The sequence below is a fragment of the Mesorhizobium sp. M0040 genome, from assembly GCF_040323505.1.
GTDB lineage: Bacteria > Pseudomonadota > Alphaproteobacteria > Rhizobiales > Rhizobiaceae > Mesorhizobium.
Map to the genome: position 1 here is coordinate 1 of NZ_JAMYVA010000003.1, position 226,097 is coordinate 226,097.

The following is a 226,097-nucleotide window of genomic DNA, read 5'->3' on the forward strand; positions in this document are numbered from 1 at the left end:
GCGGCGCGCGCGGCCGCACCGACGTGCCGAAGATCGTCGACTGGTACATGGCCGGCAAGATCGAGATCGATCCGATGATCACCCACACGCTGAAGCTCGAGGACATCAACAAGGGCTTTGACCTGATGCATGAAGGCAAGTCGATCAGGAGCGTGGTAGTCTATTGAAGGAGGTACTGATCCGGGTTCGGATCCGATATCCGAATTTCAGCGAGTCGCTCAGTATGCAGAGCTGGCAATTCGGCGAACAGCTTTGGGTAGCGCTTAGGAATAACAACCGCGTTCGCATCGACCTCGACGAGATCGACCGCGGCAGAGAAGAAATATCGTTTCTCGTGCGCGATACATATCTGAGCAAGGCGCTCAAGGTGGTAGAGCGCGTCAAGCAAGAACACCGTATGGAAATGAAGCGGTAATCGAAACGGAACCAGCATAGAACCAAGGGAGGAGACAAAAATGCCGGAAAAATTGCATCCTAAAATCGACAATGGACCGCCACGGGAAAAGCCCGATTTTGCCGGCGGCACGCTGGTCTGCGCCTGCACCAGCAACCCGGTCAAGGTCAAGGTCAAGGGCCAGATCGCCCACAACCATGCCTGCGGCTGCACCAAATGCTGGAAGCCGGAAGGCGCGCTGTTCTCGGTCGTGGCGGTTGCCGGTACAAACGACGTGACGGTGACCGAAAACGGCGACAAGCTGAAGATCGTCGATCCGGGCGCGCTGATCCTGCGCCATGCCTGCACCGGCTGCGGCGTCCACATGCACGGCCCGGTCGAGCGCGACCACGCTTTCAAGGGGCTGTCCTTCATTCATCCCGAACGCTTCCAGGAAGACGGCTGGTCACCGCCGGGCTTCACCGCCTTTGTCTCGTCGATCATCGAGTCCGGTGTCGATCCGAGCCGCATGGACGGCATAAGGTCACAGCTGAAGTCGATCGGGCTCGAACCTTATGATTGCCTCAATCCAGGACTGATGGACTATATCGCCACCTGGACGGCCAAGAGATCCGGCGCGTTGCCGGCCTAGTAGCCGCTCGACTATCATCGATCGAGCCGGGCGACGCCGCCCGGCTCTTTCACATTTGGAACAACGATGCCCGCACCTGCTATTCTCGTCGATGCCGACGCTTGCCCGGTGAAGGCCGAGGTCGAAAAAGTCGCCGAGCGGCACGGCATCGTCGTCACCTTCGTCTCCAATGGCGGCTTGCGTCCGTCGCGCGATCCGATGATCCGCAATGTCGTCGTCTCCAAGGGCGCCGATGCCGCCGACGACTGGATCGTCGAAAATGCCCGGTCCAACGATATCGTGGTGACCGCCGATATCCCGCTTGCCGCGCGCGCGGTGGCGCTTGGCGCCCACGTACTTGGTCCGACCGGACGCCCGTTTACGCCCGAAACGATCGGCATGGCGGTGGCAATGCGCGATCTCAAGCAGCATCTGCGCGAGACCGGCGAAAGCAAGGGCTACAATTCGAGCTTCGCGCCGCAGGATCGCTCGCGGTTCCTAGGCGAGCTTGACCGCATCCTACGGCGAGCGCTGAAATCCGCGTCAGCGGACTGAAGGCCATGGCGACTGGTACCCCGACCAAAATGCCCATGCGACCCCACACGCCGTTCGCGGTGTCGGCCTGCATCGGCGTGGCAGCCTTTGGCGCCGCGCTGGTCTGGCGTGCGCCGCTTGCCTATTCGATCGGCGCCAATGTGTTCTTTGCCGCCTATCTCGTTCTTGTCATCGCCCATATGCCGCGGCTTACCGGCAGCTATCTGCGCAAGAATGCAGGCGACACGGACCTGCCGGTACTGGCCATCTTCGCGGTCACGCTGATTGTCGTCGCTATTGCCATCATTTCGTTGTTTCAATTGATCAACAGGGAGAAGAGCGCGGACACCGTCGAGCTTACGGTGGCGCTGCTGTCTATCCCGCTTGGCTGGTTGACCATCCATGCGATGGCCGCACTTCACTACGCGCATATCTACTGGTTGGATGGCGATGCGATGGATGGCGACACAAAAAAGAAAATTCCGGTCGGCGGCCTCGACTTCCCGGGCGGCAAGCGGCCGGAAGGCTCGGATTTCCTCTATTTCGCCACGGTGATCGGCATGACGGCGCAAACCGCCGACACCAACATCACGACCTCGCAAATGCGCCGTGTCGTGCTTGTGCACTCGATCCTGTCGTTCTTCTTCAACACGGTCATCGTGGCAGCCGCGGTCAACCTCGCCGTCAGCCTCGGCAGTCCGTAATAAATCCGTGATCGGGTGAAACATCGCTTAGGCTGGCGACGTATTGGGAGGAGAAGAGATCTGACGAGGCCGCGACGAACGCGCGGCCGGAGGGAACAACAAATGGAATCGCTTGCCAGAAACCAAGCCGCCGGAGCAGATACCGCCGCGCCGAGTGATGCGACGCTGATCTATCGGCAGTCGCGCTGGACGCGGCTGACGCATTGGCTGTGGGCGATCGCGCTGTTCTTCATGCTGCTTTCCGGTCTGCAAATATTTAACGCCCGCCCACAGCTCTACATCGGCAAGGAGTCGGGTTTTGGCTACAACAACACCGTCTTCGCCATTGGCGCCGAGAATACGGCGACTGGCCCGCGCGGCTATACCGAAATCTTCGGCAAGCGCTTCGATACCACTGGCGTGCTCGGCTGGTCGGGTCCGGCCGGCCAGGAGACCTCCCGTGCCTTCCCGTCCTGGGCGACGATCCCTTCCTATTACGATCTCGGCACCGCGCGCGTCGTTCATTTCTTCTTTGCCTGGGTGCTGACCACCACGCTGCTGGTCTGGCTGGTCGCCAGCCTGATCAACGGCCATTTGCGCCGCGATCTTGCCCCGCGCCTCGATGATTTCAGGCGCCTGCCGCGAGACATTGTCGAGCACGCCAAGCTCAGGTTCCATCACACGCGCGACTACAACACGCTGCAGAAGATGGCCTATGGCGGCGTGCTGTTCGTGCTGCTGCCGCTGATGATCATCACCGGCCTTGCCATGTCGCCGAGCATGGATTCGGTGCTGCCGTTCCTGAATGATCTGCTCGGCGGCCGGCAGACGGCGCGCACCATTCATTTCACGGTGATGCTGCTGCTCGTCGCCTTCTTCATTATCCACATCCTGATGATCCTGGCCGCCGGCCCGATTAACGAGCTGCGCTCCATCATCACCGGGTGGTACCGAACCGACCCGCCGGCGCATGGCGACAATGCGCCAGAGAGGAGTGCCTGACATGGCGAAATTCGAGATCAGCCCCAAGCTACAGATAAGCCGAAGAAAGTTCCTGACCTCGGCCAGCCTCGGCCTTTCCGGCATCATGCTGTCGGGCTGCGACGCCTTCGACAGCCAGCTTGGCGTCGGCGACAGCCTGCGCAGCTTCCTCGAAAGCGCCAATGGCCTGACCTGGCGGGCGCAGCGACTGCTTGCCGGCGCTGATGCGCTGGCGCCGGAGTTCACCGAGGCCGACATTCGCCAGCCGCAGCGGCCGAACGGTGTCACCGCACCGGACGACGATTTCTACAAGGGCCTGCTCGCCAGCGATTTCGCCGACTGGCGGCTGGAGGTTTCAGGCCTCGTCGAAAAACCGCTGTCGCTGAGCCGCGAGCAGCTGATGAACATGCCGAGCCGCACCCAGATCACCCGCCACGACTGCGTCGAAGGCTGGAGCTGCATTGCCAAATGGACCGGCACGCCGCTGTCGCTGGTGCTCGACCAGGCAGTGGTCAAGCCGCAGGCGCGCTACGTCATGTTCCACTGCCTCGATACGATCGACCGCAGCCTGGCCGGCGACATCAAATATTACGGCTCGATCGACCTGGTCGATGCCCGTCATCCGCAGACGATCCTTGCCTATGGCCTCAACGGCAAGCCGTTGCCGGTCGAGAACGGCGCGCCGCTGCGCGTCCGCGTCGAGCGCCAGCTCGGCTACAAGATGCCGAAATACCTCTACAAGATCGAGCTGGTCGACGGCTTCGCCAATATCGGCGGCGGCAGAGGCGGCTATTGGGAGGACAATGGCTACGACTGGTACGGCGGCATCTGACCGAAACCTGACCTAAGCTTCATCTAACTGTCGTCGTCGCTGTCGTCGCCGTCGCTGCGCAGGGCCGGATTCAGGTCAGGATTGTCGTCAGGGGTGACAAGCTTGCCCAGCCCATGCGGTCCCTGGTAGTTGCCGTGGGTATCGAAGTTGGGGTTGCCCTGATTGTCGAATTGCGGCGTCGGATCGATCAATTGGTCGTAACGGCGCGGGCGCGGCTTCGGATAGTAATTATCGGAATGATGGCGATGCGAATTGCCGTTGTCGAGAATGGCGCCTACCACGCCGCCGACGATAATGGCTGCGGCGACGTCGCCAGCAGAGGGATTGCGGTTGGGGCCGGCGACTGCGAATTCGGCCGAGCAACCATTGTCGACCCAGATGCCGCCGCCGTCATAGCCCCAGCTTCTACCGTATACGCAACGCGCCTTCGACAGCCTAGAGGTCAACTGCACGCCGCGGCGCGTATCGACCCCGCAATAGGAATAGCGGTAATCGGCGCTGGAGCAGACCACGCGTTTTGCCCCCGCAGCCTGCGCTGCCGCCGGCAACAGCGAAAGCTTCGCCGGATTGCCCAGGATGCAAGCCAGGAACACCATCGAACCGGTAACCGCCATCCGTGCCGACATCGCAACTCTCCATCAGGGTCCGCTATCGACAGAATGGCACCTCTGTGTAAATCTGACAACCGGACGGGCTCAGCGAGGTTATATTAATGCGCGCTAAGATGATCGCCACAACTATACTTGCCCTTTCTGCTTGGTTGGCTTTGTCGCTGCTGCCGGCCCGGGCGGACGACAGCCTCAAGCGCATCATCGACCAGAAGACACTGACGGTCGGCGTGGCGCTCAACCCGCCATGGATCCTCAAGAAGGCCGACGGCAAGTTCGCCGGCTATGATGTCGACCTGACCAGTGCGCTGGCGTCTGATCTCGGCGTCGACCTGAAGCTGGTCGAGGTGCCCTGGAACGACCTCAAGACAAGACTGCTCAAGGGTGATTTCGACATGATCGCGGCGGGCTACGCCAGCACGCCGGAACGCGCACGCGAGGTGGTGTTCTCCAACCAGACCGGCACTGCCGATATCCGCATGGTTGCGACGATCGCCAGTCTTGGGAAAAGGCCGGGCAAGGCAGTGGCGGCGCCGGGATACAAGATCGCCGTGCTGTCCAATTCCACCGATGAAGCCGCCGCGAAGGAAGCTTTTCCCAAGGCGACTATCCTGTCTTTCGACAATACCTCTGATGTTTTCGCCGCGATCATCGGCGGCGACGCACAGGCAATGGTCGCGACATCGCCAACGCCCCAAATGGCCGCCAGGCTCTATGACGCGAAGTTGACAATGGTGGGCGGCCCGCTGTTGCGGACGCCGGAGGCGTTTGCGATGCGGCCGGACGATGTGCGCCTCATCCAATACGTCAACAACTGGATCGGCGCGCGTACCGCCGACGGCACCATAGGCGGCGTGCGCCGCTACTGGTTCGGCAGCTTCAAATGGATGTCGCGGTTCGACACCAGCGCCAAGCCGGAGCCCGCCAAACAATAGCGTCGCGCGACTGCTTATGCGACCTTGTCGATCAGCGGCTTCAGCGCCGGGTGGATTTCCGGCGAGGCGTGCTTGATCAGCGTCAGCAGCGCACGCTCGTTCTCCTGCAGCGGCCGGTCGCCGATGTGTTCAGCAAGCCACTTCGCTTCGCCGGCATCGACCGTCTCGGCGCGGCGGGCCAGTGCCTCGGCTGCCTTGTTCTTGGACTCCCACTCGGCTTCGATGTCGCCCGGTGAGCGATAGGCTTCAATGATGCCGGACAGGCCGCCCGATACCATGCGGCTGAAGAACCCGCCGATCTCCGGATCGGCCTGCTCGAAGAACGAATCCCGGCGCAGCGCCACGTCGCGCACCGGCGGTTCGTAGCCGGCCGAACACATGACGAAATTGGCGATCGCCTTGACGAACAGATCGTTCCAGGACGGATCGTTGTCGCCCGCCGCTGTCCGCTCGTTGATCTCGAACAGCACCTCGGCTTCGGCGCGGCTGATGGCGATGTTGCCATCGCCGCCGTAGGCGTAAAGGATGCGGCGCAACAGCTCGACCTCAGCCTTGGCAATCGACCCAGGGATAAGCCTGCCGCCGGTCATCAGCGGCCCCTTGCCGTCCACGACCGCATGAGCGACCTGCTCCAGCGCATAGCTGGAAAGCGTGCTCGGCGATGATTTGGCAACTTCCAGCACATGAACCAGCAGCTCGAGTTCGGTCTGGCTGTCGACCATGCCGTCGCGCGAAATCGTCCGGATCAGCCAGTCGGCATTGTCCTGCGAAACATAGGCCGCCGGCTTTTCCTGGTGGACGATGAAATCGGTGACGGCCTCGACGAAAAACTCAAGCCATTCTGCGCATTTGTCCCTCGCCGTTGCATCCAGCGCAAACAGCGCCTCGGCCTCGCCGCGCGTTACCACGCCGTCGCCGAACACTTCGCCGCGCAGCATGACCACGTCTTCCGCCGTGATCCGATTTTTCGAGGTCAGCCCGGCCACCGGCGCGCTCATGATCAATTCGCCCATTTTCTTCCCCGCCCGCCGCCGGTAATTGCCGGCCCTTATGCGGTATATCGGCAAGGTCTTGAGAAACCGGCAAGCGGCGTGGTTAGCGAAGGCTTGCCTGTAAAGAAGGCCCGCAGAAGACTTGGCAGTAAAAATGTCGCCGGCAGGTGACAAGGTGTCGTCCACGGGCTATGGATGACGAGTCGAGGGCTCCTGACCGAGTCCTACCTGTTTGCGGGAGAGAGCAGCGAGAGCTGCCGCCGAAGGGGAAATCGCCCGAAATCTCTCAGGCAAAAGAACCGTAGACGGGAAAGACACTCTGGAAAGTCGGGGCTTGCCCCCGCGCCGAAGGTGTAAGCGCTGCCGACAGAGTTACGGGGCGCGAGTCTCTCAGGCTTCAGACAGAGGGGCACGGACTGGTCGCCATTCGCGGCCGCTTGCGTGCGACTCTGGAGATGACATGACGGGCGACGACACCAAACACCTTCCCTTCGAAGATCTGCACATGGCAGCCGGTGCGCGTTTCGGCGCCTTCGCCGGCTGGTCGATGCCGCTGACTTATCCGGCCGGCGTGATGAAGGAGCACCTGCACAGCCGCGAGCATGCCGGCCTGTTCGACATCTCGCACATGAAGCTGTTCGAAATCAGCGGCCCGGGCGCAGCACCGCTTCTGAACCGCGCCTGCCCGTTCGATGCCGGCGCGCTTGAGATTTCCCAGTCCAAATACACGTTCTTCCTCAATGAGGCGGCCGGCATTCTGGACGATCTGATCGTCACCAGGCTCGGCGCCGAGCGCTTCATGATGGTCGCCAATGCCGGCAACGCCGCCGCCGACGAAAAGCATCTGCGCGCACTGGCCAAAAATTTCGATGCAGAGGGCGATTTCGATGTAAAAGTGGATGCACTCGACCGCGTCTTCTTGGCCATCCAGGGCCCCGAGGCGTGGGCTGCCCTTTCCCGCGCCGGCATCGAGACCGGTTCGCTGGTGTTCATGCACGGCATCGAACCGCGCAAAAAATGGTTCATGAGCCGGTCCGGCTATACCGGCGAAGACGGCTTCGAGATCGGCCTGCCGGAAGCGGATGCAAGAAACCTCGTCGCCAGGCTGCTCGAGGACGAGCGGGTGATGTGGGTCGGCCTTGCCGCCCGCGACAGCCTGCGGCTCGAAGCCGGACTGTGCCTGCACGGGCTGGACATCACGCCGGAGATCGATCCGGCCAGCGCCGGGCTGATGTGGGCCATCCCCAAGGAGGTTCGCGCCTCTGGCGCCTTCATCGGCGCCGATGCGCTGCGCGCCATCCTGGAGCGTGGTCCGGCGCAAAAACGCGTCGGCCTGAAGCCGGAAGGCCGCCAGCCGGTGCGCGCCGGTGCTGCCCTTTTCGATGCTGACGGCAACCCTGCCGGCCATGTCACCTCAGGCGGCTTCGGCCCCTCGGCCGGTCATCCGGTCGCCATGGGCTACGTCCAGACGCCGCTTGCCAAATCCGGCGCAAAACTGTTCGCCGATGTCCGCGGGACGAAAATCCCGGTCGACATCCACCCCTTGCCCTTCACGCCCCATCGCTACCGCAAAGGATGATTTCAATGGCAAAGACCTATTTCACCGAAGATCACGAATGGCTGCGCGTCGAGGGCGGCATCGCCACGGTCGGCATCACCGACTACGCACAGCAGCAGCTCGGCGACCTCGTCTTCGTCGAGCTGCCGGAATTGGGCAGAAAACTGGCCAAGGGCGACACCGCCGTGGTGGTCGAATCGGTCAAGGCCGCATCGGATGTCTACGCGCCGGTCGACGGCGAGATCACCGAGGCCAACACCTCGCTGTCATCGGATCCTTCACTCGTCAATTCGGCGGCAACCGGCGACGGCTGGCTGTGGAAGATGAAGCTGGCCAATGAAAGCCAGCTCGACGGGCTCCTCGATGAAGCCGCTTACAAAGCCCATATTGGTTGATAGCAGGACCAGGAAGATGACCGCAGCACCCTACCCCTTCTCGGCTCGCCATATCGGCCCGGGCCTCCATGACGTCAGAGCCATGCTGGCGACGATCGGCGTTCCTTCGGTCGAAACCCTGATCAGCCAGGCAGTGCCGAAGTCGATCCGGCTCGACCGGCCGCTGGCCCTGCCCGCCCCCGCAAGCGAAGCGGAAGCGCTGACCGAGCTCGCGGCGACGATGGCAAAGAACACGGTGCTGAAGAGCTTCATCGGTGCCGGGTATCATGGCGTCCACGTGCCGCCGGTGATCCAGCGCAACCTGTTCGAGAACCCGGCCTGGTATACGGCTTACACGCCTTACCAAGCCGAGATCAGCCAGGGCCGGCTGGAAATGCTGTTCAACTTCCAGACGCTGGTGACAGAACTGACCGGCCTGCCGGTGGCGTCGGCCTCGCTGCTCGACGAGGCGACGGCGGTGGCCGAAGCTGTCGGCATTGCGCTGCGCCATCATCGCGACAAGCGCACCAAGGTGGCACTGGCCGGCACGCCGCACCCGCAGACGCTGGACGTCGTGCGCACCCGCGCCGAGCCGCTCGGCATCGAGGTCGACGGCGAGGTGATCGACGACAACACCGCCGCCCTGCTGGTCTCCTGGCCCGATACATTCGGCGTCTACGGCGACCACAAGGCAGCGATCGACAGGGCCCGTGCTGCCGGCGCGCTGGTCGTCTTCATCGCCGACCCGCTTGGCCTGACGCTGACCGATGCGCCGGCCAGGCTTGGCGCCGACATCGCCGTCGGCCCGATGCAACGTTTTGGCGTGCCGATGGGCTTTGGCGGGCCGCACGCCGCCTATTGCGCCGTCTCCGACAGGCTGACGCGGCTGATGCCCGGCCGGCTCGTTGGCCAGTCGACGGATAGCAAGGGCCGTCCCGGTTATCGCCTCGCGTTGCAGACACGCGAGCAGCATATCCGCCGCGACAAGGCGACGTCCAACATCTGCACCGCACAGGCGCTGCTCGCCAATATGGCGACGGCCTATGCGATCTGGCATGGCCCTGCCGGGCTGCAGGCGATTGCCGGCCGCATCCACACGCTGGCCAACCGCCTGGCTGCCGGCCTCAAGGCAGCGGGCGTTTCGGTGCTCGGCGACAGCCGCTTCGACGCTGTGACCGTGGAAATGAAGGGCAGAGCCGGCGCGATTGCCGCCGCCGCAGAAAAGACCGGCCGGCTGCTGCGCGTCATCGACGCCGACCATGTCGGCATCAGCTTCGACGAGACCTCCACCGAAGCCGATCTGGAGGCAATCGCAGCGCTTTTCGGCGCCAAGGCCGGCGTTGCCGCCGGCAGTTCCATGCCCGGAAAAACGCGCGGCAAGGAGTTCCTCACCCAGCCCGTCTTCCGCGAAAACCACTCGGAAACCGACATGATGCGCTTCCTGCGCCGGCTGGCCGACAAGGACCTGGCGCTCGACCGCGCCATGATCCCGCTCGGCTCCTGCACCATGAAGCTCAACGCCGCCGCCGAAATGATGCCGGTGAGCTGGCCTGATGTCGCCAACCTGCATCCCTTCGCCCCGGCAAACCATTCGACAGGCTATCGCGCCATGATCGAGGAGCTGGAAGGCTGGCTGGCGGAGATCACCGGCTTCGACGCGGTGACCCTGCAGCCCAATGCCGGCAGCCAGGGCGAATATGCCGGGCTGCTCGCCATTCGCGGCTATCATCTGTCGCGCGGCGAGGGCCATCGCACCGTCTGCCTGATCCCGTCCTCGGCGCATGGCACCAATCCGGCAAGTGCGGCCATGGCCGGCATGAGCATCGTCGTCGTGCGCTGCACCGAGGACGGCAATATCGATACGGCCGACCTGCAGGCCAAGGCGGCCGAGCATGCGCACAACCTTGCGGCGCTGATGTTCACCTATCCTTCGACGCATGGCGTCTTCGAGGAAGGCGCGCGCGACCTTTGTGCCCTCGTCCACAGCCATGGCGGCCAGGTCTATTTCGACGGCGCCAACCTCAACGCGCTGGTCGGCCTCGCCCGTCCCGGCGATATCGGCGCCGATGTCTGCCACATGAACCTGCACAAGACCTTCTGCATCCCGCATGGCGGCGGCGGCCCCGGTGTCGGCCCGATCGGCGTCAAGGCGCATCTGAAGCCATATCTGCCCGGCCACGTCACCGAAGGCTCGGCCCATGCCGTGGCGGCGGCACCGTTCGGCAGTGCCTCCATCCTGCCGATCACCTGGATGTATATCCGCATGATGGGCGCTTCCGGCCTGAAGCAGGCGACCGAGACGGCGATCATCTCCGCCAACTATGTGGCGACGCGTCTCGGCGAGCATTTCCCCCTGCTTTACAAAGGGCGCAACGGACGCGTTGCGCATGAATGCATCCTCGACACCCGCGTGCTCAAAGACAGCGCCGGCATCAGCGTCGACGATATCGCCAAGCGGCTGATCGACTATGGCTTCCATGCACCGACCATGTCGTTCCCGGTGGCCGGCACACTGATGGTGGAGCCGACCGAGTCCGAGCCCAAGCGCGAGCTGGATCGCTTCTGCGAGGCCATGATCGCCATAGCCGGCGAGGCAGCCAAGGTGGCGAAGGGCGAATGGCCGTTGGGCGACAATCCTCTGGTCAACGCGCCACACACCGCCGCCGAGGCATTGGCCGGCCAGTGGACCCATCCCTATACGCGTCTGGAGGCGGCCTACCCCGCCGGCGATGCCGACACGGCGGCAAAATACTGGCCGCCGGTGTCGCGCATCGACAATGTCGCCGGCGACCGCAACCTTGTCTGCTCCTGCCCGCCGCTGTCGGAATATCTGGGTGCGGCGGAATAGATCATGATCCCGAAAGTGGAATCCGGTTTTCGGACAAGATCATGGGGTCTAACAAGAAGATAGAAACCTCAATCAGGCAGAACGCAAGGCCGGCCCGTCGGCCTTGCTCGCCCGGTCCCGGACGACGACGCGATTTCGCCCGGCGCGCTTTGCCGCATAGAGTGCTGCGTCGGCTTCGGCCAGCACATCGTCGAGACCGGTGCCGTTTGTTCCGCCAAAGCCGATGCCGCCGCTGACTGTGCTTCGCAACGGACCGAGTTGGGTGGCCACGACTTCCGTGCCGAAGGCGACGCTGATCTTGCTCGCAATGTCATAGGCCTTCTCTTCCGTCATCCGCGACATGACGAGCACGAATTCCTCGCCGCCCAACCGGAAGGCGTCGACGCCGGTCCGGGCGTATTTCCTGACGACGGCGGCAAAGCGGCACAGAACCTGGTCGCCGACCGGGTGACCAAATACGTCGTTCGTCCTCTTGAAATGGTCGAGGTCGAACATGGCAACGGACATGAACGGACCGAAGACCCGCTCGCCGTAGAGTGCCGTCAACGCCCGCCGATTCATCAGCCCGGTCAATGGATCGGTCATCGTCTCGGCCTTCAATTCGATCTGCGCCTGCAAATGGTGCAGGGAGAGCGTCAATGCGCCGAGCCCGGTCATGCAGGCGACGGCCACGACGGAATTCACCCGCTCGGCCCAATTGTCGGGCGCAACACCCAGCACCCATTGGCCCTTGACCAGCAGGACCGCGCCGCAAAGTCCGAACGACAGGGCACAGACGCCGCTCAGGAACGAGACGACCAGCAATATCCGGCGATCGTGACCACCCTCAATCCAGAACATCGCCCCGATGAGCGAGAGCAGCGCCGTTACCGTTGCGTAGGTGACAATAAAGCCGACACCATCAAATCCGAGATACGTCGCGCCTGTGCAAACAGCCATCGCAACCAAGGTCGGCAAGATGGCGCGCCTGTAGTCGCCTATGCCGAGATATTGCATGGCCGACAGGCAGATAATCAGGAAACCGAGGCTGAGAAGCGCAAGCACGATCTGGCAAAGCCAGGCGCTTGGATCCCTGGTGTAATGCCAGAACAACACGACATGTGCGACCAGCACGAGAATGCCGCACGCCACCGTCAGCACAAAGCGTGCCTGTGGCGCGGTGAACCAGATCGCAAACATGGTGATGCTAAGGCCCGTGCCCGACAGCGCCGCCGCGAGCAGGAGCGAACTGTAATCCAACATGCTTAAGCGACAGCCTCTTGAGGGTTCCGCTGCATTCTAGGTCAGCGACAGTCCGCAAATACCGTTTTTTCAGCCAATCTTGCGGCGTAACCTTCGGACAGGGTTTACAAAGCGTCGATGCTCCAGGCTTCGACCCCATTTCCGCCGCTTGGTTGTCGAATGGTTTTGCAGTAAGAGGCCCTATCCTCGAACGTAACAGGAACCTCCGTCGCCTGCCCGCGAAAAGCGTGGCAGTATCGGGTGGTGATTCGCAGCATCGGAATCCAGGACCGGCATGGACGACAATAACGATCTTTTCGCCAAATTGGACAAGCAGCCGCAACCGGCTCGCGCCGCCGCGCGCCCGGCCGACCCGCTGGTGCAGGCGGCGAAGCGGCCGGCGCCCCGCGACGCCAGCGAGAGCTACAGTGCCGCCGATATCGAAGTGCTGGAGGGGCTGGAGCCGGTGCGCCGCCGCCCGGGCATGTACATTGGCGGCACCGACGACAAGGCGATGCACCATCTGTTCGCCGAGGTCATCGACAATTCGATGGACGAGGCGGTCGCCGGCCATGCGACCTTCATCGATGTCGAGCTTTCCGCCGACGGATACCTGTCCGTAACCGACAACGGCCGCGGCATTCCGGTCGATCCGCACCCGAAATTCAAGAAGCCGGCGCTCGAACTCATCATGACGACGCTGCATTCAGGCGGCAAGTTCGACAGCAAGGTTTACGAGACGTCCGGCGGCCTGCACGGTGTGGGCGTTTCCGTGGTCAACGCGCTGTCCGACCATCTCGAGGTCGAGGTCGCGATTGGGCGCAAGCTCTATCGCCAGCGCTTCTCGCGAGGCGTTCCGGTGACCGGCCTGGAGCAGCTCGGCGAGGTGCACAACCGCCGCGGCACGAAGATCCGCTTCCATCCAGACGAGCAGATTTTCGGCAAGGGTGCTGCTTTCGAGCCGGCGCGGCTCTACCGCATGGCGCGGTCAAAGGCCTATCTGTTCGGCGGTGTCGAAATCCGCTGGACCTGCGATCCGTCGCTGATCAAGGAAAAGGACACGACGCCGGCCAAGGCAGAATTCCATTTTCCGGGCGGCCTCAAGGACTATCTGAAAGCCTCGCTCGGCGACGAATTCCAGGTGACCCGTGAAATGTTTGCCGGCAAGAGCGAGAAGCAGGGCGGCCACGGTTCGCTCGAATGGGCGGTGACCTGGTTCGGCGGCGACGGTTTTATCAATTCCTATTGCAACACCATTCCGACCGCCGAAGGCGGCACGCATGAGGCCGGCTTCCGCAACGTCCTGACGCGCGGCTTGCGCGCTTATGCCGACCTGGTCGGCAACAAGCGCGCTTCGATCGTCACTTCCGAGGATGTGATGATCTCGGCGGCGGGCATGCTGTCGGTGTTCATCCGCGAACCGGAATTCGTCGGCCAGACCAAGGACAGGCTGGCGACGATCGAGGCGATCCGCATCGTCGAAAGCGCTATCCGCGACCCGTTCGACCACTGGCTGGCCGACAATCCGCAGGAAGCTTCGAAACTGCTCGAATGGGTGATCGCCCGCGCCGACGAGCGGGTGCGCCGCCGCCAGGAAAAGGAAGTGTCGCGCAAGAGTGCGGTGCGCAAGCTGCGCCTGCCCGGCAAGCTCGCCGACTGCACGCAGAATGCCGCCGCCGGTGCCGAGCTGTTCATCGTCGAGGGCGATTCGGCCGGCGGTTCGGCAAAGCAGGCGCGCGACCGCGCCAGCCAGGCGGTGCTGCCCCTGCGCGGCAAGATCCTCAACGTCGCCAGCGCCGGCAACGACAAGCTTGCCGCCAACCAGCAGATATCCGACCTCATCCAGGCGCTTGGCTGCGGCACGCGCTCGAGATATCGCGACGAGGACCTGCGTTACGACCGGGTCATCATCATGACCGATGCCGACGTCGACGGCGCCCATATCGCCTCGCTGCTGATCACCTTTTTCTACCAGGAGATGCCAAGCCTGGTCCGCGGCGGCCATCTCTATCTGGCGGTGCCGCCGCTTTATTCGATCCGGCAAGGCGGCAAGGTCGCCTATGCCCGCAACGACGCGCACAAGGACGAACTCCTGCGCACCGAATTCACCGGGCGCGGCAAGGTCGAAATCGGCCGCTTCAAGGGGCTGGGCGAAATGATGGCCGCCCAGCTCAAGGAAACCACCATGGACCCGAAAAAGCGCACACTGCTGCGGGTCGACGTTATCGATGCCGAGGCGGCGACCAAGGACGCGGTCGACGCATTGATGGGGACCAAGCCCGAGGCCCGTTTCCGGTTCATCCAGGAACGCGCGGAATTCGCCGAGACGGAAGTGCTGGATATCTGAGCTCCCGCCGCTAGCTTGGCCTTCTGGGCTGGAGACGAGCACTTGACCTGGGCGCGGCTGAAGGACGATATCGGCACGCGGATCGCTGGCCTGACGCGGCCGACGCGCTCGGACTGGATCTTTGCCCTGCGCACCGTTTCGGCCGGCCTCATCGCGATTTTGGCCGCCTATGCGCTGAAGCTCGACCACCCGCAATGGGCGATGATGACGGTGTTCATCGTCGCACAGCCGGTCGCCGGCATGGTGCTGGCGAAGGGGTTTTATCGTCTCCTCGGCACGCTTGCCGGCGCGCTGGCGGCGATCGGCATTACCACTGTTTTCGATGCCAACCCGTGGTTGCTGGTTGCAGTTCTTGCCGTCTGGATCGGCATCTGCTCGCTGGTCTCGTCGCTGCTACGCAATCCGGAAGCCTATGGCGCGGCGCTTGCCGGCTACACCGCGATGATCATCGGCCTGCCGGCTTTCGGCCAGCCGCACCTCGTCATCGATCTCGCCGTGGCGCGCTGCGCGGAAATCGTGCTTGGTATCGTCTGCGCTGCGCTGACCAGCCGGCTGATCCTGCCGAAACTGGCCGCCGACGCCATCATCTCAAGACTGAAACGCAGCATTCTCGACCTGGCGGCCTATGCGGACGGCGCTTTTTCCGGCGGTGATGCGGAAAAGCTTGCCGGGCTGCACCGCAAGCTGATCGGCGACGTCCAGACGCTCGGCGAGATGCGCACCTACGCAAGGCTGGAGGGGCCGAGCCTCGCCACCCGCGCCTATCCGGTCCGGCGTACCATCGGCCAGCTTCTGTCGGCCCTGTCAGCGGCGCGTGCGCTGCATGCCCACGCCGCCGCGCCGAAGAATGCAGCCCTCATCCCCGTTCGCGCCGAGTTGCAGGCCGTTGTCGGCGAACTGGTAGCCAAGCCGGGCGCGCTGGACGATACGGCGCCCTGGGTGGCGCGGCTCGACGCAATCGCCGGCAAGGCGCGGCAGATGCCTGACATCGCGGCCGGGCAAGACATTAACTGGGCTGGCACTGTCACACGCCTGACCATTGCCGCCGACTTCGCCGAGGCAATGCAGCAAGTGCTGCGCGGCCTGGATGCACTGCGCTCTCCCCCGTCTCGTGCCAGTCGCGAACGGCGGCAGCCAGCGCTGGTGGTGCACCGCGATTACCGTGCGGCATCGCGCAATGCCGTGCGCGCAGCAATCGCCACGCTCCTGGTCGCCGGCTTCTGGCTGGCGACGAAATGGTCGGACGCGACCGGCACGGTCATTCTGGTCGCCGTCGTCTCCAGCTTGTTCGCCGCGCGCGCCGATCCGATCCGGTCGGCATGGAACTTCTTCGAGGGCACGTTGCTCGCCCTGCCGTTCGCGTTTGTGGTCGGGCAGATAGCACTTCCAGCGCTGCCGGGCTTTGGCTGGTTCGCGGTTTTCGTCGTCCCGATCCTGGTGCCAGCGGCACTGGGCATGGCCAATCCGCGCTACGTCGGCGTGGCAACGGCCTTTGCCATCAATTTCCTCGCCTTCCTCAGCCCACATCAGGTCATGACCTACGATCCGGAGCCGTTCCTCGCCAATTCGGCAGCGGTCCTTGTCGGCATTCTTCTGGCGATCGGCGTCTTCGCCGTCGTGCTGCCCGCCGACCCCTGGGTTACAGTCAACCGCATCCTGCAAACCATGCGCGAAGATCTTGCACGCCTTTGCCTGCACGACCGCCTGCCGCGGCGATCGGCCTTCGAAAGCCTTGCCTACGACCGGATCAACCAGTTGATGCCACTGCTGCAGAACGCCGGCAAGAAAGGCGACGCGGTTCTCGGCGGCGGCATAGCTGCGGTTACCGTCGGCCTCGAAATCCTACGGCTGCGCAACGCGCAGCAAAGTTCCGCGATCCCGCCTGAAACAGCACTTTCCATCGCCAATTTCCTGCGCGGTCTGGCACGCGAGCTGCTGTTCAGGCGGCCCGGCGAGCCGCAGACGGCGACCGTCGCAGTCGCCAGGCAGTATGCAGCAGGCATCGCGGAGCGCAGCGTCGCGGCCGAAATGCTGCAGACCGCCGCCTCGCTGCGCATCATCGCCGCCGCGATTGAGGATTTTCCGGATTTTTTCGCGAAGGACCGGGTTTAGGCAGCAGCGATCGCCAGCGCGTGCCCGCGTGCGTTCTCGCGCAGCGCGTCGAGATGGATCGATTTGACCAGCCCGGCGAGATCGCCTTCTGCGGACTGTCCGCCCAATTCCTTCAGCATCAGCCAACTGACTTCCTGGACGCCGGCGAGGCGTTTGCCATTGGCGACCTCGCGCCAGACCTTCAGCGCGCGCAGAATGATGGCGTGGGTGGCGGCGGTAAGCCCGGCACTGCGGAACAGTGCCTGCAGAGCCACGTCATGCCCGCCGGCCAGCAGTGCTCTCACCCGTTGTTCGGACTGTTGGCTGAGCGCGACCAGCGCCGAACCAAAGAAGTCGACCTTGCCGTGCGCAATGGTGCGGACGACGAAGCTTGCGGTCAGGTCGCCGCGCAGGCGCAGATGTTCGACAAGTGCGGTATGTTCCTCTGTCCGCGTGCCTTCGATCAGCGTCACCGAAGCCTTGATGCAAGCATCGCGCGTGACGCGCTCGGCCCTGGCGGCGCCCATCAGCGCCAGCACCAGCGGCGACCCCTTGAGCATCTCCCCGAGCTTGACCAGCAGCATATGCCGGCAGTCGGCGGGCAGGCGCGCGTCGGCAATCAGCGCCTCGCGCACTAGAGGCAGATGGCCGTGCCGCTCGGCCATGCGGCGAAAGCTGACGGATGCGATGTCGGCGCCGCTGTTGGCGAGCAGCGTGGTGCAAGCCTCCGGCTCACCGATCTCGGCGATCGCCGCCGCGACCGACATCGAGACACGCGGCCGGTCGGCGATCACCTTCTGCGTCGCTTTCTGGGCGCCGGCAACCCGATCGATCAGGTCGGCATCGGTGAGCAGCGGCGAGCGCGCCAGCACCAAGGCTGCGACTTCCGGTTGGTCCGAGGCCAGCGCGCTGACGATCTGCGGCGGCGCATGATGGCTCATGGAAAGCGCGTCGGCGATCGCCAGCCGCACCTTCGACGATACGTCATCGAGCAGCAACGTCAGCGCCGCCTCGGCAGCGCAGCGGTCCTCGAAAGGCAGCTCCGAGTCGACATAGGCGCGAGCCAGCGCGCTTGCCGCCGCAGCACGCTCCGACACCTTCGCCGTATGGATCCATTTCAGGAAATGCGAAACGACCATGTCGCCTGCTTACGCCCCTTGCCAGAACGCTTCTGACCCTGGCGGAGACCGTAGGCACAAATGGTTTACGAACGGTTCACCATGTTCGTTAACTGGCTTGCGAGCCCGATATGCAACGCCTATCAACCCTGAAGCAGCGGAGGAGATCGACCATGGCCGGGCTTTATCTTGAGGAGTTCGCTGTCGGCCAAGTGTTCACGCACACGCTGCGCAAAACCGTGACCGAAAGCGACAACATGTTGTTTTCGGTGATGACGTTGAACCCGCAGCCGCTGCACATCGACTTCGACTTCGCGGCGAAGAGCGAATGGGGCAAGCCGCTGGTCAATTCGCTGTTCACGCTTGGCCTGATGATCGGCATCTCGGTCAATGACATCACCGTCGGCACCACCATCGCCAATCTCGGCATGAAGGAGACGGTGTTTCCGCACCCCGTCTTCCATGGCGACACCATTCGCGTCGAGACCACGGTGGTTTCGGTGCGTGAATCCAGATCGAAGCCGGACCGCGGTATCGTCGAGTTCGAGCACCGCGCCTATAACCAGAACGATGTGCTGGTTGCCAAATGCACGAGGCAAGCCATGATGATGAAAAAGGCATAGCCGATGCGTTCTCTGCTCTTCGTTCCCGGCGATTCGGAAAAGAAGCTGGAGAAGGGCTTTGGCGTGGGCGCCGACGTGGTCATCATCGATCTCGAGGACTCGATTGCTGCGCAGAACAAGGGGTTGGCGCGCGACACAGCGGCGCGTTTTATCGGCGCGCACAGGCACCGGACCAGCTCCGCGATCTATGTGCGCGTCAATGACCTTTCGACCGGACTGACCGACGACGATCTGGCGGCGCTCGTGCCAGCAAAACCAGACGGCATCATGCTGCCTAAGTCGAACAGCGGACTGGATGTCCAGCATCTCTCGGCCAAGCTCAGGGTGCACGAAGCCGAAAGCGGCCTGCCGGATGGAGCGATAAGGATCCTGCCGATCATCACAGAAACGGCCGCAGGCGTCTTGGCCGCAGCGACCTACGCCCGTGCAAGCGCGCGGCTTGTCGGCGTCACCTGGGGGGCGGAAGATTCGTCGGCGGCGATTGGCGCGCGCGCGACGCGCGACGCGAATGGCCGCTACACGGATGTGTTCCGCCTCGCCCGCACCATGACCATGCTTGCCGCAAGTGCCGCGGAAGTCGCGGCAATCGACACCGTCTTTCCGGATTTTCGCGACATGGCCGGCTTCGAGGCCGAATGCGCCGAGGCCGAGCGCGACGGTTTCACCGGCAAGATGGCCATCCATCCGGCGCAGGTGCCGGTCATCAACGCCGCCTTCACGCCTTCGGCGCAAGCGGTGAAAAGCGCCCTGGCGATCGTCGAGGCGTTCGAGGCGGCAGGAAATCCCGGCGTCGTCGGCATCGACGGCAAGATGTACGATCGGCCGCATCTCAAGCTCGCCGAACGGCTCCTGGCGCGAGCCAAGGCAGCGGGGCTTGACGCTTAGGGTCTGTTCCGCGCCGAAATTATCCCACCCACGGCCCTGAATAGTCGGCATAGAGCTTTGCTGGATCGGGCCGCGGTCGTTCCGGCGCTGGCCCCTGGTAGGAGCCGATATGGACGAAGCCGACGACCCGCTCATGCGGCGCCAGGCCGAGGATCGCCCTGCCCTCGGGCACGTCGGAATACCAGTTGCTGATCATGTTGGTGCCGTAGCCCAGCGCATTGGCGGCAAGCATCAGGTTCATCGCCGCCATGCCGCCGGACAGGAACATCTCCCATTGCGGGATCTTTGGGTTTTCCCTGGGGATAGAAATCACGCCGATGACCAGCGGCGCGCGCGAAAAGCGCGCCAGTTCCTGGTTGCGGCGGCCTTCCGGCAGCGGCCCTTCGCGCTGATCGGCAAGTTCTGCCAGCTTCTTGCCGATCTCGATGCGAGCCTCGCCGCGATAAAGGATGAAACGCCAAGGCTCCAGCCGGCCATGGTCCGGCACCCGCGAGGCGGCGGCGATCATCGTCGCGATCTCCGCATCGCCCGGTGCCGGTTCTTTCAAATCCGGGATCGGCGCGGAATTTCGGGTCAGCAGAAGATCGATGATCGGCGACGCCATGGGCGCAAGTCTCCTGGAATTTGAGCTGAAGCGCACCATCGGGACATCGGGCGGCTTGGGCATTGGCGCGGCGCGCCGGACAAAGAGCCCTGTAGCAGAAGCCGACCGGACTCTTAAGCCTTGAAATTGCCACCGCCTTGGGCTTCAACGCAAGGCATGTTTGAGGGGACATTGCGTATTTTCCTGATAGGGCTCGCTGCCGCACTGTTGATGGTGCCGGTTTCGCTTGCCGTCGCCCAGGATGTGGACGGCCTCGGCGAGCTGAAGCTTCCCGGAATTTCGGGCTATGCGCCTCCGAAAAGCGAGACATCGCTGGCATTGGGCAGCAGCGGGGCGATCACGCTGTCGGCGCAATTGACCGACAAGGGCACCGACATCACGCGCGGCATAGTCTGGCGCGTCTTCAAACCCGAATCGGCCAGCGACGGCAAGCTGCCGATGGTCGCCTCCGCTCATGGCGGCACCGCCATATTCCAGCTCGAGCCGGGTTCGTATCTGGTCCACGCCTCCTACGGGCGGGCCGGCGCCACCAAGCGCATCACCGTCGGCAAGGAAGCCAAGCGCGAGAGCCTCGTGCTCGATGCCGGTGGCCTCAAGCTCGATGCCGTGCTGTCGGGCGGGGTACGCATACCGCCGAAGAAGCTGCGCTTCTCGATCTATGAGAGCCATACCGAGCCCGATGGCGATCGCGCGCTGATCATACCCGATGTCGAGCCGAACAGCGTCGTGCGGCTCAATGCCGGCACCTACCACGTTGTTTCGACCTATGGGGCGGTGAACGCGGTCATCCGCTCCGACATCCGCGTCGAGGCCGGCAAGCTGACCGAAGCGACGGTCGAGCACCGTGCCGCCGAGATGACCATGAAGCTGGTGCGCGAGCCGGGCGGCGAGGCGATCGCCGACACCTCCTGGTCCCTGCTCAACGAGTCCGGCGATCCGATCAAGGAAACCGTCGGCGCCTTTGCCTCGATGGTGCTGGCCGAGGGCGACTACACCATCATCGCCAAGAACCGCGACCGCATCTACCAGAAGGACTTTACCGTGGTGGCCGGGCACAATCAGGACATCGAAGTTCTGGCCACCGAGGCTTCGGCCATCGATTCCGAGGAAGGCGCCGACTAAAGCCGCGCCCCTCTAGGCTGCTTTGCGCATGCGTCGCGCCAGCAACTGCGCGCGGCCACGCGGTACGGCCGAAGGCAGGTCGAAGACGCAGCGGTGAAGGCGGTCGAGCAAGATCTTGCGGTCGCGCAGCGGCTTCCAGTTCGTCCCACTCCAGCACGTCGCCGATGCGCACGTCGATCGATCTTGCCGGATAGGCTCGCGGCGTGACAGGCATATGAAAATGGCGGTGGATCGCTCCACCGCCATTCGTTGCTGGTCGACTGGTTCAGGCCGCGCGGCGCTTGCGGTCGGGTGTCACCGCCTCGTCGCCAAGCAGCTTCACGGCGGCTGCGAGGCCGAGTGATTCCTGGTCGCGCGACCCGAGACGACGGATATTGACCGTTTCTTCCTCGGCCTCGCGCTTGCCGCAGACGAGGATGACCGGCACCTTGGCCAGCGAATGCTCGCGGACCTTGTAGTTGATCTTCTCGTTGCGCAGATCGGCTTCGGCGATCAGCCCCGCCGCCTTCAGCTGCGCAACGACCTTTTGGGCGTAATCGTCGGCATCGGAAGTGATCGTCGCCACCACCACCTGCAGCGGCGCGAACCAGAGCGGGAAATGGCCGGAATAATTCTCGATCAGGATGCCGAGAAAACGCTCCATCGAGCCGCAGATGGCGCGATGCACCATCACCGGCTGCTTCTTTTCCGAATCCGAGCCGATGTAGAAGGCGCCGAACCGTTCCGGCAGGTTGAAATCAACCTGCGTGGTGCCGCATTGCCAGTCGCGGCCGATGGCGTCCTTCAGCACATATTCGAACTTCGGCCCGTAGAACGTGCCCTCACCCGGATTGACGCCCGTCTTGATCCGGTTGCCCGACCGCGCCGCGATCTTGTCGAGCACGTCCTGCAGCACGCCCTCAGCATGATCCCACATCGCGTCGGTGCCGACCCGTTTTTCGGGGCGGGTCGCCAGCTTGACGGTGATTTCGTCGAAGCCGAAATCGGCATAGGTCGAGAGGATCAGATCGTTGATCTTGATGCACTCGTCGGCGAGCTGTTCCTCGGTGCAGAAGATGTGCGCATCGTCCTGGGTAAAGCCGCGCACGCGCATCAGCCCGTGCAGCGCGCCGGACGGCTCATAGCGATGCACATTGCCGAATTCCGCAAGTTTTACCGGCAGATCGCGGTAGGATTTCAGCCCGTGCTTGAAGATTTGGACGTGACCGGGGCAGTTCATCGGCTTCAGCGCAAACACCCGGTCGTCGTCGGTGTCGTCGCCAGCAACCGTCACCTTGAACATGTTGTCCCGGTACCAGCCCCAGTGGCCTGACGTCTCCCACAGGCTCTTGTCGAGCACCTGCGGCGCGTTGACCTCCTGATAGCCCTGTTCGTCGAGGCGGCGACGCATATAATTGACCAGGTTCTGGAACATCCTCCAGCCCTTGGCGTGCCAGAACACGACCCCGGGGCCCTCCTCCTGGAAGTGGAACAGGTCCATCTCACGGCCGAGCTTCCTGTGGTCGCGCTTCTCGGCCTCCTCCAGCATCGTCTGGTAGGCTTCGAGCTGCGCCTGGTCGGCCCAGGCGGTGCCGTAGATGCGCGTCAGCATCGGGTTGTTCGAATCGCCGCGCCAGTAGGCACCGGCGACTTTCATCAGCTTGAAGGCGCTGCCGATCTGGCCGGTCGCGGCCATATGCGGACCGCGACAGAGGTCGAACCATTCGCCCTGCGCATAGATCTTGAGATCCTGATCCTCTGGGATGGCGTCGATCAGCTCGAGCTTGTAGCGCTCGCCCTTGTCGGCAAAGATCCTTTTCGCCTTGTCGCGCGACCAGACCTCTTTGGTGAACGGCTTGTTGCGCGCAATGATCTCGCGCATCTTCTTCTCGATCACCGGGAAATCGTCGGGCGTGAACGGCTCGTTGCGGGCAAAATCGTAGTAGAATCCGTTTTCGATCACCGGCCCGATGGTCACCTGCGTTCCCGGCCAAAGTTCCTGCACGGCTTCGGCCAGCACATGGGCTGCATCGTGGCGGATGAGCTCCAGCGCACGCGGGTCCTCGCGGGTGATGATCTCGACTTTGGCCGATCTGCCGATCGGGTCGGAAAGATCGCGCACTGTGCCGTCGATCGAATAGGCGACGGCCTTCTTGGCCAGCGACTTCGAGATCGATTCCGCCAGGCCGGCGCCGGTCATCGCCGCGTCGTAATCGCGAACGGAACCATCGGGAAATGTCAGGGAAACGGAATTCAGCATAAGATGCTCCTATCCAGTCCCGCAAACGAGCGCGGGTGGTGAAATGCATGTCGCCCAAGACTGCTTAGCGGTTTTGGGGCTACGACATGCATCAGTAAGAGCCGGATGCGTCCGGCGGCGAGCGGTCTTTTATGGGCAGTTTTCGGCGCCGTAAAGCCGGATGTAGATCACCTGAGGAGATTCGGCAGATCTTTCAGGAACATCGCCCGCGTCTTGAGCCCCTTTGGCGTGTCGGAACGTTTCGTATCGACTACCAGGCGGGCAAAGACGATCTTGCGAGCATCGGTCTGCGCCCAGCCGACAAACCAGCCAAGCGAGCGCTTGTCGGCGCTGTCGCCGAGCCTGGTCGTTCCAGTCTTGCCCTGCACCGTCCAGCCGCCTGCCCGGAAGGTCGGGACAATCGCGCTGGTCATCGCATGGGCCTTGTCCGAGACCGGCAGTTTCCGCGCCAGCAGCTTGCGCAGGAAATCGACCTGCTCGACCGGAGATATCTTGAGCGAAGAATTCACCCAGGAATGGGTGAGGCCGTCATTCTTGCCGGCAGTGCCGGAGACTTCGGTGTTACCATAGTCCAATCTGGACACATAGCCGGCAAACTGTTTGCTGCCGAGCCGGCGCGTAATCTCGCGTGAGAACCAAAGGACCGAATCCCTTTCCCAGATCGTCGGGTCGACGGTCTTGCGGTCCCGTTTCGGGGCATTGAACTCTGCCTTGTACTCCCAGCTTGGCGTATGCTCGTCGCTCAGGATTCCAGCATCATAGCCGATCAGCGCCAGCGGAACCTTGAATGTCGAGGCGGGGCTGAAGCGTTGATCGCAGGTCCCTTGGCGATACAGCGTCTCGCCGCTTGCGGCGTCGACGATCAGCGTGCATTCGACGTCCCCGAGCGGCGCCGATTGCGCACGGATCGGAAAACCCATCAGCCACGCCAGGACATAGAGAACCACGGCGAAAACGAAGGGAAGACGATCTATCCGGCGCATTTGGTAATCTCTCCTGAAGGGTGTCAGGAGCGGCTTAGCGAGATGTCTTGTCTCGATTTTGTCTCAAATGCGCTATGTCAGCGCAAGCTGCGGTTAACCCTACCAGATCGTAAAAAGCGATCCCTTTGTGCACCGCACAGCTGCGGTCAACTGTCCAGGTCGCCGCGTTTTTTCCCGATCCGCCAGTACCGCCATGGCGTGAACCAGAGGTAGCGATCAGCCAGTGCCTCAGGCACCCGGTCGATGCCGTGCGTGCCGAACGGTCCGCAGCGCAGCACCCGGAAAAACCCCATCCAGCCGCCGGCCCACAGCCCGTGGCGGGCGATCGCTTCGTGCGCGTATTCGGAACAGGTCGGCAGATGCCGGCAGGAATTGCCGACGAAGCCGGACAGCGTCAGCTGGTAGAGTCGGACAAGCGACGTGCCGAAGACGCGGCCCGGCGTCTTGCGCCACGGGCCGGGCCAATTGCGTCCTTGTCGAATCGGTCTGGCGCCGTGCGCTTGCCGATGTTGGCCGACCACCGCAGTCTCCACATCGCGTTTCCCTACGCGATAGATGTGCGAATCGGGCCAGGAAGGCAATGCCGTTCCGGCAATCCGGTCATGGCCTGGTACGGCGAACCGGGTAGCGGTCGGGCGTCGGCCTTCGACATACGGGGACGCTGGTCGGCGGCCTCTCCTCGCACCAATCCCTATGCGGTTTCTCGTCGTACCACTGAAACGTCGCGATCCGCAGGACATCGCCCAGAACGTTGAGAAACTGGATCATGGCGGCACTCCTTGAGCACCGATTAGAGCGCCGCTGGCCTTGCTCTTCAAACGAGTATAACGTCCACGTCAGATAACTCTGAGTTATGCGAATGAAGCGCGGACACCTCCCCCTGACGGCTCTCAGAAGCTTCGAAGCAGCCGGTCGTCACCTGAGCTTCAGCCGTGCGGCCGAGGAGCTTTATGTTTCGCAGGCGGCGATCAGCCGACAGATCCGCGAGCTCGAAACCTTCCTGCGCCAACCTTTGTTCTTCCGCCATCATCGCCGCGTCGAGTTGACCGACACCGGCCGGCGGCTGCACGACCAGTTGGTCAGAAGTTTCGAGGGCATCGACAGGCTGCTTTCGGAATTGACGGCGGCCCCGACGCAGTCCGTGGTACGTGTCAGCGTCGAGCCATCGCTCGCATCCGTATGGCTGGTGCCGCGGCTCAACCGGTTTCGCGAGTTGCGACCCGACATCGACGTTTCCCTTGAGGTCGACCCGAGGTTGATAGAGTTTCGCAGCGATCAGCCCGAACTTGCCCTACGTTTCAGTGCGCACGCCACCTCATGGCCACGCAGCGAAGCCGAACAGCTTGCCGCGGTCGTCGATTCCCCAGTTCTGTCGCCGGCACTTCTTGCATCCGGCCCAGCTCTGGAAAAGCCGATCGACCTTGGTCGCTATACATTGCTGCACGAAGAAAACCGTCAGGCTTGGGCGCGCTGGTTCGAAGCGGCGGGCGTGACGGCTGATGCCGTGCCTGCGCGCGGCCCGATGCTGGCCGATGCTTCGCTTTCGAAGCAGGCAGCCTTGCTTGGACATGGTGTCGCGCTGGGCGATCTTTTGCAGATCGGCGAAGAACTTGCGTCCGGCGCGCTGATCAAGCCTTTCGACATCGACGTCGCGTCGGGCGCCTATTGGCTAGTGGCCAGAAGGCTGAATGACCTTTCCGAGCCGGCCAGGGCTTTTGCCGACTGGGTCCGGGCGGAATTCGCCGAAAGCCGGCGTTTTCTCGCCAAGGTTTAAGCCGCCTCTTCCGCCCGCTTCTTTTCGATCTGGCCGATCGCGTCGACCACTGCGTCGAAGGTCAGCATGGTCGAGGCGTGGCGCGCCTTATAGTCGCGCACCGGCTCCAGGTATTTCAGGTCGGCGAAGCGGCCTTCGGGCGGCGGGCCATTTTCCTTCAGCATCTTCAGCATCGTCTCGCGCACGCTGCGCAATTCTTCTGCACTGGCGCCGACGACGTGCTGCGCCATGATCGAAGACGACGCCTGGCCAAGCGCACAGGCTTTCACGTCATGCGCGAAATCGCTGATGACGCCGTCATCCATCTTCAGATCGACGGTCACCGTCGAGCCACACAGTTTGGAATGTGCTCGTGCGGTTGCGTCGGGCCGGTCGAGCCGGCCGATCCGTGCGATATTTCCGGCAAAACCCAGAATTTTCGCATTGTAGACATCGTCGATCATATTTTTCCAATCCGTCGCCGCCCAGCGAACAGCGATTGCCGCTCTGGCGTCTTCCTTTCGCTCGGCACGAACATATATAATGGCGGTAGTCGGGTATCGACAAGGCGACCACAAACCTCGTCGTGCCCAAATCTGTTCACGCCACTTACGGGCTGGAAACCGGGCGAGTTTCTAACACCCGAAAGGTCGTGGTCCGTTCAACTCGTTCCTCCTAAGAGAGGAACTACGGGAGACGCCTTTATGGACGCCGTTATCAAGAAACTCATGCCGCAGTCGGCCTATATGGAAAAGCCGGTCACCGACCGGCCAAGCGAGGCCGAAGTCGAAGCCGCGGTGCGCACCTTGCTGCGCTGGACCGGCGACAACCCTGACCGCGAGGGTCTGATCGACACGCCGAAGCGCGTCACTAAGGCGTTCCGCGAAATGTTCAACGGCTACGACATGTGTCCGGCCGAGGAACTCGGCCGCACCTTCGAGGAAGTCGCCGGCTACGATGACCTCGTGATCGTCAAGGACATCACGTTCCACTCGCATTGCGAGCACCACATGGTGCCGATCATCGGCAAGGCGCATGTCGGCTATCTGCCGGACGGCAAGGTCGTCGGCCTGTCCAAGATCGCCCGCGTCGTCGACATCTTCGCCCATCGCTTGCAGACCCAGGAAGCGATGACGGCGCAGATTGCCGGGGTCATCCAGGACGTGCTCAATCCGCGTGGCGTCGCCGTCATGCTCGAGGCCGAGCATATGTGCATGGCCATGCGCGGTATCCGCAAACAGGGCTCCACCACGCTGACCTCGACCTTCACCGGCGTCTTCAAGGATACACCCGAAGAGCAGGTCCGCTTCGTCACCATGGTGCGCGGCGGCGGAACTGATCAGACCCGCCCCACCTTAGTTAAATAAGGACCGGCGAATGTCGGCATTGGAGTTCCCGAAAGCTCCCTCAGACAAGAAGGCGCTTGAGGAAGGCACGGTCCTTTCGCCGCGCTTCGATGCCGGCGGCCTCGTCACCGCCGTCGTCACCGATGCCGAAGACGGCATGCTGCTGATGGTCGCGCACATGAATGCCGAGGCACTGGCGCTGACGCTCGAGACCGGCCTCGCGCACTACTGGTCGCGTTCGCGCAACGCGCTGTGGAAGAAGGGCGAAACCTCGGGCAATGTCCAGGAGGTTGTCGAGATGCTCACGGATTGTGACCAGGACGCGATATGGTTGCGCGTCAAAGTGCTGGGTCACCAAGCAACTTGTCACACCGGCCGACGTTCATGCTTTTATCGGACGGTGGGGCTGAGCGATGGCAAAGGGACACTTGCCAGCGACGGCAGCAAGCCGCTGTTCGATGCGGAAAAAACGTATCAAAAGCGCAATACACCATCAATATGAACCATTCGCAGCACTTCAGCCACGTATATTCATGATTTCGATACGGCCCGCCTATAGGATGGCCGTGGGACAAGGGAGATTGTGATGCTCGACTGGGCGTCATTGCGCAACAGACCTGACGTTCGGGAGGCCAATGGCCTCTCCTCGGCCGCGGGCGCATCCGAAACCAAATCTCCGGGCAAAACAGGGATTTCGCTGGCATTGGGCGGCGGCTGTGCGCGCGGCTGGGCGCATATCGGCGTGCTGCGCGCGCTTGACGAAGCCGGCATCGAAGTGTCGATGATCGCCGGCACCTCGATCGGCGCGCTGGTCGGCGGCTGCTATGTTGCCGGCAAGCTTGACGAGCTGGAAGAATTCGCGCGCAGCCTGACCAGGCGGCGCATTTTTGGCCTTCTCGACCTCAATCTACGCGGCAGCGGACTGTTCGGTGGCATGAAGCTCGACGCACGGCTGCGCGAGCACATAGCCGGCATCCGCTTCGAGGACCTGCCAAAACCGTTCGTCTGCGTCGCTTCCGAAATCCGTACCGGCCATGAAATCTGGCTGTCGAGCGGCTCGTTGAGTACCGCAATGCGCGCCTCCTACGCGCTGCCCGGCGTGTTCGAGCCGGTCGCCTGCAATGGGCGCGTGCTGGTTGATGGCGCACTGGTCAATCCGGTGCCGGTCTCGGTCTGCCGCGCCTACGAGCAGCCGCTCGTGGTTGCGGTGAACCTTCACTACGATCTGTTCGGCCGCGCCGCTGTGATCAAGCACAATGCCGGCGAGTTGGTCGTCGAGAAAGACGCGCCGAGGGCCGGCCACGCCGATCCCGAACGTCAGTCGCGCGAGACACGGCTCGGCATCACCGGCGTCATGGTCGAAGCCTTCAACATCATCCAGGACCGCATCTCGCGCGCCAGACTGGCCGGCGATCCGCCGGACATATCGCTGCAGCCGAAGCTCAGCCATATCGGCCTGACCGAATTCCACCGCGCAGACGAAGCGATCCGTATCGGCTACCAGGCAACGATGGCGCAAATCGGCGAATTGACCCGGCTGCAGACCGTCCTCGCCTAGGCCGAGCGGTCAGAGCTCTCAGGCAAGCGCCGCGTCGACGATGCGGAACTGCACCGTGCGGTTGCCGTTCCAGTGATTGCCCGACAATGAGCCGGCGACGTGCACCGGTTTGCCCCTGTTCTTGAACAGGAATTCGCCGAGCGCAGTATCGAGGGCGCGAAAGGCGATCGCCTGGATGCGGCCGCCACTTTCCGACTGCAGGTCGGCGCGGATGTGGTTGGTGCCGACCGCCCGCGCATCAACAAGCCGGTGACGCGGCAGCGCGAACACCGGCGAGACATGCCCAGCGCCGAACGGCCCTGCCCTCTCTAGTGCATCGAGCAGCCCAAGCGTGGCACCCTCGGCGGCTAGCGCACCGTCGATCGCCAGGCTCTCCTCGCCTTGCAGCCGGAATACATCCACCGCCGCGCGTTCTTCGAAGAAAGCCCTGAGTTCGCCGAGCTTCGCCCGCTCGACAGTGATGCCGGCCGCCATTCCGTGGCCGCCGCCCTTGACGATCAGCCCGGCATCGGCGGCCTCGCGCACCAGCCGGCCGAGGTCGAAGCCAGACACTGAACGGCCTGAACCGGTACCGACACCATTGGCGTTGAAGGCGATGGCAAACGCGGGCCGGCGCGCATGGTCCTTGAGCCGCGAGGCAAGCAGGCCGACAATGCCCGGGTGCCAGTTGCTGCTGGCTGTGACCACGATGGCCGGACCATTGCCGCCGGCAAGCTCGGCGTCGGCCTCTGAGCGCGCCGCGGCCAGCATCTCCTGCTCCATCGACTGCCGTTCCTGGTTGAGCCGATCCAGCGTCTCGGCGATGGTGCGGGCTTCGACCGGGTCGTCGGTGGCAAGCAGGCGGCTGCCAAGTGCTGCGTCGCCGATGCGCCCGCCGGCGTTGATGCGCGGACCGATCAGAAAGGCCAGATGGAACGTGCTGATCGGCTCGCCTATACGCGAGACCCGCGCCAACGCCGCCAGCCCTTCGTTTCTCTGCTGCCGCGCCACCTGCAGCCCCTTGACCACGAAGGCGCGGTTGACGCCGGTGAGCGGCACCACGTCGCAGACTGTGCCCAGCGCCACCAGATCGAGCAGGGCAAGCAGGTCCGGCGGTGCGGCATCGGGCAAGCGGCCGCGCAGGATCTTCGCGGTCTGCACCAGGCAAAGGAAGACGACGCCGGCGGCACAAAGATGGCCTTGGCCGGAAAGGTCGTCCTCGCGATTTGGGTTGACGACCGCAGCCGCCGCCGGCAACGGCCCGCCGACCTGATGGTGATCGAGCACCACGACGTCGGCGCCGACGGCCTTCGCCGCGTCGATGGAAGCAGCACTATTGGTGCCGCAATCGACGGTGACGATCAGCGTCGCGCCGCGCGAAACGAGTTCGCGCATCGCTTCCGGATTGGGGCCGTAGCCCTCGAAGATGCGGTCCGGTATGTAGATCTCCGACGCCACCGAGAAATGCGCGAGAAAGCGCTTGAGCAGCGCCGACGAGGCGGCGCCGTCGACATCGTAGTCGCCAAAGATCGCCACCTTTTCTCTGGCCATCACCGCCTGGGCGATGCGAGCGGCGGCCCTGTCCATGTCGGTCAGCGATGCCGGGTCGGGCAGCAGGTTGCGGATGGTCGGATCCAGAAACTGCTCGGTCTGCTCGGCGGTGACGCCACGCCCGGCCAGCACGCGTGCCACGATATCGGGCACGCCATACCCTTGCGCGATGGCGAGCGCGGCCATGTCCTGACGCTCGGTCAGCCGGTGTTCCCAGGAAACGCCGGTGGCCGACTGCCTGACATCGAGGAAAAAGCGTCTTTCCCCCGTCACGTGACGCGCCGTCTGCAATTTGTCATTGCGCACAGTATGCAACGGCTAACTGAGTCGAAATCAAAACTTTTCCAGATCCTGGTGCCTGGCCTTGATTTCGCGCACGGTCCGCGATGACGATCGCAGGACGATCGTGTGCGTGGTGATGAAATTGCGGCCGAACTTGACGCCGGCCAGCATATTGCCGCCGGTGACGCCGGTCGCGGCAAACAGCACGTCGCCGCGTGCCATGTCTTGCGTGTGGTAGATCCGTTTAGGGTCGGAGATGCCCATCTTGGCGGCGCGCGCCAGCTTTTCCGGCGTATCGAGGATCAACTTGCCCTGCATCTGGCCACCGGTGCAGCGCAAGGCGGCAGCTGCGAGCACGCCTTCCGGCGCGCCGCCGGTGCCGAGATAGATGTCGATGCCGGTCTCGTCCGGGTCGGTGGTATGGATGACCCCGGCGACATCACCATCGCCGATCAGACGAATTGCGGCTCCGGTCGCCCGCACGGCTTCGATCAAGGCGCCATGGCGCGGCCGGTCGAGAATACAGGCGGTGATCTCCGCCACCGGCACGCCCTTGGCCCTGGCCAGGCTGGCGATGTTTTCGGCCGGCGAGGCATCGATGTCGATGATGCCGTCGGCATAGCCCGGGCCGATCGCGATCTTGTCCATATAGACGTCCGGCGCGAACAAAAGGCTGCCTTTTTCGGCAATGGCGATAACGGCCAATGCGTTGGGCAGGTTCTTGGCGCAGATCGTCGTGCCTTCGAGCGGATCGAGCGCTATGTCGACAGCCGGGCCTTTGCCGGTACCGACCTCCTCGCCAATATAGAGCATCGGCGCCTCGTCGCGCTCGCCCTCTCCGATCACCACCGTGCCGTTGATGGCAAGACGGTTAAGCTCCTGCCGCATGGCATCGACCGCGACCTGGTCGGCGGCTTTCTCGTCGCCACGTCCGCGCAATCTGGCGGCCGCGACCGCGGCGCGTTCGGTGACGCGCACCAATTCCATGGTCAGTATCCGGTCGAGGCCGGCGACAATGTTCTGGGCCACATTCATCGATGGACAATCCTCGTTGGCACTTTGTTTTTATTATGCATGTCGTTGTCCCAAAACCGCTGCCCACTTTTGGGCGACATGCATTAGCCTCCCGCCAGAGACGCGCTTCTTGTGTCAAAGCCCCGTGACAACAGCAAGACCTGCGCTGGACCTTTTTGAAAGCACAGCAATATCAATCGATTAAACGCAAAATGTGAGACTGCTATCCGGCCCGCTCGATGCGGATGACTTGCGGCTTGTCGGTCAGAAGGCTGTCCCTGGTGATGCCGTCGACCGCCTTGCGCACCGCCGCCTCGGTCGTCTCGTGGGTCACCAGGATGACGGTCTTCTGTGCCTCGGTTTCCGGCCCGGCGGCATGCTGGACGATCGATTCCAGCGAAATGTCGTTGTCGGCCATGCGCTTGGCTATTGCCGCGAAGACGCCGAGGCGGTCGTGTACGGTCAGCCGGATGAAATAACCGCCGGCATGGCTGCGCATCTGCGCTTTCTTGTAAGGCTTCAATTCCTTCGCCGGCCGGCCGAAGACCGGACCATGCTGGAAGCCAGGCCGGCTCTTGGCGATGTCGGCAATGTCGCCGATCACCGCCGACGCGGTGGCGTTGCCGCCGGCGCCAGGGCCGGAAAGCAGCAATTCGCCGAGGATGTCGGTTTCGATCGCCACCGCATTGGTGACGCCGTGCACCTGCGCGATGACCGAGGCCGTCGGCACCATGGTCGGGTGCACGCGCTGCTCGATGCCGCTTTCGGTGCGTTGGGCGACGCCAAGCAGCTTGATCCGGTAGCCGAGATCGCCGGCCGCGCGGATGTCGGCCTGGCTGATGTTGGAGATGCCTTCCATGTAGATATCGTTGGCGGCGATCTTCGTGCCGAAGGCAAGGCTGGTCAGGATCGACAGCTTGTGCGCGGTGTCGTGACCCTCGATGTCGAAGGTCGGGTCGGCTTCGGCATAGCCCAGCCGTTGCGCATCCTTCAGGCAGGCATCGAAAGACAGGCCCTCGGCTTCCATGCGCGTCAGAATGTAGTTGCAGGTACCGTTGAGGATGCCGAAAACGCGGGTCACCGAATTGCCGGCCATCGCCTCCCGCATTGTCTTGATAACCGGAATGCCGCCGGCCACCGCCGCCTCGTAATTGAGCAGCACGCCTTTCCTCTCGGCGATCTCGGCCAATGCCACCCCGTGTTTGGCAAGCAACGCCTTGTTTGCGGTGACGACATGTCGGCCGGCCTCGAGCGCCGCTTTGACGGACGAGCGTGATGGGCCTTCGTCGCCGCCGATCAGCTCGACGAAGACGTCGATCTCGGCGGTCTGCGCCATCTTGACGGCGTCGTCGAACCACTGTGCTGTGCCAAGATCAACGCCGCGGTCGCGTTTGGGATCGCGGGCCGAAACCGCCGACACGACGATGTCGCGCCCGCACTGCCGCGTCAGTTCGGCCGCCTTGTCGCGCAGCACGCGGGCCACCGACGCACCGACGGTGCCGAGCCCGGCAATTCCAACACGCAACGCTTCAGCCATATCCGGCGACGCCCCATTCAGTCGGTTGATGTGTAGAAAATCAGCGATGCGCGGCGAGCGGCACGACGTTATTCGGCTGCTTGGCGCTGGATGCGAGGAAGCGCTTGATGTTGCGCGCCGCTTGCCGGATCCGGTGCTCGTTTTCGACCAGCGCGATGCGCACGTGATCGTCGCCATGCTCGCCGAAGCCGACGCCCGGCGCCACCGCGACGTCGGCGTGCTCGATCAGGAGCTTGGAGAACTCAAGCGAGCCCAGGTGCTTGAACGGCTCCGGGATCGGCGCCCAGGCGAACATCGAAGCCGCCGGTGCGGGAATGGTCCAGCCGGCGCGGCTGAAAGCGTCGACCATGACATCGCGGCGTTTGCGGTAGACGTCGCGCACTTCGGCGATGTCGGCGCCGTCGCCGTTGAGTGCATGCGCCGCCGCCACCTGGATTGGCGTGAAGGCGCCGTAGTCGAGATAGGATTTCACTCGCGTCAGCGCCGAGATCAGCCGTTCATTGCCGACCGCAAAACCCATGCGCCAGCCCGGCATCGAAAAGGTCTTCGACATCGAGGTGAACTCGACGGCGACGTCTATGGCGCCCGGCACCTGCAGCACCGAAGGCGGCGGATTGCCGTCGAAATAGATCTCCGAATAGGCAAGATCCGACAGGATGATGATGTCGTTCTTCCTCGCGAAGGCCACCACCTCCTTGTAGAAATCGAGCGAAGCGACCAGTGCCGTCGGATTGGACGGATAATTGAGGATCAGTGCCAGCGGCTTCGGGATCGAATGGCGGATGCCGCGCTCCAGGGCCGGGATGAAGCCGTCGTCCGGCTCGACCTGCAGCGAGCGGATGACGCCGCCCGACATGATGAAGCCGAAGGCGTGGATCGGATAGGTCGGATTAGGGCAAAGGATCACATCGCCGGGGGCGGTGATCGCCTGCGCCATATTGGCAAAGCCCTCCTTCGAGCCGAGCGTCGCCACCACCTGGCTGTCCGGGTCGAGCTTCACGCCGAAGCGGCGGGCATAGTAGTTGGCCTGGGCACGGCGCAGGCCCGGAATGCCGCGCGACGACGAATAGCGGTGCGTGCGCGGATCGCGCACCACCTCGCAGAGTTTGTCGACGATGGCCTTGGGCGTCGGCAGGTCCGGATTGCCCATGCCAAGGTCGATGATGTCGGCGCCGCGCGAACGGGCGCTGGCCTTCAGCCGGTTGACCTGTTCGAAGACATAGGGCGGAAGCCGGCGGACCTTGTGAAATTCTTCCATGGCAGTTCCAGACAGTGAGGTTGCGGTCGCGCGTATAAGCTTATTTGCAACTAGGGTCGAGAGCGGGGTCGCATTTGCCTTCGATCTGCTTCAGCGCCTCGGCGCCGTGTTTTTTTGCCAGCTGGTCCAGCGCTGCCTGGTCCGCAACCTTGACGCCGCCGCCCTTGGCGGCCTGGCTCTGCTCCTCGGCCTTCAGTTGGGCGAGCTTGGCGTTCTTTTCCTCGTCGGTGAATTGCTCGGCCGCCACCTGCGGCCGGATGTTCAGGTTCGGATAGGAACCGGTGTCCTTCGCGCCGACAAGGCCGGTGGCGGGCGCTGCACCTTCTATGTTGCTGCTCGTGCAACCGGCCATCGCCAACAGGACGAGCGCCATGCGGCAAAAACGACCAGTGCCGGAAAAAACGTTCTTGCCAATATTAATCGTCATATTGTTTTCCTGGCGGCCGGGTTAGAGCACATTGGACCCTGTTCGATATCCCATGGTAATATGTCAACAAAACGCTTCGGGAGGAACCCCGCGAACCATGTCCAAAACACCCGATTCGGGCAAAGCGGAAGATGACCAACCTTCGACCGTCGAGCAATATCTGGTGAAGGACCCGGAACGCTTCGCCCTGAACATGGCCCGCATGATCGAGCAGGCCGGCAAGGCCGCCTCGGCATGGGCCGAGCCGCGGGAAAAGGGCGAGGTGCGCGATCACGTCGCCGAGCCGGTCGTCGACATGGTGAAGACGTTCTCCAAGCTCACCGAGTACTGGCTCTCCGACCCGCAGCGCGCGCTGGAGGCGCAAACGCGGCTGTTTTCCGGCTACATGACCGTCTGGGCCAACGCCGTCCAGCGCATCGGCGCCGGCGCCGAGGACGCCGAGGACGCGGTCAAGCCCGAGCGCGGCGACAAGCGTTTCCAGGACCCGGAATGGGGCCGCAACGCCTTCTTCGATTTCCTCAAACAGGCGTATCTGGTCACCTCGCGCTGGGCGGCCGAACTGGTCGAGCACGCCGACGGCCTGGACGAGCACACCCGCCATAAGGCCAGCTTTTATGTCAGGCAGGTGTCCAACGCCATCTCGCCGTCGAATTTCATCCTGACCAATCCGGAATTGTTTCGCGAGACTGTCGCCTCGAACGGCGAAAACCTGGTGCGCGGCATGAAGATGCTTGCCGAGGACATCGCCGCCGGCAAGGGCGACCTGAGGCTGCGGCAGGCCGATTATTCGCCTTTCGAGATCGGCAAGAATCTCGCTACCACGCCCGGCAAGGTGGTCGGCCGCAGCGACGTCGCCGAGATCCTGCAATATGAGCCGGCGACTGACACCGTGCTCAAGCGGCCGCTGCTGATCTGCCCGCCATGGATCAACAAATACTACATCCTCGACCTCAACCCGCAAAAATCCTTCATTCGCTGGGCAGTCGAGCAAGGCCACACCGTCTTCGTCATCTCCTGGATCAACCCGGACGAGCGGCATGGCGCCAAGAGCTGGGAGGCCTATATCAGGGAGGGCCTGCAATACGGCCTCGACACGATTGAAAAGGCCACCGGCGAAAGGCAAGTCAACGCCATCGGCTATTGCGTCGGCGGCACGCTTCTGGCGGCGGCCCTGGCGCTGATGGCGCAGGAAGGCGACCACCGCATCAAATCCGCCACCTTCTTCACCACCCAGGTCGATTTCACCTATGCCGGCGATCTAAAAGTGTTCGTCGACGAGGAACAGGTCGCGGCCGTCGAAAAGGCGATGAACGAAAAAGGCTATCTCGACGGCACCAAGATGGCGACCGCCTTCAACATGCTGCGCTCGGGCGACCTGATCTGGCCCTATGTCGTCAACAACTACATGCGCGGCAAGGATCCCCTGCCCTTCGACCTGCTGTACTGGAATGCCGACTCGACCCGCATGGGCGCTGCCAACCATTCTTTCTATTTGCGCAATTGCTATCTCGAGAACAGGCTTTCGCAAGGCATGATGGAACTGGCGGGCCGCACGGTTTCGCTGAAGGACGTTACCATGCCGGTCTACAACCTCGCCTCTAAGGAGGACCATATCGCGCCGGCGCTGTCGGTATTCCTCGGCTCGAAATATTTCGGCGGCGAGGTCGATTACGTCATGGCCGGCTCCGGCCACATCGCCGGGGTCGTCAATCCGCCGGCAGCGCAGAAATATCACTACTGGACCGGCGGCAAGCCGGCCGGCGACTTCGACCAGTGGCTCGCCGGGGCCACCGACCATCCCGGTTCCTGGTGGCCGCACTGGCAACGCTGGATCGAAGCCAAGGACAATACCCGCGTACCGGCCCGCAAACCGGGCGAGCATATGCAAGTTCTAGGCGAAGCCCCCGGCACCTATGTCAAGGTGCGCGTGTAACCATCTGTAATGTGTGGTGAGTTGACGCGCCGCCAAAAGCGGGCGAAATGGTGCCGTCAACCCTGAGCAGCCTTGATTCATCCTCTAGCCGCCAAAGTACTTTGAGGCTTGCAGATTTGACACAGGTCTCGTTTCCGGTTCGGGGAACAAGGGTCATTTCGACGAGACGTTTCGACGCCGCGCCAATGACGAACCGGTCGGATATCGAGGGGGAATATTGTTTTGAGATCAGCAGGATCGCGCCTCGCGAAGGGAGAAAGCCGCGCCATTGTGGCGGCGCTTTTCTCGGTGCTCCTGGCGTCCTGCACCTCGGCCGGCGACCCGACCATGTCGGTCGGCATGCCAGGCTACAATACCTCGGCTACCGAAATCAGCACGGTCGCCGGTGCGCCCCAGGCCAGCACGGCCGCATCATCGTCGCAGATGACAACCGCACAAATGACGATGAATGCCGACGGTGACGCCAACCTTCCCGAGCAGGTGGCCTATGTGCCAGTGGCCAAGCCAGGGGCCAAGCCCGATGCCGGCTTCCCGATCGCCGTTCCCACGGCAGCCGGGACGATCGCGGGACACACGCCGCAGCCGCTGCAACCAAACGCCCAGACGGCCGATCAGGCCGTGGCACAGAACAGTGCTGATGCATCGAAGCCCGACGCCAAGGCCGCAGCGCCGGCGATGAAAAACCCGGTCTATGTGACCGCCGGCGAGATGCCGCAGCCACAGGCCTACGCACCGAAGAAAAATTTCCTGGCCTCGCTGTTCAGCGCCACCCCCGCTTCGGCAGCATCGCCGGCCAACAGCAGATCGGGCGGGCAGCCAACGGTCGTGCAGGCCAAGGCGACGCCTGCGGCAAAACCCACCGTTACCCTGGCCTCGGCCAATCCGGCTGAAAAGCCGGTGCAGCTGGTGTCGACGGGCGATACCAGCCACTTCACGGCCGATGCGCTGCCCGGCGTGCGCCAGACGGCGCTGTTCGAGATCAAGCGCAAATCCGGCCTCGACGATGAGAGTGACGTCGATCTCAACGAAGACGAAGGTTCGGGTGGCGCCTACCAGGTCGCCTCCGCCGCTGGCCTCGCACGGCTGGCACCCAACGGCCTTCTGAAACAGAACGAAAGCGTCGATGTCGCCTGCTTGAAGCCGTCGCTGGTTCGCGTGCTGAAGACGATCGAAGGCCATTACGGCCGCAAGATGACGGTCACCTCCGGCTATCGCGACCCAGCCCGCAACCGCCGCGCCAACGGCGCCAAGAATTCGCTGCACATGTACTGCGCCGCCGCCGACATCCAGGTTCCTGGCGTCTCGAAATGGGAACTGGCGAGCTACATCCGCACCATGCCGGGCCGCGGTGGCGTCGGCACCTACTGCCACACCGAATCCGTTCATGTCGATGTCGGCCCCGAGCGCGACTGGAACTGGCGTTGCCGCAGGCGCGGCTAGGGCGAGCTTCTTCCAGCACTGCGAAGCTCCCCTTCGGCGGCGTTGCATCATGCCGCAAAACCAGCTTGGCTGTTGGAAAGACGCGCTTTGGAGCCAAAGGAAAAAAGTTGTCGCAGCCGGCGGCAGACGGGTTGCCGGTTTGTCGCGACGCAACTATAAGCGCTCACATCTGAGCGCGCCCATCGTCTAGCGGTCAGGACACCGCCCTTTCACGGCGGTAACAGGGGTTCGATTCCCCTTGGGCGTACCAGCATTTCAACTTGGCATATGTCTATCGCCAGCGTGATGCTGCGCAAGCTTTGCTGGACCCGCCACTCTGATAGGGATGTCGGCAAGAAGAGGCGAAGACGACTGAGGACTACGTCGAAGGCTCCCTACGCCCTCAGCCCCCTCGCCTCGCCGCCGCGCTTGCGCGGCACCATCATGTCCCTGGCCAGGAGGCCGCTCACCCGGCAAAAGGCCATGAAGGCCCGCCATGCGTCTTCGGTCTCGACGATGTCCACAGTGGCGCCAAAACAGGCATTGAACGCGGCCTGGTAGGTTGGTCCGTTCCGGCGAACCGGCCACGTTTGCAGGAAATCGAGCGCCTGCTCGACGCTGTAGATTTCCTCGACCGGCTGGCCGGGCACAGGCGCGATCCGCACCGGCACCTCGAATTGCAGTCTGTCCATTCGATCTCTCCCGAACCGACCCCCGCAGCAACGCCGTTCGTCGCAAAAAATTGCCGTGGCGGCTTAATGCTTGGGCCGCTTCTCGCCTAGAAATGTGTCGTCACTACGGTGGTCAATGAACCCGGCGAAGCATGGGCCGCTAGAGGCAAGGAGAATGCCCCCAGGCGTGAATATCGCCAGTCTTCGGCCGTCGCCGGCAGTTCGTCCTTGAACCTTGCGCTTTCCAGTGCCAAATCTGGGAAGGTTTCTCTCGCGGAGGCTCATCCAGCCCCGCATCCCTGCAAGACGGATAAAAATGGTCACCTATCTCGACGCCGCCACGGCACCGCTCAGAAACACCGGCCAGATCCGTCTTTACGACGAGGAAGGTTTTGTCGGCATGCGCAAGGCTTGCGATCTCACCGCGCGCTGCCTCGACGAACTGGTACCGATTGTGGCGCCCGGCGTCACCACCGAAGCGATTGATCGCTTCGTCTTCGAGTTCGGGATGGACCATGGCGCGCTTCCGGCGACGCTCAACTACCGTGGCTACACGAAATCATCCTGCACCTCGATCAACCACGTCGTCTGTCACGGCATACCCGACAGCAAGCCGTTGAAGGATGGCGACATCGTCAATATCGACGTCACCTATATCCTCGACGGCTGGCATGGCGACTCCTCGCGCATGTATCCGGTGGGCACGATCAAGCGTGCCGCGGAGCGGCTGCTCGAAGTCACGTATGAGTGCCTGATGCGCGGCATCGCAGCAATCAAGCCGGGCGCCCGAACCGGCGCCATCGGCGCCGCCATCCAGACCTATGCCGAAGCCGAGCGTTGCTCGGTGGTGCGCGATTTCTGCGGCCACGGGGTTGGCCGGCTGTTTCACGACGCGCCGAATATCCTGCATTACGGCAGCGCCAGCGAAGGCGTCGAGATGCGGCCGGGCATGATCTTCACCGTCGAGCCGATGATCAATCTCGGCCGGCCGCATGTGAAAGTGCTGTCGGACGGCTGGACCGCGGTGACGCGCGACCGTTCGCTGTCGGCGCAGTACGAGCACACGATCGGCGTCACCGAGACCGGCTGCGAGATCTTCACGCTGTCGCCAAAAAACCTCGACCGCCCCGGCCTGCGGGCCTAGTGTCTGGCAGATCGGGCGTTACCTTGCCCGGCAAATGCTGGGTGGGGCAGCCATGAACGGTGACGACGACGAGCGGGCCTTCTTTCCCGAAAGGCCAGTGCGATCGCCCGCGAAGGCGGTGGCCGCCGACAAGCCGCATTATCTCGGCCATCGCGACCGCCTGCGCGAGCGCTTCGCCGCCGGTACCAACACCCTCCCCGACTACGAACTGCTCGAGCTTTTATTGTTTCGGCTGATCCCGCGCGCCGACACCAAGCCGGTCGCCAAGGCATTGCTGGCACGCTTCGGTACATTGGCCGAGGTCCTGGGTGCGCCCGTCGAGCGCCTGCAGGAGGTCAAGGGCATCGGCCCGGCGGTGGCGCTCGACCTCAAGGTGGTTGCGGCAACGGCGCAGCGCATGGCGCGCGGCGAGATCGCCGGCCGCGAGTTGTTGTCGACCTGGACGCAGGTTCTCGAATACTGCCGGTCGGTGATGGCCTTCGAGGAGCGCGAGCAGTTCCGCATCCTGTTCCTCGACAAGAAAAACGCGCTGATCGCCGACGAAGTCCAGCAGGTCGGCACAGTCGACCACACACCGGTCTATCCGCGCGAGGTGGTCAGGCGCGCCTTGGAGCTCTCCGCCACGGCGATCATTCTGGCGCATAACCATCCGTCGGGAGACCCGACGCCGTCGCGCGCCGACATCGAGATGACCAAGCTGATCATAGAGACGGCCAAACCGCTTGGCATTGCCGTTCACGACCACATCATCATCGGCAGGAAAGGCCACTCCAGCATGAAGGGCCTGCTGCTGATCTGAGGTTTGGCGTTGTTTTCAGCTTTGTCCGCTGTGCGCCTCTGTACCGCAACGTCAAGGCGGTCGGCTCGATAAATTCTGGCGCCGAGGCTCAGCTGGCCGTGCGCAGGCGTCGCGATCGGACAAAGGTCTTAAGTCCCTCGGAATCGAATGCGTGGCCGAAGGCATAACCCTGCAATATGTCGCAGCCCAGGCCCTCGAGTAGCCGTGCATGCTGCATCGTCTCGACGCCTTCCGCCACGACCTCGATACCCAGCGACTTGCCGATTTCAATGATCGACGAGACAACCTGCCTTCTCTGCGGAGATTTGACGATTGGGGTGACCAGCTGCCGATCTATCTTCAGCCGGCGCGGCTGCAACTTCAGCAAACTGACCATCGAAGCGTAGCCGGTACCAAAATCGTCTATTTCGACGTCAATCCCCAGCTCTTTTATCTGCTCGATATTCCAGGTGACAAGGTCGTCGTTCTCGTCCAGGAAAATCGACTCAACAAGCTCGAACGAAACTGTTCCTTTCTTGATATTTTGTTCTCGCAGGCTCTTGATGAGCTCCTCGTCTTGAAGGCGCCTGGCCGAGACATTGACCGACACCCGCGGAATGTGAAGTTTGGCCGCGGACCACTCTTCGAAATCCGAAAGCGATTGCTTCAATATGGCTTGGTCGATGATCGAGACGACGTTCAGTTCTTCTGCAATCCTCAGGAAGATGTCGGGCGCCAAAATACCCTTTATTGGATGTTTCCACCTCGCCAGCGCCTCAACCCCAACGATTTCGAGCGTCTTTGCGTCAAATTGGGGCTGGTAGAAGGGGATGAACTCGTTGCGCTCGAGGCCGCCGAGAATTTCGTCGGCAATCCGCTTAGTATCGACGATTTCGCTTTGCATCGCGTCGGTGAAGAATTCGTATCGATTGCGGCCCCGCCCCTTTGCTCGGTAAAGCGCGATATCGGCGTTCACCAGCAGGTGTTTGGCTTCGACATCTTTTGCGTTATCGACAGCGATTCCCACGCTGACACCAAAACGGCATCGATGACCCTGATAGTAGACGGGTTCGCGCATCTGGCTGATGATGCGGTCGGCGAGCAGCGCCAGTTGCTTGGTATCGTCGCGCACCACGCACAGAACGATGAATTCGTCTCCCCCGATACGGGCGACGAATCCCTCGTCGCCGACCTTCGACCTGAGCACGGTTGACGCGTGAACCAACATCGCGTCACCGGCGGCGTGGCCCAGCGTATCGTTGATGTGCTTGAACCGATCCAGATCTATGTGAAGCAGTGCCGCGTGCCCGCCTGAGCGCCTGGCGTTTGCCGCGTAATGTTCCAGTACCTGGTCGAGGTAACGCCGGTTGGGCAAGCCGGTCAGCGAATCATGAAGCGCGATGTGCTCTATGCGCGCTTTGGCCGACTCGAGTTCTGCATTTTTCGACTCGGACAGCTGTTTTGCACGAACCAGATCCTTGTTCAGCAGGACGTCGGCAGTCACATCCCATTCCGCGCCGATCATTTTTGGGGTGTCGTTTGCGACCCGGTAAAGGATCGCCTTGGACCGGACATGACGGATCTCGCCATCCTGACGCACAATCCGGTACTCCGACAAATATGGTCGTCCGCTGGCCACCGCCCTGTCGAAGTCCGCGTTAGCGCCAGCCAAATCATCTGGGTGGATTGCTCCCGCCCAGTCTGGGTAGCCCCGGTGCTCGCCGGTTGGTTTGCCATATATTTCGTTGACGCGATCATCCCACGTAAGCTCGTTGGTCGCGAGATCGTGTTCCCAAACCCCAATAGCCGAAGCTTCCAGAGCGAGTTCCAAGCGTCGTGACAATCGACGCAATTCCGCATAATTGCGCTGTCTTTCGCCAATCAGGCGGCCTGTGACCAGGAAAGGGAACACAACCAAGGCTCCGGCCGTCGCCATGATCGCGCGCAACAACCATGCGTTGCTTGGCGTCGAAGGCCAGCCATTTTTGGGAATGGCCGCGAGCTGCCACGAGCCGGAAGGAAGCAAAACGTCAGCCGTCACCGGATCGCTTTTGCTGATCTCCTCATTGCCGTAGAATTGACCACCTCGGTGACCGAGGGCGTCCCTGCCGATCAGCGCTACGTCGATCCCGAGATCGTCGTCAAGCAAGCCGCTCGCTCTGTAAAGGCGCTGCACGTCGACAACGGCGGAAATGATACCCCAGAACCTTTCCGTATTGCCAGCGCTCGGCACGAAGACCGGAAAGCGGCCGATGAAGCCTTGTCCTCCCTGTTTCAGGTCGACGGGACCGGCAAGCACCAGCTTGCGTTCGTCTCGCGCCCTTAGCGCAGCCGCACGCTGCCGCTCGTTCTTGCGGTAGTCCAGACCCATCGCCTGCTCGTTACCCTCCATCGGATACATAAGGGAAACGACCAGATCGGGCGCGCCGGCAATATCGTTCAATTGCGAGTCGGCGCCAAATAGATTGCTCGCGAGCGAGGCGAAGCGTTGCTGTCCCATATAGGGCTCGGTCACGACCGCGGCGACCAGTCCACGCACGAGCTGGAGGTTTCCATTGATATTGCCTTCGAGCTTGGCGCGGATGAGATTGACCTTGGTCAGCACGTCCGCACGGACGGCCTGGTCCGAGACGATTTTGTTCTGGTGCTCCGCGAATGCTGCGCTGACAAGGATGACGACAAACGCGATCGCCGCCGGAATATTTGCCGACGAAAAGACGGCCTCCTTGATGCCGTTGAACCTAGCGCGGAAAAAAGCCAATAGGCGATTCCTCAAGTGCCGTTTTCAGGTTCTCGGTGTCGACCCGATGAGGAACATTAGCTTTCAATGTTTAATTTGACCTTCATACTCCTGAGAAATTTCATTTTCCGACGGCTGACGCCGGCTGCGATACCGACAGCGATGCTGAAGGCGGGCTGCACGATGCGGACCAACATGAAACGCCAGCTAGATCAGCCTTGTTCGGAAGATCGAGGCGCACGAGCGCCATTGCACATTTCGACGCTCCGACCCGAGTACGTCAGAGCATTGACCTTGGACTAGTGGCCCTCGATCGCCTTGGGAGACACAAGGTATGGTATCTTGCCGACGCTGCGCTTCGTCGCGCCAATGGAATAGGCCATCGGTATCTTGGGAGAGTTCTCGGGTAGGCCGTACATATCCTTGCCGGCCCGCACGGCAAATGAAAAGTGCTGCCACGAAACCGTGTCATGCTCATTGAGAAAATCGAGCGTCAGACCAGCTGAAATCAGCGCATTCACCACGTCACTGATCGGGTGGATCCATTCATAATAGCGAGGATGCTTCAAGATGCGATCATCGCCGGTGTAGGTCAGTTCCTCGTTCCAGGCGAGCGGCCGAGCTATCGGCGTTCGCCAGTCGTGCTTCAATTCCAGGACCGCGGCCTTTCGATCGCACTGAAACATCAATGGATGGCCCTCGGCCATGTAGAGGCGGCCGCCGGGTCGCAGAAGATCGGTAACCACCCGCGCCCAACGGAACACGTCGTCCAGCCAGTTTACCGAACCCCAAGTAACGTAAGCGATATCAAAGGTCCGGCCGAGCGCTTCCACCGCCTCGAACAGTGGCGCTTCCACGAAGCGCACGTCGGTGCCTGCCTTCGCAGCAAAATCCCGCGCCGCCACGATCGCCGTCGGTGAAAAGTCGAGCCCGGTCACGCTGCCTGCGCCGAGATTCTTCAGGCTGATCGTGTCAAGACCGATGTGACACTGCAGGTGGACGATATCCTTGCCGGCGATATCGCCGAGCTCGCGTGTTTCCAGCTCATAGAGATTGGATCCGCCGGCCAGCACATTCTCGATGTGGTAGCTGCCCGTTGTGTCGGTCGAGTGCAGTTCGGCCCGATCATCCCAATTAAGGCGGTTCGCGCCCAGAAACCGTTCCAAATTCCCCCCACCCCTGACTGACGCATGGTAAACAAGTCGTTAAAGCACCTTTGCAGCGAAAGTAGCGCGCGTCAATCCGGACCGGGCGGCAGTGCGCCGCCGCTCGCGAAAGCATCAGCCCCGGGAAGGCTTGCTGCTGATCGAAGGCTTCTGGCGCGATCGCCGCGCCCGGCGACAAGACCCCGCAGGCGCTCCCGGACTCCGCCGTCGTGGTCTGTATGTGGATTAGTCGGTTCCTCAGCCCGGCACAGCCACCATCGCGATATTTCTGGAGAGCTCGTTTGTGGGGGCAACTGCGTCTGCCGTGCCGCTCGTGAGTGCTCGGTAGAGTGCCACATAATCGCTGCACATGCGCTCGACCGTGAACCGCTTCTCGAACGTCTGCCGCACTCGTGCGCGATCGAGGCTGTCTATGCGCCGGAGCGCGCCCACGGCTTCCTCCACCGTATCCACGATCCATCCGGACACACCGTCATCGATGATCTCCGGGACGGCGCCACGCCGGAACGCAACCACCGGCGTACCGCAGGCCATTGCTTCGATCGTTACGAGCCCGAAGGGTTCCGGCCAGTCGATCGGAAACAAAAGCGCTATCGCATTGCCCAGAAAATCCGCCTTTTGCCGCTCATCGATCTCGCCAATGAACTCCACGTTCGAATGCCGCAGCACTTGCGGCTCGACCCTTTCCTTCCAGAACGACTGGTCCACCTTGTCGATTTTGGCGGCGATCTTCAGGGGAAACCCGGCCCGCGCTGCTATTTCTATAGCCGTTTCCGGCCCCTTTTCCGGCGAGATGCGACCGAGAAACGCAAGATAGCCAGAGGTGTTCGGGTGGAATGGTAGAAGATCGCGGGGCAGGCCGTGATGCACGGTTCCAACCCAATTGACGGGCGGCATGGGCCGACGCTGGTCGAAGGAGATCGAGACCAGGGGAACGTCGTCGAACATCGCATAAAGCTGCGCCAGATCGGGCAGGTCGAGCCTGCCGTGAAGCGTGGTAACCGTTCGTCTGGCAAAATCCCGAATTATGGGGAAGTGCAGAACATCGACGTGGAAATGCAAAACGTCGAATTCATCGGCTCGCCGGCGCACCCGTTCAAGCATCATAACATGGTGCGGACCACCGTCCTGGACCCTGGGGTTCAGGCGCAGCGCGACGTCGCAACATCGCACCAGCTCGGCTGAGGTACGAGAATCGGCGCTGGCGAACAGCGTCACCTCATGGCCCTGTCGGACAAGTTCTTCGGTCAGATACGAAACAATTCGCTCGGTTCCACCGTAGGTTCGGGGCGGCACGGATTCGGTTAGCGGTGCGATCTGGGCTATTTTCATTTAGAAATCTTTTCGGCGGCGACCGCCGTCTTTCAAACAAGCTTCGGCGGCAACCAAGACAAGCGAGAGCTTCCAGTTGCGAAGTATTCTATGCAGAGCGTATTTATAGTTGTGCCGTCCGCGCTCCTCCCGTGCAATCAGGTTGCCCTTATTCAACTCCTCTGGATCCAAGAACTGCGATCCATGAGAAATGTTTCACCGGCTCGATAAAAAGACAGAATGAGCTACGCGCCGCCGCCCCGCCGCCCCCTGACAGGCAGGTTTGGATTTGTTCGATCACCATCAATTGATCCAGGCCTGCCGGTGCCCAATGGAACATAAAGCCCGGAATTCAGTTAGATAGCCGGATTTGACTGGAGTTCGCCACATGCGCAACTCCGGCCGGGCAAGGGCACTGCCGTGACACGGAGTGAGCGGCTTCGGGCGTATCGCGCCGAACTCAGGCACCACCTTGCCGAACTCGGGAGCCATAAACGCTCCTTATGGAGGATGCCATGAACCAGTGGACAAACGCCAGGCTCTGTGACGTAGCCAACCTGATCCTTGGGGCAATTCTGTTCTTCTCTCCCTGGATCTTCACATTTGCGGCAGGCCCGCAGACGCAGAACGCCCTCGGCAGCGGAATCTTGATCGTCGTGCTTTCGGTTGCCGCCCTCGCAGCATTTGCCGTGTGGGAAGAGTGGGTGAACCTGGTCGTCGGACTGTGGGTTCTCGCATCGCCCTGGGTGCTTGGATTCCAGGCGACCACGGCGATGACCGTGCATGTCGTGATCGGCATTCTGGTCGCCGTGCTGGCGGCGATCGAGCTCTGGATGATGTATCAGAACCCGCCGACCCAGTCCGCCGCCTAACAGGCGCAGCCAGCCAGCGCCCCTTTTTTGGGCCTGACGGATCTATCGGTCGTCTGCCGGTCTCTCGGCAACAGCCGCCGGAGGCCGGGCAGGCGGTTGTTTGGACGAGAATAGGAAGGGTGGCGCATTATGGTCGGTGACAATCCGCGTTCGACGGCCAGGATTGCGGGACATCCTATTCATCCGATGCTCGTGCCATTTCCGATCGCCTGCTTCGCCGGCACCCTGCTGACGGATCTAGCCTATTGGCGAACAGCGGAGATGATGTGGGCTGACTTCTCCGCTTGGCTGGTTACCATCGGCGTGATCATGGGCTGCCTAGCAGCGATCGCGGGGCTGATCGATTTCCTGGCCAATCCGCTGATAAGGGCACAGCCCCCCGCCTGGCCGCACGTGCTCGGCAATCTTCTGGCGCTGGCGTTATCCATCATCAACATGCTCGTGCACACCCGCGATGCATGGACCTCCATCGTTCCTACCGGCTTGATCCTCTCGGCGGTTGTCGTGCTCATCCTCATCTTCACTGGTTGGCTGGGCTGGTCCATGGTGTACCGGCATCACGTCGGAGTGGCGGATTGATGCGCATAGCAAGCTCCATCGGTCAGACCAGGCGCATCGCGGTGTCCGTCCTCGTTCGCACTGCGGCGATCACTCTTGCAGCGTGCAGCGGCAACGACCCGGATCCCAGCAGTCAGATAGGGCCGAATCCAAACCTGCCGGAGCCGATCCAATATTTCTTCCCGCCCATGCATCTCGCTTCCGTGGTCGGATGGAAGAACGACGAAAAGCCGACCGTCGCGCAGGGGCTGCAGATCCAGGCTTATGCCCACGGCTTGCAGCATCCGCGGTCGCTTTACGTGCTGCCCAATGGCGACGTCCTGGTGGTCGAGTCCAAGGCGCCGGGTGGCGAACCGATCAAACGGCCCAAGGATTTGGTGATGGGCTGGATCGAATCCTGGGTCACCTCGGGCGGCGACAGCGGCCCAAGCAACCGCATTACGCTGCTGCGCGACACCGATGGCGATGGCAAGCCGGAGCTGACCAGCGTATTCCTCGACCACCTGAGCTCCCCCTTTGGCGTGGCGTTGGTGGGAAGCGATCTCTACGTCGCCAATACCGACTCCATCGTCGGCTATCCCTACAACACCGGTGACACAAAGATCACCGCGCCCGGGACGCCGCTAACCGCCCTGCCCGGCGGCCCGATCGACCACCATTGGACGAAGAGCCTGGTGGCAAGCCCCGACGGCTCGCTGCTCTATGTCGGCATCGGCTCGAACAGCAACGTCGCCGAAAACGGCATCGAGGCGGAGAAGAACCGCGCCGCCATCTGGCAGGTAGACAGGGCCACCGGCCGGTCGCGCATTTTCGCCAGCGGTTTGCGCAATCCAAACGGCCTGAGCTGGGAGCCGCAGACCGGGGCGCTCTGGGCAGTGATCAATGAGCGCGACGAGCTCGGCCCCAATCTCGTGCCGGATTATCTGACCTCGGTAAAGGATGGCGGCTTCTACGGATGGCCATACAGCTATTACGGCCAGCATCTCGATCCCCGCGTCATGCCCCAACGTCCGGACCTGGTCGCAAAAGCGGTCGTTCCGGATTATGCACTGAGTTCCCACGTCGCCCCTCTGGGACTGGCCTTCTATACGGCAACCAGCTTTCCCGAGGCATATCGCGGCGGCGCCTTCGTTGGCGAGCATGGCAGCTGGAACCGCACGCGCTTCAATGGCTACAAGGTAGTGTTCGTACCATTCAGCGGCGGCCGTCCGAGCGGCGTCGCTACCGACGTGGTGACTGACTTCCTGGACAAGGACAACAAGGCGCGCGGCCGGCCTGTCGGCCTGGCTGTCGACAAAACCGGGGCCCTGCTCATCGCCGACGACGTCGGCAACACAGTTTGGCGGGTGACATCTGCCGGCCAATAAAGTGGCTCCACTCCCTTCGTCGAGCGTCGAGCAGGTGAACGGACACTGGTCGAAGCAATCGTGCTGACGTTCTTCGTCATGCTGCTGTTCCTGCAGAACCTGCGCGCGACGATCCCCGACGATCGCCGTTCCGGTGACTCTGCCGGGCACATTCGGCGTGCCCGCCCTTGCCGGTTACTCGACGCTGACGATGTTTGCCACCCGCTGCCGCTGATCACCGCCGAACCGAAGGACCGCCAGCGCCGAAATGGTATTTTTGCCCTTCCCACAGCCGGCTCTAGAATTTTCATCGCAAATCAAGTTATGATGCACTTGGTATTTCCCGGGACGGCTTGCGCCGCTTGGAATACCGGGAGGAACCGGGACATGGCGGTTGCGCTTGTACTCGTTCTGATAGTCGTGGGCTCGGTGTTGTTCCACTTCCTGAGCCCATGGTGGTGGACGCCGATTGCCTCGAACTGGGACTATATCGACAACACCATCATCATAACTTTCTGGATCACCGGTGTCGTCTTCGCCGCCGTGGTTCTTTTCATGGCCTATTGCGTCTTCCGCTTCCGTCATCGGGAAGGCAATCAGGCGGCATATGAACCTGAGAACAGGCGGCTCGAATCCTGGCTGACGGTCGTCACCGCGGTTGGCGTCACCGCTTTGCTCGTTCCAGGCCTGTTCGTCTGGAGCCGGTTCGTTAACGTTCCAAGCGACGCAACCGAGGTCGAAGTCGTCGGCCAGCAGTGGCAATGGAGTTTCCGCCTCCCCGGCAAGGACGGCAAGCTCGGCACATCCGACACTCGCGACGTCAACGCTGAAAATCCACTCGGCGTCATCGCCACCGATGCCAACGGCCAGGACGATGTCGTAGTGGAAGCGGCCGACCTGCACCTCCCGATAGGCAAACCGGTCAAGATGCTGCTCCGCTCGGTCGATGTGCTGCACGATTTCTACGTGCCGGAATTCCGCGCCAAGATGGACATGATCCCGGGCTCGGTCACCTATTTCTGGTTCACTCCGACCAAGACCGGAACCTTCCAGGTCCTGTGTGCCGAACTCTGCGGCCAGGGACATCCGATGATGCATGGCGTGGTCATGGTCGATACTCAGGAAGACTATCTGGCGTGGCTTGGCCAGCAGCAGACTTTTGCGCAGCTGTCCGCCCCCCAGCAGATGGGCTCGGCAGAGTAGGAAACCGGAACGACGGCGCGCCGTCGGGATTGAAATTAGTGTGGCAAGCCCGAACTGTCGGGCTGGCCGAAAAGGGCACGGAGGTGTTCCTATGGTCGATATCACACCTGCAGATGCGGTACCGCCGGCCGAAGTCGCGGAAATGGAACTCTACCATCCGCACAGCTGGTGGACGAAATACGTTTTCTCGCAGGACGCCAAGGTCATCGCCATCCAGTATTCGGCGACGGCGACAGCGATCGGCATGGTCGCGCTGGTGCTATCCTGGCTGATGCGGCTGCAACTCGGCTTCCCCGGCACATTCGACTTCATCACCCCGGAAGCCTACTACCAGTTCATCACCATGCACGGCATGATCATGGTGATCTACCTGCTCACGGCACTCTTCCTGGGCGGCTTCGGCAACTATCTGATCCCGTTGATGGTTGGTGCTCGCGACATGGTCTTTCCCTATGTCAACATGCTGAGCTACTGGATCTATCTGCTCGCGGTGCTGGTCCTGGTGTCGAGCTTCTTTGCGCCCGGCGGACCGACGGGTGCCGGCTGGACGCTCTATCCGCCGCAGGCAATCATGACCGGTACGCCAGGCGGCCAGGACTGGGGCATCATCCTGATGCTTGTCTCGCTGATCCTGTTCATCGTCGGCTTTACCATGGGCGGCTTGAACTATGTCGTGACGGTGCTGCAGGGGCGCACGCGCGGCATGACGCTGATGCGCCTTCCGCTTACTGTCTGGGGTATTTTCACCGCCACCATCATGGCGCTGCTCGCCTTCCCGGCGCTGTTCGTCGCCTGCGTGATGATGCTGCTCGACCGGGCGCTCGGCACCAGCTTCTTCATGCCGGCGATCGTCGAGATGGGCGAACAGTTGCAGCACGGCGGCGGCAGCCCGATCCTGTTCCAGCATCTGTTCTGGTTCTTCGGCCATCCGGAGGTCTACATCGTGGCGCTTCCGGCCTTCGGCATCGTATCCGACCTGATCAGCACCCATGCGCGCAAGAACATCTTCGGCTACCGCATGATGGTCTGGGCCATCGTCGGCATCGGCGCGCTGAGCTTCGTGGTCTGGGCGCACCACATGTATGTCAGTGGCATGCATCCCTATTTCGGCTTTTTCTTCGCCACAACGACATTGATCATCGCCGTCCCAACAGCCATCAAGGTCTACAATTGGGTGCTGACGCTGTGGCGCGGCGACATCCACCTCACGATTCCGATGCTTTTTGCCCTGGCCTTCATCGTCACCTTCGTCAATGGCGGGTTGACCGGCTTGTTCCTCGGCAATGTCGTCGTCGACGTTCCGCTGTCGGACACGATGTTCGTCGTCGCCCATTTCCATATGGTCATGGGGGTTGCCCCGATCATCGTAATCTTCGGCGCGATCTATCACTGGTATCCGAAGGTCACCGGCCGGATGCTGAACGAGACACTGGGCCGGTTCCATTTCTGGGTCACCTTCCTCGGCGCCTATCTGATCTTCTTTCCCATGCACTATCTCGGCTTGATGGGCGTGCCGCGGCGGTACAACGAATTGACCGACATGACGATCATGACGGAATCGGCCCACCACCTGAACTCGTTTATCAGCATCATGGCTTTTATAGTCGGTTTTGCTCAGATTGTGTTTCTGTTCAATCTCATCTGGAGCATCCGCCATGGCCGTGGGGCTGGCGGCAATCCGTGGCGGGCAACGACGCTCGAGTGGCAGACGCCCGAAACACCGCCCGCCCACGGCAATTTCGGCAAGGATCTGCCGATCGTCTATCGCTGGGCCTATGACTACAGCGTACCGGGAGCCAAGGAGGACTTCATACCGCAAAACGTTCCGGGCTCCTTCGCGCCCTCCAGGGAGCCGGCATGAGCGTAATCCTGGTCTTCCTGCTCGTGATCGCCGGTATTGCCGGGTGGTGGCTTTCCCATCAGCGGCTAATGACGAAGCCGTGGCTCGAGCAAGGTATGATCGGGGATTTTGTCGCTCTGGACCGATCGGCGCTGCCGACCGCAAAGATCGGTCTCGGCGTCTTCCTTGCCGTCGTCGGCTGCCTGTTCGCGCTGTTCACCAGTGCTTACTTCATGCGCATGGCGCTGTCGGATTGGCGGCCGCTGCCCATCCCGCCCCTGCTCTGGCTTAACACCGGCGTACTGGTCTTGAGCAGCATTGCAATACAGTGCGCTTCGCTCGCGGCGCGCAAGGGCCAAGTGGACATGGTCAGGCTTGGCCTCGCCACCGCTGGACTCACGGCGCTCGTCTTCCTGATTGGACAGCTTGTGGCATGGCGGGAACTGAGTGCGGACGGCTATTTTCTGGCATCCAATCCGGCCAACAGCTTCTTCTACCTGCTAACGGGAATGCATGGCCTGCATATACTGGGAGGACTGGTCGGGCTGGGCAGAACGAGCGTCGGCGCCTGGAACGGAGCGCAGCCGCAGCGGCTTCGCCTCAGTGTCGAGCTGTGCGCCATGTACTGGCATTTCCTGCTTTTCGTCTGGCTCGCCATCTTTGCGCTTCTGGCCGGCTGGGCTTCGACTCTAATCGACATTTGCCGAGGGTTGCTGACCTAGGAGGAACGGGCGGATGGCAGAGACGACACTGGCCCACATCGGCCGAACAGAGCCGCGGCCCGCAGGCTGGCAAGGCATCGCCGCCGACTGGTCCTCGGATCAGCGGGCGTTCAAAAACGTGTCCTGGGGCAAGGCCATGATGTGGATCTTCCTACTCAGCGACACGTTCATCTTCGGCTGCTTCCTGCTCTCCTACATGACCGCGCGTATCTCAACACGCGTGCCGTGGCCCAATCCGAGCGAGGTCTTCGCCCTGCGCATCGGCGGCTCCGACATTCCACTGATCCTTATCGCCATCATGACCTTCGTGCTGATCTCGAGCAGCGGAACGATGGCCATGGCGGTCAATTTCGGCTACCGCCGCGACCGCCGCAAGACGGCAGTGCTGATGCTCTTGACCGCAGCACTCGGCGCAACCTTCGTCGGCATGCAGGCCTTCGAATGGACCAAGCTGATCACCGAGGGCGTGCGGCCTTGGGGCAATCCCTGGGGCGCTGCCCAGTTCGGCGCATCCTTTTTCATGATCACCGGCTTCCACGGCACGCACGTGACGATCGGGGTGATCTTCCTGATCATCGTGGCGCGAAAGGTCTGGCGCGGAGACTACGACGTCGGACGGCCCGGTTTCTTCACCAGCCGAAGGGGCCGCTACGAGAACGTCGAAATCATGGGGCTTTACTGGCATTTCGTCGACCTGGTCTGGGTGTTCATTTTCGCATTTTTCTATCTTTGGTGAGAGGCAGGACATGGCTGAAGCAACCGCAAACGGCCTGGGACAACACGCACTGGACGGCGCCCGTACCCATGATGCGACGACGACCGGCGTTACCCCGGCGGAGGTTCATCAGGAGCACCCGATCAAGCTCTATCTGGTGGTCTGGGCATGGTTGTTCATCCTCAGCACCTGCTCCTATCTGGTCGACTATTTCGGTCTCCACGGCTATCTCAGATGGTCGCTGATCCTGATCTTCATGATCCTCAAGGCAGGACTGATCGTCGCCATCTTCATGCACATGGCCTGGGAACGGCTGGCACTGGCATATGCAATTATCCTGCCGCCGGTGCTGGTTCTGGTGTTCGTGACGATGATGGTCTTCGAAGCGGACTACACGCTTCTCACCCGAATGGCGTTTTTCGGGGCCGGGCCCTGACATGCAATCCGGATCCAGGCCGTCCGGTCCTGGAGCCTTCGCCTTGAAACAATCCACGACTGGTCCATTTCTGTTGGTATCGGAAACGACAGGCGATGCCGGCGTTTCCACATGCGTCGCGAACACCAGCAAGGGGCGCCCAAGATGACCATCGCAAACAGACTGAAGGACTTCATCGATAGGAAAGGAATTTCCTACGACACCGTCGAGCATCACCGCACGGCGACAAGCAGACAATCTGCCATTGCGGCACATGTGCCTGGCAGCATAATGGCCAAATCGGTGGTCGTTCACCACGACCGTGGCTACGCGCTCGCCGTGGTTCCAAGCACGCACAGGATAGAACTCGCGACATTGCAGGATGTCATGGACAAGCCTCTTGGACTTGCCTCCGAAGACGAGGTGGTCTCGTTGTTCGGCGATTGCGATGTCGGCGCTGTGCCGCCGATCGGCGCTGCCTATGATGTGCCAGTGGTCCTGGATGAAAGCCTCGGCGACGCTCCCGAAATCTATTTCGAGGGCGGTGACCATAGGACGCTGGTGCATGTGAGCGGCAAGGATTTCCGCGACCTGACAAAGGACGCGCGCCAGGCCCGTTTCAGCCACCCGGCCTATTGAAAGCTCTGCCCCACCCTGCCCGCACCGGCACTTTCACCGGTGCGCGCAGGGCAGGTTTTTTTCAGCTCACGGTCTGGTGGCCGGCGGCGATTCCACAACTTTCCGATAGACATGCCAGGTCGCATGACCAAGGATCGGCAGCACGACTGCCAACCCGGCGAACACTGGCAGCGAGCCGACGATCAGGGCGACGGCGACGATAAGGCCCCACACGGCCATCACGATCGGGTTGGCCAGGACAACGCGCACCGAGGTGTGGATGGCTTCGTAGGCGCCGACATCGCGGTCGAGCAACAACGGGAATGCGACGACCGTGGTGCACAACACAACCGCGGCGAACACGAAGCCGATGGCGTGACCCAGGATGATGAGCGTCCAGCCGCGTCCCGTGGCGAATATTTCACTGATGAAGCTGGACAGCGATTGCGGCGGCGCCGGGCCGAACAGGGTCTGGTAGAATATCTGGGCCGTCAAAAGCCAGGCGATAAAGATCGCAAGCAGCATGACGCCGACCGCTGCAATAGCCGGCAGTGCCGGAGAACTCCTGACTTCAAAGGCGTGCCTCCACGAGGCGTCGAGCCCGGCTTCCCGTCGCCGGCTGATCTCATAGAGGCCGATCGCCGCGAACGGACCAATCAGTGCAAAGCCGGATACAAGCGGAAACAGCAATGGCAGCGTGTTGTTACCTGATGTCCAGACAGCAAGCACGACTCCCGCAATCGGATAGATCAGGCAGAGAAAAACGATGTGCGACGGTTTGACCATGAAATCATCGACGCCACGCCTGAGCGCATCAAAAAGATCGGAGACACCGATTTTTCGAATTCTGGTGTGTTCCAGCGTCTCGCCGGCGCCTGCTATCACGTGAAAGCTTGCCATGACCATTCCTCCAGACCAGGTCCGGTAAGGTCGCGTTTTACGGTGCTGCCGTTCTGCATGATTGGCCCACGCAAACCGCGACCTGCACCATGATCAATATACTCTCATGCGGGGGACTTGTCGCGCTTTGTAGGAAGGCCCGGGAGTAGGAGCTCCCGGGTAGCCTGACTAGCTACGGACGCCGTTCTTCGATATGCTCTTCTAGTCGAAGGTGAAGGTCATGGACGGAAGGACAGTTCTCATACTCGGCCTTGGCGTCATTATTCTGCTGTTGCTGGGATTTTGTGCTCTGCCAACGTGATGTTTTGAGCCGGGGTCAATAGTCGGCTGAAGCGATCACTCGCATTACAATGGTGTCGGCAAGCAACGCCGCAAATATTGCGAAAAGATAGACAATCGAATACGCAAACAGTGCCTTTGCCGGCTTCATCTCCTTGTCGGCGACGAGAACCTTCCAGGCCTGCCAAATGAAACCTGTACCCAACGCGGCTGAAGCAGTGCCGTAGTATCCGCTCGCGAAGCCGAAGCCCCAAGGGAGCACGCCGATTGGCGCCAAGAGCAGCGAATAGGCGAAGATTTGTTTTCTGGTCGAGTGCTGGCCGGCCACATTCGGCATCATCGGGACCCCCGCCGCGGCATAGTCACCGACCTTGAAAAGGGCCAGCGCCCAGAAATGAGGCGGCGTCCAGAGGAAAATGATCAGAAACAGGATGAGACTTTCAATGCCGATTGCGCCGGTTGCAGCAGCCCACCCGATCACCGGAGGAAGGGCGCCTGCCGCGCCGCCTATGACGATATTCTGTGGCGTCGAGCGCTTCAGCCACATCGTGTAGATAACGACATAGAAAAAGATGGTGAACGCCAACAACGATGCGGCGAGCCACCCCACCAGCACGCCGAGCGTCATGACCGACAGTGCGGAAAGCACCAGACCGAAGCTGAGAGCTTCGCCAGGTGTGACGCGACCGGACGGAATTGGTCGCTTGGACGTGCGAGACATCAAGGCGTCTATGTCTGCGTCGTACCACATATTGAGCGCGCCGGCGGCTCCCGCTCCAACCGCGATTGCGCCGATGGCAATTACGGCGATAACTGGATTCATCACGCTGGGCGCCATCATCAGGCCGACGAAGGCAGTAAACACGGCAAGCGCCATGACGCGTGGTTTCAAAAGCGCAAAGAAATCACCCGCCGTCGCCTCCGAGAGGCGGATGCCGGTATCCTTGAGACGGCTTTCTTCAGTCGACATTCAGACGACCACCGATGGGAATGGCAGCCTAGCCGGCCAATGTCTTTTTTGCAACGAGCCGCCCTCCCCACCGACACTGCCGGCAGATTGCGGCCGAGGCTATGCCTCGACCTGTTTGCTATACCAAGATCCGGCGGAAGAGCCGGGCTATTTGGAGAATTGCTTCAGATAAGCAATGACATTGGCGACGTCCTCGTCCTTCTTGAGGCCGGGGAATGCCATCTTCGTTCCTTTGACCATCGCCTTGGGATCGTGAAGGTAGGTCGTCAGCGTGGCTTCGTCCCATTTAACGCCGGATTTTCCGGCCTCGGTCATAGCCTTGGAATAGCTGAACCCTGGATGCGTGCCGGCCGTTCGGCCGATGACGCCGTTCAAGGACGGACCGATCTTGTTCTGATCCTTGTCCGCGATATGGCAGACCTTGCATTTGGCGAAGACCTTCTCACCCGCCGCGGCATCCTGTGCCCGCGAGGGGCCGGCAATGACGGTGGCGACGGACATGATGATAAAAAACACAATGGCACGCATGGAATTTCCTCCCTGATCGCCAATTTGCCCTGGCTGACCTGCACAGGCCGACATTTAGTCCGCTGGCATGCGCTCTTGAATGGCAGAACGGATATCCACTGCCTGGGGTTGCGGCACCTACATACCACAGAACCCGGCCGGCAGGTAGAGTTCGGCCATGCGAAGGTTTAATGCGGACAATCTGCTCAAGGCAATTTGGTGTTGCAGCTGGCGGCGATCCGGCCGATCGCCTCTTCAACTCCGGTGAGGTCAAACTCGGCTTTGCCGCGCCCCGACAGCAGCCCGAACCGCCAGGACAGCAGCAGCCGGTCCGCGGAAATCAGTCGCCTGATGCCGTCGGCACCGTCGCGGACCAGCATTCTGCTGCGCGGGCCGACCGACCAGCTTTCGTTGAGCTTGCCGGATTGGCCGACAGTCACCGACATGGCGATGGTTCGGCTGGCGGAAACGGTGTCGCTCAGCTGCAGCCATTCGCTCCAACGCGGTTCGCCGGCTGTCCGGCAGGCGATCGTCAAAACCGGGCTGTAGCTCAATGCGCCGCCGCCGGTGATGAGCTTGTTGGTCGCGTAAAGCGAGGCGGTGACAAGGCCATCGCTGCTCTTGTCGAACCGCCAGTTGTCGAGAACCGTATCAGCCTGGGCAATGCCGCAGACCGACGCAAGCAGGAACGCCGCCGCCACGCTTCCGATACCGAAGAACTGTCTCAACGATGCCTCCAACAACCGCTGCGGTCAGCAACCCAGCGCAGATAATCATCAAAGCTTCATATCGCCACCTCGACCGCCAGATGCGTGAAATCCGTTGCGTCTGCGCCACAACGAAAAAGGCCGCCTCGAGAAGGCGGCCTTTCGGAATTCAGCAGGGACGTTATTCAGCTTCCTTGGCGGCCTTCTTCTTCGGCGCGGCCTTTTTCTTCGGCTCTTCAGCGTCGTCGTCGGCCTTCTTGGTGTCCGCTTTTTTCGCAGCCGCCTTCTTCGCCGGCTTGACCTTGGTTGTCTCCGTATCCTCGTCGTCGGCCAGCAGCTCTTCCTTGCCGACCTTGACATCGGTGACCGAAATCTGGCCGAGCAGATGGTCGACCACCTTCTCTTCGAACATCGGCGCGCGCAACGTGTTCAGCGCTTCGGGATTGTTGCGATAGAATTCGAAGGCTTCCTGCTGCTGGTTGGCCGGATAGCGACGCACCTGCTCGAACAGGCCGCGCTGCAATTCCTCGTCCGTCACGGTGACGCCGGCCTTCTCGCCGATTTCGGCGAGAACCAGGCCGAGACGTACGCGGCGCTCGGCAAGCCGCATGTATTCTGCACGCGCTTCTTCTTCCGTCGTCTCTTCGTCGGCAAAGGTGCGCCCGGCAGCTTCGAGGTCGCGGTTGACCTGGTTCCAGATGTTGTTGAACTCGGCCTCGACGAGCTTGGACGGCGCCTCGAACGAGTAGGCGGCGTCGAGCTGGTCGAGCAACTGCCGCTTGACTTTCTGGCGCGTTATCGAGCCGAATTGGTTCTCGATCTGACCGCGCATCACCTCGCGCAGGCGCTCCAGCGATTCAAGGCCGAGATTTTTGGCCATCTCGTCGTTGATCTCAAGCGCGCCGGGCTTCGACACTTCCTTGATCGTCACGTCAAAAGTGGCTTCCTTGCCGGCCAGATGCGCCGCCTGGTAGTTTTCCGGGAAGGTAACCGTGACCTGCTTCTCGTCGCCGGCCTTGCTGCCGACCAGCTGGTCCTCGAAGCCGGGGATGAATTCCTTCGAGCCGAGCACCAGCGGCTGATCGGTGCCGGCGCCGCCGCCGAAGGCTTCGCCGTCGATCTTGCCGACATAATCGATGGTCACGCGATCGCCCTCGGCGGCCTTGCCGGTCTTCGGCTCGTAAGTGCGGGCGGATTCAGCGACACGCTTGACCTGCTCGTCGATCTCTTCATCCGGCACGTCGAACACCTGGCGCGTCACCTTGATGTCGGAGAAATCCTTGATCTCGATCGGCGGAATGACCTCATAGTTCAGGCGGAACTCGAAGTCGGCACCGCCTGCCAGGATCTTCTCGGCTTCCTTCTCGTCCTCGGTCATGATCACTTCGGGCTGCATGGCAGCCTTTTCGCCGCGCCCGGTGATGATCGAACGGGTCGAATCGTTGAGGATCTCGTTGACCACTTCGGCCATGAACGACTTGCCGTAGACCTTGCGCAGATGCTGCACCGGCACCTTGCCGGGACGGAAGCCGTTGATGCGGACCTTGTTCCTGGCGTCGGAGAGCCGCGCCATCAGCTTGGCTTCCATGTCACCGGCCGGCACGGTGATCTTGATCTCGCGCTTGAGACCGGAGTTGAGCGTTTCGGTGACCTGCATCATAAAACCTTTGTTTCCACTAATGAGGCCGTCAAACGGCCCCTGCCGTTTACAGCCTGCCGGTATGATCTTGCCGGGAATGGCTTTTGGTGCGGGACTTGGCGATCTGTCCGCTCAACGCGGCACAAACCCTCCAGAAATACGCTCCAAAATGTGAATAAGTCTTTGTTTTTCCTACTTCTTATCACATTCTGCAGAAGCGGATCGTCGCGTCCCGTCACATTCGACACGCCTTTTGTCACAGGCGCGGCTGATTTTCAACCATCTTCGCGTTCCGGCCAATGATGCCGATGTGGGCTCCGACATTGACAGAATGATGGCTACATGAGATTGGCCGGGCGACGCGGATGTGGCGGAATTGGTAGACGCCCTGGATTTAGGTTCCAGTGCCGAAAGGCGTGGGGGTTCGAGTCCCTTCATCCGCACCAGCAACTCTTTTCTGTCCTATTTCCTCCCCTGAAATTCACAGAAAACGTGAATATTTTCAACGCTTAAGTGGATCACAGGTGAACGAACAGGGAACCATGCGTCCCCATGCGTCCCGGTTGATTACAGCGTCAAGTGCTGTAAATCTGCGGTCGACGCTGTATTTTGGGGACTCGATATGAAACTGACAGACAATCAGTGCCGACAGGCGAAGCCTCGCGAAAGGCCATGGAATCTGACCGATGGGCAAGGTTTATTTCTGCTCGTTAAGCCCAACGGTTCAAAATTATGGCGCCAAGACTACGCCTTTAACGGCAAGAGACAGACGGCCAATTTCGGCCCCTACCCCGATATCAGCCTCGCCCGTGCGCGCGACTTGCGGGACGAATTGAAGCGGAAAATTGAAAGCAGGATTGACCCCGCCGCGAAGCCGGGAGATAGCCGCCCCACCTTTGAAGCGGTCGCACGGGAATGGTTCAAAGCGAAGCTGCCAGGCTGGAAAACTAGTTACTCACGGCGCATTTGGAAACGCATTGAAGATGACATACTGCCGGCGCTAGGTGACACGGCCATTGCCGACATCAAGCCCAAAGCCGTCCTTGAACCTCTAAAGGCAATCGAAGCTCGGGACGCCACCTACACGGCGCGGCGCATTCACCAAATGGTGCGGTCCATCTTTGAGTTTGCGATTGCCTCAGAACATATCGAGTTAAACCCCGCTGCCAGCCTTGGCGTCGTCTTGAAGCCAGTTCCCAAGGGCAACAATCGCTCAGCGCTTAAGGAAGCAGAACTGCCAGAATTTTTTGTCAGACTGACCAAGACGCCCATGGAAGAGTCGACGCGGCTCGGCCTCAAAGCCGTCGCTCACATCTTTGTTCGAACAGACGAGATACGTTTCGGCAAATGGTCGGAATTCGACTTCAAGAAAGACGTTTGGACTATCCCTGCCGACCGCATGAAAATGAAGCGGGAATTTAAGGTGCCGCTCAGCCAGCAGGCCAAGGCAATCTTCCTGCGGTTGCGCGAACTGGCTAACGGCAGCGAATGGGTGCTACCCGGCCCCTACCCTAAGAAACCAGTAAGCGAAAATTGCCTGCTCTTTGCTCTTTACCGCTGCGGATACCACGGACGCGCAACCGTTCACGGCTTCCGTGCTACGGCTTCAACGATCCTGAATGAAAGCGAAAGCCCGGTTTGGGATGGGCAAGCGATTGAGCACCAACTGGCCCATGCGCCCGACGACGCCATACGATCAGCCTATGACCGAGGCGAACGATGGACGACTCGCGTCAGCATGATGCAATGGTATAGCGATTTGCTGGGCAAGCATGAGAAGGCCGGACTCGCCAATGACTTGTCCGACCTTCTGGCTTGAAATCAGAAAGAAGCGTTGAACCGAACGCGCGCGGTAGCGGACGGGTGTGGCAGCGGCTGCCACACCCGAAAAAGAATGCGGCGGCGGGGCTGGCTACTCGGCAGGTGCTAAAGCGAGATTAGCTTCTATGCGTGCCTCAAGATACGCGAGCCGCTCTTTCAGCGCCGACACTCCGAGCACCCGGCCCTCACGGGGTTCGGGACCAAGGCAAACGCCTGTCTTCCCATCGATCCGGAGTCCGTGAAGCGGGCAAGTAATGACGCCAAATGCATCAGGCTGAATTTCCCCGAGACTCAATTTCTTGTGCGGACAAATCCAACCAGATTTCCCAGCCCTCGCGGTTTGACCGGCATAATGTTGATTGAGTTCAATCACACTGGAGCAGACGCCCAGTGTGTGATAAATCCAACTCGCATGACACATGCGTTTCCGCCAAACAACGGGAACTTTATTATTAGCAAGGATTACCTTTTCAAATGCCTCTGCGTGGGTGTGAAATTTTGGATCAGTAAACCTAACGTCAATGTGGTAATGGTCTTCGGATAGATGAAAATATTCATCATCGGAATGCTTCGGCCCGATAATGGGCCAATTGTCCAGCATACCCAGCCAGTTCCCGTAGATGGTTCGAACTAGATAATATTCACCAACCTTGGGCGGTACCTTCCTTACCTTCTTCAACTTTTCCATTGGATCAAAACGCCCCGTTGAGCCTCACACGTGCCGTAGCGGACGGATTGGCAGCCGCCGCGACGACAACGCCAAGCAGCGTGTTACCGGCTGCCGTCTTGTTGACCAGTTTGGTTGCCGCGTCGAAGTACACCTTGTCGCCGACAGCGATTGCGAGCGCTGAGACCTTGGGCAGTTCATAGACTCCACCCAAGGCAAGGTCGAGGTCGTCGCCGATGGCGGCGGCGCCGGCAGCAATGCCGACGATCGAGCCGGCGACAACAACGTCACCGGAAACAGTGACGGCAGCGGCCGGAATGGTCAGCACGTGACCAGGCTGAATGTAGTTTTTCATGTCAGATTCCTTTCGACATAGTTGGATAGACGATCGATGCGGGGCGCTTACCCGATGCCAGTTCGCATTCGCGTTCGAGAGCCGCCAGCGCGGCTTTCATTTCACCGTCGCTGCGGTAGGTGATTTCCTCGCCGTTGGAGTCGCGAACGCTCCGGATGCCCGAGTAACGGGCTTCCTTCAGCCGGTCGCGCCACTCCCCTAGATTCGCCAGAACCGACATGATCAGACGCCCGGATTCTTCTGCGCTGCCCGGTAGTCAACCCAGCCGCCGCCGAAGTCTTCGAAGACGCGGAACGATACGCCCAGCGTGTCCCACATTTCCTGTCGCTGAATCTGCGGCCCCTGAGCGCCGCTGAGATAGGCGTACTGCAGGCCGGCAAGGCGCGCGGGATCGGCGAAGACATACCATTGGTCGTCTGCAATGCGCGGCTCCACAAGCAAGGTGAGCTTGCCGGCGAACGGGTTCACGTCGTCGGTCTTGGTTGCCTGAATTGCCGAAAGCAGCTTTTCAGCGGCCGTTTCGATTTCCGGCCCGACAACCAGGTATTTCGGAGTGGCCGAAATCAGCGTCTTGCCATCCAGGTCTTTGCGCTGGCGAAGGGCGAGGCGAGCAACCGAGAGTGAAGCTTCAGCGAGCGCGGCGCCGGTCGACAGGTTCCCATGGTTTGCATGGAAGACTGCCACGCCGTCAGCCATCGCCGGATTGTCGAGAAGCAGGCTGACAAGCAAATCGGCTTCGGTCTGCGCCGCTGCCTGCGCAAGAGCCGCAACGATGTCGCCGAAAGCGCCGGTATCATCATCGATCATGAGCTTGCGAGTCAGATCGAAGCGACGGGCATAGGTGGCAAGGCTGATCTTTTCGCCCGTCTCACCACGCGACGTTGCCTTGATTTCCCCGTGCTCGCTCAGTTCCTCCAGGCGGCCCATGCCGCCCAGGCGGATCGAGGTCGACTCCTTGAAGTTCGGAAGCGTGCGCTGCCGTGCAACCGTCTTCAGAGGGCTTTCGGCCGCCTGATAGGCGCCCATGAGGGTCTTGTTGGCAGCGTTCGAAACCACGAGTGGGAAATCAGATGTGCCGTGCGAGGCGCGCTGCAAAACTTCGTCGGTCGAGAGACCGCGAACGGATACGCCGGCACGAGTGAGCGAGTCGCGTGCCATATCGAGCATCGACATATTGGCAAATTCGCGGGACGCTGCCGGCAGTTCGGCAACGCCGCCCATGCGGAAAGCCAAGGCGTCCGACGCGCGAGTCGTGATCGCTGCCGGGTCGTCATGGGAAGCGACGACGCGAATGCGCGGCGCCTGGCGCGTCTGCATATGTTCGAACGCCTCGGCGCGGGCCGCAACGGGATCAAGATCACGATCAATCATGTCGTCGATCTCTTCCGCTTTCATACCGGCAGCGCGGCCGATGACGCGGATTTCGGTCCGACGCTGAGCCGGAGTCAGTTCAATGATGTCGTCTTCCATTTCTTCAGTGCTCCTTTGGATTCTGGAATTTGGGTCTGCCGGGATTGGCGTTAGAGAGACTTCGATCAGTGACCAGTCGACGGCGGTTTTGGTTCGGACGCCTTTGGCGTCCACGGACTCGGCCCACCGATGAACGATGTAACCGGCCGAAAGGTGCGGCAGCGTCCCGTCTGCCACGCGCTGGCGAATGGGCTTCAAGTCGTCGGCAGCCGAAAAGCGGGCTTGCGCCAGCGCCTTGTCGCCTTCGATCTTCACGCTGTGAACACGCCCGACCGTCGAACGGGATGACGTATCGTGATCCAACTGAAGGGGATAATCTTCGCCGTCCTGAATGCGCAGCCCACGCATTGAAAGAACTTCGCGGTACGGCCCTTTTGCGTCGCGGCGCATGACGGGAGTCGAGGTCGCGAAGACAACCGGAACGGTCAAAGTATCTTCGTTCAGAGTCGAGCCGTCGAAGGTGATTGAACGGCTGAATTTCTCGCCACCGTCGCGAATGTTGCGAGGCGGCAGGATGATGCGCGCCGCTTTGCGCGGGTCGCCTGTAAGCTGCACGGTCACTGTTGAGTTTCCTTTGGGGCTTGGGGCTTGGTGATCGCGGGATGAGCGGCGATTTCCGCGTCCAGCTTTTCGATGCTGTAGCCTTGGGCTGCGACAGCCTGTTTCCGGCTCATCAAGCCGTTGTCGATCGCGAGAACTTGCGCCTTCAGATCCTTTTCCGGGTCGACCCAAGGCTGAGCGGGCGGAATCCATTCCACCGCGAAAAGGTCGTCGTCTATCTTTGCGTCGATCTCGCCCGACAAGACGGCTGCTGTTGCGACACGACGCCAGACGGGATCAAGCCAGCACGGTTGAAGCACGTTGAATTGATAGGCGTCGATCGTCTGCCGGAAGGTCACCAGCGCGGCGCGCAGGCTCGAATAATTGGCTTGGGTCAGATTGCCGTCGACCAGATGAACCGGAATGCCCAAGCCGGCCGCAATGGTGCGGATCATGTGCTGCACCAGCTCAGCGCTTTGCTGTGCCTGTTGTGGAGCCGTGCTGTTGACCTTCCAACCGCCTGGAATTTTCAGGATTGCACCGGGGGCAAGCCCTGCGCCTTCCTGCAGCGGATCGTCGGCGCTGGTGTCGTTCTCATTCGTCAAGATGACGGACAAGAGCGCAGCCATTCTAACATTCATCGCCTGAGCGTCTTCGAGCGAGTCGAGCGCATCGAGGCGAAGCAAGACGGGCCCGAATTTCGAGATTGCCCGATAAGAGCCGGTTTCAAACTGGCCCAGGTGCAACACGTCTTCAGCATCGACGCGAACAGGTGGCGCATAGGTTGCGAAAACATCAGTCGGGCGAGCCGGATGGATATGGTAGGCGAGGACTCGCCCATCGCCGTCAATTTCGACGCCATTGACGATCTGCCGGCCGACCGAAAGCATCGTGGTCAGATCGGACGCCACTTGCTCGGCAGGGATTACCTGAAGCTGGTCGCCAACCCATCGGGCGAACGCTTCGCCGTCCACAAACTCGTCGCCGACAGCGTTAGCCGTAAGCGTGCCGAAATTGCTGCGGCCGGTCAGGGCTGCCCGTTTGGCCCATCGCGCGAAATAGGCGTCCAGTGCGGCCCGTATTGCAGGGTCGGGGTGCTGGCTTGTGGGGATCAGTCCCGGCCCGACAACGGCAGTCTTCCTAGCCTCTTTCGCGGCGCTGGCTAGCGCGTTGTTTGCCACCACATGACGCGCGCGGCCCTGCACCGTGCCACGTGCCGCGCTGACTTCGGTTGCGTAGGTGCTGAAGGTCGCGCGGCCAGCATCGAAGCGGCTCTTCGCGCCGGTTGCACCGTCATACCGACGAACTGCCGTTGACGCAGCCGTGCGCGACAGGAACGCCTTTGCGGATTGATACAAGCCCATATCAGTTTGCCCCTTTAGGCGGATTGAGCCGACGCACGACGGGGCTAAGCATTTCGTCCAGGACGATGACGATCGCACCGCGCGGGGTCATGGCAATCGGCATGCGCCGCGTGGCAGGCTGATCGTGACGCACCAGGTTCACATTCACGAAGCGCCCAAGCGTGCCTCGGTAGATGTCGGTCACAAGAGACCAGCTCTCCCCCCGCGCCAGGCCCGATAGACAGCGTTCCAAGCCAGGATAAGCCGTGATTGCCACGTCGCGTTGCAGGTCGAGGTCGGCAACACCGCAATCTTGAAGTGCTGAGAGGATTACAGCCACAGCGGCATCAATCGGCTTGTAGATTGTCGGTGATGTGTTCGGCTTTTCGCGCCTGCCGCAGATAAGGCCATCCTTGGCGTAACTGCTTATACGATGCCGGGCAGTCTCGACATGCACGCCGGCCAAAGCGATATCGCTTGCAAGGTCTTTAATGGTCAAGTTCATAATCGAGTCATATAGCTCGAACTACGGATTTGCACAATAGTATTGGAATTACTACTTTAATGTGAATGGTTTCACTTCTAATGTGAAAAGTATAACTGTTGACAAGTCCGGCAGTTATATTTAAGTTCACTGTCGAGCCGCTGAGAGTGGAGTCCCATCGGTTCGATGCCAGGGCGGGCGAAGGGCGTTGAACCTTCGCCCGCCTATCGAATTCAGTAGTGCGCCGGGTTGGATTCATCTCCCCCGCTTGGCGCAGTTGGCGACGATCCTGAGAAGTCGGACGCTGACAGGCCCGGCGCGGCGGGTGCCCATTCGCCGCGCCGGTTTTCCCCACAATCGGAAGGTCTGGAAAGATGAACGCTGCACAGTTGAAACGGGTTCAGCGCGCGGTCGATAACTGCGCACGCATGGGCATGCCGTTCGATCTAGCGGCGTGGATGGTCGCGAGGTGGTTCAAAGACAACGGTATCAAGGTAACTGAAAAACACCTTGAACTGGCTTTCGACCATCTCCGCTGACGTATGTATCCCTCCAGGCTCTATCATTTTACCGATGCAAGTAACATCGACTCAATATTGCGCATCGGTCTCATGCCAAGAAATAGAATTCCGCGAGAAATCCCGGTGCCTTTCAGGACCACGATAAACGTGAAAAGAACGTTTGAGACGTGTATTGACGCAAACTTTCACTTGTGACATTCGTAACTCCGTTGAAACATTTACGGGGGTTATTTTTATGTACAGAACACAAAACATTAGGGGCAGGCAGCTTGCTATTGCGCACGTCCAGCTTGCTGTGGAAAATGACGATTTGCTGATGCTCACCCGCAAGATTCGGGAGATTACCGAAGACCGTACCGGCCTAGGCGTCGGCTATCTTTTCCAGATCGGCGAAATGCTTATGTGTTCCTGCACTCAAGCCATTTTGGATGAATAATCAATATGATATCGTTATGATCCGTTCATATTCAACGGAACTTGTCGGCCGAAGGGGGGTCGAAGCCCATGTGTGATGTAGCCGGGATAGACGGGCAGTGGATTTCTGTCGCGGGTCTCATTGTCAATATCGTTGGCGTAAGCATTGTAGCTCTTGAATGGCGGGCCGCTATATATGACGGACTCAGTCGATTGGAAATGGAACAGGACTTACTTCTGATTGCTGCCGGTCAACAAATATCGCGTAAACTTGAAATATCTCCATCGGCAAAGCGAGTTCTTGACGCCTCTAACCTAGAGACGATGGCGGGCGACTCACTTAAGTCGATGCGTTTATGAAGAATATTTTGATACTCGACTCCGTCGATCGATTGAACCGTCGCCGAACCATTTTTGCGATAGGTTTTGTTGCGATTCTTCTTGGATCATTCGCCCAGCTGGTAGGCGCGTGGCCCTGCTAAGTCGAACCCGCTTCTAACCACTTCGACCGAATCACAACCGATGCCCGTTTCGGCGCGGCGAGAGATTTCAATTCCTCGCCGCGCCGCTCGGCATTCTGATTTATCAGCAATCGCGCTGCCCATGCGTAGACGGTCGCATCCAAGGACTCGGCTCGGGCGCCTTTGTTGCGCTCAAAGCGTGCCACGGGCTGGCCCTTCGCGTATCGCACAACGCGCCTTTCCGAAGTCAATTGCTCGAAATAAATCGCCTGCAGGTCTTCACTAAAGCGAACGCCCGTGGCGCGCGATAGCCGGGCAAACAGATTCGATTTGATGGCGTCTGAGCCGACAAGCCATAGGTGCTGACTGCCCGACTTTTGCAGGAATGGGCGGGAGAAGCCCGAAACACCTTTGATCGACACGACGCGCCGACCAAAACGCGGCCGTGTGAAGGCGTTCACAAGCTCGGTATGGCCACCGTCACCAGAGTCAACGCAAGCCGCGCTGATTCCGATCGTTGCACCGCGCGGATGCTTCCAAGTCTCGCGCAACATCGAGTCCAGTTCCTGCCAAACCGCTTCGCCGTCGATGTTGCCCCAAAAGACGCGATGATCGAGTATGTGCAGATCGGTCTGCCCATGGCCGCAAATTACGGCTTCCAAGCGGTCGTCTTGGCAGTCGATGCCGGCAGTGATCCACAGAACGTCATCTTGCAGGTTTTCGAGGCTGAAAGCTTCGCGCCGGCCGAACAGTTCATGCTGGTCAAAGTCTTCACCTTCCGTGCGCCAGGGCTCACCCAACACCAGGTTGGTGAACGTCTGCAGCGTTTCGGGTGTCCGCTTGGCTTGCAGGAATTCCGCTGCCAGCGTCGACCAGCGAGCGTTAAAATGCGGGCTCACAAGCGAGTTGATGCGAAAGCCGGCCCGTCCTGTCACTTCCGGCGCCGTTGCGCGCCAGCGGCCTTCCTGTACCGCCTGCATCTTGTGTTTTTCTTCGATGATGCAGCCATTTTCCGGGCAGATAACATGAGCCGTTTCCGGCTTGCCCTCATCCCACCGCACATGCTGCCATTTCAGTTCGAAGTGCTCTCGGCAGGACGGGCAACGAATTTCGAAAATGCGCTTGTCGGACGCGTCATAAAGTCGTGTGACCGGCCCATGATCGAAAATCGGGGTGCCACCGAAAACCATCTTCCGGTCGCGGTAGGTTTGGCTGCGCATCCGTAAAAGGTCCAACACTGAACCTTCCTCCGTTGGCGCATAGGCGTCGATTTCGTCGGCAATGATGATCTTGCCCAGCTTGCGTCGAAAAGCGCGCGGGCTGGAGGCTGACAGGAATTCCAGACTCCCGCCTGGATACAGCCGCCGCATCATGGTCGAGCGGCCCGACTCGTCCGCGCCGTCGGAAATTAGCCCCCGGATTGCGGGCGAAGCTTCAAACAGTGCTTCAATGTCGACGCTGAAAGCGCGGGAGTCGTCGGTCGTCGGTTGCGTTGCGAGAATTGGCGCGGGTGCGGTCGAGACGACGTGCCCGACGTAGCCAGCTAGCAGCGCCGTAAAGCCGATACGGGCTGATTTCTGAAACACGATCTCCCACGTTTCGGGATCGTCCAGCGCCTCGCAAATCCCGCGCTGATAGGCGTACAAGCGCATTCTACCAGGCGTGGCTGAAGCGGTCGACGGCAGGAAGATGTTACCTTCGATCCAGTCGGCCAACGGCATATGGACGGGCGGCCGCAGGACTTCCAGCGCATCGCGCCGGATGCGATCAAGCGTTTCCATTGGCGAGACCTTCCAGCGCGCCCCGAATCTCGCAATCAAGCGCGGCAACATCGTTTGCCGTCAGGTGCGGCATGGTTGCCCCGTAGCGGCTCGGGACGGCTAGGACAGCGGCCCGGATGTCGCGGAGGATCGATTGCCATTCGCGGTTGACGGCTGCGGCGCTGACCATCTCGCCAGCGGCTAGGCGGTTCTTTGCCTCTTGGGCTTCCGCCTGCGCTTTGGTCAGCCGCAGGCGCTCGGCCTTCAGCACGTCGCCCCCTTCGCTTGGGCGGCCGGCCCTGCCAGCGTGCAAGCGCAGATGGGCGCAATAGGCTTTGATTGAAGCCGGAAGATCGTATTCCGCACGTCCGGTCTTAATGACAATCTCTGAGCGGGCAAGGTCAGCCACGCGCTGCCGGGAAATCCCTAGCAGGCCGGCAAGCTGGCTTTCGTGAACCGTCTGCGGGAGGCCAGCGGCAGGCGGGTCATCGCTCGAAAGCAGGTCAGTTAGATCGTATTCCATTACGGCAATCCATTTGTGAAAAATTCTGCAAAGAGGTTTCTTTTGCGGTCTGAGACCCCCGCACCAGGCCGCCCATGGGAGGGACCCGCCGAGGGAAATGGGACAAGGTCAATCATTTGTCTCGGTCTCCTTTGTGTGCCTGCTAACCTTGCTAACCCTGTTTCCCAAGACTCTACGATTGAGGTACACAAATGGGCTGTGTCTTAAGTGCTCTTCCGGAAATGGGCTGTGTCTCAATTGCTCATCACTTTCAGAGAGTCCGTAGATAGAGGGTTAGCAGCTTAGCAGTTGTTGTAAGCCATTGAAATTGTTTATATAAAACCTGCTAACCTTCGAAGTCGGCAGGGTTAGCAGGGTTAGCAGTTTAAGGGCAATTGCTAACCCTCGGCAGGCAAGGTTAGCAGGCAGGGTAAGCAGGCTATGCCTCCCTATCGTAAGCAATGACACGGCCGTATTTTTCCTTCAGATCGTCACGAGAAACCGGGCCACTAGACCGCCTCCAGGCCGTCAACATGGTAAGAGCCCTGCCGATGCGCATGGCGTCCACAGTGCCAGGCGAAGCGTCACGGTGCAGCATCTCGCGCCATATCTGAGCGGTGCATGTGGTCGTGCGGTATCGCCTCGGTTCGTCGTCGTCATCGAAATCGCCCAAAGGCTGGCCAAGCCATGCCTCTATCTGGCCTGCCAGGATTTCCACGTCGCTTTCCGCCCGGCGACTGGCCTGCAGCGCCAATGCTTCTTTCTCGGCTTCCCGTGACAGTGAGAGGTTCAAGGCGCTGCCATCCGGCCAGCCGTCCCGCATGGACTCATAGAGATACAGCGCCTCAGCCCAAATCATGGGTATCGCCTCTTTCAGCGCGTCGATGTCGATTGGATGGGCACTTGTCGCCGTCGATTTGATCGGCCAATAGCGGCGGTTGCCGGTAGGGTCTTTCAAGTACTGGTCATCGTTCGTCGTGCCCATGAACACGCACTGCCGGCGCCGGGTGACAGGCTGGTATGCATAGGCGAGGCGCGCGCGATCCTCGGTTTTGACAAGCGACTCCTTCACCTCATTCGCCTCGGCTTTGTTCAAGCTGGCAAGCTCGCCGACTTCGATGATCCAATAGCCTTCGGTCTGTTCGATCATTTTCTGGCTATTCGACCAGTCGATGGTGGGCGCGCCGCCCCACTCCATTCCCAGCGTTGCCACAAACGTTGATTTGCGGCTGCCCTGCGGTCCTTCGATGATGGGCATGAAGTCGAATTTGTGCCCCGGCTCGAACACGCGTGCCACGGCAGCTATCAGCCAAAGCATGGCCGCTTCACGATGGTAAGGCGTGTCGGGGCAGCGCAGATAATCGATGAACATTGTTTCGGCTCGGTCTGTGCCGTCCCATTGGGCAAGCGATGTCAGCCAATCGCGGATAGGGTGCAGTAGGTTTTCACGCGCCGCTCGACCGATGGCGAGATGGGTTATATCTTTGGAAAAGTCCGCGCCCATGCCACCATTGAGCGGTGACGCGCTGAGCCACGTTCTAACATCGTCGGCATGGGCGTCGGATAGGGTGCCGCCTTCCCAATGCTTGCCGGTGAAGTGGTTGCCGTCTGGTCGCCGTTGCACTTTCACGCGTTCATAGAATTCGTCCAATGCGAAGACGCCTTGCATGGCTGCATGGTGGGTGATGATGTTGGAGGCGTTGTCGGGCGTCTTCTTCACATTTTGGTTGTTGTCCAGGTCGAGACGCACTTTACCGCTATGAGATTTCGACGCGGCAGTCATGACCGCCTTCCACGTTTCCTTTGTGGTGGAGTTCAGGTCTGCGGTGCCGATGCGAGCGCCGGATACGGCGCAGTCAGCGTCTGCGGTCACTATCGACACTCTACCCCGTGTCCATTTGTGGATGGGCTTGCCGCGCTTGTCTTTGCCGAGATGCTGGGTGCCGCGAAAGAATATGTTGACGCTCCCGCCGTTCGCCTCGGCATAGGAATTACAGCGTTCGATTAGCTCTTTCGCCCATGATTCGATGACGCCATCGGCAACGCAATTGTGAAGCGTTATGACGCCAAGGCCGTTGCCGACTATGAATCGGACCTGTCTGCCAGTGGCGTTTGCAGTGGTGAAGGTCGTGCCCGCGCCGGGCTTTAGGCTGAGCGGTTTCCCATCGGGACGGGGGAGCCATCTAGGGTCATCGTGAAAGGCCGCTAAACTGGTTGCGATCGACGGCGCGTCCGCTAGAAGCTCACTGAGATCGAAACGGGAATTAGCTTGCGCCGGGTCGTCTGTTTCGTGTATAGTCATGGCTATCTTTCATACTTCTGATTTAGGCCGTCCGGGTGCGAACCGGGCGGCCTTTTCCGTTTGAAAGGCCGCGCCTCATCATAGCCGAAAAGATTCCTAATAACCAGAGCGAAGAGCCCGTAAGCCTTTGATATTGCTTTCACTTTTGGGGTGAAAACGTCAGACTATGAAATATAGCAACGGTTATATCAGCGGGTCGATTTACAGTGCCGTTTTACAGCGTTCGCGCTCAGGTGATTGATTTTATTGGTCCAGTTGGTCCCTTCATCGCACCAGCCTTCGCTCTTCGAGCTTCGGCTGGCAGGCCACCCAAAGATAGTTGGACGAGAAGTATCCTCCGAAGCCTTGGCGAAGGAGGACTAATAAAGCGGTTCCTCGAACAACGTCTTGTCGCCGTCCATCAGCGCCTTGATCTGTGCCGTGCCGTCCTCGGCGATCGCGACGCGGATGCCGAACGGCCGCACCCGCATGTCGTTCTGGATCGCCATGCCCTCGCCTTCCGGCAGATAGAAGCGCTCGATGCCGTAATCCGGCGCGATCGTCGCCTCCGGCGTGCGCAGGTCCCAGCCTTCGGCGACGTGGCCTGATATATCGGCCTCGTCGGCTGCGGCCGGCGCCGGCGCCTGCCCGAACCAGGCTGCGGTCGGTTGCCAGTAGCCGTCGGCGCCCGGCTTCAGCCTGACCACGATCGACGTTTCCTCGCTGGAAAGCTTGCCGGCCGGAATGTTGCCGATCAGTTTCACCGGTATGCGCGAAATGTCGTAGCCGAGCAGAATGTAGTCACCGCGCAAGAGATCGCGCGGATCGATCGGCTCAACCCTGAGCAGGACCTGCTTGCCATCGCGCAGGATCGCCGCGCGTCCGGCGATGATCCAGCTCAGAAAGCCGATCTGGACGAGCGCCAGGACCAGCGCCGAGATGATCAGTCTTTTGCCGGTCATCATGCCGCCACTCCTGTCATGTTCGAGGCGTTCATGCGCTTTTCTATGCGGATGATAATGAAAGCAAGAACGGCGAGAAGCACCGCCGCCGCAAGGAAGAAGCCTGCCGTGTCGAGCATTGATTGCAGCATCACCACATAGATGATGGCGAGTTCGAAGGCGAAGCCCGCATAGGCAACCCAGCGCAGTCCCCGGCTCTCGCGGCCGCCCAGCACGATCGCCGCGACGATGCCGGCCAGCGCAACAGCCGAGGCAATGGCGAAGCCGCTATTGTAGCTGCTTTCATCCGCCAGTTCGAATTGGATCATCGCCAGGCCTGTGAGAAAGCCGACCAGCGCGTGCAAGGGCAACCTGCCGCCGAGTTGCAAAACCCTCTCGACCGGCCCGGCAGCAAAGATCGCAGCGGTAAAAAGCAGCACCGACGCGGCAACGAGCGGGATGGCGACTTGCAGCGTGTCGTATTCCATGGCCAACAGCACGAGGTAGAAAAGGACCGACAGGATGATCAGGTGGCGCGCCGCCTGGCTGCGCGTCCAGAACGAAACGGCGAACAGAATTAGCGCCATGACCACGAAGAGATGCGGAAATTCCGTGCGCCGGAAGTAGTCGAACCCTCTCAGGAACAGCCAGGCATCGGCGATGCCGACGGCAGCGACGGTCAGCGGGTTTGAGCGCAGCGCCACCGCCGCCAGCGCGGTGCCGGCGCCCCAGGTGATCAAGGCCGAGGCCTCGTCGCCCGACAAATGATACATCTGGCCGATCAGCGCGATCGAACCGCCGAATGCCGCCGCCGCGACGATCCACAGTGCTTCGCCGATCGCCGCATGGTCGCGCATCTTCAGCACCGCCCCGCCGACATAGCCGGCAAGGATAACGGCAAAAAGTGCCGCGACCCGCACCAGCCGCGGGATGACTTCCCAGTTGGCGGCGATAAAGATCAGGATAGCCGCGCCGAACAGCAGCGCCGCCATCATCGCCAGGATCGAGCCGAAACTCAGCGATTTGCGTTCGTTTGCCTCGACGTCGCGCGTTAGAGCCTCGGCTGTCGGCGCGTCGATCAGGCCAGCCTGCTGCCATCGCGCGATATCCGACCTGACCCGTGACGAATAGCTCGCCATGCCCCTCCCCCTTTGCTTGGTCCTTTTAGCTCGTCCGGCCAAACGTTTGACCTAACGGCATTTTCCGATCTGGGCGGAAAACCGGACGCGCGTTGATGCTGCATTGCACAATTTGCATTGCTGCCATGCACCAATAGCGCTTTTAAATCGATATGACCCCACCTATTTTCACGGTGCACACAAAGACGGAATGATCCGAAAGAAAGACGAAACGAGACTACCATGAACCTGATCCGCAACTATCGCAACTGGCGCCGCTATAGGGACACCGTGTCCGAGCTGAACCGCCTGAGCACCCGTGAACTGACCGACCTCGGCATCAGCCGCAGCGACATTCACTACGTCGCCCGCAAGGCGGTCTAATCCTTCGGGCCGCAAATGGTCCGAACCAGTTTTGAAAAGAGAACGACAATGAACCTGATCCGCAACTATCGTAACTGGCGCGTCTACCGCGAGACGGTTACCGAGCTGGGTCGCCTGTCGAATCGCCAGCTCAACGATCTCGGCATCGTCCGCGACGAGATCAAGATGGTCGCTCGCAGGGCGATCTAACCACAAGAATTTCGCCAGGGTCGACCTCCTCCCCGACCCTGACGGATACGGTCAGCCTTCACCTCCTCCCGAGGGTTGACCACAAAAACGGCGCCCGCCGGACCTCCTCCCCCGGCGGGCGCTGTTTCTAGGTTGTTTCTAAAAAGGGTTTCGCGCCCTTTCAAATGGCGAAAGGAATTTCGTCTAAGCCGACCTCCTCCCCGGCGATGGCGAATACGGTCGATCTTCACCTCCTCCCGAGGATCGGCCAACAAAACGACACCCGCCGGATCTCCTCCCTCGGCGGGTGTTGTTGTTTTGGGCGGTCTTTCCTAGGCAGCCCACTTGCGGTGCGATCCCTGGCAATTGCAATCCTTGCGCCAAGCGACTATTTCGGCGCTCATGGACAAGAACCCCATTCACGTTATCGGCGGCGGTCTCGCCGGCTCCGAAGCCGCCTGGCAGGCGGCCGAAGCCGGCATTCCCGTTGTCCTTCATGAAATGCGTCCCGTCCGCGGCACCGATGCGCACAAGACCGACGGGCTGGCCGAGCTCGTCTGTTCCAATTCCTTCCGCTCCGACGATGCGCAAACCAATGCCGTCGGCCTGCTGCACGCCGAAATGCGGCTGGCCGGTTCGCTGATCATGAGCGCCGGCGACGCGCATCAGGTGCCGGCCGGCGGTGCGCTCGCCGTCGACCGCGACGGATTTTCCGAAGCGGTAACCAGAAAGCTCGAAGCCCACCCGCTCATCACCATCCAGCGTGAGGAAGTGCCCGGCCTGCCGCCGGCGGACTGGGACCAGGCGATTATCGCCACCGGCCCGCTGACCGCGCCTTCGCTCGCCCAATCGATCGCCGAAGCAACCGGCGCCGACGCGCTCGCCTTCTTCGACGCCATCGCGCCGATCGTCCATTTCGACACGATCGACATGGACATCTGCTGGTTCCAGTCGCGCTACGACAAGATCGGCCCCGGCGGCACCGGCAAGGACTACATCAACTGCCCGATGGACAAGGAGCAGTACCATGCCTTCGTGCAGGCGCTGGTCGACGGCCAGAAAACCGAATTCAAGCAGTGGGAAGGCACGCCCTATTTCGACGGCTGCCTGCCGATCGAGGTGATGGCCGAGCGTGGCATCGAGACATTGCGCTACGGGCCGATGAAGCCGATGGGGCTGACCAATGCACACAATCCGTCTGTAAAGGCCTATGCCGTCGTCCAGCTTCGCCAGGACAACGCACTGGGCACGCTCTACAACATGGTCGGCTTCCAGACCAAGCTGAAGCATGCCGAGCAGGTGCGCATATTCCGCACCATCCCCGGGCTGGAAAACGCCGAATTCGCCCGCCTCGGTGGCCTGCACCGCAACACCTACATCAATTCGCCGACGCTGCTCGACGCTTCGCTGCAATTGAAGTCGCGGCCCGGCCTGCGTTTTGCCGGCCAGATCACCGGCTGCGAAGGCTATGTCGAGAGCGCCGCCATCGGCCTGCTCGCCGGGCGCTTTGCCGCCGCCGAAAGGCTTGGCCATGCGCCGTCGCTGCCGCCCTTGACCACCGCTTTCGGCGCCTTGCTCAACCATATCACCGGTGGCCATATTGTCTCCGACGACGAGCCGGGAAAGCGCTCCTTCCAGCCGATGAACGTCAATTTCGGTCTGTTCCCGCCCGTGGACGCGCCAAAGATCGAGGGCAAGCGGCTGCGCGGCAAGGACAAGACGGTCGCCAAGCGGCATGCGGTGACATCGCGCGCGCTCGCCGACTGCCGCGAATGGCTGGGGCTGCCTTTTCGGGCGGAAGCGGCGGAGTAGCTCCCTGCTTGCGGATTGCGCGGCGCAGAAGTAGGATAACATCCTACTTTGTATCGCGAGGCCAAATTCCATGGAATCCGCTGAGAAACTGTCAATCACCGTAACGCCCGCCATGGCGCGTATGATCCGCGAAAAGGTTGAAGACGGCTCCTTCGGTTCGGCCAGCGAAGTCATCCGCGCAGCGCTTCGCGCCTTCCAGCGCGAGGAGGAAGAACATGCCGAGCGCATGGCCTCGATCAGGGCGCGTGTAAAGGCGTCGATCGAGGATACGAGGCCTGGCTATACCGGAGAAGAGGTGCGCGATCATCTCCGAGGACTGTTTGCTCGGTATTCAGGCCGCGCTGATGATTCAGCGGCTTGAGGTCGACTACCGTGAAACCGCCAGAAACGATTTGGCTGACATTTTCAAGCACATCATCGAGGCCGGCGGAAATCCGGACATAGCGCTGAAATTCGTGCTTCGAATCGAAGATCGCTGCCGAAGCATCGGCAATGCACCGCGTGGCGGCCGGCCGCGCGATGACATTGCACCAGGGTTGCGAACGGTGCCGTTCGAGCACTCGGCTATTATCGCCTATGTTGTCAGCGACGATCTTGTTCGCATCGTCAACATCTTCTACGGCGGTCGCGATTATGAGACGCTGATGCGCGATGGCGGATCGAGTAATCCATCGTGATGAAAAACTACTCGGCCGGGGCGATGCTCGCCGCCTGCAGTCCAGGCTTGGCGGCCTCCCCGGACTTCCTCATTGGTCATCAGCCTTCATGCGGCCGGCCAGCCTCGCGTCGCTCGCCGGAACAAAAGCCAATGCCGGCGCAGGACGGAGAGCCGAGCCATATCCTTGAGAGGCGAGCGGCGGGCAGTCTCCATCTTGTCGAGATAGGCGCCCGTCAGCGCCAGCGGCAGAAACGCCGGACGCAGTGAAACCGGCAGGGTGGACGCCCCCTGCTCGAAGGCGGAAAGATGTTCCCGTGCCAGCGCGATCATCGCGGCGACAGCGCGTTGCGCTCCAGACCCACCATCGCCCGCAACGAACTCTTCCGGCGACGATCCCGCCGCGGCCAAAATGTCGGCCGGCACAAAGCACTGTCCCCGCTTACGATGCAGCGGCAGCAGAAGCAGCAGACCGGTCATCGCCTGCGCACAACCTGCCCTGCCGGCAAGTTCGGCAAAGCGCGGTGCTTCGACCGGATCGAGCACCATCGCCGCAAGCTGGATGAGCGCGGCGGCAGTCTCGCCGCAATAGCCTTCGAGATCGGTACGCGACGGCATCGGGTCGTCATAGAGATCGAAGATGCGCGCTTCGAGCATATTGTCGAAAGCCGCCTTGGGCAGACGGTGAGTGGAAATCGTCGCCTTCAGCGCGTCCGCCACGGGATGGCCAATGTCTGCCTCATCCTCTTCGGCGGCGATGACATCGCGCCACCATTGCAGCCGGACCTCGCCCGGCAGCGCTTCGCGGATGCGATCGCGAATGCCGGCAATTTCGGCGTTGAAGGCATAGAGCGAAAACAGCGCGTCCCGCTTGTCTTCGGGCGCGTAGAGCGCGGTCAGGTAGCGGTCATGATCGGCGGCGCGCACCGTCTCCATGACGACTTTGGTGTTTTCGGCCACGTCAGTCGACGGCGATGAGTGCTGCGGCCACGGCGCGGTCTTCAGCCAGCAGCACATTGTAGGTCCGCACAGCCGCCCCGGTCGACATCGGATCGGCGGAAATGCCCGCTTCTTTCAGCGCGGCCCGCAGCGCTGCAGGCAATGGCCTCAGATCCTTGCCGCTGCCGACCAGCAGGATCTCGACCTTGGCGGCCTCGTTGAACAGCTTGGTGAAATCCGCTGCCGTCAGCGCCAGCGGATCGGCCGGCTCCCAGCCATAGATGCCCGAAGGCAGGCACAGCAGCGAGCCGCGATGCGACATGTCGGCAAAGCGGAAACCGCCATTGCCGTAAGCCTCGATCGGTGCGCGGCCGGGGAAATGCGCCTCGCGGATGACGATGCCCTTGGCCACTTTTGAGGCAAGCCGTCAGGTGGCTATGGCTTTGCCGCCGCCCACCGGCTTTTCCTCATCGGACGCTGTGGCCTGCGGCCGCAGCTTGAACAGGATAAGCAGTGGCGCGGCGATAAAGATCGACGAATAGGTGCCGAACACGACGCCGAACAGCATAGCCATGGTGAACGAGCGGATCACCTCGCCGCCGAACAGCACCAGCGCCAGCAGCGCCAGGATCGTCGTCACCGAGGTCAGCGTCGTCCTCGACAGCGTCTCGTTGATGGCGTTGTTCAGCAATTGCGGCAGCGGCATTCGCTTGTATTTTCGCAGATCCTCCCGGACGCGGTCATAGACAACGATCGTATCGTTGAGCGAATAACCGATTATGGTGAGGATCGCCGCCAGCGACGACTGGTTGAATTCGAGGCCGGTAATGACGAAGAAGCCGATCGTCATGACCACGTCGTGCACGGTCGCAACGATGGCGCCGACCGCGAACTGCCATTCGAAGCGGAACCAGACGTAGATCAGGATGCCGAGCAGCGCGACCAGCATGGCGATGGTGCCTTGCTTGGCAAGCTCGCCCGAGACCGTCGGCCCCACCACTTCGACGCGGCGGAAATCATACTGGTCCTGCAACTCGCCGCGCACCTTGTCGATGACGGTCTGCTCGGCGTTCTCGCCGCCCTCCTGCGTACCGACGCGGATCAGCACGTCGTTCGGCTCGCCGAACTGCTGAACCTGCACCTCGCCGATATTGAGTTCCGTCAGCCTGCCGCGGATGTCGGCCAGATCGGCATTGCCGGCCTTGGACTGCACCTCGATCAGTGAGCCGCCCTTGAAATCGATGCCGTAATTGATGTCGATGGTCATGAAGCCGATGACCGACAGCACCGAAAGCACGCTGGACAGTGTGAACGTCCAGCGGCGGATGCCCATGAACGGAATTTTCGTGCCGGGTGGAATGAACGTCACCGGCGCCCGCGGCAACTCCTTCGGACGGGCGCGGCGAAGCCAGATCGACACCAGCAAACGGGTGAAGGTGAAGGCGGTGAAGACCGTGGTCAGGATGCCGATGGCATAGGTGACGGCAAAGCCCTTCACCGGCCCGGTTCCGAGCCAGAACAGCACCACGGTTGCGATCAGCGAGGTCACGTTGGAATCGACGATGGTCGCCAGCGCCTTGCTGAAACCGGTATCGATCGCCTGAATGACCGAGCGGCCGGCACGTCGCTCCTCGCGGATGCGTTCATAGATGAGGACGTTCGAATCGACCGCCATGCCGATGGTCAGCACGATACCGGCGATACCAGGTAGGGTCAGCGTCGCTCCAAGCAGCGACAGCAGCCCGACGATCATCGCAACATGCACCGCCAGCGCGATGTTGGCGAGGAAGCCGAGGAAACCGTAGGCGACGAACATGAACGCCACCACCAGGATTGACCCGATGATACCCGCGACCTTGCCGGCATGGATGGAATCCTGGCCGAGACCAGGCCCCACGGTGCGCTCCTCGATCACAGTCAGCGTCGCCGGCAAAGCGCCGGCACGCAGCAGCACGGCGAGGTCGTTGGCGCTCTCGGCAGTAAAATTGCCCGAGATTTGGCCGCTGCCGCCAAGGATCGGTTCGCGGATCTGCGGCGCCGAAATCACCTGATTGTCGAGGATGATGGCGAACAGCTTGCCGACATTCTGCGATGTCGCCTGGCCGAACCGCGTCGCTCCCCTGGAATTGAAGGTGAACGAAACCACCGGCTCGTTGGTCTGGGAGTTATAGGTCGCACTCGCTTTGTCGAGGTCTTCACCCGAGACGATGACGCGGTTCTCGATCAGATAGGGAACGGGCGGATCGTCCTGCGAATAGAGCACCGAGGACCCCGCCGGCGGGCGGCCCTTGAGCGCATCCTGCACCGGCATCGACTGGTCGACCATCTGGAAGGTCAGCTTGGCGGTCTGGCCGAGGATCTCCTTCAGCCGCTGCGGATCCTGCAGGCCCGGCACCTGGACCAGAACGCGATCGTCGCCCTGCCTTTGCACGATCGGCTCGGTGGTGCCGAGCTCATTGACGCGGCGACCGACGACCTCGATCGACTGCGTCAGCGCCGCCGAGGTGCGGTATTTGATGCCGGCATCGGTGACGGTGAACTTGAGCAGGCCGGGCTGGGATTCATCCAGTGTCATCTCCCGGATGGAGCCGCCGCTGAACAGGCCAGCTTGCACCGGATCGGTTAATGTCTTCAACGCATTCTTGGCGACATCGACCTGATTGGCATCGGTGATGCGGACCTGAACGCTGCGGCCCGATCCGGAAAGGCCGGTATAGCCGACCTTGGCATTGCGCAGCAGCGTTCGAATTTCGTCGCGCGTCGTCTCCAGCTGGTCCTTGATCAGATCGTTCGGATCCATCCTGAGCAGGATGTGCGAGCCGCCCTGCAGGTCGAGGCCGAGCGTCATCTGCCGCTTCGGCACCCAGTCGGGCAACTTGGCCAGCGTGCTGGCGGAAAAAAGGTTGGGCGCAGCGAGGACCACTGTGGCGGCCACGGCCAGCCAGATCAGGATCATCTTGAAGCGCGAAAAATAAAGCATATGGCGTCGTCCGTCCGGGCGTACTGGCGGATCGTTCCGCCGACAATTCGGTTATTTCTTGGCGTTCTGGTTCGCCACCGGCTCGCCCTTGACGCGCACGTCGGCGATCGTCGAGCGCAGCGCCGTCACCTTGGTACCGCCGCCAAGGTCGATCTCGAGCTCGTTATCGTCGATCACCTTGGTTACCTTGCCGACCAAGCCGCCACCGGTGACAACGGTGTCGCCGCGGCGAACCGCCGCCAGCATCTCGCCGCGCTTCTTCAGCTGCGTACGCTGCGGCCGGATGATCAGAAAATACATGATCACGAAAATCAGAGCAAACGGCACGATCTGGATAAACATTGCGGACGAGTCCCCGCCGATGCCTTGGGCGTATGCCGGTGTCACGAACATCGAGGTACTCCTGAATTTTAAAAACAGCCGCCAAACCGTTCTGGGAATTTGACGGCCCCGCCAAATTTGGCCGGAATATAGTCGGTAACGTTGCCAATGCAACTGCGCGGCCGGGCAAATCGGCTGCTTTTCCGGCCTGGTGAGCCGTGTTACAGGGTGATCCCGAAAAGCGACGCTCGGTTTTCGCAAAAGATCATGGCCGAACAAATGCTTGGGGCGAGTTTCGAAACCGCTGAAATCAGGTAGGTTGCGCTGCCGCACCGTCCTGAACGCGAAGCAAAAAGACAAGAGATGACCGACAGTACCATCGATATCCTGAGCCAGAAGCTCGACCGCCTGATCGAGGCGGTCGCCCGCCTCGCCCCGCCGCCGGTGCCTCAAACCGACCTGGGCGAGGCCGATTGCTTCGTCTGGCAGGCCGATCCCGGCTATCTGGAACCGGTGCGCAAGGTCAACCGCGTCGACATCGGCCTGATCCGCGGCGTCGACCGCGTCCGCGACATATTGGTCGACAACACCGAGCGCTTCGCCTCCGGCTACGCCGCCAACAACGTGCTGCTATGGGGCGCGCGCGGCATGGGCAAATCGTCGCTGGTCAAGGCGGTGCACGCCGCGGTCAAGCCCGACCTGCCGCTCAAGCTGATCGAGATCCATCGCGAAGACATCGACACGCTGCCGAAGCTGATGGGCCTGCTGAAGGCAGCGCCCTTCCGCTTCATCCTGTTTTGCGACGATCTGTCATTCGACCACGACGACACCTCCTACAAGTCGCTGAAGGCAGCGCTTGAAGGCGGCGTCGAGGGCCGCCCGGCCAACGTCATCTTCTACGCCACCTCGAACCGGCGGCATCTGTTGCCGCGCGACATGATCGACAATGAGCGCTCGACGGCGATCAATCCGTCCGAAGCGGTCGAGGAAAAGGTTTCGCTGTCGGACCGTTTCGGCCTGTGGCTTGGCTTCCACAAATGTTCGCAGGACGAATATCTCGACATGATCGACGGCTATGTCCGCCATCACAATCTCGCCATCGATCCCGAGACGCTGCGCGCCGAGGCGCTGGAATGGGCGACGACGCGCGGCAGCCGTTCGGGCCGCGTCGCCTGGCAGTTCACCCAGGATCTGGCAGGCCGGCTCGGCAAATCACTGAAGGATTAGCCGCTCAAGGACTAACAGCAGAAGAAGCCCGCACCTTGCGGAGCGGACTTCCTCGGCGGGCTGAAGGTCAAGTGGCCCGCAAATCGCTTTCGTCTTCTATTCGAGATAGGTCGAAGGATCGACCGGCGCCGAGTTCTTGCGCACTTCGAAATGCAGTTTCGGCGAGTCGGTGGTGCCGCTCATGCCGGACAGGGCGATTTCCTGGCCGCGCTTGACCTTTTGGCCGCGCTGCACCTCGATCGAGCTGGCGTGGCCGTAGACGGTGACCAGACCGTTTTCGTGCCGCACCAGCACCGTGTTGCCGAATTCCTTGAGGCCGTCACCGGCATAGATGACGACGCCGTTTTCAGCCGCCTTGACCGGCGTCCCCTCGGGCACGGCAATGTCGACGCCGTCCTTGCCGCCACCGAAGCTTGAGATCACGCGGCCGCGCACCGGCCAGCGCATCTTGCCGATGCCGGTTGCGTCCGGCGCCACCGCATCGTCGTCCTCGGCCTGCTGGATGACTTTCGCGTCCTTCTTCGGCGGCGTGTAGGAGGCGAGCGTCTGCGTCGGCGTGGCCTTGGCCGGCGGCTGGGTGGTGGCCGTCGTCACCGGATCGACCTTTGCCGGCTTCACGCCGGCGACGACAGCGGTTCCGCCTGCCGGCACTTTCAGGGTCTGGCCGATCTTGAGCAGTCCGTCCTGCATGCCGTTCGCCTGCTTCAACGCGACGACGCCGACGCCGGTCTTTCTGGCGATGGCCGACAGCGTATCGCCTTGCTGAACCGTGTAGGTGCCGCCGGCACCGGCCGGCTTGGCCGTCGTCGAAGCCACTTTGGGCGCGGTCTTTCCATCCTTCGGCTGGCTCGCCGCAGCCGAGGCGTCCACCTGCGCGGCAGACTTGCCTTCCCTGAGCTTCGGTTGCTGCGGCAGCACGGCCACCTTCTCCGGCGCGTCGGCCGGCTGGTCGTGCCTGGTGCCGTTCGCGGGCTTGGCGTCGGCGACTTTCGGCGTGGCGCCGTTGCTCGAATACGCATAGGCCGGGATGACGAGCTTCTGGCCGGTCTTCAGCCCCTTGGTCGCGCTCAGCCCGTTGACTTTCATGATGGCATCGGCCGGCACGCCGTAGCGCCGCGACAGGCCGGAAATGGTCTCGCCGTCCTTGACGACGATCTCGGTTGCATGCGGTGCGCCTGCGGCCGTCGCCATGCGCGGCGCGTCGGGCTCGGCGTTCTTGAACGGCCTTGCCGCCGGAGCGACGGTGCCGGTTGCCGTCCTGTCGACACGAGGAGCGGCAGGCGCCAGGGCCGGCGCGGCAGCGGTACGCACCGGACGGGCGGCGGGTGCCAGGGCGGGAGCCGGCGGCGGCAATTGCTGTGCCGTAACCGGTTCGAGGCTTGAGCGGCTGACCGACTGGGTGTGGCTGCCGTCGATCGGCGCGGCCGCAACATCGCCCGGATAGGGCTGGGCAGCATCCTGCTTGTCGATGATGGCGCGCTGGTTGTTGGTCGAGGCGGTGAACACGTCATCGACGCTGTTGAACCGCGCCACCTGGGAACTACACCCCGTCGCAGCGCCTGCGATCATGAGGACGGCGCAGCCACGCGCCAGATTGCGTCCGTTTGCCTTCAAAACACTGAATTGCATCGCACTAACCCGCACAGACCCGGTACAACTGAGTGTGATTAAAGCGCGTTAATGTTACCGGTCGGTTAAACCTGTAGAATCAGACGCAAATTTTCTTAAAATGTTTCGAGGATCGAGCGCCGGGGTGTGTTTCTGGCCAGGCCGTGCGAGTCGAAGAATTGGCCGAAGGCTCTCAGCTTCGTCATCCTAGGGCGGAGCAGGAGCGAAGCTCCGTCGCGGAGACCCTGGGATCCATTCCGTGACCTTGGCCGAATAATGCGGCGGAGCAGAATTCTGTTGCGCCCTAGGATGACGAAGCACCAGGCTTCAGCTGCCCCCAAGCGGCCGACGGTTAGGATATCAAATCACCGCGGCGACGCCGTGCAGGATCGGCTGCAGGCGCACCAGGCCGATATCCTCGCGTTCGAAGCGGCTGCCGACCTTGGTCAGCTTGGCCAGCACCTGCTCGCCTTCGTCGGGTCCGATCGGCGCGATGACGATGCCGCCGCTCGACAATTGGTCGAGGAGAAAGCGCGGCAGGCTGTCGAAGGCCGCCCAGGCGACGATGCGGTCGAACGGCGCTTCGTTGGCCAGCCCGTTGGAACCGTCCGCCTGGCGCACGATGACATTGCCGATGGCGAGCGCCTCGAGCCGCTGCCGGGCCTGTTCGGCCAGCGTCTTGTAACGGTCGATGGTGACGATCCGCGCGGCAAGCCGCGACATCACCGCCGCCGTGTAGCCGGATCCGGTGCCGATCTCGAGCACCCGGTTGCCCGGCTCGATGGCAAGTGCCGCGATCACCGCCGCCTGCAGGTCGGCGCCTTCGATGGCCTCGCCGCATTCGATCGGCAGCATACGGTCCGACCAGGCCATCGGGTGGAAATGCGGCGACAGAAAGCCGCGCCGCGGCGTCGCCTCGAAGGCGGCGATCAGCGCCTTCGGCACCGTGCCCCTGCCGCGCAGGCGAAGCAGGAAGGCAGCGAAACCTTCGCGCTCGTCGACGGTTGCAGCGTGGTTCAAGTTCATGCGAGCGCCTTGGCCAGTTGATCGCGGATTTCATACGCGGTGAGATCGAGTTGCAGCGGCGTCACCGACACCAGCCGATTGCGCAAGGCATGGAGGTCGGTGCCTTGCTTGCCCTCGACTGGCTCGCGGCCGAAGCGCAGCCAGTAGTAAGGCAGGCCGCGCCCGTCGCGCCGCTCGTCGACCCACAGGCTGTGGACCAGCTTGCCCTGCGAAGTGACTACAGTTCCGGCGATCTCTTCCGGCGCACAGTTCGGAAAATTGACATTGAGCAGCACGCCGTCCGGCAACGGCATGGCGACGAGCTTTTCGAGCAGGGCCGGCGCCAGCGCTTCGGTGGTCTCGTAGGGAACGACGCGGTCCTCGCCGACATAGGAATAGGCCTGGCTGATGGCGATCGATCGCACGCCGAGCAGCGCGCCTTCCATGGCGCCGGCGACCGTGCCCGAATAGGTGACGTCGTCGGCGATGTTGGCGCCGGAATTGACGCCGGACAGGATCAGGTCAGGCGCTTCGGGCAGGATCTTCTTCACGCCCATGATGACACAGTCGGTCGGCGTTCCGCGCACGGCAAAGTGCTTTTCGCCGATTTTCCTGAGCCGCAGCGGCTCCGAGATCGACAGCGAATGCGCATAGCCGGACTGATCCTGTTCCGGTGCCACCACCCAGACGTCGTCCGACAGCGTGCGCGCGATGCGTTCGAGTGATGCAAGGCCCTCGGCATGGATGCCGTCGTCGTTGGTCAGGAGGATGCGCATGAGACCGCCTTTGCAGAATTGGATTGACGGCAGCGCTCTTCGATACCCCCCTCTGTCCTGCCCTCTTTTCCACCACTTGACATCTCCCCCTCAAGGGGGGAGATCGGCAATACCGTAGCCGCCGCCTTCCTTGCTACGCCAACAGTTGGCGAAAGCTGTGATGACGGCGCAATCTCCCCCCTTGAGGGGGAGATGTCCGGCAGGACAGAGGGGGGCGCGAAGGAACGCGGGGCCGACAAGCTTGTCACCTCGATGATTCGATCTTTGCGAGACCGCCCATGTAAGGACGAAGCGCTTCAGGAATGGTTACGCTGCCGTCCTCGTTCTGGTAATTTTCGATGACGGCAATGAGAGCGCGGCCGACGGCGGTGCCCGAACCGTTCAGCGTGTGGACGAAGCGGTTGCCCTTGCCGTCCTTGTCCTTGTAGCGGGCGTCCATGCGCCGCGCCTGGAAATCGCCGCACACCGAGCAAGACGAGATTTCGCGATAGGCATTCTGGCCGGGCAGCCAGACCTCGATGTCGTAGGTCTTGCGCGCGCCAAAGCCCATGTCGCCGGTGCACAGCGTCATGGTGCGGAACGGCAGGCCGAGCCGCTTCAGCACCTCCTCGGCGCATTCGGTCATGCGCTCATGCTCGGCAACCGAAGTCTCCTGGTCGGTGATCGACACCAGCTCGACCTTGTAGAACTGGTGCTGGCGCAGCATGCCGCGCGTGTCGCGCCCGGCCGAACCGGCCTCCGAGCGGAAGCAAGGCGTCAGCGCGGTATAGCGCAGCGGCAGCTTTTCATGCGCCGTGATCTCTTCGCGTACCAGATTGGTGAGCGGCACTTCGGCGGTTGGGATGAGGCCAAGCCTGCCGTCCCCGTGCCGAACGAAGAATAAATCCTCCTCGAATTTCGGCAGTTGCCCGGTCCCGAAAAGCACCTCGTCGCGCACCATCAACGGCGGCTGGATCTCTACATAGCCGTGCTCGGTGGTGTGCAGATCCAGCATGAACTGGCCGAGCGCGCGTTCCATCCGCGCCAGGCCGCTTTTGAGCACGGTGAAGCGCGAGCCGGAAAGCCGTGCTGCCCGCTCGAAATCCATCATGCCGAGCGCTTCGCCGATCTCGAAATGCTCCTTCACCCAGTTCGGCCGCGTCGGCACCTCGCCGACGACGCGCTTGACGACGTTGTCGTGCTCGTCCTTGCCGACCGGCACGTCGTCGAACGGCACGTTTGGCAGCACCGCCAATGCATCGGTCAGCGCCTTGTCGAGCTCGCGCTCGCGCGCCTCGCCATTCTGGATGAAGGCCTTGATCTCGCCGACCTCGGCCTTCAGCCTTTCGGCAAGAGCTGCATCGCCCGAGCGCATGGCATTGCCGATCTCCTTCGATGCGGCGTTGCGGCGTTCCTGCCTGGTCTGCAGCTCGGTCAGATGCTCGCGCCGCGCCTCATCCGCGGCGATCAGGTCGTTGACGGTGGACCGCGCATCCTCAGCCGACCACGAGCGCTTCTGGAGCGCTTCGACAAGGGCCTTCGGGTTGTCGCGAATCCATTTGATGTCAAGCATGGTCAGTTCGTCCTCAGAGGGCATGTCGCCCAAAAGTGCGCAGCGGTTTTGGGACAATGACATGCCCAAAACAAAGACCAGAGGGCGTAAACCGCATCGATACAAGACGTCAAGGCAGAGTTCCTTCGCGCCGACCTCAGGTAGGCAGCACGCGCAACGTTCGATCGAAAGGACCCTGGAAACAAAAAACCCGCCTCGGGAGGCGGGTTTTTGGAGCCAATTGGCACCATACTTAAATTAGTAGCATAGCTGCCGGCACAAAGCAAGAACAAAGTTGCTATGGCCGGCAAAAAAATGCTGCCCGCTTCAACCGAACCTACGTCGAAGACGCGTCCGCCGGCTTTTCGGCCACCTCTTCGGTGGCGTCCTGCTTTTCGCGGGCCACACGGTCGCGCTCCTTGCTGCGTTCGATCAGCCGGGCCGACCAGATCGAGACCTCGTAGAGCAGGATCGTCGGAATGGCGAGGCCGATCTGGCTCATCGGGTCGGGCGGCGTCAGCACCGCCGCCACCACAAAGGCGATGACGATCGCCCATTTGCGCTTCTCGGCCAGGGCCGTGGACGACAGCATGCCGACCCGCGTCATCAGGCTTGTCACCACCGGCAGCTGGAACACCAGGCCGAAGGAGAAGATCAGCGTCATGATCAGGCTGAGATATTCGGACACTTTCGGCAGCAGCGAAATCTGCACCTGGTCGTTGGTGCCGGTCTGCTGCATGGCGAGGAAGAACCACATCACCATCGGCGTGAAGAAGAAATAGACCAGCGATGCGCCCATCAGGAACAGGATCGGCGAGGCGATCAGGAACGGCAGGAAGGCGTTGCGCTCGTTTTTGTAGAGGCCGGGCGCGATGAATTTGTAGATCTGCGTGGCGATCAGCGGAAAGGCGATGACCATGCCGCCGAACATGGCGAGCTTGACCTGGGTAAAGAAGAACTCCTGTGGCGCCGTATAGATCAGCTCGACCTTGTGCGGGTCGAGCCCGGCCCATTGGGTCGCCCATCTGAACGGAATGACCAGAAGGTTGAACAGCCGCTTGGCGAAAAAGAAGCAGACCAGGAAGGCAACAAAAAAACCGCCAATCGACCAGATCAGCCGCCGGCGCAACTCGATCAGGTGCTCCATCAGCGGAGCCGACGATTTTTCTATCTCGTCCTTTTCCTTGTCCGAAACGCTCACTTGGCGGCTCCCGCCGTTTTCCTGGCGGCCGGCTTCTTCGCTGCTGACAACTGCGCTTTTTGCTCAGCTTTTGCGGCAGCCTTTGGCGCAGCAGTCTTTGCCGGCTTGGCCGGGACGGCGGCCGGGGCTTTCGCGGGCGCTGGCTTCTTCTTTGCCGCAGGTGCTTTTTTCGGCACGGCCGCTGCAGCCGTTTGCGCCTGCACTGCCGGCGCTACGACGGACTCGTCCGTCATCGGCGGAAAGATCGGCGTGGCCGGCGCCGGCTCCGGCGGGCTGACGCCCGGCATCGTCGTTGCGCCGTTCTTAAGCGGCTCGGCCGCCTGCTCCGTCGCAGCGGCGGCATCGACGGCCGGCTTGGGTTTCATCACTGCGTCGACGCCGGAACGGACGTCGGCGGCGGCCTGCTCGAATGGATTGAGCTGTTTCCTGATCTCGGCTGCCGGATTGAGGCTTCTCAGCGAATCGACCGACTTCTTGACGTCGTCGAGCTCGGCTTCCTTCAACGCGTCGTTGAACTGCCGCTGGAAATCGGACGCCATGGCGCGCAGCTTCGCCGTCGTGCGGCCGAAGGTGCGCAGCATGTTGGGCAAATCCTTGGGCCCGACGACCACGATCATGACGATCGCGATCACCAGCATCTCGGTCCAGCCGACTTCGAACATGGCTATACGTTCCGACTAAAGTTTGGGCTCAGCTTTTGCTGGCCTTTTCCTTCGGTACCGAAACGGTTTCGTCGGCACGGTGTTCGACGGTACGCTTGTCGTCGGCAGCGTCGTCGTCCGCCATGCCCTTCTTGAAGCTCTTGATACCCTTGGCCATGTCGCCCATCAGCTCGGGGATCTTGCCGCGGCCGAAGACCAGCAGCACGATCACCAGAACGATCATCCAGTGCCAAATCGAAAATGAACCCATAGCAAATCTCTCTCGAACGGTTTCCCAGACGCTGATCTATGCGCTTTCGGGTTCGGATTCAAACAGAACTGCGACAGAGTTCATGAATGAGTCGCCGAAGTCACGCACTTTCGGCACGGCGGCCCGCTACCAATCGGCGCAGTTCCATCCTGCCTGTGGCTTTAAGATGGCGCTCGGCTCAATCTTCCGTGACGCGCGGCGTCAAAAGGCCGAGTTCTTCGAGGTCGATGTCGGTCAGCGGATCCTCGTCGTCGGTGAGCGCATCGGGGTCGGCCGGCGGCAGCGGCACCGAGAAATTCGACGGCATGCGGCCGGACAGCAGCCCCGCACCCTTCAATTCCTCCATGCCGGGGAGATCGCGTATCTCCTCCAGTGCGAAATGGTCGAGGAAAATGTCGGTCGTGCCGTAGGTGACGGGACGGCCGGGCGTGCGGCGCCGGCCGCGCATCCTCACCCATTCGGTCTCCATCAGCGTGTCGAGCGTCCCCTTTGACGTCTCGACGCCGCGGATGTCCTCGATCTCGGCGCGCGTTACCGGTTGGTGGTAGGCGATGATCGCCAGCACTTCGAGGGCAGCGCGGGACAGTTTGCGCTGCTGCACCGTGTCACGGCTCATCAGGAAGGCGAGGTCGCCGGCGGTGCGAAACGCCCAGGCATCGCCGACGCGCACCAGATTGACGCCGCGCCGCGCATAGATCTGCTGCAGTTCGGCCATTGCCGCGGCAATGTTGATGCCGTCGGGCAGTCGCGAAGCGAGCTGTTTTTCGCTGACCGGCTCGGCGCTGGCGAATACGATCGCCTCGGCCATCCGTACGGCCTCCGCCATATGCAGCCGCTCGCCAGGATTCCGCGACAAATTCTGCCCCTGATTTTGTGCCGGGTTTTCGGCGACCGCGCCTTGCTCGGCATCGTCGTCGACCTTGAACGGAATGACCGAAGCGTTGGCGCGTTCGCTCATGGTGTTACCTCGACTATCTTGATGGCCTGGGCGCGGCCGCGCAGATACAGCGGCGCGAACACCTGGTCCTGCCGCATTTCCATCTTGCCTTCGCGCACCAGTTCCAGCGTCGCCGCAAACGAGCTGGCAACCGCGGTGCGCCGCTCTTCCGGGCCGGCCAGATATTCGACCAGGAAACTGTCGAGCGCCGTCCAGTCGCGCAGCGACCCGATCAGCCTGGTCAGCACGTCGCGCGCATCCTTGAGCGACCACACGCCGCGCCTGGCGATCGTCACATTGGTTATTGCCTGCTTCTGGCGCTGCTGGGCATAGGCGGTCAACAGGTCGTAGAGCGAGGCCGAATAGGCATTGCGCTTCTCGACGATGACCATTTCCGGCATGCCGCGTGCAAACACGTCGCGTCCGAGCCGGTTGCGGTTGACCAGCCGTGCCGCCGCGTCGCGCATCGCCTCCAGCCGCTTCAGCCGGAACTGTAGCACCGCCGCCAGTTCCTCGCCGCTTTCGCCTTCATCGCCGGGCTGCTTGGGGATCAGAAGCTTCGATTTGAGGAAAGCCAGCCACGCCGCCATCACCAGGTAGTCGGCGGCAAGCTCCAGCCTCAGCGCCCTCACCTTCTCGACAAAGGCCAGATACTGTTCGGCCAGCGCCAGGATCGAGATGCGCGACAGGTCGACCTTCTGATTGCGGGCAAGATGCAGCAGAAGATCGAGCGGACCTTCGAAGCCGGCCACATCGACGACCAACGCCGGATCGCCGGTCAGCCGGGAATCGTCGTTCTCGGCCCACAAGCGGTCCATCGGTGCGGCCTTGCCGGCCTTCAGGTCCAATGTTTCCGCCACTTCGCTTCCTTTGATGCTAGGCCGCCGCGTCGAAATAACTGGCAAATTCGGCCCGAATCTCGGTCTCGTCCGCCACGTCACGGTTCCTGATATAGGTCAGCGCCCGCTCCGCGCGCTCAAACGACTTGCCTTCAAGCCCGGTCGTGCGCGATGCAATGCCGGCCATCTCCTCGAACACGCCGTTGCAGTGAAGGACCAGATCGCAGCCCGCCGCAAGGATCGCCGCCGCCTTTGACGGGAAATCCCCAGAAAGTGCCTTCATCGAGGTGTCGTCGCTCATCAACAGCCCGTCGAAGCCGATTTCGCCGCGGATGATCTTTTCGATGACCTTGCCGGATGTGGTGGCCGGGTTCTTCGGGTCGATCGCGCTATAGACGACATGCGCCGTCATCGCCATCGGCAAATGGTTGAGCTCCCTGAACGGGGCAAAATCATGCCGCTGCAGGTCGCCGATCGAGGCGTCGACGGTCGGCAGTTCGAAATGCGTGTCGGCGAAGGCCCTTCCATGACCGGGAATATGCTTCATCACCGGCAGCACGCCTCCCGCCATCAGGCCTTCCGCCGCGGCGCGACCCAATTCGATGACGGCGCGCGGCTCCTTGCCATAAGCGCGCGCGCCGATGACGTCGCTGGCGCCCTCGATGGGCACGTCGAGCACCGGCAGGCAATCCGCCGTGATGCCGTAGCGCAGCAGGTCGAAGGCATGCAGCCGCGCCATCAGCCATGCGGCACGGGTGCCGGCGTCATGGTCGTCGCGCCACAAGGCGCCGAGTGCACCGGCAGCCGGATAGTTCGGCGCCAGCGGCGGCCGCAGGCGCTGCACCCGGCCGCCCTCCTGGTCGATGAACACCGGCGCATCCGCACGCCCGACGCAGTCGCGCATCGCGGCGACCAGATCGCGGATCTGCTCGGTCTCGCCGATATTGCGCGCAAACAGGATGAAGCCCCACGGGCATTCGTTGCGATAGAAACGGATCTCGTCGCGGGTCAGTGATTTCCCGGCGCAGCCGAGGATCATGGATTTTGATTCGGTCATGCGGAACAGTTTAGAGCTTCGCGCCGACAAAGGGAATCGCCCGCACTTGCCTTCAGAGGTTTCCGTTCACGCAAAAAAGCCGGCGCGGACGCCGGCTTTTCGAGAGGTTTTGGTGCCTAGTGGGACACGAAGCAATTGCCGCCGGCAGCCTTGTAGCTGGTGCACAGTTTGATCGCCTCGTTGCGAGACTGCGCCGGAACGCGGACGCGGTAGAAGGTGCCCTTGCCGGCGATCTCGGCCTTGACGATGTTGGGTGTGCGGCCGGAAAGCACGCTGCCATAGCGGCGCTGCAGATCCTGGTAAGTCGCCTGGGCGCTTTCGACTGTCGGCTGCGAAGCGATCTGTATCGACCACGAACCAGCCCTGGCCGCGGCCGGATCGATGGAAGCGACCTGATCGGGCTTGACCTCGCCAACCACATCGACCGGTTGGTCGGACGGACGCTGCGGCGCCACCGGAACCGTGGCCGGGGTGCTGGCGGACTGCTTGCTGGCTGACGCCTGGGCCTTGGCTTCAGCCTTTGTGTCGGGCTTGGGCGCCGGCTGCAGCTTGGAGGTTTCGGCCTGATCGCCGCTCGCCTGGTCGCCACTCGGCTGGTTGCCAATCTTCGGATCACTTGTCATTTGGTCGATCAGGGGCACGGTGCCGGTCTGCGCCGCGGCGTCGGCCTGGGCCGACGGAGCCACGTGCTGCGGCGCCGGATCGGCCGGCTCGGCAGCAGCCATCTGCGGGGCGGCAGGCGCCGGATCCTCGCGCGCCACCAGCGAGCCGTCAGGTTTCACGACCATGGTCCGTACCTTGCGCGGCGCAACGGCGACTATCTCGGGGGTTGCACCCTTCTCGGCCTCCTGCAGAACCTGCGCGATGCGATCCTCGGATTTGGGCGCCGGTGCGGCGGCGGTTTCGGTAGTGCCAGCCGCACTGGCGCCAAGCGCGCTGGAGTCAGGCGCGCTGGTGCCGGGCGCATTGGTGCCAGACCCGTCGGTGTCGGACGCCACGGCGCCGGGCGCGTCGATATCGTCCGCGGCATCGGGGTCATTGGGCGAAAGATCGACGACGCGGCTCTCCGGTTCGTTGGCCTTCAGGTCCACAGGCTCTTCGGTGTTGGTGACCAGCTTCTGCTGAACCGGCTCGGCGGGCTTGGTGCCCTTGACCACAGCGTCATAAACCTTGTTGTCCTGGTTCGGCACGACGGTGCCGCCTGGATTTTCCGGCTTGATCTTGATCGGCCTGTTGTCGGCCTTGACGATAACCGGCGCATCGCCGCCGCTCTTGCCGCCGAGGGTCAACGCAAAGGCGCCAAGGCCTCCGGCGATCGCCACGGCGCCGACCACCGCACCTATCAGCAGCCCGCGCCTGCGCGGCTGCCTTTCGGCCCCGCGTTCGGCAAGGCCCGGAACCGACATCTCCTCGTCCAGTTCGGGATCGTAGTCGAGCTCATCGAAGGTGAAATCGTCGGCCTGCGAAACCGGCTGGCCGCCGGGCAATGGGCCCAGATCGAAACCGTCCGCTGCATCGGCATAGGAAGCGGCCGTCGCGCTGACGGGGGCTTCCGCAGGCTTGGCGCCATAGGCGCGCGTCTCGCTACGATCTTGCTTGTAGCCAGACACGAAGCCGGCATCGTATTCATCGTCATAGCCAGCACTGCGCACCGGGGCAGGCGCTATATCCGTTGCATTCATTTCGGTGAGAAGGCCGGCAAAATCGGCATCGAGATCGTCGTAGGCGGGCGCCACCGGCTCGTCATCGTCGAAGTTGAGCTCCGGAATGTCGAGATCGTCCGCCAGCGCCACGACGCGCTCGGGCACGTCGACCGTCTCGACATCGGGCATCTCGTCATAGGCGGAAGGCTGTTGATGCGAGGTTGGTGCAGCTTCCATGTAGGCGGGCCGATCTTCATAGGATGACCTATCTTCACGGGATGCCTGGCCTTCATAGGACGGCCTCTCTTCGACCGGTGCGGCCCGATAGGACGGCGTTGCAGCCGGCTGCGGCGGTGGTGCCGGACGCGCCGAAGCCACCGGCTGGCTTGCAAAAGCGGGTTGAGGCTGTGCGACCGGTGTCACGCGGCTCCACGAGCGGGCCGGCTCGGGCGGTGTGGCGCGTGTCGTCAGCCAGTTCAGCGCATCGAGCGGGTCTTCTTCGGCAGCAGCTGCCGCACTCTTGTCGGCCGAGTCATGATCCAGGCCGATATTCCTGGCGAAGTCGGCGTCGAGCGCATCGTTGTCTAAATCACCCACAGGTCCGGCAGCGGCTTCAACACCGAAATCCTCGCCTTCAAGCTCATCGAGGAGGACACTGCCAAGATCGGCGTCATCGGCGGCACTGGACTGCTGCGGCTCAGCGGGCTCGTGCTCGTCGAGTTCCCAATCCAGCTCGTCGACAGCATGCACCGGTTCGTTGGCGACGTCTTTGACCGCCGCCATTGGCTGTTCAGCGGCCACTGCTGGCTCCTGAATTACCGGCGCGATAGGCTGCTGAACAGCCATCACGGGCTTCTGGGCAGTCTGCGGGCTTGTCTGAGGTTCGTTGACCGCTTGTGCCGGCCGTGTGCTCATCGCACCGAGCAGCGCGTTCAGTTCGTCTTCCAGGCTGCGTTCCTCAGCCACTGGGGCCGTCGGGACGACAGCGGCCGGCGCCGCTGGTTCGGCCGCAACCTGCGCCACGGGCTCTTCGGCTTCCTCGGCAGGCGGACCGTCGAAGCTCAGATCGAAATCGTCGTCGAACGCCGCTTCAGCGGCCGTGCCGGAAAGCCGGGCGGCCTCTGGCTCTTCGATCGACTGCTCTTCGATAAACTCTGGTTCTTCGATTTCGGCAGGCTCGTTCGGGCGAACGTCGAAGTCCATGTCGACATCGGCCATGGCATCATCGAAATGGCCGGCAAGATCCTCATCGGCCGAAACCGCCTCAACCGGCGATGCCGGGGCGGCGACGTTTTCCGCCGGCTCATGCTCGTCGAACATCAGCTCGTCTTCGAGCGAGCTTGCAACGGCATCGTCGAACTCGTCATCGAACGCAGGCGCGGCCGCTTGCGCGGCGGTTTCAACGGCGACGGTCTGCTCCATCGGCTCATGCTCTTCGAGCATCAGCTCGTCTTCGAGCGAACTTGCGACGGCGTTGTCGAACTCATCGTCGAAGGCGGGCTCGTCGACCGGCTCGATCGCCTCGGCTGCGGCCCTGGCTTCATCCTCGCCGGTCACCGCGATCTTGGCCGTCACATCGTCGTCGTGCCGAAAATCCTGGTCGAGCGAGGCGGCAAGTTCGTCGTCACTCGAAAGGTCGTCCTCGAACGGCGACACGTCTTCGAGCGAGCCGGCGACGGCGTTATCGAAATCGTCGTCGAACTCCGGCTCGACGGCGGGAGCAAACGCCCTTTCGGGGGCGGAGGCAATTTCGTCGGCGGCAACAGGAGCGGCCGCAACAGGAGCAGCATCATCCGCCGCATTGTCGTCGAACGCGAAATCCTGTTCGAACGAGGCAGCAAGCGCGTCCTCCATTTCGTCGGCGGCGGCCGGTTCGGGTGTCGGCTCGCGAAGCTTGGCAGGGGAAGCATTGTCATTGGCGTCGGCGCCGAATTCGCCCATCAACTCCTTCTCGAGATCGATCTCGAAATCGCCCTCGTCCAGCGACGGTTCGGCAGCAGCGGTTTTCGGCTGTGCCGGTGTTTGCGGTTTGACCGGCTGGCGCGGGTCGAACCCCATGATCCTGGTCAGTTCCGCGAACGGATCATCGTTGGCGATGTCGTTGTGGTCGGCTGCTCTCAGCTGGGTTCTGTCTGCCATTATTGTTCCCGAACTCGCACTCATTCGGACGCCATGGACGTCGCGTAGGGTTGGCCCTTACCAGCGCAATGTGGGCAAAAGGTGACAGGTTTTTTACTCAAACCTAACGCATTTCGGTGGGCGCATTGGCTCCGATCAGCGTCAGGCCGGACGTCAAAACGTCCGAAACAGCCTGCACCAGCCCTAGTCTGGCATGCGTCAATTGTCGGTCGTTAACCTTAACAAAACGTAAGTCGGGATTATCGGTGCCCCGGTTCCAGTGTCCGTGGAAGCTGGAAGCGAGTTCGTAGAGGTAAAATGCCAGCCGGTGGGGCTCGAGCGCGAGGGCCGCGGCTTCGATCAGCCGAGGATATTCGGCGAGCTTCCTGATCAGGCCGATCTCCCCCTCATCGGTCAGCAAAGCCACTTCGGCGGCCAGCTGGTTGCGGTCGAACATGGCCTCGCCCAATTGCTCGCTCGCCTGCCGGAATACCGAATGGCAGCGCGCCGAGGCATACTGCACGTAGAACACCGGATTGTCCTTCGACTGCTCGGTCACCTTGGCGAAGTCGAAGTCGAGCGGCGCGTCGTTCTTGCGGTAGAGCATCATGAAGCGGATCGGGTCGCGGCCGACCTCCTCCACCACTTCGCGCAAGGTCACGAACTCGCCCGACCGCTTCGACATACGTACCGGCTCGCCGGCGCGAAACAGCCTCACCAACTGGCAAAGCAGCACGGTAAGCTTGACCTCGTCGCCGGCAATCGCCCGGGCAAGCGCTTCCAGCCGCTTCACGTAGCCGCCATGATCGGCGCCAAGCACATAGATCAGATCGACGAAGCCGCGATCGACCTTGTCCTTGAGGTAAGCGACATCGGCGGCGAAATAGGTGAAGGTGCCGTCCGACTTGACCAGCGCCCGGTCCATGTCGTCGCCAACCGCGGTCGAGCGGAACAGCGTCTGCTCGCGGTCCTCCCAGTCGTCCGGCTTCTCGCCCTTGGGCGGCGGCAGCTTGCCCTTGTAGATGTGGCCCTTCAGCGTCAGGTCGTTGATCGCCGAGCGAATCTTCTTGGCATTGTTGGCATGCAATGTGCGCTCTGAGAAAAAGACGTCGTGATGCACGTTGAGCAGCGCCAGATCCTCGCGGATCATCGCCATCATCGCATCGATCGTCCTGTCCTTGACGATGGCAAGCGCCTCTTCGTCCGGCATCTGCAGCAGGGAGCGGCCGAATTCGCTGGCCAGCGCCTGACCAACGGGGATCAGATAGTCGCCTGGATAAAGCCCGGCCGGAATGTCGCCGATCTCATCGCCGAGCGCTTCGCGGTAGCGCAGCATGACTGAGCGTCCGAGCACGTCGATCTGCGAACCGGCATCGTTGATGACGTATTCCTTGGTCACGTCGTAACCGGCGAAGGCCATCAGATTGGCCAGCGCGTCGCCGACCACGGCACCCCGGCAATGGCCGACATGCATCGGGCCGGTCGGGTTGGCCGAGACATATTCGACATTGGTTTTCTTGCCACCGCCGATAGTCGAGCGGCCGTAATTGCGGCCTTCGCCGAGCAGCGCCGTCAGATGCGCCTGCCAGAAGCCGTCCTTGAGCCTGAGATTGACGAAGCCCGGGCCTGCGATCTCGGCGGCCGCGATATCCTCGTCGGCGCGCAGCGCCTCGGCCAGCCTTTCGGCCAGCGCGCGCGGGTTCTGGCCGGTCGGCTTGGCCAACACCATGGCTGCGTTGGTCGCGAGATCGCCATGGCTGGCATCGCGCGGCGGCTCGACGGCGATGCGCGACAGGTCCGGCGACACGCCATCCTTGTCTTTCAAATCAAGCGCTTCGACGGCCTTTATGATTCGCGCGTTGAAATCGGCGAAGATGTTCATTGCTGTGGCTCTGACGGTTTTGCAGGGATCCGGCTCGTTGGCCGGCAAAATCGCGCCCGCCCTAGCTCAAATCCGGCGTATGGTCAAACAAACGCCTGTGTTCCTTGAGTGCATAAGTGTCCGTCATGCCGGCCAGGAAATCGGCAACACTGCGCGCCTTGACGCGGTCCTCTGCCCGGTCGAGCCCTTCGCGCCAGCCATCCGGCATAGCGCGCGGATCGGCGAAATAGACGTCGAACAGGTCCCTCACGATCTGGTCGGCATCGGCGCGCACCCGCATGACCTCCGCATGCCGGTAGAGGTGCTTGTAGAGAAAGGCCTTCAGCTCCTTTTCCAATACGGCCGTCTCGGCGGAGAAGCTCACCATCGGCTCGCCGGCCGCCCTTACCGCTTCGGCGCTGCCGGGCTTGATGCGCGCCAGATTGGCTGTCGTCGAGACGATCACGTCCTCGACCATGATAGTGATCTGCCGGCGCATTAGCTCGTGGCCGGTGCGTACGTCATCGAGCGCCGGATAGCGCTGACGCACGCCCTTGAGGATCGACCCCGGCAGCGAGACGCCCTCCAGCATATCCAGCGTCAACAGCCCTGCCCTCAAGCCGTCATCGATGTCGTGGGTGTTGTAGGCGATGTCGTCGGCAATCGCCGCACACTGCGCCTCGATACCAGCGAAGCGGTCGAGCTCGAGGTCGTGCAGTTCGGAATAGTCGCGGATAGCCTGCGGCACCGGCCCCTTCAGCCCTTTCCCCTTGGCATCGGTCAGCGGGCCATTGTGCTTGACCAGCCCCTCCAGCGTTTCCCAGGTGAGGTTCAGCCCATCGAACTCGGCATAGCGCCGCTCCAGCCGCGTCACCACACGCAGCGACTGCGCATTGTGGTCGAAGCCGCCCCAGGCGGCCATCTTCTCGTTCAGCGCGTCCTCGCCGGTGTGGCCGAAGGGCGTGTGGCCGAAGTCGTGCACCAGGGCCACCGCCTCGGCCAGGTCCTCGTCGCCGCGCAGCGCCCGCGCCAGAGCGCGTGCGATTTGCGCGACCTCGATCGAATGCGTCAGCCTCGTGCGGTAATGGTCGCCTTCATGTGCGACGAACACTTGCGTCTTGTGCTTCAGCCGGCGGAACGCCGTCGAATGGATGATGCGGTCGCGGTCGCGCTGGAACGGCGTGCGCGTCGGGCTTTCCACCTCGTCGAACAGCCGCCCGCGCGACTTCGCCGGGTCGCTGGCATAGGCCGCGCGCGGCCGATAGCCGAATCCGATGTCGCCCAACTCGTTGGTCATAGCGTATGCCGCAGTTGACTTGCCCCGTCGCGCTCCATACCTATCATACGAAACCGAATGCAAGGTGACGCCCATGGGCGCTGATGCCAAGACCGCCATGAAAGTCGAGATGACCGACGCCGCCGCCAGGCGGATCGCCAAGATTGTAGCGAGCGAAGCCGGTAAGACGGCCGTGCGCGTTTCAGTCGAGGGCGGCGGCTGTTCCGGCTTCTCCTACAAGTTCGACCTGGTCGACAGGCGCAATGACGACGACGTCGCCATCGAAAAGGACGGCGCCACCGTGCTGATCGACGACCTGTCGCTGGTCTATATGGGCGGCTCGGTGATCGATTTCGTTGACGATCTGATGGGCCAGTCGTTCCAGATCAGAAACCCCAATGCGGTCGCCTCCTGCGGCTGCGGCACCAGCTTCAGTATTTGAAAATATGAAGCCGCTCCTCGAGGGCCTTGAGGATCCGATGACGGTCCTTGTCGCCCGCGAGATAGAAGCAATTTCCGATATCGATATCGTTGGTTGGGCCAACCGTCACAAGGCAGCTCGGGTCTACGCAGACGACGCTGACTATGTGCAGCTCGTGCGGTGCAATCCGCGGAATGCCGTTAATCTTGCGAAAGCTCATGGCCATTTAAGATCGCTGATCGCGCGGTGTTTTCCCGATTTCAACGACAAGTCCGATGAAGCCAAGGAAATAGCACGTAAGCTGTTCCTTCGACGCATTCGGGCTTACCTTGACGGCGACCTGCAACCCTTTCAGGTCTGCCGTATGGTGTCACCGATTGAGGACAAATACGATTTCCCACACTGGCTTGGAGACCTTTACAACGGCTGTGATTGGATGGACGAGAATGCAACGCGCGAGCAGGCATCGCACCTGCGATGGATGATAGAGCAAATACTCGCGGAAAATGCCGAACCCCAACCTTTCGGGAGTGAATGAGCATGCGCCGTGTCGGCGCGGTCCGTCAGGTCGCGCTTTCCGCGGGGCGCGACCTCGATGCGACGCTGGCGTTCTGGCGTGAGGTGCTCGGCATGAACCTGCATGCGCGTTTCGATCCGCCGGGCATCGCCTTTATCATGGCCGGTGACGTGCGCCTGCTTTTCACCGACGGCCTGCCTGCCGGCACCGTCTATCTCGACATATCGGGCCTCGACGAGTTCCACGCTTCGGCAAGGGCCGCCGGTGTTCCCTTCACCGCGCCGCCGGCGCTCGTCCATCGCGACACCGAAGGCCTGTTCGGCCAGGCGGGGGAAAGCGAATGGATGGCCTTCCTAAAGGACCCGGCAGGCAATACGATCGGCCTTGTCGAACGTCATCCACCGGATCGCTAGTCTCCGGACCACCAGCCTATCGAGGCCGTCATGAAAATCGTCACCTGGAACATCAACGGCGTTCGCGCCCGCATCGGCAATTTGACCCATTGGCTGACGGAAAGCGCGCCCGACATCGCCTGCCTGCAGGAGATCAAGACGGTCGACGAGCAGTTTCCCCGCGCCGAGATCGAGGCGCTCGGCTACAATGTCGAGACTTACGGCCAAAAAGGCTTCAACGGCGTCGCCATCCTGTCGAAGCTGCGTTTCGACGAGGTCAATCGCGGCTTGCCGGGCGACGATGCCGACGAGCAGGCGCGTTTCATCGAGGGCGTGTTCTCGACCGACAAGGGCGCCTTGCGCGTGGCCTCGATCTATCTGCCGAACGGCAACCCGATCGACGACGAGAAGAAGTTCTCCTACAAGCTTTCCTGGATGGCGCGACTTGAGCGCTGGGCCGAGGAGCGGCTTGCTCTGGAAGAGCCGCTGGTCCTGGCCGGCGACTACAATGTCATTCCCGAGCCGATCGACGCGAAATATCCGGAAAACTGGCTAAGCGACGCGCTGTTCCAGCCCGCGACGCGGCAGGCGTTCCGGCGGCTGAAGAATCTCGGCTTCACCGAAGCCGTGCGTGCCGTCACCGACGCCCCGGACGTCTTTACCTTCTGGGACTATCAGGCCGGCGCCTGGCAGAAGAACAACGGCATCCGCATCGACCACCTGCTTCTGTCGCCCGAAGCCGCCAACTGGTTTTCCTCGGCTTCGATCGAAAAGCAGGTGCGCGCCTGGGAAAAACCCTCCGACCACGTGCCGGTGGCGATCGATCTGGCGCTGCAGCCGGCCTGACCGGAGCTGCTGTCCGGCGGCACATTGATAAGTTGACCTCTTATCGCCACAAATCGCGTGCTTGATGAGAAATCATCATGGTGGCTGGGGTTCCCATGACTACTCGATTTGCACTCTGCCCGATCGGCTGCGCGCTTGCGATGGCGGTGGCGACGCCGGCCTTTGCCGATGCAGAGTGCCTGGCTAACGGCAAATCATTCCAGATCGGCCGGGTCGCCTGCCTGACGCTTGCCGGCCAAAGCTACCTCGCCCGTTGCGAGATGGTGCTCAACAACACGTCCTGGACAAAGCAGCGGGATGGCTGCCCGGAGAACACGCTGGCCCCACATCTGCAGGGCACGCCGATCTCAACACCGGCGCCCAGCGGCATGCCGGCGGAACCGACCGAGAATTGATTTCAAAACGGAATTTCTGCCGGCCTACTGGTCGCCGCCACCCTTGGTGAGGATGTCGTCGGCCAGCGAGATCGCGGTGCGGCGGTCGGCTTCGCCGGCGGCTGCAAACGCTTCTTCCTGCATGCCGCGGATCCATGGCTGGTCGGCAGGTGAGGCCCGTTCGAGCGCCGCGGTCATCATCGCCAGCCCCCGCACGATCTTGCCGCTTTGGAAAAGCAGGTTGCCGAGCGTCGCCTGCGCGCCCGCATGGCCCTTTTCGGCCGCCAGCTGGAACCAGCGTCCGGCCTGCTTGACGCTGGCCTTGACGCCGCCCTCACCCTTGAGGAACATCTGGCCCATCTCGAACTGGGCGTTCGGATTGCGGTAGTTGGCGGCGGCACGCATGTAATATTCCTGGGCCGCCACCTCGTTTTCCTCGACGGGGCTGCCGGGAATGCCTTTCCTCAGATAGTCGCCAAGCGCCACCAGCGCGTCCGAAACATAGCTTTCCTCGGGCGAACCGGGCTCGACATCCTGGTCGACGATCTCGCTGAAGAACTTGAATGCCGCGTAGTCGTCTCGCGCCACGCCATCGCCTTCGGCATACATGCGCGCAAGTTTCCAGGTGGCGCCGATCTGGCCGTTCTCCGCGGCATATTTATACGCTTCCGCGGCCTGCTCCTTATGGCCGTTCTTGTAGGCGGAAAAGCCGAACTGGAACACCGCCCAAGGGCTCGACTGCGGCTTCACGCCGGTCTTGTCGTCGAACACCTTGTCGTCGAAGGCCATGGCCTGGCCGACGGCGCCCAAGGTCGCGCCAAACGTGGCGAGCGCAACCAGTGCCGAAAGGACAGACGACCTCAACAACTCAGATGTCCGCATAGCAGTGTGTTTCTTTGGCACCGCCGGGATGGGTGACCGCGCCGTCGCGGGCAGATCCGACCGTCTGTGCGTATTTCCAGATCGCGCCCGACTGATAGTCGGTCGTGCGCGCCTTCCATGCTTTTGCCCTCGCCGCCAGTTCGGCTTTGGACAATGCAACCTCGATCGTGCCGTTCACCGCATCGATCGAGATCAAGTCGCCATCCCTAAGCAGCCCGATCGGGCCGCCGACAGCCGCTTCCGGCCCGACATGGCCGATGCAGAAACCGCGCGTCGCGCCCGAAAAACGCCCGTCGGTGATGAGCGCCACCTTGCCGCCCATGCCCTGGCCGTAGAGAGCCGCCGTCGTCGACAGCATTTCGCGCATGCCCGGGCCGCCGCGCGGACCCTCGTAACGGATGACGAGAACCTCGCCTTCGCTATAGTTACGGTGCGTAACAGCCTCGAAACATTCCTCTTCCGAATCGAAGCAGCGTGCCGGACCCGAGAATTTGAGTTCCGCCATACCAGCGACCTTCACGATCGCGCCTTCGGGGGCAAGGTTACCCTTCAAGCCCACGACCCCGCCGGTCTGGGTAATCGGCCTATTGGCGGGACGGACCACATCCTGGCTGTCATTCCAGGAAACATGTTCCATATTTTCGGCCAAAGTGCGGCCGGTCACCGTCAGGCAATCGCCATGAAGATAGCCATGGTCGAGCAGCGTCTTCATCAAGAGCGGAATGCCGCCGGCCTCGAACATGTCCTTGGCGACGTATTTGCCGCCCGGCTTGAGGTCGGCGATATAGGGTGTTTTCTCGAATATCTTGGCCACGTCGAAAAGATCGAACTTTATCCCGGCCTCGTGCGCGATCGCCGGCAGATGCAGCGCCGCGTTGGTCGAGCCGCCGGTGGCCGAGACCACGGTCGCGGCATTTTCCAACGCTTTTATGGTAACGATGTCGCGCGGGCGGATGTTCCTTGCGATCAGCTCCATGATCTTTTCGCCGGAAGCGAAATTGAAGCGGTCGCGCATCTCGTAGGGTGCCGGCGCGCCGCAGGAATAGGGCAGCGCCAGGCCGATCGCCTCAGCGACGGTGGCCATGGTATTGGCGGTGAACTGGGCGCCGCAGGAGCCGGCCGACGGACAGGCGGCTTGCTCGATCTCGAGCAGCTCGGCGTCGCCGATCGTGCCGACCGAATGCTGGCCGACCGCCTCGAACACGTCCTGCACGGTGATCTGCCGGCCACGGTAGCTGCCGGGCAGGATCGAGCCGCCATAGATGAAGATCGACGGTACGTTGAGGCGCACCATGGCCATCATCATGCCGGGCAGCGACTTGTCGCAACCGGCCAATCCAACCAGCGCATCGTAGCAATGGCCGCGCATGGTGAGCTCGACCGAGTCGGCGATGACCTCGCGCGACACCAGCGACGACTTCATGCCCTGATGACCCATGGCGATGCCGTCGGTGACGGTGATGGTGCAGAATTCGCGTGGCGTGCCGCTGGCGGCCGCCACGCCCTTCTTGACCACTTGCGCCTGGCGCATCAGCGAGATGTTGCAGGGCGCGGCCTCGTTCCAGCAGCTGGCGACACCGACCAGAGGCTGCGCGATCTCGGCCGCCGACAGCCCCATAGCATAAAGGTAGGAGCGATGCGGCGCCCGCTCGGGACCAACGGTCACGTGGCGGCTCGGCAGCTTGGCCTTGGAGATCGCTCTGGCGTCCATACTCGTCCTTGCCGCGGGCGGTGCGGCCTGCCTCTTCGCCTAGCCTTTTGGCGCATGTCCCGAGACAAGTTCGAGGTGCGCCGGGTTTATGGCGGGAAATGGGCAATGTTCCCGGGCGGCCGGGTGGCGCGAGGGTTGTTCAGAAACTGTTGCCAAAACGTCACAATTATCGGAGCGAACATCATGGGGGCAATTTGTTGCATTGGCCGAATGCCGGATGACGCACCGAACAAAACGGCCGGGCAGTGCCCGGCCGTTTTGTCGTTTAAAATTTAATAGTTAGAACTTGATCTTGACGGAGGCCGAACCGGCGAGAAGCAGGTCGTTGCCGTAGGTATAGGTAACGGCATTTGCCACGTCGCCGACACCGCTGAAAGTCGATGACCCGCTCGTCAGCACACCGATCGAGCCGCCGAGCCTGACCTCGACCTGGTCGTTCGGCGAATAGGAGACGCCGCTGGCAACGGCCCAGGTATCCGACTGATAGCCGGAGGTCGTCGAGGTGCCGCGATCCCAGGTCAGCGAAACCACGCCCGACAATTGATCGGTGAACTTGTGCCCGATACCGCCCGTGACCGTCCAGCCGTCGCGATAAAGCAGGTCGAATGAAACGGGCGAGGGCAAACCGGTTACCGGACTGCGCACGCCATTGATGGCAATGACGCCAAGCTTGCTCCACTCCTGCCAGCGGACGGAACCAAAGGCCAGCCAGCCAGGAGCTATACCGCTCTGCAGCTTGAATTCCAGAGCCTGAGGTATCTCAGCCGACGCCGAGACTGGGTACACGCCGGTAGAGCCGGGAATCAGATCCGCCGGAAAGGCGCCTCTGAAGCCGGTCGTGTCGACGGTTCCCGACAGCCCGTCATATTTGTAGCTCGAAGAGTACATCAGGCTGGCGCGCAGGGCGATCTCGGGGATCTCATAGGCTGCGCCCGCACGCCAACCCCATGCCTCGTCGGATAGCTTGAATACGCCGAGGCCGGTATTGCCGAAGGCGAGCAGTGTCTGGCGGGACAGAAACGCGTCTACCTGCTGGTAGGAGACACCGCCGATGAATCGTATGGCGCCCTTGCCGACGTTCACCTTATAGGCGCAGGTGAGACCGAAATCGTCTGTGTCGACGGCGTATTTGACCGCTGTCGGCGAATAGGCGTTGTTCATGCCGAAATTCGCGTCCGCACCATACGGTCTCGTATAGGTGGCAAGACAGTCTACGGGCTCAAAGATGTTGGCTTTGATGCCGACATGCGGCACCGCATAATCGCCACCAACGTCAACCGCCGATGTCGACAAACCCGAGCCATCGAGACGCTGCACATTCTTGAGTTTGCGCTGTGGCGAAACATAGGTGACGCCTGCGTCGAACGAATATGGCGCCGCGTCGAACAGCTGGTCGATATTGACGCCGCCCCGGTCAAAGCCCCCGGCTTGCACCGTCCCAGCCAAAGCCAGCGAAAAAGCCCCCGCGCCCAGCAGCACTTTCAGACGCGAACAACACATGAATCTCCTCCCCGAAATGTCCTTGCATCAAGCTAGAACCAATTCAGGTTAACGGCGCAACAACGAATTCGCCGTGCGTACATGTACAGCTTGGCTGAACGCATTTCCGACAAGGTGTCGGCCTTCTTACCGAGGCGGGAAAATGGCCGCCACAATACAGATCGACGAGAAAACTCGGGAAAAACCCCTAAATCACTACAAAACAGGGCATTTTGCGTGCCCAGTCAGCCATTGTTACATTACGGCAACAATGGGGCAAAAACATTCAGTTTGCCTCAAGATTTACGCTGCGGAATGCCCGTTTTCGTGGCAGGCGGCTTGTCTGGAAGGCAGATTCGTGACCGGCGAATCTATTGCGGCCAGCAGGCCCAATTTGTTTGATCAGCCGGCCCAATCTGTTCGATCAACCGGCCCAATCTGTTCGATCAACCGGCATCGCGCACCCGCGCCAATGCCACCGAAAGCTTCTCTTGCGCCTCGCGATATTCGGCGAGTTTTTCACGCTCGGCCTCCACCACCTCTTCCGGCGCGTTGGCGACGAATTTCTCGTTGGACAGCTTCTTGTAGAGCCGCGCTATTTCCTCGGTCACCTTCGCAAGCTCCTTGTGCAGGCGCGCTGCCTCGGCGGCAAGGTCGATCAGGCTGCCGAGCGGCAGGCAGATCGTCGCCTCGTTGACCACGATCTGGGCGGATCCCCTCGGTGGCGCCTCGGCGAGCGAGATGTCGCCGACCCGCGCCAGACGCTTGATAGCCGAGCCCTGACGCTCGAGCCTTTCGTGTGTCGCGTCGTTGGCGCCGATCACCACGAGCGGTGCTATAGCCGCCGGCGGCACGTTCATCTCCGAACGCACCGAGCGGATGCCGGAGACAAGGTCGACCAGCCAGTTGATATCGGCGGCGGCCGCCTCGTCCTCGAAGTCGGGCGACGGCCATGCCGCATGACAAAGCAGCGATTGCCGTTGCCTGCCCTCGCCGGCGGTTTCGGCCCACAGTTCCTCGGTCATGAACGGCATCATCGGATGCAGCAGCTTGTAGATCTCGTCGAGTACGAAGGCGACGCATGCCCTGCTCTCGGCCTTGGCGGCCTCGTCGGTGCCCATGAACACCGGCTTCAGCAGTTCCAGGTACCAGTCGCAGAACTGGTTCCAGACGAAGCGGTAGGCGGCACCCGCCGCCTCATTGAAGCGGTAGGAGGTGATACCGTCGGTTATGTCGCGCGCGGCTCGCGTCAGCTCCGTCAGGATCCAGCGGTTGACCGCCAGCTTGGCGTCATGCAGCCAGAAATCGTCGTCGCGCGCCACTTCGTTCATCTCGGCGAAGCGCGTCGCGTTCCACAGCTTGGTGCCGAAATTGCGATAACCGGCAATGCGGGCCGGATCGAGCTTAACGTCGCGCCCTTGCGCTGCCATCACCGTCAAGGTGAAGCGCAGCGCATCGGCGCCGTATTCGTCGATGAGCTCGAGCGGATCGATGACGTTGCCTTTCGACTTCGACATCTTCTGCCCGTTCTTGTCGCGAACCAGCGCATGGACATAGACGGTATGAAACGGCTCCTGGTCCATGAAATGCAGGCCCATCATCATCATGCGGGCGACCCAGAAGAAGATGATGTCGAAACCGGTCACCAGCACGTCGGTCGGGTAATAGGTCTTCAGCTCCGGCGTCTGGTCCGGCCAGCCAAGCGTCGAGAACGGCCACAGCGCCGACGAGAACCATGTATCGAGCACGTCCTCGTCGCGGGTCAGGATCTCGCCAGGCTTGAAATTCTCGAGCTTGTCCTCGACCCAGGCCTTCCATGGCCCTTCCAGCGCCAAATAGTATTCGACGGCGGCACCGAGCGCCTCTTCCTCGGTCTTTTCGACAAAGACATGCCCGTCCGGCCCGTACCAGGCAGGGATCTGGTGGCCCCACCAGAGCTGGCGCGAAATGCACCAGGGCTGGATGTTTTCCATCCAGTCGAAATAGGTCTTTTCCCAGTTTTTGGGCACGAAATTGGTGCGGCCCTCGCGCACCGAGGCGATCGCCGGCTTGGCCAGTTCCGCCGCATTGACATACCATTGGTCGGTCAGAAACGGCTCGATCGGCACGCCGCCGCGGTCGCCGTGCGGCACCGTGTGGCGATGCGGTTCGACCTTCTCGAGAAAGCCGCCCGCCTGCATCAGCTCGACGATCTTCTTGCGCGCATCGAAACGGTCGAGGCCGTCGAGGCTGTCCCAGACGGCCTGGCGCTCCGGCGTCACTTCCAGTCCGGCGAGAAAGTCCTCATTGTCCTTGAGGCTCACCGCCGCATTGACGGTAAGGATGTTGACCGCCGGCAGCCGGTGGCGCTTGCCGACCTCGAAGTCGTTGAAGTCATGCGCCGGCGTGATCTTGACCGCACCACTGCCTTTTTCGGGATCGGAATACTCGTCCGCCACCACCGGGATCCTGCGGCCGACGATCGGCAGGATGAGGTTCTTGCCGACGAGATGCCGGAAACGTTCGTCGTCGGGGTGGACTGCGACAGCCGTATCGCCCAGCATCGTCTCCGGGCGGGTCGTCGCAACGGTAATGAAGGTCTTCGGATTTTCCGGATCGAAGGTCATGCCCTCGACTGGATAGCGGAAGTGCCAGAGGTTGCCGTTGACTTCCTGCTGCTCGACCTCGAGATCCGAGATGGCGGTCAACAGCTTCGGGTCCCAGTTCACAAGGCGCTTGTCCTTGTAGATCAGCCCTTCCTTGTAGAGCGTCACGAACACTTCGAGCACGGCCTTGGATAGGCCCTCGTCCATGGTGAAGCGCTCCCGGCTCCAGTCGGCCGAGGCCCCGAGCCGCTTCAGCTGGTTGAGGATGGCGCCGCCGGATTCTGCCTTCCATTCCCACACCTTGTCGATGAACTCATCGCGCGTCAGGTCGCGGCGGTGGATCTGATTTTGCATCAGCTGGCGCTCGACCACCATCTGCGTGGCGATGCCGGCATGGTCCATCCCCGGCTGCCACAGCACGTTCTTGCCGCGCATGCGCTCGAAGCGCACCAGAATGTCCTGCAGCGTGTTGTTGAGCGCATGACCCATATGCAGCGAGCCGGTGACATTCGGCGGCGGGATGACGATGGTGAAGGCTTCAGCCCCCTCCTCGGCCCCGGCACCGGCCCGAAACGCGTCGGCCTCTTCCCAGATCCTGGCAATCTTCGGCTCGACGGCTTTCGCGTCGTAGGTCTTTTCGAGCATGGGAAAACGGTCCGCGCTGTCCGGAATTTGTGGTCCGGTGTAAATCGGAAGGTTGTTGCCAAGTCAACCGCAAGGGCGGCGGGTTTGTTCCACCTAGCTGCCCTGATGAGTTCTTTACTTGGCGGCAAGCCCATGCCCGCATTCGGCACAGAATTTCGCCCTTGGCGTGCGGTATGGTTTTCCGCAGGCCGGGCAATCGGGGCCATAGTCGGAACGGCGGACGTGCAGAAGCCAGTACGTGTGGCCAAGCGTGACCCCGGTGCGTTCGCGATAGCGATCGGCAGCCGGATGTTTCATTTCCTTCCAGAAGCCATTCTTGGAAATGAATCTCTTGGTTTGAAAGTAAAGTGCCGCAGGGTCTCCGACGATCTCTCGATACTCCTCGTCGGTAAGCATGGGCACCCAAGATCGCAATCGATAGCTGTAGGTCTGTTTGCGGTTCATCGATCGACGATAGCAGGCGGGCTGCTCCGGCGAAATGCGTGGCGCGCAACTCGCCCTCGCGCGGACGCTTAATGCAATTCGGCCGTTTCAGGACATCGGCTGTGCGCAACTAGGCCCGCAAGCCGGAAAGCTGCTACTGCGCGCCGCGCGCGACGCGCTCGATTTCCTCGCGCACCAGCCGCTCGACCAGCGTCGGAAGGTTGTTGTCCAGCCAGTCCTGCAGCATGGGCCGCAGCATCTCCTCGGCCATCTCGTCGAAAGTCTTCTTGCTGCGGCTGGCAAACGCGTCGGAAAGCTCGCCGAAGGCGGCGGCAACCTGCCGGCCCGTATGCTCCGAAAGGATTGCCGGACGTGCGGGCGGCGCCTCGCTGGCCGCCGGACGCGCCAATCCGATTTTCGAAGGTTCCGGGCCGCTTTCCGAAGGCTCCGGCCCAATTTCCGAAGGCTCCGGCACAGGTCCAGCAGTCGCCTCGTTCTCGAAAACCTCGGCTTTCGGCTCGGCGTCCGGCGTCCGGAGTGGCTCGGCGCGCTCCGGCTTGGCCATCGCGTCGCCAACCGCGGCAATCTCGCGCCGCCAATCGGCGATGATGGTGTCGGTCGTTTCGGCAATCTTGGCCGTCGCAGGCCGATCCGGCTTTGCGGGCGGTTCGGGAGCGGTGTTCACCTCAGCCGGCGTCACCGCTGCTTTTACCGGGCCGGGACGCAGCGGCGTTTCCAGGCGCTCAATGACCGGCGCGGCCGCTGGCTGCACCTCGGCGCGCGTGGCCGGCTTGGCGATCTCCAGTCCGCCGCGCAGTTCGGAGCGGAACGCATCCCCCTCCGCTGCCCGTCCGGCTGCCGGCGCCGGTTGCAGATCCTGGCGCAGCTCGTCCGCGTCGCCCGGCTGCTTGCGGCCGGTATCGCTGTCCTCGATGATCCTTCTGATGGAAGCCAGTATTTCTTCCATGGAAGGTTCGCGCTGTACGCTGCTTGCCGTCGCCATCGTCACATCCGCCGCCCTTGTGACTCGTTCTCAGATTTCCTGTCCGGCAATGCCGGATTCGAATCATGGCAACAGCGTAACCGACGGAACGGCTTGCGAGAATCCCCAATCTGGCGACATCTCGGATTTCAACAGATTAGGGTCGGGAGTTGAAAGCCCGCGCGTCGTTCGAGCGCGGGCTGAAAACATGGCTTGGCGATCAGCGGCCGTCCGGCGTGCGCAGGCCGATCCACTTGTCCTTGACGGCGTTGTAATGCTCTTCGGGCCTGTACTTCGTCACATTGAGCGCAAGGCGGTCTGCCGACAAATGGCCAACCGCCGAGAGGATGGCATAGCTCGCCACCACCACGTCGCGTTCGGCGCTGACAAGATTGATCTTGGCAGTGATGAGGGTCGCCTGCGCATTGAGCACGTCGAGCGTGGTGCGCTGGCCGACATTGCGCTCTTCGATGACGCCGTTCAGGGCAAGCTGCGCGGCGGCGACCACCTGCCGGTTGGCCGTGACGCTTTGCTGCGCGGCGGTGTATTGCGACCATGCCGAGGTAACGGCCTGGCGCACCTGGTCGCGACTCACGTCGACTTCGATCCGCGCCTGGCTGAGCGATTCCTTGTTCTGGCGCACGGTCGCCGAGGTCCGTCCGCCGGAATAGATCGGCACGGTCAGTGTCGCGCCGATGTTCGCCGACGTCCTTGTGCCATCCTGCGATGCCCCAAGGACGCCCGGAACCGTGTTGCGATAGTCGCCGGAAACGCCGGCGCTAGCCGAAAGCTGCGGCAGCAGCGCGCCTTCGGCCGATTTAACCGAAAACGCCGCCGCGTCGACCAGGTGCTCGGTGGCGAGGATGGCCGGATGTTCGGCCGATGCGATCGCGATCGCTGCATCGAGGCTCGACGGCAACAGCTTCGACAGCGGCGAAGCCGGCCTGAGCCTGCCCGGCTCGTCGCCGACGATCTGGCGATAGGTCGCAGCGCTTGCCAGCGCCGTCGCGCGGGCGGCGCTCAACTGCGCCACCGCGGAGGCACGCTGCGCGTCGGCTTGCGCGACGTCGGTGCGGGTACCTTCGCCGACCTCGAAGCGCGAACGCGCCGCACGCGCCTGCTCGGTCAGGAACTGCAGGTTCTGTTCGGTCAGCACCGCGATCTGGCGGTCGCGGATGACGTCCATATAGGCGCTTGCCGCGTTGAAAAGGGTGTTTTCTTCGGTGTTGCGCAGGCTCTCGACCGAGGCGCTGACCCGCGCTTCGGCGGCCGCGACGTTGTTCCTGGTCTGAAAGCCGTCGAACAGGGTTTGATTGATCTGGACGCCAAAGTTGCCGGTAGTTATGCGCGCGGTTCGACTAGTACCATTGATATGGGTGCTGGTGTAGTCGATGTCCGCGGAACCGGTGATGGTCGGGCGCCAGCCGGACTTTGCGATTGCAACGCCCTCGTCGGTGACGCGAACGCCGGCGCGTGTCGAATTGAGCGAGGAATTGTTCTGATAGGCTTTTGAAAGGGCCCCGAGAATGGTTTCGGCCGAGGCGGCCATTGGAGACAGCGCTGTCGCCGAAACGAGGACAGCGGTAAAAAGCAACTTGCGTACAGACGGCACGTTATATTCCCTCATTCGTTTTGCACGGGAACTGCGCCACGCTGGCTTCTCCTTCTGATCAGCCGGCGCCGCGTTTTTTATCGTTCCCCCGCTGAAAGCCCCCAGAAACGCCCGGTTATGCAGATCAGCAACGATTGTTCAAACGCAAGCGATCATGACAGCGCCTTCGCTGCAAGGCAAAATCACTCAGAATTCGAAGGCGGGAATGCGTTCGAATCCCGGTAGTGGCTTAATTGCCGCATTAAATGCGCGTCTTCCCGTTACAACCCCTCCAGTCTTAAAAAAAAGCCGGGCTACGCCCGAATTGCCCTGCCCCTCCACGGCGACGAGTCGGCCGCCTTCGGCAAGCTGGTCGAACAGCGCCGCCGGCACCTCCCCGACGCTGCCGCCGATCAGGATGACGTCGTAAGGCGCCTTATCTGCGTGGCCTTGCGGCAGCGGCCCGTGGACCACGGTGACATTGCCGCAGCCCAGCGCCGTGAGCGTCGAAGTGGCGGTCTCGGCCAGCGCCTCATCGCTTTCCAGCGCCACCACGGAGCTTGCCAGCCGCGACAGGATCGCCGCCGAGTAGCCGGTGCCGCAGCCGACATCGAGCACCGAATCGCTTGGGCCGATATCGGCCAGTTGCATCAGCTTGGCCAATGGCGACGGCTCCATGAGATAGCGCGGGCCATCGGCCGTGTCGGCGATGCGGATGTCCTCATCGATATAGGCAAGATCGCGCTGGCCGGCGCTGACAAAGGCCTCGCGCGGCACGACAAGCATCGCTTCGAGCAACGGTGCGCTGGTCACGTCGGTGGTGCGGATCTGGCCGTCGACCATCTTCACCCGGCGTTCGGCAAAATCAGCGCTCATGTTCCAACCATCCGCTTGCCGCGCAAAGGCCGCGGCTGTTTCGACCGGAACTGAAGCCCCCTGGCGCTGACGCGCGGGAGCTCGGGCATTGGAGGCCTCGCCCGGAATCGAACCGGGGTGCAAGGATTTGCAGTCCTCTGCGTAACCACTCCGCCACGAGGCCTCATTGCTCCCGGCGTTCCACCCGGCTCCAATAGGTTGCGGCGAAAATGCCGTCAAGCGGCCACCATGCATTCCCAACGGTTCCTCGACATTCCATGCCCTGCCTTATCAACGCAATGCCCATGTTAGCAATAACATATTAGCTTATCGTTAAGCATGATTCTGGGCGGCGGGAACCCGAAACCGGCGGCCACGTTGGGCAAAGAGGAGGCTCCGCCATGCGTCGAGCAGCTACGAAGGACGGCACGTCGCGCGGATTGTCGCAGTCTGCAGAGCTTGTGCGCTATGCCATCGACCGCCTCAGCATAGAAGGCGCAAACAGCCTGCCGCCGCGCGACCGGGCGCGGCTGGCATCGGCTACCGCCGTTCTCAAGGAGCTTTGCGAACGTCTGGAGAGCTGCTTCGACCAACCTCGGTAAACGTATGGGCGGACGACGCCGCTCGCCGACATATGGCAGGCTGGCGGCCGTCAGCGGGGCAATCTCAGTCAGGCCGGCGCCGTCGCTCCCACCAGACGACGAAGCGGCGCCGATGACGACGCACCAGGGCAAATTCGTAGGAGAGCACCAGCAGTCCGATCGGTACCATCCAGAAACCCAGGATCGGCAGGAAGCCGAGAATGCCGCCGATGATCAGCACAACGCCGATCGCAATCCTGAGGCCGCGCGAGCGCGGCATGGTGAACTGGCGGCCGAAGACCGAGATTTTCCGGGCCGGTGGCTGTTCGTCGCTCATTGCCGTCATGTGAAATGTCGATCCGTTTGCATCAGTAGCACCATCAGCCGGAGAAAGCCGCAACGGCCTTTTCTGTTCCGTGACAGGCGAGAGATAGCTCATATGAGGGCGCTCGCCGGCCATTGCCAGCAAGCCCTGCGCCAAAAAGCACCGAAAAAATGCGAAATGCTTCTTTGCAAAGCCGAAACGGGTTTGCTATAGGCTGCCCCACTCACGCAAGAGCCTCTGTTCCCCGGTAGCTCAGTGGTAGAGCAACCGGCTGTTAACCGGTTGGTCGCTGGTTCGAATCCGGCCCGGGGAGCCAATCTTTTCAAAGGCTTAGTCTGTTCTTAAGATCTCCGAAAAGCGGCTGATCTACAGCATATCTACAGAATCTTGTTTCGCTATGGGCCTGATGATGGCTGCGATCGGCGTGACGGAAGGCTTTGCACGAACTTCAGGATCGCCCAACTACCTTTCACGGCGGGTAACGGCGTTCGATTCCTCTTTGGCGTACCAGGCTTCAAGCACTTAGCGGCTCTCTCCCCTCTTCCGTCGAATGTCAGCCGAATAAACGCCTGCGAATTTCCGTGAACGGCAGACTGATTGATTTCGTCCGCGTTCCTGCGACTATCGGCGATCACGGGGGATACACAATTGCGGTGGAGACGAGGATTTTTCCGGCTATGGCTGCTGGTTGCCATTGTTTGGGTCGGCATAGGCGTCTACGCAAATTTCTCAGGCAGACCTTATTTTCCTGAGCTCCGAATTGCGGTCAGGCATAACGGTGAAATTGCCGCGCTGAAGCCTTGGTCAGACGAAGCTAAGGTTCTCGAAGCAGGCGCCGAAGGTGGCATCTCGGAAAGACAACTTATGTTGGTCTATCCCGGAGGTGCAACCTACTACGCCGACGTCGGTGATGATGTACCGACGCAATCCAGCAAGCTGCAAAAGGTGACCTCCTATCTTGAATCTGAACGAACAAGGATCGACTCGGAGTATCGAAAATCTTGTGTTGAGACCTTCCTATATCTCGGCGTTTTCCCCCCATTGATACTGCTGGTGCTCGGCGCCGCCTTGAGATGGGTATTACTTGGCTTCCGCTCGGCCAGCCAGACATGATGTTTGAAGTAGAAAGCCCGCCCACCGTGAGGCAGCGGGCCAATGGGTCTGCGTGGGACGACCCATCTAACACCGCGCGCAGAATTAACCGATGGTAATCTACTTCGGTTATCATCGGCTAGAATCGTGCTATTGAGGACATGGATAAGCTTTCCGGGGGGAGAGCAAATTGACCATCGCAGCATGCTATGTTTCACCAGAAGGTGTCGTGTTGGGCGCAGACAGCACTTCAACATACGGCAATGCCAGCGGGCCTCACTACTTCAACCATGTCCAAAAATTGTTTGAGGTTGGCGAGCACAGCACGCTTGGGATGGTGACCTGGGGGCTGGGAGGCTTGGGCTTCACAAGCTACCGTAGGCTGATAGCTCTTGTTGCTGATGAGCTTGCGGCGAACCCTCCAGCAAGTGTCTCTGCTGTAGCCGATCTTTGGATAGATCGATTTTGGGACGCCTACACGAATTCTCCCTCACATGGCCCATTGATCACTTCTGCTAAGGCGCTTGCCGTGCGGCCGGCCTTTAATCCCGCCGGACCGCAGGCACATAATGCTAGGACCAAGGACGAGGAAGAGGAATTTGCTGTCCTGAAACAAGGGCTGTTCGTGGGCTTTTGCCTTGGAGGGTATCTTGCGCCCGACAGAATTCCGACCGCGTTCACGATGGCGTTTGATCCCCCTGCCGGCAAGCCGGCGGCGATACAGATATCAGGTGGATATCAATTTTGGGGTGCGCCGAATATGATTCAGCGCCTCATCTTTGGCTGCGACGACGGCTTGAGGCAGGCGATCTTATCGTCGGGCAAATGGAACGGGTCGGAAGCCGAGCTCGCAGCCATACTCGCGCAGCAGGAATTGGCACACCCGATTGTGCCGATCCGTGATGCTTTGGACTTCATCCACGCATGCATCGCCAGCACAATCAAAGCACTCAAATTCTCAACTTTCTCACAAATCTGTGGCGGTCCGATCGAAATTGCAGTTATTACGGCGGACCGCCCGTTCCGATGGGTTCGCCATAAAGACTGGGATTCAGCCATCACGGAGGGAGCATCCTAATGAGCAAAGTGCCTGGGCAGACCGTTGCCATCGATCAAGACAGGTCCGGCGCGGAATGGATCCGGGAAATGCAGATGCATTTTCACAAGACAGGCTCCTATCGAGCCCGAGACATCGAACGGGTTTTGGGTGACCCCCTAAAGACGGTAGAGGTTAAGACCAGCACCGAGTTCGCGTTTTCGAACAGGAAACCCTGAGCCAGAACGCGCATAGCCCGCCACCTTGCGGCAAAGCCTTGGCGTCCGGTGCCAATTGCGGTGCCATTTCTTTCCTGCGACTATCGGCTGGTCCGTGCGACATGGACGCGACATGTGGAAGGGCAATACCGATGGGAAAAGAACCTAAGCAGCACCGGACACCCTGGACCCCGGACGAAGTCAAAATATTGAAGCAGCTTGCGAAGGAGAATACTCCGACGAGAGTGATCGCCCTCAAAATGGAGCGGACACCAGCCGCTATTCAGGGCAAGGCATCGGATCAAGGCATATCGCTTAAGCCTGTTAACCAACGTCCTTACAACAGGCAGAAGAAGCAGCCGTAAAAGGCTCGCCACCGTGAGGCATGCGGTGCCAATTGCGGTGTCAACTCTTTCCTGCGACTATCGGCTTCCACGCGATATGCGCCGACTGAGGAACTTGGTATGGTCAACGATCAGATCGCTAAGCGTGCCAAAGAACTCGAGCAGCAGGACTCTAGGCAGATGATTGGGTGTATATTCTGCCCGCCAATAGCCTTTCTTATTGCCGTTCTCGTTTTTGGTGCACTGGCCCTCTTGTCGAACTATGTCCCTGTATCTCGAATCTTTTTTGTGGTGTCGTCGCCCCTGATCGCCTGGTTGGCGTGGCTTGCGTGTGGAAAAATTACCGGCGACAAAGGCCCTTTTCCTAGTTCGAGGCCGCAAGGTTCGTTCAGGCCCGAACTTTGAGCGGGTAGGCCCGCCATCGTGTGGAAGCGACAGGACCTGTCGCGACCGATCAAGGAAAGCCAGAATGCCCAAAAGTACAATTGCCGGATGCTTGTTGGCCCTCACATCTCTGCCGGCATTGGCCAACGATTTCGGTGGGCTGAAGTTAACTTCGACCTGCGACCAATATAGCGAGGCATCAGTTTCGGACCGCGCCGGCTTCGTCCACGACTTGATCGTCGGAACAAGTGCCGCAACGAGCAAAGACTACCAATCCCACCGCGTTGACATTCAAGCGTGTGTTGCGGCGACGTTCGCCCACCCTGCGTGACGGGAACAACGACCATCCGCGAAGTGTTGGCCGCTTGCATGCTGATGGTAGGCAACTAAATCGAGGCCCGCCGCCGTGAGGCAACGGGCCCGAGTGCCTTGCTTTGCCGCTAATGCCCTTCCCCGCCCGGCGTCGGAGCCTTGATCAACTGGACCTGATCAAAGTCATCCCATTCGATGAACGTCCTGCACGATGCCATAAACTGGCCCTTGCGCATGGCTTCGGCCATGTTCGTCGGCCGATGATCGAACAGGGCTTGGCGCGTCTTGGTGACGAGCGCGTTGGCCCGCGCCACGCCCGGCGACTTCGGGTTGTCGCCGGGCGTGGCATCATATGCCGCCAGAGCCCCCACGTGCGCGGCGATCAAGGCGCCGAGTTGACCAGCGATGGGCAAGCCGCCTTCGCCGCGTTCGTTGTCCCAAGCCTCGTAATAGGCTTTCTTCAGTTTGTGCCTCTGCCTGACAGGCGATGAAAAAAAGCCGGGCAGCTTCCGATCTGGTGACGATGACGTTGTCGTCGGTTGGCTTGCAGAAATGCGTCTCGCACATGTCCATGAGGGCATCCATCATGTTGAACGGCCCGCGCGCCCGTGAATGCGCCCCGCACGGGGCTACCTTGCGGGCGGGTCAGGCATCGGCGAAGCTGACTGACATGGCGAGGTCGCGGAAAAATATAGACCCCGACTTCTGGCTTCATGTCGCGATCGACAACTGGAAGTGGGACTAGTACCTGGGAGCTGCGTTTAGGCAGGAAGATCCGGATCCCCTCAGCGAGCTTCGATCACTTGAAATCATCGGAGCGCTCGTCCAAGGCGGGTCGAGATCCGCCAAAGCGGGCTTGAAGACAAAGATCCGCATATATGCCAGTCCCTACCTCCGCGAAGACAAGCGGATGGGCAACAGGAACATAGAAAACGTCGGCTCTCTGGATTGTGTCAAAGGTGGCTACGAAGGTGTGATCTTCATACCCGACGATGCGCTGCCCCTTGTTCTGTTGATGCTGGCGCACAATCGATATGAGCCGCCTTTCTATCGCAGAAGAGCTTGAGAGCGCCGCCGACCGCATCGCGGACATCTCGCGTGCTGATCTGCAGATCATCCTTCGCCGCGCTGCCTTGATGCTCAGGAACGTCGCTGGTGTGCCGCTGGAGCCGGCGACCGAAGATGCGCTGAACTCCATCGCGGCCGAGATGAAGATCGGTCTGTCAGATCTCATTGAGATCGTGCTGCAGGAGTGGCTGGAAACGAATGCCTATCTGCCGGTCCGCGAGTTCGGTGACGACAGCGAGACCGACGGAAGAGCCTGAGCCCATGATTTTCAGTGGTCCCCCATCGAGGGTTGTGGCGATCAATATTAATCAACAATGGCTCGCTTCCATTTATTTCCACGCCGGCAGTTGTGTTGGTGCGGCGATAGTGCTCTTTTGTCCAAATTACTTAGGGGGACAAAATGAAAATAGCAATTTTTGCTGCTTTCGCAGCATTTACAGTGGCCTTTGCGACCAACGCCTTTGCACACAGCGGCGGCACTGATGCCAATGGGTGCCATACGAACCACAAGACCGGCGAGTATCATTGCCACTAGCTAGCTCATGAGCATCTTTTGCCGGGCGTCGGTCAGCGACTCCAACGAGACCTTGTGGAGGCGCTGGCGCCTGCTTGTTCCTTTTTGGAGTTGCAGATGAGAATTCGAACGATTGCCTCCTTGGCGACCCTGGCGACTACGCTGGCGCTAGCAACTCCGTGCCTTGCGCAGCAGACCTTCGGGGGAAATGATTGCACTGAGGATTGTTCTGGCCATAAAGCGGGCTTCGACTGGGCCGAGCAAAACCAGATTTCCAACGAACGTGACTGCAGCTCAAACAGCCAATCCTTCAATGAGGGCTGCCAGACGTTCGTCGAAGATCCGTCTCGCGGTTCGGAAGAAGACGATGAAGGCGAAGACATCGTGGACTGAGACGCGCGCGACCCGTCGCCAAAGCCTCGCCAGACCGCTTAACGCCTCTTCGCCTTCGGCGTGGTCTCTTCGATCTTCGCTTTAACACCATCCTGGACCATCGCCTGTTCAAGCGCGTCCGCTTCGGCTTTGTCCTTGGTGGTCAGGATCGTGCGCCAGTGCGGCTTATCGAAAACGCTGACGATGTAGGTTGTGACGGGCTTGTCGGCCATCGCGTGCGTTCTCAGGTGAGTGAAAGCCCGCGCCTCTGGCGGAGAGCGCGGGCCGATCGGATATCCGATCTTCGTCAGGCGATGGAGGGCACCACCTGCCGCCAGCATCAACTTTTAGCTGTCGCTAACGTTCCGTCAAGCTGGCTTGTCCCGGTCGAAGGTCGGTTTCCAGTCGCGGTTTCGCTCCCGCTGCTGGCCTTCGTAGTCAGGAACGCATGTGAAGAACACCGACCGGCGGCGCCCGTCAATCTGGTCCACGATCGCCAGCCGCTTATCCTTGATCCGGCCTACTACGATCACTGGCTCGACCCGAAGACGCCAACTGGTGACCTGAAGGATATTCTCAGCCACGACGTTGACGGCAACCTGCAGTTCTATCGCGTAGGCAGGGAAGTCAATGCGGCGGCCGTCAACAAGCAGCCCAATGATTATGCCGGGCTTATCGAGCCGATTGCACTCCTATGAGCGACGAGCCTGCCAGGCTTGCCGAAGGCATGACTGCAGTTCCGCGTGACCGACCGCGAATTGAGAACCACGTCTGCGAGCATGCTGGTCGCGGCAAAGGTGCCCCGTTCGGCTTTGCCCGACCGAGACAACCGTCGCATTGGTTCTGCCTTGCTCACCGCGCCGACGGCGATCGGCATCTGTAAGGAGCTGCCATGTACGACCACCTGCTACCCGGTCAGAAGAAGCCGAAGCTTGATCGTGGTCGTTGCGTTCGACCGCGGCGACGATGGTGAGTTATTCACCGCCTACGGCCCGACAGATCAGCAGAGCGAGGACCGAGCTACCCGCACGGCCAAGGCACTGGCGGGGCAGCACGTCGGCGTCATAGCATGGAGCCGCGATGCTGATCCCGCGATGGGCGATTATGGACCGCCCACGACGCTCTTTGTCAGTGGCGAAGTTCCGGATATGGAATGATCGCGGCCGCTCAGGAAACTAATTCTGTGCAAAACCCGTGATAGCTGCACCGGCGCGCCAAGCACCCGCCGCTCCATTCACGGCGGCGGCGAGTCGCCCCTAGGGACTTGTCGCCGATCTCTTTTGCCATCGCCAGCGCCTTGACCTTGGTGCTCGTCGACGAACAATCAAAACACGCGTCCTAACGAAGCGCTTGCCGAGACATGGCGCCACCCGAAATAAATCAGTCTAGCAGACGCAACAACTTTGTTGCCGGATCGCCGGTTATTCACCCTGTTCCAAGTTACGCTGTATCTAGCCGTAAATTTTGCTGCAAACACCAGCGTCGCATGTCAAGATGGGTTTGGGCAAGGGTGGGGATTTGTATATGTACACGGCAATGAGCCAGAAACTGGCGAGCTATGGCCAGTGGACTTATCGCGGTGCGTGGGCACTTGAAATCGTTGCGGCGATCATCGGTCTAGCAACCGGCGTCGCGCTGAGTTACCGCGGCTTTGTTGCCAATGAGGCGGCGGACTCAATGGACCTTGTCCTTGCGAGTGCCCCCTTCTTCATGATCGCGATTGCTGAGCTGACGAAAATCCCAATCGCCACGCTTCTGTTCGGCGCCTCGTGGATTTGGAAACCTGTTATCCTGGCGTTTTTACTCGTATTGGCCGGCATCACTTTTGAGACAGTTCTACTCGGATTGGAGCGTGCCAGCACAATGCGCGAGGTGCAGTACGCCAACTTCGCCAACCAAACTAAAGCACTCCAGCAAGAGCTCGGGAATCTCAAGGCGGCAGCCGAAAGTTTGCGAAACAAAGACGACGAGGCAAAAGCCCGGAGCGATCTGGAGCAGCTCAGTGGATTGGCTGACACCGAGCGCGACAAATTGCGTGCACGGATAGTCGATCCGATCCGGCTTTCGGTCTGGTACAATGCGGACAAGCCCGACGGAACTAACGGAGAACTTTGGGAAGCGCGCGCTGCAATGCTTGACGTGCTGTTCTACCGGCCTTGAACTCACCGCGCCGCAAAATGGTCTGGCCAGCTGTTTCTACTGCGTTCATGGTTGAGCCCCGTGTCGCCACAAGCGGTCGCCCAGGCTTAGAATGCGAATGTCTCGTTTGAAGCACATGCGAGAGGTTTGACACACTACCCGAGACCTCGTTGGGCGGCATAGGAGCAAGGGGCCAAAGTATGGCGAGCTACCAGTTCAAAGTTGGAAAGGCGCCGTTCGATGATATCGGCCGAGGTCGAGTCCGGGTTCACTACAGCCGGCGCGACGGGGCGAAACGCTTCACTGTCTTCAAGATCTCCAGCGGCGATCAGTCGTTTCTGGCGAGCGTCCTCGGGCACGAGGACGAGGTTGACAAGATACTGCTGGATATCGACCAGCGCGCCGACCTTGGCGTTGTTGAGGGCGGTTCCATTGATCTGGCGCTGACACGAGTGGGATTCTGCGGCAGGGTTCGTTGGTATCTGTCGGTGCCTGATCCAGCCGTGCATGTTCCGGCATGGCTCGCCGTGTGGTCTGTCGCGCTTGGCGCGCTTGGATTGATCTTGGGCGCTATGTCCCTCGCCCGTTGAGGCGCTGGCAAACACACACCGTCCAAAGCCACCCCGCCCCCGCCCACAGATTACCGGGGCGGCATGTACCGTCGGGCCGGGAGACCGGTCGTGACGATCGGCGGTTTCGCACCTTGCGGCGGCTTCTGTTCAGTAGTGATCCCTGCCTTCAACGCGATCACCCATTTTGAGAGCGAGGGGGCATACGCCTGACAGGGGCCCCTCAAAGCCCGCCCCTCCCCGCCACCGACAAACCCGCCGGGCGGGTGCCTGCTACCAGCGCGATCCGAGCGGTGTATTCATTTCGGGCTCAGCAACCTCGCTCTTCGAGGGTCGAAGGCGATGACTTGGCCTCGACCTTTCGCGACTTCGTGAGCGCAATTTCCCTTGATGCCAGCATTCTTGAGACGGCAGTCGGTGTGTACCGCGTTCCGGCACTTGATAGGTATCCCGCCTCGGCCAGTGCCTTCGCAACATCGGCCAGGGTACGCTGGTGGCCATTGACCGGATAACGGTGCAGCTTCTTTGCCAGCGCAATCATCTCAAGCCCGCCGTCAATTTCGGCATAGTTCGGTCGCCCCCCGACTTTCTTGCCGGTCTCGCGGCGCTTGCGCTCGCGGGCTCCCCTGAGCTTCTCCACCAGCATCGCCTTCTCGAACTCCGAGACCGCGCCGAGCACTTGGCGGATCAGGTTCGCCGTCGGGGTATTGCCGACAAAACTGTCGGGACTGTCAACCGGGATCAGCTCGATGCCACGTGATTTCAGCATCTCGTAGCCAGTCTCCTGAACGATCAGATCACGGGCGAAGCGGGATGCGGTCTCGACGAGAATGGTGCGCACGCCATTTGACACAAGGCGCTCGAGCATTGCGGAAAAACCGGGGCGCGCCGTGACCGCATCGGCACCGCTCACCGCCGCGTCGTAGTAGCTCTCGATGATTTCGTACCCAGTCGAACGGGCAAAAGCCTCAACAGCTTCGCCTTGGCGCCTCTCGTTGTCTTTGTCAGCGCCAACGTTGGCTGCGGACGACGATAAGCCACAGCTTGCCTCAAAGCCTTACCACTCATAGCCTGCCGCCCGCTTGTCATATCGTTTCCTTCAGCATTCCAGCGTTGACGAGCGGAACGGAGCGTGTTCCGCCTCTGATGGTTCAGACTCCGTTTCCCCTTTGTGTGTTGCCGCGTACGCCTCGAACGCCTGCCTCCCCTTTGCGGCCCATAGCTCGCGGGAGTGTACACCCTGATCGCTTTTGAGCTTGTCGGCCATCCAGAGCAGAGCGCCGAGGATGATGGCGCGATCATCGCCGGTGAGGTCCACAATCCCGGCCTTGATCACTAAGCCGCCCAGTTCGATCAGATGCCGCGTGCGCTTACGGCGTTCTACCTGCCATGTGCGCATATCATGCCGCGCCCGTGCCGCCTGATACCGGTTGCGGTCTGTCCGATCGCGCCGGAGTGCCGTCAGCGTCGCGGTCAGTCGCCTGTGCAGTTCGCCCCGACCGGCCTTGAAAGAAGGCGGCCCCGCGCTTCGCCCATGCCTCCCGCTTTCCGGCTTCTTTGGTCTCCGCCAGCACGATCAGCGCACCTGCCAATTCCTCGGCGCTGAGCGCATCGGCGCCGGTGGCGATCACCAGTTCGCCGAGTTGCTGCACCTTTCTGGTTTTGAGCTCTCGCGCTTTTTCTTCCAGCACCTTCAGTTCGGCGTCGAAGTCTCGTGGTTTGCGCATGGCTGTCTCCATTGATTGTGGGTGCGGCAATGATAGGCGAGCGTCCGCCGGAAGGCTTCAGGGTCGCCGAGACAGCCCGGGACGGGCTGGTCCATCCCGAGAATTTTTCGAGGGAGGGCGCGCTTATACGTCGTGCCGACGTGCGCTTTGACATGCAAATGATCTGGTCGCGATGGCGATCTATCATCTTCACGTCAAAGTCATTGGCCGCAAGGCCGGCTCCAGCGCCGTGGCGTCTGCCGCCTACCGCTCGGCTTCGCGGTTGCGCGACGAGCGGATCGAACGCAGCCACGACTTCTCCGCCAAGCGCGGTGTCGTCCATTCCGAGGTGATGTTGCCGGAGGATGCACCAGAGGTCTGGCGCGACCGCGAGAGGCTTTGGAACGATGTCGAGGCGTTCGAGGTGCGCAAGGACGCGCAGCTTGCCCGAGAAGTGGAGTTTGCCCTCCCGCGCGAACTCAGCCAGGCGCAAGGCACCGAGTTGGCGCGCGACTTCGTGCAGTCGGAGTTCGTCAGCCAGGGCATGATCGCCGATCTCAATGTGCATTGGGACAGGGCAGAGGACCGCAGTCCAAAACCGCATGCCCATGTCATGCTCGCCATGCGGTCCGTGGATGAGAACGGTTTCGGGGCAAAGGTGCGCGACTGGAACCGCACCGAACTGGTCGAGCGCTGGCGCGAGCGATGGGCGGAACTGGCCAATGAACGCTTGGCCGAACTCGACATCGACGCCCGCATCGATCATCGCAGTCTGGAAGCGCAGGGCATCGCCTTGGAGCCGCAGACCCAGATCGGTGCGCCGGCCCAACGCATTGAGGACAGCGGCCTCGATGCTGCCGGCATTGAAGCCGATCGCGCCGAACTGCACCGCGAGATCGCGCGCAACAATGGCGTGCGCATCATTGCGAATCCATCCTTGGCGCTGGATGCAATCACACATCAGCAATCGACATTCACCCGCCGCGACATGGCGAAGTTCGCGCATCGGCACAGCGATGGGCTCGAGCAGTTCGAACAGGTAATGGGTGCGATCGGCAGCGCGCCTGATCTGGTCGAACTCGGCAAGGACAGACGCGGCGATGACCGATTCACCACCCGGCAAATGATCGATACCGAACAGCGCCTGCATCGCGCAGCGGAACGCATGGCCAGAGATGAGCGCCATGCGGTGAATGATCAGGATCGCAATGCTGCTCTGGCACACGCCAAGAAGCGCGGGCTTGTTCTGTCAGGCGAGCAGGCCGATGCACTGGATCACATCACCGACGGCCGCGGTCTTGGTGTCGTGGTTGGTTTTGCCGGCACGGGGAAGAGCGCGATGCTCGGCGTTGCACGCCAGGCATGGGCGGCAGCGGGCTATGAGGTTAAAGGCGCCGCACTCTCCGGCATTGCCGCAGAGAATCTCGAAGGCGGATCAGGCATTGCCTCGCGCACCATCGCCAGCATGGAACATGGGTGGGGACAGGGCCGCGATTTGCTCACCGCGCGCGATGTCCTGGTGATCGACGAAGCAGGCATGATCGGCACGCGCCAGTTGGAGCGCGTGCTCTTCCATGCGGCGGACGTTGGCGCAAAGGTCGTGCTGGTCGGTGATCCGCAGCAGTTGCAGGCGATCGAGGCCGGCGCTGCATTCCGCTCCATCCATGAGCGTCACGGCGGCGTCGAGATCGGCCAGGTGCGCCGGCAGCGCCAAGACTGGCAGCGAGACGCTACGCGCGATCTGGCAACCAGCAGGGTCGGCGCTGCGATCGACATCTATGACGGGCAAGGCATGGTGCATCAGGCGGCGACGCGCGACGAGGCGCGCAGAGATCTGGTCGAGCGCTGGGATCGCGACAGGCAGATGCACCCTGAAGCAAGCCGGATCATTCTCACCCACACAAACGACGAAGTGCGCGCGCTGAACAAGGCGGCGCGCGAGCGCTTGCGCGCAGCCGGAGATCTCGGCGACGATGTGCAAGTGAATGTCGAATGCGGTGCAAGAAACTTCGCCAGCGGCGACCGCGTCATGTTCCTGCGCAACGAGCGTCGGCTCGGCGTAAAGAACGGCACGCTTGGTATGATCGAAGAGGTCAGCACGCAGAGCATGACAGTGCGCACTGACGACGGCAGGTCGGTGCGCTTCGATCTGAAAGACTACGCCCACTTTGACCACGGCTATGCCGCGACCGTCCACAAGGCGCAGGGCATGACGGTTGACCGCACCCATGTGCTGGCGACGCCGGGCATGGACGCACACGGGAGCTACGTTGCGCTATCGCGGCATCGAGACGGGATGGACCTGCATTACGGCAGCGATGACTTCGCCACACAGGATCGGCTGGTTCGCACGTTGTCACGCGACCGCGCCAAGGAAATGGCGTCGGACTACGAGCAGATCGACCCAGCGCAGAGCTATGCAGAGCGGCGCGGAATCACTTTCCGGGAGCGCGTGGTCGAGATCGTGCGCCAGATTGTTCCGGAAAAGCTCCGCGACCGGATCGACGGGCTGCTGGACGGGTTGCGCTCACCCGGAGACGCCGAGCCCGGACGGGAGCGTGCTCGCAGGCCGGGAAGAGAAGCTCCCGGTAGGGGAGCGCGGCGCGACACGGATATGCCGATGGACCCGGAAGCGGCGTTGCGGCGCGCTCGCACGAACGCGCTTGTGCGCCATGCGCGCGCGATCGATGCTATCATGCACACCGCAAACGCGGACGGGCAGAGTAGTCCCGAGCAGATGCCCGAATTGCGAGATGCCCGCAGCGCTTTCGAGAAGGTTCGGCCCCATGGCTGGCGCGATGCCGAAGCGGCATACGTCAAGAACCCTGAACTGGTTCGTGAAGCGGCGGCCGGCCGGGTCAACCGCATTGTCCTGGCTCTCCAGCTTGAAACGGAAATCCGCACCGGACTGAACACCGATCCGAGCGTCCGCGCCGACCGTTTTATGGAACGCTGGCAACAGCTCGACCGAACGAGCCAGCACCAATACCGGGTCGGCGACATGTCCGGTTACAAGTCAACCCGCTCGGCCATGTCCGACATGGCCAAAAGCCTCGAACGCGATCCTCAACTGGAATCCCTCCTTGCCAACCGCAAACGCGATCTTGGCATTCATACAGATTCCGGCCGTGGCCTCGCTACGGAACTCGCATTCAGCCACGGCATCGGCAGAGGCCGTGGCATTGGAATCTGAACACGTCCGATTCGCCGCCGTTTCCACGCCGGGGTGCGACGACGCGAAAAACCCTCTTGCGCGCCCGTAGGTGTCTGTCCTCTCTGGATCAGGAGCAGTCAAAAACAACCAGCAAGAGGCAGCGCGACCATGCCTGAACCAGACCGGATCATCCGCCTGAAAACGGTCCTTTTCCGGACCGGTCTGTCTCGGTCCACGATCTATCGCAAGATCGCCGAAGGCACCTTCCCACGCCAGATCCAGATCAGCATCCACGGTGCAGGCTGGCATGAGTCCGACATTAGTCGCTGGATCACCAATCCCGTTTCGTGGCGACCGCAAGACCAGGGCGACAAGGTGTGATGAGGGTGATGCACACTGCGCGGAAAGCTGGCCTTCATCGAGACGCAGCGGTCACGGCGGCGAGGCTATTGCTTGCGCCCATGTGGGCCATGTCCATTAGGACCATCGCCGAGGCGAACGAACACGGCAAACCGGAAACGATAGTCGGCCTCGCGCCCATCAAGACGGGTTGCTCAAGCAGGGCAACTTTGGATCGAACCGCACACAAATGGCCGCTTATCTGCTTTCCGAGCCCGCGCCGGATCGGTGCCGCCCCTCAGGCTGACACCGCAAGCGCTCAGCGAAGCGGCCGTGACGGCTGCCACCGATCAGGCTTCCTTCGAGGCAGACTGCTTCCTGACCGCCTATAAGGGCCGTCAACTAACGGTTGCCCGCTCGAGCCGGCGATCGTCGCCGGATCGGTGGCGGGCGAGGTCATCCAGCGCAGATCGGATATGCGGCCAAGGGAAATCGTCTGGATGTTCCCAGTGCTCACCGTCACGCAGGATGACCTTGAGCTTTGCCAAAATGCCTTCGATGGAGGTGGCCGCTGTCTGCGGTAGATCATCCAGAAGTGCGCTTTCGGCTGTTTCCGATTGCCGGATCAGTTCGTCTGTTCTCGAATAGCCGATCTCAGCATCAGCAGCGTCCCAGCGCGCCTGGTGCGCCGCGAAATCCCCGAGCGCCCTGCCCCATTCGACTTCATTTTCAGGAGAGTAGGCATCGTTCAAGCTCTCGATGGAATGGAGTGTCACGTCCGTACCATCGGCAAGCCGCACCTTGGCGCAGGGAAAGCCGACCGTCCTGGCGAGGTATGTCTCCAACCGCTGCTGTTCGCGGCACAGCGCCAGTGTCTCATTGTGGATCTTTTGCCAGTTCCGACACAGACGAAGAGCAGGATCGGCCGCACTGCTGCCGTCCGTCAGTTCGGCGGCCCGCGACTTTACCTGGAAAGGCCATGCCAGTGCGGCCGTCGCCGTGCCCGCCAGCAAGCGCCGCCGGGTGACGAACGACAAACTCATGCTATTGTCGGAATCAGCCATGATCCGAGCTCCCTGAAGCTTAGGTTGTGGTCAGGCCGGAGTGGGTGTTCGAGCACCTTCCGGCCGTCTTTTGTGGGTTGATAGACTACAGGTCGGAACGTGGACGGGCAACAGAAATCATCACCCTGTGATGAAATACATCCTGTCCAGTGCAGGATGGCGAGGGCGGCGCTTGGCTGGGGAGTGCGTGAATTGGCCGAAGCAGCGCAAGTTGCCACGCAAACGATTACTCGTCTGGAACAAGGCGATCGCCTCAAATCCAAAACGCTTCAAGCGGTACGTGCCGCCTTTGAGGCGGCAGGAATCGAATTCATAGCAGAAAACGGCGGAGGCCCTGGTGTGCGCTTGGCCAGGCGAAATTAGAGGCGGCGGGCAGTGTGGGCCGGGCCTCGCTTGATTGGCAGTCGCGATTGGTAGAAAGAACAGGTCAGCGGACGGATTTAGAGAGACTTCGCTGACATTTCGCATACGATATCGCCGACCTTGCGAATAGGATGAGAAGCATTGGCATCAACCACACCAACGCCGGCATCCCCTTGGCGTATTGTTAAGTTGTCTTGGCTAGCTATTTTTGCCCCTGCCCGCTTCGAAGAGCTTGAGCGGCAAGACAATGTCATCCGCAATTCCGACAAAGTATCATCGAAGCCAGCTGGCATTTGGTCCGTTAGACGAGCTTTCGCCTATTCGTTTGCTTGGGGAATTTCTGCGGCCTTTGTCGGAGCTATATTTGGCAGTGCGACGACGTATTTTTTCCAACCCGGAACGTTCGCGCTGGCGACTGCTGCTTCCTTGGGAACAGCAATCCTTCTTTGGGCGACAATTGCATTGAAAGGTCTCCTACGTGATGGAGACGAGCCTGACGCCCTTCCCGACAATCCATACGACGCGGCGGAAGTCAGGGTAACGCAGCGCCCACCAAGCCGATCGGCACGATCTCAGCGCCACCGCTGACAATTCCGACCAATCGATCAGCCCAAAGGGCGAGTGCTTCTCGCTTTTCTCTCATGTAATCGTAGCGAGCATAAACGCGGCTGGTGATGCTAGCCTTCGTCGCGCTTACGTGATTCAAAACGTGGCCTATGACGAAAGGCGAGATGCCGAGTTCTTCCATATGCGTTGCCGCCGACCTACGAAGGTCGTGTGAGGTCCAAGGCTCAACGCCCAAGATCGTCGCTTTACCGCGCTTCATGATCTCTTCACGCTTGATCGCCTTGGCGATCGCGGCACCGGTCACAGGCGCATAGGCTCCAGGTCCAGGGAAGACAAATGCGGGCATGGCCCTGCCCTTACGCTCGGCAAGCGCTTTCACGTCGGCAAGTTGGTCGCGAATGATCATAGCGGCGATTGGCGATAGAGGGACCGCATGCTCGCGTTTGTTCTTTGAACGTACTGATGGAATAGTCCACACCGACCTGTCGAGATCGAGTTCGCCAACTGTCATCCCGCAGATCTCGCCTACCCGCTGCGCGGTGACAAGACACAAGCGGATGACGCGCCTCGTCGACTCCCGCATATCAGCGTGTGCCAAGGCTCCCCACATAGATCCGATTTCGTCGGGTGATAGCACACGATCGCGCTCAACTGTCTCGGTGGGCTTGCGCATGCCCTCGACGAGGTTCTGATCAAGGTCGCCCCTGCCTCTAGCCCATCGGATCATGGCGCGGACATCTTCGAAAAGCCTGTTCGCCTCAACGTCGGCGCCCCGGTCCTTCAGGGCGTCGATCGCTTTCGTAATATCGCGGCGATGCAGCTCGGAAAGCTTGACGTCGCCAATGCACCCCACGGAACTCTTCTCCAACTTCCCGCCGTCGGCGTTCCGGCCGGAAACATTCTTGCGAAGGCGGCGGGCGATCTCGTCGCCCGAGCGCTTGGTCGAGGCGTGGCGCTTGATGTAGTTGTCGACCAAGTCGGCAACGGTCTGGGAAGCGGCCTGCGCCTTCTTGTCGGCGACCGGGTCGCCTCCATCCCCCACCTTGGCGCGCGCATCCCCCGCGCGCTGGCGGGCTCCCCTGTCACCTCCAAGCGATACATCCGGATAGGAGCCGAGTTTCAGCCATTGGCGTTTCGCCGGCGGGCCATAGACTAGATACCAGGACTTCGTTCCGCCTGCCGACGCACGCAAGACGAGCCCTTTTACGAGCGTGTCAAAGTAGTCCACCTTTCGGCCAGATGTCGCCTTCGCAGACTGGCAAAGTTTGTCCGTAAGTTCGATCTGCGGCATCCGCACCTCGACCAACCGGTTCGCGTGATCTACACAATGATCTACATAAACCCGCGCGCTTTGTCGAGATGCGATGCGACGACGCGAGACACGGAAGAACAAAAAATGCCTTACATTACATGAGCTTCTGATGTTTCAGGCTGTCGCAAGACGGTCCAGAGAAAGTCAACGGAAAACCTCTGTTAACCGGTTGGTCGCTGGTTCGAATCCGGCCCGGGGAGCCACTGTCTCTTCTACGCCATAGCGCGATATTGCGCGCCAGCGTGCAATTTCTCCCTACGCGTCGATCTCGATAGTCCTGCTTCCAGAGTGTCAGAGCATCGAGGACCGATGAAATCAGGCGTGGAATAGCAGGCTCGCCCGCCCACGCCTATTCGGCGGCTACCGCGCGGAAATACTGATGACCGGCGGCTTCGCGCCCGAGTGCGCCGTTCAGTTCGCCGCGGCGGCGTCCGAACGTTGCCGCCCGTTATTACTTGCCGTCGCTGCCTCAACGACAGCAGCTTACAGACGGGCGCGAGGTGTTCGTGGACGGCGGATTGCATAGCTTTGAGCCTGCGCGCGCGAGGCGTCGCTGGGACAAAGCGGAGAGGCCTCGCGCCAGATCTGCACAGGCAAGATCTCAACGCCTACTCGGTTGAACATGATCCGCGTGGACGTCGCGCCTGCGGCGTTGCCTGGAGAATTTACCCCCGTGCCTCCTGCCGGTGGGGAGGCTTCGCACCGTTCGTGTCCTAGTTGTCAAGACCCCAAAGATCCGTGTTCCGTTTGAAGTACTCAATCAGCATCTCGGTGAGCACCCGCACTTTCCGCGTGGGATGCTGACCCGGCGGTCGGACGACATACGCGGCCCCCGGAGGTACCGGATAGCGTGTCATGATCGGGACCAGCGCGCCGGAGGCCACATATTCATGTGTGATGCAATCGGGGAGCCAGGCGATGCCGAGACCTGCCGCCGCCGCGGCGGCAAGCGCCGTGGCGCTATCGGCCTTGAACCTGCCCTGCGGCTGGACCGTAACAATCTTGCTGCCATTTATGAACTGCCAGGCTTCCGTTCCCTGCATGAGGGCCTGATGGGTGACGAGTTCGTCCAGAGTCTCGGGTGACCCGTGCACCTCGATATAATCCGGGCTTGCGACAAGCTTTCCATGGATCGGCCCGACGCGCTTCGCGATCAGGTTGGAGTCTTGAAGGTAGGCGCCCCGGATCGCGCAATCGAAACCTTCTGCGATGAGATCGACGAAGCGATCGCTGTAGGAAGTATGGATGTGAAGCTTCGGGTGCAGACGCGCCATTTCCGCGAGCACGGGGGCGAAGTGGGTCGCGCCGAAAGTAAGCGGCATGGCAACCCTCAGGCGGCCGCGCAGCTCACCGGTGGGGAGGATCGTTTCCCGAGCCGTATCGATCTCTGCGCTGGCCCGGGCCGCATGGTCTCTGAACGCGATTCCCGCTTCGGTGAGCGCGGCGCCGCGGGTCGTTCGTGCAAGAAGCTGGACGCCAAGTTCCGCTTCAACCCGAAAGAGCCGCCGACTGACGATTGACTTGGAGACGCCGAGCCGGCGCGCGGCGGCCGATACGCCCCCTGCATCGGCCACTGCGACGAATGTCTGTAGATCTTCGATGTCCAATTCAGCGTTCCTCATTTCGCGACACAGCTTGCCTGATTATGGCACTACTGCATCACCAAAAGGAACGGCAAATTGCGTCCAGGCAACGTCGCCCGCTGGCGCATGTCTCCCGTGAACCCATTGCCGTCCATAGCGGCAGAGAAAGATTGCCGTCCATGGCGGCAGAGAAAGGAAGTCTTGATGACCCCTCGCAACGGCCTTGATTCGCTTCTTCGTCCTGAAGACTCGGTACTCGTTCTGATCGACCACCAGCCTTACCAACTCGCGAACCTGAACAGCCACGATCCGCAAGCTGTGGTCAACAACGCGACCGCGCTGGCGAAGCTAGCAAAAGCCTTCAATGTTCCGACCATTCTCACCAGCGTGATCGCGGGTCGTGGCGGGATCCTCTTCAAGCAGATCACTGACGTCTTCCCGGGGCAGGAAGTGATCGACCGGACTTGGGTGAACACCTGGCAGGACGAGAAGGTGGTGGACGTGGTCAAGGCGACCGGCCGCAAACAACTGATTATCGCAGGCCTTTGGACCGAAGTCTGCGTCGCGATGCCTGTCATCCAAGCCCTCGGCGAAGGCTGGGACGTGTCCGTGATCACCGATGCGTCGGGCGGCGTTTCGACCGAGTCCCACCAGATCGCCATCCAGCGGATGATCGCGGCTGGCGCAAACATGATGACCGTGATGGCGCTCGCTGGCGAATGGCAGCGCGACTGGGCGCGCACCGAGCATGTCGAAGAGCTGACCGAGATTCTCATCCAGCACTTCGGCGGCAGCGGCATCGCCTTCCTGTGGGAGCAACAACTCCTCAAGACGCCTGTGCCGAGCGAAGGCTGATTCGGGCCGGGATGGCGAGCATTTCGGTGAGGGTCGGAATCGATCCGTTTGCCGGCCCTCGCCATCTCACCTCAGAGGGAAGCCTTGTGATGCCGAACCCACCTTCACGAGCAGTCGCTCGTCGCACATCCTGGATAGATAGCATCGGGGATGCCGATGGCCGTGAGTTCAGCCGTGCGCACCTCGCCCCGCCCTCGCGGTAGAGCGATGGCCCGCTCCCTGAGCGTCGGTGTCGGCCCGCCGGCGAGGCGTAGGGCTTCTGCGCCGTCCGGTCACGTTTGCGCATTTTTGGCGACTCTGGTGCATTCTGGTGTAGGGGTATGGCAAATTCGTATTTCTCAGCTTCATCGACTCCGGCGAGCCACCGTCTTTTCGACGCTAAGGCGCGATGCAGCGCGCCGCCGTCCGACTTTTTTCCGCGTAACGATCTGGGTCAAGTTTCCACCAGCCTGGCGGACAGGAATTCGATGAAGCGCTGGGTCTTGGCTGGAATGAGGCGAGTTTCGGTGACGGCGTGAATGCTGACCGACGATCCCTGCCATTCGGGCAGGACACGCCGGAGCCTGCCCGAGGCCAAATCTTCGGCGACGATCTTCTCGGCAAGCAGGGCGATGCCCTGGTGGTTGACCGCCAGGGCGCGGATCATCCCGACGCTGTTGACAGTGAAGCGGCCTCCAACCTCGACTTCGACCTTGTTCGTCCCCTGATGCAAGGTCCAGATCTTCGGCATGCAGATGCATTCATGCTCCGCCAGATCCGCCGGTGTCGCCGGCTCGTCGGACGCTTCGATGTAGCCAGGAGATGCATAGAGGTGGCGCGCGTGGCGCCCGATCAGGCGAGCGATCAGGCTGGAGTCTTCCAGCTCGCCGATGCGGATCGCTACATCGAACGGCTCGGCCACCAAATCGACGCGGCGCGGGGTCAGGTCGAACTCGAAGGTGATGCCGGGATAGTGCCGCACGAAATCGACGATGATCGGCGTCAGGTAAAGCGTGGCGAAGTCGACCGGGAGCGAGACCCGCAGGACACCGCTCGGCTGCTCCAGCATGGCGCCGAGCTGCTCGTGTGCGAGCCGTGCCTCGTCGACGATGCGCTTGCTTCGTTCGTAATAGAGCTGGCCGGCCTCGGTGAGCTCGATCCTGCGCGTCGTTCGATGCAGAAGCCTCAGGCCGATCGCCTTCTCCAGCGCGCTGATACGTCGCGACAGAGTCGAGTTGGGCATGCCCAGAGCCTCAGCCGCCTTTCGGAAGCTCCTCGCTCTCGCCACCTCCACGAACAGCGCCATGTCGTTCAAGTGGCTCACGATATTGCTCCATATTTGGAATACTGATTTCACTTTTGCCGGATTTATCCCGACATTGGAATAGTGGACAAGGGCTCCAGCAAATGGAGATCCCAATGAGTCCCTTATTCACCCCTGTCCGCGTCGGCCGCTACACTCTGCCTAACCGCCTCGTCATGGCCCCGATGACCCGCAGCCGCGCCGGGTTCGACGGCACGCCGGGCGAGCTGGCCACCGAATATTATTCCCAGCGCGCCGGCGTCGGCCTGATCGTCACCGAAGGCACCCAGCCCTCGGATGACGGCCAGGGCTATCTCACCACCCCGGGCATCTACACGCCCGCCCATGTCGCCGGCTGGCGGAAGATCACTTCTGCCGTGCACGACAAGGGCGGCCGCATCTTCATCCAGCTGATGCACGCCGGGCGCATGTCGCATCCCGACAATACGCTGCATCACCGCCAAGCCGTCGCGCCCTCCGCGATCGCGCCGGGGGCGGGTATGTTCACGATGACCGGGATGCAGGATATCCCCACGCCGCGCGCGCTTACGACCGAAGAGGTGCGCCAGACGGTCGCCGATTTCCGCCACGCGGCCCGCTCGGCGATCGAGGCCGGCGCCGACGGCATCGAGATTCATGGCGCGAACGCCTACCTAGTCCAGCAGTTCTTCGCGCCCAGCGCCAACACGCGCACGGACGAATATGGCGGGTCGATCGAGAACCGAGCGCGCTTCGCCATCGAAGTCGCCACGGCGATCGCCGAGGAGATTGGCGCGGACCGCACCGCGATCCGCCTGTCACCCGGGACGACGATATGGGGGATCGACGAAGGCGCCGAAGGGCCGGACCTCTACCGCTATCTGGTCGCCGAACTCGACAAGCTCGGGCTCGCTTACGTGCACATCATGCACCAGGGCGACGAGGCGCTGCTGGCCGATATCCGTAAGCTCTGGCACCAATCGTTGATCCTCAATCGGCCAAGTCGTCCGCGTGACCAGATCGGCGCCGACGTAGCTTCGGGGCTGGCCGATCAGGAGTCCTACGGCCAGATGGTCCTGGCCAATCCGGACTTTGTTGAACGGTTGAAGACCAATGCGGCGCTGAATGCGGCAGTCCAAGCCACTTTCTATGGTGGCACCACCCTGGGCTACACCGACTATCCTGCTTTGAGCGCGTAAAGCGCAAGCAAGTAACTTCCCAAGCGCCAGCAGTCTAATAACAATTTCTCACCCGAGGTGGACTGCATAATTCGATGTTCTTCTTGAGAGACTTCAAACTATATCGTCCAACAGGAAGGCGAGGCCTGATGAACCAACACAATGACTTCCAAAGCGCCCCCGGCCGGGTTGAACCGCTTGGCTCCGGCCGGGCCCTACGTCTTCAAGCATATGGCGGCACAGAGAGCTTGAAAGTCGATTGGCTATCCGCCCCCGAGCCTGGTCCCGACCAAGTGCTCGTCCAGGTCAAGGCTGCCGGAGTAAACGGAATCGACTGGAAAATCCGTGAAGGCTACGTCCGCGACAAATTCAAGTTATCTTTGCCCGCGACGCTTGGCATCGAAATGGCGGGGGTCGTGCTGCGGACCGGCTCCAACGTCGAAGGCGTGAGGGTCGGAGACCGGGTCATGGCCGCGCTGGGTGGCCTGGGCGCTTATGCTGACCATTTGCTGATAAATGCCGAAAAACTCGTCAAGACGCCTGCGGTCCTGTCAGACATTGACGCGGCGGCAGTACCGGTGGCAGCGATGACGGCATGGCAAGTCCTTCAGGTCGCCGATTTCGACCTTCGGGGGCGGCGGGTGTTGATCCACGGCGCGGCTGGTGGGGTGGGCAGCTTCGCTGTCCAGTTCGCCAAGACGGCTGGAGCGACCGTCTATGCTACAGCCTCAACCAAGAGCGTGGCCCATGTCCAAGCCTTGGGCGCTGACGAAGTGATCGATTACCAGAAACAGAACTTCGAGGTTCTTGCGAGCGACATTGACCTTATCGTCGATCTTGTCGGGGGCCAGGTCTTAGACAAATCTTGGTCGGTCCTATCGCCTAGCGGCGTCCTGGCCAGCATCGCTGCAACTGATGTGGTTTCGCGCGCCCCGGCAGGCCGTCATGGCATCTGGTTGTCAGTCAAACCTGACACCGCGCGCCTAGCCACAATCGCTCAAGAGATCGCTGACGGCTCGCTGCGGTCCACGATTGCAGAAGTGGTCGGCTTCGACGATCTGGCATCCGCGATCGAGCGCAATCGCACCGGCCATGCTCCCGGAAAGATAATCTTAGACCTCACCAGGTGACTTCAGCTCATGGTAATCGTCCCTAAAGGGGGGACCGTCTGCATTCGGCTCATGTTGGGACGGCCGTGAACCACAGTTATGCAGGGCCTTTCCGCTCCGCCGCAAATCTCAAATGCGCGTTTTTTAGCCTTCCCTGACCGGCAGCGCCTTTTCACCGGAATCGACCGCCCTATTTTCGCCTCGACAGGTGGGTGGCTGCTTGCTGGACGAGTCCTTGCGGCGAGTACGGCATGTGCTTCGAGGTACCCCACATGAACTTCCACGATCGGCACCTATTGCGGTTGCGGGTGAACGGAGAGGATCACAGCCTTTCCGATCTCGATCCCCGCGTCACGCTGCTCGACCTGCTGCGCGAGCGGCTTCATCTGACCGGAACGAAAAAGGGATGCAATTTCGGCGAGTGCGGCGCCTGCACCGTGCATCTCGACGAACGGCGTGTGAATGCCTGCATGATACTTGCCGTGTCCTGCGAGGGACGCGAGGTCACGACGATCGAAGGGCTGGCAGACGGCGATGCGCTTCATCCCGTGCAGCAGGCGTTCATCGATCATGATGGTTTTCAGTGCGGATTCTGCACGCCCGGCCAGGTGATGTCGGCGGCGGCGCTGATCGAGGAGGGACATACCGGCTCCGATGCCGAGATCCGCGAATGGATGAGCGGCAATCTGTGCCGCTGCTCGGCCTATCCGCAAATCGTCGAGGCGGTGCGCGCGGCGGCCGGGAGGGTGAGCCAATGACCCCATTCGTCTACGCGCGCGCCGATAGCCTGGGCGACACGATCGCGGCCGGTGCGGCGCCCGACAGCGCCTTTCTCGCCGGCGGCACCGAATTGCTCAACTGGCTGCGCCTTGGCATTGCCGGGCCGGCGCGGATCATCGATATCTCCCGCCTCGACGGGCTGGATCAGGTCGAGGCACTGCCCGGCGGCGGCTTGACGATCGGCGCGCTGACGCATCTCAACGATGTCGCGCAGCATGCGCTGGTCATGCGCGATTATCCGGTATTGAGCCAGGCGATCCTCAACGCCGCATCGCCGCAACTGAGAAATCTCGCAACGATAGGCGGCAATCTGCTGCAGAAGACGCGCTGTGCCTATTTCCGCGCCGAAGAGCAGCTGCCATGCAACAAGCGTCAGCTCGGCTCCGGCTGCTCGGCATTGCATGGCATCAACGACAATCACGCGATATTCGGCTGGACCGAGGATTGCGTCGCCACCCAGCCATCCGACCCGGCGGTGGCGCTGGCAGCGCTTGATGCGGTCATCGTCACCGCGCACCGCAGCGGCGGCCGGCGCATTCCGGCAGCCGAATTCCACCTGCTTCCCGATACGCGGCCCGAGTCGGACAATGTGTTGCAGCAAGGCGAACTGATCACGGCAATCGAGCTGCCGGCGCCGGCGCCGCGATCGGCTTACCTCAAGGTGCGCGAGCGCGAATCCTACGAATACGCCATCGTCTCCGCCGCCGTTGTGCTGGAGATGGACGGCCAAATCATTCGTCGGGCTGCCCTGGCGCTGGGGTCCGTCGCGCTGCGGCCGTGGCGGCTGAGCGCCGCCGAGGAGCAGCTCGCCGGTGCCGAAATCGGCGATCGCGAGGCGTTGAGCACCGCTATCGAGCAATCCTTCGCCGAAGCGCGTCCCTTGTCGCAGAACGCCTACAAGATCGAACTGGCCAAGACCGCCGCTTTGCGGGCGATCGAAAGAGCAGCGAGGATGCCGTCATGATGATCAGCCAGCCTGTTGCCCGCCCTGACGGCGGCGTCAAGGTGACCGGCCGCGCCCGCTATGCGGCCGACTATTTTGCCCCCGATCTGCTCCATGCGGTACTCGTGACCGCGCCCGTTCCCGCCGGCCGCGTGACATCGATCGTCGTCGACGATGCGCTCGCCGAGGAAGGCGTCGTGCGTGTGCTCACGCATGAGGACATGCCCAAATTCGGCCGGTTCGCATCGCCGAGGGCCGAGCCGGATACGCAGATGCAGCAGGCCGAAGGCCCGCCGGCAGCGCAGAGCTTCATGCCCATGCAGGGCGACGAGATACGTCACGAGGGTCAGCCGCTTGCCATTGTGCTGGGCGAGACGCTGGAGGCGGCGGAGGCCGGTGCCCGCCGCGTCGCATTGCGCTACGAGTTCGCCGAGCCGGAATTGCCGGCACCGCCGGAGTGGACCGCCATCGACAAGGCTGCGGTCGTGCCGAGGGAGAGCGGCTTCCTGTTCCTGGAGCCGACGTTTACCAAGGGCGAGGTCGACCGCGGGCTTGCTGACGCTGCCGCCATGGTCGAAGCCGTCTACCTGCAGCCGTCGCGCCATCACAACGCCATGGAGCCCTCGGCGACGCTCGCCGAATGGAATGACGGAGAGCTGACGCTGCACGACGCCACGCAACACGTCTACGGTGTCCGCCAGGTGGTTGCCGCCCGCATGAATGTCTCGGCCGAGAAGGTCCGCGTGATTTCCCGCCATACCGGCGGCGGCTTCGGCGGCAAGGGCTGGATCTGGCCGCATCAGGTGCTGGCCGCCGCCGCCGCGCGCATCATGGAGCGCCCGGTCAGGCTGGCGCTCAGCCGCGCCAATGCCTATTCCTGCCTCGGTTATCAGCCGCGCATGGCACAGAAGATCGTGCTGGCGGCGGACAGGTCGGGCAAGCTGACGGCCGTGCAGCAGGACGTGGTCAACCTGACCACCGTGACCGACGATTTCGTCGAGTTCGCCACCGAAGCCTCGAAGGGTCTCTACGCCACGCCGGCCATGCGTCTCAGCCAGCGCGTGGAGCGCGCAAACGTCGCCATGCCGACGCCGCTGCGCGCGCCGGTCGAGGGTCCGGGCACCTGGGCGCTTGAAAGCGCGATGGACGAGCTCGCCCACCGCCTCGGCATCGATCCGCTCGACCTGCGTCTGGTCAACTATGCGGACACGGATCCGGCCACCGGCCAGCCCTGGTCGTCGAAGAAGCTGCGCGAGGCTTATGAGGAAGGCGCCCGCCTGTTCGGCTGGCGCGAGCGCCCGCGCAAGCCGCAACGCGACGGCGACTGGCTGATCGGCTACGGCATGGCGACCTGCAGCATGGGCTGTTTCCGCAACCCGACGCCTGCAGCCGAGGTCAGGTTGCACCGGGATGGCACGGTGCTCATCCGCACCGGCACCCAGGACATAGGGACCGGAACACTCACCATCTTTCCGCAGATCGCGGCCGACGTGCTGGGCCTGCCGATGGAGAGGATCGAGTTGGAAATGGGCGATACACAGCTGCCGGAGGCGGGGCCGACCTATGGCTCGTCATCGACCATGGGGGTGGGCGCGGCGGTGCTTGCCGCTGCCGAAGATGCGCGTTCGCAGCTTGCCCGTCTTGCCAATCTGCTGCCGGACGAGGTGGAGATGCAGGACGGCAAGATTCGCCGCAGAGGCGCTGCCGGCGGTCAGACGATCGCCGACGTGATGAGCCATACCGACATCGGCGAGATCGTCGGCTCCGGCTCGTTCGATCCGGCGCAGCATGGCAAAGGCCTCGCCATGCGCACTTTCGGCGCGATTTTCATGGAGGTCGGCGTCGATCCGGGGCTCGGCCTGCTCAGGCTTCGTCGCGCCGTCGGCAGCTACAGCGCCGGCCGCATCGTCAATCCCCGCACCGCACGCAGCCAGATGACGGGCGGCATCATCTGGGGCTGGGGCATGGCGGCGATGGAGCAGAGCAGGCACGAACCAGTGCTAGGGCGGTTCTTGTCAAAGAACCTTTCCGGGGTCGCCATTCCGGTCAACGCCGACATTCCCGGCGATATCATAATCCACTTCGTCGACGAGGTGGACGAGCATGCCAGCCCGATCGGCGGCAAAGGCATCGGCGAACTCGGCGCCACAGGCGTTGCCGCTGCGGTGGCCAATGCCGTCTTCGATGCCACAGGCAAGCGGATCCGGGAGTTGCCGATCACGCCGGAAAAACTGCTGTAGAAGGATCGGCCCGTGGAAGCGTCTGCTCGACGAGGTTGACGTAATAGCGCATCACCGTCGGCACGATCTCGTCGTTGAAAACGTAGCGGTCGCCGTGCAGGCCTTCGCCCGGGCCGACCTCGCCGGCGCCGATCCACGCATAGCAGCCGCCGGCGGCGCTGATCATGAAAGCGAAATCCTCGCAACCGAGACTGGGGCTGAACTCGGTCAAGACATTCTCCCGGCCGACGACGGAGGCGGCGGCCTCGACGGCGCGGGCCGTCGCATCCGCCGTATTGATCAGCGGCGGATAGCCCTTCCTGTAGTCGAGCCTGGCCTTGAGCGAATGCGCGGCGGCAATACCTTGTGCGATCTCGCCGATCAGCCTCTCGCAATGGTCGGAAAGGCCGTGCTCGAAGAAGCGGCAGGTGCCTTGCAGCCAGACCTTGCCCGGCACGATGTTGCCGACATTGCCGCCATGGATCTGCGTGATGCTGACGACAAGCGCGCTCTGCGGGTCGACCGAGCGGCTGACGATGCGCTGGACGGCTTGCACGAAGGCGCTGGCGGCCAGGATCGGGTCGTCGCCGAGCTGCGGCATGGCGGCATGAGCGCCAAGACCCTCGAAGGTCAGCTCGAAATTATCGACGGCCGCCATTTGCGGCCCGACGCGGGCGGCGATCGTCCCCAGCCTGATGCCCGGCCAGTTGTGGACCGCATAGACCGCTTCGACCGGAAAGCGCTTGAACAGGCCGTCCTCGATCATGCGCATGCTGCCGCCCTCGTTTTCCTCGGCCGGCTGGAAGATGAAAGTGACGGCGCCGTCGAAGGCGCGCGATTGACTGAGCAGTTTGGCGGCACCGAGCAGCATGGCGGTGTGGCCGTCATGGCCGCAGGCGTGCATTACTCCTTCTTTCCTGGAGGCATAGGCCAAGCCGGTTTTCTCCAGCACCGGAAGCGCGTCCAGCTCGGCGCGAAGGCCGATGGCGCGTGCGCCGCCACCGCTGCGCAGGACACCGACGACGCCGGTGCCGCCGATCCCTTCATGCACCTCGTCGACGCCGAAGGAGCGCAGCTTCTCTGCAACGAAACGGGCCGTTTCGTATTCATTGAATCCGAGCTCCGGATTGGCATGGAGATGGTGCCGCCAGCCTATGACCTCTGGTGTCAGCGCGGCGATCCGGTCATTATGCAGCATGACGCCTCCTCTCTCGCCGACAAGGTGCGGCGTGGTTTGATCTACTCTTAGACAGCCGGATGAGAGGCGTCTTGAACCGGATTGACCATGGCGAAGACGAAAGACGTGCAAGCGGCGGAGACCGGGAAATACTGGCGCCATCCGTGCTTTCCCGACCTTGGCCTGTTCGAGGCGCGCTTCACCCAGCACCGCTACGAACTGCACACGCACCCGACCTATGTGGTCGCCCTGATCACCTCCGGCTGCGAGCGTATTCGCATCGGACGTCAAAGCGTTCTCGCTCCGGCAGGCGCCATTGCCGTCGTCAATCCAGAGGAGTGGCATGACGGCGAACGCGGGGCGGACGAAGGTTGGGCCTACCGGACGTTTTATCCTTCGGTGCCGCTGATAACCGCGCTTGCCCGCGAACTCGGCCGCGACGGCGCTCCGGTGTTTTCGCGCGCGACTATCGAAGACAGTGGTCTCGCCGCAGCATTGATGTCAGCACACCAAGGCTCGACGTCCCCAGACTCAATGACGGCCGAGACGTCCCTGCTCGTGGCGCTGCGACGGCTGATCGTTCGGCATGGCGACTCGAGCGGACAGGCCGAAGAGATCGAAAGCTCCGGATCGCAGCGAAGATTTTCCCTCTACCGCGATCTTGTCGAAAGCGAGCTTGGCCCGCAGCTCGACCTCAAGCGGCTTGCCGGCGCGGCTGGCGTGACCCGGTTCCAGGTCATCCGCGACTTCAACAAGGTAATTGGCCTGACGCCGGCGGCCTATATCCGCGACCGGCGATTGCGCCGGGCGAGTGCGCTGATCGAACGGGGATTTGGCCTCGCCGACGCCGCCATCGCGGCGGGTTTCGCCGACCAGAGCCATCTGTCCCGTACCTTCCGGGCCATGCATGGCATGACGCCAGGCATGTTCAGAAGAGCGGGATAAGGCGCTCCTGAACAGACAAGCTTGCGCGCCAATGCTTGCTGCGCAATGCTGACGCAGCTCGGGGGGAATCATGCGAAAAATCTTGGCTTCGACGCTGCTGCTCGCGGCAGTTCTATCCGCAACGGCTGCCCAGGCGCTGGACGCCAGCGGCACGCCGGTTGTCGTGACCCCGCTTGCCTCTCGCACCGAGACTGCATCCGGCCAGCCGATCACGCTGCCGCAGAAGAACGTCCAGGTCCTGGTCTCGGCCTATCAGATCGCGCCGGGCGCGACCTTGCCGGTCCACAAGCATCCGTTTCCGCGCTATGCCTATGTCGAGGCCGGCACGCTTCAGGTCACCAACGTCGAGACCGGCAAGAGCAACACCTATCAAACAGGTGATTTCATCATCGAGATGATCGGGCAATGGCATCAGGCGACCAATGTCGGCGCCGATCCGGTCAAGCTGCTGGTCATAGACCAGGTCGAAGAGGGCACCAAGAACACGGTGTTGCGCCAGTAGCTGCCACGTCTGAAAACGGCGTCCGGGCGGATCCAGCACGGCGCGTAACAGCCGTCAGAACGCGAATCCCTCCGGCAAATTGTGATTCCAATAGCCTTCCTCGACAAGTTCACTTATGCGCCAGCCCTCGGACGTGCGTACGACGCGGTCTCGATACCAAAGCCCCTGGAAGAAGACCTGCCTTTTGCCTTCGCCGAGGTCGACCACCATCGGGCATGAACAATGCACGCGCGCGCTGGCCTCATCCCCTCGGAGATCCAGAAGGATTGTCGAAATGGCGTGCTGCGAGATCAATATCTTCGAAAGGGCGCCTTTCATGTAAGCAACATGCTCGTCCACACCGCTCCTGATTCCACCTGTTACAGTGTCGTCAAGCACGGCATCGGGTGTGAATATTTTGCGATAGGCTTCCCAGTCGCGATCGTCCACCGCATAGCAATAGCGAACAAGCAGCTGTTCGATCTCAAGCCTATCGGAAACCTCCTGCAATGAAAGGGTCATGTCCTGTCTCCGCGGTTGGCGGCACTAATGCCGCATGCGCCAAGCCTGCCCCGACATTTCGATCAATATTCACGTTGCCGATGCCCCGAGCAACCTCGCCGCGCGATTGGGCATGCGCTAACCCGAACACTCATTTGGCCTCCGCCTTTACCCGGCCGGCAGCGGCGGCCAGCACGGCGCGATCCCCCTCTTCGTACAAGCGGCGGATGGAGATTGCCTTGACGCGCCAGCCTTCCGGCGTCCGCACCAGCCGGTGGAGATAGCTGCCGCCGACCGTCCAGAACCGCCCGTCGATCCAGTGGGCTGCGCGGACATGGCTGCGTGCGACCGCGTCATTGCCCGCGCCCTCGACGGTGATGTTGGTGATGAGGTGCTGGGTGGCGTCGAAGCCCGGCAGCAGCCCTTGCCATTGGGCGATCAGCGCGTCGCGGCCGCTGGTCGTGACCTCGCCGCCGAAGAGGCTGGTATAGTCGGTCGTGACACGGGCCGCGAAATAGGATCTGACCCGGTCCCATTCACGCAGATCGGCATAGAGGCCAATCCCGGCAATCGCTTCCGCGATAGCGATCCTGTCGTCGACCGTCAGCGCATCTCCCGATGCGCTCGAGGCGGGCGTCGAGACCGCGGAAATCATCGCAGCGGAAACCACCGAGACCAGGACATGCCGGCGGGTGACGAGGCTCATTGTCCCGCCTCCCCCGCACCGCCCAGCGTTGCGCGGAAATGCGCGGCGACGGCATCGCTCGCCGCCTTCACCGGCGCGGCACGGTCGTAGAAATCGAACTGGGTGACGTTGTCGAGCCACAGCTCCCGCCTGGAGCTGGTCAGCCGCGCGTAAAACTTGTGCGCACCCTGCGGAATGGCAGCCGCCTCGCTGTGCACCATCAGAAAAGGCTGGTTCAGGCGCGGAGCCGCCCGGATCGCATCGAACCCCAACCAGCCGCGCCAGAACGCCGGATCGGCCTCGTTGCGCCAGGCCGGGAGCATGCCGCGATCGGGCTCGGTGTAGTAAGGCACCTTGAACATGACCGCGCGCTCGGTCAGGCTCGCGGCCGGCAAGAACGTTTGCTTGCCGGTGCGGCGATACTCGGTCTCGGCCGCATCGCCGGCGGCTTCAAGCCTGGCGACGCCGTCGTTGCCGCCATAGGTCTGCTCGACCACTTCGGCATCCTGCAACCAGGGCGCAACGAGGGCGACCGACTTGATCGCGGCGTTTCCTGCCGCGGCGGTGACCATATAGCCGGAGCTGGCGCAAATGCCGAGCCCGCCGATGCGGTCCTGATCGGTCTCGGGCCGGGTCGCGAGATAGGCGACCGCCGCTTCGATGTCGGCGATCTTGGCGTTAGGATCCTCGTACTGGCGGCGCATGCCGCCGCTTTCGCCCCAGCCGCGAAAATCGAAGGTCAAGGCGACGAAGCCGCGATCGGCCATCTCGCGGGCGTAGCGGGCCGGCATCTGTTCCTTCACCGTCATCCAGGCGCCGGTCACGACCAGCGCCGGCCGAGGTTTTGCCGCGTCCAGATCCTCTGGCAAATAGAGCTCGCCGACAAGCTGCTCACCATGCGAGGAGAATGTGACGCGCTCGACGCGCGGTGCGGCGACGGCATTGGAGGCGGCGAGCGCGGCGGTGGTTGCTACGGCAAGTGTCAGGGTTTTAAGCATCGCAAGTCTCCTTTGGCTTGGAGTGAGAAGCGCTGCGCGTTGCGAGAAAGACCGCCGTCTCAGCGCTGGCCAGCCAGTCGGCCGGGCAGCGGCTTCAGCGGGTAATGCGCCCAGTAGAAGGCGTCCGACTGGTACATGTCGGTCAAAAAATTCTGTGCCTCGGCGATCTTGCCGTCCTGGATGCGAAACATCAGCGCGTAGAGCTGGTCGATCTCGGGACCTGAGCCGACATTCGACCAGCCGCGATGGACGTCGACGACGAGGTCGCCCTGCGCCTGGAAGAAGATCGGCCCGGCCTTGAATTTGCCGTCGGCCAGGCCGCGGAAGAAGGCGACCACCTCGTCCGGCCCGCGCTTGTCGCCGGCGAGCGGATGATGGCCGGGAATGCGCCACACGATGTCGGACGCAAGGAAGGACCGGACGGCCTCGGGATTGCCGGTCGCGTAAGCTGCGTAATAGTCCTTGACGAGCTGGATATTGCGATCTTCCAGCGGACCGCCGTGCGCCGAGGCGGCAGACGCCGCCAGAAGAGCGCCGGCGGCGAGCGAAGCGAGCCTGGTCATCGGTCCTTTCTCCCTGCCTGTTCGAGCCACGCAACAGCGAGCCCGTTCGTCGAGCCCAACATGAGGCTTTTTGTTCGCCGGAAAAACCAGTAGAGTTCGACAGGGCTATTTGGAAAATCCTTACAATGCGCCTCGACCAGTTCAGCGGCATCGTCGCCTTCGTGAAAGTCGCCGAGGCCAGGAGCTTCACCCGCGCCGCCGCCGAGCTCGGCGTCGCTCCGGCCTCGTTGAGCGAGGCGGTCAAGGGGCTCGAGGAGCGTCTGGGGGTGCGGCTGCTCAACCGCACGACCCGCAGCGTTGGCTTGACCGAGGCTGGCGCCCACTACCTCGACCATGTGCGCCCGGCAGCCGAAGACATCTGGGCGGCTGGTGCGGCTCTGCGCGAGAGCCGCGATCGTCCCGCCGGAACACTGCGGCTCAGCCTGCCGTGGATCGCCGCTCCGCTGCTGATCGAGCCGCTGATGCGGCCGTTCATGGATGCTTATCCCGAAGTGCGGCTCAATCTGATCTTCGACGACAGCTTCGTCGACATTGCCGCCGAGGGCTTCGATGCCGGCCTGCGCATCGGCGAGCTTCTCGAGAGAGATATGATCGGCGCGCGCCTGGGCGGGCCCCTGCAGATGGTCGTGGTGGTCAGCCCCGATTATCTGGCGCGCAACGGCACACCGAAACGGCCGGCAGACCTCGCCGCCCATCGCTGCATCGCATTCGCCCTCACCCGCACCCGCACGATTTCACCCTGGGAGTTCATCGTGGAGGGACGCGAAGTCGCATTCACGCCGGACGCATGTCTGGTCGTGAACACGCTTCCGCTGTGCATTACCGCCGCCGCGCAAGGGCTTGGCCTCGCCTTCGCGGTCGAGGGCCTCGCCGCGCCGCTTCTCGCCTCAGGCGCGCTGGTCAAGGTGCTGGAGCCTTTCTGTCCCGCTTACGAGCCGCTCCACCTCTATTATCCGAGCCGCCGCCTGGTACCGCCGAAGCTGCGGGCCTTCATCGACTTCGTCCGCGCGAATTCGCACAAGCTGCGGATCTGATGTGGCTTTTCGAGAACCCGGCCCCGTTCAGCCCCAGGCGCCGACCATCTGCCTGGTGGTTGCGTTGAGCCGGTTGAATGCGTTGATCAGGGCAATCTGGACGACCAGGGCGGCAAGCGCCTTTTCGTCATAGTGCCGGGCGGCCTCGTCCCAGACTGCATCCGGCACCGGATCCGGCCGGTCGGCCAACCGGGTTGCCGCCTCGGTCAGCGCCAGTGCGGCGCGTTCGGCGTCGGTGAAGTAAGGTGTTTCGCGCCAGGCTGACACGGTGAAGACGCGCTCGTCCTTTTCGCCGGCCTTCTTCAATTCGCGCGCATGCATATCGATACACACGCTGCATCCGTTGATCTGGCTGGCGCGTAAATGGACGAGCTTGCGCGTCACATAGGACAGGTCGGCAGTCTCTGTCGACTTGTCCAGCGCGAGCAGCGCCTGCAAGGCGCCGGGAATGAGCATCACCGGGTTTTTCAATCGTGCTTGCATAGTAGTCTCCTTCGGGCGTGTTTTTTCAAGCCCGGACGACGAACATCCGGGGTCTCGATATTTCTTGGTTCTGTCAGTTCGCCGGCTGCCGCGTTGCGGCAAGGCGAGCGCCGGGATCTTCAGCTTTGCGAGGCAGTCACCCGCTCAAGCCGCTCGAGAATGCGCGGCCAACCGCTTCCCATGCCGATATAGCCGCGCTCGTCCTCGGACCGGAACCCGGAATGCTCCATGCGCACCCGCGTCGCTGTACCTTCGGGCGTCAACGACCATGTCACCACGGTCTTCAGACCGCTGTCGGATTCGGTGCCGTCGCCCCATCTGTAGGCTAGCAGGCGTGGCGGCTCGATCTTCAGCACCTCGCAGTTCGTCACGCCGGACCAGCCAGGCACCGGCGTCGCGCGAAAGGTAAAGCGATGGCCTTGCTCAGGCGCAAAGTCGTTCTCCATCAGCCATTCGGCAACTAGATGCGGCACGGTCAGTGCGCGCCATATCTTTTCAGCCGCATGCGGGATCAGACGCTCGACGACAATGGATTTGGTTTCGATTGTGGTTGCTTCAGTCATGACTTCGGACCCGTTGTTTGCGGTTTGGCTGGGCTATCAACAACGCGCTCTCCATGAGAACCAATAACCCACCAGCTATGAGTTACGTATAACGCTTAAGTTATGAATGTGTCAAGCGGCGGAATGGCAGGCGCGCCCGCAAGCACATTGAGCCAACACTTCCGGCTTTCATCGCACCATGCCCGATGCTACCGCTGGCTAGCTGAAATCATCGACGGATCGCCCATGACCGAGACCGAACGCCCTCGCCTCCCGCTGATCGAGATCTGCGTCGAAGGCATAGACGGCCTGCTGGCCGCGCAAGCCGCCGGCGCCGACCGTGTCGAGCTCTGTGCCAGCCTGATCGAAGGCGGCATCACACCGAGCTTCGGCACGGTGCGCACGGCGCTCGAGCTGGCGACGATCCCGTTCCACGTCATCGTGCGGCCGCGCGGCGGCGATTTTCTCTATAGCGAAGCCGAATATCGTTCGATGCTCGCCGACGTCGGCGCGCTTGCCGAGCTCGGCGTCGCCGGTGTCGTCGTCGGTTGCCTCGCTGCCGACGGCACTATCGACGAACAGCGCATGAGCGAATTGGTTAAGGCGGCGGGAAGCTTGAACGTCACCTGCCACCGCGCCTTCGACATGACCCACGACCCGACAGAGGCGCTGGAGACGCTGATCCGCTGCAAGGTCGGCCGCGTGCTGACCAGCGGCCAGCGCGACACGGCGCTCGAGGGCGCTGACCTGCTCGCCGATCTTGTCAGGCAAGCCGGCGACCGCATCATCATCCTCGGCTGCGGCGGGCTTGATCCCGAGAACATCGGCAAGGTGCGGAGGAAAACCGGGTTGAGCGAAATGCACTTCGCCGCGCTCAAGGACATGCCGAGCGCCATGCGTTACCGCAACCCAGGGGTCGGCATGGGCGGCACCGACCTCGACCGCGAATACCGCAACACCGTGACCGACGAGGCGCTGGTGGCGGCGACCATCGCCGCTGCCCGGGCATGATCCTGGAAGATCGAACAAAAACATGATCGAAATGCGTTTGCCGATCGAACGGGTTTCGCCGCAGGATGAGCTCGCCATCCTCGCGCTCAACAACGAGCACGCTGCGGAACTATCATGGCTCGAACCTGAGCGCCTGTCCTTCCTGCTCGGCGAAGCGTTTTACGCGCGCCGTATCGGTGCGCTCGAAGCCTTCATCATGACCTTCGACCAGCACGCGAGTTACGACAGCCCGAACTTCCTGTGGTTTCGCGAGCGCTACCCGCGGTTCGTCTATGTCGATCGCGTCGTGGTCGCCGCCGCAGCGCGCGGGCGCGGCCATGCCCGCCGGCTGTACGAGGATCTGTTCGAGCAGGCGTCACGCGTGGGCCAGGCGATCGTCACCTGCGAAGTCAATGCCGAGCCACCCAATCCGGCTTCGGACGCCTTCCATGCCGCAATCGGCTTTGCGGAAGTGGGCGACGCGGTAATCCACGGCGGCAGGAAAGCCGTGCGGTATTATGCAAGACGGATCGCCGGCTAAACGGCGGGCGCCGTTCGCCCTACCAATTGCGGTTCAGCCAGGAGCGGGCCGGCTTTTCGATGATGTAGTAGCTGCACAGCGCGCAAGCGAACGCCGCCGCCAGCATCAACCACGGCGAACTGCCTTTTATGTCGACGAATTGATAAAAGGGCTGCTGCCAAAGATACAGCGAATACGACCACAGCCCCAGCATCGTCATCGGCAGGGACGATAGAAACCCGGTCAGATACCGGCTGCTGAAGTCGAGCAAATTGACGGCGAGCGCCAGCAGCGGCACCGCGACCAGATAGTGGATGGGGGTTGGCACGGCAGCCATGAAAAGGAGCACAGCCACGACTGTGGCCGCCAGGGCAACGTGCGGCCCCTTGAGCAGTGTCGGCAGCCTGTCGTCGGCCTTGAGCAGGCATAACACCGCCGACAGCAGGATCGAGGCGATGTGCACGTCGGTGCGCCAATAGGTGCCCTCGTAGCCTATTGCGAGCACCCAGTAGGAGATGGCGCCGTTTGCCATGGCCAGCACCGACAATGCACCGAGCAACATGATGACCCGGGACCGCCCCGAGACGACGACGCTGATCAGCGCCAGGATGATATAGGCGTGCTCTTCGACGCAGAGCGACCAGATATGGTCGAGCGCGCCGGCGCGGGTGACGAGAATTCCGGCATAGTTGTAGGTGAACGTCAGCGCCGTCAGCGCCGCCTTCGACTTGAAGGCGATGAATGTGCCGGACAAGGCAACCATCGCGGCGACGACAAAAATCAGCAGTGCCGGGTAGATGCGGGAGAACCGGCGCTTGAAGAATTTCTTCAGCGGATAGTATTCGACAAACAGGATCTCGGCCATCAGCCGGCCGCTGAGCACGAAGAAGAATTCGACGCCCAGGACGCCGAGATTGATGCCGGGAACGGGGAAGAAATGGCCGATCAGCACCAGCGCGATCGACAGGCCGCGCCAGCCGTCGAGATAGGCAAGCCTGGTTCTTGCCGAGCTATCGGCCACAGGCCTGGACACGACAAGACGCGTCGCGGAGATGTCCGTCATGCCGGTCCCTTCATTGAACCTGCGAAAGGTGGGCTGGAGGCCGCATTCCTCCAGCTATATTGCAGCGCACCAGAGCTTTGTGCAAGTGCGAGATAACGACACGCCCGAAGTAGGGGGACGGACCGAAAGGGGCTGTCATGTCCGTTCCCCGAAACCAACGGTCGACAGTCTCAGGCGTTGGCGGCAGGCGCTTCGCGCCGTGGCCGGCTTGTTCCCAAATAGTACATTGCCATCTTGGCCGGCAGAGCAAAATGTACCGGCGATTTCCGCGACGCAACGCGGCAGGCCTAGCCTTTGCGCGATGCAATGCCTTGCCCGACCGGCCAAATCGGTCGAATGTGCCAGCGACATATCCACTGAACAGAGACAGTGCATGACCGGCTTCGTCCTTCCCTTGCCCGCAACCCCGTCGGTGGCCGTGGCCGGCTCGCCGGAGCGTTTTGCGGTGCGCCGGATCTTCTGCGTCGGCCGCAACTACGCCGCTCATGCCCGCGAGCTCGGCAATGACGAGCGCGACCCTCCCTTCTTCTTCACCAAACCAGGCGACGCAGTGGTCGACGCGGCAGTCGGTTCGGGCACCACGATCCCCTACCCGCCGCTGACCCAAAACCTGCATCACGAAATCGAGCTGGTCGTCGCGATCGGCAGAGCCGGCTTTCGCATACCGCGCGAGCGGGCGCTGGACCATGTCTGGGGCTACGGCGTCGGCGTCGACCTGACTCGCCGCGACCTTCAGGACGAGGCGAAAAAGGCGGCAAGGCCGTGGGACTGGTCGAAAGCCTTCGACCGTTCAGCGCCCTGCGGCCCGCTGGTTCGGGCGCAAAAATCCGGTCATCCCGACAAGGGCTGCATCTGGCTCGCGGTCGACGGCGAGATCAGGCAGGACGGCGACCTTGCCGAACTGATCTGGCCGGTTCCCGACATCGTCTCGATTTGCAGCGAGGCGGTAGAACTCCGGCCCGGCGACCTGATCTTCACCGGCACGCCCGCCGGTGTCGGCGCGGTCGGGCCGGGCGAAAAGATCACCGGTGGCGTCGACGGCATCGGCGAAATCGAACTGACCATCGGCCAACCGAGTTCATGAACCGATGAGCGACATCGTCCTCCATAACTACTACCGCTCCTCGACCTCTTACCGGGTGCGGATCGCGCTGGAGATGAAGGGCCTGTCCTACGACTACGTGCCGCATCATTTGCGCCACGGCGAGCATCTCGAACCCGCCTACCTCGCGGTCAATCCGCAAGGGCTGGTGCCGGCACTGGTCCTGGACGACGGCACGCTGCTGACGCAATCGCTGGCGATCATCGAATATTTCGACGAGACCACGCCTGAGCCGCCGCTGCTGCCCAAGGATGCGCCTGGCCGCGCCCGCGTCAGGATGCTGGCGCAGATGATCGCCTGCGACATCCATCCGGTGAACAATCTGCGCGTGCTGACCTCGCTGCGCACACTGTTCGGCGCCGGCGACCAGGATGTCGTCAACTGGTTCCGGCACTGGGTCAACGAAGGCTTCCAGCCGCTTGAAAAGATTCTGGCTTCCTCGCCCGAGACCAAGACATTCTGCCATGGCGACACGCCGGGGCTGGCCGACATCTGTCTGGTCGCACAGGTCACCAGCAATGCCCGTTTCGGCGTCGACATGACGCCTTACCCGACGATCTCGCGCATCAATGTCGCCTGCATGGCGCTGCCGGCGTTCCAGAAGGCCGCGCCTGAGAACCAGATCGATGCCGAATAGACCGCAAATCGCATGAAGTCATGAGGAACAGCCGATGAAAGCCGTCGTCTTCGAAAAATTCGGCGAGGCGCCGACGATCCAGACCGTGCCGGATCCGACGCCGGCGCCGGAAGGCGTCGTCATCAAGGTTGAGGCCACCGGCCTCTGCCGCAGCGACTGGCATGGCTGGATGGGGCACGACGACGGTATCCGCCTGCCGCATGTGCCCGGCCACGAGCTTGCCGGCGTCGTCGCCGCGGTGGGCAAGCAGGTGACCCGCTGGAAGACCGGTGAGCGTGTCACTGTGCCTTTCGCCGTCGGCTGCGGCCGCTGTTTCGAATGCACCTCGGGCAACCACCAGGTCTGCGAGCACCAGTTCCAGCCAGGCTTCAGCGCCTGGGGGTCGTTCGCCGAATATGTCGCCATCGACCATGCCGACACCAATCTCGTGCGCTTGACCGACGAGATGGAATTCGCCACCGCCGCCAGCCTCGGCTGCCGCTTCGTCACCTCGTTCCGCGCCATCGTCGATCAGGGCCGCGTGACCCCCGGCGAATGGGTTGCCGTGCATGGCTGCGGCGGCGTCGGCCTGTCGGCGATCATGATCGCCAGCGCCATGGGCGCCAATGTCGTCGCCATCGACCTCACCGACGAGAAGCTGGACTTTGCCAAAAAGATCGGCGCGGTGGCGACGATCAACGCGGCAAAGACGCCGAACGTGGTCAAGGCGGTCAAGCAGATCACCAATGGCGGCGCGCACATGTCGATGGACGCGCTCGGCCACCCCAGTACCTCGTTCAACTCGATCGCAAACCTGCGCCGCCGCGGCCGCCACGTGCAGGTCGGCCTGATGCTCGGCGACCATGCCAGGCCGCAGATACCGATGGACAAGGTGATCGCATTCGAGCTCGAAATCCGCGGCAGCCACGGCATGCAGGCCTTCCGCTACCAGGCGATGATGGAGATGATCCGCACCGGCAAGCTGAAACCCGAACTGCTGGTCGGCAAGAAGATCAGCCTCGAAGAGGCGCCGGCCGCATTGATGGCGATGGGCGGCTTCGAAGGCATAGGCATCGGCGTGGTGACCAGATTCTAGATCACGCCCTGAGTCTGGATCAGCGAAACGACGCGCAGACCTCCCGCACGCAGGCTCGCAGCCAGCGTTGTGCCGGATCGGCATCGAGTCGCGGATGCCACAGCATCGAAATGGTGACCTCCTCGATATCGACCGGCAACGGGAAGCTGTACATGCCCGTGCGCGCGCCCAGCGTGTGCCGTTCGGGGACGCTGGCGATCAGATCGGAGGCGCGCGCCATGGCGAGCGTGGCCGAGAAGCTGGAAACCATGCACACGATCGTCCGTTCGAGTCCCAGCCGCTTCAAGGCCTCGTCGATCGGGCCCCTTTCGCGGCCGCGCCGCGAAACGCTAATGTGGCGGCCGGCCGCATAGCGTTCCGGCGTCATTGGGCCCTCGCCCAGCCTGTGACCCGTTCGCACCGCACCGATGAAGCGGTCGCGAAACAGCGCCTGAATGCGCATTTCAGGGCTCGTTTCACTGGCAACCCCGATTTCGAGATCAACCGCCGCGTCACGCAACGACATGTCGTTCTTGTCGGATTTCGGCGCAAAACGCAGCCGCACACCAGGCGCATCCGCTTCGACACGGGTCAGAAGACGCGGTGCGAACTCCTCGACGAAACTTTCGTTGGCGCGCAGCGTGAAGACCTTGTCGAGAGCAGAGAGGTCGAGGAGCTTGGCCGGGCGCAGCAGCGCTTCCGCATCCTGAACGACGCGGCCTACCTGTTGCTGCAATTCGAGCGCGCGCGGCGTCGCAACCAGGCCACGGCCGGCCCGGACCAACAATGGGTCGCCTGTCGCCTGGCGCAACCGCGCCAACGTCCGGCTCATCGCCGAGGGACTGAGGCGCAGCCGCGCGGCAGCACGCGCCACACTGCCCTCGGTCAGCAGCACATTGAGGGCGACAAGCAGATTGAGATCTGGCGACGACATGGAAGGACCGTAGCACAGCTCGGCCGCGATGTGGCGTTTCATGCACGAATAAGATGCAAATACTGCGCCTTCCGCCACATCATGCGAGGGAATAGCGTCCGACAGCTCCGATTGGGAGGCTGCCGGCAAAGGAGTTCACCTTGGCATCGACCGCTGAAAAGACCTGGGACGAAGTTGCCCCGGTGAGCGCACGCTCGACCCGATGGGCATTGGCAAGCCTGTCGCTTTCAACGCTGCTGTCGTCGCTCGCCACCAGCATCGCCAGCGTCGGGCTGCCATCGCTGATGCAGGCATTCGGCGCATCGTTCCAGCTCGTGCAATGGGTGGTCCTGGCCTATCTGCTCGCCATCACCACCTTGATCGTCAGCGTCGGGCGGCTCGCCGACATAGTCGGCCGCCGCCCGCTATTGCTCGGCGGCATCGCCCTGTTCACCTTCGCATCGTTGCTTTGCGGGCTCGCGCCGACGCTCTGGCTGCTGATTGCCGCACGGGCGGCACAGGGGCTCGGCGCGGCCATTATGATGGCTCTGACGCTGGCCTTTGTCGCCGACACGGTTCCCCGGGATAAAACCGGCAGCGCCATGGGCCTGCTCGGCGCCATGTCGGCGATCGGCACCACGCTTGGCCCCTCGCTTGGCGGACTGTTGATTGCCGGCCTCGGCTGGCGCGCGATCTTCCTCATCAATCTGCCGTTAGGGGTGCTGGCCTTTGCGCTTGCCTGGCGCTTCCTGCCGGCCGGAAAAAAGACGCCAGGTCGGCGCGGTTTCGACGGGATCGGCACGGCTTTGCTCGCGCTGACGCTAGCCGCCTATGCGCTCGCCATGCCCTTGGGCGTGGCAGTTTTGGTTCTCTCAATGTCGGCTTGCTGATTGCCGCAACCGTGGCTGGCCTGCTGTTTGTCATTGCGCAGACAAGGGTCCAGAACCCTTTGATTCAACCTGCGAGGTTCCGCGACCAGGCGTTGAACGCAAGCCTCGCCATGAACCTGATCGTCGCCACGGTGATGATGGCGACGCTGGTGGTCGCACCATTCTATCTGTCGCGCGCGCTTGGGCTAGACGCAGCCATGGTCGGGCTGGTTCTGTCGACCGGCCCTCTGATTACCGCATTGGCGGCGCTGCCGGCCGGACGCCTGGTCGATCGTTTCGGGGCGAACCGGATCATGATCGTCGGCCTGTTCGATCTCGCTATTGGCACCTTTGCTCTGTCGCGGGCGGAATTCGGTATTGCCGGCTATGTCGTACCAATCATCATCGTCTGCACCGGCTACAGCCTGTTTCAGACCTCCAACAATTCGGCCGTGATGACGGGCGTCGCATCCGACCAGCGCGGCGTCGTCTCCGGCCTGCTCAATCTGTCGCGCAATCTCGGCCTGATTACCGGTGCGTCGGTGATGGGTGCGGTGTTTGCCTTCGCATCGGCTGGGGAAAGCACTGGCTTGGCAGTGTTGGCACCTGCGGCAGCGGCACGAGGGATGCAGGTCACTTTCCAGGTGGCGACGGGCCTGGTGCTGATGGCGCTGATCCTTGCGGTATTTTCAGCCCGCGCCACTGCCGGGCGAACAGATATCCTTGCCAAGCATCCTTGAGGATTCCACCCGGTCCGCATGCAACTCCGGCAGCCGGCGCACCTATCTCGCATATCTCTTGGCACCGACGACGCAAAGCACGACGGCGGCGGTGACGGCGATCATGGCGGGACTGACCTGCTCATGCAGCAGCGCTGCCGCCAGCCCCAGGCCGAAGAAGGGCTGCAGCAGTTGCAACTGCCCGACCGCGGCGATGCCGCCTTGCGCCAGGCCGCGATACCAGAACACGAAACCGATCAGCATGCTGAACAGCGAGACATAGGCCAGACCAATCCATGCGCCCCTGCCGGCACTTTCGAGCGACGGCGGCATGGTGATGAACGTCAGCGCCAGCATGAGGGGCAGCGACAGCACCAGCGCCCACGAAATCACCTGCCAACCGCCGAGTTTGCGCGACAGCGCCGCTCCTTCGGCATAGCCCAATCCGCACACGATGATGGCGGCCAGCATCAAGATGTCGCCGAGCGGCGAGACCGACAGGCCTTGCGTGACTGCGAAACCGGCGACAAGGGCGCTGCCGAGGCACGAGAACAGCCAGAACGCCGGCTTCGGGCGATCGCCGCCTCGAACCACACCGAAGATCGCGGTCGCCAACGGCAACAGGCCGACGAAAATGATGGAGTGAGCCGACGTGATGTGCTTGAGCGCCAGCGCCGTCAGCAGGGGAAAGCCGACCACGACGCCAAGCGCCACGATCGCCAGCGGGAACAGATCTCGCCGCTCCGGGCGCTTCTGACGAAAAACGAGCAGCAGCGCCAGGCCGAGGATGCCCGCCGAAGCCGCACGGGCGACCGTTACGAACACCGGATCGAAATCCATCACCGCCACGCGCGTCGCCGGAAGCGAACCGCTGAAGATCAGCACGCCTATGAACCCGTTGACCCAGCCACTCGCCGCCCAACCACTCGCCGCCCAACTACTCGCCGCCTTGTCCATCGATGCCCCGCTGATTTCGCCCTCTATCGGGCCGGGCGTCTGGCTCCGCCAGAGACAATCAGGTACAGTTTGACAAAACCGTCATGGTAGGGCGAGCAGTACGGATGGATGAGCAGACGACAACAGATGAGGGCAGCCGGACGCTTGTCGAAAGCGTCATGGCGACGATCAGGCACAGGATCGCCGCGCGCAGCCTGACACCGGGAACGCGGCTGCCTTCGATCCGGGCGTTTGCGAAGGCCATGCAGGTTTCCAAATCCACCGTGGTCGAAGCCTATGAGCGTCTTGCGGCGGAAGGCATGATCCGCTCGCGGCCGGGCTCGGGTTTCTATGCCGCCGGACCGTTGGCTCCGTTGTCGCTGGCCGAGATCGGCCCCAGGCTTGACCGTGCCGTCGACCCGCTGTGGGTCTCGCGCCAATCGCTGGAAGCCGGCGACGGCGTCCTGAAACCGGGTTGCGGCTGGCTGCCGGCAACATGGATGCCCGAGGCTGGATTGCGCCGGGCACTGCGGACGACGGCCCGCGCCGACGACGCCGCGCTAACGGACTACGGCACGCCGCTCGGCTTGCCGGCGCTACGCCATCTGCTGGCGCGGCGCATGGCCGAGCACGGTATCGAAGCCTCCCCGGACCAGATCATGCTGACGGAATCGGGCACTCAGGCGATCGACCTGCTGAGCCGGTTCCTGCTCGAACCGGGTGACACGGTGTTGGTCGACGATCCCTGCTACTTCAACTTCCATGCCCTGTTGCGCGCCCATCGGGCCAAGGTGATCAGCGTCCCCTACACGCGCTCGGGTCCGGACATCGAGCTGTTCGCGCAAGCGCTGAACGAGCATCGGCCGCGCCTCTACATCACCAATTCGGCGCTCCACAATCCGACCGGCGCGATATTGTCGCCGGTCGTTGCCCATCGGCTGCTGAAGCTCGCCGACCCGTCGGGGCTGACGATCATCGAGGACGATATCTTCGCCGATTTCGAACACACACCGGCGCCCAGGTTGGCGGCCTTCGACGGCCTCAGCCGGGTCATCCATATCGGAAGCTTTTCCAAGACGCTGTCGGCATCGGTGCGCTGCGGCTTCATCGCCGCTCCTCGCGACTGGATGGAAGGTTTGACCGATCTCAAGATCGCCACATCCTTTGGCAGCGGGCGACTTGCATCCGAACTGGTGCTGACGCTGCTGAAGGACGGCCTCTATCGCAAGCACGTCGATCTGCTGCGCGCGCGGCTCTCGCGCGCCATGGAAGAAACCGGCACCCGGCTCAGGGCAATCGGCATCGTGCCGTGGATAGATCAGCCGGCCGGCATGTTTCTATGGTGCAGGCTGCCGGAGGGAATAGATGCCGCGGACGTCGCCCGTCACGCTTTGTCGGCCAACGTCGTGCTTGCGCCCGGCAATGCGTTCAGCCTGTCCCGGTCGGCCAGCCGTTTCATGCGCTTCAACGTCGCGCAGTCCGGAGATGACCGGATTTTCAGGGCGCTTGAACAGGCGATGTCGCGTTGATTCGCGCTGCCGGAAGCCTGCTGGCCTGAGGCTGTGCTCTCAGGCCCCTGCCCGCTTGCGGCGTGCGTAAAGCATGACGAGCGTCTCGGCGGTCAGCGCCGGCCTCTGCTCGCCTTCGATCTCGACCGTATTGGCGGCCTTCATTAGATATTGCCCCGGACCTTTGTCTTCCATCGACAACAGCGTGGTGCGCAGCCTGATACGCGAGCCGACCCTGACCGGCGCCACGAAGCGCACTTTGTCGAAACCGTAATTGAACGCGGCCTGCGTGTTTTCGGGTACGATCCCCATCTCGAGCGCCAGCGCGCCGATGATCGACAGGGTCAGATAGCCATGCGCGATCGTGGTGCGGAACGGGCTTTGCCGCTTCGCCCGCTCGGGATCGACATGGATCCATTGATGATCGCCCGTGCATTCGGCAAACTGGTCGATGCGGTGCTGATCGACCAGCGTCCAGTCCGAAACGCCCAACTCCTGCCCGGCCATCGCCCTGAGTTGCTCGAAGGTCGGCGGCGTCCTCGGCCGTATCTGCGTCATTCCTGCTTTCCCGATCGCTTGCCTGTTCCGGACCACGACGGGCCGCCCCTGTCAATTCGCCAGTGCGATTCCAGCCCATAATCTTCGGCCGCGAACCGCCAGTCTTCGCCGCCGGCAAGCGTGCTGCTGGGGAACAGCTTATTTCTTGTCGTGGCCGGCGCGGATCTCCTCCATCGCCTCCTTGATGCGGCTGCGCAGGATTTCGATCGATTCGGTGCCGGACGCCCTCGCCAGTTCGGCCATCTCGCCGGCATTCTTCAGCGCGGTCTCGAAGGATTTCCTGGCGAACGCCGCCTGCTTCTGCATCATTTCCTGCGGATTGCCGGGCGCTCTGTAGCTTTGTGCCATGTCGGTGATTTCGCGCAGCGTGTCCTGCAGCATCTCGCGTTGCCTTGACAACAGCGCCGAGGCTCCAGCGGCGCTCGCCCGTGCCGACTTCTCCAGCGCTTCCAGGTTCTTGGCGTGGTGGGCGAGGATCGCCTCGACGTCGACATTCGGCAGCTTCAGGTCGCGGCCGAACTTGCCGAACATGTCGATGAAGGACTCGGACTCCGGTCGTTTTGCCATGCTGGTTCTCTCCCCTTGTTGCCGTGAGCCCCGCCACTGCACGGAAGATAGTGCAGCGAAGCTCAGCGGTCCATTCGGACGAGTCAGCCGACAAGAAACAGCCGTTCGGCAGTGTAGAGCACGAGCCCGGCAAGGCCACCGATGATCATGCCGTTGAAGCGGATATATTGCAGGTCCTTGCCGATGTTCATTTCGATAAGCCTTGTCAGTTGCGCGAGGTCCCAGCGCTTGACCTGGTCGGCGATGAACTTCGACACGCCGCTCTTCTGGCTTTCGACGAAGGACGCCAGCGCCACGATGAACCCCTGGTTCATGTCGGCCCTGATCTGCGCGTCGTCGGCAAGATGGCGGCCGACCTCGACGAACATGGTGGCGAGATGGTCGCGGATCATCGAATTCGGCGCCTTGGCGTCCTGTTCGATGAACAGCCGCAGGCTGTCCCACATATCGCCGGCCAGCGCGCTGAGCTCTGGCCGGGCAAGGAAATCGCGCTTCAGCTTTTCAGCGCGCCTGGCATATTGTTTGGATGTCCTCAACCGCTCGACGAAGGTTTCGACGAAAAGGTCGAATTCGGCTCGCATCGGATGGTGCGGATCGGCCCGCACCTCATCGAGCAGCGAGCCGGCCGACGCAATGATCTTCTTCAACAGATAGGCGTCGGCGCGAAACAGGTTGAACAGCGACGGCAGTTCCTCGCGGATCTTCTCGCGCATCGTCGCCAGCGCCTGCTCGTCGCTCAGGAAGCGGCCGACCACCTTGGTGAACTCGTCGAATAATTTCTGGTGGCGGCGATCGTCAGTCAGCGCCGACAGCAGCTCGGCGGCGAGCGGCGCCAGCGGCACCTTTTCGATCTGCTCCAGCATACGGCTGGTGACGAAGCCGCGCAGTCCGGATTGCTCGACCGCCGCCAGCGTCTGCGGCACCAGCCGGCCGACGAAGCGCGACAAATCGGCGGCGCGGTTCGGGTCGGCCAGCCAGTCCGCGACCAGCGCGGAAAAGTCGACCTCGGCGAGCTTTTCGCGCACCGGTTCCGGCGCCAGGAAATTCACCTCGATGAAGCGGCCGAGATTGTCGGCGATGCGATTCTGGTTTTCCGGGATGATGGCCGTATGCGGGATCGGCAGGCCAAGCGGCCGCCGAAACAGCGCCACCACCGCATACCAGTCCGCCAGGCCGCCGATCGTCGCCGCCTCGGCGAAAGCGGCGACGAAGCCCAACCACGCATGCCGGCTCTCGAGCGATTTCGCCACCGCAAAGACCAGCACGCAAAACGCAAGCGCTGCGGCGGCAACGAACTTGGTGCGCCTGAGCGCCGAAAGCTTGGCGTCGGCATCGGCGTCGAACCGGACGGACGCGACGGATGCAAATGCCGGGGCTGGTCGTGACATGATGGGCCGCTCCTGATCGTGTATGCGAACTTATCTAGTGTCGCCTGCCCCAGAAAGCGCGCCGCTGGTTCCGGTGCGCGCAATCGTGCACGCAAACTTGACGCCGGAATTCATCTATTATGCAGCGCCAGTCTGGAATTGTTCCAAACTATAGGCCATATTGACGCCAACCACTGTTATGTGAGGACACAATGCGGCTTACCCGTCAGACCAACTACGCCATGCGCATTCTGATGTATTGCGCCGCCAACACCGAGCGGTTGAGCCGCATCCCCGAGATCGCCGCCGCCTATTCGGTATCGGAACTTTTCCTGTTCAAGATCCTGCAGCCGCTGGTCGAAAACGGCCTGATCGAAACGGTGCGCGGCAGGAATGGCGGCGTCAGGCTCGGCCGCGCGGCCGAATCAATCAGCCTGTTCGATGTCGTGCGGGTGACGGAGGAAAGCTTTGCCATGGCCGAGTGCTTCGAGAACGACGCCGCCGAATGTCCGCTGGTTGACAGCTGCGCCTTGAATTCGGCATTGCGCGAAGCGCTCAACGCCTTCTTCGCCGTGCTGTCGCGCTACACGATCGCCGATCTGGTGGCGGCGCGCCCGAATGTGCGCCACCTGCTCGGCATCGACATGCTGGTGCAAAGGGCGCCGGCCGCCTGATTTCTGGTCGCATCTCAGTTGGTGAGGTCTGTTGAGATTCAGGTCAGGCCGAGCCGAAAATGGTGGGTTCCGAGAACCGGAACGGAGCGTACGTTTGGGTACGTGAGTACCGGCCTGCGCCGGCCATAGCCTTAACTGCCGCACCCCTCATGAATGCTTCGGCCGGCGAAGGCCGGAAGCGCAGGAAACCGCCATTTGCAGGCCGGCATCACCTGGATATCAACAGACCGACTGCGGCAATACGAACGGCATGTTTGCGGCCGGCAACACACCGACCTTCAGCCGGCAATCGAAGACCTTTTCGATCAGCTCGTCGCTGAGCACCTGTTGCGGCGAACCTGTAGCGGCGAGCCTGCCGCGATGCATGACGAAAATCCGGTCGGCGTACATCGCCGTCAAATTGAGGTCGTGCAGGATGGCGACCACGCCGCCGCCGCGTCTGGCGAAATCGCGGGCGATGTCCATGATGATCAGCTGGTGCTTGATATCGAGGCTGGACACCGGCTCGTCGAGGAACAGATAGCGCGGCTTGCCGTCGAGCACCGGCGCCCACACCTGGCACAGAACGCGGGCAAGCTGCACGCGCTGCTGCTCGCCGCCGGACAGCTCCTGGTAGAAGCGGCCGGCAAAACCCTCGAGGTCGACGCGAGCCAGCGCCCGTTCGGGCAGGCGCTGGTCCTCGCCGGACAGCGCGCCGGAGCGCCCGCCGACCAGGCCCAGCCTGACGATCTCACGCACGGTGAACGGAAACGACAGCGTCGTCGCCTGCGGCAGCACCGCGCGCACCGTCGCCGCCTCGACCGGCTTCATCGCCGATAGATTGCGGCCGTTGACGGTGACCTCTCCCGAATAGCCAAGATCGCCGGACAGTGCTCTGAGGAAGGTCGTCTTGCCCGAACCGTTGGGGCCGACGATGGCCGCGATTTCGCCGGGCCGCGCCTCGAAATCGACATTGGCGACAATGCGCTTGCCGCCGATCGCCACCGAGACATCGCGCGCTTCGATCATAGGCAAACTTTCACAAGTCGATGACGCCGCGCTTGCGCAGCAGGATCCACAGGAAGAACGGCGCACCGGCGACCGCGGTGACGATGCCGATCGGCAATTCGGCCGGGGCAACGATGGTGCGGGCAACGGCGTCGGCCAACAGCAGCAGCGCGGCGCCGAGCAGGGCCGATGCCGGCAGCAAATAACGGTTATCGGGGCCGATCAGCAGACGCAGCAGATGCGGCACGACGATGCCGACGAAACCGATGCCGCCGCTGACGGCGACCGACGCGCCGACCGCTGCCGAGACGCCGACAATCGCGGTGTATTTCAGCCGCTGCACCGGGATGCCGAGATGGCCGGCCGTGGCCTCGCCAAGCGCCAGCGCGTTCAGGCCGCGCACCAGGAACGGCATTGCCGCTAGCGCCAGGACGATGACAGGCCCGACGGAGCCGATCTTCTGCCAGGTTGCGCCGCCCAGCGAGCCGAGCTGCCAAAAGGTCAGGTCGCGCAATTGCCGGTCGTCGGCCATGAAGATCAGGATGCCGGTCAGCGCCATGGCGAGTGCTGCCAGCGCGATGCCGGCGAGCAGCATGGTGGCGACCGAGGTCCGGCCTTGCCGTGTCGCGACCTGATAGAGCAGCAATGTCGTCGCCAGCCCGCCGCAGAATGCAGCCAGCGGCAAAGCCATCGTGCCGAGCGCCGAAGTCAGCGGCGCCAGCATGGTCGAGCCAAGCACGATGACGGCGACCGCACCGAGGCTCGATCCGGCCGAAACGCCGATCAGGCCGGGGTCGGCCAGCGGATTGCGGAACAGCCCCTGCATGACGGCACCGGAGACGGCAAGCGATGCGCCGACCAGTACGCCCAGAATGACGCGCGGCAGACGGATGTCATGGATGATCAGATGGTCGCGGGCGCTCAATGCCGCGTCGCCGGGCAACGCGCCGAACAGCCAGTCATGCATGACGCCGATGGCCGAGGCATCGGATGCGCCGGAGGTCAGCGACAACAGCACGGCGATAGCCAGCCCGACGCAGAGCAGCACGATGACGAGGCGGGCGCGCTGCGAACGGTCACCCTCGGCTGCCGTCGCCATGATGCCCGCCGCACCGGCGATCGAATGATCGGCCATCGCGCTCAATCCGTGACCTGGCCGCCATAGAGCGAGACGGCGAGGTCGTGGATGGCGTCGGCCGTGCGCGGGCCGAAGCCGAGCAGATAGCCGCCGTCCATGCGGATCAGCTTGCGGGCGGCACCCGCCGGCGTCGAAGCCACGGCGGGGTTCGAAAACAATTCGTCATCCGCGGTGGCCGGCCCGGCATTGTTCATCATCAGGATCATGTCGGGCCTGGCGGTGATGACCGCCTCGTCCGACAATTGCTTGTAGCCGGCAAAGCCGTCGACGGCGTTGATGCCGCCCGAAAGCTTGATGATGCCGTCGGCGGCGGTGTCGCTGCCGGCGGCAAGCAGCTTGCCGCCCTGCATCGACAGCACGAACAGGATGCGCTTGCGATCCTTGATCGAGGCGGTCTGCATTTCGGCTGCCTTCAGCCTGGCATCGATCTGGACCGCCAGCGCATCGGCCTTGGCCTCGGTGCCGAGCGCCTTGCCGACGATGTGGATCTTTTCGAGAATGCCTTGATTATCATAGCGCTCGGGCACCTCGACGAACGGGATGCTTGATTTCTTCAAGACGTCGACGGCTTCCTTCGGTCCGCTGCCGTGCAGGGCCAATATGCCCGACGGATTGACCGACAGCACACCCTCCGGCGACAGCTGGCGCATGTAGCCGACATCAGGCAGTTCCGCCGCCGCTTGCGGATAGCGGCTGGTCGAATCGCGCGCGACAAGACGATCCTGTTCACCGAGCGCGTAGACGATCTCGGTGATCGAGCCGCCGATGGCAACGATCCTCGAGCGATCGGCGAAAGTCGCGATGCCCTCGGCGGCTTGAGCCGGCATCAGCGCGGCGAACGCCAGGAAAACAGCGGCCGCAGGACCAGGCGCCGACCTGGAGACCGATGCCAGTCTGGGGAAAAGAACCATCGTCGTTTTCCTCAGGCTGCGGTCGGGCTTGGGATACGCGGCAGGTTTTCGGCCAGAAAGCGCCAGTCTTCGCGCTCGCTTTCGCCTTCATGCCGCTTACCGAAGAACTGGATGATCATCTTGCCGTCGGCGCCATAGACTTCGAGCGACGTGACATAGCCGTCCTTGGTCGGCTTGCGCACGGCCCAGACCTCATCGATGTGGTCGGTCCGCAGGTGCAGATGGAAGGTCTGGTCGAGCACGTTGAGCCATGGTCCCATCGGCTTGATCGAGGCGACCGGGCCGGAATGGATCTGGATGCAGCCGCGATTGCCGACAAAGCACATGATCGGCATGGCGCCAGCAGCGGCGTGGTTGAACATGGCGTTCACCGCATCCTTGTCGACCAGCCAGGCGTAGTCCTGGCCGACCATTCGCACCGCCTGTCGGCGGCTGATCTTCAGTGTCTTCAGCATGCCGAAGAACTGGTGCACGTCGGTCAGCTGGCTCCAGCGGTCGCGCAGATCGTCGACGCTCGCCGGGTTGTCCGCAGTCTCGGTCTCGTCAGCCTTGCCCGCTGAAATCGCCACCGTCGGCTCCTGGTTCGGCGATTCCAGCCCGGCCACCAGTTTCTGATAGGCGTAGAGGTTCGAGGCTGGCCTGAGATGCACCTTGTGTACCGCCTCGCCTGCGGTGTCGAAGAACTGCAGGCTGCGGCGGATGTCGGCGCCATCGCGCTTTTCCACGGCAAAGCCGTGCGCCCAAACTTTTGGGAAAATACGCAGGTCGATATTTTCGCCGAGCACCATGGCATTGTGATTACCGGTGACGACCTTGTCGTAGACGCCGATCTTCTCGTGCACCGCGCTTTCGTTGCGGGTCAGCGCCATCACCTCACCGACAGCTTCGAGGCCAGTCAAAAGGTCGTTGACACGCGGCTCGACGCGCACGACGCCGTCGCCGCAATGCGCGGCGACCAGTTCGGCCTCCGAAATACCGAGATGGGCGGCGAGGTCGCGCTCGCGCATTTTCGGATTGTCTGCCCGTGCCCGCCGGATCTCGTGCGGGGCGGGTTTTACGCGCTGGTCCATTTCTGCCACCTACTTGTTGAGAATGAGCTTGCCCTGCCGGGTGATCTTCAGCCGGTACAGCGCACCGTGGTGCTCGATGCCGATCTCGTGCTCGCCCTGGAACAGCGTGTTGCTGGACAGCGTTCTCACGGCCAATTGGACCCTGTCGAAACGGGCGGAATTTTCGTCGGAACGGCGGACGCGATAGCGAAAGTCGCTGGGATTGTGCGTGTTCATTGGTTCGATCCCTTTCCTATGCCGGGCATCTGGCTCGGCGCCTGCGTGAAATGCCGATTCAATTCTTGACTCGAATGGTCATGTTATCTAGCAGTGCAATACCGGAGTAAATGAGTCAACATTTAAGACGCCGGACACGATGAAAAATGCCAGCGAGCCCCAAGCCAGCCAGCATCGAACATGGATTCTTGGAGCTGCAGCATGGGGTTGGCGAATTGGGGACGGCTGGCGGGCAGCGGCCTGACACATTGTTCTATGACAAGCAAAATGGCCGCGTTGCTGGCCGGCGCGGCGGCGATCCCGCTGCTCGCCACACCGGCCGGCGCCCAGCAGGCAGCCGACCAGCAGCAGACTGACCCGTCTCAACAGCCCGAAAAGGTAAAGCCGGCCCCGGCGGGTACCACACTGCTCGACAAGATCCTGATCCTCAGCCGTACCGGCGAGACGGCGATCGAGTCGCTTGCTTCAGCCAGCCATGTCGACGAGGAACAGCTCGAGCGCCGCATGGCGACGACGCCCAACGAAATGCTGTTCGGTGTGCCGGGTGTCGCCGTTCAGGCCGACGCAAGGCGTGTCAGCTCCAGCATCAACATCCGCGGCCTGCAGGACTTCGGCCGCGTCTCCGTCATCGTCGACGGCGCCCGCCAGAATTTCCAGCGCTCGGATCATGGCACGCAATCGACCTTCTACATCGATCCCGAATTGATCAAATCCGTCGATGTGATCCGCGGCCCGGTCGCCAACACCTATGGCTCCGGGGCGATCGGCGGCGTCGTATTTTTCGACACCAAGGATGCTCAGGATTTCCTCAAGCCGGACGAGACCTGGGCGGCATCCGCGACCGGGCGCTACGAAACCAACGGCGAAGGCTGGACCACCAGCGCCACCGGCGCGTACCGGATAAGCGAGAATTGGGACGTGCTCGGCAATATCGTCTACCGCGACTATGACGACTACAAGCATGGCGGCGGCGACACTGTAGCGGGCACCGGCTTCGACGTCTTGAGCGGCCTCCTCAAGACGACCATCCGCCCCAGCGAAAACAGCGAGCTGAAGCTGGGCTGGATCGGCTCGAACGACGGATGGACCGAGACCAGCGGCAGCGCGCCGGTGAACGACGCCGACCTGAAGGCGAATACCTTCACGGCCCGCTACAACATCACCGACGAAGACAAGAGCTGGCTCGACCTCCACATCAACGCATCCTACAACAAGACCAAGCTCGATCTGACGACCCTTGTCGCGCAAAACCGATTTGATCCGGTCACTGGTCTGCCCGTGGTTTTGCCGGCGGGTTCGAAATCGACGTTCGACATCGGCACCTCCGGCATCGACATTTGGAACACGTCGAGATTCGAGACCGTTGGAATCGCGCATGAGCTGACCTTTGGCGGCGACTGGGTTGGCGACGATGTCGAGACAGGCGGCACGGCGGGCGGCGACAGCTTCTATACGCCCTCGGGCAACAGGAACGTCTCCGGCGCTTACGTTCAGGACAAGCTCACCTGGGACTGGCTCGAGGTCATCGCCGGGCTGCGTTACGACAGCTACAAGCTCGACAGTGATGTCGGCGAAACCTCTGGCGACCGGCTGTCGCCACGCATCACAGTGGGCATTTCGCCCTTCGAAACTGCCAGCCTTTCCGGCCTGCAATTCTACGGCACCTATGCGGAAGGCTACCGTTCTCCCTCGCTATCGGAGACCCTGATCAGCGGCAATCATCCGGCCGGCGTCAGCTTCCCGTTCCTCCCCAACCCCAATCTCAAGCCCGAAACCGGTAAGACCGTGGAATTCGGCGTCAATTACAGCACCAACGGCGTCATCCAGGCCGACGACGCGCTGCGGCTGAAGGCGGCCTATTTCAACAACAATGTCGACGATTACATCGACGGCGTGACGCTCTCGCCGTTCGACCCGACCAGCGGCTGCCCGTTCGGCCCGGGCATCCCGATCTGCTTCCAGTATCAGAATTTCGCCAAGGCCAAGATTCACGGCTTCGAGATGGAGGGCGTCTATGATGCCGCCTGGGGCTTTGCCGGGCTTTCGGCGTCGTTCACCGACGGCCACACGATTTCCTATGAAGGCGAACGGGCGGACCTTGTCACCGTCCCCTCCTCACAGATCACCGGGCAACTCGGCTTTCGCTTCCTCGAGGACAGGCTGACCATCGGTGGCGAGGTGCAATACAATGGCAACCCGCAGGGCAACCCGGTGGCCAAGGACTATACGCTGGTCAATGCCTTCGCCAGCTACCAGGCGACCGACAATTTCAAGGTCGATTTCCGCGCCGACAATCTGTTCGACGTCAAATACGCCAACCCGCTGAACGCATCGACGACGAGCGTCGTCTACGAGCCCGGCGTCACCCTGAAGCTGGCGGCGACGATGAGGTTTGGAGGCTGACGACAATGAAAGGCATGACGGCATCCCTTCGTCTGTTCGCCGCGGTGCTGGCAATATTGCTTGCGGCGGCTCCGGCATGGACACAGCAGCAAGCGCCGGCGCTTCTCCTCGAGCTCAACGGCGCGCAGCCTTCCGACAAGGGCTGCCGCCTGACCTTCGTGGTCACCAACAATCTCGGCGCCGGTCTGTCCAAGGCGGCATTCGAGATCGCGCTGTTCAACGAGGCCGGTGTCGTCGATCGGCTGACCGTACTCGATTTCAAGGAGCTGCCGGCAGGCAAGACCAAGGTGACGCGTTTCGACCTTGCCGGCACCGATTGCGGCAAGATCAGCCGCGTGTTGATCAACAGCGCCACGGAATGCGCCGGCGCCGAGCCGAATGCCTGCATGCGCGGGCTGAAGACGCAGACCAGGACCGGCATCGCCTTCGGGGTCTGAATTTTGGGACCGGAACCCGCATTCGCACGAAACCCCGTCGCGTGGCCATTGGCCGGTTTCCTGCCGCCGGAACCGGACGATCCGGATTTCGCCATCCCGCGCGGGGCGCTGCTTGTTTCGCCGCTCGACAGGCCGGAAGACAGTTACATCGCCGATGCCGACGGCGACTTGCCGACGGTGCCTGCGGAGCCATTGCGGCAGACCCGAAAGATGCAGCGGCGCCGCAACTGGACGGTGGCGATCGCCTGCTCTTGCGCATTCCACGTGGCGGTGGCGCTGGCCTTCCTCACGCTGCCGGACGACCGGCCAAGCATCGAAGGTGCCGACCAGCAAGGCGAAATGCTGCTCGGCGCCGACCCGCAGCAGGCGGCCGGCGATGTCGGAGACGATCCGGAAGTGGCCAACGTGACGATGGTGACCATGCTCGACGCCAAGCCGGTCGAAACGGTCGAGGCGCAGGCGGCCGCGGCAGAGGAGACGCTCCAGCCGCTCACCGATGCGGCGGAGACATCGGACAAAGAAGTGGTTGAGCCGGTCAACGAGGCCGCCACGGAAACCGCTGCCGTTGCCGACCGGACCGAACCAGCACCTGCGCAGCCGGCGCGCCAGGACCCATCGCCCGACGTTCTTGCGACCGACAGGCTGGTGCCTGCCGACGACAATGCCGTGCCGCCGCCAGTCAGCGCGGCCGAAACGGCCGAGCCTGCCGAGACAAGCGCACCGGCACCAGCCGATCCGAAGCCAGCCGAAACAGCTCAGACGACCGAGACAGTCGGCGCGGCGGAAGAACCGAAGCCGGACAGGCCGGAGCCCAGGCAGCCGAAGAAGGCAACCGCAAAGAACAAGCCGGCCAGGAAGGCCGAACCAAACGAGCCTGAAAAGCCGGCCCTGCGCAGGAAGGCGACCAAGGCACTTGCCAAAGCCGATTCCAAGAAGAAAAAGACCGGCTCCGGCGGCCGTGACGAAACGGATGTCGCGCGCGGCATGGCCGACGCCAGGAAGGACGGCAAGATCCTGACCGCCAGCAGGGGCGGCAAATCAGGCATCGGCAATGCAGCCGTCACGAACTATCCCGGCAAGATCAGGTCAAAACTGGTGCGGGCCTTCAATTCGACACGCACGCGCGCCACCGGCACAGCTACGGTTGCCTTTACCGTCGGCTCGAACGGCAGCGTCCGGTCGGCCAGGCTGACGGGCAGTTCGGGTGTTGCCGCGCTGGACAAGGCCGCACTCGACGCAGTCCGCCGGGCTTCTCCCTTTCCCCCTATTCCAGACGGAGCCGGTCGCTCGGCCTGGCAGTTCGAAGTGCCGCTCGGTATCAGATAGCTATCGCTCTCATCAGGCATCAAAGTCGGCGCCGCCCCGGGGAGAAGGGGCGTGGACGCAACGCTGGCGACCCCTCTCCCCGTTCTTCACAGCGAGAGGGTAAGGGTGAGGGACAGCGCAACCCCAAGCGATTTGCCCTGCCCGCGACACGCGAGCCCTGGCGAAACCCTCAGGCCGCGGCCAGCAGGCTGGCATTGCCGCCCGCCGCCGTGGTGTCGACGCAGACGGCGCGCTCGTGGGCGTAGGCGGCCGGATAATAGACTTCGCTGATCAGCGGCACGATCGGGCCGGCGCGCTCGGCGATGACCTTGCGCACGATGCGCGCGGCCTCGGGCGTGCCGGAAAAGGCAACGACATCGACGCGCAGCGAGCGCGCTTCGACCGGGTCCGGCCGGCCGTCGATGGCCGCCAGCGGCAGGCCCTTGCCGGTCAGCGCCGACAGCGCTGCCGGCGCGCCGGGTGCGACGGCGAGCACGGCATTGCCGGCGGCCAGCGCCTGGATCGTCTGCGCAAGCAGCGTATCCGCGTCGGGACCCAGACACAGCACGCGCCCGCGCGGCGACAGCGACAGCGTGTTGGCCTCGCCGGTCGGCCCGGGCAGGTCGACCTGGCCGAAATCGATGCCGGCGGCAGTGCCGATAGCCGCGGCACCCTTGCCGCGCAGATGTTTCCTCAGGATGGCGACGCGATCCGGCCGCGTCGACCAGCCGCCAAAGGCCGGGTCCGGCAGATTGTCGGCGAGCTCGGTCGCCGTCACCTTGCGGCCTTCGGCAAGATGGGTGCCGGCTTCCGGCCCCTTGCGGAAGCGCCGGAGATAATGTGGGCCACCGGCCTTCGGCCCGGTGCCGGAAAGGCCCTCGCCGCCGAACGGCTGCGCGCCGACGACGGCGCCGATCTGGTTGCGGTTGACGTAGATGTTGCCGGCATGGATGCCATCGACGAAATGCTGGGCGCGGCCTTCGATGCGGGTGTGCAGGCCAAAGGTCAGGCCATAGCCTTTGCGGTTGATCGCAGCGATCACCGCATCGATCTCGTCGGCATCGAAGGTGGCGACATGCAGCACCGGCCCGAACACCTCGCGCTCCAACTCCTCGATGCCCTTGACCCGAAAGACGTGCGGCGCAACGAAGCGGCCGTCCTTCGGCGCTTCGAGCTTGGCGATCAGCCGGCCCTGCAGGCCCATTTTGGTGCAATAGTCACGGATCGACGCTTGCGCCTCGTCATCGATGACCGGGCCGACATCGGTCGATATCCGCCACGGGTCGCCGAGGCTGAGCGCTTCCATCGCGCCTTTCAGCATCTCAAGCATCTTCTTCTCGACGTCCTTCTGCACGTAGAGAATGCGCAATGCCGAGCAGCGCTGGCCGGCGCTCTGGAAAGCGGAGGCGAGGATGTCGCGCACCGCCTGTTCGGGAAGTGCGGTGGAATCGACGATCATGGCGTTGAGGCCGCCGGTCTCGGCAATCAGCATGGCGTCAGGCGCGGCGGTGTCGGCGAGCTGCTTTTCGATCAGCTTGGCGACCTCGGTCGAGCCGGTGAAGCAGACGCCGGCAATGCGCGGATCGGCGGTCAGCGGGCCGCCGACCGTGGGGCCGTCGCCGGGCAGAAGCTGGATGATGTCTTCCGGCACGCCGGCCTCGCGCAGCAGCTGAACAGCGCGGAAGGCGATCAGCGGCGTCTGTTCGGCTGGCTTGGCGATCACCGAATTGCCGGTGACGAGTGCCGCTGCAATCTGGCCGGTGAAGATGGCGAGCGGAAAATTCCACGGCGAGATGCAGGCGATGGCGCCGCGCGCCTCGGTGCCCGCCTCGGCATTGGCGGCCTCGGCCGCATAGTAGCGCAGGAAATCGACCGCCTCGCGCACCTCGGCAACGCCGTCGGCGAGCGACTTGCCGGCTTCGCGGGCGGCGAGCGCAAAGAACTCGACGGCGTTCGCCTCGTAGAGATCGGCCGCCCGGTTGAGGATGGCAGCGCGCTCGGCGACCGGGCGTCTTGCCCATGCCGGTTGTGCCTCGACGGCGATGCGCACGGCGGTCTCGACCTGCTTGGCGCCGGCCTCGCTGACCGTGCCGACCACTTCCGAAGGTTTTGCCGGATTGACCACCGGACGCTGCTTGCCGTAGCCGGCGGCGCGGCTGACCGGCTTGGCGTGCCAGCGGTCCGGCCCGGCGAACTCGGCCCTGGCCTTGTCGACCGCCGCCAGCGTCACCGGATCGGTGATGTCGAATCCCTTCGAATTGCGGCGGGCCGCACCGAAGATCGCCGGCGGGCGGGGGATAGCCGGATTGGCGGCGGGACCCTGTTTCTCGACGGTTTCGAGCGGGTCGCGAGCAATATCCTCCGGCTCGACTTCCTCGTCGGTAAGCTGGTGGACGAAAGAGGAATTGGCGCCGTTTTCGAGCAGCCGGCGGACCAGATAGGCGAGCAGGTCGGAATGAGCACCGACCGGCGCGTAGATGCGGCAGCGCGTGCCTTCGGCCCGACGCACCGTCTCATGCAGCGCCTCGCCCATGCCATGCAGCCGCTGGAACTCGAATGTATCGCGCTCCGTCGTCATCGACAGGATGGCGGCGACGGTGTGGGCGTTGTGGGTGGCAAATTGCGGGTAGATGCGGTCGGTCATCGACAAAAGCTTCTTCGCGCAGGCCAGGTAGGAGACGTCGGTGTTGGCTTTGCGGGTAAAAACCGGATAGCCGTCGAGCCCGAGCGTCTGAGCCCGCTTGATCTCGGTGTCCCAATAGGCGCCCTTGACCAGCCGCACCATGATGGTGCGATCGTATTTCTTCGCCAGCGCATAGAGCCAGTCGACGGTGAAGGCCGCGCGCGGACCGTAGGCCTGGACGACGACGCCAAAGCCGTTCCAGCCGGCAAGCTCCGGCTCGGCCAGTACCCGTTCGATGACGTCGAGCGACAGGTCGAGCCGGTCGGCCTCCTCGGCGTCGATGTTGAGGCCCATGCGCGAATGGCGCGCCGCCAGCGCCAGCGACAACAGCCGCTCGGCCATGACCGGCAGCATTTTCTCCTTCTGCGTCGCTTCATAGCGCGGATGCAGCGCCGAAAGCTTGACCGAGATGCCGTGGTTCTGGCGGATGTCGGGGCCGTTGGCGCCGGCATCGAGCGAAGAGATGGCATCGGCATATGCCTTGAGATAGCGCAGCGCGTCGGCCTCGGTTCGGGCCGCCTCGCCCAGCATGTCGAAAGAATAGAGATAGCCCTTCTGCGTCATCGGCCGGCCGCGCCTGACCGCCTCGGCAATGGTGCGGCCGAGCACGAACTGCTCGCCCATCTCGCGCATGGCCGCCGCAACCGCCTTGCGGATGACCGGCTCGCCGAGCCGGCGCACCATGGCGCGCAGCGTGCCTTCGATGCCGCCCTCGCCCTCGTCGAGCACGCGGCCGGTCAGCATCAGCGCCCAGGTCGACGCATTGATGAAGATCGAGCTCGAGCCGCCCGAATGTGCCGACCAGTCGTGCGGCGCGATCTTATCGGCGATGAGGTCGTCCATCGTCTCGGTGTCGGGCACCCGCAGCAGCGCCTCGGCCAGGCACATCAGCGCCACGCCCTCCTTGGTCGAGAGGCCATAGGCGGACAGGAAGACCTCCATCAGCCGCGGATCGGACGAGCCGCGCACCGCGCGCACTAGATCGGCGGCACGGGCCGAAATCGCGTTGCGGTCTTGCGCGGACAGCCCGGCCGCCTCGGCCAGCCGCTTCACCGCCTGGTCTTCGTCGGGCAAATAATTGGCACGGATTTGCTGGCGGATGGTGTCGAGCGCTGGCATGGCGGTCCTGTAGAGCGAGCATAAGGGAGCGGGCCGGCGGTCACCGGACCGAACGGCGCAAGCTAACATAAGTAGGGATCGCAGTTGGTCCAAAGAAGTCGACAGAACAGATCGATCGATCTATCATTAGGACTGATCACCTCCAATTCGACCAGGAATCCAGTGACAGAAGACCAATTGGACCGGATCGACAGGAACATCCTATCGGCTCTGGGCAGCAATGGCCGGCTTTCCATGTCGGAACTGGCGGCGAAAGTCGGCCTGTCGAAGACGCCGGTGCAGGCACGAGTCAAACGGCTGGAGAAGGACGGCTTCATCAGGGGCTACCAGGCGATCATCGACCGCGAGCGCATGGGCGAAGGCCATGTCGCCTTCGTCCAGGTGAAACTGTCTGACACCCGCTCGGCCGCGCTCGACGCCTTCAACCGCGCCGTGCAGGCGGTGCCGGAGATCGAGCAGTGCCACATGATGGCATCGAGCTTCGACTATCTGCTGAAGGTCCGCACCACCGACATCGCCGCCTATCGCCGCGTGCTCGGCGAGCGCATCTCCGCCCTGCCGCACGTAGCCCAGACCTCGACGTTTGTCGCGATGGAGACGGTGAAGGACCGGTAGGAAACGCCGGCGGGACAGCGCCCCCCTCTGTCCTGCCGGACATCTCCCCCTCCAGGGGGGAGATCGGTTGTCACTGCCGCTTTCGCCAATCTCTAAACGTCGCAGGAGTGAACGGCGCACCGAAGCTGCCAATCTCCCCCCTCGTGGGGGAGATGTCCGGCAGGACAGAGGGGGGCGCGAAGGATCGCTACCCCGCCACCCTCACTCCGCTAGCGTCTTCAAAAACGCCACCAGCGCCGCCCGCTCACGATCCGAAAGCTGCAGGGGGTGGACCTCGGACACGCCTTCGACACTTGCCGGCGCCTTCGAATAATGCGCCACCACTTCGTCCAGCGAGGAAAACTGCCCGGCATGCATGTAGGGCGGCCGGGCGGCCGCACCACGCAGCGACGGCGTCTTATACGCGCGAACGAGTTCCGGCCCGGCCTTGACCATGAAACGCAACTCGCGGCAGGCGGCGGCATCGCCGTCGCGAAAGGCGCCGAAACAGTTGAACGGATCGGCCTCGACCTGCGCCACCGCGTCGACGCGGCCGCGATCCGGCGGCAGGCCCGCGACCGGCGGCACGCCGGTGTTGTGGAAGCTGCCGTCGGTAAAACGCGGGCCGTTGTGGCAGGTCACGCAATTGGCCTTGCCGATGAACAATTTCAGGCCGAGGATTTCCTCCGACGAAAAGGCGGCGTCGCCTTTCGGCTTGGCGCCGGCCACCAAATCAATGGCAAAGCGGTCGAAGCGCGTCTGCGGCGGCGCGATCGAGCGCTCGAAGGCGGCGATCGCCTTGCCGATATTGGCAAAGACGCGATTGACCTCCTCGGCTTGCGCCCCCGGCATGGCGTTCCAGGCCGCCCTCTCGGCATCGGTGCCGAGCGGGCTGGCATTGGCCGGCACGCCCGAAAGGTCCGGCAGCGGCCCGAAGATGCGCTCGTAGCGCTCGCCGAAGCGGGCCTTGATGTAATGCGCGAAGGCGGCGCGGTTGCCGGCCTGCTCCAGCGGATTTTCGAGCGGTGTCAGCGCTTGCGCCCACAGGCTGTCGCGCCGCCCGTCCCAGAAGAACCAGGGATCATGCGCGACGCCGGCCAGCGGCATGGTCCGCCGGTTGGTGCGGCCGACGCCGACCGCTTGCGGCAGGTCGTCCTGGAATTGGCGGTCGATCTTGTGGCAGGTCGAGCAGGATACCGTGCCGCCGCCGCTCATCCCGGTGTCGAAGAACAGCGTCGAGCCGAGTGCCGCGGCGGCCGGCACGTCGGCAAAGCGATTGGTGGTATCGGGCTTCAGCGGCGGCAGCCTCGACAGCGCCAATGAGGCGATGGTCTGCTTCTCGGCGTCGGAAAACTCCGGTCTGCCGCAGCCGGCGAGCACCGCCACCATCACCAACGCGAGAAGACTGGAAAACCGGCTCATCTATGGCTCACAGCACCACGTTGAAGACGACAGTGTCCGAGCCGGCCGCGGCGGAGATGGCAAAATGCAATTGCCACCACCCGCTCATCGTGAATTTCACGCCGTCGATGCGATAGCGTCCCTCGCCGAGGTAATCGGTCGCCTGCGGGCTGGTCGGCAGACCGTGCTTGTGCTGCGGCATGCCGCCGGAAATCGTTATCGCAGCACCTTCCACCGGCGCACCCTCGACGGTTTTGAGCGTGAGCAGCCAGGATTCCAGTTCGCCCTGCCGGATGACGCCTTTCTCGGGCTCGAAAGTCGCCACGAACAGCTTGTTCGCCGTCGTCTTGGAACGGCCTACATCCGAGCTTGGTTGCGGCGCACGCGGCGCCGTCAGATAGACGATTGCCAGCACGCCGGCGAGCAAGGCAGCCAGGCCGAGGCCTCCAAGAAGATAACGCCATAACGATGCCAAACCCATTCCTGTTCTGCGGATAACGTTTCGCTGGGCAGATCGCGTCCCACGCCCCTGTGGGAAATCGCGCCCAGTGCAAGAATCCGCCGTTGCCAAGCATGGCGCTGCCGGTTGCAAAAAGCTACAGCACCGCAATTGCAGGATGGAGGAGTGCTTCATGGCAGGAAACGGCATCGCCTCGATCGGCGAGTGCATGCTCGAGCTTTCGGGCCAGGCCGGGCCGAACTGGCGCATGGGCTTTGCCGGCGACACGTTCAACACTTTATGGGCGCTGCATGCCTTGAGCGGCGACCGGCCGGCGACCTATGTGTCGGCCTTCGGCGACGACCCGTTCTCACGCGACCAGATCAAGTTCCTGGCCGAGAACGGCATCGGCATCGGCGCCAGCCCGGTGATAGCGGGCGCCCGCCCCGGCCTCTACGCGATCACGCTGACCGGCGCCGAACGTTCTTTCACCTATTGGCGGGCCGATGCGGCCGCAAGGCAGTTGGCTTCGGACCCAGCCGCTTTGCAGAAAAGCCTTGAAAACCAGGCGCTTGTCTATTTTTCCGGAATCACTTTGGCAATCCTCGACGACGACGCACGCACGGTGCTGCTGACGGCCGTGGCCAAGGCGCGCGCGGCCGGCTCGCTGATCGCCTTCGATCCCAACTACCGGCCGCGGCTATGGCGCCAAAGCGAGGAAGCGCAGGCCGCGATCCTCGAGGCGCTCGCCGTCGCCGACATCGCGCTCCCGACCTTTCCCGACGAGCAGATGCTGTTTGGTGATACGACACCGCAGAAAACAGCTGAACGGCTGCGAAAGCTGGTCGGCGAAGTCGTCGTCAAGAACGGCGAGGAACCGGCGCTGATCGCGCAAAACGGAACCTTGCAATCGGTGCCGGCGGTACACGTCGCCACCCCGGTCGACACCACCGGCGCCGGCGACTCCTTCAACGGCGCCTATCTCGCCGCTCGCCTTGCCAGCCATGCCCCGGCAGAGGCGGTGCTGCGCGCCCATCGCGTCGCCGCCGCCGTCGTGCAGGTGCGCGGCGCCCTGGCGCCGTTCGAGACGCTCAAGGCTGCGTTCGAGGCAACTGCTATCTGACCTTGATGACGACCTTGCCCTTGGCGCGTCCTGTTTCGACATAGGCCAGAGCGTCATTGGTCGCTTCGAATGGAAAGACCCGATCCACAACCGGGCGGATCGCGCCGGCTTCGATGAGAGCGGTGATTTTGCTCAGCTGATCGCCCTGCGCCCACATGAAAAGGAACGAAAACTGCACGCCACGGCGCTTGGCTTTGGCACGAATTCCGCGACTCAGGAAGCGCAGCACCAGCCTCAGCATCAAGTTCAGTCCCTTTTCCCTGGCAAATTCGGGATCCGGTGGACCGGAGATGGAGATGAGCTTGCCACCCGGTTTCAGCACGCTCAGGGATTCTTCCAGTGTCTTGGCGTCCTGGCTGTTCAAGACGACATCGTAGCCCGACAGAACTTTCTCGAAGTCGTCTTTCCTGTAGTCGACGACGACATCGGCGCCGAGACTTTTGACCAGATCGGCACTCGCCGCGCTCGCGGTTGTCGCAACGGTCGCGCCGAGGTGCTTGGCTAACTGAATAGCAAATGTCCCGACGCCGCCGGAACCAGCCTGAATGAAGACCTTCTGTCCCTTCTTCAGGTTTGCCCGTTCGATGAGCGTCTGCCAGGCGGTGAGACCGACCAGGGGAATCGACGCCGCCTCTTCCATACTGAGATTCTCGGGCTTCAAGGCTACGTCGGCCTCATTCACGGCAATGAATTCGGCGAATGTCCCAATCCGGCCATCGCGCGGCCGCGCATAGACCTCGTCGCCGGCCTTGAACTTGCTGACTTTCGATCCCACGCGGATAACCTTCCCAGCCACGTCGTGGCCCAGGATGAAGGGCCGGCGGTAGGGCAGGATGAGCTTGAATTCTCCGGTTTTGACCTTGGAATCGAGCAGGTTCACCCCTGCGGCATGGACCTCGACCAAGACATCGCTGTCCTGGAGCTCCGGCTCCGGCATTTCGGCCAGCCGCAGGGTGCCCTTTTTATTATACTTATCGACAACGAATGCCTTCATGGCAGTTACTTTCTAAGAATGTCTGTTGCTGTTCGGGACGAAACAAGCCGAACGTTTTCAGCTGCATGGCCGCCCTGCGGCAAGGCCTCAGCCTCGAGGAAGGACAGGGCTTTCGGGACAAAATCGGCGTAGTTCTGAAATACCCCGCCATGCCCGGCATCCGGATAGATGACCAGATGCGCCCCAGGGATACGCCCGGCGAGATCGTAGGTATTGCTGCTCGGCACCATCCTGTCCTGGTCGCCATTCGCAACCAAAGTGGGAATGCGGATGGTGCTCAGGTCTTGAGGCGCCTGGAGTCCATAGGCCTTGATCGCCTTGAGTTGCGCGCCGAACGCGCTCAGCGATACCGCTTTGTCCCGGTTATTCCGGCGCTCTTTCAACCGTTGCAGAAATGCGTTTGCGGCGCGGCGCCCATTCGGCGTTCTTGTGAAGAAGAGATAGTACTTCGGATCCCGAAAAGTCAGCGCGCCCTTGATCATGTCCACGATCGTCAGCGGCGTCACCTTGTCGATGCCTTGCCCACCGGCCGGCCCCGTGCCAGCCAGGATGAGTTTGCGCACAAGCTTGGGCTCGGTCAGCACAATCTCTTGCGCCACGAAGCCGCCGAGTGAAAAGCCGAAGAGATCGACTTCTTCGAACCCCAGCGCCCGGACAAAGGCGATTGCATCCCGCGCCATGCCGGAAATGGTCGACGGAGTTTTGCCACCCGAAGCACCGATGCCGCGATTGTCGAAGGCAATTACCCGCCGGGTCGCAGCGAGGCCATCGACGATGCGCGGATCAAAATTGTCCAGCTGAGCAGCCAGATGGTTGAGCAGGATCACCGGCACGCCCGCCCTGGGCCCGAGTTCCCTGTAAGCAAAGGCTGTGCCGCCGACATCGATCGAGAGCGTTGGCGCGTCCTGGAACAATGCCGGTGAACCGGGTAGATGATTGAATCTATGTATCATGCTTGGCGCCTCCGTTTCGTAGGGCCTGGCCAAACGTGTTGTGGTTGCTAGTCGCATGCGCGTGAAATCCTCTGGCTCACCGTTGTTCAGACCGGCAGTCGGAACTGCTTGCGCAGGCTCTTGTCGAAAATCCCCGCGGGGGCAAAGCGGCGCAGCAGGCTGACCTGGCGCGCTGCCTTGCCAGCGGTATAGCGCCGCCGCGGACGGGCATCGGTCGCTGCCTTGACAACCACATCCGCCACCACTTCCGGCCGATCGGCCTTGGGCATCACATCGCCCAGCAGCGCCTTGAACCCGGCTCGAGCCCGATCGTATTCCTTCAACAGCGAATCCGGCTCGATGCCGTTCTGGTCGAAGACGGTGCGCACGAATGCCGGCTCGATGACGGAAACGCGGACGTTGAAGGCGCGCACCTCGTGGTCGAGCGATTCCGAATAGCCTTCGAGCGCGTGCTTGACCGCCGAGTAATGAGCTGAGTATGGCGCGGGTACCAGTCCCAGAATCGAGCCGATATTGATGATGCGCCCTTCGCCGCGCCGCCGCATCGACGGCAACACCGCATTGGTCATCCGCATGACGCCGAACAGATTGACGTCGAACAGGGCTTGTACCTGTGCGACCGAGGATTCCTCGGCGCCGCCTAGCAGACCGACACCGGCATTGTTGACCAGGAGATCGATCCGGCCGGTCTGCGCGAGCACGTTGGCAACGAGCGCATTGACGGCCGCATCATCGGTCACGTCGCATGCCAGCATGGTCACTCCGCCCGGACCATTACTGGTCTTGCGGCGACTTGTCCCGAAGACAGTGAAACCCGCCCGCGCCAAGGCCTCGGCGCTGGCGCGGCCGATGCCCGAGGAGGCTCCGGTCACGATTGCGGTCTTTTCAGAATTCCCATTCATTTTGATGTTCCAGGTTCGAGACGTCTAGCTTATTTCCGCGAATTGAATTATGATCGTAATATCAGATTATGAGCATAATGCAATAACAGGACAGGAAAGAAAGACCATGCGCTACGAAAAGGGCCGAAAAGACGCGTCACGCAGCCGGATCATGGAGGTCGCCGCCGAACGTTTTCGATCTGACGGCATCGCGGCGTCCGGGCTGGCAACCATCATGAGCGACGCCGGGCTGACGAACGGCGCCTTCTATCCGCACTTCCAGTCGAAGGCGGAGCTCGTCCGTGAAAGCGTGGCGGCGGCCTTGGACGCGCAGTCGCATGAAGTGCAGGAAGCATTGGCCGCCGGCGGTCCGGAAATGGCCATAGAGACGTATCTATCGGCCGAGCACCGGGACAATCCTGGAAAGGGTTGCGCTTCGGCCGCGTTGTTGCCGGAAATCGCGCGGCAGCCGCCTGAAACGCGAGCCCTCTATGCCGAGCGCGCTCAATCCCTGGTGCGCCAGATAGCTGAAGCTCTGCCGCAGACGAACGATCCCGAGGGCGCTGCGTTGGGCATGTTTGCAACGCTCATCGGCGCGCTTCAACTCGCGCGCGCCGTGGAAGGAACGGAATTATCGGATCGTATCCTAGCGGCGGGAGCAGCTGCCGCAAAGGCGCTGATCCGGCCGGTTCAAGACGAGGTGGCCTCCTGATGGCAGCCCGGATTATTCGGCCGGCTCGAATCTGCCTTGCACCAAGACTGTCTCCACCGGCCCAAGCGGATTGATGATCCGGCTAACCAGGACTTCGATAAGTTTGCGTCCAACACCCGCCATATCCACGGAATGAACTCCGATCTTTGCCGGCAGGAAGCGTGCCAGCCGTGTGCTGTCACGGGTGACGATGTGGACGTCGCGGCCTGGTGTAAGACCCCGCTTGCCGAGAGCGTGCAACGCTCCCAGAAGGCCCAGTTCGTTGGCGCACGCCAAGCCCGTTGGCGGATCTGATGACGCCAGCAAGCGATCGAACCAGCCTGCGCTCGATTCCATGGTGAACATGCCATGACCGATCAACGATGGGTCGATCGGAATGCCAGCCTCGGCCATTGCCCTTCCATACCCGGAAAGACGCGTGGCACTCGCCTGGTCCTCCGGAACGAGAAGTTGCAGCGCAATACGTCGACAGCCCTTATCCATGAGCCGCCGGGTCGCCTCGTAGGCAATCTGTTCATTGTCGACATCGACGTAAGGATACGCGATATCCAGGTCGGTTCTTCCAAACGCGACGAACGGCATGCGTTTATCCAGCAGCAGCTTGACGCGCGGATCAGCCGACACCAGGCGCGTGATGACCAGGCCGTCTGCGCTGTGCGCCTGAAGCTGCCGCTGCACACTCTCAACGGGATCGTCGTCGGGAGTGGTGGAATAGATGGACAGACTATAACCGGCTTGCCGCGCCGCCAGCGTCATGCCTTCGATTAAAGGAAGCTTTAATAGATCGGACAGATGGTCTCGTGTTTCCATCGGGAGTACGGCCGTCAGCGTCTGCGTTCGACCGGTTTTGAGCGCGCGACCATGATGATTTGGTAAATAGCCGACCCGCTTAGCCGCCTCCTTGACGCGGGCTATGGTCGAGGGCTGCACCTCCGGCCCATCCTTCAGAGCGCGGGATACGGTGGTCACCGACAGGGAAAGTTCAGCGGCGATCTGCTTTAGATTGGCCATTGTTCGCCCGACTTCATTTGCGAAAGCGCCGGCTGATTTGCTGACCGCCATAACGTTACCGAATTCGACATCCCGGTCAATCCAAACTCCCGCAGCAAGGAGCTTGACTCCGGCGTATTCAGATGCAATCGTAACGTTACGATTACAAAATAATGGCTCTTTCAAGCGATATTCCATAAAAGTTGGGGAGGAGAACCTATGTCCTGGCTACGCATTTCCTTAACAGCATTCGCAATTTCGGCTGCCCTGCCCGTGCATGCGCAGACGGTCACCATCACCACCGCAGGCGGCGACTATGGCAACGCCATGAAGGAAGCCATGTGGGGCCCTGCTGCAAAAGAGCTTGGCTATGATGTCCGCGAGGAGACCCTAAGCGACGGCCTGGCCGCCCTGAAGATGCAGGTCACCTCGGGTGCGGTCACGACCGACGTCATTCACCTGGGTTCGCCGGAAGGTGCCCAGGCGGCCGCACAATCGCTGCTGGAGCCGCTCGACTACAAGATCATCGATCCGAAATCCGTGCCGGACGGCGCGAAGTCCGACTACTGCTATCCGTTCGACTCCTATGGCACCGTCATGTCGTGGAACACCAAGACCTATGGCGAGAACCCGCCGAAGACGTGGGCGGAATTCTGGGATGTTGCCAAATTTTCTGGCCGTCGCGCGTTGCGCGCCAATGCGCAAGACTCGATCGAGATCGCGCTTCTCTCCGATGGCGTGGCACCGGCGGACGTCTATTCCGTGCTCAGCACCCCGGAAGGGCTAGAGCGCGCCATCAAGCGGCTTGAAGCGATCAAACCAGATGTCGCCGTGTGGTGGACCTCGGGCGCCCAGTCCGCGCAGTTGCTGAAAGACGGTGAGGCGGATTTGGTCATTACCTGGAACGGACGCGCCCAAACCGTGAAAGCCGATGGCGGCGCGGCTGACTACACGTTCAAGGGTTCGGTCATCGGCACGGACTGTCTTGGGGTGCCGAAGGGAGCGCCGAACAAGGAAGCCGCGATGAAGCTCATCGCAGCGATGACGCAGCCCGCGCGGGTTGCCAAGCTGACCGATTTCATTGCCTACGGCCCAGTCAATCCTGCGGCATATGAGGGTGGCCTTATTCCCGAGGACCGTCTGAAGACCCTTGCGACCGCGCCTGAAAATGCTGGCACTTCGGTGTTTTCCAATTCAGAATGGTGGGTCAAGAATGGCGAGGCTGCCCAAAGAGCCTTCGATGAAATGATGGCTCGCTGACTCTCAGCTCTGACGCATGTCGCGCAAAAATGTGCAGCGCGCGACAACGACATGCATGAAAACAAGAACCTAAAGCGCGTCGCGTGAAGCCGGTCGAACGCGACGCGCTTCAAGGCTGGAGCACATGATGAAGTCGCTCGCGATCACCATCGAAAGCGTGCACAAGGCTTATGGGTCCTACGTCGCACTGGATGATGTTTCGCTCGACATTCAGGCTGGCGAATTCCTCACGCTGCTAGGGCCATCGGGATCGGGCAAGACCACGTTACTCATGGCTCTGGCCGGTTTTGTCCGGCCGGATTCCGGTAAACTTTTCTTGGGCGATCGAGACATCACCCGCCTGCCGCCCAACAAACGAGACATCGGCATAGTATTCCAGAATTACGCCTTGTTTCCCCACATGAATGTCCTGGCGAACGTCGCGTATCCGTTGGTGCTGCGCAAGGTACCGAGAGCGGAGGCGCGTCAGCGGGCGCTTGATACCTTGGCCCGCGTGAAGCTGGATGGTCTGGCGGAGCGCAATATTGCCGCACTATCCGGCGGCCAACGTCAACGGGTGGCATTGGCGCGGGCTATCGTCTTCGAACCGCGCGTGATGTTGATGGACGAGCCGCTGTCGGCGCTCGACAAGAACCTGCGCGAGACCATGCAGTATGAGATCCGGCGTCTGCATGATCATCTACGGATCACCACGATCTATGTAACCCACGACCAGCGCGAAGCGCTGATTATGTCTGACCGGATTGCGGTGATGAACTCTGGCCGCATCCAGCAGATAGATACGCCGCAGCGGATTTATGATCGTCCATCGACCCGCTTCGTCGCGGAGTTCATGGGCGAGGCCAACATTGTGGCCCCGGGCTCGGCGCGCAGAATCGACGGCGCCGAAGCATCACGCGAAACCCTGATGATCCGCGCCGAAAGCTTCCATCTTGATGCGAAGCTCGTCGGGGGAGACGGAGTGGCTCTCGAAGGAATACTGCGCGCCAAAGCGTTCCGCGGCGAGAACTGGCTTTTGACGCTGGCGCTTGACGGCGGGCAAGAGGTTCTTGTCTGCATTCCGGCAGCGCTGGCCGGCGGCTGCGCCGAGCTTGCCGCCGGTCAGCGGATGACCGCATATGCACCAGCAGCGAAGGTTCACGCGATACCGGGAGCGATGGCGTGACCGTCGTCCGGGACCCGGCGCTCGCGGCGGATGCGCGGCGCGAGCGGCGGTTTTTTCTTTCACTTTCGCTCCCGGCGCTGTTCATCGTTGGACTGGCGGCGATACTGCCCATCCTTTGGATCATCCGGCAATCCTTCCTGACCACCGGGGGTGAGTACACCGTCGGCAACTACCAGAAGGTCCTTTCGAGCGGACTGACGTGGTCGGCGCTCGTCACGACCCTCGAACTGTCCTTGGGTACGCTGGCGGGCTGCATACTCCTCGGTACTCCTCTGGCGCTGGCGCTGGCCAGCGTCAGACCAAGGTTGGCCAACGTGCTCATGGCGTTCGTCATGCTGCCGCTGTGGACCTCTATTCTGGTGCGTACCTATGGTTGGCTCGTGCTCTTGCGGCGCGACGGCCTGATCAACGCGGCTTTGACCGGTTCAGGGCTGACGGCGGAGCCATTGCCGCTGGTCTACAACTTCACGGGAACGCTCATCGGCATGGTGCACTACATGCTGCCACTTTTTCTGCTGCCTGTTTATGCTGCGATGCGCGATATCGACCCAAATCTCATTCGCGCGGCTGCGAGCATGGGAGCCACTCTCAGGCAGGTCATCCGCACAGTCATTATGCCGCTTTCGGCGGGCGGCATCTTCTCGGGTTCGATCATCGTCCTCATCTACGCCATAGGTTTTTTCATCACGCCGGCGGTGCTTGGCGGCGGCAAGGTAAATCCGCTCTCTACCCGGATCGAGCGTACACTATCGACCTTTCAGGACTGGGGGTCGGCAAGCGTCCTGGGCATTCTGCTCCTCGTTCTTATGGCGCTGATCGGTGTGATGTTGCTGGCGGCACGCCGTCTGGTGGCCCAGAACACCGTGGAAGCCTCCCATGCTTGAAGCCTATCCGCAAAACAGGCTCGCCCGCATTTTGCTCTGGAGCTTTGCCGCTCTTGTCATGGCATTTCTGATGCTGCCGACGCTCGTGGTGGTGCCGCTTTCCTTTTCGGCGTCGAATCTCCTCGAGTTTCCGCCGCACGCCTACTCGTTGCGCTGGTACGAGAACTTCTTCGGCTCGGCAACGTGGATGGCCGCTCTCAGAACGAGTTTGATCCTTGGGACGTTGACGGCGTCGATCGCGGTGCCTTTCGCGCTGCTCGCCTGCATTTCAATGAATCGGCTGGGCGGAAAGACCGCTGCGGCCATCCAGAGCGTCCTGCTGACCCCCTCGATCACCCCAGGTATCCTGCTTGCGATCGGTCTCTTCTTTGTGTTGGCCGCACAACATCTGATCGGAACGCTATTCGGTGTGCTGGTCGGACATGTGGTGCTGGCCGTTCCGGTCGCCTGCATCGTGTTGCTACCCGCTCTCGCCCGCTTTGACTGGAACCAGGTTCAGGCGGCGCGCAGCCTCGGTGCAAACTGGGCCAAGTCCATTGGCGGAATCATCGTTCCGCAACTTCGGATCAGCTTGCTGTCGGCGACATTGATGGCGTTCCTGACTTCGCTCGACGAGTCTGTGATTTCGATCTTCATCGCAAGTGGTCGCAACAGCACGATGCCGAAGCTTATGTTCCTGTCGCTGCGCGATCAGATCGATCCGACCATTGCGGCGATCTCGACATTGTGGACCGCCATCGTCGTGGCCGTGGTCCTGATTGTGACCCTTCGCCAAAAATCCTGACCGAGACTGGAAACATGCCCACCAATTACCATGCAGCCGACGATCTGACGGATCATTCGACGGACATCCCTCAGGTAGGGTTGGCCATCATCACCGGGTCGGCAAACTGGGGGCTTGCCTTCCCGGAAGATGTCGAATTCGATGGTGTGCGCACCTTGCGGCGCGACATGAGTTTTGAAACACCTTTCGGTCGCACCGACAACTGGAAGCTGCTCGAGTTCGATGCGTCGATCACAGCGGAAGGGAGAGCAAAACGCGCGCTGTGCATGTATTCGCACGGCAATCCCCGCGACCGTATCGACCATTCCTGCCATCGCCGCGCGTTCTGGGTATTGATGCGGGCGGGTGTACGGCAAGTTCTCGCCTGCTCGACTGTAGGCGCCGTCAACAAGGCGATCCAGCCGGGCGACATGGTGGTGACCGCCGACATCATCGAACTGACGCAGACCCCGTTTTCACTGCTTCCTGACCGTCAGAGCTTTGACTGTTCGGGCAAGCAAATCGTGTGTCCAAGATGTGCGGCGGTTCTGGTCGAAACGGCCCGCCGTCATTGGCCAGCCGAATGCCGCGTTTATGGCATCGAACAGCAGTTGGTGGCTGCCCATTGTTATGGGCCCCGGCTGACAACGCCTGCCGAAGCCTTGGCATATCGGGGCATGGGGGCGGATGTACTCAACCATTCCATCGCCCCTGAGGCGACCTTGTCGCGCGAGATCGGCGCGTGTTTCGTGCCTTGCGCGTTCGTGACGGCGGGCTTCAACGACTATATGGATCGCAATCGCCAGAAATTGCTGCAGGAGGACGTGTTGCCCAGTCTCTCCATGACAGCCTCGCGGGTCGCGCTGGAGACCGCCGCGCGACTTCCCGCTGATCCAGAATGCTCCTGTCACGGCTTGAAGTCGCCTCAGCCGAAAGAACGCTCCAGCCGGTTCTGAGACGACCTTGGTGCGCCGGATAGCTGAAGCTCTGCCGCCGACCAAGAATCCCGAGGGCGCTGCATTGGGCGTGTTTGCGACGTTCGAAACGCTGAGGGCGGCGTTTGAGGATTAGGATCAAAACTCAATCAGACTGGCTGCCGCCAATGGCCCGGATGGGCGGAATTTGCCGTTTGAATTAGTCGGCGGGAATGAGCACAGAGCGCCATTTGCTGACAATCATGGCGCTTCACCATTGCGGTCGTTCTCGCTACGACCTGATGCGGACCCGAAGCGGATGGTCGTTTGATCCGGTTAAACTCAACGCGCCACCCTACCACGTGCGCCATCTCGAGACGTTCGCGAAAACCTCCACGTCGGTCGCGACTCGACCATGGAGCGGAAGTACAGGCGAAGTACTGTTTCGTTCGAGATGGCATGGTTCAATCTCCAGCATCCTCCTCCTGCCATACTGGCCGGAGCGAGTGCCAGCCGCGAGCGAGTGGCCTTTGAGCGTAGCTCAGAGCGTCTTGCTCATCATCAGGATCGGAACCGGAGCGCCGCCACGGTCATCGACGAATTTCTCGGCGGGTTGGTAGCCGCAGGCTCGATAGAGCGGCTCTCCTGCCATCGTGGCTGCCAGATCGGCACGGCGGAAGCCCTCAGCCTTAGCGGCACGTTCACACAGTGAAAGGATAAGGCGGCCGACGCCTCGCCGGACAAAGTCCGGATGCGTATACATGGCTCTGATACGCGCCGCGTCCGTGGCTGGATCAAGCAGTGCCGCGTTGCGTCCCGGTGACTGATCACCACCATACATGGTCGTGCGCCGGCTCCAGCCACCGCACCCTGCCAGGACGCCGTCGTGCTCCACGACGAAATAGGTGCCATCATCGACAAGCTGCGTGTCCAGCCCCATGATTGCGCGGCTGGATCGGATCTGGTCATCGTCGAGAAACGGTTTCTGGAGTTCGGAGATCGCTGCATCCATGAGCGCAATCATGAAGGCGAGGTCCTCGCGTCGCGCTATCCGGTGCCGAAAATCTTCACTGGCCATGTTCAAGCACACCATGAGGCGAAACAAACGCACGATATGGCGAATTTCGTTCCGTCAGAAGACCAAAATATTCGCTGCTGCGGCAGCCTTGGGACGCCTGTCGACAGCAGGCCGAAGGTATAACCAATGACAGTCATTCTGGCAGCCCCGCCATGCGATAACCTTCCACGATATGCCGGCGCACGTCTTCGGCTGGGAATGGCTGCGAATCCGACCAGTGCCGGATAGTGAAGTGCGGATTGCTTATCATGAACATTTTCGCCTCCCAGCGCGCTTCCTCCAAACGGCCAAGTTGCGCAAGGCTTGCTGCAAGCAGGCGTCGTGAAGTCGTGCGATAGGTTTCGGGCCTGCGCAGCGTTTGGATCGCGGATTCGTAGTCGCCCATGGCATATTGGGCCTGGCCCAACATCCAGTAATACCAACCGGGCGGGTGAGGGTTGAGTCGCAGTGCCCTGCGGACCTGCTCTATGGCTTCGGCAGGTCGGCCCTTTTCCGTCGTCAACTCGGCCTGCATTGCCCAAGCGTCGGCGTGGTTGGGGTCCAACTCGTGGGCAGCATCGAATTCGGCATCCGATTCCACCCAGCGACTCTCATGTCCAAGTATGACGCCCAATACCCATCTGTTCCCGGCGTCGTTCGGGTCGAGTTCGACCGCCAGCTGTGCTTCGGCGAGCGCTCTTGCGCGGTTGGGGTCCATCGGTTCGTCCCAGAACTCCCAGCCCAGCCAGAGGTTGAGTGCCAGCCAACGGTGCGCCTCCGCGTATTCCGGGTCGAGCGCGATTGCCCGGTCTAGCAGCAAAATGGCCTCTTTCGCGGTGAGCGCCGTTTGCAGGCCAAGGACCCGGGCACGCACACAGAGATCATAGGCCTCCAGGTTGCTCGGTCTGTTGCGCGCCGGCGCGGTGGTCAGGCGGCCAACCAGAGCCTCGACAATCTTGCCGGTCACCTCGTCCTGAACGGCGAAGATATCCTCTAGGCTCCGGTCGAATCTTTCGGCCCAAAGGTGGTCACCCGCGATCGCGTCGATCAGTTGGGCGTTGATACGCACCCGTCCAGCGGCCCGCCGTGCACTACCTTCAAGAAGATGGCGAACTCCCAGTTCTCGCGCGATGCGACGCACATCCACGTGCCTGCCTTTGTATGCAAATGCCGAGTTGCTGGCGATGACGAACAACTCGCTTGTCCTCGACAGATCCGTGATCAAGTCTTCGGTGAGGCCATCGACAAATGCCTCCTGCTCCGGATCATTGCTCATGTTCGTAAAGGGGAGGACGGCAATGGAGGGCTTGGCGGGGAGCTGCAGAGGCGCTTTCTCCGCGAGCCCGCCATCGTCCGATGCGGTCGACAGCCGGATCCGGTAGACAGACACTGGTTCGGTGACGTTCTTGATCGCTTGCGGACCAAGTTCGTCGAAGCCGCAATCGAGCTTCCGCTTGACTTGGTCGTAGACGCTGCCGGACACACAGACATCTCCTGCCCCGGCCATTGCCTGGAGCCGCACTGCGACAATGACGCCGTCGCCGAACAGATCGCCGTCCTCGACAACGACATCGCCCAGATTGATGCCGATATGCAGGTAGATTCTCCGGTCGGCGATCACACCCTCGTTTGCGGCCGCCATCCGCTTCTGAAGGTCCACGGCGCATGACACGGCGTTCACCGCGCTTCCGAACTCGACCAGAACGCCATCACCCATCACTTTCACAATACGGCCATGACGGTCGCGGACGAGTGGTTCGAGGATTTCCTTCCTCCTCCTCCTTAAAGCGGCCAACGTTCCTTGCTCGTCCAGGTCCAGAAGTCGACTGTAGCCCACCACGTCGGCAGCCAATATGGCGGCAAGGCGGCGTTGGGCGCGTTCTTCGGCCATTTCGCGTTGCTTTCATTGAAAGCAGAAAAGCGAATTTTATGCCGCCCATTTCAAAAGTCTATCAGGTTGACTTCGAGGCTCGATCGCCAAGCAGCTACATAGGGTGATCGCGCCTGTCGATTGTCCCCACTGGGGCCACGACTTGCGCTTGGGGCTCGTCTTGGAGAAGGTCAGCAAGGGGTCAGTGCCGAGTGCCGCGAATGTCGGCTATCGCGCAGTGAAATGGGCTGACGAAGGGCAGCTCAGGGTCAGATCGCGTCATGCGACGCTCGCAACTGATCGACTGCAAGGGTCGGAACTCGGTCGTCTTAGAGTGATTTGGGTTTTGGCGGCTAGAGCGACCCGGCATGAGGTGGTCCGGACTGTGAACGAGGGTGTCGGCAGAGCGCGTCTCATAGGGGGCTACAAGCCAGTGCCCCGCCGCCGACAAACACCGGCGGGCGGGTGCCTCGGGGACACGATGGTAGATTGCCAATGCGTTCGCGGGTGTGGCCTTAAGTCGCAAACTATTGGCTTCAGAAGCAGGGCGTCGGGCTTCATTGACGGTGCTACCAACACCATATGGTCCGTAGCCCTCCCAAACGAGAGAAGCTCGCCCCGACGGGTCGCACTGCGGCCGTCAGCCGGCAATTGCTGTGAACTAGGAAACCATCATGCCTGAAAATATCAGACTAACTTCGAGAGACGTCCCTCTCATTCAGCTAGGCCTCTATCAGTGCCGCTTCCCGGTGAGCGAAGACCCGTCAGTACCCGGCGGCTATCGTTTTTGTGCTGGGCCAACTTCGCCGGATCGCGTCTACTGCGATCACCACCACCACATTGTGACCGCCGTGGACCCTCGTCGAGCCCGTTCGGGTCTCCACCTCGCTCAACGACGCGCCGCGTAAGTCTGGCTGGCGGCGGCCTCCCGGCCAGGCGCTATGCGCTCCAATGGCTACGACCTTTCCGTCGGCTCGGTCTGGCCCATCCTCCCTTATGCCGTCTTCGCCGATGTCTCCCCCTTCGCCCGATTGAGAACGACGACTTCTCGCCGAAGCGATCGCTTCGGAATGCCGTCGTAGCCCGACCCGAAGCTCAGTGAGCTTTTGTAGAGGTCGAGGGTCCAATCCAACGTCTGGACTCCACTGGAGTGCCTGCACTCGAGAGCGATTGGCTCTCCGGCAGCCGATAAGGATCCAAATTTAAGCGCCACTTGCCGCCATTCATCGTTTGGCCAGTGAACTGTCGCTTTCGATGCACAGCGGTCGTTCCTGGCAACGCGCGCCGTTCGCGCGCTGGCGAGCAGCGACCCTCGCCTTTCTTTGCACAGGGGTGTTCTATGGCTGCCCGAGAGGCTTCGCCTCCCCCGCCTCGCATTCCGACAATCGCACAGGTTTGGCGAGTTTCGCCAGCGCCTCGGGCTTGGCGCAAGCCGGAAAGCCGGCGAGCGGCATTGTTTCAATAAACCGGCTGCGCTCTTTAGTGCTCAAGCCCACTTCATTAATCATGCTCTCGACGGTCAGGTCCGGGTACTGCTTGAGAGTTTCCCTAACCGAAGCATTCGCCTCATCCATTCGACCCAGAGCCGCAAGGGAGCTGCTAAGCACCACCCACTTCCACTTGTCGTAGTTGTTAGGCGTCATGCGCTCCAGCATCTTCAACGCGTCCTCATATCGGCCGGCCATAAAATAGGCAGGGGCGAAGAAGTTGGACGTCCACATCGGGTAGTTCGGGTCGAGCCGCATTACTTGGTCGACCATCTGAGCGCCGCGTTCGGGTTCATTGAAGCGTGCCGCAAAGCCGGTATAGAATGTCAGGATTTCGGACGAACCGGGAGCTAGACGAAGGGCCGTGTCCAGCTCAGCCTTGGCGCGGGCGTTGTCGCCCTTCTGGCTGAGGCTCATACCAAACACGGCGTGTGCCTCAGCGTCACTTGGATCGAGCCGCACCGCGCGTTCGGCCACATCGGCAGCCGCCTTGATCTCGCTCTCGGGATTGATACCGAAGCCAGCCAATATACCATGAGCATGATAAAGTTCTACCCAGGCCCGGGCCAGCCCGGGGTCCAGCTCAACGGCGCGGTTGAGAAGCGCGATGGCCTCCTCCTCATCCGCTATGGTGATCTTTTCAATCTTCTCGGTCCCGAGCAGATAATAATCATAAGCATTCAGGTTTTCAGGTCGTTTACGTTTGGCCGCGGCCCGCCCGGCCGCCTGAATCAACCCTACGCCGCCGCCCAGACGGTTGGTGACTTGCTCTGCGATCTCGGTCTGGACGGCGAAAACGTCCTCAGCAGGCCGGTCCCAACGATCCGACCAAAGATGGTTGCCGGTTTGTGCATCGATCAACTGCGCGGTGACCCGCACCCGCCCATTTTGCCGCTGGATAGAGCCTTCTAGTACGAAGCCGACATGGAGCGCACTTGCTACCTGGCGGGCATCCACCGGCTTGCCTTTGTAAACTTCCGTCGAATTCCGGGCCACGACCTCAAGTTCGGGAAACCGCGCGAGGTCGGTTATGATATCCTCAGTCAAGCCATCGGCCAAACGCCCGGTGGCCTCGTCGCCGCCATAATTATTGAAGGGCAGCACCGCGACCGATGGCTTGGCCCCCAGCGGCGCGGGCTGAAAGAACCACCAGGTCCCTCCACCCGCCAGAGCCAGCACGACGATGGCCGCTGCAGTCGTCCTGGTCCAGCGCGGCATCGCCTTGCGTAAGGTCCAACGCACCCGCTTGCCATCGAGCCTCAGTCGGTACATCCGCACGGGGCGGCTGATGTTCTTGACCTGCTGCCCGCCGGCGAAATCGAGGGGCAAATCAAGCTTGCCCTGCAGATGGTCAAAGGCCGTGCCCGATACGATCACGCCGCCCGGCTCAGCGAGTTGCTGCAACCGCGCGGCGACATTGACGCCGTCGCCATAGACATCGCCGTCAACCAGCGCAACGTCGCCCAGATTGACCCCGATGCGGAACACGATGCGCTCAGGCTCTGGCAGACCTTCATTGCGCGCGGCCGCCGCGCTTTGGATTTCCGCTGCGCAGGCGACTGCGTCGACCACGCTTTCGAAGGCGACAAGCGCGCCATCGCCCATCAACTTGACGACGCGGCCATGGTGCTGGGAGATGGCGGGGTCGAACACCTCGGAACGAACGGTTTTCAATCGCTCAATGGTTCCGGCCTCATCGGCCTCCATCGCCTTCGAGTAGCCAACCATATCGGCCGCCAGGATCGCCAGCAGCTTCCGATTGAGAGGGGGAACCGCCATATGCGCCTCTTTATGGCACAACCCTACACCCATGGAAGCGTCGGAGCCAGAACGCGCCGTTGGCCGCGCGGTGAATGACCGCTCGTCAGCCGTTCCTGACTTTCGACCGGGTGCGGATGAACGTCTTCAACGGGTCAACTTGCGTCGTCAGGGCTCTCGGCGTCAAAGGTCCGAGAGGGTTCGAAGTCGGTCGTTCAGAGTGATTGCGTTTTGACTCCAGAGCGCCGCGCGTCATTGGACGCGCAAAGGACGCTATAACACTTTGAATTTTGCATGATCCTTTCCGAACCGGAGGTCAGCGCAGCAAAACCATGCCGGTTTCCGGGGGTCATGCCCTAAGGCAGCCTGAACCGGTATTCGGTCACGTGATGATAGATCTGGCCCGGCCACAGCGTGGCTTGCGGGAAATACGGCCGGTTCGGCGCATCCGGCCAGATTTGCGGCTCCAGGCAGAAGCCTGAAAACGCCTTGTACTGGCGTCCGCCCAGTCCAGGCGAGGACGGTGCCAGATACTGGCCGGTATAGAGCTGGACGCCCGGCTCGGTCGTCCAGAGCTCCATCTCGACGCCGGAATTCGCGCCTTGCGCCCATGATGCCTGCTTCAGCGGCCCGCGCGTCGAAGCGAGGCAGAAATTCTGGTCGTAGGGGAGTTGCTCGCCCTCGGTCTCCATGCGCAGCGGCCGCGCCTGGCGAAAATCGAAGGGGGTGCCGTCGACCGGCTTGACCGTGCCTGTCGGGATCAGATCCGCGTCGACCGGCAGATAGGCGCCGGCATTCAGCATCAGCCGGTGGTCGAGAATGTCGCCGGTGCCGCCGTCATCCAGGTTGAAATAGGAATGCTGCGTGAGGTTGCAGAGCGTCGGCTCCTCGCAGGTGGCGGTCAGTTCGACGCTGAGCGTGCCGGGGATCTTGAGCCGGTAGGTGCAGGTCACGTCGAGCGCGCCGGGAAAGCCCATCATGCCGTCGGGGTCGTGCAGGGTCAGCGTGACAAAATCCCTGCCATGCAGCGAAACCGCCCAGGCACGGCGCGAAAAACCTTGCGAACCGCCATGCAGCGTGTGCTTTTCGAGGAAATTGCGCTCGGTCTGGTAGCGTTTGCCGGCAAGCGTGAAGCGGCCGTCGCGGATACGGTTGGCATAGCGCCCGACGACAGTGCCGAAGAAGGCGGTGTCCGTCTCATAGTGCTCGAAACGATCATAGCCGAGCACCAATGGCGCCTCGTGCCCGGCCAGGTGCAGATCCTGGATGATCGCACCCAGGCCGATGATGTTGGCGGTAAGGCCGCCGCCACGAATGGTGAAACGGCGGACTTCCTCGCCCGCCTGCGTCGTGCCGAAAACCTCGCCGTCCTTCATCGCCATGCCCGCAAGTTCATTGATCGATGCCAGCCTGGCCTTTTCCGAAGCGGCTCAGGGTCTTTTTCGGTATTGCCGCATGAGGCTTCTAGAGACCAAGTCCGCCGATGCAGACATATTTGGTGTCGAGATAGTCCTCGATGCCCTGATGGCCGCCTTCCTTGCCGAGGCCCGATTCCTTGACGCCGCCGAACGGCGCCTCAGGTGTGGTGATGAGCCCTTCATTGACGCCGACCATGCCGTATTTGAGTCCTTCCATGACCCGGAAGGCGCGGCCGAGATCGCCGGTGTAGAAGTAGCAGGCCAGGCCGAACTCGGTGTCGTTGGCGAGTGCCACGGCCTCTTCCTCGGTCTCGAACTTGAACACCGGCGCCACCGGGCCGAAGATTTCTTCCTTCATGAAGCGCATCTTCGGCGTCGCATTGGCGATCACCGTCGGCTGGAAGAACGAGCCGCCGAGCGCGTGGCGCTTGCCGCCGGCGACGACCTTGCCGCCCTTGGCGGTAGCGTCGGCAATCAGCTCCTCGACCTTCTCCACCGCCTTTTCGTCGATCAGCGGCCCCTGCTGGACGCCGTCTTCGAGGCCGGAACCGACCTTCAGTCCGTTGCTCGCAGCAGCCAATTTTTCGACGAACCGGTCGTAGATGCCGGCCTGCACCAGGAAGCGGTTGGTGCAGACGCAGGTCTGGCCGGAATTGCGGTACTTGGCGGTGATGGCGCCGGCGACGGCCCGCTCGATGTCGGCGTCGTCGAAGACGATGAACGGCGCATTGCCGCCGAGCTCCATCGACACTTTCTTGACGGTCACCGACGACTTCTGGATCAGGATCTTGCCGACCTCGGTCGAGCCGGTGAAGGTGATCTTCTTGACCAGCGGGTTGGCACAGATCTCGTCGCCGATCTCACCGGCAGCGCCGGTCAGGATATTGATTACGCCTTTGGGGAAGCCGACTTCCTCGGCAAGCGCGCCCCAGGCAAGGCCGGAATAAGGCGTCTGCGACGCCGGCTTGACCACGGCGGTACAGCCGGCGGCAAGCGCCGGGCCAAGCTTGCGGGCCAGCATCGAGGATGGGAAATTCCACGGCGTGATGGCGGCGACGACGCCGACCGGTTCCTTGGTCACCAGGATACGGCGGTCAGCCCAGGGCGACGGCACGACGTCGCCATAGGTGCGGCGGCCTTCCTCGGCGAACCACAATATGTAGGACGCGGCCGAGCCGATCTCGCCCTTCGATTCGAACAGCGACTTGCCCTGCTCGATGGTTAGTAGTTCGGCCAGCACGTCCTGATTGTCCATCATCGCGTCGTGCAGCTTGCGCAACAGCTTCGAGCGTTCGAGCGCGGTGGTCTTGCGCCATGTCTTGAAGGCAGCGTCGGCGGCCTCGATGGCGCGGCGGGTCTCGGCCTTGCCCGACTTCGGCACGGTGCCGATCTTGAGGCCGGTGGCAGGATTGTTGACGTCGACCGTCTGGCCTGAATCGGCCTGCACCCATTCGCCATTGATGAGATTGGCCTGCCGCATGAAATGGCTGGTTTTCTGAAGCATGATCTCGCCTCCGTTCGGCACCTGGCGGGCCGGTCGCTGATTTCGTGAATGGACGTGCGCGATAGCATCGCTAGAGCCACTGCTCTTAGCCCAGGGCAAGCCCCGCAAGCAATCACAAGATGGCATATAGGGTTTGGGCCAGCCAAAGCGAGAGCGATGCAGCCGGGTTCTTATCCAAAAACCCGGGTTCTTATCCAAAAACCCGGGCTCTTATCCAAAAACATGGACGACCACTGTCAGCCAAAACGCAGTGGTCACGACCGCACAGGCGGTGGCGATGGTCATCTGGTTCGATGCCAGCGCCTGGCCGGTGTTGAACTGCACGGCGATGAGATAGGAGTTGATGCCGGACGGCAACGCCGCAACCATGACCGCCACCTTGGCCGTCAATGGCGGCAGGCCGATCAGCCAGACCAGGCCGAGAACCAGCGCCGGCATTAGGAACAGTTTCAGCGCCGACAGCGCCAGCGCCGGCCTTACATTGCCGGAAATGCCGAAACGGCGCAGGCTGAGCCCCATGGCGAACAGCGCCACCGGGGCGGCCGTGCCTGCCAGCGCGTCGCTCAGCCGCGTCGCAAGCACCGGCAGCGGCGCACCGGTGAAGCGCCACGCCAGCCCGGCCAGTATGCCGATGATCAGCGGATTGATGAATACCCTCCTGAGAAAGCTCCTGACGACGCGGAGCGGATGCACAGGTTCGCTGCCGCCGCGGCCGAACATCTCAAAAAGGATGATCGAGGCCATCATCATCACCGGCAGGTGAATGGAGACGAGCAGTGACAGCACTTCGAACCCCGCCGGCCCGAACACGCCGATGATGAAGGGCGCGCCGAGCAGGACAACGTTGGAGTAGGACGACGATACGCCGCCGACGACGCCGGCGCGGGCGTCTCGTCCGAAGATGCGCGTAATAACCAGATGGCCGGTGGCCCAGGTGAGCGCGACCGCCGCGAAATAAGCGCCCCATAGCGACCACGGCGCCACGCCGTGGAAATCGGCCTTTACCATGGTCTGGAACAGCAAAAGCGGCATTGCCACGTTGATGGCGAATTCGGATACGCCCTCGCCGCTCGCCGGCTTCAAATAGCCGGTCAACCCGGCAAGATAGCCGAGCCCGACGAGACTGAAGACGAAGAGGACGGTTTCGGTAAGCGGAGACATTTTTCCCGTGATAGGCGAGCCCCGGCGGCGGCGCAATCGCCCTTCCCTCGCGAATGTACCGGCCAACAATCCGGCCGCTCGGATCTTGCCCGAATTTGCTCATGGTTGGATGCCAGCGCTATACAGGGTTGTCGGGGGACACGCGGCGAATGGGCCTTGTCGGAAATCAGCACTTCTTCAAGCAGGCGTGGCTGACGGCTTTCGTCGGCGCCATGCTTTGCCTCGTGGTGACCTCGGCTCATGCCGCGGAGCCGGCGAGCCTCAAGGGCGTGGCGCTGATTGTCGGCCAGTCGAAATACCAGCACATAGCGGCTCTTCCCAACCCCGCCAACGACGCCCGCGACATCGCCAAGATGCTGACCGATCTCGGCTTCGACGCGCGCAGCGTCACCGACCGCGACACGGCAAAGCTGAAGCGCGACCTCGAGCGTTTCGCCGAGGATGCAGAGGACGCCGACGTCGCCTTGATCTACTATTCCGGCCACGGCATCGAGGCCGGCGGCGAAAACTATCTGGTGCCGGTCGACGCCGACGTTTCTTCATTGAAGGACGCCGATCAGGCCCTGGTGCCGATCTCCGCCGTCATGGACGAATTGAAGACGACCGTGCCGGTAACGATCATGCTGCTCGATGCCTGCCGCACCAACCCGTTTCCGGCGGATGCGGTGCTGCGCCGGGCGCCGACGGCCTCGGCCTCGCCGATCAGCGCCGGCGGATTGGAGCCGGTGCGCGGTGCCAGGGCACTGGCAAACGCGACCGCGACGGAAAATCTGGGAACGGTGATCGGCTTTGCCGCCGAGCCGGGGCGGCCGGCACTCGATGGCATCGTCGGCGAAAACAGCCCCTACGCAGCGGCACTTCTGCGCCACCTCGCGGCGATGAAGGGCACCGAGTTCGGCTCGGTCATGCGCATGGTGACCGAGGAGGTCTATCTCGACACCAAGGCCAAGCAGCGGCCATGGGTCAATGAAAGCCTGCGCCGGCTGCTCTACTTCGGCGTAGCACCGCAGGAACCGACCGGCGACGACGGCCTGATCACCGGCGAGCGGCGGCAATTGCTGCTGACGATCGCCGAGTTGCCTGACCCCAAGCGGGCACAGGTGGAACTGGCCTCGCTGCAGGACGGCGTGCCGCTCGACGCGCTTTATGGCGTGTTGAAGGCGCTCGGCACCGAAAAGATGCCGGAGGACCCCACCGACCTGCAAAAGCTGCTCGACGCCCAGGCCGAGCGCCTGAAGAAGATGATCTCCGAGCGCGACGCGCTGCGCACCGACGACCCCGAGATCAGCCGCCTCGTCGCCTCGGCCGACAAGGCGATCGGCCAGGGCGCCATCGTCACCGCGCGCAACTTCCTCGACCAGGCGGTGGGCCGGGTCGAGCAGGCCAGCGGCGTGGTCGATCGGGCAGAGGATCTGGTCAGGCAGAAGCGTCTTGCCGACGCGGCGATCTATGCCAGGCGTGCCGACGCCTCGGCGCTGGTCTTCGACTATCTGTCGGCCGCCAACGATTACGGCAAGGCCTTCTCGCTGGTCGAGAGATGGGACGACAGGCTGCGCTGGAACTACAAGAACCAGGAGGCGGAAGCGCTCAACGCGCATGGCAGCGCCACCGGCGACAGGCAAGCGCTGCAGCGCGCCATCGACGCCTACCGCGTCATCCTGAACTTCATCCCCAATGGCGAGCAGAACCGCGACTGGGCGATCACCCGCAACAACATGGCGGTGGTGCTGCAGACCATCGGCGAGCGCGAGCGCGAAACCGACCGGCTGGAAGAGGCAGCGAAAATCTTTCGCGATTCGCTTGCCGTGTTCGAGCGCGAGAAGGACGACATCAACTGGGCCGCGGCCCAGAACAACCTGGCCAATGTGCTGTTGAAGATCGGCGAACGCGAGAGCGACCCGAAACGCCTGAACGAGGCGGTGGTGGCGATGCGCGCCACGCTGGAGAAGCGGCCGCGTGACAAAGTCCCGCTGGATTGGGCCGCCTCGCAAAGCAACCTTGGCCTTGCGCTTTACGCGCTTTCGGAGCGCGAACCGGACGGCGAGCGCCTGACCGAGGCCGAGGCCGCCTACCGGCTGGCGCTTGAAGAATACACGCGCGAAAAAGCCCCCGTTCAGTGGGCGATGGTCCAGAACAATCTCGGCAACACGCTGGTGTCTCTCGGCACGCAACGCAACGACAAGACGAAAATCACCGAGGCAGCCGCGGCGTTCCGCGCCGCGCTCGAAATCCGCACCCGCGACACCTTCCCGCTCTCCTGGGCGAGCAGCCGTCTCAATCTCGGTAACGCGCTGAGCAGTGCTGCCCGTTTCGATTTCGGCACCGGCCTGCTCGAAGAGGCGGCTGCCGCCTATGGCGATGCGCTGACCATCTTCACCCGCCAGCGCTTTCCGACGGATTGGGCTTCGGCGGAGAACAATCTCGGCTCGATCTACCAGACGCTCGGCCAGCGCACGCGCGATCCTGCCAGGCTTGAGCAATCGGCTGCTGCATACCGGGCGGCACGGCGCGTCTATACCAAAAAGGAGTTTCCGCTCGACTGGGCGATGACCCACTACAATCTCGGCAACACGCTGCAACTGCTCGGCGGCGTGACCGACAAGCCGGTGCATTACGAGGAGGCGATCGAGGCCTATCACGATGCGCTGCGCGAATACAAGCGCGAGACGACGCCGCGGCAATGGGCACTGGCGCAGGCCGGTCTAGGCTCGGCGCTGCAATGGCTAAGCATGAGCGAGGCCGATCCCCGCAAACTGGCCGCATCGATCGCCGCGCGCCGGGCGGCGCTGGAGGTACTGACCTTCGAGACCTCGCCCGTCGACTGGGCGAACGCGCAGAACGGCATCGGCATGAGCCTGATCAATCTAGGCAATCTCGAACGCACCGGCAAATATCTGGACGAAGCCGAAGCCGCCTTCGAGGCAACGCTCAAGGTCTTCACCCGCGAAAGCCAGCCGATGCAATGGGCCTTCGAGCAGAACAATCTCGGCGACGTCCACTGGAACCGCGGCAGCTATGGCGGTGGCAATGCCGAATTCCAAAAGGCGATCGAATTCTTCGAGAACGCCAAGCAGGGCTTTACCGAAGCCGGCTACACACTCCCGATCCCGCTGACCGACCGCAAGATTGATCTGGTGAAGAAGCAGATAGCGAGGAAATAGGCTTTTCGGCCGCAGGTTGCACTCGGCTTGTCTTTCAGCCGGCTTTGCCGTCCCTATATGCCGGTCACCGGGGACCTGCCTGCCGGTCACCCGAAAAGGATGTCTGATGCTTCGATTTGTGCTGGCGCTGCTGTTGCTTGCCGTTTCCGCCACAGCCCATGCGACGGAAGCCGGCTGGGCGCTGCTGCGCGACGGCGGGCATGTGGTCCTGCTTCGCCATGCCATGGTCACCGGCACCACCGATGCGGCCAATTTCGACCTCGGCAAATGCGCCACCCAGGTCAATCTCTCTGAGCGCGGCAAGCAACAGGCGCGCAAGATCGGCGCGCTGTTTGGCGCCCGCGCGGCACCGGTCGAGCGCGTGCTGTCCAGCCGCTATTGCCGCTGCCTCGAAACCGCGCGCATAGCTTTCGAAAGCGAACCGGAGCCGTTCGCACCGCTTGACCTGCTGAAGACCGACGAAAAAGAGAAGGCCGCTCAGATCGCGGCGATCCTGGCAGAGATCCGCGGCTATTCCGGCTCCGACAATCTGGTCATGGTCACGCATCTCGAAGACATCAAGGAATTGACCGGCATCTCGCCGCGCGAAGGCGAAGCCGTGGTCGTCGAGCCGCAAGGCGACGGACTGCGCGTGCTCGGCCGCGTTACCTTCTGACCGGGCCGGTCGCTCCTCGCGTCGAGCGAGATAGGTGTTGCCGAAATGCCACTGCCACGAGAAGCCGTGATTGGATTCCGATCTCATCTTGCTCTGCCTGGGCAGCAATCCCATCTGCGCCCGGCGCATCAGGCCTTTTCCTGCCCGGAAAAACCGATTAGACAGCCCAAAACACATGCGGACAGATTCCGCCCGCAATCGAAGGAAAAGCCCTTGTCCACCACGTTCGACAAAGTCGCCAAGATCATCGCCGACACCAGCGAGATCGACATCGAGACGATCACGCCCGAAAGCCACACCATCGACGATCTCGGCATAGACAGCCTCGACTTCCTCGACATCGTCTTTGCCATCGACAAGGAATTCGGCATCAAGGTGCCGTTGGAAAAGTGGACGCAGGAGGTCAATGACGGCAAGGCCTCGACCGACGACTATTTCGTCATGAAGAACCTGTGCGCCAAGATCGACGCGCTCGTCGCCGCCAAGAACGCCATCTAAGCACAGCGCTTGACGCGCCCTCACCCACAACAGCCGCCCATGAACCCCCGCGACGTCGTCATATCAGGCATCGGCCTTGTCTCGTCGTTGGGCGAGGGTCCGGATGCGCATTGGCAAAAGCTCGTCCAGCCGCGCCTTGAACCGGTTCTGGAGGCCTCGCGCTTCTCGCCCTATACGGTCCACCCGCTGCCGGAGATCGACTGGAACCTGCAGATCGCCAAGCGTGGCGACCAGCGGCAGATGGAGACCTGGCAGAGGCTCGGCACCTATGCGGCCGGCCTTGCGCTCGACGATGCCGGCATCAAGGGCAATGACGAACTCTGCGCGACCATGGACATGGTGGTGGCCGCCGGCGGCGGCGAGCGCGACGAGGCGGTCGACGCGGCCATTCTCGCGGCATCGGAAAGCCGCAATGACCGCGACGTGCTGCTCAACGAGAAGCTGACCACGGAATTGCGCCCGACGCTGTTTCTGGCACAGCTCTCCAACCTGCTCGCCGGCAACATCTCGATCGTCCACAAGGTGACGGGATCGTCGCGCACCTTCATGGGCGAGGAAGGTGCCGGCGTTGCCGCTGTCGAGACGGCGGCCGCGCGCATCCGCTCCGGCCAGTCGACGCATATATTGGTCGGCGGCGCTTTCCAGACCGAACACTCCGACATGCTGCTCGGCTATGAACTGGCCGGCTACCTGCATCGCGGTCCGTGGACGCCGGTCTGGCAAAGGCAAGGTGCCGAGGGCGGCGGCGTGGTGACCGGATCCGGCGGCGCGTTTCTCGTCCTGGAGCAGCGCGAGCACGCGGAAAGCCGTGGCCGGAAGATCTATGCGGAACTCGGCCCGATCCTGTCCGGCCGTGCCAGGCGCCGGCGGGGCGAACTCGACGGTGAGATCGCCGCGCTGCTGAAGCAAGCGGTATTGCCGGACGGCGAACTGCTGGCGATCTCCGGCGCTTCGGGCGCCCATGCCGCGACCGCCGCCGAGAAATTGGCGCTCGACGCCAATCCGGCGATCGCCGCACGCGGCTTTTCGACGCTGACCGGCCACATGAAGGAAGCGCAGTTCCCCTTTGCCGTTGCGCTGGCGGCACTGGCTGTCGACCGCAAGGCCGCCTATCCTGTCTTCGACGCCACAGTCGAAAAACCGTTTGCCGGCGTCCCGAAGACCGTCCTTGCAACGGCGATCGGCTATCACCAATTCGAGGGCATGGCGCTGATCAAAGCCGCCTAGAGCATCGGACCGAAACGTGTGGCGCGGTTTTCGGGCGATCCGACGCTCCAAGAGAAACAGGTTTTTGGACAACAAATGGCCAATCTGAACGACCATATGGGCAGGCCGATCGTCGCCGTCACCGGCATCGGCGTGGTGACCTCGCTCGGTGTCGGCAAAGCCGATAATTGGGCGGCGCTGACATCCGGCAAATCCGGCATCCATCCGATCACCCGCTTCCCGGTCGATCATCTCAACACCCGCATCTCCGGCATGGTCGATTTCCTGCCGTCGAGTTCCAAGGGCGCCAGTCTCCTCACCTATGAGCTTGCCGAAACCGCCGCCCAGGAAGCGATGTCGGAGGCAGCCCTCGATGCCGGCGATTTCGGCGGACCGCTTTTCCTCGCTTCGCCGCCGGTCGAGCTCGACTGGAGCGAGCGCTTTTCGCTCTACAATTCCGACAAGCCCAATAATTCAGACAGGCACGATTCCGGCGCCGAGAGGCTGCTGCGGGTGGCGCGCGGCCTCAGGGAACTCGACATCTTCGAGACCACCCAGTTCGGCTCGATTGCCGACCGGCTTGCCGACCGTTTCGGCACGCGCGGGCTGCCGATCACGCTGTCGACAGCCTGCGCTTCGGGCGCCACGGCGATCCAACTCGGCGTCGAGGCGATCCGCCGCGGCGAATGCGACAGGGCGCTGTCGATCGGCGCCGATGGCTCGGCGACCGCCGAGGCGCTGATCCGCTTCTCGCTTCTATCGGCGCTCTCCACCCATAACGACATCCCTGAAAAGGCCTCAAAACCCTTCTCCAAGGATCGCGACGGCTTCGTGCTCGCCGAAGGCTCGGGCGCCCTTGTGCTGGAATCGCTGGAGGCAGCACTTGCCCGCGGCGCCACCGTTCTCGGCATATTGCGCGGCTGCGGCGAAAAGGCCGACGACTTCCATCGCACGCGCTCCAAGCCGGACGGTTCGCCGGCGATCGCGGCGGTGCGCGCCGCCCTTGCCGATGCCGGCTTGAGCGAGGACGGGATCGATTATGTCAACGCCCATGGCACCTCGACGCCCGAAAACGACAAGATGGAGCATTTGTCGCTGTCGACGGTGTTCGGCGAGCGGATCTCGTCAATGCCGGTCTCGTCGAACAAGTCGATGATCGGCCACACCCTATCGGCTGCCGGTGCCGTCGAGGCCGCATTTTCGCTGATGACGATGCGCGAAAGCGTCATTCCGCCGACCATCAACTACGACAATCCCGACCCGGCAATCGTGCTCGACGTGGTGCCGAACACCAAGCGCAACGCCGAGGTCGGCACGGTCCTGTCGAACTCCTTCGGCTTCGGCGGCCAGAACACCTGCCTTGTCATGGCGCGGGAACCGGTCTAAGCGACCTTTTTCAGCCAGACTGAACCGACAGGCACCATGCGCGCATTGCAACTTATCGAGGACCGCCGCCTTGAAACGGTGGACCTGCCGCCCCCGCCGCAACCTGCGCTCGGCGAGGTGACGCTGCGCATCAAGGCCGTGGCGCTGAACCATATCGACGTCTGGGGCTGGCGCGGCATGGCCTTCGCCAAGCGCAAGCTGCCGCTGGTCGTCGGCGCCGAGGCCTGCGGCGAGGTCGAGGCGGTCGGCCCAGGCGTTTCCAGCCTTGTGACCGGGCAATTGGTGTCGATCTATGGCGCCCGCACCTGCGGTCTTTGCCGCGCCTGCCGCGAAGGTCGCGACAATCTCTGCGAGCATGTTTCGGGCGTGCACGGCTTCCATCTCGACGGCTTTGCGCAGGAAAAGATCAACCTGCCGGCGCGCCTTCTGGTCCCCGCCCCGCCAGGCGTGAGCGAAATCGGCGCGGCGGTAGCGCCTGTCACCTTCGGCACGGTCGAGCACATGCTGTTCGACAATGCCCGGCTGCAACCCGGCGAGACGATCCTGGTCCATGCCGGCGGCTCCGGCATCGGCTCCGCCGCGATTCAGCTGGCCAAGAAGATGGGCTGCACGGTCATCACCACCGTCGGCTCGAACGACAAGATCGACAAGGCCAAGGCGCTCGGCGCCGACCACGTCATCAATTACCGCGACGACCGCTTCGAAGGCGTCGTGCGCAAGCTGACCAAGAAGAAGGGCGTCGACGTGGTGTTCGAGCATGTCGGCGCCGACACATTTGCCGCCTCGATGCTGTGCCTCAAACGCGGCGGTCGGCTGGTCACCTGCGGCTCGACCTCCGGCGTGTCGACGCAGATCAATTTGATGCAGTTGTTCCAGCAGCAGTTGAAGCTGCTAGGCTCGTTCGGCTGCCGCATGGAAAACATGGCCGACGCCATGCAGAAGATGGCGGCGGGCCTGGTCGCGCCGGTGATCGACACCGAGGTCGGCTTCGACGGCATCGATGCGGCGCTGAAGCGCATGGAAGGCCGCGACGTCTTCGGCAAGATCATCCTGCGCGTCGGCTGAGAATGATCGGCAACGCCTTCAGGAAGATCCGCAGGGACCTGGGATTCCGCTATGGCAGGCGGCTTCGCCAGTTCAACTACTGGCTGGTCGCGCGGGTCGCGATGTTCATCATCTCCGCGCTGCGCCTGCTGCCGCCCGACAGCGCGCTCAATTTCGCCGACCGCGCTGCCCGCCGCATCGGCCCTTGGGTAGCGCGCCATCAGGTTGCCGTCGACAATCTGCGCAAGGCCTATCCGGAAAAGAGCGATGCCGAGATCGAGGCGATCGCTTCCGACATGTGGGGCAACATGGCCCGCCTGGCCGCCGAATACATCTTTCTCGATGCTTTGTTCGACTACGATCCCACTGCGACGAAGCCGGGCCGTGTCGAGGTCAAGGGCGTGGAGCATTTCGTGCGCATTGCCGGCGAGGACAAGCCGCATATCGTCTTCACCGGGCATCTCGGGAATTTCGAGCTGCTGCCAGTGGCGGCGGCGACCTTCGGCATGAACATCACGGCGCTGTTTCGCCCGCCCAACAACCCTTACCTCGCCGACTACATCCTCTCGACCCGCCGCTCGAGCATGGGATCGCTGCTGCCGTCTTCGACCGGTGCCTCGTTCGCACTTGCGGCCATCCTCGAGAAGGGCGGCAATATCGGCGTGCTGGTCGACCAGAAATTCACGGGCGGGCTCGAGACGACATTCTTCGGCCGCCCCTGCGAGAGCAACCGGGTTCTCGGCACCCTGGCGCGGCACTACGATTGCGATGTCTACCCGGCGCGCTGCGTGCGCCTGCCGAACAACCGTTTCCGGCTCGAGATCGAGGACAAGCTCACCTTGCCGCGCACCGCCGGCGGCAGTGTCGACGTCCGCGCCACCACCCAGCTTCTCAACGACGTGGTCGAGCGCTGGGTGCGAGAAGACCCCGGCCAGTGGATGTGGTTCCACAAGCGCTGGGAGATCAGCAGCCGCAAAAAGCGTCGGCCGGCGACAGTGCGCGACAAAGCCGCCTGAGCGGAACGATCTTTTTGGGCACAGGCCCTATTTTGTTCTTGCTTTGTGCCGGCAGCTATGCTACTAATCTCGGTATGGTGCTATTTGGCCCCGACGAACCCGCCGCTCCGGTGGGTTTTTTATTGCGGGCCGAGGAGCTGGCCCTAATTCGTCACGAGAATCCGCGTATTACCGAAGCCGGCTTTGCGCACCATCGAATAGAACGCGGCGGCGTTGCTGGGGTGGAGGCGCACACAGCCATGCGATGCCGGGCGCCCCAATTGCCGGATCGCGCCGGTGCCGTGGATAGCATAGCCGCCGCGGAAGAACACCGAATAGGGCATCGGCGACATGTCGTATTTGCGCGAATACCACATCCGGGCCGTCCGCTGTGGGCGATAGCTGCCGCGCGGCGTGATGTAGCCTTTGCGGGCGGTGGAAACGCTCCACCGGTAATACGAAAGCCCGTATCTTACCGTCATCGTCTGTGAGGAAATATCGATGTTCGCGACCAGGCTGGCCGCCCGGCTCTCGAACGACGAACCGAACAGCATCGCCATCAATGCCGCTGCCATGAGAACAGTGTTTTTCATGCAATCAAACCCCTTTGATGCCCCTTGCCTGCCTGCCCTCGCGCTGTTCTCCAGCGTTTTGATGGCAAGCCAGCGAGCTAACACCCACTCCCTGACGATTTCACCAATCCAAAGCAGCGAATTTGAACGATTTCCCGCAATAGTTGCTGTAACGACACGCAATCGCCTCGCAATTCGCCATCGGGCTTGCAAAACCCCCTCATCCGCTGCTCAATTCGCCGAATGAACGAACCGAACGAACGGCTCCTCAAGGCTATCGATGACCGAGCCGATGATCTGGTTGCACTGACTGCGGATCTGATCCGCTTTCCGACCATCAATCCGCCCGGCGAAGCCTATCGGCCATGTGCCGAATATATCGGCGCGCGGCTGAAGAAGCGTGGTTTTGAGATCGAATTCATCCGTGCCGAAGGCACGCACGGCGACACTGACCGTTATCCGCGCGTCAACGTCGTCGCCCGTTTCGATGGCCGGGCGCCGGGTGCTTGCGTGCACTTCAATTCGCATATCGACGTCGTCGAGCCCGGCGACGGCTGGAGCCTCGATCCGTTCGCCGGCATCGTCAGGGATGGCAAGGTCTATGGCCGCGGTGCTTGCGACATGAAAGGCGGGCTTGCCGCCTCGATCATTGCCGCTGAAGCCTTCATGGAGGTCTTTCCCGATTTTCCCGGCGCCATCGAGATTTCAGGCACGGTCGACGAGGAGTCCGGCGGCTTTGGCGGCGTCGCCCATCTGGCGAAGCTCGGCTATTTCTCCAGACCGAAGGTCGACCACGTCATCATTCCCGAGCCGCTCAACAAGGATCGCATCTGCCTTGGCCATCGCGGCGTCTGGTGGGCGGAGATCGAGACCAAGGGCGAGATCGCGCACGGCTCGATGCCGTTCCTCGGCGACAACGCAGTGCGCCATATGGGCGCCGTGCTGCGGGCCTTCGAGGATGAGCTGTTTCCGGCGCTCGACCGCAAGATGACGCGCATGCCGGTCGTGCCCGAAGGCGCAAAACGCTCGACCATGAACATCAACTCGATCCATGGCGGCCAGACGGAGGATTTCCGGCCCGGCCTGCCCTCGCCCAATGTGCCTGATTCCTGCCGGCTGACAATCGACCGCCGCTTCCTGCTCGAAGAGGATCTCGCTACGGTCAAGAGCGAGGTGACCGATATCCTGGAACGGCTGAAGCGCGAGCGCAAAAAGTTCGATTACGAGATCCGCGATCTGATGGAGGTGCTGCCGCTGATGACCGAGCGCGACGCACCGGTGGTGAAGGCGGTCGCGCAAGGCATCATGGAGATATTCGACCGCGAGCCGGATTATGTGATTTCGCCCGGCACCTACGACCAGAAGCACATCGCCCGCATCGGCCACATCTATGACTGCATCGCCTATGGCCCGGGCATCCTCGATCTCGCCCACCGGCCCGATGAATGGGTCGGCATTGCCGACATGCTGGACTCGGCAAAGGTGATGGCCATCGGCCTCGACGTTCTGCTGAGGGACGCCGGCCCGCGATGATCCGGCCATGGGCGAAAAAACATTCCTCCCGGCGACGGCGGACGGTACGAAACGCAATTTACTCGGCGGCGAATTCACGCTTCTATCCGCCCGGGTTTGAGCACGTGTTTTAGATATGGGGAGTTGCACGATGAAATTGTGGAAAACCATTCTGGCCGCCGCGGCGCTGGCGTTGGCCGCCGGAACCTCGGCGATGGCCGCGCGCACCGACCTGGTCATCGGCATTACGCTCGAACCCCCGCATCTCGACCCGACCGCGGGTGCCGCCGCGGCAATCGACGAGGTACTCTATGCCAATGTCTTCGAGGGCCTGACCCGCATCGGCCCGAACGGCGAGGTGCTGCCCGATCTCGCCGAAAGCTGGAGCATTTCCGACGACGGCAAGGTCTACACTTTCAAGCTGCATACAGGCGTGAAATTCCATGACGGCAGCGACTTCAACGCCGACGACGTGAAATTCTCGCTCGATCGTGCCCGCGCCGACAATTCCGTCAACGCGCAAAAGAGCCTGTTCGCCGCCATCGACAAGGTCGAGGTCGTCGATCCTACGACGGTGAATGTCACGCTGAAGAACCCGCAAGGCTCGTTCCTCTACAATATGGGCTGGGGCGATGCGGTGATCGTGGCGCCTGAGACCGCCGACACCAACAAGGAAAAGCCTGTTGGCACCGGCCCGTTCAAGTTCCAGAACTGGGCCAAGGGCTCGTCGATCACGCTGGTCAAGTCGGACAATTACTGGGGCGCCCCGGTGTTCCTCGACAAGGCCGAGTTCCGCATCATTCCAGATGCCGCCGCCGCCGTTCCGGCGCTGCTTTCCGGCGACGTCCAGGCCTTTCCGTTCTTCGATCCTGACAGTGTCGCCCAGGTCAAGGACGACCCGCGCTTCAAGGTGGTAATCGGCTCGACCGAGGGTGAAACCATCCTGTCGATCAACAACAAGAAGCCGCCCTTCGACAAGCTGCAGGTCAGGCAGGCTATTTCCTTTGCACTCGATCGCAAGGCGATCATCGACGGCGCCTCGGCCGGCCTCGGCGTGCCGATCGGCTCGCACATGTCGCCCGCCAGCAAGGCCTATGTCGACCTCACCGGCCTCTACCCGCACAATGTGGAGAAAGCCAAGGAGTTGCTGAAGGAAGCCGGCCTGGAGAATGGCTTCAAGGCGACGCTGAAGCTGCCGCCGCCCTCCTATGCGCGGCTTGGTGGCGAGATCATCGCCTCCGAGCTTCGCGAAATCGGCATCGATCTCGAGATCATACCGGTCGAATGGGCGCAGTGGCTGGACCAGGTCTTCACCAAGAAGGATTACGACCTGACCATCGTTTCCCACACCGAGCCTAACGACATCGATATCTATTCGCGCAAGGACTATTACTTCAACTACGACAACCCGGCCTTCGACAAGATCATCGACGAGCTGAACCTTACCTCCGACGAGGCCAAGCGCATGACGCTGCTCGGCGAGGCGCAGAAGGTCCTGGCCGATGACGCCGTGGTCGGCTTCCTCTACGAACTGCCGAAGGTCGGCGTCTGGGACGCCAAACTGCAGGGCCTGTGGGAAAATGCCCCGATCCAGGCCAATGACCTGACCAAGGTGAAGTGGACGGATTGATCGCTGACAGAAAGGCGAAAGTTGCACTCCGTCACACCCCCCTCTGTCCTGCCGGACATCTCCCCCTCAAGGGGGGAGATTGAGCCCTCATCGCCGCTTTCGCTAACCACTAGCGTTGCAAGGACAGTGCCAGCGTGGAAACTGCCAATCTCCCCCCTTGAGGGGGAGATGTCCGGCAGGACAGAGGGGGGTGGGCGGGAACGCTACCTTCGCCCAGTGCTTGCATCAGGCAGCTCATGACCGCCTACCTCCTCAAGCGGCTCGCCATCGCCGTCGTCACGCTGGTTCTGGCCTCGATGGTGGTCTTTGCCGTGCTGGAGATCATTCCCGGCGACCCGGCGCGGCTGATGCTTGGCCTGAACGCCAGCGCCGACCAGATCGAATTGCTGCGCAACCAGATGGGCCTCAACGCTCCCGTCATGCTGCGCTATCTGCATTGGGCCGGCGGCTTGCTGAGCCTCGATTTCGGCCGTTCCTACACCTATTCGGTGCCGGTCATCGATCTGGTCCGCGAGCGCCTCGTCGTCTCGCTGCCGCTGGCACTGATGGCGCTGGCGCTGTCCACAGTCATTGCCATTCCGGTCGGGCTGTTTTCCGCCAGCAGACGCGGCCGGGCCGGCGACACGATTGCGATGGGCGCCGCCCAGCTTGGCGTCGCCGTGCCCAACTTCTGGTTCGCGCTGATGCTCATCTATCTGTTCGCCGTCTGGCTGCGGCTGGTGCCGGGCGGCGGTTTTCCTGGCTGGAGCGCCGGTGTCTGGCCGGCGCTGAAGTCGCTGCTCCTGCCGGCAGTCGCTCTCGCTCTGCCGCAGGCGGCGATCCTCGCCCGGGTCACCCGCTCGGCGCTGATCGAAGTGCTGAACGAGGACTACATCCGAACCGCCCGCGCCAAGGGCCTGCCCTACCGGCTTGTCTTGTGGCGGCATGCGCTGCGCAACGCCATGATCCCGGTGGTCACCATTTTAGGCCTGCAATTCGCCTTCCTGCTTGCCGGCACCATCATCATCGAGAACGTCTTCTACTTGCCCGGCCTCGGCCGCCTGGTGTTCCAGGCGATCAACCAGCGTGACCTGATCGTGGTCGAGAGCGTCGTCATGCTGCTGGTTGCAGCCGTCATCGTCGTCAATTTCGTTGTCGACCTCTCCTATGCAGTGATCGATCCGCGCCTGAGAGGCCGGCAATGACGCTGCACATCGACATCCCCGACGAGAATCTTGCCGGCATCCTGGCCAAGGCGTTCAAAAACCGTTCGTTCCTTGCCGGCTTCGCCATCACCGCACTGGTGGCCGCGGTCGCGATCCTCTCCTTCTTCTGGACGCCTTACGATGTCACCAAACTGGTCATATCCGACAAGACCCAGGCGCCGTCGCTGGCGCACTGGTTCGGCACCGACCATTTCGGTCGCGACATCCTGTCGATGATCATGGTCGGCGCCCGCAACTCGATTGCCGTGGCGCTGGTGGCGGTCGGCATCGGCATGGGCATCGGCGTGCCGCTCGGCGCCTTTGCCGCGGCGCGTGGCGGCATCGTCGACGACGTGCTGATGCGGCTGAACGACCTGGTCTTCGCCTTTCCGGCGCTGCTTTCGGCAATCATGATCACCGCCATCTTCGGGCCGGGCGCGTTCAACGCCATCATTGCCATCGGCATCTTCAACATCCCGGTATTCGCGCGCGTCGCCCGGGCCGCCGCCCTGGCGATCTGGCCGCGCGAATTCATCCTCGCCGCCCGCGCCGCCGGCAAGAGCAGGACGCTGATCAGCATCGAACATGTGCTGCCCAACATCGCCACGCTGCTCCTGGTGCAAGGCACCATCCAGTTCGCGCTGGGCATACTGGCCGAAGCAGGGCTTTCCTATGTCGGGCTGGGCACCCAGCCGCCAATGCCGAGCTGGGGCCGCATGCTGTTCGACGCCCAGACCCGCATGGTGGTGGCGCCGTGGATGGCGATCTTTCCCGGCATGGCGATCGTCATCACCGTGCTTGGCTTGAACCTGCTTGGTGACGGCATTGCCGACATTCTCGATCCGAAATCGCGGCGGCAGCGATGAGCCTGCTCGAAATCGACAAGCTGTCGCTGACCATCGGCGGCACGCCCATCCTCAGGGACATCGAACTTTCCGTCGCGCCCGGCGAAGTCATGGGGCTGGTCGGCGAATCCGGCTCCGGCAAGTCGATGACGGCGCTCGCGGTGATGCAGTTGCTGCCCTGGGCGGCGCACGCCAGCGGACGCGTCACCTTCGACGGCATCGACATCCTGGCGGCGAGCGAGGACCAGATGTGCGCGCTGCGCGGCGACGACATCGGCATGGTGTTCCAGGAGCCGATGACGGCGCTCAACCCGGTCAAGACCATCGGCGAGCAGGTCGCCGAGGGTATTCGCTGGCACACCAGGGCGAGCCGCGGCGACGCCGAGGAACGGGCGCGAAAAATGCTGGACCGGGTCGGCCTGCCGGCGGCGCAGTTCCCGCTGTCGCGTTATCCGCACGAGTTGTCCGGAGGCCAGCGCCAGCGCGTCGTCATCGCCATCGCCTGTGCGCTGAAACCCAAGCTGTTGATCGCCGACGAGCCGACGACCGCGCTCGACGTGGTGCTGCAGGCGCAGATCCTCGACCTGCTGCGCGACCTCGTAGCGGAAAACCGCATGGGCCTGCTGCTGATCTCGCACGACCTCGCCGTGGTGACCGAGATGGCGGACCGCATCACCATCCTGCGCCATGGCGAGGTGATGGAGGCCGGCGACACGGCGCGCATTCTGTCCGGACAGCTTCATCCCTATACGCGCCAGCTGGCGCAGGCCTCGATGCATGTGCCCGCGCGGGCTAGGCACAGCGTCGGCCAAGGAAAACCTCTGGTTGAGGTAGAGAGCGTGACGCGCGACTATCCGGCACGGCGCATATCGCTGCTCAAGCGAGGGGCTCCCATCCGCGCCGTCGACGATGTTTCCTTCTCCATGGCGCCCGGCCAGTCGGTGGCGTTGGTCGGGCGCTCCGGTTGCGGCAAGTCGACGCTTGCCCGCATGGTCCTGGCGCTGGACAGGCCGACATCAGGGACAATCCGCTTCCGCGGCGACACCCTCACCGGCAAGAGCGAGGCGGAGCTGAAGCCGGCGCGGCGCGACATGCAGGTCGTGTTCCAGGACCCGTACGGCTCGTTCGACCCACGCCAGAAGGTCGAGAGATTGGTGGCCGAGCCGCTGCATGTGCTGGAGAAGAAGCCGGCGCCCGCCGCGCGGCGCGAGATGGTGGCGCATGCGCTGCACGAGGTCGGCCTCTCACCAGGCGACATGGACAAATACCCGCACGAGTTTTCGGGCGGCCAGCGCCAGCGCCTGTCGATCGCCCGCGCCATCATCACCCGGCCGAAGCTGGTCGTCGCCGACGAGCCGGTCTCGGCGCTCGACGTCTCGATCCGCGCGCAGATCCTCGATTTGTTCGCCGAGCTCAACCAAAAACTCGGCATCGCCTATCTGTTCATCACCCATGATCTGACCGTCGCCCGCGCCATCACCGACGAGGTGATGGTCATGCATGATGGCAAGATCGTCGAGCGCGGCAGGACGAGCGAAGTGCTCGACCACCCGCAATCCGAAGCGGCCAAGGCGCTGGTCACTGCTGCTCCCGATTTGCACCGGGCGATCGCGAAACGAATGCAGGAACAGGGGTGAGCAGCTTCGTGGCACGGCTTAGCGCCTTTCCCTTCTCCCCCTGTGGGGTCCGAAGGACGGGGCGAGACACGTGGCTCGCCCCAGGGCGGTGGCCGAGCGAAGCTCGGTCGGAAGGGGTACTCCAGGGAAAGCCGATGGGAGAGTAATGGATATCACCACCTATGCCGGAAGTGTTGACGGGGTCGTCAATTACTCTTTGAAAGACACGTCAAAGAGGACAAACGAATCGAAATCAACCGCACAAGTTCCAAACGATTCCAGCGAAATGAGCACCTCACAGCAAGAGAACCAATCTGCGCGAAATTCGCTGGGATTGATGGGGAGCGCTGCCAACCTTGGAGATTTTATAGCGCCCGGATCTTTGTTTAATGCTTCGCCGGCGGCAGAATATACCAATACGGAATCTTTCTCTCCGTCTTCCTATCTTCCACTACAATAGGATACAAAGTAAGAGACTTAGCAAAAAGATTCACGTTGTTGAGAGCTTAAAAAATGGCATATAGGATCAAAAGGATTATTTTGAAAACTGGAGAGGTAATTACCGAGAGAACTCTCCCTGGCGGCGGTATTTTGGTAGACGAGGAGGCTCCGGTGGTTGGCGACGTGGTGGAGACGACTGTTGGTGGCCGGCCTATGAAAGTAGAAATAATATGGGGCCATTGGGCCGATCGCCGATCACGCAACCCGGACGTGATCGTCCCTTTGCGCGCGAAGGAGATTTAGCGAACTTAGGCTTGGAAACCAATGTCACGAACAATAATACTAGCTACGTCGATAGCTATCGGCGCATGGAATGTGGCCATGCTGTCCATAGCGCCATTCGATACAATGAAGCTCGTTCTACTGATATTTGTATTGGCTTATTTGTATCCGATTGTTATCGTGGCAACTCGCAAGTTTGCTGTTGCGTCCTTGATTTATACGGTAGAATTGGCGGTTTTCTTCTCTTTGTTTTGTCGATTTCTGTCGAATCAATTTTGCCGCTCGTATTTGCTATCGGAATCGGGCTAGTGATCATGGCAATCGGTTGCCTCTGGTTGTGGTACCTCACGCCTCGATGAAAAAAATTACGGCAACACGCATTGGCCGGCCGCTCGTCAAGAGCACGAAGCCGTAGGGCACGGTTTTTGATGACTGAGTTCAAGATCATACCTTTCACAGGCGCCGGGGGAATAGAGTTTGGAATGTCCCCGGATCAGATTAGGCGACATCTTGGGACAAATTTTCGAACCTTCAAACGATCCATGAGAGATACGTTTCCTTGCGATTATTTCGAAAGTATGGGGGTATTTTGTTACTATGGTGAATCAGGAAAATTGAACGCGATCGAGTTCACGAGTCCTGCCACTCCTTCTCTGAATGGGGTTCGATTTTTAGGAACAGGCTTTGAAACCGCAAAACGTGCACTTATTTCATTGGGCCAAGAAATCGAAGAAGAAATTGATGGGGCAATCGCTTTTGGCCTAGGGGTCAGTATTTATGCCCCGTTGGCAAAAGAAGATTCCATGGCGCCCGTCGAGACAGTGCTAATCTTTCAAAAAGGATACTACCAATAGCAGCAAGGCATACAAATTTGCCGATCTGTTGGCAGCGCAAGCTGCCAATCCAGGGCTCGACCGGCGACAATGGCGGACATTAGAATGGCTAAGAAGGCAGCGAAACGGGGTGTCGGAGAAGCCAAATCCCAATAAGGAGGCGATAAACCTCCTTCTGTTCCAACCGACTAACGGGAGTGGCTAGTGGTCGACCTATCGATGCTCGAGTGGTTGGAGGAGTGGTACCAAGGGCAGTGCAACGGCGATTGGGAACACCAATACGGCGTAAAAATTGATACGATCGACAATCCTGGATGGGAAGTTTCAATAGATTTGCGCGGGACGCAGCTCCAGGGAAGAAAGTTTACAGACGTAAGCTTTCAGTATGACGACGAGATAGATTGGTTTCATGTAACCGTAAAGGACGATACCTTCAAGGGACACGGAGGGGCAAGGAACTTATCGAGCATTATTGGAGAGTTTAAGAAGTTTGCGATGGGTGCGCCAAGGTAAGCAGAGCAATCAGATATTTAGAGAATTTTTCGCCAGATGTACAAAACGGGAATTGCGATGACAGTGCTGGACTGCACCCCGTAAGTGAGACACGGCAATTTCAGTGACAGGTTATGCTGGAGGATGGCCTATTACAGACAAAATGACGCTCAGAACGTCAGCAGTCAGCCGATGACTCAGTCTTGCGGCTTCACCACGTCGGCCGGGCTGATGTCGAGCAGGTCGAGCGTGCGGTGCAACAGCTGCATTTCGCTCCCGGCGAGTTGCGAATCGGCCTTGGCGATTTCGGCCATGTGGCGGGCGAGCAGCTTGCGCCGTTCGACGTCGAGGTCGCGGAACTGCGCGACGGCCTGCGAGCCGTTGGTCTCGTAGCCGAATTCGTTGAGATATTCGATGACGCTGTCGATGCTGGTTTCGGGAATGCCGAAGGCGTCCCGGCAGATACGCCTGAAGGCGGTCATTTCGCTTTCGCTGACCGACCCGTCGGCGAGGATCATACGGAACAGCATGAGCAGCTCCGCCGACAGCACCGGATCGTCCGCGACCTTGCGCACGCCGGGGTCGCCGTCGAAGATCGAGCGTATCTGGTCCAGCAATCCCATCGCCATCAGCCCCTTCCGATTCGTTCGGAAGGTAGCGCGGAATCGGATTTGCGCAAACGGGGTGCGAATGGTGAAAAGGACAATCGCTTCAGGTTTGAATTCGCCTCCTCACCCTTTTAGGGCGTTGGCGCTGCCCCTCACCTGCCTGCCGGCGTCCTCTCCCCGTTTAGTGAGGGAGAGGGGCGCTCTCGTCACCGATTTCGCCAATCGCAGGCGATGCAAGAAAAGGCGCCGACGTTGCGACCAGCCCTTTCTCCCCGTCACTATACGGGGAGAAATGCCCGGCAGGGCAATGAGGGGCGGCGGCGACATCGACAATTGGTGGTCTCCGCCACAATTTGGAAACTGTCATTCGTCTGAAGCGATGCCCTTCTGATCGAACGCGCAGCACCGTTCTGGCCACTCCCATAAAACTGCTGGCCAATCCGGCAAGCCCCGCTGCGTGCGCTCATTGGTGTGTGACCGCGCGCCTGATACTATGCCGCTGTACGAATCATGTTGAGGAGGGACCGAACATGAATCTCAGTGCGCCTACCCAGCTTATTTTCATTATATCCCTTGTCATCGCCATCATCGGCGTTCTCGCCGCGCTTGGCGTTCTTGCGTTTATACCTTTGAATGCCGCGTGGATTGTCGTCATCGCCTACATCGTGCTGGCCGCCGGCTGCCTGATGCGCGGGGCTTAAACACATCCAGACAACTCCGAATCTCAGGCAACTCGGAGCGCCCGGCCAAAAGCCGGGCGCTTTTGATTCCGACGGATGGTCTGTTAAAGTCGCTTGGCGGAAGGAAAGCGCATGCCCGCCGACAGCAAAGACGGCAGCCATCACGACAGCCCAGGCCTCGATCGATTCGAGATGGTGCGGCGCGCGCCGAGCCATCGGCTTCAGGGCGCCGTCACCGACATGTGCGGCTTTCGCGAAACCATGCCAGGCCATTTCCGCGCCATCGAATATGCCTCGCTGACCGTGCCGCTGGTCATCAGCTTTGCCGAACCCTTTGCCATCGGGCTCGGCAGGGACCCCAGCGACAATGACCGCTTCGCCAGTTTTGCCGCCGGCCTTTATGCCGGGCCGGTGGTGATCGAATCCTGCGGCGGCACCTGCTGTGTGCAGATCAATTTCACCCCGCTCGGCGCTCGTCGCTTCTTCGGCCGGCCGATGAGCGAACTGACCGACCGCATGGTCGGCCTGGATGACGTGCTCGGCGTTGAAGGCATCGCCCTTCGTGAAAGGCTCGGCAATGCGCCGGGTTGGAGCACACGCTTCGCCATCGTCGAAGCCTTCGTCGCCGATCGGTTGGCAACCGCAGACCGCACTCAAGCCGACATAGTCTGGGCCTATGAGACGATCGTCTCGACGCGTGGCCGGACCCGCATCTCGACGCTGGCCGAAAAGCTTGGCTGGAGCCGCAAGCATCTTGCCGGAAAATTTTCGGACGCGATCGGAACCGGCCCAAAAACGCTGTCGCGCATCGTCCGCTTCAACCATGCGCTTGGCCTGTCGAGACAGGCGAACAGCGCTTGGGCCGACATCGCCGCCGGCTGCGGCTATGCCGACCAGGCGCATCTGGTGCGCGAGTTCCGCGACCTCGCAGGCGTCACGCCGACCACTGTCGCCGCGAGGTAACATTTCTTCAAGACGCGCAACCGGCCTTCGCGCAGACTGGGTTGATCGACCAACCCGTTCCGGCGCTGCGCTACAGAAATGCCGGCAACATGATCGACTGGCTGTGCGAGGCCTTCGGCTTCAGCGTTCGCGCCCGCCATGGCGAAGGCGACGTGGTGCACCACGCCGAACTCGCATTCGGCTCTTCGATCATCATGCTCGGCACGGCGCGCGACGATGCCTATGGCAAGATGGTCGGCGCGCCCGGCTCGGGCGGCGGCAAGTCGATCTACATTGCGGTCGCTGATGCCGACGCGGCATACGCGCGCGCAAAAACCGCCGGCGCCGAGATTCTGGAAGAGCTCACCGACCGCGACTATGGCAGCCGCGAATTCATATGCCGCGATCCGGAAGGCAATGTCTGGTCGTTCGGCACCTACTGGCCGAAGGCTGACGAGAAAGCATGAACTGGTAGCGCTGCACATTCGGGATTGGCCGAAGCCTCCCAATTTCGTCATCCCTGGGCGGAGCAGGAGCGAAGCTCCGTCGCGGAGACCCTGGGATCCATGCCGTGACCTTGGCCGAGGAGCCAGCGGAGCAGAATTCTGCGCCGCAGCGGCGCTCCGAAGTCAGGGCATGGATCCTGGGGTCTGCGCCGCGTCGCTTCGCTCCTTGCTCCGCCCCAGGATGACGAAGCCATGGACGTTTCCGCTAATCGCCAAGGCATGTGATCCGTCGAAGCCAACGACCCGTGCAAAACTTCCGCGCTAAGTATCTAACGCGCCAGCCCAAAAATCGCGTCGCAGTCGAGGTGGGTTTCCAGTTCGGCTGCGATCTCGTCGAGTGCCCGTTCGACCTCGGCGCGGTAGTCGATGCCGCCGCCCTTGACGCCAAGGCTTTCGAGGAATTTCGCCCGGAAGGCATCGGCGGAAAACAGCCCGTGCATATAGGTGCCCAGCACCTTGCCATCGGCCGAGATAGCGCCGTCATCGATGCCGTTGATAACGGCGGACGGCCGCAGCGTATCCGGACCGGTGGTGCGGCCGAGATGGATCTCGTAGCCGTCGAGCGGCAGATCAAACGGCACCGAGCGCGCGCTGACGTTGCGCACCGTCTTTTCCGGCTCCATCACCGTTTCGACGTCGAGCAGGCCGAGGCCTTGCGTTTCGGTAACGCTGCCCTCGATGCCGTCGGGATCGCGCACGATATGACCAAGCATCTGGAAGCCGCCGCAAATGCCGACGATATGACCACCGCGTTTCCTATGCGCGGCAAGGTCGCGGTCCCAGCCGTTCTCGCGAAATTTCAGGAGATCGCCGATCGTCGACTTCGAGCCGGGAATGACCACCAGACCCGCACCTTCGGGCAAGCGCTCACCAGGCGGCACGAACACCACCTCGACCTGCGGTTCGGCCTTGAGCGGGTCGAGATCGTCGAAATTGGCGATGCGCGAGAGCACCGGCACGGCGATCTTCAGCGCGCGCTTCTCGCCGGACGCCAGTCGCTCGAGCACGACGGAATCTTCCGATGGCAGCCGCGCCGCCGCCTTCAGCCACGGCACGACGCCAAAACAGCGCCAACCGGTGAATTTTTCGATCGCCTTGATGCCGTCTTCGAACAGCGAGACGTCGCCACGGAACTTGTTGATGAGATAGCCGACGATCATGCGCCGGTCCTCCTCCGGCAGGATCAGATGGGTGCCGGCGACCGAGGCGATAACGCCGCCGCGATCGATATCGCCGACCAGGATCACCGGCACGCCGGCGCGCGTCGCAAAGCCCATATTGGCAATGTCGCGGCTCCTGAGATTGATCTCGGCCGGCGATCCCGCGCCCTCGACGATGACCAGATCGGCGCCCTCGCCGACCTTTGCCCAGGAGTCCAGCACCGCATCCATCAGCCGGCCCTTCAGCGCCTGGTAGTCGCGCGCCCGCGCCTCGCCGAACACCTTGCCCTGCACGACGACTTGAGCGCCGACATCGGTCTGCGGCTTGAGCAGCACCGGGTTCATGTGGACGGTCGGCGCCACGCCGCAGGCGATCGCCTGCAGCCATTGCGCGCGGCCGATCTCGCCGCCGCCAGAATCGCCCGGAATATCGGCGACAGCGGCGTTGTTCGACATGTTCTGCGGCTTGAAGGGCCGCACTTTCAGGCCGCGCTTCTTCGCCGCGCGGCACAGACCGGCGACGAGCACCGTCTTGCCGACATCCGAACCCGTGCCCTGCAGCATGATCGCCTTGGCCATATCAGTCCCTGCCCCGCGCAACGGTTGCGGTGATCGTCGACTTGGCTGCCAGCGGGCCGCCGCGCCAGAGATAGAGCGCCAGCAGCGGCTCTTTGCCGGTGCGCATGGCGTGGTTGACGTCAGAGGCATGGTGGATCACCTCGCCCGCCGCTCGAAGGCGAAAACCGCCGTCGCCCATGCGCCATTCGGTGCCGCCGGTCAGCGGGATGTAGATCTCCTCCGCGACATGGTGATGATCGGGGTAGACGATATCGGGTCCAAGGATCAGCAGGCCGGCCGCAACCTCTTCATTGACGAAATGCCCGCGTGTACCGAACACCTCCAGCCAGCCGTAATTGTCGATGAAAACCTTGCCGAAATCCGCCTCGCCATAGGTTTGCCCCCAGCGCAGATCGCCGCGACGCTCCGCAACCAGCCGCGCCAGCGGCTTGGCCGCAGCGGGAGCGAGTTCGACGATACGGTCGAGCTGAAGGAGACAAGGCAGTGCATGCGGTTCGAGCGGCCGGCTTGGCATGTCCCAGCCGATTCGGGCCACGGCGTCGCGCACCAGCGCATCATCGAACGTCTGGAGATAGGCATGGAAGCGTCCAAGCAGTTCGTCGAAATTTGTCGTCACACTTTGCTCCAAAGCGCATTCGCACACAGCCGCTGCCCAGATGGTTGGATGGAGACGATCGGGTTGCGCGGCGGCATCATTGGTCTAGATTGGACTGCGCGCAAAGCCAAAAACGACAGGCCAGCAGGCCGGAAACATCAGGGAGCACGCCATGGACGCCGCTGTCGATGCGGGCACCAGCCAGTTCGAACTCAACGAAGACCAGCGCGCCATCCAGGAGATGGCGCAAGCCTTCGCCGCCGACCGTGTGGCGCCGAACGCACTCGACTGGGATCGCAACAAGTATTTCCCCGCCGATGTGATCCGCGAGACAGGTCCGCTCGGCCTTGGCGGCATCTATGTCCGCGAGGATGTCGGCGGCTCGGGGCTCGGCCGGCTCGACGCCGTGCTGATCTTCGAAGCGCTTTCGCGGGCCGATCCGGCGTTTTCCGCCTTCATCTCGATCCACAATATGGCGGCATCGATGATCGACCGCTTCGGCAGCGACGAGCAACGTCGGCGCTTCCTGCCGAAGCTGACCTCGATGGAATGGCTGGCCAGCTACTGCCTGACCGAGCCGGGTTCGGGATCCGATGCCGCGGCGCTGAAGACGCGTGCGGTCAAAAGCGGCGGCGATTATGTGCTGAACGGCGCCAAGCAGTTGATCTCCGGTGCCGGCGACAGCGACCTCTATGTCGTCATGGCGCGCACCGGCGCCGACGGGCCGAAAGGCATTTCCACCTTCGTCGTGCCGAACGATGCGCCCGGCCTTTCCTTCGGCGCCAACGAGCGCAAGATGGGCTGGCACATGCAGTCGACCCGCCAGGTCGTCTTCGAGGACTGCAAGGTGCCGGCGGAAAACCTGCTGTCGGTCGAGGGCGCCGGTTTCGGCATCGCCATGGCCGGGTTGGACGGCGGCCGGTTGAACATCGCTGCCTGCTCGCTCGGCGGCGCGCAATCGGCGCTCGACAAGGCACTCGCCTACACCGCCGAACGCAAGGCTTTCGGCTCGAAGATCAACCAGTTCCAGGCGCTGCAGTTCAAGCTCGCCGACATGGAGACCGAACTGCAGGCAGCGCGCGTCTTCCTCTACACCGCCGCCTCGAAGCTCGACCGCAACGCGCCGGATGCCTCGAAATGGTCGGCGATGGCCAAGCGCTTCGTCACCGACACCGGCTTCAACGTCGCCAACGACGCCCTGCAGCTGCATGGCGGCTATGGTTACCTGCACGACTACGGCATCGAGAAGCTGGTGCGGGACCTGCGTGTCCACCAGATCCTCGAAGGCACCAACGAGATCATGCGCGTCATCATCGCTCGCGCGCTGATCGGACGATAGAGAATTTAGTGAATAGTGAATAGTGAATGGTGAATGGTGAGGCTATCATATAGACCATGAGGTAATACATGATCCATACTGACTACTGACTACTGACTATTCACTATTCACTATTCACTATTCCACTCACGGAGCGCCATTATGACCACCATCGCCTTCATCGGCCTCGGCAATATGGGCAATCCGATGGCCTCCAACCTGGTCAAGGCCGGATATGCCGTGCACGGCTTCGACCTGGTGCCGGAGAACCTCGTCATCGCAAGGGAACACGGCGTCGTCGTCATGGCCAACGCCGTTGCGGCGGTGAAAGACGCCGATGCGGTCATCACCATGTTGCCGGCCGGCAAGCATGTTCTGTCGGTTTACGCAGACATAGCGTCCAAGGCAAAAAAAGGCGCGCTGTTCATCGATTCCTCGACCATCGATGTCGAGTCGGCTCGAAAGGCCCATGCCATCGCCGCCAAGCACGGGTTGCTGTCGATCGACGCGCCGGTCTCCGGCGGCACGGGCGGTGCGGCGGCCGGCACGCTGACCTTCATGGCCGGCGGTTCGAAGGATGCCTTCGCCAAGGCCGAACCAATCCTCAAGCCGATGGCCGGCCGCATCGTTCATTGCGGCGACGACGGCGCCGGACAGGCGGCGAAGATCTGCAACAATATGATTTTGGGCATTTCGATGATCGGCGTTGCCGAGGCTTTCGTGCTGGCGGAAAAGCTCGGCCTGTCGCACCAGGCGCTGTTCGACGTCGCCTCGACCTCGTCCGGCCAGTGCTGGTCGCTGACCACCTATTGCCCGGTGCCCGGCCCGGTGCCGACATCGCCCGCCAACAATGGCTATAAGCCTGGGTTCGCGGCGGCACTGATGCTGAAGGACCTGAAACTGTCGCAGGAGGCCGCACAGAGCGTCGGTGCAGCAACGCCGCTCGGCGCCGAGGCAGCCCAGCTCTATGCGCTGTTCAACGCACAAGGGAATGCCGGCGCGGATTTTTCCGGCATCATTAATTTCCTCCGTGGTAACCCGGCGTAAGCTTCCAAGTTCACAGGTTTTCGATCTGCCCAAAGCGGAAAGTCGGCAAATTTAGGTTTGCTTAAGCTCTTGCTAACCCTGCAGTAACGATATGCGTTTAGAACAGATTGCGAGGCGGACATCCGCCCGGCGCTCCGGATCAGGTCTCGCGTACCGGAGCCCGTAAGTTTCGCCGTTAGTTTCGCAAGTGTATTGTTGGCGAAGCGCCATGCGTATCTGGCAAAGCCGCGTTCCGATGGAGCGCGGTTTTTGCGTTTTCGCATCCTCGCCTGGCGAGCGCCCATTCAAACGCCGGGCGCCCGACATGGAGCGCCCAGCGATCGCCTCCCTAATGCTTGCGCAAATCTGCTTGCGCCAGGTCGAGCGCCGTGGCGATGCGGTCGCAGGCCATGTCGATCGTCTCGCGCGTCCAGATCAGCGGCGGCGACAGGATCATCGTGTCGCCGGTAGCGCGCAGCATCATGCCCTGGACAATCGCGTGGTCGCGAACCATCACCGCCGCGCTGCCGGCCGGCAGGAAGCGCTCCTTGGTCACCTTGTCCTTGACGATCTCGATCGCCCCCATCAGCCCGAACGAGCGCACCTCGCCGACCAGATCGTGCCCACCGAGACGTTCCTGCAGCGCCCTGGCGAAGTAAGGCCCGGTGTCGTTCCTCACGCGCTCGACCAGGCCTTCGCGCTCGATGATCTCGAGGTTCTTCAGTGCCACCGCGCAGGCCACCGGATGCCCGGCATAGGTGTAGCCGTGATAGAATTCGCCGCCCTTTTCGACCAGCGTCGCCGCGATGCGGTCGCCGACCAGCAGCGCCGACAGCGGCTGATAGCCAGAGGTCAGCGCCTTGGCCGTGGTGATGGTGTCGGGCTCGACATCGAAGGCTTGTGCGGCGAACCACTCGCCTGTGCGGCCATATCCGGTGATGACCTCGTCCAGCATCAGCAGGACATCGTATTTGCGGCAGATGCGCTGCACCTCCGGCCAATAGCTCATCGGCGGGATCTTCACCCCGCCTGCCCCCATTACCGGCTCGCCGATGAAGGCGGCCACCTTGTCGGCGCCGGCTTCGAGGATCGCGTCCTCGACCGCTTTTGCCGCACGCAGGCCGAAATCATGGTCGCTTTCGCCGGGCAGTGCGAGCTCATAGGCATAGGGCATCATCACATGGACGATGTTGGGCACGGCGCCGCCGAGCTGCTTGTGCATCAAATCCATGCCGCCGAGCGAGGCGCCGGCGATGGTCGAGCCGTGGTAGCCCATCTTGCGTGAGATGATGCGGTTCTTCTCGGGCCTGCCTTCCAGCACCCAATAGTGACGGACCAGGCGCAGCGCCGTGTCGTTGGCCTCCGAACCGGACGAGCCGTAGAACACCTGGTTGATGTGCCTTGGCGCGATCTCCGCCAGCTTTTTCGACAGCAGAACCGGCGGCGGCGTCGAGCATTTGAAGAAAGAGTTGTAGTAGGGCAATTCCTTCATCTGGGCGTAGGCAGCGTCGGCAAGCTCGTCGCGGCCATAGCCGACATTGACGCACCACAGCCCAGCCATGCCGTCGAGGATTTCCGTTCCTTCGGCATCATAGATGAACGGCCCGTTGGCGTGGGTGATGATGCGCGAGCCGGTCTCGCGCATCTCTTTGTGGTCGGTGAACGGATGAAGGTGATGCGCGGCATCGATCTGCTGAAGCTGCTTCAGCGAATAATTCTGGTAGGTCATGTCTGGTCTTTCCTCTTGAACCAATCCGGCAGCTTTCGCGCCGGGGCGGATTCGTCAGAGGACAGCGGGCGGCGAATAGCCGATGCGAGCGCAGAGCCGCAACAGCTCGGCGCGTAGCGTGCGCGACGACGGCGTCACCGCCACCCCAAATGTGCAACCCGATTTCGCCAGCCGAGCCATGCATGTACCTTAGGCTGCCTCGAGCCCTCAGTTCAAGCCATGCCGGTCAAGCGACGCCAGTCAATTGGTGCCAGTCAGGGCCCGCTGCAGGAAGACGTACTTCATCGCCGCCTGTGCGGCCTGCGGCCGCCGGTCGCCGCGTCCACCATGGCCGCCCTCGGTCTCCTCAAAGAACAGCGTCTTGCCGTGGCCGGCCGCCTGCAGCCGTGCCGCCATTTTGCGCGCATGCCCGGGATGGACGCGATCGTCGGCGGTCGAGGTCGTCAGCAACACCGGCGGATAGGCTGCGTCCGTGTCTACATGCTGGTAGGGCGAATAGGCGGCGAGCCAGGCTGCCTCTTCCGGCTTCTCCGGATCGCCATACTCGGCCATCCACGACGCGCCGGGCGGCAGCTCGGTGTAGCGCAGCATATCGAGCAGCGGCACGTCGATGATCACTGCACCGAACAATTCCGGGTGCTGGGTCAGCGAGACGCCGGTCAGCAAGCCACCATTCGATCCGCCCTGGATGCCCAGCGTGGCGGGCGTGGCGATGCCGCGTTTGACCAGATCTTGCGCGACCGCGGCGAAATCGTCGAAGGCATTCTGGCGATTGGCCTTGAGCGCCGCCTGATGCCAGTTCGGGCCGAACTCGCCGCCGCCGCGGATGTTGGCCTGCACATAGGCATTGCCCTTCTCCAGCCACAGCCTGCCGCGCACGCCGGCATAGCCGGGCAGCAGCGGCACTTCGAAGCCGCCATAGCCGTAAAGCAATGTCGGCACGGGTCCATGCAAGTCGCGCCTCCTGACGACGAAGTACGGGATCATCGTGCCATCCTTCGAGCGCGCCTCGAACTGTTCGGAGACCAGGGACGACGCATCGAAACGCGCCGGCTGCGACTTCACCGTTGCCAGCCCCGCGGCGTTGTCGTCCGACCAGATGATCGAGCTCGGCGTCAGGAAATCGGTGAAGGAGAAGGAGACGCTGGAACCGAAATGCTCGGCATGGCTGATGCCGACATTGCCGTTTTCGGGCAACGCCACGGGCTTGAACTCCCAGCCGCTGTCGCTGCGCTTGCCGGCGACGACCTTGCCGCGCACATTGTCCATCAAATTGATGAACAGCCGGTCCTGCGTGCGGGCAATACCGGCGATCGAGACACGGTGCGCCGGCTCGAGCACGGTACCGAGGGATCCGAATA

Annotated in this window: 212 protein-coding genes, 4 tRNA genes, 4 pseudogenes and 1 riboswitch (1 of these 221 running past the window's edge); of the genes and pseudogenes, 113 read left to right on the forward strand and 107 right to left on the reverse strand. The window is 62.2% G+C overall.

From position 1 onward, the window contains the following. The 7 genes and pseudogenes from NKJ91_RS03285 to NKJ91_RS03315 form a co-directional block, all read left to right on the forward strand. Positions 1-167, forward strand: a pseudogene (locus NKJ91_RS03285) (S-(hydroxymethyl)glutathione dehydrogenase); the annotation flags it as partial. Beyond that, a complete protein-coding gene (locus NKJ91_RS03290; RefSeq protein WP_352454433.1) occupies positions 164-415 on the forward strand; it encodes a hypothetical protein in 252 nt (83 codons plus the stop codon). The pseudogene NKJ91_RS03285 and the gene NKJ91_RS03290, both read left to right, overlap by 4 nt. A gap of 40 nt (positions 416-455) precedes the next feature. Further along, entirely contained in the window at positions 456-1,025 is a 570-nt protein-coding gene (gene gfa, locus NKJ91_RS03295) for an S-(hydroxymethyl)glutathione synthase (protein ID WP_352454434.1), read from the forward strand. 66 nt (positions 1,026-1,091) lie between these two features. Further along, positions 1,092-1,559: a YaiI/YqxD family protein gene (locus NKJ91_RS03300; protein ID WP_352454435.1), complete on the forward strand. Its 468-nt coding sequence runs from the start codon at positions 1,092-1,094 to the stop codon at positions 1,557-1,559. 5 nt (positions 1,560-1,564) lie between these two features. Then, positions 1,565-2,242, forward strand: a complete 678-nt coding sequence (locus tag NKJ91_RS03305) for a DUF1345 domain-containing protein (protein WP_352454436.1) — start codon at positions 1,565-1,567, stop codon at positions 2,240-2,242. A gap of 102 nt (positions 2,243-2,344) precedes the next feature. Next, positions 2,345-3,223, forward strand: coding sequence for a cytochrome b/b6 domain-containing protein (locus NKJ91_RS03310; RefSeq protein ID WP_352454437.1), 879 nt, complete (start codon positions 2,345-2,347; stop codon positions 3,221-3,223). Position 3,224: 1 nt separating this feature from the next. Continuing rightward, entirely contained in the window at positions 3,225-4,034 is an 810-nt protein-coding gene (locus tag NKJ91_RS03315) for a molybdopterin-binding protein (RefSeq protein ID WP_352454438.1), read from the forward strand. Between the two features lie 23 nt (positions 4,035-4,057). Here the strand turns inward: NKJ91_RS03315 and NKJ91_RS03320 are convergent, their stop codons facing one another. Continuing rightward, positions 4,058-4,660, reverse strand: a complete 603-nt coding sequence (locus tag NKJ91_RS03320; protein WP_352454439.1) for a DUF3011 domain-containing protein — start codon at positions 4,658-4,660, stop codon at positions 4,058-4,060. 98 nt (positions 4,661-4,758) lie between these two features. Between NKJ91_RS03320 and NKJ91_RS03325 the strand changes: the two genes are divergently transcribed. Further along, a complete protein-coding gene (locus NKJ91_RS03325) occupies positions 4,759-5,577 on the forward strand; it encodes a transporter substrate-binding domain-containing protein (protein WP_352454440.1) in 819 nt (272 codons plus the stop codon). Positions 5,578-5,591: 14 nt separating this feature from the next. On the opposite strand, the gene NKJ91_RS03330 is transcribed toward NKJ91_RS03325, so the two are convergent. Continuing rightward, complete coding sequence (locus NKJ91_RS03330; protein ID WP_352454441.1) at positions 5,592-6,590, reverse strand: hypothetical protein; 999 nt, start codon at positions 6,588-6,590, stop codon at positions 5,592-5,594. A 204-nt stretch (positions 6,591-6,794) separates the two neighbouring features. Then, positions 6,795-6,881: riboswitch (glycine riboswitch) on the forward strand. 148 nt (positions 6,882-7,029) lie between these two features. Here NKJ91_RS03330 and gcvT point away from each other — a divergent pair. Genes gcvT through gcvP form a run of 3 tightly spaced genes read left to right on the forward strand, consistent with a single transcriptional unit; the run spans position 7,030 to position 11,349 of the window. After that, positions 7,030-8,148 carry a glycine cleavage system aminomethyltransferase GcvT gene (gene gcvT / locus NKJ91_RS03335; protein ID WP_352454442.1) on the forward strand — a complete coding sequence of 373 codons (1,119 nt, stop codon included), beginning with the start codon at positions 7,030-7,032 and terminating at the stop codon, positions 8,146-8,148. A 5-nt stretch (positions 8,149-8,153) separates the two neighbouring features. Then, a complete protein-coding gene (gene gcvH, locus NKJ91_RS03340; protein ID WP_352454443.1) occupies positions 8,154-8,522 on the forward strand; it encodes a glycine cleavage system protein GcvH in 369 nt (122 codons plus the stop codon). A 16-nt stretch (positions 8,523-8,538) separates the two neighbouring features. Continuing rightward, positions 8,539-11,349 carry an aminomethyl-transferring glycine dehydrogenase gene (gcvP, locus tag NKJ91_RS03345; protein ID WP_352454444.1) on the forward strand — a complete coding sequence of 937 codons (2,811 nt, stop codon included), beginning with the start codon at positions 8,539-8,541 and terminating at the stop codon, positions 11,347-11,349. Positions 11,350-11,421: 72 nt separating this feature from the next. Here gcvP and NKJ91_RS03350 read toward each other — a convergent pair whose 3' ends face one another. Beyond that, positions 11,422-12,591 (reverse strand): GGDEF domain-containing protein, encoded by a 1,170-nt coding sequence (locus NKJ91_RS03350; RefSeq protein WP_352454445.1) that lies wholly within the window; start codon positions 12,589-12,591, stop codon positions 11,422-11,424. Between the two features lie 274 nt (positions 12,592-12,865). On the opposite strand from NKJ91_RS03350, the gene parE reads away from it, so the two are divergent. Both parE and NKJ91_RS03360 read left to right on the forward strand, forming a co-directional pair. Further along, positions 12,866-14,917 carry a DNA topoisomerase IV subunit B gene (gene parE / locus NKJ91_RS03355; protein ID WP_352451346.1) on the forward strand — a complete coding sequence of 684 codons (2,052 nt, stop codon included), beginning with the start codon at positions 12,866-12,868 and terminating at the stop codon, positions 14,915-14,917. Between the two features lie 42 nt (positions 14,918-14,959). Next, positions 14,960-17,029, forward strand: a complete 2,070-nt coding sequence (locus tag NKJ91_RS03360) for an FUSC family protein (protein WP_352454446.1) — start codon at positions 14,960-14,962, stop codon at positions 17,027-17,029. On the opposite strand, the gene NKJ91_RS03365 is transcribed toward NKJ91_RS03360, so the two are convergent. After that, complete coding sequence (locus NKJ91_RS03365; RefSeq protein WP_352454447.1) at positions 17,026-18,147, reverse strand: DUF2336 domain-containing protein; 1,122 nt, start codon at positions 18,145-18,147, stop codon at positions 17,026-17,028. The genes NKJ91_RS03360 and NKJ91_RS03365 overlap by 4 nt on opposite strands. 110 nt (positions 18,148-18,257) lie before the next feature. Here NKJ91_RS03365 and NKJ91_RS03370 point away from each other — a divergent pair, with 110 nt between their 5' ends. After that, complete coding sequence (locus NKJ91_RS03370; protein ID WP_502901046.1) at positions 18,258-18,749, forward strand: MaoC family dehydratase; 492 nt, start codon at positions 18,258-18,260, stop codon at positions 18,747-18,749. Between the two features lie 3 nt (positions 18,750-18,752). Then, positions 18,753-19,634, forward strand: coding sequence for an HpcH/HpaI aldolase/citrate lyase family protein (locus tag NKJ91_RS03375; protein WP_352454449.1), 882 nt, complete (start codon positions 18,753-18,755; stop codon positions 19,632-19,634). A 19-nt stretch (positions 19,635-19,653) separates the two neighbouring features. On the opposite strand, the gene NKJ91_RS03380 is transcribed toward NKJ91_RS03375, so the two are convergent. Continuing rightward, positions 19,654-20,238 carry a nitroreductase family protein gene (locus NKJ91_RS03380; RefSeq protein WP_352454450.1) on the reverse strand — a complete coding sequence of 195 codons (585 nt, stop codon included), beginning with the start codon at positions 20,236-20,238 and terminating at the stop codon, positions 19,654-19,656. A 156-nt stretch (positions 20,239-20,394) separates the two neighbouring features. Between NKJ91_RS03380 and NKJ91_RS03385 the strand changes: the two genes are divergently transcribed. Further along, a complete protein-coding gene (locus NKJ91_RS03385; RefSeq protein ID WP_352454655.1) occupies positions 20,395-21,360 on the forward strand; it encodes an RgsD C-terminal domain-containing protein in 966 nt (321 codons plus the stop codon). A 265-nt stretch (positions 21,361-21,625) separates the two neighbouring features. On the opposite strand, the gene thrS is transcribed toward NKJ91_RS03385, so the two are convergent. The 3 genes from thrS to yidD all read right to left on the reverse strand — a co-directional run bounded on the left by thrS (position 21,626) and on the right by yidD (position 25,115). After that, entirely contained in the window at positions 21,626-23,599 is a 1,974-nt protein-coding gene (thrS, locus tag NKJ91_RS03390) for a threonine--tRNA ligase (protein ID WP_352454451.1), read from the reverse strand. Positions 23,600-23,766: 167 nt separating this feature from the next. Continuing rightward, a complete protein-coding gene (gene blaOXA / locus NKJ91_RS03395; RefSeq protein ID WP_352454452.1) occupies positions 23,767-24,582 on the reverse strand; it encodes a class D beta-lactamase in 816 nt (271 codons plus the stop codon). A 146-nt stretch (positions 24,583-24,728) separates the two neighbouring features. Next, complete coding sequence (gene yidD / locus NKJ91_RS03400) at positions 24,729-25,115, reverse strand: membrane protein insertion efficiency factor YidD (RefSeq protein ID WP_502903550.1); 387 nt, start codon at positions 25,113-25,115, stop codon at positions 24,729-24,731. A gap of 326 nt (positions 25,116-25,441) precedes the next feature. Here yidD and NKJ91_RS03405 point away from each other — a divergent pair, with 326 nt between their 5' ends. Continuing rightward, positions 25,442-26,356, forward strand: a complete 915-nt coding sequence (locus tag NKJ91_RS03405) for a LysR substrate-binding domain-containing protein (protein ID WP_352454453.1) — start codon at positions 25,442-25,444, stop codon at positions 26,354-26,356. On the opposite strand, the gene NKJ91_RS03410 is transcribed toward NKJ91_RS03405, so the two are convergent. After that, the gene (locus tag NKJ91_RS03410; protein ID WP_352454454.1) at positions 26,353-26,799 is read right to left on the reverse strand and encodes an iron-sulfur cluster assembly scaffold protein; all 447 of its coding nucleotides are present in this window, start codon (positions 26,797-26,799) and stop codon (positions 26,353-26,355) included. The two genes, NKJ91_RS03405 and NKJ91_RS03410, sit on opposite strands and share 4 nt — an antisense overlap. A gap of 240 nt (positions 26,800-27,039) precedes the next feature. Here NKJ91_RS03410 and folE point away from each other — a divergent pair, with 240 nt between their 5' ends. The 3 genes from folE to NKJ91_RS03425 all read left to right on the forward strand — a co-directional run bounded on the left by folE (position 27,040) and on the right by NKJ91_RS03425 (position 29,239). Then, positions 27,040-27,702: a GTP cyclohydrolase I FolE gene (gene folE, locus NKJ91_RS03415; protein ID WP_023678880.1), complete on the forward strand. Its 663-nt coding sequence runs from the start codon at positions 27,040-27,042 to the stop codon at positions 27,700-27,702. Positions 27,703-27,712: 10 nt separating this feature from the next. Then, positions 27,713-28,183 carry a phosphoribosyl-AMP cyclohydrolase gene (hisI, locus tag NKJ91_RS03420; protein ID WP_352454455.1) on the forward strand — a complete coding sequence of 157 codons (471 nt, stop codon included), beginning with the start codon at positions 27,713-27,715 and terminating at the stop codon, positions 28,181-28,183. 84 nt (positions 28,184-28,267) lie between these two features. Beyond that, positions 28,268-29,239, forward strand: coding sequence for a patatin family protein (locus NKJ91_RS03425; RefSeq protein WP_352454456.1), 972 nt, complete (start codon positions 28,268-28,270; stop codon positions 29,237-29,239). An 18-nt stretch (positions 29,240-29,257) separates the two neighbouring features. Here NKJ91_RS03425 and recJ read toward each other — a convergent pair whose 3' ends face one another. The 5 genes from recJ to NKJ91_RS03450 all read right to left on the reverse strand — a co-directional run bounded on the left by recJ (position 29,258) and on the right by NKJ91_RS03450 (position 35,287). Then, on the reverse strand, positions 29,258-31,042 hold the full coding sequence (gene recJ, locus NKJ91_RS03430) for a single-stranded-DNA-specific exonuclease RecJ (RefSeq protein ID WP_352454457.1): 1,785 nt from the start codon (positions 31,040-31,042) through the stop codon (positions 29,258-29,260). Between the two features lie 60 nt (positions 31,043-31,102). Beyond that, positions 31,103-32,086: a class II fructose-bisphosphatase gene (glpX, locus tag NKJ91_RS03435; protein WP_352454458.1), complete on the reverse strand. Its 984-nt coding sequence runs from the start codon at positions 32,084-32,086 to the stop codon at positions 31,103-31,105. 202 nt (positions 32,087-32,288) lie between these two features. Next, the gene (locus NKJ91_RS03440; RefSeq protein ID WP_352454459.1) at positions 32,289-33,602 is read right to left on the reverse strand and encodes a homoserine dehydrogenase; all 1,314 of its coding nucleotides are present in this window, start codon (positions 33,600-33,602) and stop codon (positions 32,289-32,291) included. Between the two features lie 40 nt (positions 33,603-33,642). Further along, positions 33,643-34,860 carry an LL-diaminopimelate aminotransferase gene (locus NKJ91_RS03445; protein ID WP_023678886.1) on the reverse strand — a complete coding sequence of 406 codons (1,218 nt, stop codon included), beginning with the start codon at positions 34,858-34,860 and terminating at the stop codon, positions 33,643-33,645. Positions 34,861-34,900: 40 nt separating this feature from the next. Next, positions 34,901-35,287, reverse strand: coding sequence for a hypothetical protein (locus NKJ91_RS03450; RefSeq protein ID WP_023678887.1), 387 nt, complete (start codon positions 35,285-35,287; stop codon positions 34,901-34,903). A 97-nt stretch (positions 35,288-35,384) separates the two neighbouring features. Here NKJ91_RS03450 and phaC point away from each other — a divergent pair, with 97 nt between their 5' ends. The 3 genes from phaC (at position 35,385) to NKJ91_RS03465 (ending at position 38,910) form a co-directional block, all read left to right on the forward strand. Beyond that, positions 35,385-37,220: a class I poly(R)-hydroxyalkanoic acid synthase gene (gene phaC / locus NKJ91_RS03455; RefSeq protein ID WP_352454460.1), complete on the forward strand. Its 1,836-nt coding sequence runs from the start codon at positions 35,385-35,387 to the stop codon at positions 37,218-37,220. 216 nt (positions 37,221-37,436) lie between these two features. Beyond that, on the forward strand, positions 37,437-38,660 hold the full coding sequence (locus NKJ91_RS03460; RefSeq protein WP_352454657.1) for a YcbK family protein: 1,224 nt from the start codon (positions 37,437-37,439) through the stop codon (positions 38,658-38,660). Positions 38,661-38,835: 175 nt separating this feature from the next. Continuing rightward, positions 38,836-38,910, forward strand: a tRNA-Glu gene (locus NKJ91_RS03465). 124 nt (positions 38,911-39,034) lie between these two features. Here the strand turns inward: NKJ91_RS03465 and NKJ91_RS03470 are convergent. Next, positions 39,035-39,331 carry a DUF982 domain-containing protein gene (locus NKJ91_RS03470; protein ID WP_352454461.1) on the reverse strand — a complete coding sequence of 99 codons (297 nt, stop codon included), beginning with the start codon at positions 39,329-39,331 and terminating at the stop codon, positions 39,035-39,037. Between the two features lie 295 nt (positions 39,332-39,626). Here NKJ91_RS03470 and map point away from each other — a divergent pair, with 295 nt between their 5' ends. After that, a complete protein-coding gene (gene map, locus NKJ91_RS03475) occupies positions 39,627-40,454 on the forward strand; it encodes a type I methionyl aminopeptidase (protein ID WP_352454462.1) in 828 nt (275 codons plus the stop codon). A gap of 52 nt (positions 40,455-40,506) precedes the next feature. Then, the gene (radC, locus tag NKJ91_RS03480) at positions 40,507-41,253 is read left to right on the forward strand and encodes a RadC family protein (RefSeq protein ID WP_023678891.1); all 747 of its coding nucleotides are present in this window, start codon (positions 40,507-40,509) and stop codon (positions 41,251-41,253) included. An 88-nt stretch (positions 41,254-41,341) separates the two neighbouring features. Here the strand turns inward: radC and NKJ91_RS03485 are convergent, their stop codons facing one another. The 3 genes from NKJ91_RS03485 to NKJ91_RS03495 form a co-directional block, all read right to left on the reverse strand. Then, on the reverse strand, positions 41,342-43,921 hold the full coding sequence (locus NKJ91_RS03485; RefSeq protein ID WP_352454658.1) for a bifunctional diguanylate cyclase/phosphodiesterase: 2,580 nt from the start codon (positions 43,919-43,921) through the stop codon (positions 41,342-41,344). A 350-nt stretch (positions 43,922-44,271) separates the two neighbouring features. Continuing rightward, positions 44,272-45,138: a class I SAM-dependent methyltransferase gene (locus NKJ91_RS03490; RefSeq protein WP_352454463.1), complete on the reverse strand. Its 867-nt coding sequence runs from the start codon at positions 45,136-45,138 to the stop codon at positions 44,272-44,274. Between the two features lie 237 nt (positions 45,139-45,375). Next, complete coding sequence (locus NKJ91_RS03495) at positions 45,376-46,470, reverse strand: glycosyltransferase family 4 protein (protein WP_352454464.1); 1,095 nt, start codon at positions 46,468-46,470, stop codon at positions 45,376-45,378. Between the two features lie 494 nt (positions 46,471-46,964). Between NKJ91_RS03495 and NKJ91_RS03500 the strand changes: the two genes are divergently transcribed. From NKJ91_RS03500 to NKJ91_RS03545, 10 genes and pseudogenes are all read left to right on the forward strand, one after another. Continuing rightward, on the forward strand, positions 46,965-47,321 hold the full coding sequence (locus NKJ91_RS03500) for an SPW repeat protein (RefSeq protein ID WP_352451366.1): 357 nt from the start codon (positions 46,965-46,967) through the stop codon (positions 47,319-47,321). 129 nt (positions 47,322-47,450) lie between these two features. Continuing rightward, positions 47,451-47,900 (forward strand): DUF2231 domain-containing protein, encoded by a 450-nt coding sequence (locus NKJ91_RS03505; RefSeq protein ID WP_352454465.1) that lies wholly within the window; start codon positions 47,451-47,453, stop codon positions 47,898-47,900. Then, positions 47,900-49,246: a PQQ-dependent sugar dehydrogenase gene (locus NKJ91_RS03510; protein ID WP_352454466.1), complete on the forward strand. Its 1,347-nt coding sequence runs from the start codon at positions 47,900-47,902 to the stop codon at positions 49,244-49,246. Before NKJ91_RS03505 ends, NKJ91_RS03510 begins: the two co-directional genes overlap by 1 nt. Positions 49,247-49,252: 6 nt before the next feature. Continuing rightward, positions 49,253-49,445: pseudogene (locus NKJ91_RS03515) on the forward strand (efflux RND transporter permease subunit); the annotation flags it as partial. A 167-nt stretch (positions 49,446-49,612) separates the two neighbouring features. Further along, complete coding sequence (gene coxB, locus NKJ91_RS03520) at positions 49,613-50,428, forward strand: cytochrome c oxidase subunit II (protein ID WP_352454467.1); 816 nt, start codon at positions 49,613-49,615, stop codon at positions 50,426-50,428. A 91-nt stretch (positions 50,429-50,519) separates the two neighbouring features. Further along, the gene (gene ctaD / locus NKJ91_RS03525; RefSeq protein WP_352454468.1) at positions 50,520-52,289 is read left to right on the forward strand and encodes a cytochrome c oxidase subunit I; all 1,770 of its coding nucleotides are present in this window, start codon (positions 50,520-50,522) and stop codon (positions 52,287-52,289) included. Beyond that, the gene (locus NKJ91_RS03530) at positions 52,286-52,990 is read left to right on the forward strand and encodes a cytochrome c oxidase subunit 3 (RefSeq protein WP_023678902.1); all 705 of its coding nucleotides are present in this window, start codon (positions 52,286-52,288) and stop codon (positions 52,988-52,990) included. The genes ctaD and NKJ91_RS03530 overlap by 4 nt, the downstream gene beginning before the upstream one ends. Positions 52,991-53,003: 13 nt before the next feature. Further along, positions 53,004-53,726 (forward strand): heme-copper oxidase subunit III family protein, encoded by a 723-nt coding sequence (locus tag NKJ91_RS03535; protein WP_023678903.1) that lies wholly within the window; start codon positions 53,004-53,006, stop codon positions 53,724-53,726. 10 nt (positions 53,727-53,736) lie between these two features. Next, positions 53,737-54,141: a cytochrome C oxidase subunit IV family protein gene (locus tag NKJ91_RS03540; RefSeq protein ID WP_352454469.1), complete on the forward strand. Its 405-nt coding sequence runs from the start codon at positions 53,737-53,739 to the stop codon at positions 54,139-54,141. A gap of 144 nt (positions 54,142-54,285) precedes the next feature. After that, a complete protein-coding gene (locus tag NKJ91_RS03545; RefSeq protein ID WP_352454470.1) occupies positions 54,286-54,759 on the forward strand; it encodes an aminoacyl-tRNA deacylase in 474 nt (157 codons plus the stop codon). Between the two features lie 66 nt (positions 54,760-54,825). Here the strand turns inward: NKJ91_RS03545 and NKJ91_RS03550 are convergent, their stop codons facing one another. The 5 genes from NKJ91_RS03550 to tig all read right to left on the reverse strand — a co-directional run bounded on the left by NKJ91_RS03550 (position 54,826) and on the right by tig (position 59,758). Next, positions 54,826-55,638, reverse strand: a complete 813-nt coding sequence (locus NKJ91_RS03550; protein ID WP_352454471.1) for a DUF2189 domain-containing protein — start codon at positions 55,636-55,638, stop codon at positions 54,826-54,828. Positions 55,639-55,954: 316 nt separating this feature from the next. Further along, the gene (locus NKJ91_RS03555) at positions 55,955-56,887 is read right to left on the reverse strand and encodes a heme o synthase (protein ID WP_352454472.1); all 933 of its coding nucleotides are present in this window, start codon (positions 56,885-56,887) and stop codon (positions 55,955-55,957) included. A gap of 147 nt (positions 56,888-57,034) precedes the next feature. After that, the gene (locus NKJ91_RS03560; RefSeq protein ID WP_502899547.1) at positions 57,035-57,388 is read right to left on the reverse strand and encodes a c-type cytochrome; all 354 of its coding nucleotides are present in this window, start codon (positions 57,386-57,388) and stop codon (positions 57,035-57,037) included. Between the two features lie 212 nt (positions 57,389-57,600). Beyond that, positions 57,601-58,122 (reverse strand): hypothetical protein, encoded by a 522-nt coding sequence (locus NKJ91_RS03565; protein WP_023678909.1) that lies wholly within the window; start codon positions 58,120-58,122, stop codon positions 57,601-57,603. Positions 58,123-58,282: 160 nt separating this feature from the next. After that, positions 58,283-59,758, reverse strand: a complete 1,476-nt coding sequence (gene tig, locus NKJ91_RS03570) for a trigger factor (protein ID WP_352454659.1) — start codon at positions 59,756-59,758, stop codon at positions 58,283-58,285. Positions 59,759-60,101: 343 nt separating this feature from the next. Here tig and NKJ91_RS03575 point away from each other — a divergent pair. Both NKJ91_RS03575 and NKJ91_RS03580 read left to right on the forward strand, forming a co-directional pair. Continuing rightward, positions 60,102-60,186 (forward strand) — tRNA-Leu (locus tag NKJ91_RS03575). A gap of 176 nt (positions 60,187-60,362) precedes the next feature. Continuing rightward, positions 60,363-61,559: a tyrosine-type recombinase/integrase gene (locus NKJ91_RS03580; RefSeq protein WP_352454474.1), complete on the forward strand. Its 1,197-nt coding sequence runs from the start codon at positions 60,363-60,365 to the stop codon at positions 61,557-61,559. A 93-nt stretch (positions 61,560-61,652) separates the two neighbouring features. Here the strand turns inward: NKJ91_RS03580 and NKJ91_RS03585 are convergent, their stop codons facing one another. Genes NKJ91_RS03585 through NKJ91_RS03610 form a run of 6 tightly spaced genes read right to left on the reverse strand, consistent with a single transcriptional unit; the run spans position 61,653 to position 66,441 of the window. After that, positions 61,653-62,249 (reverse strand): Rieske (2Fe-2S) protein, encoded by a 597-nt coding sequence (locus NKJ91_RS03585; protein ID WP_352454475.1) that lies wholly within the window; start codon positions 62,247-62,249, stop codon positions 61,653-61,655. Between the two features lie 4 nt (positions 62,250-62,253). Then, the gene (locus NKJ91_RS03590) at positions 62,254-62,583 is read right to left on the reverse strand and encodes a DUF2190 family protein (protein ID WP_352454476.1); all 330 of its coding nucleotides are present in this window, start codon (positions 62,581-62,583) and stop codon (positions 62,254-62,256) included. 1 nt (position 62,584) lies between these two features. After that, positions 62,585-62,803, reverse strand: a complete 219-nt coding sequence (locus NKJ91_RS03595) for a phage head-tail joining protein (protein ID WP_352454477.1) — start codon at positions 62,801-62,803, stop codon at positions 62,585-62,587. A 2-nt stretch (positions 62,804-62,805) separates the two neighbouring features. Continuing rightward, positions 62,806-64,614, reverse strand: a complete 1,809-nt coding sequence (locus NKJ91_RS03600) for a prohead protease/major capsid protein fusion protein (protein ID WP_352454478.1) — start codon at positions 64,612-64,614, stop codon at positions 62,806-62,808. Beyond that, positions 64,611-65,957: a phage portal protein gene (locus NKJ91_RS03605; RefSeq protein WP_352454479.1), complete on the reverse strand. Its 1,347-nt coding sequence runs from the start codon at positions 65,955-65,957 to the stop codon at positions 64,611-64,613. The genes NKJ91_RS03600 and NKJ91_RS03605 overlap by 4 nt, the downstream gene beginning before the upstream one ends. A 1-nt stretch (position 65,958) precedes the next feature. Beyond that, the gene (locus tag NKJ91_RS03610) at positions 65,959-66,441 is read right to left on the reverse strand and encodes a hypothetical protein (RefSeq protein ID WP_352454480.1); all 483 of its coding nucleotides are present in this window, start codon (positions 66,439-66,441) and stop codon (positions 65,959-65,961) included. Positions 66,442-66,794: 353 nt separating this feature from the next. Between NKJ91_RS03610 and NKJ91_RS03615 the strand changes: the two genes are divergently transcribed. After that, complete coding sequence (locus tag NKJ91_RS03615; RefSeq protein WP_352454481.1) at positions 66,795-66,959, forward strand: hypothetical protein; 165 nt, start codon at positions 66,795-66,797, stop codon at positions 66,957-66,959. A gap of 154 nt (positions 66,960-67,113) precedes the next feature. After that, on the forward strand, positions 67,114-67,377 hold the full coding sequence (locus tag NKJ91_RS03620; protein WP_352454482.1) for a hypothetical protein: 264 nt from the start codon (positions 67,114-67,116) through the stop codon (positions 67,375-67,377). Positions 67,378-67,833: 456 nt separating this feature from the next. Here the strand turns inward: NKJ91_RS03620 and NKJ91_RS03625 are convergent, their stop codons facing one another. The 5 genes from NKJ91_RS03625 to NKJ91_RS03645 form a co-directional block, all read right to left on the reverse strand. After that, a complete protein-coding gene (locus NKJ91_RS03625) occupies positions 67,834-69,597 on the reverse strand; it encodes a phage terminase large subunit family protein (protein ID WP_352454483.1) in 1,764 nt (587 codons plus the stop codon). Further along, positions 69,584-69,985: a hypothetical protein gene (locus NKJ91_RS03630; RefSeq protein ID WP_352454484.1), complete on the reverse strand. Its 402-nt coding sequence runs from the start codon at positions 69,983-69,985 to the stop codon at positions 69,584-69,586. The genes NKJ91_RS03625 and NKJ91_RS03630 overlap by 14 nt, the downstream gene beginning before the upstream one ends. A 532-nt stretch (positions 69,986-70,517) precedes the next feature. Further along, a complete protein-coding gene (locus NKJ91_RS03635; protein ID WP_352454485.1) occupies positions 70,518-72,380 on the reverse strand; it encodes a VapE domain-containing protein in 1,863 nt (620 codons plus the stop codon). 359 nt (positions 72,381-72,739) lie between these two features. Further along, on the reverse strand, positions 72,740-73,324 hold the full coding sequence (locus NKJ91_RS03640; RefSeq protein ID WP_352454486.1) for a GDYXXLXY domain-containing protein: 585 nt from the start codon (positions 73,322-73,324) through the stop codon (positions 72,740-72,742). After that, the gene (locus NKJ91_RS03645) at positions 73,321-74,439 is read right to left on the reverse strand and encodes a DUF2157 domain-containing protein (protein WP_352454487.1); all 1,119 of its coding nucleotides are present in this window, start codon (positions 74,437-74,439) and stop codon (positions 73,321-73,323) included. Before NKJ91_RS03645 ends, NKJ91_RS03640 begins: the two co-directional genes overlap by 4 nt. 222 nt (positions 74,440-74,661) lie before the next feature. Between NKJ91_RS03645 and NKJ91_RS03650 the strand changes: the two genes are divergently transcribed. The 5 genes from NKJ91_RS03650 to NKJ91_RS03670 all read left to right on the forward strand — a co-directional run bounded on the left by NKJ91_RS03650 (position 74,662) and on the right by NKJ91_RS03670 (position 77,459). Further along, the gene (locus NKJ91_RS03650) at positions 74,662-74,802 is read left to right on the forward strand and encodes a DUF1127 domain-containing protein (RefSeq protein ID WP_023678913.1); all 141 of its coding nucleotides are present in this window, start codon (positions 74,662-74,664) and stop codon (positions 74,800-74,802) included. A 48-nt stretch (positions 74,803-74,850) separates the two neighbouring features. Then, entirely contained in the window at positions 74,851-74,991 is a 141-nt protein-coding gene (locus NKJ91_RS03655) for a DUF1127 domain-containing protein (protein ID WP_023678914.1), read from the forward strand. Between the two features lie 381 nt (positions 74,992-75,372). Continuing rightward, a complete protein-coding gene (trmFO, locus tag NKJ91_RS03660) occupies positions 75,373-76,782 on the forward strand; it encodes a methylenetetrahydrofolate--tRNA-(uracil(54)-C(5))-methyltransferase (FADH(2)-oxidizing) TrmFO (RefSeq protein ID WP_352454488.1) in 1,410 nt (469 codons plus the stop codon). Between the two features lie 70 nt (positions 76,783-76,852). Continuing rightward, positions 76,853-77,143 carry a type II toxin-antitoxin system ParD family antitoxin gene (locus tag NKJ91_RS03665; RefSeq protein ID WP_352454489.1) on the forward strand — a complete coding sequence of 97 codons (291 nt, stop codon included), beginning with the start codon at positions 76,853-76,855 and terminating at the stop codon, positions 77,141-77,143. After that, positions 77,127-77,459, forward strand: a complete 333-nt coding sequence (locus NKJ91_RS03670) for a type II toxin-antitoxin system RelE/ParE family toxin (protein WP_198023610.1) — start codon at positions 77,127-77,129, stop codon at positions 77,457-77,459. The genes NKJ91_RS03665 and NKJ91_RS03670 overlap by 17 nt, the downstream gene beginning before the upstream one ends. Before the next feature lie 86 nt (positions 77,460-77,545). Here NKJ91_RS03670 and NKJ91_RS03675 read toward each other — a convergent pair whose 3' ends face one another. From NKJ91_RS03675 to yajC, 4 genes are read right to left on the reverse strand one after another with little or no spacing between them, the layout of a single operon-like run. After that, the gene (locus NKJ91_RS03675) at positions 77,546-78,373 is read right to left on the reverse strand and encodes a phytoene/squalene synthase family protein (protein ID WP_502903555.1); all 828 of its coding nucleotides are present in this window, start codon (positions 78,371-78,373) and stop codon (positions 77,546-77,548) included. Positions 78,374-78,398: 25 nt separating this feature from the next. Further along, complete coding sequence (locus NKJ91_RS03680; RefSeq protein ID WP_352454491.1) at positions 78,399-78,788, reverse strand: Mth938-like domain-containing protein; 390 nt, start codon at positions 78,786-78,788, stop codon at positions 78,399-78,401. 15 nt (positions 78,789-78,803) lie between these two features. Next, the gene (gene secDF / locus NKJ91_RS03685) at positions 78,804-81,356 is read right to left on the reverse strand and encodes a protein translocase subunit SecDF (protein WP_352454492.1); all 2,553 of its coding nucleotides are present in this window, start codon (positions 81,354-81,356) and stop codon (positions 78,804-78,806) included. A gap of 51 nt (positions 81,357-81,407) precedes the next feature. Next, positions 81,408-81,749, reverse strand: coding sequence for a preprotein translocase subunit YajC (yajC, locus tag NKJ91_RS03690; protein ID WP_352451381.1), 342 nt, complete (start codon positions 81,747-81,749; stop codon positions 81,408-81,410). A 291-nt stretch (positions 81,750-82,040) separates the two neighbouring features. Here yajC and NKJ91_RS03695 point away from each other — a divergent pair, with 291 nt between their 5' ends. After that, positions 82,041-82,904 carry an ATP-binding protein gene (locus NKJ91_RS03695; protein WP_352454493.1) on the forward strand — a complete coding sequence of 288 codons (864 nt, stop codon included), beginning with the start codon at positions 82,041-82,043 and terminating at the stop codon, positions 82,902-82,904. 96 nt (positions 82,905-83,000) lie between these two features. On the opposite strand, the gene NKJ91_RS03700 is transcribed toward NKJ91_RS03695, so the two are convergent. The 13 genes from NKJ91_RS03700 to NKJ91_RS03760 form a co-directional block, all read right to left on the reverse strand. Then, entirely contained in the window at positions 83,001-84,533 is a 1,533-nt protein-coding gene (locus tag NKJ91_RS03700; RefSeq protein ID WP_352454494.1) for a peptidoglycan DD-metalloendopeptidase family protein, read from the reverse strand. A 339-nt stretch (positions 84,534-84,872) separates the two neighbouring features. After that, positions 84,873-85,538, reverse strand: coding sequence for a protein-L-isoaspartate(D-aspartate) O-methyltransferase (locus tag NKJ91_RS03705; protein ID WP_352454495.1), 666 nt, complete (start codon positions 85,536-85,538; stop codon positions 84,873-84,875). Further along, the gene (gene surE, locus NKJ91_RS03710) at positions 85,535-86,293 is read right to left on the reverse strand and encodes a 5'/3'-nucleotidase SurE (RefSeq protein WP_352454496.1); all 759 of its coding nucleotides are present in this window, start codon (positions 86,291-86,293) and stop codon (positions 85,535-85,537) included. The genes NKJ91_RS03705 and surE overlap by 4 nt, the downstream gene beginning before the upstream one ends. 244 nt (positions 86,294-86,537) lie before the next feature. Continuing rightward, positions 86,538-87,845 (reverse strand): serine--tRNA ligase, encoded by a 1,308-nt coding sequence (gene serS, locus NKJ91_RS03715; RefSeq protein ID WP_352454497.1) that lies wholly within the window; start codon positions 87,843-87,845, stop codon positions 86,538-86,540. 316 nt (positions 87,846-88,161) lie between these two features. Continuing rightward, positions 88,162-89,025 carry a twin-arginine translocase subunit TatC gene (gene tatC / locus NKJ91_RS03720; protein ID WP_023678927.1) on the reverse strand — a complete coding sequence of 288 codons (864 nt, stop codon included), beginning with the start codon at positions 89,023-89,025 and terminating at the stop codon, positions 88,162-88,164. Beyond that, positions 89,022-89,687 (reverse strand): Sec-independent protein translocase protein TatB, encoded by a 666-nt coding sequence (gene tatB / locus NKJ91_RS03725; protein WP_352454498.1) that lies wholly within the window; start codon positions 89,685-89,687, stop codon positions 89,022-89,024. The genes tatC and tatB overlap by 4 nt, the downstream gene beginning before the upstream one ends. 28 nt (positions 89,688-89,715) lie before the next feature. After that, positions 89,716-89,937 (reverse strand): twin-arginine translocase TatA/TatE family subunit, encoded by a 222-nt coding sequence (locus tag NKJ91_RS03730; protein WP_352454499.1) that lies wholly within the window; start codon positions 89,935-89,937, stop codon positions 89,716-89,718. Between the two features lie 178 nt (positions 89,938-90,115). Beyond that, positions 90,116-90,895 (reverse strand): SMC-Scp complex subunit ScpB, encoded by a 780-nt coding sequence (gene scpB / locus NKJ91_RS03735; RefSeq protein ID WP_352454500.1) that lies wholly within the window; start codon positions 90,893-90,895, stop codon positions 90,116-90,118. Beyond that, a complete protein-coding gene (locus NKJ91_RS03740) occupies positions 90,892-91,692 on the reverse strand; it encodes a segregation and condensation protein A (protein ID WP_023678931.1) in 801 nt (266 codons plus the stop codon). The genes scpB and NKJ91_RS03740 overlap by 4 nt, the downstream gene beginning before the upstream one ends. Positions 91,693-91,750: 58 nt before the next feature. After that, positions 91,751-92,770 (reverse strand): beta-N-acetylhexosaminidase, encoded by a 1,020-nt coding sequence (nagZ, locus tag NKJ91_RS03745; protein WP_352454501.1) that lies wholly within the window; start codon positions 92,768-92,770, stop codon positions 91,751-91,753. A gap of 116 nt (positions 92,771-92,886) precedes the next feature. Then, the gene (locus NKJ91_RS03750) at positions 92,887-96,552 is read right to left on the reverse strand and encodes an SPOR domain-containing protein (RefSeq protein ID WP_352454502.1); all 3,666 of its coding nucleotides are present in this window, start codon (positions 96,550-96,552) and stop codon (positions 92,887-92,889) included. 103 nt (positions 96,553-96,655) lie between these two features. Then, on the reverse strand, positions 96,656-98,413 hold the full coding sequence (gene argS / locus NKJ91_RS03755) for an arginine--tRNA ligase (protein ID WP_352454503.1): 1,758 nt from the start codon (positions 98,411-98,413) through the stop codon (positions 96,656-96,658). A gap of 61 nt (positions 98,414-98,474) precedes the next feature. Next, a complete protein-coding gene (locus NKJ91_RS03760) occupies positions 98,475-99,689 on the reverse strand; it encodes a deoxyguanosinetriphosphate triphosphohydrolase (protein ID WP_352454504.1) in 1,215 nt (404 codons plus the stop codon). A gap of 73 nt (positions 99,690-99,762) precedes the next feature. Between NKJ91_RS03760 and erpA the strand changes: the two genes are divergently transcribed. The 5 genes from erpA to NKJ91_RS03785 all read left to right on the forward strand — a co-directional run bounded on the left by erpA (position 99,763) and on the right by NKJ91_RS03785 (position 102,239). Beyond that, positions 99,763-100,110 carry an iron-sulfur cluster insertion protein ErpA gene (gene erpA / locus NKJ91_RS03765; RefSeq protein WP_031212336.1) on the forward strand — a complete coding sequence of 116 codons (348 nt, stop codon included), beginning with the start codon at positions 99,763-99,765 and terminating at the stop codon, positions 100,108-100,110. A 37-nt stretch (positions 100,111-100,147) separates the two neighbouring features. Continuing rightward, the gene (locus NKJ91_RS03770) at positions 100,148-100,627 is read left to right on the forward strand and encodes a hypothetical protein (protein WP_352454505.1); all 480 of its coding nucleotides are present in this window, start codon (positions 100,148-100,150) and stop codon (positions 100,625-100,627) included. A gap of 2 nt (positions 100,628-100,629) precedes the next feature. Then, positions 100,630-101,019, forward strand: coding sequence for a VOC family protein (locus NKJ91_RS03775; RefSeq protein WP_352454660.1), 390 nt, complete (start codon positions 100,630-100,632; stop codon positions 101,017-101,019). A gap of 30 nt (positions 101,020-101,049) precedes the next feature. Continuing rightward, positions 101,050-101,844 carry an exodeoxyribonuclease III gene (gene xth / locus NKJ91_RS03780; RefSeq protein ID WP_352454506.1) on the forward strand — a complete coding sequence of 265 codons (795 nt, stop codon included), beginning with the start codon at positions 101,050-101,052 and terminating at the stop codon, positions 101,842-101,844. Between the two features lie 77 nt (positions 101,845-101,921). Further along, positions 101,922-102,239, forward strand: coding sequence for a hypothetical protein (locus tag NKJ91_RS03785; RefSeq protein ID WP_352454507.1), 318 nt, complete (start codon positions 101,922-101,924; stop codon positions 102,237-102,239). A gap of 24 nt (positions 102,240-102,263) precedes the next feature. On the opposite strand, the gene NKJ91_RS03790 is transcribed toward NKJ91_RS03785, so the two are convergent. The 9 genes from NKJ91_RS03790 to NKJ91_RS03830 all read right to left on the reverse strand — a co-directional run bounded on the left by NKJ91_RS03790 (position 102,264) and on the right by NKJ91_RS03830 (position 113,555). Further along, entirely contained in the window at positions 102,264-103,100 is an 837-nt protein-coding gene (locus tag NKJ91_RS03790; RefSeq protein ID WP_023678939.1) for a tetratricopeptide repeat protein, read from the reverse strand. Next, positions 103,087-104,811: a dihydroxy-acid dehydratase gene (gene ilvD, locus NKJ91_RS03795; protein WP_352454508.1), complete on the reverse strand. Its 1,725-nt coding sequence runs from the start codon at positions 104,809-104,811 to the stop codon at positions 103,087-103,089. Before ilvD ends, NKJ91_RS03790 begins: the two co-directional genes overlap by 14 nt. Positions 104,812-105,090: 279 nt before the next feature. Then, positions 105,091-106,311, reverse strand: a complete 1,221-nt coding sequence (locus NKJ91_RS03800; RefSeq protein ID WP_352454509.1) for an OmpP1/FadL family transporter — start codon at positions 106,309-106,311, stop codon at positions 105,091-105,093. 425 nt (positions 106,312-106,736) lie between these two features. Beyond that, positions 106,737-109,520, reverse strand: coding sequence for a valine--tRNA ligase (locus NKJ91_RS03805; protein ID WP_352454510.1), 2,784 nt, complete (start codon positions 109,518-109,520; stop codon positions 106,737-106,739). 114 nt (positions 109,521-109,634) lie between these two features. Further along, positions 109,635-109,964 (reverse strand): zinc ribbon domain-containing protein, encoded by a 330-nt coding sequence (locus tag NKJ91_RS03810; RefSeq protein ID WP_352451398.1) that lies wholly within the window; start codon positions 109,962-109,964, stop codon positions 109,635-109,637. 133 nt (positions 109,965-110,097) lie between these two features. Then, entirely contained in the window at positions 110,098-110,946 is an 849-nt protein-coding gene (locus NKJ91_RS03815) for a PopZ family protein (protein ID WP_352454511.1), read from the reverse strand. Positions 110,947-111,145: 199 nt separating this feature from the next. Then, positions 111,146-112,537 (reverse strand): TolC family outer membrane protein, encoded by a 1,392-nt coding sequence (locus NKJ91_RS03820; RefSeq protein WP_023676398.1) that lies wholly within the window; start codon positions 112,535-112,537, stop codon positions 111,146-111,148. A gap of 186 nt (positions 112,538-112,723) precedes the next feature. Beyond that, positions 112,724-113,392 carry a protein-L-isoaspartate O-methyltransferase family protein gene (locus tag NKJ91_RS03825; protein WP_352454512.1) on the reverse strand — a complete coding sequence of 223 codons (669 nt, stop codon included), beginning with the start codon at positions 113,390-113,392 and terminating at the stop codon, positions 112,724-112,726. Between the two features lie 89 nt (positions 113,393-113,481). After that, positions 113,482-113,555: transfer RNA gene (locus tag NKJ91_RS03830), tRNA-Cys, on the reverse strand. Positions 113,556-113,772: 217 nt separating this feature from the next. Between NKJ91_RS03830 and NKJ91_RS03835 the strand changes: the two genes are divergently transcribed. Continuing rightward, positions 113,773-113,973 carry a hypothetical protein gene (locus NKJ91_RS03835; protein WP_156937330.1) on the forward strand — a complete coding sequence of 67 codons (201 nt, stop codon included), beginning with the start codon at positions 113,773-113,775 and terminating at the stop codon, positions 113,971-113,973. A gap of 64 nt (positions 113,974-114,037) precedes the next feature. Here NKJ91_RS03835 and NKJ91_RS03840 read toward each other — a convergent pair whose 3' ends face one another. Continuing rightward, on the reverse strand, positions 114,038-114,298 hold the full coding sequence (locus NKJ91_RS03840) for a hypothetical protein (protein WP_023676401.1): 261 nt from the start codon (positions 114,296-114,298) through the stop codon (positions 114,038-114,040). A 220-nt stretch (positions 114,299-114,518) separates the two neighbouring features. On the opposite strand from NKJ91_RS03840, the gene NKJ91_RS03845 reads away from it, so the two are divergent. The 4 genes from NKJ91_RS03845 to NKJ91_RS03860 all read left to right on the forward strand — a co-directional run bounded on the left by NKJ91_RS03845 (position 114,519) and on the right by NKJ91_RS03860 (position 117,372). Further along, positions 114,519-114,593: transfer RNA gene (locus NKJ91_RS03845), tRNA-Asn, on the forward strand. 281 nt (positions 114,594-114,874) lie between these two features. Beyond that, positions 114,875-115,390 (forward strand): hypothetical protein, encoded by a 516-nt coding sequence (locus tag NKJ91_RS03850; protein ID WP_352454513.1) that lies wholly within the window; start codon positions 114,875-114,877, stop codon positions 115,388-115,390. Between the two features lie 169 nt (positions 115,391-115,559). Beyond that, entirely contained in the window at positions 115,560-116,447 is an 888-nt protein-coding gene (locus NKJ91_RS03855) for a hypothetical protein (RefSeq protein ID WP_352454514.1), read from the forward strand. Between the two features lie 640 nt (positions 116,448-117,087). After that, positions 117,088-117,372 carry a hypothetical protein gene (locus NKJ91_RS03860; RefSeq protein WP_352454515.1) on the forward strand — a complete coding sequence of 95 codons (285 nt, stop codon included), beginning with the start codon at positions 117,088-117,090 and terminating at the stop codon, positions 117,370-117,372. Between the two features lie 419 nt (positions 117,373-117,791). On the opposite strand, the gene NKJ91_RS03865 is transcribed toward NKJ91_RS03860, so the two are convergent. After that, positions 117,792-118,076 carry a hypothetical protein gene (locus NKJ91_RS03865; RefSeq protein WP_352454516.1) on the reverse strand — a complete coding sequence of 95 codons (285 nt, stop codon included), beginning with the start codon at positions 118,074-118,076 and terminating at the stop codon, positions 117,792-117,794. Positions 118,077-118,697: 621 nt separating this feature from the next. Here NKJ91_RS03865 and NKJ91_RS03870 point away from each other — a divergent pair. From NKJ91_RS03870 to NKJ91_RS03880, 3 genes are all read left to right on the forward strand, one after another. Further along, complete coding sequence (locus tag NKJ91_RS03870; RefSeq protein WP_352454517.1) at positions 118,698-118,988, forward strand: hypothetical protein; 291 nt, start codon at positions 118,698-118,700, stop codon at positions 118,986-118,988. A gap of 143 nt (positions 118,989-119,131) precedes the next feature. Next, positions 119,132-119,266 carry a YHYH domain-containing protein gene (locus NKJ91_RS03875; protein WP_352454518.1) on the forward strand — a complete coding sequence of 45 codons (135 nt, stop codon included), beginning with the start codon at positions 119,132-119,134 and terminating at the stop codon, positions 119,264-119,266. Between the two features lie 96 nt (positions 119,267-119,362). Further along, a complete protein-coding gene (locus NKJ91_RS03880; protein ID WP_352454519.1) occupies positions 119,363-119,638 on the forward strand; it encodes a hypothetical protein in 276 nt (91 codons plus the stop codon). Between the two features lie 38 nt (positions 119,639-119,676). On the opposite strand, the gene NKJ91_RS03885 is transcribed toward NKJ91_RS03880, so the two are convergent. Continuing rightward, the gene (locus tag NKJ91_RS03885) at positions 119,677-119,850 is read right to left on the reverse strand and encodes a hypothetical protein (RefSeq protein WP_352454520.1); all 174 of its coding nucleotides are present in this window, start codon (positions 119,848-119,850) and stop codon (positions 119,677-119,679) included. 81 nt (positions 119,851-119,931) lie between these two features. On the opposite strand from NKJ91_RS03885, the gene NKJ91_RS03890 reads away from it, so the two are divergent. From NKJ91_RS03890 to NKJ91_RS03905, 4 genes are all read left to right on the forward strand, one after another. Next, positions 119,932-120,315, forward strand: a complete 384-nt coding sequence (locus NKJ91_RS03890) for an SOS response-associated peptidase family protein (protein ID WP_352454521.1) — start codon at positions 119,932-119,934, stop codon at positions 120,313-120,315. A gap of 45 nt (positions 120,316-120,360) precedes the next feature. Further along, positions 120,361-120,774, forward strand: a complete 414-nt coding sequence (locus NKJ91_RS03895; RefSeq protein ID WP_352454522.1) for a hypothetical protein — start codon at positions 120,361-120,363, stop codon at positions 120,772-120,774. A 379-nt stretch (positions 120,775-121,153) separates the two neighbouring features. After that, positions 121,154-121,777 carry a hypothetical protein gene (locus NKJ91_RS03900; protein WP_352454523.1) on the forward strand — a complete coding sequence of 208 codons (624 nt, stop codon included), beginning with the start codon at positions 121,154-121,156 and terminating at the stop codon, positions 121,775-121,777. A 179-nt stretch (positions 121,778-121,956) separates the two neighbouring features. Then, a complete protein-coding gene (locus NKJ91_RS03905) occupies positions 121,957-122,346 on the forward strand; it encodes a hypothetical protein (protein WP_352454524.1) in 390 nt (129 codons plus the stop codon). Positions 122,347-122,635: 289 nt separating this feature from the next. On the opposite strand, the pseudogene NKJ91_RS03910 reads toward NKJ91_RS03905, so the two are convergent. From NKJ91_RS03910 to NKJ91_RS03920, 3 genes and pseudogenes are all read right to left on the reverse strand, one after another. Then, a pseudogene (locus NKJ91_RS03910) lies at positions 122,636-123,319 on the reverse strand (recombinase family protein); the annotation flags it as partial. 105 nt (positions 123,320-123,424) lie between these two features. Beyond that, the gene (locus tag NKJ91_RS03915; protein WP_352454525.1) at positions 123,425-123,724 is read right to left on the reverse strand and encodes a conjugal transfer protein TraD; all 300 of its coding nucleotides are present in this window, start codon (positions 123,722-123,724) and stop codon (positions 123,425-123,427) included. A gap of 1 nt (position 123,725) precedes the next feature. Beyond that, on the reverse strand, positions 123,726-124,052 hold the full coding sequence (locus NKJ91_RS03920) for a conjugal transfer protein TraD (RefSeq protein ID WP_352454526.1): 327 nt from the start codon (positions 124,050-124,052) through the stop codon (positions 123,726-123,728). 172 nt (positions 124,053-124,224) lie between these two features. Here NKJ91_RS03920 and traA point away from each other — a divergent pair, with 172 nt between their 5' ends. Then, positions 124,225-127,224, forward strand: a complete 3,000-nt coding sequence (gene traA, locus NKJ91_RS03925; protein ID WP_352454527.1) for a Ti-type conjugative transfer relaxase TraA — start codon at positions 124,225-124,227, stop codon at positions 127,222-127,224. Between the two features lie 129 nt (positions 127,225-127,353). Next, the gene (locus tag NKJ91_RS03930) at positions 127,354-127,566 is read left to right on the forward strand and encodes a helix-turn-helix transcriptional regulator (protein WP_352454528.1); all 213 of its coding nucleotides are present in this window, start codon (positions 127,354-127,356) and stop codon (positions 127,564-127,566) included. A 356-nt stretch (positions 127,567-127,922) separates the two neighbouring features. Here NKJ91_RS03930 and NKJ91_RS03935 read toward each other — a convergent pair whose 3' ends face one another. Further along, positions 127,923-128,588 (reverse strand): hypothetical protein, encoded by a 666-nt coding sequence (locus NKJ91_RS03935; RefSeq protein WP_352454529.1) that lies wholly within the window; start codon positions 128,586-128,588, stop codon positions 127,923-127,925. A 156-nt stretch (positions 128,589-128,744) separates the two neighbouring features. Here NKJ91_RS03935 and NKJ91_RS03940 point away from each other — a divergent pair, with 156 nt between their 5' ends. Further along, complete coding sequence (locus NKJ91_RS03940; RefSeq protein ID WP_502903551.1) at positions 128,745-128,951, forward strand: helix-turn-helix domain-containing protein; 207 nt, start codon at positions 128,745-128,747, stop codon at positions 128,949-128,951. A gap of 532 nt (positions 128,952-129,483) precedes the next feature. Here NKJ91_RS03940 and NKJ91_RS03945 read toward each other — a convergent pair. Together NKJ91_RS03945 and NKJ91_RS03950 are read right to left on the reverse strand one after the other, a co-directional pair. Beyond that, positions 129,484-130,809 carry a tyrosine-type recombinase/integrase gene (locus NKJ91_RS03945; RefSeq protein WP_352454530.1) on the reverse strand — a complete coding sequence of 442 codons (1,326 nt, stop codon included), beginning with the start codon at positions 130,807-130,809 and terminating at the stop codon, positions 129,484-129,486. Between the two features lie 734 nt (positions 130,810-131,543). Next, on the reverse strand, positions 131,544-132,437 hold the full coding sequence (locus tag NKJ91_RS03950) for a LysR family transcriptional regulator (protein WP_023676402.1): 894 nt from the start codon (positions 132,435-132,437) through the stop codon (positions 131,544-131,546). Positions 132,438-132,617: 180 nt separating this feature from the next. Here NKJ91_RS03950 and NKJ91_RS03955 point away from each other — a divergent pair, with 180 nt between their 5' ends. Next, the gene (locus tag NKJ91_RS03955) at positions 132,618-133,268 is read left to right on the forward strand and encodes a hydrolase (RefSeq protein ID WP_352451920.1); all 651 of its coding nucleotides are present in this window, start codon (positions 132,618-132,620) and stop codon (positions 133,266-133,268) included. A gap of 433 nt (positions 133,269-133,701) precedes the next feature. Here NKJ91_RS03955 and NKJ91_RS03960 read toward each other — a convergent pair whose 3' ends face one another. Further along, entirely contained in the window at positions 133,702-134,571 is an 870-nt protein-coding gene (locus tag NKJ91_RS03960; RefSeq protein WP_352454531.1) for a LysR family transcriptional regulator, read from the reverse strand. 83 nt (positions 134,572-134,654) lie between these two features. Here NKJ91_RS03960 and NKJ91_RS03965 point away from each other — a divergent pair, with 83 nt between their 5' ends. From NKJ91_RS03965 to NKJ91_RS03985, 5 genes are all read left to right on the forward strand, one after another. Continuing rightward, on the forward strand, positions 134,655-135,728 hold the full coding sequence (locus tag NKJ91_RS03965) for an alkene reductase (RefSeq protein WP_352454532.1): 1,074 nt from the start codon (positions 134,655-134,657) through the stop codon (positions 135,726-135,728). A 128-nt stretch (positions 135,729-135,856) separates the two neighbouring features. After that, positions 135,857-136,837 (forward strand): NADP-dependent oxidoreductase, encoded by a 981-nt coding sequence (locus NKJ91_RS03970; RefSeq protein ID WP_352454533.1) that lies wholly within the window; start codon positions 135,857-135,859, stop codon positions 136,835-136,837. Between the two features lie 251 nt (positions 136,838-137,088). Then, on the forward strand, positions 137,089-137,574 hold the full coding sequence (locus NKJ91_RS03975) for a (2Fe-2S)-binding protein (protein ID WP_352454534.1): 486 nt from the start codon (positions 137,089-137,091) through the stop codon (positions 137,572-137,574). Further along, the gene (locus NKJ91_RS03980) at positions 137,571-138,560 is read left to right on the forward strand and encodes an FAD binding domain-containing protein (RefSeq protein ID WP_352454535.1); all 990 of its coding nucleotides are present in this window, start codon (positions 137,571-137,573) and stop codon (positions 138,558-138,560) included. The genes NKJ91_RS03975 and NKJ91_RS03980 overlap by 4 nt, the downstream gene beginning before the upstream one ends. Continuing rightward, a complete protein-coding gene (locus NKJ91_RS03985; protein ID WP_352454536.1) occupies positions 138,557-140,779 on the forward strand; it encodes a xanthine dehydrogenase family protein molybdopterin-binding subunit in 2,223 nt (740 codons plus the stop codon). The genes NKJ91_RS03980 and NKJ91_RS03985 overlap by 4 nt, the downstream gene beginning before the upstream one ends. Here the strand turns inward: NKJ91_RS03985 and NKJ91_RS03990 are convergent. Further along, entirely contained in the window at positions 140,757-141,956 is a 1,200-nt protein-coding gene (locus NKJ91_RS03990) for an amidohydrolase (RefSeq protein ID WP_352454537.1), read from the reverse strand. The genes NKJ91_RS03985 and NKJ91_RS03990 overlap by 23 nt on opposite strands. A gap of 87 nt (positions 141,957-142,043) precedes the next feature. Between NKJ91_RS03990 and NKJ91_RS03995 the strand changes: the two genes are divergently transcribed. Next, positions 142,044-142,880, forward strand: a complete 837-nt coding sequence (locus NKJ91_RS03995) for an AraC family transcriptional regulator (RefSeq protein ID WP_352454538.1) — start codon at positions 142,044-142,046, stop codon at positions 142,878-142,880. A 70-nt stretch (positions 142,881-142,950) separates the two neighbouring features. Further along, the gene (locus tag NKJ91_RS04000; RefSeq protein WP_352454539.1) at positions 142,951-143,382 is read left to right on the forward strand and encodes a cupin domain-containing protein; all 432 of its coding nucleotides are present in this window, start codon (positions 142,951-142,953) and stop codon (positions 143,380-143,382) included. 54 nt (positions 143,383-143,436) lie between these two features. Here the strand turns inward: NKJ91_RS04000 and NKJ91_RS04005 are convergent, their stop codons facing one another. The 4 genes from NKJ91_RS04005 to NKJ91_RS04020 all read right to left on the reverse strand — a co-directional run bounded on the left by NKJ91_RS04005 (position 143,437) and on the right by NKJ91_RS04020 (position 146,108). Beyond that, entirely contained in the window at positions 143,437-143,883 is a 447-nt protein-coding gene (locus NKJ91_RS04005) for a nuclear transport factor 2 family protein (protein ID WP_352454540.1), read from the reverse strand. A 130-nt stretch (positions 143,884-144,013) separates the two neighbouring features. Next, positions 144,014-144,568 carry a nuclear transport factor 2 family protein gene (locus NKJ91_RS04010; protein WP_352454541.1) on the reverse strand — a complete coding sequence of 185 codons (555 nt, stop codon included), beginning with the start codon at positions 144,566-144,568 and terminating at the stop codon, positions 144,014-144,016. Then, a complete protein-coding gene (locus tag NKJ91_RS04015) occupies positions 144,565-145,545 on the reverse strand; it encodes an alpha/beta hydrolase (protein WP_352454542.1) in 981 nt (326 codons plus the stop codon). The genes NKJ91_RS04010 and NKJ91_RS04015 overlap by 4 nt, the downstream gene beginning before the upstream one ends. Before the next feature lie 59 nt (positions 145,546-145,604). Further along, positions 145,605-146,108, reverse strand: a complete 504-nt coding sequence (locus NKJ91_RS04020) for a nuclear transport factor 2 family protein (protein WP_352454543.1) — start codon at positions 146,106-146,108, stop codon at positions 145,605-145,607. A gap of 125 nt (positions 146,109-146,233) precedes the next feature. On the opposite strand from NKJ91_RS04020, the gene NKJ91_RS04025 reads away from it, so the two are divergent. Further along, positions 146,234-147,142, forward strand: coding sequence for a LysR family transcriptional regulator (locus NKJ91_RS04025; RefSeq protein ID WP_352454544.1), 909 nt, complete (start codon positions 146,234-146,236; stop codon positions 147,140-147,142). A 27-nt stretch (positions 147,143-147,169) separates the two neighbouring features. On the opposite strand, the gene NKJ91_RS04030 is transcribed toward NKJ91_RS04025, so the two are convergent. Both NKJ91_RS04030 and NKJ91_RS04035 read right to left on the reverse strand, forming a co-directional pair. Then, entirely contained in the window at positions 147,170-147,625 is a 456-nt protein-coding gene (locus NKJ91_RS04030) for a carboxymuconolactone decarboxylase family protein (RefSeq protein ID WP_023720025.1), read from the reverse strand. A gap of 119 nt (positions 147,626-147,744) precedes the next feature. Beyond that, the gene (locus NKJ91_RS04035) at positions 147,745-148,188 is read right to left on the reverse strand and encodes an SRPBCC family protein (protein ID WP_352454545.1); all 444 of its coding nucleotides are present in this window, start codon (positions 148,186-148,188) and stop codon (positions 147,745-147,747) included. 225 nt (positions 148,189-148,413) lie between these two features. Here NKJ91_RS04035 and NKJ91_RS04040 point away from each other — a divergent pair, with 225 nt between their 5' ends. Together NKJ91_RS04040 and NKJ91_RS04045 are read left to right on the forward strand one after the other, a co-directional pair. Continuing rightward, a complete protein-coding gene (locus NKJ91_RS04040) occupies positions 148,414-149,178 on the forward strand; it encodes a copper homeostasis protein CutC (protein ID WP_352454546.1) in 765 nt (254 codons plus the stop codon). Positions 149,179-149,209: 31 nt separating this feature from the next. Beyond that, a complete protein-coding gene (locus NKJ91_RS04045; RefSeq protein ID WP_352454662.1) occupies positions 149,210-149,698 on the forward strand; it encodes a GNAT family N-acetyltransferase in 489 nt (162 codons plus the stop codon). A 19-nt stretch (positions 149,699-149,717) separates the two neighbouring features. Here the strand turns inward: NKJ91_RS04045 and NKJ91_RS04050 are convergent, their stop codons facing one another. Then, on the reverse strand, positions 149,718-150,740 hold the full coding sequence (locus NKJ91_RS04050) for an acyltransferase family protein (protein WP_352454547.1): 1,023 nt from the start codon (positions 150,738-150,740) through the stop codon (positions 149,718-149,720). A gap of 373 nt (positions 150,741-151,113) precedes the next feature. Here NKJ91_RS04050 and NKJ91_RS04055 point away from each other — a divergent pair, with 373 nt between their 5' ends. From NKJ91_RS04055 to NKJ91_RS04065, 3 genes are read left to right on the forward strand one after another with little or no spacing between them, the layout of a single operon-like run. Then, positions 151,114-151,824, forward strand: coding sequence for a fumarylacetoacetate hydrolase family protein (locus tag NKJ91_RS04055; RefSeq protein ID WP_352454548.1), 711 nt, complete (start codon positions 151,114-151,116; stop codon positions 151,822-151,824). Positions 151,825-151,828: 4 nt separating this feature from the next. Continuing rightward, positions 151,829-152,479 (forward strand): maleylacetoacetate isomerase, encoded by a 651-nt coding sequence (maiA, locus tag NKJ91_RS04060; protein ID WP_352454549.1) that lies wholly within the window; start codon positions 151,829-151,831, stop codon positions 152,477-152,479. 34 nt (positions 152,480-152,513) lie between these two features. Beyond that, entirely contained in the window at positions 152,514-153,554 is a 1,041-nt protein-coding gene (locus NKJ91_RS04065; RefSeq protein ID WP_352454550.1) for a zinc-dependent alcohol dehydrogenase family protein, read from the forward strand. 19 nt (positions 153,555-153,573) lie between these two features. Here the strand turns inward: NKJ91_RS04065 and NKJ91_RS04070 are convergent, their stop codons facing one another. Further along, a complete protein-coding gene (locus tag NKJ91_RS04070) occupies positions 153,574-154,467 on the reverse strand; it encodes a LysR family transcriptional regulator (protein ID WP_352454663.1) in 894 nt (297 codons plus the stop codon). Between the two features lie 140 nt (positions 154,468-154,607). On the opposite strand from NKJ91_RS04070, the pseudogene NKJ91_RS04075 reads away from it, so the two are divergent. Then, positions 154,608-156,055, forward strand: a pseudogene (locus tag NKJ91_RS04075) (MFS transporter). A 42-nt stretch (positions 156,056-156,097) separates the two neighbouring features. On the opposite strand, the gene NKJ91_RS04080 reads toward NKJ91_RS04075, so the two are convergent. Beyond that, positions 156,098-156,991: a DMT family transporter gene (locus NKJ91_RS04080; RefSeq protein WP_352454551.1), complete on the reverse strand. Its 894-nt coding sequence runs from the start codon at positions 156,989-156,991 to the stop codon at positions 156,098-156,100. A 104-nt stretch (positions 156,992-157,095) separates the two neighbouring features. Here NKJ91_RS04080 and NKJ91_RS04085 point away from each other — a divergent pair, with 104 nt between their 5' ends. Next, a complete protein-coding gene (locus tag NKJ91_RS04085) occupies positions 157,096-158,499 on the forward strand; it encodes an aminotransferase-like domain-containing protein (protein ID WP_352454552.1) in 1,404 nt (467 codons plus the stop codon). Between the two features lie 39 nt (positions 158,500-158,538). On the opposite strand, the gene NKJ91_RS04090 is transcribed toward NKJ91_RS04085, so the two are convergent. From NKJ91_RS04090 to NKJ91_RS04100, 3 genes are all read right to left on the reverse strand, one after another. Next, complete coding sequence (locus tag NKJ91_RS04090; protein WP_023676428.1) at positions 158,539-159,036, reverse strand: MaoC family dehydratase; 498 nt, start codon at positions 159,034-159,036, stop codon at positions 158,539-158,541. A gap of 138 nt (positions 159,037-159,174) precedes the next feature. Beyond that, complete coding sequence (locus NKJ91_RS04095) at positions 159,175-159,603, reverse strand: phasin family protein (protein ID WP_352454553.1); 429 nt, start codon at positions 159,601-159,603, stop codon at positions 159,175-159,177. Between the two features lie 83 nt (positions 159,604-159,686). Beyond that, positions 159,687-160,991 carry a DUF445 domain-containing protein gene (locus NKJ91_RS04100; protein ID WP_352454554.1) on the reverse strand — a complete coding sequence of 435 codons (1,305 nt, stop codon included), beginning with the start codon at positions 160,989-160,991 and terminating at the stop codon, positions 159,687-159,689. Between the two features lie 191 nt (positions 160,992-161,182). Here NKJ91_RS04100 and rirA point away from each other — a divergent pair, with 191 nt between their 5' ends. Beyond that, positions 161,183-161,644 carry an iron-responsive transcriptional regulator RirA gene (gene rirA / locus NKJ91_RS04105; RefSeq protein WP_023676431.1) on the forward strand — a complete coding sequence of 154 codons (462 nt, stop codon included), beginning with the start codon at positions 161,183-161,185 and terminating at the stop codon, positions 161,642-161,644. A gap of 219 nt (positions 161,645-161,863) precedes the next feature. On the opposite strand, the gene NKJ91_RS04110 is transcribed toward rirA, so the two are convergent. The 5 genes from NKJ91_RS04110 to hemP are packed head-to-tail and all read right to left on the reverse strand — an operon-like array spanning position 161,864 to position 165,966. Next, entirely contained in the window at positions 161,864-162,652 is a 789-nt protein-coding gene (locus tag NKJ91_RS04110; RefSeq protein ID WP_352454555.1) for a heme ABC transporter ATP-binding protein, read from the reverse strand. 10 nt (positions 162,653-162,662) lie between these two features. Beyond that, a complete protein-coding gene (locus NKJ91_RS04115) occupies positions 162,663-163,766 on the reverse strand; it encodes a FecCD family ABC transporter permease (RefSeq protein ID WP_352454556.1) in 1,104 nt (367 codons plus the stop codon). A gap of 5 nt (positions 163,767-163,771) precedes the next feature. Continuing rightward, positions 163,772-164,680 carry a heme/hemin ABC transporter substrate-binding protein gene (locus NKJ91_RS04120; protein ID WP_352454557.1) on the reverse strand — a complete coding sequence of 303 codons (909 nt, stop codon included), beginning with the start codon at positions 164,678-164,680 and terminating at the stop codon, positions 163,772-163,774. A gap of 11 nt (positions 164,681-164,691) precedes the next feature. Continuing rightward, positions 164,692-165,750: a hemin-degrading factor gene (locus tag NKJ91_RS04125; RefSeq protein ID WP_352454558.1), complete on the reverse strand. Its 1,059-nt coding sequence runs from the start codon at positions 165,748-165,750 to the stop codon at positions 164,692-164,694. A 9-nt stretch (positions 165,751-165,759) separates the two neighbouring features. Next, positions 165,760-165,966, reverse strand: coding sequence for a hemin uptake protein HemP (hemP, locus tag NKJ91_RS04130; RefSeq protein ID WP_352454559.1), 207 nt, complete (start codon positions 165,964-165,966; stop codon positions 165,760-165,762). Positions 165,967-166,167: 201 nt separating this feature from the next. Here hemP and NKJ91_RS04135 point away from each other — a divergent pair, with 201 nt between their 5' ends. Genes NKJ91_RS04135 through tolA form a run of 3 tightly spaced genes read left to right on the forward strand, consistent with a single transcriptional unit; the run spans position 166,168 to position 170,132 of the window. Beyond that, the gene (locus NKJ91_RS04135) at positions 166,168-168,369 is read left to right on the forward strand and encodes a TonB-dependent hemoglobin/transferrin/lactoferrin family receptor (RefSeq protein WP_502903552.1); all 2,202 of its coding nucleotides are present in this window, start codon (positions 166,168-166,170) and stop codon (positions 168,367-168,369) included. 5 nt (positions 168,370-168,374) lie between these two features. Next, positions 168,375-168,806, forward strand: coding sequence for a hypothetical protein (locus NKJ91_RS04140; RefSeq protein WP_352454561.1), 432 nt, complete (start codon positions 168,375-168,377; stop codon positions 168,804-168,806). A gap of 48 nt (positions 168,807-168,854) precedes the next feature. Continuing rightward, positions 168,855-170,132: a TonB family protein gene (gene tolA / locus NKJ91_RS04145; protein WP_352454562.1), complete on the forward strand. Its 1,278-nt coding sequence runs from the start codon at positions 168,855-168,857 to the stop codon at positions 170,130-170,132. Positions 170,133-170,301: 169 nt separating this feature from the next. Here the strand turns inward: tolA and putA are convergent, their stop codons facing one another. Then, positions 170,302-173,913 (reverse strand): bifunctional proline dehydrogenase/L-glutamate gamma-semialdehyde dehydrogenase PutA, encoded by a 3,612-nt coding sequence (gene putA / locus NKJ91_RS04150; RefSeq protein ID WP_352454563.1) that lies wholly within the window; start codon positions 173,911-173,913, stop codon positions 170,302-170,304. A 162-nt stretch (positions 173,914-174,075) separates the two neighbouring features. Between putA and NKJ91_RS04155 the strand changes: the two genes are divergently transcribed. Further along, positions 174,076-174,528, forward strand: a complete 453-nt coding sequence (locus NKJ91_RS04155) for an Lrp/AsnC family transcriptional regulator (RefSeq protein ID WP_023676441.1) — start codon at positions 174,076-174,078, stop codon at positions 174,526-174,528. A gap of 201 nt (positions 174,529-174,729) precedes the next feature. Here NKJ91_RS04155 and NKJ91_RS04160 read toward each other — a convergent pair whose 3' ends face one another. Continuing rightward, positions 174,730-175,929, reverse strand: a complete 1,200-nt coding sequence (locus NKJ91_RS04160; protein WP_352454564.1) for a cytochrome-c peroxidase — start codon at positions 175,927-175,929, stop codon at positions 174,730-174,732. A 7-nt stretch (positions 175,930-175,936) separates the two neighbouring features. Beyond that, complete coding sequence (locus NKJ91_RS04165; protein WP_023676443.1) at positions 175,937-176,383, reverse strand: FixH family protein; 447 nt, start codon at positions 176,381-176,383, stop codon at positions 175,937-175,939. 157 nt (positions 176,384-176,540) lie between these two features. Between NKJ91_RS04165 and NKJ91_RS04170 the strand changes: the two genes are divergently transcribed. Further along, positions 176,541-177,470, forward strand: coding sequence for a sugar kinase (locus tag NKJ91_RS04170; protein ID WP_023676444.1), 930 nt, complete (start codon positions 176,541-176,543; stop codon positions 177,468-177,470). Here NKJ91_RS04170 and NKJ91_RS04175 read toward each other — a convergent pair. The 3 genes from NKJ91_RS04175 to NKJ91_RS04185 form a co-directional block, all read right to left on the reverse strand. Beyond that, entirely contained in the window at positions 177,463-178,464 is a 1,002-nt protein-coding gene (locus tag NKJ91_RS04175) for an NADP-dependent oxidoreductase (RefSeq protein ID WP_352454565.1), read from the reverse strand. The genes NKJ91_RS04170 and NKJ91_RS04175 overlap by 8 nt on opposite strands. Positions 178,465-178,469: 5 nt before the next feature. Then, a complete protein-coding gene (locus tag NKJ91_RS04180) occupies positions 178,470-179,417 on the reverse strand; it encodes an alpha/beta fold hydrolase (RefSeq protein WP_352454566.1) in 948 nt (315 codons plus the stop codon). A gap of 86 nt (positions 179,418-179,503) precedes the next feature. Then, positions 179,504-180,319: an oxidoreductase gene (locus tag NKJ91_RS04185; RefSeq protein ID WP_352454567.1), complete on the reverse strand. Its 816-nt coding sequence runs from the start codon at positions 180,317-180,319 to the stop codon at positions 179,504-179,506. 106 nt (positions 180,320-180,425) lie between these two features. Here NKJ91_RS04185 and NKJ91_RS04190 point away from each other — a divergent pair, with 106 nt between their 5' ends. Continuing rightward, positions 180,426-181,010, forward strand: a complete 585-nt coding sequence (locus tag NKJ91_RS04190; RefSeq protein ID WP_352451959.1) for a TetR/AcrR family transcriptional regulator — start codon at positions 180,426-180,428, stop codon at positions 181,008-181,010. Positions 181,011-181,022: 12 nt separating this feature from the next. On the opposite strand, the gene NKJ91_RS04195 is transcribed toward NKJ91_RS04190, so the two are convergent. After that, the gene (locus NKJ91_RS04195; protein WP_352454568.1) at positions 181,023-182,186 is read right to left on the reverse strand and encodes a LacI family DNA-binding transcriptional regulator; all 1,164 of its coding nucleotides are present in this window, start codon (positions 182,184-182,186) and stop codon (positions 181,023-181,025) included. Between the two features lie 33 nt (positions 182,187-182,219). Between NKJ91_RS04195 and NKJ91_RS04200 the strand changes: the two genes are divergently transcribed. The 5 genes from NKJ91_RS04200 (at position 182,220) to NKJ91_RS04220 (ending at position 187,028) form a co-directional block, all read left to right on the forward strand. Beyond that, a complete protein-coding gene (locus tag NKJ91_RS04200) occupies positions 182,220-183,260 on the forward strand; it encodes an ABC transporter substrate-binding protein (protein WP_352454569.1) in 1,041 nt (346 codons plus the stop codon). Positions 183,261-183,387: 127 nt separating this feature from the next. Further along, positions 183,388-184,425 carry an ABC transporter ATP-binding protein gene (locus tag NKJ91_RS04205; protein WP_352454570.1) on the forward strand — a complete coding sequence of 346 codons (1,038 nt, stop codon included), beginning with the start codon at positions 183,388-183,390 and terminating at the stop codon, positions 184,423-184,425. Further along, positions 184,422-185,309: an ABC transporter permease gene (locus NKJ91_RS04210; protein WP_352454571.1), complete on the forward strand. Its 888-nt coding sequence runs from the start codon at positions 184,422-184,424 to the stop codon at positions 185,307-185,309. Before NKJ91_RS04205 ends, NKJ91_RS04210 begins: the two co-directional genes overlap by 4 nt. Continuing rightward, a complete protein-coding gene (locus tag NKJ91_RS04215) occupies positions 185,302-186,093 on the forward strand; it encodes an ABC transporter permease (RefSeq protein WP_352454572.1) in 792 nt (263 codons plus the stop codon). The genes NKJ91_RS04210 and NKJ91_RS04215 overlap by 8 nt, the downstream gene beginning before the upstream one ends. 14 nt (positions 186,094-186,107) lie before the next feature. Then, a complete protein-coding gene (locus NKJ91_RS04220) occupies positions 186,108-187,028 on the forward strand; it encodes a phosphorylase family protein (RefSeq protein WP_023676454.1) in 921 nt (306 codons plus the stop codon). Between the two features lie 499 nt (positions 187,029-187,527). On the opposite strand, the gene NKJ91_RS04225 is transcribed toward NKJ91_RS04220, so the two are convergent. The 6 genes from NKJ91_RS04225 to NKJ91_RS04255 all read right to left on the reverse strand — a co-directional run bounded on the left by NKJ91_RS04225 (position 187,528) and on the right by NKJ91_RS04255 (position 197,241). Next, on the reverse strand, positions 187,528-188,010 hold the full coding sequence (locus tag NKJ91_RS04225) for a GNAT family N-acetyltransferase (RefSeq protein ID WP_352454573.1): 483 nt from the start codon (positions 188,008-188,010) through the stop codon (positions 187,528-187,530). Between the two features lie 187 nt (positions 188,011-188,197). Then, positions 188,198-189,934: an adenylate/guanylate cyclase domain-containing protein gene (locus tag NKJ91_RS04230; protein ID WP_352454574.1), complete on the reverse strand. Its 1,737-nt coding sequence runs from the start codon at positions 189,932-189,934 to the stop codon at positions 188,198-188,200. A gap of 1,316 nt (positions 189,935-191,250) precedes the next feature. Continuing rightward, positions 191,251-193,179 carry an adenylate/guanylate cyclase domain-containing protein gene (locus NKJ91_RS04240; RefSeq protein ID WP_352454575.1) on the reverse strand — a complete coding sequence of 643 codons (1,929 nt, stop codon included), beginning with the start codon at positions 193,177-193,179 and terminating at the stop codon, positions 191,251-191,253. Positions 193,180-193,514: 335 nt separating this feature from the next. Further along, positions 193,515-194,540 carry an aldose epimerase family protein gene (locus NKJ91_RS04245; protein ID WP_023676458.1) on the reverse strand — a complete coding sequence of 342 codons (1,026 nt, stop codon included), beginning with the start codon at positions 194,538-194,540 and terminating at the stop codon, positions 193,515-193,517. An 82-nt stretch (positions 194,541-194,622) separates the two neighbouring features. Then, positions 194,623-196,080 carry an NAD-dependent succinate-semialdehyde dehydrogenase gene (locus NKJ91_RS04250; RefSeq protein WP_352454576.1) on the reverse strand — a complete coding sequence of 486 codons (1,458 nt, stop codon included), beginning with the start codon at positions 196,078-196,080 and terminating at the stop codon, positions 194,623-194,625. Between the two features lie 210 nt (positions 196,081-196,290). Further along, positions 196,291-197,241: an AEC family transporter gene (locus tag NKJ91_RS04255; RefSeq protein WP_352451970.1), complete on the reverse strand. Its 951-nt coding sequence runs from the start codon at positions 197,239-197,241 to the stop codon at positions 196,291-196,293. Between the two features lie 149 nt (positions 197,242-197,390). Between NKJ91_RS04255 and NKJ91_RS04260 the strand changes: the two genes are divergently transcribed. From NKJ91_RS04260 to NKJ91_RS04290, 7 genes are all read left to right on the forward strand, one after another. Next, complete coding sequence (locus tag NKJ91_RS04260; protein ID WP_352454577.1) at positions 197,391-200,402, forward strand: caspase family protein; 3,012 nt, start codon at positions 197,391-197,393, stop codon at positions 200,400-200,402. A gap of 106 nt (positions 200,403-200,508) precedes the next feature. Next, the gene (locus tag NKJ91_RS04265; protein ID WP_352454578.1) at positions 200,509-201,057 is read left to right on the forward strand and encodes a histidine phosphatase family protein; all 549 of its coding nucleotides are present in this window, start codon (positions 200,509-200,511) and stop codon (positions 201,055-201,057) included. 213 nt (positions 201,058-201,270) lie between these two features. Next, positions 201,271-201,555, forward strand: a complete 285-nt coding sequence (locus NKJ91_RS04270) for an acyl carrier protein (protein ID WP_023676462.1) — start codon at positions 201,271-201,273, stop codon at positions 201,553-201,555. A 39-nt stretch (positions 201,556-201,594) separates the two neighbouring features. Next, positions 201,595-202,782: a beta-ketoacyl-ACP synthase gene (locus NKJ91_RS04275; RefSeq protein WP_352454579.1), complete on the forward strand. Its 1,188-nt coding sequence runs from the start codon at positions 201,595-201,597 to the stop codon at positions 202,780-202,782. Between the two features lie 75 nt (positions 202,783-202,857). Beyond that, positions 202,858-204,147, forward strand: coding sequence for a beta-ketoacyl-ACP synthase (locus tag NKJ91_RS04280; RefSeq protein ID WP_352454580.1), 1,290 nt, complete (start codon positions 202,858-202,860; stop codon positions 204,145-204,147). A gap of 36 nt (positions 204,148-204,183) precedes the next feature. Beyond that, entirely contained in the window at positions 204,184-205,212 is a 1,029-nt protein-coding gene (locus NKJ91_RS04285; RefSeq protein ID WP_352454581.1) for a zinc-binding dehydrogenase, read from the forward strand. A 2-nt stretch (positions 205,213-205,214) separates the two neighbouring features. After that, a complete protein-coding gene (locus tag NKJ91_RS04290) occupies positions 205,215-206,207 on the forward strand; it encodes a lipid A biosynthesis lauroyl acyltransferase (protein ID WP_352454582.1) in 993 nt (330 codons plus the stop codon). Between the two features lie 143 nt (positions 206,208-206,350). Here NKJ91_RS04290 and NKJ91_RS04295 read toward each other — a convergent pair whose 3' ends face one another. Continuing rightward, positions 206,351-206,779 (reverse strand): L,D-transpeptidase, encoded by a 429-nt coding sequence (locus NKJ91_RS04295; RefSeq protein WP_023676467.1) that lies wholly within the window; start codon positions 206,777-206,779, stop codon positions 206,351-206,353. Positions 206,780-207,001: 222 nt separating this feature from the next. Here NKJ91_RS04295 and NKJ91_RS04300 point away from each other — a divergent pair, with 222 nt between their 5' ends. The 8 genes from NKJ91_RS04300 to NKJ91_RS04335 all read left to right on the forward strand — a co-directional run bounded on the left by NKJ91_RS04300 (position 207,002) and on the right by NKJ91_RS04335 (position 215,614). Next, entirely contained in the window at positions 207,002-208,291 is a 1,290-nt protein-coding gene (locus tag NKJ91_RS04300) for an acetylornithine deacetylase/succinyl-diaminopimelate desuccinylase family protein (protein WP_352454583.1), read from the forward strand. 130 nt (positions 208,292-208,421) lie between these two features. Further along, entirely contained in the window at positions 208,422-209,900 is a 1,479-nt protein-coding gene (locus NKJ91_RS04305) for an ABC transporter substrate-binding protein (protein ID WP_352454584.1), read from the forward strand. Positions 209,901-210,136: 236 nt separating this feature from the next. Further along, on the forward strand, positions 210,137-211,084 hold the full coding sequence (locus NKJ91_RS04310) for an ABC transporter permease (RefSeq protein ID WP_352454585.1): 948 nt from the start codon (positions 210,137-210,139) through the stop codon (positions 211,082-211,084). Further along, a complete protein-coding gene (locus NKJ91_RS04315) occupies positions 211,081-211,950 on the forward strand; it encodes an ABC transporter permease (RefSeq protein ID WP_023676471.1) in 870 nt (289 codons plus the stop codon). Before NKJ91_RS04310 ends, NKJ91_RS04315 begins: the two co-directional genes overlap by 4 nt. After that, complete coding sequence (locus NKJ91_RS04320) at positions 211,947-213,566, forward strand: ABC transporter ATP-binding protein (protein WP_352454586.1); 1,620 nt, start codon at positions 211,947-211,949, stop codon at positions 213,564-213,566. Before NKJ91_RS04315 ends, NKJ91_RS04320 begins: the two co-directional genes overlap by 4 nt. A 145-nt stretch (positions 213,567-213,711) precedes the next feature. Then, entirely contained in the window at positions 213,712-214,005 is a 294-nt protein-coding gene (locus NKJ91_RS04325; RefSeq protein WP_352454587.1) for a hypothetical protein, read from the forward strand. Positions 214,006-214,696: 691 nt separating this feature from the next. Further along, positions 214,697-215,122 (forward strand): hypothetical protein, encoded by a 426-nt coding sequence (locus NKJ91_RS04330; protein ID WP_352454588.1) that lies wholly within the window; start codon positions 214,697-214,699, stop codon positions 215,120-215,122. Between the two features lie 183 nt (positions 215,123-215,305). Then, entirely contained in the window at positions 215,306-215,614 is a 309-nt protein-coding gene (locus NKJ91_RS04335; protein ID WP_352454589.1) for an immunity 53 family protein, read from the forward strand. A gap of 176 nt (positions 215,615-215,790) precedes the next feature. Here the strand turns inward: NKJ91_RS04335 and NKJ91_RS04340 are convergent, their stop codons facing one another. Continuing rightward, the gene (locus NKJ91_RS04340) at positions 215,791-216,222 is read right to left on the reverse strand and encodes a tellurite resistance TerB family protein (protein WP_352454590.1); all 432 of its coding nucleotides are present in this window, start codon (positions 216,220-216,222) and stop codon (positions 215,791-215,793) included. A gap of 509 nt (positions 216,223-216,731) precedes the next feature. Here NKJ91_RS04340 and NKJ91_RS04345 point away from each other — a divergent pair. The 3 genes from NKJ91_RS04345 (at position 216,732) to NKJ91_RS04355 (ending at position 218,290) form a co-directional block, all read left to right on the forward strand. After that, positions 216,732-216,902, forward strand: a complete 171-nt coding sequence (locus NKJ91_RS04345) for a hypothetical protein (RefSeq protein ID WP_023676480.1) — start codon at positions 216,732-216,734, stop codon at positions 216,900-216,902. A gap of 111 nt (positions 216,903-217,013) precedes the next feature. Further along, positions 217,014-217,844 (forward strand): helix-turn-helix domain-containing protein, encoded by an 831-nt coding sequence (locus tag NKJ91_RS04350; RefSeq protein WP_352454591.1) that lies wholly within the window; start codon positions 217,014-217,016, stop codon positions 217,842-217,844. A gap of 41 nt (positions 217,845-217,885) precedes the next feature. Beyond that, a complete protein-coding gene (locus NKJ91_RS04355; protein WP_352454592.1) occupies positions 217,886-218,290 on the forward strand; it encodes a VOC family protein in 405 nt (134 codons plus the stop codon). Between the two features lie 308 nt (positions 218,291-218,598). Here the strand turns inward: NKJ91_RS04355 and NKJ91_RS04360 are convergent, their stop codons facing one another. Both NKJ91_RS04360 and NKJ91_RS04365 read right to left on the reverse strand, forming a co-directional pair. Beyond that, complete coding sequence (locus NKJ91_RS04360; RefSeq protein WP_352454593.1) at positions 218,599-220,068, reverse strand: cobyric acid synthase; 1,470 nt, start codon at positions 220,066-220,068, stop codon at positions 218,599-218,601. 1 nt (position 220,069) lies between these two features. Then, a complete protein-coding gene (locus NKJ91_RS04365) occupies positions 220,070-220,684 on the reverse strand; it encodes a dimethylsulfonioproprionate lyase family protein (protein WP_352454594.1) in 615 nt (204 codons plus the stop codon). A 151-nt stretch (positions 220,685-220,835) separates the two neighbouring features. Here NKJ91_RS04365 and NKJ91_RS04370 point away from each other — a divergent pair, with 151 nt between their 5' ends. Then, on the forward strand, positions 220,836-222,002 hold the full coding sequence (locus tag NKJ91_RS04370) for an isobutyryl-CoA dehydrogenase (RefSeq protein WP_352454595.1): 1,167 nt from the start codon (positions 220,836-220,838) through the stop codon (positions 222,000-222,002). Between the two features lie 141 nt (positions 222,003-222,143). Beyond that, positions 222,144-223,028 (forward strand): 3-hydroxyisobutyrate dehydrogenase, encoded by an 885-nt coding sequence (gene mmsB / locus NKJ91_RS04375; protein ID WP_023676486.1) that lies wholly within the window; start codon positions 222,144-222,146, stop codon positions 223,026-223,028. Between the two features lie 328 nt (positions 223,029-223,356). Here mmsB and NKJ91_RS04380 read toward each other — a convergent pair whose 3' ends face one another. Beyond that, positions 223,357-224,736: an aspartate aminotransferase family protein gene (locus NKJ91_RS04380; RefSeq protein WP_352454596.1), complete on the reverse strand. Its 1,380-nt coding sequence runs from the start codon at positions 224,734-224,736 to the stop codon at positions 223,357-223,359. A gap of 240 nt (positions 224,737-224,976) precedes the next feature. After that, positions 224,977-226,097, reverse strand: the 3' portion of a protein-coding gene (locus NKJ91_RS04385) for a prolyl oligopeptidase family serine peptidase (RefSeq protein WP_352454597.1). It continues 949 nt past the right edge of the window; only the last 1,121 of its 2,070 coding nucleotides appear in the window; its start codon lies beyond the right edge, outside the window; the stop codon is at positions 224,977-224,979.

Bases quoted from the DNA above. Each gene is read 5' to 3' on its own strand.
- gfa (WP_352454434.1), top strand. From the start codon at position 456: ATGCCGGAAAAATTGCATCCTAAAATCGACAATGGACCGCCACGGGAA.
- NKJ91_RS03300 (WP_352454435.1), top strand. From the start codon at position 1,092: ATGCCCGCACCTGCTATTCTCGTCGATGCCGACGCTTGCCCGGTGAAG.
- NKJ91_RS03305 (WP_352454436.1), top strand. From the start codon at position 1,565: ATGGCGACTGGTACCCCGACCAAAATGCCCATGCGACCCCACACGCCG.
- NKJ91_RS03310 (WP_352454437.1), top strand. From the start codon at position 2,345: ATGGAATCGCTTGCCAGAAACCAAGCCGCCGGAGCAGATACCGCCGCG.
- NKJ91_RS03315 (WP_352454438.1), top strand. From the start codon at position 3,225: ATGGCGAAATTCGAGATCAGCCCCAAGCTACAGATAAGCCGAAGAAAG.
- NKJ91_RS03320 (WP_352454439.1), bottom strand. From the start codon at position 4,660: ATGTCGGCACGGATGGCGGTTACCGGTTCGATGGTGTTCCTGGCTTGC.
- NKJ91_RS03325 (WP_352454440.1), top strand. From the start codon at position 4,759: ATGATCGCCACAACTATACTTGCCCTTTCTGCTTGGTTGGCTTTGTCG.
- NKJ91_RS03330 (WP_352454441.1), bottom strand. From the start codon at position 6,590: ATGGGCGAATTGATCATGAGCGCGCCGGTGGCCGGGCTGACCTCGAAA.
- gcvT (WP_352454442.1), top strand. From the start codon at position 7,030: ATGACGGGCGACGACACCAAACACCTTCCCTTCGAAGATCTGCACATG.
- gcvH (WP_352454443.1), top strand. From the start codon at position 8,154: ATGGCAAAGACCTATTTCACCGAAGATCACGAATGGCTGCGCGTCGAG.
- gcvP (WP_352454444.1), top strand. From the start codon at position 8,539: ATGACCGCAGCACCCTACCCCTTCTCGGCTCGCCATATCGGCCCGGGC.
- NKJ91_RS03350 (WP_352454445.1), bottom strand. From the start codon at position 12,591: ATGTTGGATTACAGTTCGCTCCTGCTCGCGGCGGCGCTGTCGGGCACG.
- parE (WP_352451346.1), top strand. From the start codon at position 12,866: ATGGACGACAATAACGATCTTTTCGCCAAATTGGACAAGCAGCCGCAA.
- NKJ91_RS03365 (WP_352454447.1), bottom strand. From the start codon at position 18,147: ATGGTCGTTTCGCATTTCCTGAAATGGATCCATACGGCGAAGGTGTCG.
- NKJ91_RS03370 (WP_502901046.1), top strand. From the start codon at position 18,258: ATGCAACGCCTATCAACCCTGAAGCAGCGGAGGAGATCGACCATGGCC.
- NKJ91_RS03375 (WP_352454449.1), top strand. From the start codon at position 18,753: ATGCGTTCTCTGCTCTTCGTTCCCGGCGATTCGGAAAAGAAGCTGGAG.
- NKJ91_RS03380 (WP_352454450.1), bottom strand. From the start codon at position 20,238: ATGGCGTCGCCGATCATCGATCTTCTGCTGACCCGAAATTCCGCGCCG.
- NKJ91_RS03385 (WP_352454655.1), top strand. From the start codon at position 20,395: ATGTTTGAGGGGACATTGCGTATTTTCCTGATAGGGCTCGCTGCCGCA.
- thrS (WP_352454451.1), bottom strand. From the start codon at position 23,599: ATGCTGAATTCCGTTTCCCTGACATTTCCCGATGGTTCCGTTCGCGAT.
- blaOXA (WP_352454452.1), bottom strand. From the start codon at position 24,582: ATGCGCCGGATAGATCGTCTTCCCTTCGTTTTCGCCGTGGTTCTCTAT.
- NKJ91_RS03405 (WP_352454453.1), top strand. From the start codon at position 25,442: ATGAAGCGCGGACACCTCCCCCTGACGGCTCTCAGAAGCTTCGAAGCA.
- NKJ91_RS03410 (WP_352454454.1), bottom strand. From the start codon at position 26,799: ATGATCGACGATGTCTACAATGCGAAAATTCTGGGTTTTGCCGGAAAT.
- folE (WP_023678880.1), top strand. From the start codon at position 27,040: ATGGACGCCGTTATCAAGAAACTCATGCCGCAGTCGGCCTATATGGAA.
- hisI (WP_352454455.1), top strand. From the start codon at position 27,713: ATGTCGGCATTGGAGTTCCCGAAAGCTCCCTCAGACAAGAAGGCGCTT.
- NKJ91_RS03425 (WP_352454456.1), top strand. From the start codon at position 28,268: ATGCTCGACTGGGCGTCATTGCGCAACAGACCTGACGTTCGGGAGGCC.
- glpX (WP_352454458.1), bottom strand. From the start codon at position 32,086: ATGAATGTGGCCCAGAACATTGTCGCCGGCCTCGACCGGATACTGACC.
- NKJ91_RS03440 (WP_352454459.1), bottom strand. From the start codon at position 33,602: ATGGCTGAAGCGTTGCGTGTTGGAATTGCCGGGCTCGGCACCGTCGGT.
- NKJ91_RS03445 (WP_023678886.1), bottom strand. From the start codon at position 34,860: ATGGAAGAATTTCACAAGGTCCGCCGGCTTCCGCCCTATGTCTTCGAA.
- NKJ91_RS03450 (WP_023678887.1), bottom strand. From the start codon at position 35,287: ATGACGATTAATATTGGCAAGAACGTTTTTTCCGGCACTGGTCGTTTT.
- phaC (WP_352454460.1), top strand. From the start codon at position 35,385: ATGTCCAAAACACCCGATTCGGGCAAAGCGGAAGATGACCAACCTTCG.
- NKJ91_RS03470 (WP_352454461.1), bottom strand. From the start codon at position 39,331: ATGGACAGACTGCAATTCGAGGTGCCGGTGCGGATCGCGCCTGTGCCC.
- map (WP_352454462.1), top strand. From the start codon at position 39,627: ATGGTCACCTATCTCGACGCCGCCACGGCACCGCTCAGAAACACCGGC.
- radC (WP_023678891.1), top strand. From the start codon at position 40,507: ATGAACGGTGACGACGACGAGCGGGCCTTCTTTCCCGAAAGGCCAGTG.
- NKJ91_RS03495 (WP_352454464.1), bottom strand. From the start codon at position 46,470: ATGAAAATAGCCCAGATCGCACCGCTAACCGAATCCGTGCCGCCCCGA.
- NKJ91_RS03500 (WP_352451366.1), top strand. From the start codon at position 46,965: ATGAACCAGTGGACAAACGCCAGGCTCTGTGACGTAGCCAACCTGATC.
- NKJ91_RS03505 (WP_352454465.1), top strand. From the start codon at position 47,451: ATGGTCGGTGACAATCCGCGTTCGACGGCCAGGATTGCGGGACATCCT.
- NKJ91_RS03510 (WP_352454466.1), top strand. From the start codon at position 47,900: ATGCGCATAGCAAGCTCCATCGGTCAGACCAGGCGCATCGCGGTGTCC.
- coxB (WP_352454467.1), top strand. From the start codon at position 49,613: ATGGCGGTTGCGCTTGTACTCGTTCTGATAGTCGTGGGCTCGGTGTTG.
- ctaD (WP_352454468.1), top strand. From the start codon at position 50,520: ATGGTCGATATCACACCTGCAGATGCGGTACCGCCGGCCGAAGTCGCG.
- NKJ91_RS03530 (WP_023678902.1), top strand. From the start codon at position 52,286: ATGAGCGTAATCCTGGTCTTCCTGCTCGTGATCGCCGGTATTGCCGGG.
- NKJ91_RS03535 (WP_023678903.1), top strand. From the start codon at position 53,004: ATGGCAGAGACGACACTGGCCCACATCGGCCGAACAGAGCCGCGGCCC.
- NKJ91_RS03540 (WP_352454469.1), top strand. From the start codon at position 53,737: ATGGCTGAAGCAACCGCAAACGGCCTGGGACAACACGCACTGGACGGC.
- NKJ91_RS03545 (WP_352454470.1), top strand. From the start codon at position 54,286: ATGACCATCGCAAACAGACTGAAGGACTTCATCGATAGGAAAGGAATT.
- NKJ91_RS03550 (WP_352454471.1), bottom strand. From the start codon at position 55,638: ATGGCAAGCTTTCACGTGATAGCAGGCGCCGGCGAGACGCTGGAACAC.
- NKJ91_RS03555 (WP_352454472.1), bottom strand. From the start codon at position 56,887: ATGTCGACTGAAGAAAGCCGTCTCAAGGATACCGGCATCCGCCTCTCG.
- NKJ91_RS03560 (WP_502899547.1), bottom strand. From the start codon at position 57,388: ATGTCCGTCGCCACCGTCATTGCCGGCCCCTCGCGGGCACAGGATGCC.
- tig (WP_352454659.1), bottom strand. From the start codon at position 59,758: ATGCAGGTCACCGAAACGCTCAACTCCGGTCTCAAGCGCGAGATCAAG.
- NKJ91_RS03580 (WP_352454474.1), top strand. From the start codon at position 60,363: ATGAAACTGACAGACAATCAGTGCCGACAGGCGAAGCCTCGCGAAAGG.
- NKJ91_RS03585 (WP_352454475.1), bottom strand. From the start codon at position 62,249: ATGGAAAAGTTGAAGAAGGTAAGGAAGGTACCGCCCAAGGTTGGTGAA.
- NKJ91_RS03590 (WP_352454476.1), bottom strand. From the start codon at position 62,583: ATGAAAAACTACATTCAGCCTGGTCACGTGCTGACCATTCCGGCCGCT.
- NKJ91_RS03595 (WP_352454477.1), bottom strand. From the start codon at position 62,803: ATGTCGGTTCTGGCGAATCTAGGGGAGTGGCGCGACCGGCTGAAGGAA.
- NKJ91_RS03605 (WP_352454479.1), bottom strand. From the start codon at position 65,957: ATGGGCTTGTATCAATCCGCAAAGGCGTTCCTGTCGCGCACGGCTGCG.
- NKJ91_RS03610 (WP_352454480.1), bottom strand. From the start codon at position 66,441: ATGAACTTGACCATTAAAGACCTTGCAAGCGATATCGCTTTGGCCGGC.
- NKJ91_RS03615 (WP_352454481.1), top strand. From the start codon at position 66,795: ATGAACGCTGCACAGTTGAAACGGGTTCAGCGCGCGGTCGATAACTGC.
- NKJ91_RS03625 (WP_352454483.1), bottom strand. From the start codon at position 69,597: ATGGAAACGCTTGATCGCATCCGGCGCGATGCGCTGGAAGTCCTGCGG.
- NKJ91_RS03635 (WP_352454485.1), bottom strand. From the start codon at position 72,380: ATGACTATACACGAAACAGACGACCCGGCGCAAGCTAATTCCCGTTTC.
- NKJ91_RS03640 (WP_352454486.1), bottom strand. From the start codon at position 73,324: ATGATGACCGGCAAAAGACTGATCATCTCGGCGCTGGTCCTGGCGCTC.
- NKJ91_RS03645 (WP_352454487.1), bottom strand. From the start codon at position 74,439: ATGGCGAGCTATTCGTCACGGGTCAGGTCGGATATCGCGCGATGGCAG.
- NKJ91_RS03650 (WP_023678913.1), top strand. From the start codon at position 74,662: ATGAACCTGATCCGCAACTATCGCAACTGGCGCCGCTATAGGGACACC.
- NKJ91_RS03655 (WP_023678914.1), top strand. From the start codon at position 74,851: ATGAACCTGATCCGCAACTATCGTAACTGGCGCGTCTACCGCGAGACG.
- trmFO (WP_352454488.1), top strand. From the start codon at position 75,373: ATGGACAAGAACCCCATTCACGTTATCGGCGGCGGTCTCGCCGGCTCC.
- NKJ91_RS03665 (WP_352454489.1), top strand. From the start codon at position 76,853: ATGGAATCCGCTGAGAAACTGTCAATCACCGTAACGCCCGCCATGGCG.
- NKJ91_RS03670 (WP_198023610.1), top strand. From the start codon at position 77,127: ATGATTCAGCGGCTTGAGGTCGACTACCGTGAAACCGCCAGAAACGAT.
- NKJ91_RS03675 (WP_502903555.1), bottom strand. From the start codon at position 78,373: ATGGAGACGGTGCGCGCCGCCGATCATGACCGCTACCTGACCGCGCTC.
- secDF (WP_352454492.1), bottom strand. From the start codon at position 81,356: ATGCTTTATTTTTCGCGCTTCAAGATGATCCTGATCTGGCTGGCCGTG.
- yajC (WP_352451381.1), bottom strand. From the start codon at position 81,749: ATGTTCGTGACACCGGCATACGCCCAAGGCATCGGCGGGGACTCGTCC.
- NKJ91_RS03695 (WP_352454493.1), top strand. From the start codon at position 82,041: ATGACCGACAGTACCATCGATATCCTGAGCCAGAAGCTCGACCGCCTG.
- NKJ91_RS03700 (WP_352454494.1), bottom strand. From the start codon at position 84,533: ATGCAATTCAGTGTTTTGAAGGCAAACGGACGCAATCTGGCGCGTGGC.
- NKJ91_RS03705 (WP_352454495.1), bottom strand. From the start codon at position 85,538: ATGAACTTGAACCACGCTGCAACCGTCGACGAGCGCGAAGGTTTCGCT.
- surE (WP_352454496.1), bottom strand. From the start codon at position 86,293: ATGCGCATCCTCCTGACCAACGACGACGGCATCCATGCCGAGGGCCTT.
- serS (WP_352454497.1), bottom strand. From the start codon at position 87,845: ATGCTTGACATCAAATGGATTCGCGACAACCCGAAGGCCCTTGTCGAA.
- tatB (WP_352454498.1), bottom strand. From the start codon at position 89,687: ATGTTCGAAGTCGGCTGGACCGAGATGCTGGTGATCGCGATCGTCATG.
- NKJ91_RS03730 (WP_352454499.1), bottom strand. From the start codon at position 89,937: ATGGGTTCATTTTCGATTTGGCACTGGATGATCGTTCTGGTGATCGTG.
- scpB (WP_352454500.1), bottom strand. From the start codon at position 90,895: ATGAGCGAACGCGCCAACGCTTCGGTCATTCCGTTCAAGGTCGACGAC.
- NKJ91_RS03740 (WP_023678931.1), bottom strand. From the start codon at position 91,692: ATGGACCGCTTGTGGGCCGAGAACGACGATTCCCGGCTGACCGGCGAT.
- nagZ (WP_352454501.1), bottom strand. From the start codon at position 92,770: ATGACCGAATCAAAATCCATGATCCTCGGCTGCGCCGGGAAATCACTG.
- NKJ91_RS03750 (WP_352454502.1), bottom strand. From the start codon at position 96,552: ATGGCAGACAGAACCCAGCTGAGAGCAGCCGACCACAACGACATCGCC.
- argS (WP_352454503.1), bottom strand. From the start codon at position 98,413: ATGAACATCTTCGCCGATTTCAACGCGCGAATCATAAAGGCCGTCGAA.
- NKJ91_RS03760 (WP_352454504.1), bottom strand. From the start codon at position 99,689: ATGACCAACGAGTTGGGCGACATCGGATTCGGCTATCGGCCGCGCGCG.
- erpA (WP_031212336.1), top strand. From the start codon at position 99,763: ATGGGCGCTGATGCCAAGACCGCCATGAAAGTCGAGATGACCGACGCC.
- NKJ91_RS03770 (WP_352454505.1), top strand. From the start codon at position 100,148: ATGACGGTCCTTGTCGCCCGCGAGATAGAAGCAATTTCCGATATCGAT.
- NKJ91_RS03775 (WP_352454660.1), top strand. From the start codon at position 100,630: ATGCGCCGTGTCGGCGCGGTCCGTCAGGTCGCGCTTTCCGCGGGGCGC.
- xth (WP_352454506.1), top strand. From the start codon at position 101,050: ATGAAAATCGTCACCTGGAACATCAACGGCGTTCGCGCCCGCATCGGC.
- NKJ91_RS03785 (WP_352454507.1), top strand. From the start codon at position 101,922: ATGGTGGCTGGGGTTCCCATGACTACTCGATTTGCACTCTGCCCGATC.
- NKJ91_RS03790 (WP_023678939.1), bottom strand. From the start codon at position 103,100: ATGCGGACATCTGAGTTGTTGAGGTCGTCTGTCCTTTCGGCACTGGTT.
- ilvD (WP_352454508.1), bottom strand. From the start codon at position 104,811: ATGGACGCCAGAGCGATCTCCAAGGCCAAGCTGCCGAGCCGCCACGTG.
- NKJ91_RS03800 (WP_352454509.1), bottom strand. From the start codon at position 106,311: ATGTGTTGTTCGCGTCTGAAAGTGCTGCTGGGCGCGGGGGCTTTTTCG.
- NKJ91_RS03805 (WP_352454510.1), bottom strand. From the start codon at position 109,520: ATGCTCGAAAAGACCTACGACGCGAAAGCCGTCGAGCCGAAGATTGCC.
- NKJ91_RS03810 (WP_352451398.1), bottom strand. From the start codon at position 109,964: ATGAACCGCAAACAGACCTACAGCTATCGATTGCGATCTTGGGTGCCC.
- NKJ91_RS03815 (WP_352454511.1), bottom strand. From the start codon at position 110,946: ATGGCGACGGCAAGCAGCGTACAGCGCGAACCTTCCATGGAAGAAATA.
- NKJ91_RS03825 (WP_352454512.1), bottom strand. From the start codon at position 113,392: ATGAGCGCTGATTTTGCCGAACGCCGGGTGAAGATGGTCGACGGCCAG.
- NKJ91_RS03835 (WP_156937330.1), top strand. From the start codon at position 113,773: ATGCGTCGAGCAGCTACGAAGGACGGCACGTCGCGCGGATTGTCGCAG.
- NKJ91_RS03840 (WP_023676401.1), bottom strand. From the start codon at position 114,298: ATGACGGCAATGAGCGACGAACAGCCACCGGCCCGGAAAATCTCGGTC.
- NKJ91_RS03860 (WP_352454515.1), top strand. From the start codon at position 117,088: ATGGTCAACGATCAGATCGCTAAGCGTGCCAAAGAACTCGAGCAGCAG.
- NKJ91_RS03870 (WP_352454517.1), top strand. From the start codon at position 118,698: ATGAGCCGCCTTTCTATCGCAGAAGAGCTTGAGAGCGCCGCCGACCGC.
- NKJ91_RS03875 (WP_352454518.1), top strand. From the start codon at position 119,132: ATGAAAATAGCAATTTTTGCTGCTTTCGCAGCATTTACAGTGGCCTTT.
- NKJ91_RS03880 (WP_352454519.1), top strand. From the start codon at position 119,363: ATGAGAATTCGAACGATTGCCTCCTTGGCGACCCTGGCGACTACGCTG.
- NKJ91_RS03885 (WP_352454520.1), bottom strand. From the start codon at position 119,850: ATGGCCGACAAGCCCGTCACAACCTACATCGTCAGCGTTTTCGATAAG.
- NKJ91_RS03890 (WP_352454521.1), top strand. From the start codon at position 119,932: ATGGAGGGCACCACCTGCCGCCAGCATCAACTTTTAGCTGTCGCTAAC.
- NKJ91_RS03900 (WP_352454523.1), top strand. From the start codon at position 121,154: ATGAGCCAGAAACTGGCGAGCTATGGCCAGTGGACTTATCGCGGTGCG.
- NKJ91_RS03905 (WP_352454524.1), top strand. From the start codon at position 121,957: ATGGCGAGCTACCAGTTCAAAGTTGGAAAGGCGCCGTTCGATGATATC.
- NKJ91_RS03915 (WP_352454525.1), bottom strand. From the start codon at position 123,724: ATGCGCACATGGCAGGTAGAACGCCGTAAGCGCACGCGGCATCTGATC.
- NKJ91_RS03920 (WP_352454526.1), bottom strand. From the start codon at position 124,052: ATGCGCAAACCACGAGACTTCGACGCCGAACTGAAGGTGCTGGAAGAA.
- traA (WP_352454527.1), top strand. From the start codon at position 124,225: ATGGCGATCTATCATCTTCACGTCAAAGTCATTGGCCGCAAGGCCGGC.
- NKJ91_RS03930 (WP_352454528.1), top strand. From the start codon at position 127,354: ATGCCTGAACCAGACCGGATCATCCGCCTGAAAACGGTCCTTTTCCGG.
- NKJ91_RS03935 (WP_352454529.1), bottom strand. From the start codon at position 128,588: ATGGCTGATTCCGACAATAGCATGAGTTTGTCGTTCGTCACCCGGCGG.
- NKJ91_RS03940 (WP_502903551.1), top strand. From the start codon at position 128,745: ATGGCGAGGGCGGCGCTTGGCTGGGGAGTGCGTGAATTGGCCGAAGCA.
- NKJ91_RS03945 (WP_352454530.1), bottom strand. From the start codon at position 130,809: ATGCCGCAGATCGAACTTACGGACAAACTTTGCCAGTCTGCGAAGGCG.
- NKJ91_RS03955 (WP_352451920.1), top strand. From the start codon at position 132,618: ATGACCCCTCGCAACGGCCTTGATTCGCTTCTTCGTCCTGAAGACTCG.
- NKJ91_RS03965 (WP_352454532.1), top strand. From the start codon at position 134,655: ATGGAGATCCCAATGAGTCCCTTATTCACCCCTGTCCGCGTCGGCCGC.
- NKJ91_RS03970 (WP_352454533.1), top strand. From the start codon at position 135,857: ATGAACCAACACAATGACTTCCAAAGCGCCCCCGGCCGGGTTGAACCG.
- NKJ91_RS03975 (WP_352454534.1), top strand. From the start codon at position 137,089: ATGAACTTCCACGATCGGCACCTATTGCGGTTGCGGGTGAACGGAGAG.
- NKJ91_RS03980 (WP_352454535.1), top strand. From the start codon at position 137,571: ATGACCCCATTCGTCTACGCGCGCGCCGATAGCCTGGGCGACACGATC.
- NKJ91_RS03985 (WP_352454536.1), top strand. From the start codon at position 138,557: ATGATGATCAGCCAGCCTGTTGCCCGCCCTGACGGCGGCGTCAAGGTG.
- NKJ91_RS03990 (WP_352454537.1), bottom strand. From the start codon at position 141,956: ATGCTGCATAATGACCGGATCGCCGCGCTGACACCAGAGGTCATAGGC.
- NKJ91_RS03995 (WP_352454538.1), top strand. From the start codon at position 142,044: ATGGCGAAGACGAAAGACGTGCAAGCGGCGGAGACCGGGAAATACTGG.
- NKJ91_RS04000 (WP_352454539.1), top strand. From the start codon at position 142,951: ATGCGAAAAATCTTGGCTTCGACGCTGCTGCTCGCGGCAGTTCTATCC.
- NKJ91_RS04005 (WP_352454540.1), bottom strand. From the start codon at position 143,883: ATGACCCTTTCATTGCAGGAGGTTTCCGATAGGCTTGAGATCGAACAG.
- NKJ91_RS04010 (WP_352454541.1), bottom strand. From the start codon at position 144,568: ATGAGCCTCGTCACCCGCCGGCATGTCCTGGTCTCGGTGGTTTCCGCT.
- NKJ91_RS04015 (WP_352454542.1), bottom strand. From the start codon at position 145,545: ATGCTTAAAACCCTGACACTTGCCGTAGCAACCACCGCCGCGCTCGCC.
- NKJ91_RS04020 (WP_352454543.1), bottom strand. From the start codon at position 146,108: ATGACCAGGCTCGCTTCGCTCGCCGCCGGCGCTCTTCTGGCGGCGTCT.
- NKJ91_RS04025 (WP_352454544.1), top strand. From the start codon at position 146,234: ATGCGCCTCGACCAGTTCAGCGGCATCGTCGCCTTCGTGAAAGTCGCC.
- NKJ91_RS04030 (WP_023720025.1), bottom strand. From the start codon at position 147,625: ATGCAAGCACGATTGAAAAACCCGGTGATGCTCATTCCCGGCGCCTTG.
- NKJ91_RS04035 (WP_352454545.1), bottom strand. From the start codon at position 148,188: ATGACTGAAGCAACCACAATCGAAACCAAATCCATTGTCGTCGAGCGT.
- NKJ91_RS04040 (WP_352454546.1), top strand. From the start codon at position 148,414: ATGACCGAGACCGAACGCCCTCGCCTCCCGCTGATCGAGATCTGCGTC.
- NKJ91_RS04045 (WP_352454662.1), top strand. From the start codon at position 149,210: ATGCGTTTGCCGATCGAACGGGTTTCGCCGCAGGATGAGCTCGCCATC.
- NKJ91_RS04050 (WP_352454547.1), bottom strand. From the start codon at position 150,740: ATGACGGACATCTCCGCGACGCGTCTTGTCGTGTCCAGGCCTGTGGCC.
- NKJ91_RS04055 (WP_352454548.1), top strand. From the start codon at position 151,114: ATGACCGGCTTCGTCCTTCCCTTGCCCGCAACCCCGTCGGTGGCCGTG.
- maiA (WP_352454549.1), top strand. From the start codon at position 151,829: ATGAGCGACATCGTCCTCCATAACTACTACCGCTCCTCGACCTCTTAC.
- NKJ91_RS04065 (WP_352454550.1), top strand. From the start codon at position 152,514: ATGAAAGCCGTCGTCTTCGAAAAATTCGGCGAGGCGCCGACGATCCAG.
- NKJ91_RS04070 (WP_352454663.1), bottom strand. From the start codon at position 154,467: ATGTCGTCGCCAGATCTCAATCTGCTTGTCGCCCTCAATGTGCTGCTG.
- NKJ91_RS04080 (WP_352454551.1), bottom strand. From the start codon at position 156,991: ATGGACAAGGCGGCGAGTAGTTGGGCGGCGAGTGGTTGGGCGGCGAGT.
- NKJ91_RS04085 (WP_352454552.1), top strand. From the start codon at position 157,096: ATGGATGAGCAGACGACAACAGATGAGGGCAGCCGGACGCTTGTCGAA.
- NKJ91_RS04090 (WP_023676428.1), bottom strand. From the start codon at position 159,036: ATGACGCAGATACGGCCGAGGACGCCGCCGACCTTCGAGCAACTCAGG.
- NKJ91_RS04095 (WP_352454553.1), bottom strand. From the start codon at position 159,603: ATGGCAAAACGACCGGAGTCCGAGTCCTTCATCGACATGTTCGGCAAG.
- NKJ91_RS04100 (WP_352454554.1), bottom strand. From the start codon at position 160,991: ATGTCACGACCAGCCCCGGCATTTGCATCCGTCGCGTCCGTCCGGTTC.
- rirA (WP_023676431.1), top strand. From the start codon at position 161,183: ATGCGGCTTACCCGTCAGACCAACTACGCCATGCGCATTCTGATGTAT.
- NKJ91_RS04110 (WP_352454555.1), bottom strand. From the start codon at position 162,652: ATGATCGAAGCGCGCGATGTCTCGGTGGCGATCGGCGGCAAGCGCATT.
- NKJ91_RS04115 (WP_352454556.1), bottom strand. From the start codon at position 163,766: ATGGCCGATCATTCGATCGCCGGTGCGGCGGGCATCATGGCGACGGCA.
- NKJ91_RS04120 (WP_352454557.1), bottom strand. From the start codon at position 164,680: ATGGTTCTTTTCCCCAGACTGGCATCGGTCTCCAGGTCGGCGCCTGGT.
- NKJ91_RS04125 (WP_352454558.1), bottom strand. From the start codon at position 165,750: ATGGACCAGCGCGTAAAACCCGCCCCGCACGAGATCCGGCGGGCACGG.
- hemP (WP_352454559.1), bottom strand. From the start codon at position 165,966: ATGAACACGCACAATCCCAGCGACTTTCGCTATCGCGTCCGCCGTTCC.
- NKJ91_RS04135 (WP_502903552.1), top strand. From the start codon at position 166,168: ATGGGGTTGGCGAATTGGGGACGGCTGGCGGGCAGCGGCCTGACACAT.
- NKJ91_RS04140 (WP_352454561.1), top strand. From the start codon at position 168,375: ATGAAAGGCATGACGGCATCCCTTCGTCTGTTCGCCGCGGTGCTGGCA.
- putA (WP_352454563.1), bottom strand. From the start codon at position 173,913: ATGCCAGCGCTCGACACCATCCGCCAGCAAATCCGTGCCAATTATTTG.
- NKJ91_RS04160 (WP_352454564.1), bottom strand. From the start codon at position 175,929: ATGAGCCGGTTTTCCAGTCTTCTCGCGTTGGTGATGGTGGCGGTGCTC.
- NKJ91_RS04170 (WP_023676444.1), top strand. From the start codon at position 176,541: ATGGCAGGAAACGGCATCGCCTCGATCGGCGAGTGCATGCTCGAGCTT.
- NKJ91_RS04175 (WP_352454565.1), bottom strand. From the start codon at position 178,464: ATGAAGGCATTCGTTGTCGATAAGTATAATAAAAAGGGCACCCTGCGG.
- NKJ91_RS04180 (WP_352454566.1), bottom strand. From the start codon at position 179,417: ATGATACATAGATTCAATCATCTACCCGGTTCACCGGCATTGTTCCAG.
- NKJ91_RS04185 (WP_352454567.1), bottom strand. From the start codon at position 180,319: ATGAATGGGAATTCTGAAAAGACCGCAATCGTGACCGGAGCCTCCTCG.
- NKJ91_RS04190 (WP_352451959.1), top strand. From the start codon at position 180,426: ATGCGCTACGAAAAGGGCCGAAAAGACGCGTCACGCAGCCGGATCATG.
- NKJ91_RS04200 (WP_352454569.1), top strand. From the start codon at position 182,220: ATGTCCTGGCTACGCATTTCCTTAACAGCATTCGCAATTTCGGCTGCC.
- NKJ91_RS04205 (WP_352454570.1), top strand. From the start codon at position 183,388: ATGAAGTCGCTCGCGATCACCATCGAAAGCGTGCACAAGGCTTATGGG.
- NKJ91_RS04215 (WP_352454572.1), top strand. From the start codon at position 185,302: ATGCTTGAAGCCTATCCGCAAAACAGGCTCGCCCGCATTTTGCTCTGG.
- NKJ91_RS04220 (WP_023676454.1), top strand. From the start codon at position 186,108: ATGCCCACCAATTACCATGCAGCCGACGATCTGACGGATCATTCGACG.
- NKJ91_RS04225 (WP_352454573.1), bottom strand. From the start codon at position 188,010: ATGATTGCGCTCATGGATGCAGCGATCTCCGAACTCCAGAAACCGTTT.
- NKJ91_RS04230 (WP_352454574.1), bottom strand. From the start codon at position 189,934: ATGGCCGAAGAACGCGCCCAACGCCGCCTTGCCGCCATATTGGCTGCC.
- NKJ91_RS04240 (WP_352454575.1), bottom strand. From the start codon at position 193,179: ATGGCGGTTCCCCCTCTCAATCGGAAGCTGCTGGCGATCCTGGCGGCC.
- NKJ91_RS04245 (WP_023676458.1), bottom strand. From the start codon at position 194,540: ATGGCGATGAAGGACGGCGAGGTTTTCGGCACGACGCAGGCGGGCGAG.
- NKJ91_RS04250 (WP_352454576.1), bottom strand. From the start codon at position 196,080: ATGCTTCAGAAAACCAGCCATTTCATGCGGCAGGCCAATCTCATCAAT.
- NKJ91_RS04255 (WP_352451970.1), bottom strand. From the start codon at position 197,241: ATGTCTCCGCTTACCGAAACCGTCCTCTTCGTCTTCAGTCTCGTCGGG.
- NKJ91_RS04260 (WP_352454577.1), top strand. From the start codon at position 197,391: ATGGGCCTTGTCGGAAATCAGCACTTCTTCAAGCAGGCGTGGCTGACG.
- NKJ91_RS04265 (WP_352454578.1), top strand. From the start codon at position 200,509: ATGCTTCGATTTGTGCTGGCGCTGCTGTTGCTTGCCGTTTCCGCCACA.
- NKJ91_RS04275 (WP_352454579.1), top strand. From the start codon at position 201,595: ATGAACCCCCGCGACGTCGTCATATCAGGCATCGGCCTTGTCTCGTCG.
- NKJ91_RS04280 (WP_352454580.1), top strand. From the start codon at position 202,858: ATGGCCAATCTGAACGACCATATGGGCAGGCCGATCGTCGCCGTCACC.
- NKJ91_RS04285 (WP_352454581.1), top strand. From the start codon at position 204,184: ATGCGCGCATTGCAACTTATCGAGGACCGCCGCCTTGAAACGGTGGAC.
- NKJ91_RS04290 (WP_352454582.1), top strand. From the start codon at position 205,215: ATGATCGGCAACGCCTTCAGGAAGATCCGCAGGGACCTGGGATTCCGC.
- NKJ91_RS04295 (WP_023676467.1), bottom strand. From the start codon at position 206,779: ATGAAAAACACTGTTCTCATGGCAGCGGCATTGATGGCGATGCTGTTC.
- NKJ91_RS04300 (WP_352454583.1), top strand. From the start codon at position 207,002: ATGAACGAACCGAACGAACGGCTCCTCAAGGCTATCGATGACCGAGCC.
- NKJ91_RS04305 (WP_352454584.1), top strand. From the start codon at position 208,422: ATGAAATTGTGGAAAACCATTCTGGCCGCCGCGGCGCTGGCGTTGGCC.
- NKJ91_RS04310 (WP_352454585.1), top strand. From the start codon at position 210,137: ATGACCGCCTACCTCCTCAAGCGGCTCGCCATCGCCGTCGTCACGCTG.
- NKJ91_RS04315 (WP_023676471.1), top strand. From the start codon at position 211,081: ATGACGCTGCACATCGACATCCCCGACGAGAATCTTGCCGGCATCCTG.
- NKJ91_RS04320 (WP_352454586.1), top strand. From the start codon at position 211,947: ATGAGCCTGCTCGAAATCGACAAGCTGTCGCTGACCATCGGCGGCACG.
- NKJ91_RS04325 (WP_352454587.1), top strand. From the start codon at position 213,712: ATGGATATCACCACCTATGCCGGAAGTGTTGACGGGGTCGTCAATTAC.
- NKJ91_RS04330 (WP_352454588.1), top strand. From the start codon at position 214,697: ATGACTGAGTTCAAGATCATACCTTTCACAGGCGCCGGGGGAATAGAG.
- NKJ91_RS04340 (WP_352454590.1), bottom strand. From the start codon at position 216,222: ATGGCGATGGGATTGCTGGACCAGATACGCTCGATCTTCGACGGCGAC.
- NKJ91_RS04345 (WP_023676480.1), top strand. From the start codon at position 216,732: ATGAATCTCAGTGCGCCTACCCAGCTTATTTTCATTATATCCCTTGTC.
- NKJ91_RS04350 (WP_352454591.1), top strand. From the start codon at position 217,014: ATGCCCGCCGACAGCAAAGACGGCAGCCATCACGACAGCCCAGGCCTC.
- NKJ91_RS04360 (WP_352454593.1), bottom strand. From the start codon at position 220,068: ATGGCCAAGGCGATCATGCTGCAGGGCACGGGTTCGGATGTCGGCAAG.
- NKJ91_RS04370 (WP_352454595.1), top strand. From the start codon at position 220,836: ATGGACGCCGCTGTCGATGCGGGCACCAGCCAGTTCGAACTCAACGAA.
- mmsB (WP_023676486.1), top strand. From the start codon at position 222,144: ATGACCACCATCGCCTTCATCGGCCTCGGCAATATGGGCAATCCGATG.
- NKJ91_RS04380 (WP_352454596.1), bottom strand. From the start codon at position 224,736: ATGACCTACCAGAATTATTCGCTGAAGCAGCTTCAGCAGATCGATGCC.